Raw genomic sequence first — 197,301 nt, 5'->3', positions numbered from 1 at the left:
TGCCGAAGACGTGCGACACACCTATACCGATGACTTGAGACACCCCATTCCGATGTCCCGAGCCAGAACACCTCCTCGCGCACGCGATCTATGTCTCGTCGGCATTTTGTCGCTGCCGCGATCTTGGCATTGAAGCTGAGTTCCGGGGGACGACCCCACGGTTGCGGCCTCGTACGGCCGGTTCTTCCGGCGAAGTCGTGACAACCAGAGTTTCGTGGCCCGATCGGCTCGGATTCGGCGGCGAAATCGTGACAACGCGACTTTGCGGCTTCGCGCGGACGAGCTCGCACGGGCGGTGGCAGCCCCGGCGTGGCGGAGTTACCGAGGCGGCCAAGGTTTTGGGCATGTTTGGTCTCGTTCAAATCTTGGGCGTGGATTCGCGTGCCTAACACGCATGACACGGCGCTGTAACAGCACGATGGTGAGATGCACGTCATGACAGAGCTGCTCGAGGTGCAAAACCTGCGCACCGAGTTCGCCACGGACGACGGTGCGGTGACGTCGGTCGACAACGTGAGCTTCAGTGTGCGCCCTGGGGAGACTGTCGGCCTGGTCGGAGAGTCGGGCAGCGGCAAGTCGGTGACGGCGTTGTCGATCATGCGGCTGCTCAAGGAGAACGGCCGGGTGACCGAGGGTTCGATCATGTTCGATGGCAAGGACCTGCTGGGTCTGCCGGAATCGCAGATGCGCAAGGTCCGCGGCAACGCGATCTCGATGATCTTCCAGGAGCCGATGACCTCGCTGAACCCGGTGCTGAAGGTCGGTGAGCAGCTCGCGGAGACGATGGTGCTGCACCTCGGACTGTCCCGGTCCGAGGCCTGGTCGCGGGCCGTCGAGCTTCTTGATCACGTCGGGATCCCCCGGCCCAAGGACATTGCCGCGGACTATCCGCATCGGCTGTCCGGAGGCATGCGACAGCGCGCCATGATCGCGATGGCGCTCAGCTGTCATCCGAAGTTGATCATCGCCGACGAGCCGACCACGGCCCTGGACGTGACGATCCAGGCCCAGATCCTGAAGCTGATGCGGCAGCTGAGCACCGAATCCGACACGGCGATGATCCTGATCACTCACGACCTCGGCGTGATTGCCGAGATGGCGGACAAGGTGGTCGTGATGTATGCCGGCCAGGTGGTCGAGGAGGCGGACGTCTACACCCTCTTCGAGCAGCCGAAACACCCCTACACACAGGGATTACTGGGCTCGATCCCGCAGATCTCCGCACCAGCGTCGGGGCGGGGCTCGGATCGGCTGCACTCGATCCCCGGCTCCGTCCCGAGCCTGCTCGAGATGCCGACCGGTTGCCGGTTCGCCGCGCGTTGCCCGGAGCGGATGCCCACCTGCGACGACCCGGTGGAGCTGCTTGCGCTCGGCCCGACGTCCAGCGGCTCGGTGCCGGGTGTCCGTGGTGGTCATCAGGTCCGGTGCGTGCTCTACGAGGAGGGCCGCGGCCCGACCGATCAGCCCGCCGAAGCTGTGTCCGCCGGCGTTGCCTCCGACAGGACGAAGGGGTGATCCGATCATGACCGCTGCCAAGATCGAGAACGCGACCGCGGATGACCGGCGGCCACTGCTCGAGGTGGTCGACCTCCGCCTGCACTACCCGATCAAGCGCGGTGTGATCTCTCGGACCGTGGGACATGTCAAGGCCGTCGACGGCGTCAGTTTCAGCGTCTATCCCGGCGAGACGCTCGGCATCGTCGGCGAATCCGGCTGCGGCAAGTCCAGCGCCGGCCGTTCGATCATTCGCCTGGAGACGCCGACCTCGGGTTCGGTGATCTTCGACGGGGACGACATCTCCCGGGCCGGTGAACGCAGTCTGCGGCGGGTGCGGTCGGAGTTGCAGATGGTCTTCCAGGACCCGTACGCCTCCCTCAACCCGCAACTGCGGATCGGCGACCTGCTGGCCGAACCGCTGATCGCTCATCACAAATGCTCCCGCGCCGAGGCCAAGCAGCGGGTCCGGGAGATCCTGACCACGGTCGGCCTCAACGACCAGTACGTCAATCGCTACCCGCACGAGTTGTCTGGCGGTCAGCGGCAGCGGGTCGGCATCGCACGGGCGCTGATGCTGGAACCGAAGTTGATCGTCTGTGACGAGCCGGTCTCGGCCCTCGATGTGTCGATCCAGGCCCAGGTGCTCAACCTGCTCAAGGATCTCCAGGAGGACTTCGGACTCACCTACATCTTCATCTCCCACGGCCTGGGAGCGATCAAGTACATCAGCGACCGGATCGCTGTGATGTATCTGGGCAAGATCATGGAACTGGCGCCGACCACCGAGATCTTCAATCGTCCCAGTCACCCCTACACGGAACTGCTGCTGGACGCCTATCCCGAGCCCAATCCCCGGTTGCGGGACCGGGAACGGATGGTGATCGAGGGTGACGTCCCCAGCCCGGCCGATCCGCCCAGTGGCTGCGTCTTCCACACCCGGTGCCCGTACGCCCAGGAGAAGTGCCGGATCGAGGTGCCGCAGCTGGAGTCGATCGATGCGGCCGACAGCGGGCGCGGCGAGGTCGCCTGTCACTTCCCGCTGGACAAGCCGAGCCGGCGTTCGTTCGCAGCCCCGGAGCCGGTGCCCGCGGGCCGCCACTCGGCGAGTGCCACCGCGTCGGGGGAGGGCGCCTGATGATCCCCTACATCATCCGCAGGATCCTGATCGGCATCCCGGTGCTGTGGGGAGTCACGGTGATCAACTTCGTGATCATCAACCTCGCGCCCGGTTCGCCCGCCGATCTCTACCTGACCCCGACCTCGACTCCCAACCAGGTCGCGATGATGCGCCACCAGCTCGGACTGGACCAGCCGATCTGGGTCCGCTACGTCAAATGGCTCGGTCAGCTGGTACACGGCGATCTCGGCTACTCGCTACAGAATCGGATCCCGGTCACCCAGCTCCTGGGCGAGCGGATCCTGCCGACGCTGACACTGATGGGCGCCTCGTTGGTCGTCGCCTACGCCGTGGCGATCCCGTTCGGCATCTTCGTCGCCCGGCGCCGCAACACCGCCGCCGACTACGGCGTGGTCGGGCTGTCCTTCCTCGGCATCTCCGTGCCACACTTCTTCCTCGGCCTGGTGATGATCTACGTCTTCGCCGTCAAGCTGGGCTGGTTCCCGACCGGCAACATCATGACTCTCGGTGGGCCCGGCGGTCTGGTCGACCGGGTGGAGCACCTGGTGTTGCCGACGCTGGTGCTGGCGACGGCGATCTCGGCCAACATGGTCCGCTATGTCCGCTCGTCCATGATCGACGTCCTGGGCGCCGACTACATCCGGACCGCGCGCGCCAAGGGCCTCGGCGACATCATGATCACCAACAAGCATGCCTTGCGCAACGCCCTGACACCGATCGTGACCGTGATCGGCGTTGATCTCTCGGTGCTGCTGGGCGGCGCGATCGTGACCGAGCAGATCTTCCAATGGCAGGGCATCGGACTGCTCACCATCCAGGCGATCCAGGGCCGGGACTATTCGGTGCTGATGGGGATCAACCTGATCGCCGCGCTGGGTGTCTTCGTCGCCAATCTGCTCACCGACATCGCGTACGGGGTTGTCGACCCGCGCGTCAAGTACAGCTAGGAGTCCCATGGTCGCAGTGATAGCGAGGAGGTTGCGATGACCGCCACAGCAGCGCCCGGCGACGCCGGCATCAACGCCGCACCGGACACCGTCGACACCACCCGTCCCGCCGGTCGGGCCGAGTCGGCCCTCCGCCGGGTCGTCCGCCGCTATCTGAAGCATCGGATGGCCGTCGTCGGGCTGGTCGTCTTCGTGCTGTTGATCCTGATGGCGATCTTCGCGCCGCTGATCGCGCCCATGAGTCCGTACAAGATCTTTCCCGAGTACGACGCGGCACCGGGTGCGGGCCACATCCTCGGTACCGACTCCACCGGTCGCGATGTGCTGAGCCGGTTGATCTATGCCTCCCGGGTCTCGCTGACCGTCGGGGTCGGCGCCGTCCTGGTCTACGTGATCATCGGCGTCACGCTCGGACTGCTCGCCGGCTACTACGGCCGCTGGGTCGACCAGATCGTCATGCGGATCACCGACATGTTCATGTCCTTCCCGTACTTCATGCTGATCCTGGTCCTGGTCAGCGTGATCGGTCCGAGCCTGCTCAACATCACCGCCGTGATCGGCTTCATGGCCTGGCCCCCGGTCGCGCGGTTGGTCCGCGGGCAGGTGCTGACGATCAAGGAGAGCGACTACGTCCGGGCCGGCGTCTCGCTCGGTTACCAGGCTCCACGAATCCTGTTCCGGCACATCCTGCCCAACACGCTGTCCCCGATCGTGGTCAACGCCACCTTCGGTGTCGCCCAGGCGATCATCCTCGAATCCGGCCTGAGCTTCCTCGGGTTGGGCGTCCGGCCACCGGCGGCGAGCTGGGGCAACATGCTGACCCAGGCCCAGTCGATCACCGTCCTTGCCGACCAATGGTGGATGTGGGTGCCGCCCGGGCTGATGATCCTGATCGCGGTGTTGGCGATCAACTTCGTCGGGGACGGCCTTCGCGATGCCCTCGAGGCGCGACAGGGCTGATCCGGATCCGTACAACTGAACAACAAGTGAAGAAGGCGAAGGACGTAACCATCACCAGGCCCGGGTGCCCTGCCACCCGGGAAACCCGAAGCCAGACAGAGAGATGATGCCGATGAGTACATCAGCACAAGCCAGCCGAGCCTTCGGTCGGACCGGCGTACGCGTCCTGCGCGCCGCGGGAGTACTGCTCACGGCGGCCGCCGTGACGACAGCGACCGCGTGTGGCGGGACGAAGGGCGGTGTCGCGACCACCTCCGGCAAGACCAACATCATCCAGATGGGCACCATCAACCCGCCGTCGGGCTTCAACCCGATCAACCAGTCCGACGTCGGCGGCCAGTGGGCACTCGGCTTCGAGTTGGACACGCTGCTCGTCCAGCCCAACGCTCTGGACTTCCAGCCGAAGCTCGCGAACTCCTTCGAGACCACCGATGATCAGAATTTCACGATCAAGCTCAACCCGAAGGCGACCTGGTCCGACGGCAAGCCGGTGACCGCCCAGGATGTCGTCTTCACCCTCAACCTGATCGCCAATCCCGACTCGGCCACCGCCTACGGCGGTGATATCGCCACCTTCAAGGGGGTTGACCCGGTCACCGGCAAGCTCCCCAAAGGACAGACCAAGATCCCCGGCCTGACCGCAGTCGACGACCACACGGTGAAGTTCCAGACGGCGACCAAGGTCGACCCGAATCTTGTGAAGGAACTGGTCGGCACCAAGATCCTGATCATCCCCGAGCATGTGCTCTCCACCATCAAGCCGGCCGACTTCGCCAACAGCGACTATGCCAAGAGCCCGACGGTGACCGACGGCCCGTACAAGCTGACCAAGTACACCGCCAACGTCAGCATCGAATTCACCGCCAACGAGAAGTACTACCTCGGCGCGCCGAAGATCAAGACCTTCATCCAGAAGATCATGCCGGCCTCCGATCTCGCCGGGGAGCTGCAGACCAACACCATCCAGGCCAACTCCTCCGGCGGCATCGGCAACATCCCGATCCAGGACCTGAAGACGGTCAAGGCGATGAAGAACGTCACCACCACGGTCAGCCCGACGATCGGCTTCCAGACGATCCTGTTCAACACCAAGGTCTTCAAGTCGGTGAAGATGCGCCAGGGGCTGGCCCATGCGATCAACCGGCCGCAGATGATCTCGCAGCTGCTCAAGGGCAACGGGCAGATCATCGACGGTCCGTACACCAGCCAGAGTCCCTATCTGGACAAGAGCCTGAAGGTAACCTCCTACGATCCGGCCCTGGCCAAGAAGCTGATCAAGGAGTCCGGTTGGGACATGAATACCAAGATCAAATTCCTCATTCCGACCGGCAACCAGATCCGCGAGGAGGCCGGCGACATCATGGCGCAGAACTTCAAGGACATCGGCTTGAACGTGCAGGTGACCAAGTACGACTTCCCGACCGTGCTGTCGATGGAGCAGAAGGGCAACTACGATCTCGGGCTGCTCGGCCTGACCTTCAACGTCGATCCCGACGTGACCAGCCTGTACGCCTCGACCGGCTCCTTCAACTTCACCGGCTACGATGATCCCGAGTCGGACAAGCTGCTGAAAGAAGGCAAGACGGAGCCCGATCCCAACAAGCGCAAGGCCATCTATGCCAAGCTGCAGAAGATCTGGCAGCAGGACATGCCGCTGTTGAGCACCTACTCCGACGACAACATCTCGGCCAAGAGCAAGTCGCTCAAGGTCGGTGGTGCGACGCCGTTCTGGTACGGCACCACCGCGAATCTGCAGGATTGGGAGTTCTCCGGTGCCCAGTGATCAACTCAGCGACCTACACCCGAGTGAGCAGCCGATGATCGACTTCGGAATCGAAGCGGCCAAGATCCACCAGGACCTGATCGACCTGCGGCGGGAGCTGCATCAGATCCCCGAGCGCGGCAACGAGCTGCCCAAGACGCAGGCCCGGGTGCTGCAGGCTCTGGAGGGTCTGCCGCTGGAGATCACCACCGGCAGTGCCGTGACCTCGGTCGTCGCGGTCCTGCGGGGTCGTGGTGACCTTCCGGCGGGCAGCCCGCGCCCGACCGTGCTGCTGCGGGGCGACATGGACGCCTTGCCGGTCATCGAGGAGACCGGGCTGGACTTCGCGTCCACCAACGGCTTCATGCACGCCTGTGGTCATGACCTGCACACCTCCGGGCTGGTCGGCGCGGCACGGCTGCTGAGCGCGCATGTCGACGAGCTGCCGGGCGACGTGATCTTCATGTTCCAGCCGGGTGAGGAAGGTCCAGGCGGTGCCGCGCCGATGATCGCCGAGGGCGTCCTGGACGTCACCGGTCGCCGGGCGGACGCGGCGTACGGGATCCACGTCTTCTCCTCCGAGGAAGCCGGCGTCTTCTCGCTCCGGCCGAACACGCTGATGGCCGGCTGTGGTGATCTCGATGTCACCGTACGAGGTCGTGGCGGTCATGGCTCGCAGCCCTCCAACAGCGTCGATCCGGTGCCGGTCGCGGCCGAGATCGTGTTGGCGCTGCAGACCTACGTGACACGCCGGGTGAGTGTCTTCGATCCGGTGGTGGTCACGGTCGGCGTGTTGAATGCGGGGACTGCGCTCAACATCATCCCGGACACCGCCCATCTGCAGGCGTCGGTCCGGGTGCTGTCGAAGGCCTCCGGCGAGCAGGTCAGCAAGGATCTGCCGGCGCTGGTCGAGACCATCGCCGCCGCCCACGGCTGCACGGTCGACGTCTCCTTCGACATGTTGTATCCGGCCACCATCAACGACCCGGACGAGACGGCGTACGTCGTCAAGGAGTTGACCGGGCTGTACGGCGCCGACCGGGTGGTGATCCGGCCGGAGCCGTTGATGGGCTCGGAGGACTTCTCGTTCGTCCTGGACGAGGTGCCCGGGGCGTACATGTTCCTCGGGGCCCATCCCGGCCCGGTCGGGGAGAATCCGCCGTCCAACCACTCGGCCAGAGCGGCGTTCGACGACGCCGTGCTGGCCGACGAGGCGACGGCACTGGCGCACCTGGCCTACGCCAAGATCACCACGCTCGCGAACCAGTAACGCGGGAACGGGTCAACAGAGAGGCACAGGGCCATGCCGGCCGAGATCTTCAGCAATGCCAGGGTTTTCGACGGAGAGACCTTCATCGACAAGCCGGTCGATGTGGTTGTGGACGACCGGAGATTCGTCGAGATCGGACCGGGCCTGGCCGGTCAGGAGCGCTACGGCGCCGCGGTTGTTCACGATCTTGCCGGCAAGACCCTGTTGCCCGGCCTGTTCGACTGTCACGTGCACGTGATGATGTCGATGGCCGGCGGTGTGGAGCGCTACACCAAGCCCTACTCGATGCAGTACTACGAGTCGGTCAACAACCTGACAGCAACGCTGCAGGCCGGCATCACCACCGTCCGGGAGGCCAGCGGTGCCGACCTCGGCACCAAGACCGCTGTCGAGACCGGCGTGATTCCCGGCCCGCGGATGAAGATCGCGGTCACCATGCTCTCCCAGACCGGTGGTCACGGCGACGGCTGGCTGCCGTCGGGGATCGATGCCGGCTTCGCCAAGGAGACCGCCGGGCGGCCGAACGGGATCTGTGACGGCGTCGAGGAGGTGCGCAAGACCGTACGCAGGGTGCTGCGGGCCGGTGCCGATCAGATCAAGATCAGTTCCACCGGTGGCGTGCTCTCCCATACCGACGATCCGCGGCACACCCAATTCACCCAGGAGGAGATCGCGGTCATCGTCGGTGAGGCGGAGCACCAGGACACCTATGTGATGGCGCATGCCCAGGGCGCGCCCGGGATCAAGAACGCCCTGCGGGCCGGTGTCCGGTCCATCGAGCACGGCATCTTTCTCGACGACGAATGCATCCAGTTGATGTTGGACAAGGACGCGTTCCTGGTGCCGACCCTGGTCGCGCCGATCGCGGTGATCAGGAACGCCGAACGGGGGATCCAGGTGCCGCAGCGATTGATCGACAAGGCGCGCAGTGTCTCCGAAGCTCATCGGGAGGCATTCGCCCGGGCGGTCGACGCGGGGGTCCGGATCGCAATGGGCACCGACTCGGGCGTCGGCCGCCATGGCGAGAATCTCGAGGAACTGGTGTTGATGGCCGACGGCGGCATGTCGCTGGAGGAGGTGCTCGCCGCAACGACGTCTCAGGCCGCGGAGCTGATGTTCCTCGATGACACCCTCGGCAAGATCGCGCCCGGTCATCTGGCCGATCTGGTGGTGCTCGACGGCGAACTGACCAGCGCCAGGCAACTCGGCTCCCTGCAGAAGATGATCGACGAGGTGTGGAAGAACGGCACCCGAGTGATCTGACCGTAGGCCAGCATCTCTTGACAATCTGACAATCACGAGTTCTCATATTGGCATGTCGCAAACGCATTCCAAGTCAATTCTGGAGCTGGTCGCGTCCGGTGCGATCTCTCCGTCCGAAGCGGCGGTACTACTGGACGCGCTGCCGGCCGACACTGGCCCCGACGAATCGGGCCGAGAGGACGAATCGGGACGAGAGGACGAATCGGGACGGGAGTTCGGCGATGACGATGCCGAGCCGACGACCGTGCTCGCCGGCATCCAGCACTCCGACACCGAGCCCACGCGGGTGATCACGGGTGAGCCGGCCACGCTGCAGTCGGTCCGGATCCCGATCGAGGTCAGCGTCCACGGGGGGCCGATCGAGTTGGTCTGTGAGCCGGGCACAACGGTCCCGCACGCCGACGGCCCGGCCCACGTCGCGGTCGACGGCGATCGGCAATCGGGCTTCCGCCTGCACGGCAGTCTCGGCGACGACTCGGTCATCGGGCTGCCGGCGGCGGTCGACCTCCGCCTGGAAGCCAACGGGACCGACTTCACGCTGACCGGGATCGACGGCACCGTGCGGGCTGAGCTCAATGTCGGCGACGTCGCCATCGACGGGCGCTTCTCCGACGGCGAGTCACGGCTCGAGGCCAACGCCGGCAACATCGACCTCCGCCTCCAGCCCGGCTCTGACGTGGAGGTGATCGCCCGGACGGCGGCGATGATCAACGCCGACGGTCTCGAGCACACCGGTCGTGGACGCTGGTCCGTCGGAAGCGGAACGGGCAAGTTCGAGATCACCGGCAACCTGGGCTCGATCACGATCACCGCCCTGTGATGGCCGCCCATGATCACGCCGGCCGGGAATCGGCACCGGTGGCGTACCCACAGCCGAAGGCCTGCCCGACCTGCAACCAGGCGCTCACGGTCACGGCGCTGTCCTGCGAGCACTGCGGCACCGAGGTTCACGGACATTTCCGGCGCTGCGAATTCTGCGGGCTCGACGACGACGAACGCGGTCTGCTGCGGGTCTTTCTCGCCACCCGCGGCAACATCAAGGAGATCGAGCGCTACCTCGGCGTCAGCTATCCGACCGCCCGGGCCCGGGTCGACGGCCTGATCGCGGCTGTCGGGGCGACGGACGCGGGGCAGGCCGAGGCATCGGGAAGCGATCCGACCGAGCGCCGCGAGGTGCTCGCCCGCGTCGCGGCGGGAACCCTCGATGTCGGCGTCGCTCTCGATCTGCTGGCCAGGATGTGATCCGGCATCCCGGCGGCTGCGTCAGGGCCTGAGCTCGGCCAGCCGGTCGAACCAGCGGTCGGCGGTCTGGTCGAACGGCGGCTCCTCGCCGATCACCGCCGCCAGCAACTCCTTGGCCGCTTGCTCGGTCAGAGTGACGACGTCGGGCGGATACCCGAAGAGCTCCCGGTGCTCGGCGAATTCGTCCTCGTCGTCGATGAACGGATCACGCCCGTCCCGCGGCACGACGACGTCAAGATCCATGTCGATGGTCCGCAGCACGGTGTCCTGCCAGGTCGGCACGGTGGTCAGGTCGATGTAGATCCGCAGCCGGTGGCCGGGCGCGTTGAAGGTCACCAGCCAGGGCTTTCCGTCGGTCGGCATCAGCGTCAGCCAGGTGCTGGTGTCGACGAAACTGCGACCCGGCCGGGCCATCAGGGTCCCGGCGGGATGCCCGATCCAGTCCCCGTGCTCGTCGGAGCCGAGATAGCGGCCGTCGTAGGCCCAATGCTCCCGGCCATCCCACTTGGTGAATTCCACCCGCACCGGCTGTCCAGCCCGCAGAACCATGGTGACAGTCTTCCAGATCGACAGGTCTGAGATGGGTCGGTGTGGCGGCCCGACGATGTTCTCGAATCAGAATCCTGGCCGTTACTCTGTGGGCAATGTCTCGCATCCTGCTTCGGTCCGCCAAGGACCCGTTCCTGCCCGTGTCGCCCGAGGCGTCGTTAGCGCGGAACGTCTTCGCCAGTAACAGCGGGAACATGCTCTTCACCCAAGCGACCCACCAGCTGCTGTCGGTCCCGGGCACCGAGGTCGTCGCCGACGGCTACGTGGCGGACCGCAACGATCTCGGTCCGGAGACGATCGCCAAGATCAACGCCGAATTCGACGCGTACGTCATCCCGCTGGCGAATGCCTTCCGGCCAGCGTTCAAACGCCAGCTGAAGCGACTCACCAACGTCATCCGGCAGCTCGACATCCCCGTTGTGATCGTCGGTGTCGGCGCCCAGACCAACTCGCGCGCGACCGAACTGCCCGAGGAGATCCGGGAAACGGTCTCCGACTTCGTCGGCGCCGTGCTGGACAAGTCGGCCAAGGTCGGCGTCCGCGGCGACATCACCCGGCGATGCCTTGCCGCGCTGGGTTTCGGCGACGAGCATGTCGAGGTGATCGGCTGCCCGTCGCTCTACGCACCGGGCCGGGACCTGACCGTCGACAAGAATGATCACGGGCTCTCAGCGGACAGCCTGATCGCGGCGAATCTGACACTGTCCCAGGTCAACGCCGCCAAGATCATCAACCGGGCGGTCGACCGCTACCCGGGGATGGTCTACATCCCGCAGACGATCAACGAGCTGCGGATGCTGTTGTGGGGCATACCGCTGCCCCAGCCGCTGGACGACAGCATGCCGGCCACTCTTGATCATCCGCTCTACCGGCAGGGCCGGGTGCGGTTCTTCCTGGATCCGATCCGCTGGCACCAGTTCCTGGCCGAGCGACAGTTCGCCTTCGGCACCAGGATCCACGGCAACATCGCCGCGCTCAGCGTCGGAACTCCCGCCTACCTGCTGGCCTTCGACTCCCGGACCACCGAGCTGGCCGATTATCACGCGATCCCGTACGCCTCAGCCCACCGGATCGCCCCGGACACCGACCCGGCCGAGTTGTACGACCGGGCGGATTTCACCGAATTCAACGCCCGGCACCCGGAGAACTTCGACCGCTTCGCCGGCTTCCTGGACAAGAACGGGCTGACCCACACCTATCAGCCGGGGCAGGAGAATCCACAGTTCCGGGAGCGGCTCGCCGCCGCCGGGTTACCGGCAGGAGTCCGACCGCTCTTCGGCGGCGGCGACGAGGCGATCGAGCAACTGCTCGGGCGACTGCGGTGGCTCTATCAGGGAGAGGACATCGACCGGGCCCGCGAAGCCGGAGCGTACGAGCCGATGCCCTTCGGTAGATTGCCGGAACCCAAGCCGGCGAAGATATCCGCACCGACGCCTGCCGCGCCGACGCCGCCACTGCATCGGCGGCTGACCAAACGCGCCCGCAGGCTGGCTCGACGATTGCGTTCCTGATCATCCCCGCGCAGCGATCGGCGTCACCCGACCCGGCTCCGAGCTCTTGAGCGGCGGGTGCAGAATCGATTCGTGAGGAGTTTCCATCGCTTTGTGGCGATCGGGGATTCGGCCACGGAGGGACTTCAGGACATCGATGAGAAGGGCTCCTACCGCGGCTGGGCCGACCGCCTTGCCGAACATATCGCCGCCGCCCAGGACGAACGGCTGGAGTATGCCAACCTTGCGGTCCGCAGTCTCCGGTTGAACGAGATCAGACGTACCCAGTTCGACCGTGCGCTGGCGCTCGAGCCGGACCTGATGAGCATCGTCGGCGGTGTCAACGACGTCATCGCGCCGCGGCCGGACTTCGGGCGGATCGCCGCTGATTTCGAGTCGATGTTCACCGAGGCCACCGCACGCGGGATCACGGTTTTCACCTTCCTGATGCCGGATCCGAGCTTCCTGAATCCGCTGGGTCGCTATGTCAAGGAGAGGGCCGCGATCCTGGCCGACATCACCCGGGCGGCAGCCGAGAGCGCCGGCGTCCTGGTGCTCGACCTGTCGGAGTATCCGGTCGCCTCCGATCCGAGGCTGTGGTACGAGGACCGACTGCACGGCAATTGGCTCGGCCACCAGCGGATGGCCGAGGCCTTCGCCGACCTGCTGGGCTACCCCGGTTTCGAGCACTGGCCCGAGCCGATCGGCGGTGCGCCCCGGCGGGTGCACTCGCTGGAGAAGATCGGCGCCGACATCGACTGGGCCGTGCACTGGCTGGGTCCGTGGCTCGGCCGCGGACTGGTGCACATGCCGCACGGACGGGGGATCACCGCCAAGCGTCCGGTGCCCGAGGTCGTCGGACGCCGGGACAGGGTCGCCTGAGTCCGGGTCGCCTGAGTCCGGGTCGCTCCGGCACACCCGCTCCGTACGGCTTGTCCCGTACGGTTTGTCCCGTGATGGGGAACAACCGATGATCTTTCTCGGAGTCGACGGTGGTGGCACCAAGACCGCGTTGTGCCTGGTGACCGGCGAGGGCGAGTTGATCGCCCGGGGCCAAGCGGGTGCCAGCTATCTGGCGGGCCCGCCGGGTGTCGGCCCCGAGCACGTCCGCGGTGTGCTGGCCGAGGCGGTGCCGGCGCTGTGCCGGACGGCCGGGATCACCGCGGACAAGATCGACTTCGGCTTCTTCGGCATCCCGGCCTACGGCGAGCTGAGTGCCGACCGGCCACTGCTGGATGCCGTGCCCCGCGCGATCCTCGGACATGATCGTTACCGGGTCGACAACGATGTGGTGTGCGGCTGGGCCGGGTCGCTGGCGATGGCCGACGGCATCAACGTCGTCGCCGGGACCGGCTCGATCGCGTACGGGCGCAGGGCCGATGTCGGCGCCCGGATCGGTGGCTGGGGCGAACTCTTCGGTGACGAGGGATCCGGTTACTGGATGGCGATCCGCGGCTTACAGGTGTTCTCCCAGATGAGCGACGGCCGGCTGGAGTGGGGGCCATTCGGTGATCTTGTCCGGAACCGGCTCGAACTGCTTGCGGATTTCGACCTCCTCGACATCGTCCAGCACCGCTGGCACTACGACCGGACCAAGATCGCCGCACTGTCCCGCCTGGTGACGGAGGCGGCCGACGCCGGTGACCGGGCCGCGACCAAGATCATCGAGGAGGCCGCAGAGAATCTCGTCCAACACGTGACGGCCGTACGCGATCGGGTCGGCTTCGGGGCCGGGACCCAGGTCCCGGTCTCCTATTCCGGCGGGGTCTTCCGGGCCCCGGCGGTGCTGGCGGCCTTCAGCACGCGGCTGGCTGCGGGGCCGGAGGCGTACGAGCTCAGGAGGCCGCGGTTCGAGCCGGTGATCGGCGCCGCGCTGTTCGCCGCAGGACTGGCGGGCTCGCCGCTCGACCGGCGTGCACTGGACCGGCTCGGCCCCTGACCAGGCAGCCGGTGGCGGGCGACCCTAGGACTGCAGCGCGCGGCGCTGAACCAGCTCACCCTTGGTGAATTGCCCCAGGTGATAGGTTGCCATCCCGTCCAGGACGGCGCCGACACCGCCGCCGACCAGCGGGATCCGGCGGGTGATCATCAGCGGCAGGTGCTTGCCGCCGACCCGGGCGAGCAGATCGGCGAAGGCGATCTCGGCCACCCGGGCATCCAGGTCGGGATCGAAGACCGGTGCGGTCGCCACGGCCATCGGCGTGGTCGGCAGCTTGCCGGTGGCGATCCGCCGACCGAGCTGTTCCCCGCCGATCAGGCACATCACCAGGGCCGTACGGACCCGGCGGTCGTTGATGTCGTAGCCCCGCAGATGGGCGATCGCGGCGATCATCCGGACCTGGACGACCGCCACTCCGGCGAGATTGGCCGGGATCAGCACGGGCGCAGTCGCCAGTCCGCCGATGTTGGTCACGAACCCCTGGGCTGTGCCCAGCCGGATGTGACTGTCGATGACCGACTCGATCGCGTCGTCGACCGATCCGCCGGCGCGCTCCAGGTGTTTGGCCGCCGACACCCTGGCTCCCGGCAGTCGTCCGGTGCCGTCGATGGCCACCTCGACGATGCGCCGCAGCGCCGTACCAGCGACCTGGGGGCCGCTGGCGGTGACCGGCTGCAGGCGTCGCGCGACCGCACGGCCGACATCCCTGGCTGTCGCCATCGCTTCCAACCTCTCCGAGCCAACCCTGCGCCGCCGGCCCACCCGGCTGCGCCCAGCGTACGTGGCGGCCGGCCCGATCCGGACCCGTCGGCCGCAAGAGCGGGGATAGGCCGGGGTGGACCGGGGTGGTGGATGCGGGTGCGGCCGACGGTGGATCGGCGTGCCAGACTCGGGACCGTGGTCGATCGGTCAGGTGTCTTCCCCGGAGCGTCCGCGGTCTTCGGACCGCCGTCGCGGTGGCCGGACAGTGACCTGATCGGGATGAGCGAGGATTTCACCCCGGAATTCGCCATCGCCGGCTACCGGTCCGGCGTCTTCCCGATGCCACAGCACGGATTCCGCGGCCGGGAGCTGACGGGCTGGTATTCGCCGCTGGATCGCGGCATCCTGCCGCTGGACGGTCTGCGGGTCACCCGGTCGCTGCGCAAGATGATCAAGCGCTACACGATCACCGTCGACACCGCCTTCGACGAGGTGATCCGTCGCTGCGGCGACCCGCGCCGCCCGGGCGGCTGGATCGACGACCGGATCCTCGACGTCTACACCGCCTTGCACGAGGCGGGCATCGTGCACTCGGTCGAGGCCAGGACCGACGACGGCCGGCTCGCGGGTGGTCTCTACGGCGTGAGCATCGGCGGACTGTTCGCCGGCGAGTCGATGTTCCACGATCCGGTGATCGGCCGGGATGCGTCCAAGGCCGCACTCGTCGCGTTGGTGGGCATCCTGGGAGCCGATGGTCAGCAACGGCTGCTGGATGTGCAGTGGCAAACCCCGCACCTGGCCAGTCTCGGCGTGATCGAGATCGACCGCGAGGAGTATTTGCGTCGATTGTCGGTCGCGCTGCAGCTGCCGCCGCCGGTCTTCGGGAGCTGACCGTGCATTCTGCCGGTCCAGTCGCACGCAGCGGGCCGTTTCGGGCACGATTCGTCCGTCTGGACGACGAAAATACTCACCCACGCACCGTGTGATTGACTCGGCCGCGTGCAGACTGCAGTCGTGCCGACGCGCCGCCGGGTCATCGGGATGGTGCTGGCATTCATCGCCGGTGGGTTGGTCGCTGTCCAGTCCCGGATCAACGGCGAACTAGGCACCAGACTGGGCGACGGCATCGTCGCGGCATTGATCAGCTTCGGCAGCGGGCTGATCATCCTGATGATCGTGCTGGCCTGCAGCCGCACGACCCGGAGCCGGATCGCTCACGTGCGGTCAGGCGTCCGGGACCGCCGGCTGGTCTGGTGGCAGCTGATGGGCGGCCTCTCCGGAGCGTTCCTCGTGGTGTCGCAGGGGATCACGGTCACGGCGATCGGTGTCGCGATGTTCACCGTGGCCGCAGTGGGCGGGCAGCTGGTCAGCAGTCTGGTGGTCGACCGTGCCGGGCTCGGTCCCGCCGGCCGTTCGCCGGTGACGGCCAATCGGGCGATCGGGGCCGCGGTGGCGCTGGTCGCGGTGTTGGTGGCGAGTGCAGGAGGCCTGAGCGGCGGCCCGGGGGTGTACGCCTTGGCGCTGCTCCCGGCGATCGCAGGGTTCGGAACCGCTTGGCAGCAGGCGGTGAACGGCCGGGTCGGCATGCTCGGCGGGCCGATCATCGCCGCTTCGATCAACTTCGTCGTCGGTACGGCGGCGCTCGTCGTTGCGGCGGCGGTCAGCCTGCTGATCCGCGGCGTGCCGCATCGGTTGCCATCGGAACCCTGGCTCTACATCGGTGGTTCGCTCGGCGTGCTGTTCATCGGCTCTGCGGCGGTGATCGTCCGCTGGGTCGGGGTGCTGCTGCTCGGTATGACCTCGATCGCCGGGCAGCTGACGACTGCCGTCCTGATCGAAGTGGTGGCGCCGACCGGCGCCGGACTGGGGTTGATCAAGGTGCTGGGCTGCGCATTGACGCTGGTCGGCGTGGTGATCGCGGTCCGGCCGCGCCGGCGGAGCCGTACGGTCGCCTCAGTCGACGAGCGACTGGGTGCCGAGGACGATCGCCAGCGCTAGCCGCTCGGCGTCCTCGCTGCCCGGTTCTGCTGTGTAGACCATGATCCGAAGATCATCGCGGGCCACCACCAGGGTGTCGCAGTCCAGGGTCATCCGGCCGACCTCCGGATGATCGATGATCTTGTGCCGGGAACGATCATGGTCCGTCGCGGGGTCGGCGTTCTCCCACAGCTCGATGAAGTCCGGGCACTGGGCACGGAGATCGGTGATCAGTCGCTGCAGTCTCGGGTCGGACGGATACCGGGACGCGGTCAGTCGCAGATCGGCCACCAGCCCCGCATGGAACTCCTGCAGCTCCTCCGGCGTGTGCACCACCCTGGTGTTCAGACCCGACAGGTTGCGCCAGACCCCGTTGCGTTCCAGACTCCGCCAAGTCGAGGTCTCACCCATCACCGAGTCGTATGGCGTGTTGGCCGTCAGCAGGGTCCAGGTCGCGTCGTACACGGCCACCGGGGTGTTGGACAACCGGTCCAGTAGTCGTTGCACGCTTGGCGTGATCCGGGTCGGCACGACGCCCGGGCCCGGTGCGGCCAGTCCGGCCAGGTGGAAGAGCTGTTCGCGCTCGTCGTCGCCGAGTCGCAGCGCGCGGGCCAGTGCCTCAACCACCTGGGCCGACGGTGACGTCGCGCGGCCCTGCTCGAGGCGCGTCAGGTAATCGACCGAGATACCGGTCAGGCCGGCGAGTTCCTCGCGGCGCAGGCCCTTGGCGCGACGCCGCGACCCGAGCGAGACGCCGACTGTCTCGGGCGCGATCCGATCACGCCAGCGCCGTACGGCCAGTCCGAACTCCCAGGCATCCACGTCTCCAGTGTGCTCCCGGAGCACCTGCTTGTCGTGGCTCGTCCTGGCCCTGTCAGTCCTAGGAGAAGCCGACGACTTCTTGGGGCCGACAACAGTGCGGACGCTGGATTCCATGACAACAACACTGATCACCGGGGCCAACAAGGGTCTCGGCAAGGAAGCCGCCCGCCAGTTGATCGCCGCCGGGCACACAGTCTACATCGGCTCCCGCGACGCCGACCGCGGTCGCGCCACCGCCGAGGAGCTGGGTGGACGCTTCGTCCAGCTCGATGTCACCGATGACGCGTCCGTCGCCGCAGCCATTGCCCGGATCGAGGCGGACGGCGGTCTGGACGTCTTGATCAACAACGCCGGCATCGGGCTGCTGGCACTCAACGGCCCCGAGGCGTTGCAGGTCTTCGACACCAACGCGGTCAGCGTCGTACGGGTCACCGAGGCTGCGCTGCCGCTGTTGCAGAAGTCCGACAACCCCGTGATCGTCAACGTCTCCAGCGCGCTGGGTTCCTTCTGGGCGGTCACCAATCCGGAGCGGCCGGCCTTCTCCTACCCGGCGATCGTGTACGGCGCCAGCAAGGCTGCGGTCTCGATGCTCACCCTGCAATACGCCAAGCAGTATCCGAACATCAAGATCAACGCGGCCGAGCCCGGCTACACCAACACCGACTTCGGTGGCGGGTCCAACGAGGGTGCACAGCCGGTCGAGGTCGGCGCCAAGGTCATCGCCGAGATGGCCTTGATCGGCAAGGACGGGCCGACCGGCACCTTCCACGAGGAGGGCGGCGAGCTCGGCTGGTGATCACACCAACCGGTACGCCTTCATGATCATCCCGGCTGCCGTCGGCGGCACCAGCGGCAGCCGGGCAAGATCATCGATGCCGATCCACTCCAGCCGGTAGCTGTTCGTCGGACTGTCGCGCTCCGCCTCCGGTCCGGCGAGCCGTGTGGTGCCGGTCGGGTCCTCGATGAGGAAATAGTCATCCGGCCCGGACTCCTCGTCGGCCCGGCCGACCAGTCGGACGCCGCCAGCCTGGAGCGGCGTCTCCTCGGCGAGTTCGCGCCGGCAGGCCTGCTCGGCCGATTCGCCGGCCTCGACGCCGCCGCCGGGCAGGACGTAGTACTCCCGGCCGTCGCGCTGCCGGTGCATCAGCAGCACCCGGTCGTCGCGGATGACGATGCAGCTGGCACGGGCGCGGAGCACGACGACCTCTCGATCCGGATTGCGGGACCTGGCAGATTGCGGCCTGACCGATTCCTGGGAGACTGTCACAGGGTCGCGACATAATGGTGGCATGCCGGAGATGCCGGAGGTCGAGTCCCTGGTCCGCTTCCTGGGTGAGCGGCTGGCGGATCGCGCCTTCGCCCGAGTCGAGCTGGCGGCATTCAGCGCACTCAAAACCTACGATCCGCCGCTGTCGGCGCTGCAGGGCCTTGAGGTCGAATCGGTGCGGCGACACGGCAAATTCATCGACATCGACGCCCAGGGCATCCATTTGATCTTTCATCTGGCCCGGGCGGGCTGGTTGCGGTGGCGCGATGAGATGAGCGACAAGCCGCTGCGGCCGGGCAAGGGGCCGATGGCGCTGCGTGCGGTGTTCGACGACAATTCCGGTTTCGACCTCACCGAAGCCGGCACCCAGCGCAAACTGGCCGTCTACGTGACGACCGATCCGATGCTGGTGCCGCATATCGCCGGTCTCGGCCCGGATCCGCTGGAGGACGGCTTCACCCTCGACACTCTGACGAAGCTTCTCGACGGCGCCGGCCGGGCCCAGCTCAAGGGCGTCCTCAAGGACCAGCGGGTGATCGCCGGCATCGGCAATGCGTACTCCGACGAGATCCTGCACGCCGCGAGGCTGAGTCCGTTCAAGGCGTCCAACAGCCTCACCGAGGACGAGCGGGTGATCCTGTTCACCGCCATGAAGGACGAGCTGGTGGGTGCCATCAAGCGAGCAGAGGGACTGGCAGCCAAGGATCTGAAGGGCGAGAAGAAGTCCGGCCTGCGCGTGCACGGTCGTACCGGCCAGAAATGTCCGGTCTGCTGTGACACGATCGCCGAGGTCTCCTTCGCCGACTCGTCCTTGCAGTACTGCCCGACCTGTCAGACCGGCGGCAAGAAACTCGCCGATCGACGACTCTCACGTTTACTCAAGTAATTGCCCGTTTGTGCCAGTAATTGCCGGGTTCCCCGGCACGCGGCGGGTCCAGCAGCCACAATGGTGCATATGTCCGAACTGCCTGCCATCACCCCGTCCGGTATCGATTCCCTGCCCGGCCCCGAATGGATGCTCCTGGACGTCCGGACCGACGCGGAATGGGCAGACGGCCGGATCGAGGGCTCGATCCACATCCCGCTGGACCAGCTGATGGAGCGTGTCGACGAGGTCAGCGACAAGGTGGTCTGCATCTGTGCGCTCGGCGGCCGGTCGGCCCGCGCGACCGCCTATCTGCTCTCCACCGGGCGCGAGGCGATCAACCTCGACGGCGGGATCGAGGCCTGGGCCGCGGACAACCGCCCGCTGACCAAGGGCTGAGGTCCGAGGCCGAGCCACGTCCCGGTTCAGGCCAGGAGTAGCCGGATCGCTGTGCCGATCATGATCAGCGCGATGATCGAGTCGAGGATCCGCCAGGCCCGCGCTGTCCGCAGGACCGGTCGCAGCAGGCCCGCGCCGAAGCCGAGTGCGGCGAACCAGGCCAGGCTGGCCGCCATGCTGCCTGCCGCGAACCACCAGCGCTCGTCGCCGTGGCTGTTGGCCACCCCACCGATGATCAGCACGGTGTCCAGGTAGACGTGCGGGTTGAGCCAGGTCGGGGCGAGGCAGGTGCCGACTGCAGAGGCGAGTGAGCGCCGGACACCGGTGTCGCCGATCTCCAGGTGCTCCCCGATGATCATCCGGCGGACCGCCATCGCGGCATAACCGAGCAGCACCGCCGCGCCGACGATCCTGATCACCGTCATGGCGGTGGGCGCGTGCGTCACGACTGCGCCGAGTCCTGCAACGCCTGCACTGACCAGCGCCACGTCGGACAGCCAGCAGATCACCACCAGGGCGCGGACGTGGGATCGCAGGATCGCCTGCCGGAGCAGAAAGGCGTTCTGCGCACCGATGGCCACCACCAGCGACATCATCATCCCGAAACCCTGCACGGCGGTGCCGAAGCCCGGGCCGGTGAACTGATCGATTAACACGAGCTCGACGGTAGGTCACCGCCAAGATGCAGACCAGCTAAAGTTTCTGCAGGTACATCAGAGATTCTTAAGGACGGCCCGTGGACCTGCAGATCGACCAGCTGCGGACCCTGGTCGCGGTCGTCGATCACGGCACCCTGGATGCCGCGGCCCGCGAGTTGCAGCTGACACCGTCGGCGATCAGCCAACGGCTGAAAGCCCTCGAGTCGTCGGTAGGCCAGGTCCTGATCCGGCGTACGCGACCGGCCAGGCCGACCGAGGCCGGGCAGGTGATCCTCAGGGTCGCCCGGCAGATGCTGGTGCTCAACGACCACGTCGGCCGGGAACTGGCCGGCACCGAGAGTGCCGGCGTGACGACGATCCCGATCGTGATCAACGGCGACTCGCTCAACACCTGGGCCCTGACTGCTCTGGCTCGTGTCGACCCGGAGCTCAGGGTCGCCTTCGAGGTCCTGAGGGCCGACGAGGCCCATTCGGTCGAACTGCTCCGCAACGGGTCGGTGATGGCCGCCGTGACCTCGGTCGCCGACCCGGTCCCGGGCTGCAGCGTCCGCCGGCTGGGCACGATGGCGTACCGGCCGATGGCCCGGCCGAGTTTCGTCGACCGCTGGTTCGGTGACGGGCCGACGGTGGCGGCACTGAGCGTCGCCCCGGTGGTCGTCTTCGACCGGGACGACACCCTCCAGGACCGCTATCTGCGGCGCCGGACCCGCCGCCGGCTGACGCCGCCACGGCATTTCATCCCGGTCTCCGCCGACTTCGCGCGGGCGATCGCGCTCGGCCTGGGATGGGGGATGATCCCGCCGCAGCAGAGCGCCGAATTCGAGGCCTCCAGCGAGCTGGTCGAATTCGATCCACCGGTCCATGTCGACGTGCCGCTCTACTGGCAGCAGTGGAAGCTGCACACCCCCGTGCTGGACCGGCTCGCGGATGCCATGATCAGCACCGCGGCCCAGGAGTTGACCGTCGCGAGGCCGACACCCGCACGTCGCGGGGCCTGAGCCGATCGTCGATCACCCCGTGATTGACTGGGCGGGTGACCACCAACGGCAGTGCTGCTTCGGATCCGGAGATCATCGCGCACCGGGGATTCAGCGGGCGCTATCCCGAATCCACGCACGGTTCCTACCAAGCGGCGATCGCCTACGCCGAAGAACATGATCTTGAACTCGGCCTGGAGTGCGATGTGCACTTCAGTGCCGATGACCAGTTGATCTGCCTTCATGATCTTGATCTGGACCGGACCTCGGATGTCACCGGCCCGGCCTTTGCGCGGACCGTCGACGAGTTGCGCCAGGTCGACTTCGGTTCCTGGTTCATGCCGGACCCGAGGCCGCAGGACCGCATGATCACCACCTTGGTCGAGTTGCTGGACATGATCGCCGCAGCTCGCAATCGGGGCGTGCGGATCACCCTCAATCTGGAGACCAAGCACCCCAACCCGCGTGGTCTGGAGGTCGAGGACCGGGTCGCCGAACTGCTCACCGAACGCGGTTGGGCCGGTGCCGACTCGCCGATCCGGGTGATCACGTTCTTCCCGGACGCGCTGGTCAAGTTGCGCGAGGTGCTGCCCCAGCTGCGGCGTACCTTCCTGATCTCGGATCTGTCTCGGGCCGGCGACGGCGTCCTGCCCGACGGCGTATGGATCGTCGGCCCCGACCTGGAACGGGTCCGTGAGGATCCGGACTGGGTCGGCCGGATGATCGCCGCCGGCAACCAGGTGCACGTTTGGACGGTGAACACTCCCGCGGACGTACGCTTCTGCCTCGATCTGGGCGTGACCGGTTTCACCACCGACTTCCCCGACGTCGTCGCCGAAACCCTTTCCCGCGAGGGGTCAGATATTCCTCAATATGCGCCGCGTGTCGTCAGCGAGGATTCTCGACCGGGCACGACACACCGCAGGTATTAAGGAATTTGTGACCCCTCGGCGGGCAGGGGGTCGCGAAGGATCGGGCAGGACATACAGCGCGGGCCGCCACGACCGGTGCCGAGCTCGGCTCCCGCGATCGTGACCACCTCGATCCCTGCTGCTTCCAGCCGGGCATTGGTCTGCACATTGCGCTCGTACGCGACCGCGACCGTCGGAGCGATGCACAGGGTGTTGTTGCCGTCGTCCCACTGCTCGCGTTCGGCGGTGACCGGATCCAGGCCGGTGTCGATCAGGTGCAGCCGGTCGATACCCATCGCCTCCGCCGCAACCTGCAGGAACGGCCGACGGGGTCCGAGCGACAGCTCGCCGTCGGCGCCCAGCGTGACCGGCACAGCCGTCAGGTCGTGGGCGACATTGGGATACATCACCACGGCGTCGGTATCGACCATCGTGCAGATGGTGTCCAGATGCATGGTGGCCCGGTCCTGGGCGATCGGGACGGCGAGCACAACCCGGGCCAGACCCGCCTCCAGCACCGTACGCGCCAGGCGTTCGGCACCGGCCGGAGTCGTGCGCTCGCCCACGCCGACGGCCAGTGCGCCGTTGCCCAGCGCCATGATGTCGCCGCCCTCGATCTGCTCCGACGGTAGGTGTGGGCTCGGCTGGTGCGAGTCCGGCTGGCGCTGCCCGAACAACCGCTGGACGCCGACGAACCGCGGATGAAAGCTGTAGATCAACTCGGTCAGCTGGGTCTCGCGGCGTCGGGCCGGCATGGTCAGCGAGGTGACCAGCACCCGATCGCCGATCCAGGCGCTCGAGTCCCGCGTGAACAACAGATTGGGCAGCGGATCGATCAGGAAGTGGTCATGGGCCAGCAGTCCGGTCACCAGGCTGCGGACGCCGCGCACCTCGTCGTTGCGCAGCCCCGCCATCATCACCTCGGCCAGCCGCTGCGGGTCCGCTGCCGACAGCGCGTCGCGGAGGTAGCGCCGCAGCCGGTCGCCGAGCCGCAGCTCGGCCAGGGTCAGCTCGATCGCTGTCGCCCGGGCGTCGTCCTCGGCCAGGGTCCGGGTGAGCAGGTCGGCCAGATACAGCACCTCGACGCCGCCATCGCGCAACGCGGCGGCGAAGGCGTCATGCTCGTCCTGGGCGCGGTCCACCCAGGGGATGCCGTCGAAGAGCAGCGCGTCGTTGTTGCGTGGGGTCAGGCGCCGCAGCTCCTCGCCCGGCCGGTGCAACAACACCGTACGCAATCGACCGACCTCCGAACCGACGCCGACACGCGGTGCTGGTCCTGGCGGTTCGGGGCGCGCCGCAGCGGGGATCCGGGCCATGTCGCTGAGGGTACCCATCGCTGAGAGCACTCGCCGAGAACCGGTCGTGCGACCCGTTAACCTGTAGAGCGTGAGTACGACCGGCAGTCGGATCGCGGCAGTGATTCCGGCCAAGAACGAAGAGCAGCGGATCGCTGCAACCGTTGCGGCCGTACGCGACCTGCCGCACGTCGCCACGGTGATCGTGGTCGACGACGGCAGCACCGACCGAACGGGGGAGTACGCCGCCGCTGCCGGCGCGATCGTGGTCCGGCACGAACGCAACCGCGGCAAGGCGGCCGCGCTCGAGTCCGGGGTCAACGCGCTGGGCGTGATCGAGCAGCGCGACGGCCGGCCCGAGGCCGGCATCCTGCTGTTCCTGGACGCCGATCTCGGCGCCACCGCCGCCAACGCGGCGCCGCTGATCGGACCGGTGGTCGCCGGCGATGCGGCACTCGCGATCGGGGTGCTGCCTGCCCAGATCACCGAGGACGGCTCCCCGGCCGGCGGAATGGGACTCGTGGTCACCACGGCTCGCCGTGGTATAGCCGAGCTGTGTGGTTTCCAGACGAGGGCGCCGCTGTCGGGCCAGCGGTGTCTGACCCGCCGGGCCTTCGAACTCGCAAGTCCGCTCGCTGCCGGTTGGGGGGTCGAGGTCGGGATGACGATTGACATCGTCCGTGCGGGGCTCACAGTCCAGGAGATCGATGTCGATCTTGGTCACCGGGCGACAGCCAATGATCTCTCCGGCCAGCTGCACCGGGCCCGCCAGCTCGCCGACGTGACCCGGGCGCTGACGGCCCGTGGCATGATCGCCCGGGCCGGCAGCAAGGCTCGCGACGAGCTCACGGGTCAGTCGGCGGTCAGCGGACTGCTGCAGCGCTTCCGGCAGCGATGAGCTCCCGCCATGAGCCCTACGCGATGAGCTCCACACGATGAATGCAGTCCGGACCGCGGTCGCCCCGGCGACCGGCTATCGACCGCTCCGCTGGCATCGTGATCATCGGGTCGGCCTGGCCGGCATCGTCGGCGCCGTCGGGTTGTGTGTGATCGTCGGCGGCCTCGGGCCGTCGGTGATCACCATCACCGTCGGTCCGCGACGTGACCTGCTGCCGCCGTGGTATCTGCCGAAGGGGATCCTGGATCCCAACGAGTGGCTGGTATCGCTGATGATCTGGGCCGCCATCGCGGTCGGCGCGGTCGGGCTGCGGATCGCGATGCGGGCGCTGGACGACGGCTGGCGGCCCCGGGTCCGGCGGCTGATCTGGCTGGGCGTCGGCCTGATCACGGCCACGATCCTGGTGCCGCCGCTCACCTCTGCCGATGTGCTGATGTATGCGGCCTACGGTCGGCTGCAGGTGATCGGGCGCAATCCGTACGAGGTCACGCCTGCCGACATCTTCCGCGGCCAGTACGACCCGGTGATGCACTGGACCGAACGGCCCTGGACCGACACCCCGAGCGTGTACGGGCCGATCACGTCCTGGACCCAGGTCGCTGCCAACAAGCTCGGCGGCACGAACATGCACGACATCGTCTTCTGGCTGCAGCTGTTCTCGGCAGTGCCGTTCGTGCTGGCCTGCCTCGGCGTGCTCTTCATCGCCCGTAGCGCTGAACCCGAGCGGCAGGCGCGGGCCGCGCTGATGACGATCGCGAATCCGGTGCTGATCTGGGCAGTGGTCGCCGGTGCCCACAACGAAGCGCTCTCGGTGGTCTTCGCGGTCGCAGGCATGATCGTGATCCGCAAGAGCCCGTTCCTGGCCGGCCTCGCAGTCGGGGTCGGCGGCTGCGCCAAGATCAGTATCGGGATCTGGGGGATCGCGATGCTGTGGGCCTACCGCCACGAGCCCAAACAGCTGCTCAAGATCTGTCTCGGCGCCGCGATCCCGATGGTGGCGGCGTACGGGCTCTGGCAGCCCGCGGCCCTGCACCAGGCCATCCGCAACGGCGGCATCATCTCCACCGGCGGCTGGGTCAACCTGCTTTTCTCATTACTGGTCAGCATTTTCGGCCACTCGCCGGCCAAGATCGTCGTCGGTGTGCTCAGCTATGTGCTGCTGCCGATGATCGTTTACATGCTGTCCAAGGTGCTGCCCTGGGACCCGGCTCCGGGGATCGCACCGGGTGTCGATTCCCGCAAGGATCCGATGACCATCGCGCTGCGGACGGCGATGATCATCGGCTTCGCCTGGGTGACCACCTCGATCTACACCCTGAGCTGGTACGACCTGCAGGTCTGGATGCCGGTGGCATTACTGACCGCCGGCAAGCTGGACCGGCTGCTGGTGATCCGCGGAGCCGTACTGTCGGCATCCTTCGTGCCCGGTCGCGCCATCCCCTTCGGCCCAGCGCTGACCTGGGCTGCCGCACGGGTCCGGGCGCCGATCTCCCCGATCGTGCAGATGCTCATCCTGGCGGCGGTCTTCCTGTGGTGGAAGTGGCCACAGCGCCCGCAGCTGTGGATGGTCTGGCGGTCGCCGTCCGGAGTGGACGGCGATGATCAAGGACCGGGCGTGGGCGATCCGCAGATCACGCCAGCGGCGGATGCAGATCCCGCATCGAAAGTCGCTGCTTCCTGATCAACACCCAGGCCCCGAGAGCCAGCGCCACGACGGCGATCGAGGCCAGTACGATCACGTCCTGTACGAGGTGGGCGGTCTCGCCGCCGGAGATCGTGACCCGGAACGCGTCGATCAGATAGCTCATCGGCATGTACGGGTGGATCGCGGAGAAGAAGCGTGGCAGGACGGCCGGCGGATAGGTGCCACCCGCCGAAGCCAGTTGGAGGATCAGCCAGACCAGCAACAGCGCCGAGCCGGGCGTGCCGAGCGCGGTCCGCAGCAGGTGAGCGATCGCCGAGAAGGCGACCGCGCCCAGGGCCGTCAGTCCGTAGAGCGCCAGCGGCCGTACCGGATCGAGCCCCAGGAACAGCCAGACGGTGCTGATGGCCAGGTAGCCGCCGATGGTGGCGAGCAGCCCGGCCGGAAGCCAGCTGCCCAGGTAGCGGGCGACCGGATTGGCCCGGCCGGCGAGTGTCCGGCCGACCACCGGCCGGATGATCAGGAACGCCGAGATCCCGAACACCCACAGCGCGATCGAGAAGAACATCGGAGCCAGGCCTCGCCCGTAGTAGGTGGCGGGATTGTCCACGTGCATGTCCACCTTGGCCGGTGAGGAGAGCACCTGGGCCGCACTGTCCTGCTGGTCCGGCGTGATCGCGGGCACCTTCTTGGCCGCTGCCGCGAGTTGATCATGAAGGGTCGAGGCACCGGTCGACAGCCGACCGAGCGCCGAATCCAGGTCGTGGGTGCCGGTCTTGAGGCTGTCCGCACCGTCGGAGAGCGTGGTCGCCCCGGCGTACAGATCGGATGCGCCGTTGGCCGCGGTGGTCACCCCGGTCGCCAGCGAGTCGGCTCCGGTGGAGGCGCTGCCGATCGCCGTGTTCAGCGCGTGCGCTCCACTGGCGACATCGTGGGCGCCGTTGTTGAGATCGTTGATGTTCTTCTTGCTGTCGGCCAGGGAGTCCGACAGGTCGTCGCCGGCCTGTTGTGCGTCGGTGGTGATGGTGGAGATCAACTCGGCGTTGGACTGTGCCGCGTCGGCGATCGTGCCGGCCCGGTCAGAGGCGGAGTCGACCCGGTTGGAGAGCCGCTGGAATGCCGGGTCGTCGGCCAGTTCGGGATGCTGCTTCTGCAGCTGGGCCAGCTCGGCGTCGGCGTGGTCGAGATCATTGGAGATCGACGCGCTGCTGCCGGTTGCCGTGTCGGCGATGTCGTTGAGCGCATCGCCGGCCTCGGTGCCGTTCTTCTGCATCTGGGGCAAGGCCTTCTGCAGCGCGGTCAGTGGCGGGACCACCTTGTCATGCAGCTGCTGGGTGCCGGTCGCCACCTGGTCGGCGCCGGTGGCCAGGTCACTGGACTTGGTGGTCATCGTCTGCAGTCCGTCGGAAAGATCATCGGCACCGGTCTCGGCGGTGCCCAATCCGTCGGAGAGGCTCTTGGCGCCGGTTTGGAGATCAGTCGCACCCGAGGCCAGGTTCGCCGCGCCGGTGGCGATCTTGCCCGAGGCGGTGTGGGCCGAGGCCAGTCCGTCGTCGAGTTGTTTCGAGCCGTCGGCGGCATCGTCCAGACCGCTCTTGATCGTGCTGAGATTGTCGAAGACGACCTCGAAGTAGCTCTGCACTGCGGACTGGTCGACGGCCTCTTCGATCTTGGACTGTGCGGTGTTGGTGATGCTGCCGATCACGAAGCCGTTGGCGTCGTTGCGTCGGACCTGGATGTGGGCGCGGACGGGGTCCGGCGTCTGACCGCTGACCAGGTCGGTGGAGAAGGTGGACGGCACCGTGACGACCAGGTAGTAATCGCCGTCGGCGAGGCCTCTCTGGGCCGTCCGCTCGTCGACCTGATGCCAGTCGAATTCGTTCTGGGCAAGGAGTTTGTTGACGAAGTCGGTGCCGGCGTTGACGGTCCGGCCCTGGGCGGTGGCCGGCTTGTCCTGGTTGACCACGGCGACCGGCAGGTTGGCGAGCCGGCCGTACGGGTCCCAGTTGGCGGCCAGGTAGATGGCACCGTAGATCAACGGGACCAGAGCGACGAAGACCAGTGCGATCCTCGGCATGGTTCCGCGGAAGCGGCGGAATTCCGCTGCGGCGATGCCGATCGGGGAACCGATCCGGGTCGGGGACGAGTCGATGCGGGAAGTCATGATCACCTGCTGGGATGCGTACGGGTCTTGCCGAGTTCGGGAAGGTCGATCCGGACCGCTTCGTACGGGATCGTGGTGGGTTCGACCGTCGACACGACGATCGTGGTCGCGGTACGCCCGGCGAGGTCGACCAGTCGGCCGAGCAGTCGGTGCTGGTCGTCGATGGTGAGATCGCGGTGGGCGTCGTCGAGGACCAGGACGCTCGACGGTCTGAGCATCGCCAGGATCACGGTCAACGCGGCGCGCTGGTAGCCGTCGAGATCGTCGATCAGCTGACCGGGGTCGAGGTCGAGATCGAGCAGGTCGGCCAGCTCGTCGTAGACCCGCTCCGCCTGACGCAGCCGGATCCCCTCGATGGCCGCGCGCTCGGCCAGGGCGTCGGTGATGCTGTGCTTGGGCTCCAGGTCGACGAAGCTGCCCAGCCGGGCGACGGTGGTGATCTTGCGTAGCTGTCGGGATTGCCGATCCGCATCGAGACCGGCGACCTCGATCCGGCCGCGGACCCCGGTGAACCGGCCGACGATGGCCGCCAGCAGGGCGGACTTGCCGGTCCCGGCCGGTCCGATGATCACGGCGAGCCGGTCGGCGCCGACCTCGAAGTCCAGGCCGGCGAGGACGCGGAGCTCGCCGGTGCCGAGGTCGAGCCCTTCGGCGATGATCATGGGGGTCGGCTGCTGCCGCGTCGGCTCTGCGGCGGGCGGAGCAGCCTCGACCAGCTCGTCCGGATGCTGTGGTGTGGCCTCGGTCATTGCAGGATCCCCTTGATCGCGATCCGGATGGTGTTCTTGATCAACTCGGGTGGCATCACGTCCGGAGCGACGGCATATTCAGACGACAACGACTGGACCAGCGAGAGGATCAGCGCAGCAGCCGCCTCGTCGATCTGGGCCGTGGTGCCCGCCGTGCGGCGACGCAGATCCGCCAGCAGTGTGCGCCGCTGGTCGGTGCGCAAGCTGCTGTAGACGGCAGCCAGTTCCGGGTCACCGGCCGCCAGTGACCGGAATTCCATCAGCATCGTCAGCGTCGGTGCATTGGCGACGATGGTGTCGGCGACATCGGTGGCGACCTGATCGATCGCCGCCGGATCGCTGACTGCGGCGACCAGGCGTTCGGAGGAGGTCAGGGTGGTGTTGATCAAGGCGCTGGTGTGCTCGTTGATCACCGCTGTGAAGAGGTCGGCCTTGCCGCCGAAGTTGGAGTAGACGGCACCCTTGGAGAATCCGGCCGCCGCAGCGATGTCACCGAGATTGGTGCGCTGGTAGCCGTCGCGCAGGAACGCCTGCTGGGCCGCCGCGATGATGCGGTCGCGGACCGCCGCCCGCTTCGGCCGGGGCTGGGCCGGGGGATGCTGTCGCGCGCCGCGATCGGTGCGTACGTCTGCTGCGGACATGGCGCCTGTTCCTCGAGAGAGTCAGATTCAGTACCAAGAGTATCCGATACTCACAGTATCGAACAGTCCCGGGAGGTGACGCGTCGGAGTCGTCCGGACGGTCCGCCCGTCTCGTAAGCTTCCGGTTCGTGACAGCGCGCGCCGGTTGGTTTCCCGATCCGGCCGGGCGTCCCGACCATTTCCGCTGGTGGGACGGCTCGGCCTGGACGCGCTATCTGACGACCGACCCGACCGTGCCGGCCCCGGCCCCGACCGCGCCGACCACGACCGCGCCGACCACGACCGCGCCGGCCCCGACCGCGCCGGCCCCGACCGCGCCGGCCCCGACCGCGCCGGCCCCGGGCCAGGCAGGGACACCGGGCCAAGCAGGGAAACCGGGCCGGCATCAGGCCAGCGACCCGAGCCCATGGCAGCGTGCCGGCGAGGTCGTCACGTCCGGGTCCTCGCCGGCCGTCCCGCTCGGTCCGGGCCACGACCGTCCGCCTGGCGGGGTCGGCCCGGCGCGTGCTGCGGCACGTCCTCCCGGCTATGAGCGCCAGTCGGACCGGCGGCGGCCCAGTTCGCTGCGGCCGGCGCTGCTCGGCACCGGGGCGGTCGCACTGGTTGCCGCGATCGTGCTGGCGATCACCCTGACGGGCAAGTCGCCGCAGCCCAGCCTGCAACCTCCGCCACCCGACGACGACAGCGCGGCCCCGAGCGCATCTGCCACGCCCACTCCGGAACCGTCGGCAACCCCGACCGGGCCGCCGGTGAGCTTCGATCCGTCGACCCGGGTGATCGACTACGACGGGCTGAAGCTCACTCTGCCGGCCGCGCCGTACAAGATCACCCGGACGTTTTCGACCCCGCTCGGCGACTCCGGCCAGGGGGCCGAAGCGGATGCCGTCGTGCACAAGAGTTACGGCGGCACGTCGAGTGACTGGGATGCCACGGTGATCGTGGACGAGGTCGGGTCCGATCTGCAGAGCGCGACGCTCGACCAGACGGCGGACAAGATCATGGCGCAGTGGCAGAAATCGTCCTTCGGCGGTTCGAAGACGACGGTGACCGGCGAGAAGAAGAGCACGCTGACCAAGAATCTGCCGCGTCCGGTCCGGATCATCACTGCCGACGTCCACTACTCGGTCAAGGGGGTGGCCAGCAAGTACGACCACGTCAGCCTGCTGGTCGCCAAGGGCAAGACCGGCGGTTATGTCGCCTTCATCTCGTCGCGACCGAACGATGCCAGCGCCAAGATCAAGAAGTCGCTGCAGGATTCGATCGACACGGTCGGGCTCACCTAGCGTCGTACGGGGCGTCGTACCGGGGCGTCGTACCGGGGGTGTACGGCCCCCGGGCGGAATCCAGCGTGCCCGTCACGGACGCGATGGCTACCCTGATCGGGTGCCAGACGACCGACCGGTGACCCCAGGACCTGAACGCTACGGCTATTTCGGACCCGAGGGCACGTTCACCCACCAGGCATTGCTGAGCATCCCGGGCGCCGACCAGCGCGAGCTGACGCCGTACGCGACTGTCGCCGGCTGTCTGGACGCGGTCCGCGACGGCGAGGTGGCGGCCGGTCTGGTGCCGATCGAGAACTCCGTCGAGGGCGGGGTCTCGGCGACCCTGGACAACCTGACCTACGGGCGGCCGCTGATGATCACCCGCGAGGTCCTGCTGCCGGTGCAGTTCACGCTCTTCGCCCGGCCCGGGACCGCGCTGGGCGACGTCCGCAGGGTGATCACCCATCCGCACGCGGCAGCCCAGTGCCGGGACTGGCTGGCCGCGAACGTGCCGCAGGCGACGATCACCACCGAGGGATCGACGGCCGCGGCTGCGGCGGCAGTGGCTGATCCCGGCTCGGGGTATGACGCGGCAGTGTCCTCCGACATCGCAGGCCGGCTGTACGGGCTGCAGCCGCTGGCCACTGGGATCGCCGACAACGACGCCGCCGTGACCCGGTTCATCCTGCTGACCAAGCCAGGACCCGTCGCTCCCGCCTCGGGGGTCGACAAGACGACCATGGTGCTCTTCATGCGGGCCGACCGTTCCGGCGCGCTGCTCGAGCTGCTGGATCAGTTCGCCAGCCGCGGGGTCAACCTCTGCCGGATCGAGTCCCGCCCGACCAAGACCGTCTTCGGTAGCTACTGCTTCGCCGTCGACGCCGAGGGCCATATCGACGACGAGCGGATGGCCGAGGCGATGATGGGCCTGCACCGCGTGTCGGCGCAGGTGATCTTCCTCGGCAGCTACCCGCGGGCCGACGCGACCCAGCAGCATGTGCTGCCCGGCACCTCCAACGCCGACTACGGTGCCGCCCGCGAGTGGCTGGACTCGCTGCGCCAGCACCCGGGCGCCTGACGCTCGCATCGGTCTCGCGGCAGTTCGCCGATTCGTTCGTCGGCTCCGCGGGTGCGGCGAGCCGAGGTCTACTTCGGCACCCGGATCTGCAGTGCACCGGGAAGGATCTCGGCGGTCATGCTGTGGAGCTCGCCCGCCGCGTCGCCGTCCAGCTCGAAGTGCTCGCCCTCGGCGACCTCGATCCTGATCTTGCTCCCGGTCAGCCGCTCCAGCTCGTTCAGGCCGCGCTCGTGCCGGGTCAGGACCCGGGCGATCAGCCGTGGCCAGTCCATCGGCCCGCGCGGCGAGGCGATCAGCAAGTCGAGCAGTCCGTCATCGGGCTTGGCATCGGGGATCAGCGGGATATTGGCCTGCAGGTACCCGACGTTGCCCAGCACCAGGACGTGCGCCCGCCGGCGGAAGGACTCGTCGTCGTCCACGGTGATCTTGGCGTGCAGCGCCGGATGGTTGGCATTACGGGCCGCAGCGACGAAGTAGGCGACCGAGCCGACGGCACGCTTCAGATCAGGGTTGGTGTCCTGCATGATCATCGCGTCGATCCCGATCCCGGCCAGCACCACGAAATGGTCGACGCGGTCGTCGTCGATGGTCACCTGAACCACGTCGACCGGTCGGGTCCGGCCGGTGAAGGCGACTTCCATCGCGGCCCGCTGGTCGAGCGGAATGCCGAGATTCTTGGCCAGCAGATTGCCGGTGCCGGCCGGGATCACGCTGAACGGGATCCCGGTGTCGGCGAGCTCGGCGGCCACCAGCCGTACGGTGCCGTCCCCGCCGGCGGCGATCACCAGATCGACATTGCTCTCGATCGCCCGCAGGGTGGCGCCCCGTCCCGGATCATCGGCCGTGGTCTCCAGCCAGATCGCCGGCTCCCAGCCGCGGGTCTTCAGCTCGTACGCGATCGAGCGCCGGAAACCGGGCCAGTCCGAGACCCGCACCGGGTTGTAGATCACGGCACACCGTCGGGGCGAGTCGGACGGCTCGCGAGCCTCAGCAGCGATCCGGCGGCGGGCGGCGCGGGCCGCGACCGGCTGGGCGACGAACGGCGGCAGCACCGAGACCCCGGTGATCACCAAGCAGACCGCGGCGACCGCCGATCCGAGCAGAGCGCCCCCGATCAGGTCCGACAGGTAATGGGCGGCGAGCAGCCAGCGGTCGACGCCGACCGCGACCAAGATCAGCAGCCCGAGGAACGACCACTGCACCTGGGTAACGCGGCGTCGGCGGGTGATCACCAGCACCGTGCCGATCGCGATCACTCCGACCGTCACCGCGGTCATGTGGGCGCTCGGGTAGGCGTAGCCGAAGGTGCTGATCAGATGTGGTGCGCCGGACGGTCGCGGCCGGCCGATCAGCAGCCGCAGCAGTCCGCCGCCGCCCCAGCCGATCACGACCATCAGCGCCAGTGCGCCGGCCAGGTGCCGCATCCGGTTGCGGAAGGCCCAGATCGCCATCACCAGCAGGCTCAGATAGACCAGCACCGGCTCGGTGACCAGCGCGAAGGCGGTTGCGATCTGCCCGACGACCGACAGCGGATCGACGGCGGCCCGCAGCGCCCAGCGGTCCAGCGGCGCCACCACATCGGACCCCACGACGAGCAGCGTCCAGACGATCGTGGCCACAACCAGCACGGCTGTGACGCCGATCGATGCGGCGGACGGCAACTTGCGGACCATGGTGCAGCCCATCATGGCATGGCCCCCTCGCCGTCCCGGCGAATCTGCGCCGACGAGACCGGACCGACGAAAAGGTCTCGCCGGACGGGCCAGGTGGGCCAGTACGCTGGGAACGTGATTGACGCTCGCTTGCTCCGTACCGACCCTGACCGCATCCGCCGTTCCCAGCTCGCCCGTGGCGAGTCGGTCGAGTTGGTGGACAAGCTGATCAGTGTCGACGAGTCCCGCAGGCAGGCGATCGCGGCGTACGAGTCCGCGCGCGCCGAGCAGAAGGACCTGGGCAAACTCATTCCCAAGGCCCAGGGCGAGGAGAAGACCACGCTGCTGGCTCGGACCAAGGAGCTCTCCGAGCTGGTCAAGACCAACGAGTCCGCGGCCAAACAGCTCGAGGTCGAATTCGGCGAGCTGATGCTGGGCGTCGGCAACCTGGTCTTCGACGACGTCCCGGAGGGCGGCGAGGACGATTACGTCGTCCGGGAGACGATCGGCACGCCGCGGGACTTCGAGGCCGAGGGGATCACGGTGCGTGATCATCTCGACCTGGGCGAGGCACTCGGTGCGATCGACGTGCCGCGCGGCGCGAAGGTGTCCGGCTCGCGCTTCTACTACCTGACCGGTGTCGGCGCCGAGCTCGAGCTGGCGTTGATCAACCTGGCCATGCAGACCGCTATCGCCAACGGTTTCACCCCGATCATCCCGCCGGCGCTGGTGAAGCCGTCGGCGATGGAGGGCACCGGATTCCTGGGCCAGGCAGCCGACGACGTCTACCGCCTCGAGGCCGATGATCTCTATCTGGTCGGGACAGCCGAGGTGCCGCTGGCTGCCTACCACTCCGAGGAGATCCTGGACGCCGCCGCACTGCCGATGCGCTATGCCGGCTACAGCCCCAGCTATCGGCGTGAGGCGGGGTCGTACGGCAAGGACACCCGCGGCATCTTCCGAGTGCACTGGTTCGACAAGGTGGAGATGTTCTCCTACTGCGATCCGGAGGATTCGCAGGCCGAGCACCAACGGCTGCTGGGCTTCGAGAAGGACTTCATCTCCAAGCTCGAGCTGCCGTTCCAGGTGCTGGAGCTGGCCGCCGGTGATCTTGGTCTGAGCGCTGCTCGCAAGTACGACTGTTACGCCTGGATCCCAAGCCAGCAACGGTATCGGGAGATCACCTCCACCTCGAACTGCACCGAGTTCCAGGCCCGGCGACTCAACATCCGGGCCCGGTTCGCCAACGGTACGGCGCCGGTTGCGACCCTCAACGGGACGTTGTGTGCGATCACCCGGACGATCATCGCCCTGCTGGAGAATCATCAGCAGGCAGACGGCAGCATCCACGTTCCGGTCGCGCTGCGTCCCTTCCTGGCCGGCCGGGACCGCCTGGTGCCACGGCCGACCGCCGGGGCACAGGGACAGCAACGGTGAGCTGGCGTCCGAGGCTGGTCGCCCTGGACGTCGACGGCACCGTCGTCGACCGGGACGGCAAGCTTCCGGACTCCGTACGCGGCGTCGTCGCGGATCTGATCAAGACCGGCACGCGCGTGGTGCTGGCCACCGGCCGGTCCTGGCAGGGCACCCAGCCGATCTTCGACGGTCTGCAGTTGCCGGGCGGGCCGGCCGTCTGCTCCAACGGTGCGGTGGAAGTCAGCTATCCGCCGACCGCCGTGCTCCGGTCGGTGACCTTCGACTCGTCCGAGGTGGTGCGCAAGGTGCTGGCCCACAAGCCCAACACGTTGGTCGCGGTCGAGGAGGTTGGCCGCGGCTATCGGGTCAGCGGGAACTTCCCCGACGGCGACCTGACCGGCGAGATGATCATCAGCGATGTGGAGGAGATGATCTCCCAGCCGGTGACCCGGGTGGTGCTGCGCGATCCCAGCAGCACCGACCAGGAGTTCATCGAGATGGCCCTGGGCCTCGGTCTGGTCGGCTGCAGCTACTTCATCGGCTGGAGCGCCTGGCTGGACATCGTGCCGGAAGGGGTCAACAAGGGCACCGCGCTGGCCGACATCACTGCGAGCCTCCAGATCGACCCCGCCGACGTGCTGGCCATGGGGGACGGCCGTAATGACCTGGAGATGTTGCGGTGGGCCGGCCGGGGCGTCGCGCTCGGCGATGCTCCGACCGAGGTCAAGGACATCGCCGACCACGTCACCGGCCGATTCGACGACGGTGGCACCGTCGAGGAGCTGTCCCGCTGGTTGTGACTCTTCGACAGGCTCAGAGCACTTCGACCGGCTGAATGGACCCCCGACCGGGTCCTGAGCCAGTCGAAGGAATCAGGCGGCCCGATCCTCGGCGCGGGACCTTCCCCGCAGCGGTGCCATCACCTGGGCGGCGACAGCGAGCACCTGGGTCATCGTCGGCAGCGCACGGCGCATCTCGGTCACCCCGGCGCCGGCCGACCGCCCGGCCCGCTCCCGACGCAGGTGACGCTTGACGGTGGACAGCGAGCAGCCCAGTCGCTGGGCGATGGATTCGAGAGTCTCGTCCGGATTGGCCCGGCGCAGCCGGACGACCTCGTGATGATCGACGGGCCGATTGCGGGCCGTGGCACCGGCGAAGGTGTCGAGGTCCTCGGGCTCGACCACGATCCCGAGCCGACGGCGCATCTCCACACGCTGGCGTTGGGTGGTGCCGGCGGTGAAGCCGGCGACGTCGTGGCGTACGACGGCCTCGTACAGGCAGTCACGCACCATCGGGCATCCCGCGCAGATCTCACCTGCCTGGTCCGCCAGCTCGTTGTAACGATGCCGGACCGGTGCCGGTGCGCTGGAGGTCGGAGGCTCCTCCAGCAAAGTGTCCTGGAACAGATCAGCGAACTGTACGCAGCCGGTTGCGGCCCACGCACTGCGATCGTCGAACGTAGCCATTGGTGACATCCCCTTGGTCTCTCAGGCCGGACATGTTGTTGCCCTGAGACGTACGGTTCGCACACCTGGTTCCCGTTGATCCGATGCGGATCGAGGGAGCGCTGGTGCGAACCCGGTTGACATGGACCGACGGCGACCGTCCGGCCCAGCGGATCGGTCTTGTCGACAACCCCTATCGCACAAGACCGGCCGGTGGGACCCGACCCGGAAGATCGAACGTCAGCGGGCTCTCCCGAGCGCGCGATGTCAGTTAAGCGGATAATCACGCGTGAGGGAATCAGTCCAGAGAAGGATCTATGTCATTCTGGGGACCGAAGGCCCTTGCATAATTCATCCGGATTAATGCAAGGGCCCTGCGTAATATTGGTTGGCTATGTCCGGCCGGTGAGCGTCCAATTCCCGACCGTTCCGCACTCGGGTCCCGGCAGGCGGTTCCGGCACTCGGGTTCCGGCGCTCGGGCGGGCTACAGGTACATGCCGTCCGAGCGGCCCCGGGGATCCATCGGCTGCGGCTGTGGTTGTCCCTGGCCGGCGCCCGGCGGCAGAGCGCGGCGCATCTGCTCCAGCTGCGCCCGGGCCGCCATCTGCTGGGCGAACAACGCCGTCTGGATCCCGTGGAACAGACCCTCTAGCCAGCCCACAAGCTGGGCATGTGCGATCCGCAACTCGGCGTCGGTGGGGGATTGATCGGCCGCGAACGGCAACGCCAGTCGGTCGAGTTCTTCGACCAGCTCGGGGGCCAGGCCCTCCTTGAGCTCGGCGATGGAGGCCGAATGGATGTCGCGGAGTCGCTGCCGGGATGCTTCGTCCAGGGGCGCGGACTTCACCTCGTCGAGCAACTGCCGGATCATGTTGCCGATCCGCATCACCTTGGCGGGTTGCTCGACCATGTCGGTGACAGACGGCTCACGCTCGGATTCGCTGCCGTCCGCACGGGATTCGGACGGGGGCTCCGGGGCGCGTCCGACCGCCATTGCCTGCGGTGCGACGACGAAGACCCGACCGTCCTCGGTCTGACCGGCCACGGGTGGCGGCCCGGTCGGCTGATCCCTGTCCTGCGGCTGCTGCTGTTCGGTCATGATTCCGATCCTAGAAGCCTTGGCTGGCGATCGCTCCGGCGAGCCGCGGGGCAAACGTCCCGTACCCGAAAAACCGGATGGCAGACAACGCCGGATCCTGTCTAGGCTTGGCTGGCTATGCACGACTTCCCGCCGGCTGTTCCCGGTTTCACCACAGCGGTCCGAGAGCCAGCGGACCAGTCAGTCGTCCGAGGCCGCAGCGACCGCGGAACGGCGAACCGACCCGATACCCGAAGCCCGTTGCGATTCCTGGTCTGGATGGTCCGGCAGCAGGCCGACATCGTCGCGGCCGGGGCAGCAGTGGCGGTGCTGTGGATGATGCCCGGCACGCTCGGCCCGTTCCTGATCGGCCGAGCCGTCGACCAGGGAATCACCGGGCATTCGGCGAGTTCGCTGATCTTCTGGGCCGTCATTCTGCTGGCGGTCATCATCGTCGGCGCCGGATTCGGGATTCTGGGTCATACCTGGGTCGTACGGAGCTGGCTGCTGGCGTTGTATCGCACGACGAAGCTTGTCGCCCGCAAGACCGGTCAGCTCGGCCACGTGCTGCCGCAGCGGACGCCGACCGGTGAGGTGCTCAGCGTCTCGTCCTCGGACAGCGACCAGTTCGGGGCACTGACCGAGGTCTTCTCCCGTGCCGTCGGATCACTGGTGGCGTTTCTGATTGTCGCCGGCATCGTCATCTCGACCTCGCCGCTGCTCGGCGTGCTGGTGCTGATCGCCGCGCCGGTGCTGCTGCTGGCGGCACTGCCGCTGCTGCGGCCACTGCAACGCCGGCAGGCCATCGAGCGCAACCGCTCGTCCAAGCTGACCTCGATGGCCACCGACATCGTCGCCGGACTGCGGATCCTGCGCGGCGTCGGCGGCGAGCGGACCTTCGGTGAGAACTATGCCGAACAGTCCCAGAGCGTGCGCCGGGCCGGTGTCGCCGCCGGCGTCTGGCAGGCCGTGACGGACGCGACCAGCGTGCTGTTCTCCGGGTTGTTCCTGGTCGGACTCACCTGGCTCGGTGCGCTGGAGGTCGTCTCGGGTGAGTTGACGGTCGGCCAGCTGGTCAGCTTCTTCGGCTACGCGCTGTTCATGGTGACGCCGATCCGCACCTTCTTCGAACTGGCGCAGAAGACCGTGCGGGCGTTGGTGTCGGCAGCCAAGACGGTCGCGGTGCTGGAGCAGGAGCCGCCGTGGAGCGAGCCGGTCGAGCCGGCGTCGCTGCCGCTGGGGTCACCGATCGTCGACGAGCGCACCGGTTTTCGTGCCGAGCCCGGTGAGTTGACCATGGTCGTCTCGGCGCTGCCGGACGCATCGGCGGCGCTGGCCGACCGGCTCGGCCGTTATCTCGCAGTCGATCATGAACCGGTCAGCATGGAGGTCGACGACAAGCTCAAGGGCCGGGCCGCGCGGCGGGCGCGGGCCGAACGCGAACTGCAACGGCGCCGGCTGATCGAGACCGACCGGGAGCTGGCCGGCGGCCGCTGGGGCGTACGGATCGGTGATGTCGATCTTGCCGATGCGTCGCTGGAGGCCGTCCGACGGCTGGTGCTGGTCAGCGACACCAGCAGCATGGTCTTCGCTGGCACCCTGCAGGAGGCGGTCGACCCGCACGCTCGGTTGACGCTCGAGCAGGCCGAACGGGCGATGCGTACGGCTGCGGCCGAGGACGTCTACGAGGCGATGCCGGGCGGCTGGCAGGGCAGGCTGGACGAACGCGGTCGTGGTTTGTCCGGCGGCCAGCGGCAGCGGCTGGTGCTCGCTCGGGCGCTGGCGGTCGATCCGGAGATCCTGGTCCTGGTCGAGCCGACCTCGGCGGTCGACGCGCACACCGAGGCGATGATCGCCGAGCGGCTGACCGAGCACCGGCGAGGCCGGACGACGGTCGTGACGACCGCCTCGCCGCTGTTGCTGCACCACGCCGACCGGGTCGTGCTGCTGGCCGACGGCGAGATCGTCGCGACCGGCACCCATGATCAACTGCTCGCTGGCGAGCCGCGCTACCAGCGGGTCGTCAACCGGGCCATGGACGATGAGGAAGTCCCTGCAGGAGGGGCACGATGAATCCGATGTCTTCGACGGTCGGCACCGCCGGCGAGTCGGTGACCAGCCAGCTGACTGGGCCGATGACCGACTCGGCCGCGACCTGGGACCACGACCGCACCCGGCTGGCGGCGGCCGGCAGCCTGCCGCCGCGGATCCCGCAGGAGTTGCGTCCGCCGCAGGGCGTCGGCATCAGCCGGCGGCTGCACGCCTGGCACGGCCGGCACCTGCTCCGGGAGCGGCGTGCCCAGGAGTTCTACGCTCAGTCGCGGAATCCGGTCCGCGGCCTGCCGGTCGCGGGCTGGCCGGCCGTCGCCGACTTCATCAAGACGCTGCTGACCCGGCGGCGTACGCTCGCGGCACTGTTGTTGATCATGAATGGTCTGGCCGCGATCGCCGGACTGGTGGTGCCGAGGATCCTCGGTCAACTGGTTGACATCGCCGCTGCCGACGATTCGGTGACGGCGACGATCGACAGGCTGGCCGTGGCGGTGATCGGGATCACCGTGTTGCAGGCGATCTTCACCTTCGGTGCCAGCGTTTCGGCGGCGATCTTCGGCCAGGACCTGCTGGCCGCAGCCCGCGAATACATCGTCCGTACGGTGCTGCGGCTGCCACTGAGCCGGGTGGAGAGTGCGAGCAGCGGAGATCTGGTGACCCGGGTCACCCGGGACGTCGGCACCATGAGCGATTCGGTTCGCTGGGGCCTGCCGCAGGCGGTCGTCGCGTTGATCACCACGGTCCTGACGATCGTGGCGATGCTGCTCAACTCGCCGCTGCTGGCGCTGCCGATCCTGGCGTCGGTGATTCCGCTGTGGATCTCGGTACGACGCTACTTCAAGCGGGCACCGATGGGATACATCACGGAGGGCGGCAGCTATTCCAAGATCAACACCTCGCTGACCGAGACGGTCGAGGGTGCTCGGACGGTCGAGGCGCTGGGCCTGCAACGGCGGCGGATCGAGCTCACCGACGACGACGTCGAGGAAGCGGCCCAGGCCGAGCGCTACACGATGTCGCTGCGCAACCTGCTCTTCGGCGTGATCGACACCGCCTACAACACCCCGCTGGTCTGGACCATCCTGCTGGGTGGTCTCGGTTACGCGCATGGCTGGGTGACGCTGGGCCAGATCACTGCGGCCACGCTCTACATCCAGGCCGTGGTCGGGCCGCTGGACCAGTTGATCTCCAACGTCGACCGGTTGCAGGTCGGTGTCGCCTCGACGACCAGGTTGCTCGGCATCGCCGCAGTGCCCCAGGACCGCGAGCCGGGCGAGGATCGGCCTTCCAACTCGCACCTGCTCGGTGAGGACCTGCGCTTCGCCTATCGCGAGGGGCACGATGTGCTGCACGGCGTCGAACTGGACCTGCAGCCGGGCGAGCGGCTGGCGATCGTCGGACCGAGCGGATCGGGCAAATCGACGCTGGGCCGGCTGCTGGCCGGCATCAACGGGCCGCGGACCGGACGGGTCACCGTCGGCGGGGTCGACCTGGTGAAGCTACCGCTTGATCAACTCCGCACCGAGGTATCGCTGGTCACTCAGGAGCACCACGTCTTCGTCGGCAGCATCCGCGACAACATCGTGCTGGCCCGTGAGGACTCCTTCGACGAGGTGGTGATCAACGCTTTGCGGACCGTCGACGCCTGGGACTGGGTGAGTCGGCTGCCGAGCGGGCTGGACACCATGATCGGCTCCGGCAACGCATCGCTGACGCCGGCCCAGGCGCAGCAGATCGCCCTGGCCCGGCTGGTGGTGGCCGATCCGCACACGCTGGTGCTGGACGAGGCGACCTCCCTGATCGACCCGCGGACCGCCCGGCATCTGGAGGGCTCGATGGCGGCGCTGCTGCAGGACCGTACGGTGGTCGCGATCGCGCACCGGCTGCACACGGCCCACGACGCCGATCGGATCGCGGTGGTGATCGACGGCCGGATCGCCGAGCTCGGCAGCCATCACGAGCTGATCGAGGCCGATGGCGAGTACGCCTCGCTCTGGCGGGCCTGGACCTCCTAGCTCGGACCCCTCGGCAGGCGGGTCAGCGGGTCTGGCCGTTCTCGAAGTAGGTGATCAACTCGGCGGCCAGCGGCGGCACCCGGCGGGCCGACCCGTCGGAGCGCAGCGAATCGGTCGCGACAACTCCGGCGGCGACCGCCTGACGGGCCGCTATCGGGGACGTGTCGGTGGCGCCTCCGTTGGCGACGAACTCCAGGAATTCGTTGATCAACAACGGATCGGCACCGCCGTGGCCGCCGCCATCGGCCGAGCCGATGATCACCGTTTCGTCCGGTTCCGAGCTGCCGTCGTGCCGGCGGTCCCAGATCGCGATCGTGTCGCCGGGCCCGTCACCCAGATTCTCGATCCGTCCCTTGGTGCCGATGACGGTGTAGTTGCGCCAGTAGTCCGGAGCGAAGTGACACTGCTCGTACGACGCCAGCACCCCGTTGTCCAGCCGCATCTGCATCATCGACACGTCCTCGACGTCGACGACCTCATTGAGACCCTTCTGCTCGGTCGGTGGCCAGTTGTCGAGGCTGTACCACTCGGGCATCCGGTCCTGGCTGTGGTCGGTCCGGTCGGTGATCGTGCCGTAGACCATCAGATCGCCCAGGGCCGACACCGTCGCGCTGTAGCCGCCGGCCAGCCAGTGGATGACGTCGAGATCGTGAGCGCCCTTCTGCAGCAGCAGGCCGGTGGACTTGCTGCGGTCGGCGTGCCAATCCTTGAAGTAGTAGTCGCCCCCATTGCCGACGAAATGCCGGCACCAGATCGTCTTGACCTCGCCGATCCGGCCGCCGGTGATCAACTCGCGCATCTGGCGGACCACCGGCATGTGCCGCATGTTGTGGCCGACATAGAGCCGGGTGCCGGTCTCCATCGCGGTCTGCAGCAGGGTGTCGCAGTCCTCGATGGTGATCGCCAGGGGCTTCTCGCAGAAGACCGCGACGCCGGCGCGCAGGGCCTTCATGGCGACCGGGAAGTGTTGATCATCGGGGGTGGTCACCAGCACGGCGTCCACGCCCGAGGCGAGTAGCTGATCAAGATCGTCAGTGATCACCGCGTCCGGCAGCGCCTTGCTCGCATCCGCCCGGCCGCGTTCGCTGAGATCACAGATCATCGTGACCCGGCTGGGCAATGTCGGATGGTCCGGTCGATGGGCATAGCGCCACAGGCCGGCGCGCATGCCGAAGCCGACGACCCCGATGGAGAGTTCGCGGGTACCGATCGATGTCGCTTGCTGGCTCATCTGCAACTTTCTTTTGTGGGATTGGATTTCCTCGGCCTTGGGACTCGGGAGGCAGCGGTCAGGACGCTTGAGTCAGGTGCGGCGACCCACGGTCGATTCCCGCGGGAAGAGCGACCAGCTGAAATCGTAGGTGGTCGGTGCGCCGACCACCTCACCGGTCGCGCGCTGCCGCAGGATCTCGGCCACCTTCACGTAGAAGTCGGTCGGCCCTACGCTGGACAGCGACGGCTCAAGACGCTCGCCATCGAGGGTGTTGCCGACGCCGATGACCGCGACATCCTCAGGCACCCGGAGCCGGAGCCGCAGTGCGGCCTGGACGGCGCTGATCGCCGCGAAGTCGGAGATCGCGTAGATGGCGTCGGGGCGGTCCGGCCGGCTCAGCATTCTCATCGCCGCGGCGTAGGCGCTGCTCGGATCCAGATCGATGGTCTCCACGTAGTCATCGCGGATCTCGATGCCGGCTGCCTGCAGTTCCTCGAGGTAGACGGCATAGCGGCGATGGACGAGTCGCCGCCCGAGTTCGGTGGTCAGGCAGCCGATCCGCTGATGGGATTCGAGCAGGTGGCGCACGGCCAGCCGGCAACCTTCGGTGGCATCGGAGTGCACGACGTCGAAGCCGTCGGGCTCCAGTTGATCATCGAAGACCACCAGCCGGTAGCCGCTGCGGGCCAGTCGCCGCAGGTCCTCACGATCCTTGTCGGAGCGGACATTGTCGATGAAGGCGACATCGCAGGGCTGGCGGGTGATTGCGGTCGCCCAGTCCCCGTCGGCCAGGATCAGTGCGGTAAGACCGGACGGCGTCACCGCCTCGCTGACCGACCGGCTGAGCTCCTGCGACCACGGGTCCGACAACATGGTGAGCGACAGCAGCACCAGATTCGTCCTGCCGGTGCGGATCGCGCGGGCGGCCTGGTTGGGGTGGTAATTCAGCTCCTGGGCTGCCTGTCGGACTCGGGTCATAGTCGCCTCGGAGACCCCGGTACGACCGCCCGTCCGGCCCGATAGCACGTAGGACACGGTCGCGGTCGAGACCCCGGCGAGCTCGGCGACCATGCGCAGCGTCGTGCGGGCAGGCTTGTCAGGCTGCGCGTACGTCATGCTTGTACATCCCTTGCCTCCCCACCCGAGTGACCTGTGCCAGCTTGCGCGGACGCGTCTGATTAATGGATTAACGATCCACGAATCGACGTCCCGGATCCATGGTTCTGATGGAAAGTCTTACCCACCGGAGCCAAATTCACAGCGCCACCCCGAAACTGGCCGTCGTTCCAGGCATCGGCAGACTGGGCCCATGAGAGCTGTCACGGTAGATCAGCCGGGTGGACCGGACGTCCTGCGACTCGCTGAGATCGCCGATCCGGAGCCCGGGCCCGGCGAACTGTTGGTCAAGGTAGTGGCTGCGGGGGTCAACCGGGCCGACCTGCAGCAGCGGATCGGGGTCTACCCACCGCCGAAGGGCGCATCCGACATCATCGGGCTGGAGTGCTCGGGCACCGTGGCGGCGCTCGGGGAGGGTGTCGAGGGCTGGCAGCCGGGTGACTCCTGCGTGGCGCTGCTGGCCGGTGGCGGCTATGCCGAACTCGTCGCGGTGCCCGCGGGGCAGGTCGTCCGGCCGCCCGAAGGCGTCGATCTGGTCACCGCCGGCGGACTGATCGAGGTTGCCGCGACCGTGGTCTCCAACTGTGACCTGGCCCTGTTGGCGACCGGAGAGACCTTCCTGGTGCACGGCGGCGCCGGCGGGATCGGGTCGTTCGCGATCCGGTACGCCACCCAGCTGGGAGCCCGGGTGATCACCACCGCCGGATCCGAGGACAAGCTCGCCTACTGCCGGGCACTTGGTGCAGATCTCGCGGTCTCCTACCGCGAGGACTGGGCGGCCGCTGTCGCCGACTTCACCCAGGGTGCGGGAGTCGACGTGATCCTGGACAACATGGGTGCCAAGTACCTGGAGGCCAATCTCGGTGCGCTCGCCGTCGACGGGCGGCTGATGATCATCGGCATGCAGGGCGGGAACCGGGCCGAGATCAACCTCGGTCGGCTGCTGGTCAAGCGCGGCACGGTGTCGGCGACCTCGCTGCGGGGTCGCCCGGTAGCGCAGAAGGCGAAGATCGTCCAGCGGGTCGCCGATGCGGTCTGGCCGCTGTACGCGTCGGGTCGCCTCACCCCCACCGAGGAGACCCGCTTCGCCCTGGCGGATGCCGCGCAGGCCCATGCCCGGCTCGAGTCGGGGGAGAATATCGGCAAGATCCTGCTTCTCCCGTAGGATCGTTCATCGGCCGGATCGCATGCGGTGCGGCCACCCGGCGAGGTCGCATAGTGGACTAGTGCAGCCGCCTTGAAAGCGGCCGAGCGGCTCAAACCGTTCCGTGGGTTCGAATCCCACCCTCGCCGCCCATCGGGTGAGCGGCCCGGGCATCGGCTCCGGACCGAGGACATGGCAGGTCGGAAGGATCCACGGATGACGCAGAAGACGTATCAGTTGTCGTCGCCGATGACGACCAGGAACTGGCTGATCGTCGCCGGCATCGAGCTGATCGGATTGATCGTCCTGGCGCTCGGTCTGGTCCTGCAGCGGCCGTACCTGTTCATTCCGGGGGTCGTGATCATCGTCGGCGCCTCGGTCCTGTTGTCGTTCACGATCATGGTGCGCGCGCGGGTGGCCACCGCGGTGAAGCTCACCGACGACGACATCACGATCACCAGTGGCGGGAAGTCGGCGACCGCCCCGTGGTCCCGGATCAGTGACGCAGCGATCTCGGGCCAGACGATCTACCTCAACCGCAACGATCGGCAGCCGGCATTGAAGATCGACAGCCCGAGGGGCGAGGGAGATCCGATGCTGCAGGAGTTGTCGGTCGAGCTGGCCGGCCGCCTCGACCGCAGCCGTGGCTACCGCGATCTCTGATCAACCGGCCGGCCGCGAGGTTGCGGCCATCTGCGGATTCCAGGCGCAGGCATCGGCGGCGGTCTGACTCTCCGGCGACGGACTGGACTGTGGCTGGGTGCTCGACGATCCCGGCTCGGTGCTGGACGACGATGTGGTCTTCGGGTGCTTGGCCTTGGCCTTCTTCGGTGGGTGCACCGTGTCGTGGATGGCGCGGGCGACCTGCTTGCGGACGAGGTCGAAATTCGGGTCCGGGCTGGAGAAACCGTTCACGCCGTGCTTGAAGACCAGGCTGCGGAAGTTGCCCTTCTTGGCACGCATGCTGAGATCGACGAAGGCCGGCAGGGCTTCCTGCGGGATGTCGGTCTTGACGATGTCCTCGCCGGCCTTGGCTATCGCCTCGTAGCGGGTCAGGACGTTGGCCGGATTGGCCTGCTGGATGATCGCATTGACCACGCAGCGCTGACGATCCATCCGCTGGAAGTCGTCGGCACCGTAGCGACCGCGGGCGAACCACAGGGCCCGTGCGCCGTCGAGATGCTGGTCAGGGCCCGGGTGCAGCCAGGTCTTGGGCGGCTGGTGCAGATCGGTGTTGCCACCGATCGCCACGTAGGTGTTGATGTTGACTGTGATGCCGCCGAGGGCATCGACCAGCTTCTTGAAACCGGCCAGGTCGATCAGCACGTAGTAGTCGATCTTGAGCCCGATCGCATCGCCGACCGACAGCTTGAGCACGTCGGCACCGAGATTGTCGGTCTTGCCGAGGATGTCCTTCGGGACCGTCTGCGGCACGTTGTCGTATTCGGCGTTGAGGAAATACTCGGCGTTGTTCCCGTCACCGTTGGTGAACCCGTTCGGGTAGTACCGGGAGAGCGGGGAATCCTTGGGGAACGGCATCCGGGCGGTGTTGCGGGGCAGGCTGATCAACGTGGTGTCGCCGGTCTTGGTGTCGATGCTGGCGACCATCACGGTGTCGGTCCGGGTGCCCGTACGGTCCGGGCCGTCGTCGCCGCCCAGAAGCAGGATGTTGACACGTGGCTTGTTCTTCCACGGGTCCTTCTTGGCGGTCGGCTCCGCGGTCGGGCGGGTGGCGCTCTGGGAGTTGCCCTGCTTGTGGAACACCGTGGAGACCAGGCCGGCCTGGTCGTAGCTGTAGCGGGCGCCGACCGCGACCGGCGCGGCGATCACGAAGGACAGCACGCCGACCAGCACGCTGGCGCCGATCCGCTGGCTGCGCCGCATCGGGTCGCGAGTGAGGCTGAGGTGGCTGGCGACGATCACCAGCACCCAGACCACGCCGAGCACGATCAGCCCGACCGTGATCGCCTTCAGCAGACCGGGGTCCACAGCGGTCGCGATCAGTGAACTGCGGTCCGCCAGGCCCCAGACGAGACCGCCGATCACCAGTGCCGCGAAGACGCCCAGCACGATGCCGCCGACCCTCCGCCGGCGCGCGGCGATCAGGCCGAGCCCGGGCAGGAACGAGCCGAGGATGGTGAACAGGAGGCTGCGCCGGAAGGCATCGGTGTGCCGCTCACCCGTGTCCTTGTCCGGGGTAGCGGTCTCATTCGAGGAGTCCTCGGCCGGCGGGTCACCCGCTGCGGCCGCCTCGTCATCCGGCGCGTCGTCGGGATCTGGAGCCGCGCGTCGGGCGCGTTGTGCACGGCGCGGAAGGGAGCTGCTCGGGTCCGTCGGCGCCGACTGGGCGCGCTTGGGCAACTCCCAGTTCCAGTCGTCCTCGGCCACGTACTCTCCTCGCCGGTCGGCGTCAGGTCTGGTAATCCAGCAGGCGGCCGATGCCTGGTCCGGGCGCCTGGTCCGGGCGTGGCCGCCTCAACTGTACGTGCACGGCGGGAGAGTTCCGTACCTCGCGGACCATACCGTCAGGCTGCTGTCAGCCGCCAGTCGGGCCATTTTTGCTCAGGCGTGGTGTGAATCGGTAGTCTTGCCGGGCGTTCCATGCACATCGCTCTGAAGCTGAAGTTCAGGTTTCGGGCTTTGTCCTGGGGCGAGCTGATCGGGAGGCGTCGCCTAGTCCGGTCTATGGCGCCCGCCTGCTAAGCGGGTTTGGGTCTTAAAGCCCATCGCGGGTTCAAATCCCGCCGCCTCCGCCGATCGAAGCGCCCCGGGGCATTGCGTCCCGGGGCGCTTTTCCATCCGGTGTCAGTGGAACTGCGGAATGATCAGGTAGAGCGCGAACAGGATCAGCAGTCCGATCAGTCCGAGCAGCACCCAGGCTCCGACCGTGGCTGGTCCGCGAGCGACACCGTCTCCGGCGGTGCGAGCGGCCGCCAGCAGCCTGATCGCGCCGGCCAACAGCAGTGCGAAGAGCGCAGTGGCGCCGATCGACACCACCGCGACGACGATCAGCGAGATCCAGTCGATCATGATCCTGCTCCGGGGTGTTCCGAGTGCTGGGCCCGTACGTTCTCGGTCAGGCCTGACTCGGACGTGGTGCCGCCGGCGTGGGAGGGCTCATTGGCCTGCTGGGCGAGCAGTTTGGCGTACTTGCGCTGGGCCTTGGCGATCTTGTTCGGCTTGGCCGCGTTGAGCACCAGCACTTCCGGGCTCTCGGTGACGTTGGTGCGGTCGACGGAGTTGCGCCGGGAGACCAGGTAGATCACCAGGCAGGCAAGCCCCAGGCTGACCAACAAGATCACGGTGCCGCCGAGGCCGCGGTCGGCCAGCAGAGAGGCCAGACCGCCGACGACCGCAGCGCCGGGCAGGGTCAGCAGCCATGCGTACACCATCCGGCGGGCGACGCTCCAGCGTACGTCGGAGCCCTTGCGGCCGATGCCTGAGCCGATGATGCTGCCGGTCGAGACGTGCGTGGTCGACAGACCGAAGCCGAGGTGGGAGGAGGCCAGGATCGTCGCTGCTGTTGCGCTTCCGGCCGCGGCGCCCTGTTCGGTGTCGATCTTGACGATGCCCTTGCCGAGGGTGCGCATGATCCGCCAGCCGCCGGTGTAGGTGCCCAGCCCGATCGCCAGGCCGGCCAATCCGATCACCCACCAGTGCGGGCCGCTGTCGGCGGATTGGAGCCCGGCGGCGATCAACACCAGGGTGATGACGCCCATCGTCTTCTGGCCGTCCGAGGTGCCGTGTGCCAGTGCGACCAGGCCCGCCGTGAAGGCCTGGGCATTGCGGAAGCCGGTCTTGGTGTCCTTCTTCGGTACGTCCTTGATCACCGCGTCGGCGATCTTGATCGCCGCTGCCGCGGCCAGACCGGCGACCACCGGTGCCGCGACCGCCGGAAGGAAGACCTTGGAGATCACCACCCCGAAGTGGACCGCGCTGACGCCCGAGCCGATGATCACGGCGCCGATCAGGCCGCCGAAGAGTGCATGGGACGAGCTCGACGGGAGCCCGAACAACCAGGTGATGAGATTCCAGATGATCGCACCGGTCAGCCCGGCCAGCACGATCACGGGGGTGACCAACTTCTCGTCGAAGAAGCCGCCGGAGATGGTTTTGGCGACCTCGGTGGACAGGCAGGCGCCGACGACATTCAGGACCGCGGCCAGAACGACCGCCGTCCGGGGCGTCAGCGCTCCGGTGGCGATCGGGCCGGCCATCGCGTTCGCGCTGTCGTGGAACCCGTTGGTGAAGTCGAAGATCAATGCGACGACGATGACGCAGATCACGACGAACAGGGCAACGGTCACGATTCACCTTGCGGCTCTGGAGCAGACCAGGGGAGCGGCGCCGGTGCGTCGGTGCACCGGTACCGCTCTGCTGAACAATAGGTGAACCGGGTCGGACATGCACGATTCGCGGCCCGCCCCGGCCGCCCGGGCTATGCATTTGGGCGCATCGGCTCCCGACCGCTAAGCTGGGTCGGCGTTGCTGACTTGTCGGCACCGGCGCCCGTGGCTCAACGGATAGAGCATCTGACTACGGATCAGAAGGTTGGGGGTTCGAATCCCTCCGGGCGCGCACTTGGCAATCATCCTCTGACAAGGGGAAATGCCGGTGCTGGGCGGATCGGGCCCGGCTGGTCGGAATTCATCGTGCGGAGTTGCCGACCTGAGTCCTGGCTGCGTTCACAGCAGTTCACAGGTTCGGCATTCCGGCTGCGCCGATCGGTGCGCATACCTTCGGAAACGTGACCAGCTCTGACCGCTCGACGCGTATCCGCGCCCCGTTCCTGTTCTTGCTGGTGAGCGTGGTGGCTGGCTGCCTGGTGGCCGGCCTGGCGCTGCCGGTGGTTGCGGCGGCCGGTGTCGGCGCCCAGACCGCGAGTCAGGGTGCCTCGTCGATCGGGATGGATCTGACCACACCCGACCAGCCGCAACGGTCGACTCTGCTCGCGGCGAACGGCGACGTGATCGGCTACTTCTACACCCAGAACCGGGTGTACGTGTCGCTGGACAAGATCGCCCCGGTGATGCAACAGGCGATCATCGCCATCGAGGACGACCGGTTCTACTCCCACGGCGCGATCGATCTGAAGGGCACTCTGCGGGCGCTGGTCACCGACCTCACCAGCGGTGAGACGGCCCAGGGCGGGTCGACCCTGACCCAGCAGTACGTCAAGCAGGTTCTGGTCAACGAGGCGGCCGCGTCGGGAGACGCGTCGGCGGTCCGGGAGGCTACCGCCGACACCCTCTCCCGCAAGATCACCGAGGCTCGCTACGCGATCTCGATCGAGCACAAGCTGACCAAGAACCAGATCCTCGAGCGCTACCTCAACATCGCCTATTTCGGTGACGGGGCGTACGGGGTCCAGGCCGCGGCCGAGCACTACTTCGGCACCACGGCGGCGAAGCTGACGCTGCCGCAGGCAGCCATGCTCGCCGGTCTGGTGCAGAGCCCGGACGCGTACGATCCGGTGACCCATCAGCAGGCCGGCATCAACCGGCGCAACGAGGTCCTGGCGCGGATGGCCGAGTTGGGGGTCGTCCGCCAGGCCAAGGCCACGACGGCCGAACAGGCCGGATTCGACCAGGACCACGTCGTCAGCGTCCGCAGCGGATGTGCAGCCTCGCCGTACCCCTTCGTCTGCGACTACGCCCGACGGTCGCTGCTGCAGGACGCAAGCCTCGGCAGCAGCCAGGCTCAGCGGGAGCGGACCCTCGACCAGGGCGGGCTGACCATCCGTACGACGCTCGACGAGTCGGCGCAGAAGGCCGCGCAGAAGGCCCTCGACACGATCATGGGCCCGAGCGATCCGGTGATAGGGGTGACCGATGTCGTCGAGCCAGGCACCGGGAAGATCACGGTAATGGCCCAGAGCCGCCCGGAGATGGGCAGCGGCGACGGGCAGACCTATTACAACTACTCGGCGTCAGCCGACATGGGCGGGTCCCAGGGATTTCAGGCCGGCTCCACCTTCAAGGCGTTCACCGCAGCGGCCGCATTCGAGCAGGGCATCCCGATGTCCCACCAGATCAACGCCGCAGCCGCGGTCACCTACACCGGGCAGAAATTCCAGACCTGCAACGGTTCTTCGACGGTTGGCGACTGGACCGTGCACAACTCCACCGGAGTCAACGGCACCATGGACATGACCAAGGCAGCCGAGTATTCGGTCAACAACTATTTCGTCAAGCTCGAGCTCCAGGTCGGGATGTGCAACGTCGTCCAGATGGCGCAGCGGCTCGGTGTGCAGAGCAACACCTCCGACGCACCGATCAGCTCCTATGACGACGCGCCCTCCTTCACGCTCGGCACCCCGGAGGTCAGCCCGCTCTCGATGGCGGGCGCGTACGCAACCTTCGCCGCCGGCGGCGTGCACTGCACCCCGGTGATCGTCGACAAGATCACCGACAGTTCGGGTAGCGCTCTGAGCGCACCCGACGCCCAATGCACACAGGTGATCCAGCCCGATATCGCCAATGCCGTCAACGACCTGCTCTCCCATGTGATCGACGACGGTACCGGTTCGCCGGCCCGGACCACCGACCCGCGACCGGAAGCGGGCAAGACCGGCACCATCGACAGCAATGCCGCGGTCTGGTTCAACGGCTACACGCCGAACGCCGAGGCGGTCTCGATGATCTCGGTCGACAACACCCGCAAGCCGTTCCGGCACGGCGGCGGCCTGAAGTACTACACGGTTCCGTCCACCGGTGTGACCCTGGGGGGCACGGGCGGTGGCGACGCCGGCCACGATCTGTGGCGCCCGACCATGCAGGCGGTGTTGAAGGGCCTCCCGTCGGAGTCCTTCGACCAGCCACCGGCCAGGCTGGTCGACGGTTCGGGCAGCTGAACACAAGGTGGGCTTGCAGCCGCCCGGTTACAGAACTGTTGCAGACGAGACAAGTGCGCAATCGCACTGATCGGTCCGTTGGCCCCGGCTATCGATCGGCTCTACCTTCGGTCAATCCTGCTTCCTCCCGCGAATCGAGGAGCGATTGGACGAGAGATGGGAAGAGCGATTGCCCGAGTCCGTTCTTGATCACCACCGGACGACCTACGACCTGATCATCGTCGGCGGCGGGATCGTCGGGGCGAGCGCAGCATTGGAGGCCGTCCGCCGCGGAGCGTCGGTCGCGCTGGTGGACGCGGGACTGGACGGACGAGCCTCCCCTGCAGGGGCAGGCATCATCTCGCCCGTGGCTCTCGACCGGCATGAAGATCGACCGGAGTGGACCTCGGTGATCACTCGCTGTGTCGGTCACTACCGGCAGTTGCTGGCCGATGTCGACGAGCTGGATCCCGACAACGCAGGCTCGGCGACCTTCCGCGAGGTCGGCGAACTGGTGGTCGCCCGGGACGACCCGGCCGAGCTGGCGACCCTGGGAGCGATCAGCGCCAGGCTGAGCACCGACGTCGGACGCCGTGCTCACGGGGTCTCCGAGCCCCCGGTCGAACTCGCCGGGACCGACCTGCACGCCTACTGGCCGGAGCTTCGCGGCGATCTTCGGGCGATCTTCATCAAAGACGTCGGAAGGGTGGACGGTGGTCGTCTGACCGAGCGCCTGCTGGCCGCTGCCAGTCGTCTCGGCTGCCAGTCGTCGGGGTCGCCCGCATTCAGGATCATCCCCGGCTGGGCATCCCTCGACCCGGCGGCCGACAGACCGATCGTCCAGGTGGGATCCGAGCGACTGAGCGCACCAGCAGTGCTGCTGGCGACCGGCGCATGGGCCGGATCCGCGCTGGACGCCATGGGCCTCGACGGTCAGATCCGGCCCGTACGCGGCCAGATCGTGCACCTCCGGCTGCCGGGCGCCGCGGCCGGAGGGCGGCCGGTGGTCAATACCCTCGGCGCCGGCTATCTGCTCGGCTTCGACGACCGGATTGTCGTGGGCGCGACCCATGAGGACGCCGGCTTCGATGCCAGCGTCACCGCAGAGGGACAGCACCGGGTGCTCGCCGCAGCACTTGATCTTGCGCCCGGCCTCGGCACCGCGACCCTTCTCCAGACCAGGGTCGGGCTCCGGCCCGTCAGCCGTGACGGGCTGCCCTCGGTAGGTGCCGTCGCAGCCGGGATCCACGTTGCCACCGGCCTCGGCGCGATGATCAACAAATACCATGTGTCGCCGACCCTGCAGCAGACCACCGACACCGATCCCGAGGCGATGCTGACCTCCGGAAAGGTCGCGATGCGCTACTGCGGCTCCTGGGAACCGGAGGAGATCGCCGCGGTGCCCTACGGCAAGGCCAACATCGACATCGCCCCGCTGCCCACCGGACCGGCCGGCAACCGGGACTTCTACAGCAACGGCCTGGCCAATGTGATCGCAGCCAAGACCAAACATCCACAACAGGCCTGGGAATTCGTCCAGTTCCTCGGCTCGAAGCGGGCCGCCGAGATCCAGGCGACGACAGGAACCGTGATCCCGGCCTACAAGGGTGAGGCAACGGCGTACACCAAGGCGATGCCGGAATACGACATGAAGGTCTTCGTCGACCAACTGCAATACGCCGAGCCGTTCCCGTCGTCGCTGCAGACCGCGACCTGGCGCGACTACGCGACCCAGCAGTTCGCGAACGCCTGGACCGGGAAGTCCACTGTCGCCGACGTCGCCCACGAGGTCGCCGCCAGGATGAACAAGGACCTGGCCGCCGAGAAGCCCTGACGGCCGTCGGTCGCCGCCGGCCCGGCTTCTCACGTGTCGGACATCACGTCCGACGGGTTGCGCCGACCTGGCAGACTGGGTGATCAAGAAGAGCTCAGCGTGCTCTGGGGTCGGTGAAATTCCGAGCCGGCGGTGACAGTCCGCGACCCGATCGCATCCAGTGATCGGTTGACCAGGTGCAATTCCTGGACCGACGGTTAAAGTCCGGATGGGAAGCGCACGCAGGTTTCCGGCTCGGCGATCCGTTGATCGTCGGGGCGATGCCTCTCATCCCCGGAGTCCGCAGGACCGAGGGATGATGATCGAGGAACTGTCTGTCGGCACAGCCGTGACGCCCACCGAGGACGTCGCGATGTTGCGCGCACTGGAACTGGCCGGGTCCGCCGATTTCCGGCGCCGTGGCGGCAATCCGCGGGTGGGTTGTGTCGTGCTGGCACCTGACGGTACGACGATTGCCGAGGGATATCATCGTGGCGCGGGAACGGCCCATGCCGAAGCTGTCGCGCTGGCCGTGGCGGGAGACCGTGCCCGCGGCTCGACTGTGGTCGTGACCCTGGAACCCTGCGCCCACCGAGGCCGTACAGGACCGTGTGCCGACGCCGTGGTCGCGGCCGGGGTGCGGCGGGTGATCTTTGCCCAGCCGGATCCGAATCCGGTCGCCTCGGGCGGTGCCGAGCGGCTCCGCTCGGCCGGGGTCGACGTGATCGTCGGGCACCGGACCGACGAGGCGGTGGCTCTCAATCCGGATTGGACCTTCGCCCAGCGCACTGGCAGGCCGCGGGTCCGACTCAAGATCGCCAGCACACTGGACGGCCGGGTCGCAGCCGCCGACGGCAGCAGCCGCTGGATCACCTCGGCTGAGGCCCGCGAGGACGGGCACCGACTCCGTGCCCTGGCCGACGCGGTCTTGGTCGGCACCGGGACGGTGCTGGCCGACGATCCGCTGCTCACCGTCCGGATCCCGGGGCCCGAGGCGTACGAGCAGCCGCTGCGTGCGGTCTTCGGCACCACCCCGATCGCTGCCAGTGCAGCGATCCACTCGACCGGATCTTCGGCTGAGCCGCCGATCCTGCTCGGCACCCGATCCCCCTCGGCCGCACTCGCGCACCTGCGCCGCGAGGGCGTCAGCTCGGTGCTGATCGAAGGTGGGCCGCGGACGGCGGCCGCCTTCTTGTCCGCCGGACTGGTCGACGAGGTGGTCAGCTACCTGGCCCCGGTCCTGCTCGGCGCCGGGCCGGCTGCGGTCGGCGACCTCGGGATCACCACGATCGGCAGCGCTCTGCGCGGTGAGATCACCGACCTCCGCAGTCTGGGTAGCGGGCCCCAGCTGTGCGTACGCATCGTGACCCGCTTGATCACCAGAGAGCAGGACGATGTTCACCGGAATCATTGAGGAAACAGGCCGGGTCACCCAGGTGGAACGACTCACCGACTCGGCCCGGCTCAGCATCACGACATCCTTGCCCGTGCACGACTCGGCCTTGGGCACGTCGATCGCCGTCAGCGGCGTCTGTCTGACCGTGGTGGAGCACTTCGAGGGTGGGTTCACCGCGGATGTGATGGCTGAGACGCTGGCCAGATCGACCATCGGTGATCTTGGCCCGGGTGCCCGGGTCAACCTGGAACGGCCGTTGCGAGCCGACGGCCGGCTGGACGGGCACATCGTACAGGGCCACGTCGACGGCACCGGCACGATCACCGGCCGGATTCCCGGCGAGCGGTGGGAGGTGGTGCGGATCGCGCTGCCTGCGGAGCTGTCCCGCTACGTCGCGTCGAAGGGATCGATCGCCGTCGACGGGACCTCGCTGACGGTGGTCGAGGTGTTCGACGCCGTCACGTCCGGGACAGCTGCGGAATTCACGGTGTCGCTGATCCCGGAGACCCTGGCGCGGACCACCCTGGGCACCTCGAAGGTGGGCACGAGGGTCAATCTCGAGGTCGACGTGATCGCGAAGTACGTCGAGCGGCTGACCTCCGCACGGACGCACTCGCCGGCGGTGGTCGCATGATCACCGGATACCTGCCCGACGTCGCGGGCACTCTCGACGACGAGGACAGCGTGGTCGAGACGGCGGTCCGGCAGTTCGCGGCCGGACGGCCCGTCGTCGTCGCGGATGACGAGAGCCGGGAGAACGAGGGCGATCTGATCTTCGCCGCCGATCTTGCGACACCGGAACTGATGGCGTTCATGATCAGATACACCTCCGGTGTGGTCTGCGCGCCGATGACCGGTGAGGATCTCGACCGGCTGCGGATCGGCCCGATGGTCACCGAGAACGCAGACCCGAAACAGACCGCCTTCACGGTCACCGTCGACGCGCGGCAGGCCGTCACGACCGGGATCTCGGCGGCCGATCGGACCAGGACCGTACGGCTGCTGGCCGATCCTGCCGCGATGCCGGACGATCTGACCCGGCCGGGCCACATCTTCCCGCTGCGGGCCCGTCCCGGCGGGGTGCTGGAGCGCAGAGGGCACACCGAGGCGGCGATCGACCTGGCACGGCTCGCCGGCCGGCGCCCGGTCGGGGTGATCTCGGAGCTGACCAGCGACGACGGCACGATGCTGCGGGGACCGCAGCTGGCCGACTTCGCCCGCGACCATCGGCTGACCATGATCAGCATCGAGCAGTTGGCCCGCTACCGGTGGCGACACGAGAGCTTGCTGGAGCGGGTCGCGATCACCGGCCTGCCGACCGTGCACGGGACTTTCACGGCTTACGGCTACCGGTCGCGGATGACGGGGGTCGAGCACGTTGCCCTGGTGGCCGGTGACGCGGGCGGGGACGACGACCCGGTGCTGGTGCGGGTGCATTCGGAATGCCTGACCGGCGACGCCTTCGGGTCGTTGCGTTGTGACTGCGGGCCGCAGCTGCGCGACGCGATGGCCCGGATCGCGGAGCAGGGCCGCGGTGTGCTCGTTTACCTGCGTGGACAGGAGGGCCGCGGCGTCGGCCTGGCACCCAAGCTGCAGGCCTACCAGTTGCAGGAGGCGGGCCGGGACACGGTGGACGCCAACCTCGATCTCGGCCTGCCCGCCGATGCCCGCAGCTACGACGACGCCGCCCAGATCCTGCGTGATCTTGGTGCGTCGCAGGTGCGGTTGATCACCAACAACCCGGCCAAGATCGAGGGCCTGCGGCGGTCCGGGATCACCGTGACCGAACAGATCCGGACCGCGGCCTTCACGACGCCGTACAACATCGACTATCTCCGCACCAAGCGGGACCGCATGGGCCACGACCTGCTGGGCCAGGCAACGACGACGACGGGAGAACGATCATGAGCGGCTCCGGTGCTCCGACTACCGATCCGATCAGCGCACCCGGCCTGCGGATCGCGGTCATCGCATCGCGTTGGCACGACACGATCATGGACGGGCTCGTCGACGGGGCGTTGCGCGCCTGCAAGGACAGCGGAACCGATGCACCGGAGCTGGTCCGGGTGCCCGGGTCCTTCGAACTGCCGGTGGCTGCCGTCGCCGCCGTGGACGCCGGTTTCGATGCGATCGTGGCCCTCGGCGTCGTGATCCGCGGCGACACCCCGCATTTCGACTACGTCTGCCGGGGCGCTACTGATCAACTCGCGCGGATCGCCGTCGAGACCCGTACGCCGGTGGGCTTCGGGCTGTTGACCTGCGACACCGAGGCGCAGGCGCTGGCTCGCGCCGGGCTGCCGGGATCGACAGAGGACAAGGGATACGAAGCAGCGTCCGCGGCCATCGAGGTCGCCGTCACGCTGGCGAAGCTTCGGCAGGTCTGATTGAGCTACTCGGGGAAGTGCGAGCGGCCCGCCGAGGTCTTCGGCGGGCCGTCCTGGTCGATCAATTGATCATGACTGCTCAGTGGTCTCCGTCGACACCCGGAATGTCGGCGCCGGGCACGTCGGCCGGACGATAGATCTTGGGATCGCCCGGGTAGGGCGTCTTCCATTGGTGGGTCTGGTACCAGGTGTAGCGGTTCATCTGCTCGGGATGGGCGTAGTCGGGAATTGCACCGTTACCGGTCAGATGCTGGCTCTGGCTCCACGTCTCCCAGGCCTTCGCGGTGCTCAGTTCATCGGCTGGGATCGCAGTCTTCTTGGCTTCTTCGGCGTTGAGTTGCTGGGCGGCGGCACCGGTCTTGCCGAGAGTGTCCAGGCCACAGGCCGGTGCGGTGACGACACCCTCGGTCAGCGGGATCTGGTTGGGCTTGGCGTCGTACGGCGCATAGTTCGGCTTGCTCGTGAAGGCGCCGTACATCGGTGTCGCTGCGGCGACCTTCTGGTTCAACGGCTGGGCCCCGAGGATCTGCTCGATGGTCCGCACCATGCTGATCTGGCTGTAGTAAGTGTCGATCACCTTGCCGTGCTGGGCCCACGGGCTGATCACCTGGATCGGCGCCCGGTGCCCGTCGACGTGATCGGCGCCGGCCTGGCTGTCGTCCTCGGCGACGAAGATCACCGAATCCTTCCAGTACTTGCTGTGGCTGATCGTGTCGACGATCTGGCCGACGGCGAGATCGTTGTCGGCATTCTGCGCCTCGGGATCGGCGGTGCCACCGGTGTGATCACTGGACAGCCAGAACATGTTCAGATTGGCCGGACTGTTCTTGCCGAAGTCCTGCTGCCAGACGGCGGAGCGGTAGATGTCGGGGATCGCGGTGTCGAACGGCGGCGAGGAGTGATCGGCGATCGCATTCAGCGACGGGATCACCGATCCGTAGTCGCCGCCGAGGCCGGTGGCGGTCAGCTGTGCCGGATCGCCGCCCGCATCGACGCTCTTGGCCGCACAGTAGTACTGCTGCCAGGTCGAGCCGGCCGGTTTGCCTTCGGTGTACTCGAATTCCCCGTAGTTCCTGGCCGTGCCGCCGGCATCCTCGACCGCCGTCCAGAGGAAGCCCGAACGCTGGTGACCCAGCACGTCCTCCTCGGTGTCGTAGCTGCGCAGGTATTCCCCGGCCGAGGACTCGGTGTACTCCGGGTCGTCGCCCTGCATCATCCAGTTGTGCCCCTCGGCCGAGTTGGTGCCGGTGTCGTAGAAGTTGTCGTACAGACCGAACTGGGTCGCCAGAGCGTGCTCGTTGGGCGTGACCTTGGCGCCGAACTGTGCCAGGGCGGCGTCGCCGTTGCCCTGGGCCATGTCTCCGAAGACCTGGTCGTAGGTGCGATTCTCCTTGACGATCAGGAAGACGTGCTTGATCGTCGACGGATCGCCGATCCGGGTTGGCACCGCAACGGCCTTCGCAGAGCCGGCCTTGCCTTTGTTTCCCTTGGCCTGTTGGACATCTGTGCTCGTCCAGCCGTTCTGGGCGAACACCTCCGAGGTGTCCTTGGTGATCTGTTGATCATTGGGCAGGGTGAAACGGGTCAGTGTGGCCGTGGTGGCATGTGTTCCGTGACCGGTGGCCGGCGACGTTCCGGTGCCCTCGGTGAAGGTCTTCTCCGGCCCCAGCGCGTCCACACCACGGGTATTGGTGACCACGACCTGGTTGCCGACCGTCGCGATATCGGACGGGTAGTAGTCGGTGGGCAGCAGGCCGATGTAGTTCACCGGATCCTTCGGGTCGCTGTGGAACTGGTAGACCGCAACCGCATTCGCCCGGCCCAGGGTGACGAGCAGGTGCCCGTCGCGGGTCAGCGCGACGCCCGTCGGCTCGTAGCCGACACTGGAGGAGGCCCACGGCTTGGTCGAGATCGTCTGCACGACCTTGTCGTTGCCGGTGTCGATCACCGACACCGTGTCGTCGTTGGTGTTGGTGACGAAGACCGTCCTGCCGGACTGGAACAGCGCCGTCGGATGCAGCCCGACGGTGATCGACTTGACCGCTGCCGAGGTGTGGGTGGTGTCGATGACGCTCACCGTGCCGGTGGTCGAGGTGCCCTTGTAGGGATCGGCGGGAACGTCGGTGCCGTAGGAGGTCATCGTGGTCTCGCCGGGCTTGGCGAGCCGGCCGCCCTCGTTGCTGACGTACAGCTTGCCGCCGACCAGGATCACCGCACGCGGTGCGATGCCGACATTCCAGGTCTGCTTGATCGCACCGGTCGCGGCGTCGATCGCGACCACCGTGTTCTGACCGTTGACCGGGACGTAGATCGTTGTGCCGTCGGGGGAGAAGGCCGCCTGGGCGGGAAGTGCAGACTTGCTGCCGATCGCCGGGATCGACACCGTGGTCGGCGTTCCGAGTGAGCCGTCGGCATTCACCGGGAACCTGCTGAAGCCGTTCGTCTCCGGCAGCCACAGGGACTTGCCGTCGGGTGACCAGGTCGGCCCGGCCTGACCGACACTGCCGTCGGAGATCTTCTGGTTGACACCGGCGGCGGAGCCGACGGACCAGACCAGCTTGTAGGAGTGCAGATCGAAGATCTGCAGGACCACCCCGGCGTCGGTGCTGGTGGCCGCGAGGTAGTGGCCGTCCGGGCTGACCCGGGAGCCCATGATCTTGCCGAGCTGAGTCTCGAGTCGGTCACCGAGCGGTTTGAGCACTTGATCGCTGGAGATCTGCTCGCCGTTGGAGTAGGTGGTGCCGACGAGGTGGTTGCCGAAGGCGGCCGTGCTCGCGAATGCGAATCCACCACTGGTCACGGCCGCGGCGGCAAGGCCGGCGACCACGATCCGAGCCGGTCGCGAGCGCCAGGAGAAGCCTCTCCTGGATCGCTGACGACGTTGGCGTGTTACGTGCATCAATCATCCCTTTCTGGGCGATTTGAGCAGGTCGACTGTGCCGTCGAACTGCCACAGGGGGTTGGGGGCAGCTCCGTACGGCGCCCGGAGTTGGAAGAAGCCGTTGACCTCGACGGGGCCGTCACCGTCGGCGACGTAACGCCCGTCGGGGGTGATGTCGAGCTGGTAGATCGCCTGACCGACCGCGGTTGCTCCGGGCAGGTGCCAGGAGACGGTGCAACGCCAGTCGTTGCCGGCGCCCTCGTCGACGACGAGGTCGCCGCCCTTGTCGCAGTCGGCGGTGGCACGCAGCTGCCACTCGGTGATCTTGGGCCGGTGGAGCTCGGTGGTCTGCAGGACGTAGAGATGGGCGTACGAGGTGGCCAGCGACTGCTCGACCTTTGCCTTGTCGATTCCCGAGCCGTAGCCGCCGCCGGCGATCCCGAGCACGACCACCGAGAGCAGGCCGAGGATCGCCAGCGGCAGTACGCCGCCGATCACGATCCGGCGACCGGAGCCGTCATTGGCCAGGTCGGTGAAATCCCTGTGCATGAAGAGCGCGTACGCCCCGGCCGTCGCGACAGCGGCCCAGGCCAGCGCGACGACGGTGCCGATCAGCAGCGGGCCGAGTTGCGGCGGGTCGGTGAAGAGCCCGTGCCAGGTGACGAAGCCCTGGCTCGGCAGGGCCAACCGGACGGGGACTGGGATCGGCAGCAGCTGCATCAGCGCGAGCCCGACCGCGACGACGGCGGGCAGTGCGAGTCCCATCGGTGAGCGGCCGAGAGCGACCGAACCGAGCAGGCCGATGCCGGCGAAGGCCAGGGTGGGAGCGAGCACCAGCAGCCAGGCCAGCAGGAACCGTACGGCTGCCTGGGATGCGGTGAAGGTGGTGCCGTCCAGTCCCAGCAGCGGCCGACTGCCGGAGGAGATCAGTCCGCCGGCCGTGCCTGAGACCAGCAGGCTGGCCATCAGCATCATGATCACGGTGGTGCTGGCCAGCGACTTGGCGATGAAGATCCGGCGCGGTGAGCGGACGGCGATCAGCAGGTGTCGCCACGTGCCGAGTCGGTCCTCGGCGGCGAAGACGTCGCCGGCGACCAGCGATACCAGCAGCGGCAGCGCCCACTCGCAGGAGAAGGCCAGCACGACCAGGGCTCCGGACCAGCCGGTCGCGTGCATCCACCGGCCGAAGACGGTGTCGGAGGGCAACGAGCTCTGGCCGCCGACCACGGCGACGAACCCGCCGGGTGCGACCAGGCAGACGACCAGCAGGATCCGCACCCGCCACTGGGACAGCAGCTTGGTCAGCTCGAACCGGTAGCCGGGCAACAATCGCGCGGGCCGGGCTGCCGCCACCGGCAGGGCGATAGCGGTCACCGGAGCTTCTCCATCTCGGTCTCGTGATCGGTCTCGTGACGGCTCGTCCCGGTGCCCTCGGTCAGGGCCAGGAATGCCGCCTCCAGCGGCTGCAGGACCGGAGCGAGTTCGCGCAACGCGACACCTTCCCGGACCAGCCGGACGACCAGTTCGTCCATCGCCAGGACCGGGGCCCGGACGATCGTCTCCGGGTCAGGGTGCGGCGCCCGAGCGTCGGCAGGCTGGAGGCGTACGCCGGGGGTCGAGGCGGCGATCCGGGCAGCGACATCGGGGTGTGAGACGCGCAGCCGATATTCGAGCTCGCCGCTCTCCGCAGCCAGTTTGGAGACAGGTCCGCTGAATACGACCCGGCCGGTATTGAGGATGGTCACTTCCGCACACAGTGCGGTCAGATCGTCCATCCGATGGCTGGACAGCACCACCCCGGTCCCGTTCGCGGCGAGCTGGGTCAGGACACGGTGCACATGCCGAGTGCCGGCGGGATCCAGACCGTTCGCGGGCTCGTCCAGGATCAGCAGCCGTGGCCGGGTGATCAGCGCCGCGGCGAGGCCGAGTCGCTGCCGCATGCCGAGGGAGAAGCCGCGAACGGGATCGTCGGCGACATCGGTCAGGCCGACCTCGTCGAGCGTGGCGGGGATCCGGCTGATGATCGTGGTGTCGCCGTATCCACGCAGCGACGCGAGGGCGCGCAGATTCTGCCGGGGCGTCAGCGATGGATACAAGCCGGGTCCGTCGACGAATCCGGCCACCCCGTCGGGCGTGGACAGGGCGCGACCGAGCCTCGTACCGAGGATCTCGAGTGTTCCGCCGTCAGGGATCGCGAGGCCGAGCAACAGCCCGAGCAGGGTGGTCTTTCCGGCACCGTTCGGACCGATCAGGCCGTGGATCCGGCCGGCCGTGACATCAAGATCAACATTGTCGAGCGCCACCACGTCGCCGAACGTCTTTGTGACCGCGCGAGCCCGGACAGCCGAGGTCTGGTCCATATGGTCTTTCCTGGGAGAGGTGGACTTCGACCAAGGACATTAGGGCGCGCGGTTTGACGTTGACACCGGAGCAGGCGACCGTTCGGTGAACGGTTGGCAAGCTGCGGTTCCCGGTGATGAGCAAGTCGCTCCGGCGGCCGTACGACCGATGTGTACGACGGTTCCGGAATTCTCGACGAGCCAGGATTAGGGCCGAAAGTCCCTTTCTGGGCCGATCTGACAAAAACGCAGTTTCCGCGACCGAATCTTGGTAAGTTTCTCTCCCGGGCAATCGGTCCGCACGTCGGGGCTGGACGTAAGTCATCCCCCCAGCAAACGCTTCAGGGGCCTCGACACAACGCGCGCCCGTCACGGAGTTCCCATGGACCCCCGACCATGGAGACACCCGGGACGGGCGCGCGATCAATTTCCGGGACAGTTCAACTTCCCGGACAGTTCGATCTCCCGGACAGTTCGATCCCCCGGACAGTTCGATTCCCGGCTCATCCGGGCCGGACTTTCGCGGGGACCTGCGGTTCAGTCCGCGACGCTGTCCAGCCGGCGTTTCGCCTCGGCATAGGTATCGGTCGGCAGCGGCTTGGCCGCCGCATTGATGTTCTCCACCAGATGCTCGGGATTAAGGGTGCCGACGATATTGGTGTCCATCCCCGGATGGGCATTGGTGAAGCGGAGCAGGAACTGTGTCCGGTTCTCGCCCGGGTCGAGCAGTTCATCGAGCTTCGCGGCCTCCCATGCGCCCCAGCGATCCGCGTCACCCAGCCCGGCGCCGGGCTCACCGCGTGCGACGCCGCCGCGGATGATCACGCCCGCACCTGCGTCGGCGGCCTCCTGGATCAACCGCTCGTGCTGGCGCTCCAGGGCCGAGTAGGGGATCTGGAAGGTGTCGAAGACACCCGACTCGATGTAGGCCTGCAGATGCGGCTCGGTCGAGGAGATCCCGATCCAGCGGACCTTGCCCTGCTGCTTCATCTCCTGCAGGGCTGCCACCAGATCGCCCTGCTCGGTCTCTTCGACCGAAGGGTTGTGCAACTGAATGATGTCGACGTAGTCGGTCTTCATCCGGTCCAGGCTCTCGTGCAGACCGCGGAACAGGTTGTCCCTGGTCCACACATGCGGGGTGTCGTCGGTGGTGTCGTCGCGACGGACCACTGTGCAACCGCACTTGGTGGCCAGTACGAATTCATCCCGCCGGCCGGAGATGTAACGGCCGATGTACTCCTCGCTGCGGCCGTAATCGTTGGCCGTGTCGATGAAGGTGATGCCGTTGTCCAGCACCGCGTTCAGAATCGTCTCGGCCTGGTTGTCCTCGATCGGGCGGCCGCCCCAGATCCGCGAGCCGCGGACCTCCATGGCGCCGTACCCGAGCTTGGTGACCGACAGGCCGGTCCGCCCGAGGTCGTTGGTCGGCAGCGCAGCCGACCCTGTGGTCTCGCTCATCAGTCCTCGCTTCGTACGCAGGTTGGGCTCACAACCGGTACCCATTCTTGTCCGTACCGATCCAGTGCGCGATGGGGCCTCCTGGGCCGCGTACCGGCCCGGGCGACATCACGCTCCGGTCAGCTGGTCTTCGTCGGCGGTGATCGTCCGCAGCTTTCGCACGGCAGCGCTGGCGGTGAGCACTATCGCCCCGATGATCGCTGCGAGGGTGTAGAGGCCGAACGCGACATGCGAACCGGCAGCGACATAGACCGCGGAGCCGACGGCCTGGCCGCCTGGAATGGCGATGGTCGAGATGAATCCCGAGGCAGCGCTGACCCGGCCGACCATCGCGTCAGGCGTGACCGCGGTTTCGTAACTGGACAACAGAATGGCGACAGCCGGCACGGCAGCCAGCCCGACGAGCAGCGCTCCGATGATCACGAAGACTGATGACGCTATTGCCATGATCGCGATCGCAGCGACCAGGATCCAGGTGCAGACGATGATCACCATGCCTGCCGGCACGCGATGGGTGACGCCGGGCGCGATCAGCGCGCCGACGAGAGTGGAGACCGTGAGGATCGACGACGTGATGCCGATCATGGTCGGCGACACGTGGTGATCATGCAGGGTGAGCAGCAACACCGGCCACATGGAGACGAAGTTGATGATCCCGATGGCGATGATGGCCGGTCGCAGGAACGGGTGCCTCCAGATGAAGGCCAGACCGGACCCGATGTCACGCCGGATACTGCGCGACTTCCGACGCCCGGGTGCTGGAAGTGGAGCTCGGATGGCACCGATGGCGAGGAGTTCGACCAGGAAGCTGACCGCGTTCACTCCGAACGGCAATGATCGGGCGATGCCGTACAGCACTCCGCCGATCGGCATGCCGATCAGTTCGGCGACGGTGCTGCGGACCTGGTTCTGCGAGTAGGCGGTCGGCAGTTGGTCGGCACGGACAACAGTCCGCAGCGCCGCCGTTTCGGCGGTGGTGAAGAACGGTGATGTCAGTCCGGCGACCGCTGCGACGGCGTACAACTGGGCCAGGGTCAACAGTCCTGCCAGGCCTGCGACGACCAAGGATGCGTACGCGATCGCCCGGATCAGCGTGCTGATCAGCAGGCCGAGGCGTCGGTTGATCCGGTCGGTGACGGCGCCCGCGAACAATGCCACCCCGGAGCTGGCGATGGTCGACGTGGCCAGGACGAATCCGGCATCGCGCGCTGACCCGACGGTCAGCGCCAGCAAGGGCAGCGCGACGAACGAGATGCTGCTGCCCAGTTCGGAGACGGCGCGCCCGCTCCACAAGATCGTGAAGTCCCTGTTCCGCCACACGCCCGGTATCCGCATCGCTGTCCCTTCTGGCATTCGAGTTCGACTGAAAGACATCATTACATGCGCATAGAACAATGCACATGAAAACGTGTGCATCGAGTCGTGCAGAAGTTGTTACGCTCGCGCCATGTCAGAGCGGCCAGACGTCATACCAGTGAGCGATTCCGCGGTGCTCAAGGGCCTGGCCCACCCGCTGCGGGCACGGCTGTACTACGTGCTCTTCGCTCGCGGCACTGCACGCGCGACCGATCTGGCCCGCGAACTCGACGCGCCCGTCAATCAGATCAGCCAGCATCTGCGGTACATGGCCAAGTACGGGATCATCGAGGAGGCGACGGGACTGGCCACGGACAAGCGGGAGCGGGTCTGGCGTCCTGCCAGCAGCATGGGGCTGGCACCGGATCCGGATGCCACGGCGGCGCCCGCGTACGAGGAGATCGGCCGGCGGTCTGCCCACGCGACCCTGGACGCCTATCTGACCAACGCGCGGCCCGGCTTCCATCACGCGAACGACATCACGGTCCATCTCTCACCGGATGAGGTCGAAGAATTCGCGAACGAGGTGCAGGAACTGCTCCTCAGATGGAACCGGCTGGGCCAGGACAGGAATGCCGCTGATCCTGAGACCGAGCGAGTCACCTACCTGACCAACGTCTACATCCACCCGCTGCCCGCCGACTGAGCCGTCACCGGACTTGTCCACGGATCCCGTGCCCTTGATGGCCTCGGCGGTCCCCGCTCTGCGACGATCAAGTGGTGAGGTGCCGCCGCAGACGATGGGCTGCCGGGTTGATCCTGGTGATGCTGGCATGCCTGGCGTCAACCGGGTGTTCCGTCGGACGGCATTGCGGCCTGGTTACGGCGTGCCCGGCTCCTACCGTTCCTGTGCCCCCGATGTCGTCGACTCCGGCTCCCACGGGCGGTCGGGCGCCGGACGGACGTCCGCCTGGCCGGGCAGCTCACCAGTGAGGACGGGCTCGCCGCGTCGGTCACGACCGAGCTCTGGCTCGGCCCGGTGCGACAACAGCAGGCCGCTCAGGCGACCCGGGTCGCGACTCCCGTCAGGGGCTCGGTGATCCTGCGCAACACCAGCGGACGCTGGAATTCCGACGCGGTGGTCGATGTCGAGGTCCGCGCTGGTTACGCCGAAAGGTCTGCGGTTTGCCGGGGCATGATCAACGGAGAACGGGTTCCCGAGCGCGGCGGCCACTGCTGGATGATCATCGCCGACACCGTCCCACCTGACCCGCGTACGGCATTGTCACCTGGGGAGGTCCGAACCGTCCCGATCTCCGCGGACAGCTTCATCTCGGTCGACGTGCCGGCCGGCAAAGCCGCTCTGGTCGCGCATGCCCTCCGGCAGCCGGATCTGGTGGTCGCCTCGGCCAGGGTGAACACCCATGGCCCGCACAGTTCGCTGCCGACCTGCACGAGCTCGGCGGGAGTGCCGACAGCCCCCGGCGCACCGGCGGATAGCGCGTCGGTCGATCAGGTGATCGTCGGGACCAGTCGACCGGTCACCTGCAACCAGATCGGCGGCTGGTGACCGGCAGTGGTGCCGTCACAGGCTCTCGATGGCCGCGGCCAGCCGCTTGACGCCCTCTTCGATCTTTTCGGTGCCGTGGGTGCAGAACGAGAGCCGGAAGTTGGAGCGCACCGGATTGTCGGCATAGAACGAAGAACCTGGCAGGAAGGTCACTCCGGATTCGATCGCGGGACCCAGCAGCTGATCGGTGTCATAGCCGTCGGGCAGTCCGACCCAGATGAACATGCCGCCGTCGGGATAGGTGCGTCGGGTGCCCTCGGGAAAGAGCTTGTCGATCCAGCTGCCCATGCACTCGCAGCGTTCGCGATAGGCGGCTCGCACCGGGTCGAGCCGGTGTTGATCATGCATGTACTGGTCGGCGTAGTAGGCCGCGGCCATCTGATCGATGGCCGAAGTGTGCATGTCGGCAGCCTGTTTCGCACTGACGAACAGCGGCTTCAACGCCGCCGGTGCGCGCAACCAGCCGATCCGTACGCCGGGAGCCAGCACCTTCGACAGGGTGCTGAGCAGGATCGCCCTGCCCTCGAGTCGCGGATCGGACGCCAGCGGCGGCAGCGACTCGCCGAAGAACCGCAGTTCGGAGTACGGATCGTCCTCCACGAGCAGGATGTCGTTGCGGCTGATCACCTCGGCGATCGCGTCCCGGCGCTCGGCCGGAATCGTGATCCCGGTGGGATTCTGGAAGGTGGGGATCAGGTAGACCAGCTTCGGTTGGTACTGGTTGATCTTGGCTTGGAGATCGTCCGGCACGATGCCGTCCAGATCGGTCTCGACCGAGATCATCGTCGCACCGGACAGGCCGAAGGCGCGGACCGCCGACATATAGGTCGGGCTCTCGACCAGGATCACGTCACCCGGGTCGATCAGCACGGTCCCGATCAGACTGATGCCCTGCTGGCTGCCGGTCGTGATCATCAGATCGGCGGGCTCGGTCGCGTACCCCTCCTCGGTCAGCATCCGTGCGGCCTGCTCCCGCAGGTCCGGCTCGCCCTCGCCGTTGGCGTATTGCAGAGCGCGGCCGGGATCGGTGTCGAGGACGTGGTCGTACGCCTCCCGCAGGCCTCGGTGATCGAAGAATTCCGGATCCGGCAGCCCGCCGGCGAAGGAGATGATGTTCGGTCCGCGCAGCCAAGGCCCGTATTTGCGCAACGGCGCCGGACGGTGACTGGCCATCCGGCGGCTGATGAACTCTTCGGCCGGCCTGCTCATCGGCGACGATCCTTCTCTGGTGGGGTTGGTGAAATCCTATCGACAACTCTCGGCACAATAGGCGGCCAGTGCCAGTGATCATCAGGGGCAGGCGGGAGACGTAAACGTGACTGGAACGCCGGAGCAGGTCGACTACCAGCAGTTGGCGGCCGAGATCATGGAACGCTGCGAGGTCCTCGGCCGGATCTCCGCCGATCCTGATCATCTCGTCCGCGTCCACCTGACCGCTGAGCACAAGATCGCCGCGAACCAGGTCGAGGAATGGATGAAGCGCGCAGGGCTGCAGACCTGGACCGACGCCGCGGGCAACGTCTGCGGCCGCAACGAGTTCGGTCGCGGCAGCGCACCGGCCCTCTTGCTCGGCTCCCATATCGACACCGTTCCGGACGCCGGCAAGTACGACGGTCCGCTGGGTGTCCTGCTGGCGATCGCGGTCGCCGAGTTGATCAACAACTCCGGCTCCGGCCTGGACGTTCCGCTGGAGCTGGTCGCCTTCAGCGACGAGGAAGGCACCCGTTTCGGCAACGGGCTGAGCGGCAGCTACGCACTGGCCGGCGCCTTCGAGCCCGCCTGGTGGGACTACACCGACGCCGATGGAATCACCTTCCGGCAGGCGGCGATCGACTACGGCCTGGACCCCGACAAGGTCAACGAGGCGGCACGCCGTGCCGACGAACTGGTCGGTTACCTGGAGGCACATATCGAACAAGGACCGCTGCTTGAGGACGCTGATCTTGCTCTGGGCGTGGTGAGCTCGATCGCCACCGGTACTCGGCACACCGTGACCATCACCGGACAGGCGGGCCATGCGGGCGGGACCCCGTACGACCGCCGGCACGACGCGCTGGTCGGTGCCAGCGAGTTGGTCGTAGGGATCGAGCAGATCTGCTCCACCGGTGGAACCATCGGAACGGTCGGCCGGTTGCAGGTCTATCCGGGTGGGGTGAATGTGATCCCCGGCCGGGTCGAATTCAGCCTCGATCTGCGGGCGGAGACCAGTCCGCAGCGGGAGGCGGCGCTGGCCGAGATCGAGGCAGCCGCAGCAGAGATCGCCGGCCACCGTGGCCTGGGTTGGGAGATCGAGCAGTTCTACACGTCGCACGAGACCGCCTGTGCACCCTGGCTCCAAGGGGCGATCGCCGCCGGCATCCGGGCGACCGGGCAGTCGGAGGCGCCGATGATCTGGAGTCGTGCGGGTCACGACGGGATGGCGATCGACAAGATCACCGACATCGCCATGCTGTTCATCCGTTGCGCCGGCGGGATCAGCCACGCACCCCAGGAGTCGGTCACCGTCGAGGACGTCGCGCTGGCGCTGGAGGCGTACGAGGAAGCCGTACGTCGCAGTGCGGCGGCCGCCGTGGCACGATGACCGGATGGGAATCGGTAGCGCGAAGGGGCGCCAGATGAAGATCAGCGGATCCGGTGTGGTCGGCGGCCCGGCCGCATGATCAATCTGCAGGAGGCAGTACTGCGCGGGCGGTTGTCCACGTGCCTGGATGTGCCCCGCTGGATCGACTCGATCGTCGAACAGGCGCCATTCGGATCGCTGGACGATCTCCTCGACGCAGCCCGGGATGCGGCCAACCCGCTGACCCGCGACGAGATCGAGCGGGCGCTGGCCCATCACTCCCGGATCGGCACACGGCCCTCGGGTGCAGGAGGCGTCGGCGACGACGTGGCACGGCCGGGCGCAGAACTCGTCCGCGATCTGCCGGAGTTGCGAGGCGACGATCCGGCCGAGGTGCGGGCGATCGGTGACCGGTTACGGGAGATCGCCCTGCTGCGGATCGAGCAGAGCTTCACCGAGGACGGCTGACCGAGGGGCGGCCCGAAACGGGGGCGATACGGTTTGATCATGACAGCGTCCGGGCCCGCTTTCGACCGTACGATCTGGCGCACGCTGGGCGATCCGCTGGTCGCCGGCGATCCGGCCGGGCCGCTGCACGGTCGAACGGCCGCGGTCAAGGATCTGTACGCGATAGCCGGCCACCCGGTCGGAGCGGGGGTGGCTGCCTGGCTGGCGGAGCAGCGGCCGGCCGTTGACCATGCCGCGGCTGTGTGCGCGCTGCTGGAGGCGGGTGTTGACATCACCGGCATCACGCGGACCGACCAGTTCGCTTTCAGCATGGCCGGCCAGAACGCCGACTACGGAACGCCGCCCAACGCGGCAGCACCCGGGCGGATCCCCGGCGGGTCGTCCAGTGGCTCGGCTTCGGCGGTGGCGCTCGGTCAGGTTGATCTTGCTCTCGGGACCGACACCGGCGGCTCGGTCCGGGTGCCGGCGTCTTATCAGGGCATCTGGGGCATTCGGACCACCCATGATCTGGTCGATCGGACCGGCCTGCTCGATCTTGCGCCGAGCTTCGACACCGTCGGCTGGTTCACCCGCGAGGCGGGTCTGCTCTTCGACATCGGCCGGCTGTTGGTGCCGGAGACCGGGCGTCGGCCGCTGGCGCCGTCCCGGGTGCTGATCGCACCGGCACTCCAGCTGTCGACCGAGCCCGACATCGCCGAGACCGCTGCCCGGACAGCTGCCCGGGCAGCGGAGCTGCTCGGGCTGGCTGTGGAGGAGTGGCCGCTGCCACCGGAGCGGCTGGACGAGTGGGTGACCAGCTTCCGGACGATCCAGTCGTACGAGGCCTGGCAGATCCGCGGCAACTGGATCACCACACATCCCGGTGCCCTGGCCGCCGAGGTGGAAGCACGCTTCATCGCCGGCCGCGCGGCGACCGAGGAACAGGTCGCGCTGGCCAGGGGAGTGATCGCCACGGCCGGCGAGGAACTGAGCGAGTTGATCAAGGAGGCGGTGCTGATCCAGCCGGCTGCATCGTCGGCCCCGCCGCCGGTCGACGAACCGGCGCTGATCGAACAGGTTCGCGGCTTCACCCAGCGGCAGACCTGTATCGCCGGGATCGGCGGCCTGCCGTCGGTGTCGGTCCCCGGCCTCGGAGCGGGCCCGCTGCCGTACAACGTCTGTCTGGTCGGGGCGCCGGGCACCGACCTCGACCTGATCGAACTGGCCGGCCGACTCACCGAGTCCTGACCCTTCGACAGGATCAGGACCTTCGACAGGCCGCTAGGAGGCGGCGATGTGCTGGTCGACCGCGGTCACCACATGATCGACGTGGCCGATCAGCTCGTCGAGCACTGCGGTATCGGCGATCAATGGCGGGGACAAGATCAACATCGTGGCACCGCGGTCGTCGGGCCGGGTCAGCAGTCCGGACTCACGCATCGCGGCCGGCATCACTCGACGGACCAGCTGCTGGGCCTGTTCGGTGGACAACGGCGTACCGGACTCCCGGTCGGCGACGAATTCCAAGGCATAGAAATAGCCGGTGCCCCGGACCTCGGACAGCGTGGGGTGGCTGTCCAGCAGCGCTTCCAGGCCAGACCGCAGATGATCTTCGTTGGCGCGGGCGTTGCCGACCGCGTTCATGTCGATCATGGCGTCGATGTTGGCGATCGCGGCAGCGGTGGCGACCGGATGGCCGCCCCAGGTGCTGCCGTGGAAGAACGAGCCGCCGTCCGGTGAGTCCCAGAGCTCGTCGACCAGATGGGTCCGGATCGCCATGCCGCCCAAAGGTGCGTAACCGCTGGTCGCGGCCTTGGCGAAGGTGATCACATCCGGTACGACGCCGAAGCGACCGGTGCCGAACCACTCACCGAGCCGGCCGAATCCGCAGATCACCTCGTCGGCGACCAGCAGGATGCCGTTCTCGTCGCAGATCTTCCGCAATTCCTGCCAGTAGCCCTCCGGCGGCACCAGTGCGCCGCGGGAATTCTGTACCGGCTCGGCGAAGATCGCCGCCACCTTGTCGCCGCCGACCTCCTCGATGATCGACCGCAGTTTCACAACCGACGGCAGGTCGGCAGCGGTGCCGCCCTCGGGGATCGTCTCGCCGTAGGTGTTGGGGAAGTGCCGGACGTCAGGCATCACCGGCTGGAAAGGCTCTTTGTACCAAGGGATTCCGGTCAGCGCGAGCGCACCCATGGTGACGCCGTGATAGGCGAAGTCACGGGCGATGATCACGGTCCGGTCCGGGTGACCCTGGCTGCGGTGGTACTGCCGAGCGAATTTCAGTGCCGACTCGACAGCCTCGGAGCCGGAGTTGGCGAAGAAGATCCGATCGAGATCACCAGGGGTGAGCTCGGCGATCTTGGCCGCGGCCTCGATCACGGACGGATGCGCGGCGCCCCAGTTCGGCCAATAGGCGAGCTTCTCCATCTGCTTCATCGACGCCGCGACGATGTCGGTCCGGCCATGGCCGATGTTGACGCAGAAGAGACCCGACAGCCCGTCCAGGTAGCGGCGGCCGGAGTCGTCGTAGATGTAGCAACCCTCGCCGTGATCGATCACCGGCAGGTCCGGCGACCGCCAGGCATCGCCGCGGGTGAAGTGCGGCACCAGATTCTTACGGGCGAGTGCGCGGATCTCCTCAGGAGTCTGGTGGGACATGGCGGCCTCCGGGTCTCAGGACGTGTACGCGACCATCATCCGCCCTCGGCCCGGTGGCCGAACACCGGGTGCCGCCGCATCGGAGCCCACCGGCAACAGCCGCCCGCGGCCGGCGGCTACAGTGCGAGGACCCCAGCAGCCCGCCCGTGGAGGAAGACCGTGACCCGCGACGCCGTGATCGAGGCCGCTACCCGCTACTTCGACTCGGGCCGGTTCGCCGCCGATCTTGGGCGCCGGGTCGCCCACCGCACCGAGAGCGCCAACCCCGAGAGCCTGCCGCTCCAGCTTGCCTACCTCGACCAGGAGATCGTCCCGCAACTGCGACGGCTCGGCTGCACGACCAGGATCGTGGACAATCCGGTGCAGGCATGGAGCCCGTTCCTGATCGCCGAACGACTCGAGGGCCCGGAGCGGCCGACCGTACTGGTCTACGGCCACGGCGACGTCGTACTCGGCCATCCCGAGCTGTGGCGGGATGATCTTGATCCATTCACGATGAGCATCGAGGGCGATCGCTGGTACGGCCGAGGGACCGCCGACAACAAGGGCCAGCACACCATCAATTTCGCCGCCCTGGAAGAGGTTCTGGCCGTACGCGGCCGGCTCGGCTTCAATCTCAAGATCATTCTCGATACCGGCGAGGAGACCGGATCGCCAGGCCTGGAGGAGATCTGCGCCGAGCTCGCGGAGGAGCTGTCGGCAGACCTGCTGATCGGCTCCGACGGCTGCCGGGTTGCCGCCGATCAACCGACGCTGTTCCTCGGGTCCCGCGGGGTGATCAACTTCTCGCTCCGGCTGGAGCCGTACGCAGCCGGCTACCACTCGGGCAACTGGGGCGGTCTGATCGCCAATCCCGGCACCCGGATCGCCAACGCCGTCGCCAGCCTGGTGGATGGCAACGGGGTGCTGCTGGTCGAGGGCCTGCGGCCCACCGACATCCCCGATTCTGTCCGGGTTGCGCTGGACGGAGTCGTCGTCGATCCGGGTGACGGTCCAGCGATCGATCCGGACTGGGGCGAGCCGGGCCTGACGCCCGCCGAGCGGCTGTATGCCTGGAACACCCTGGAGGTGCTCGCCTACACCTCCGGCTCGCCCGAAGCCCCGGTCAACGCGATCCCGCCGAGCGCGACAGCACACTGTCAGCTGCGCTTCGTGGTCGGCACCCCGGAGGATGACATCGAACAGATCCTCAGGCGACACCTGGACGATCACGGCTTCGCCGATGTCGCGCTGGCTGTCGGGCACCGGGTCCGGGCGACCCGACTGGACCCGCAGCACCCGCTGGTGGACTGGGCGGCCGCCTCTCTCAAGCAGACCACCGGTATCGCGCCGGTCCGGCTGCCCAATCTCGGCGGCACCCTGCCCAATGCGGCGTTCGCCCACACCCTGGGTCTGCCGACCATCTGGGTGCCGCACAGCTATCCGGCCTGTGGCCAGCACGCCGCCGACGAGCACCTTCTCGGCGACCTCGCCCGGCAGGCCCTGCAATCGATGGCCGGATTGTTCTGGGACCTGGGCGAGCGATCGCCGCACCGGTGAGCAGGGCTTGCGTGGCGACCTGGCGTGCCGATTTGCGTGGCGGTGACCCCAGCGGGTAGACAGTGAAGACTGTGTCCGCATCCACCGACGCCACCGAGCCCACGCCAGATGTCGATGCGTTGACCCTTCAGAACGATCACCTGCCCATCGGCCCCGTCGAGGGGACCGAGCTCGGCGCCCCCGTCCCTGCACGCCACGGGGTCTTCGGCCGGCTGATCCGGGCCGGTGCCACTTCACTGGGCGCGACCGTCCTGTCCCACGGCACCTACATCGCCCTGCTCGCAGCGGCCCATTCGTCGGCGACCTTCGCCAGCGCGGTCGCCTGGGTGATCGGGGCCAGCTTCAACTACTTCATCGGTCGCCGGATCACCTGGGGTCGGACCAACCGCCCGCACCCGGTCCGCGAGATGCTGCCCTACATCGCGGTGATCGCCGCCAGCGGCATGTTGTCGATCGGGGTCGCGACCCTGACCGACCACGTGATCGCGCCGATGCACCTGACCAACACCGCCCGTACCGTGGTGCTCGAGCTGGCCAACATCGCCAGCTACGGTGTGGTCTTCTTCTTCAAGTTCACGTTGCTGGACAGGCTGGTCTTCCGCCACCGCTGAGGGTCGGTCCGTGCCAATCGACGCAGCCGCCGGTTCGGTCCGCTGACCACCCACTCGCGCAGCCAGGTCGTGATCATCACCCGGCCGTAGTTGGCGCCGTAGGTGATGCTGCCGCCCTTCTTGGAAGCGCCGTTGTTGCGCAGGCGCATGGTCAGCGGCACCTCGACGACCCGGGCGCCACGGCCCATCACCCCGAGCAGCAGCTCCGAGGCCTGGTACTGCGGCTCGGTCAACACCACGCCCCGGGCCACCTCAGCCCGCATCGCGCGGAAACCGAACGAGGTGTCGGTGATCTTGGACCGGGTCAGGATGGACGCCAGCACAGCGAAGACCCGGACGCCGAGCCAGCGGACGTTGCTGTCGTACTCACCGGTCCCGAGTCGGCGCGAACCGGTCACGAAGTCGGCCCGATCCTCCAACAGCGGAGCCATCAGAGCGCCGAGTTCTGAGATCTCGTACTGCCCGTCGGCGTCGGTGGTCACGATGTAGGTGGCACCGCGCTCGGCCGCCAGGTGATAGCCCAGCCGCAGCGCACCGCCCTGGCCCCTGTTGACCGGCGCAACACAGACGTACGCCCCGTGCTGGTCGGCGATCTCGGCGGTACCGTCGGTCGACCCGTCGACGACGACGAGGGTGGAGATGTCGAGGGCGCCGCCGTCCGGCGTGGGACAGGTCTTCGGCATCCGGTCCAGGACCGCGGCGATGCCGCGCTCCTCGTTGTAGGCGGCGATCACCACCACCAGGTCGCCGAAGACGACGTCGCCGTACTTGTCCTCGAATCCGCGGACCGCCATCTGGTCGACGTCGTCGGGATAGGCCTCCATCGGGCCCCTTTCTCTGCGGGTCAAAGCGGTGAAACCGATCGCGCCGGCCAGCGGCAGGAACACCAGTCCCGGCAGCTGGTAGCGCCAGGAGAATTCAAACCCTGCGGCGCCGCCGAGCAGCACCAGGGCCATGCCGACGGTCAGCATCGACTCGGCCCGCAGCGACCGGCCGGTGGGTCGCCGACGGAAGACGCCGGCCAGCCCGACCAGGCCGGCGACCCCGAGCAGCGTGCCGGGCGTGTAACCGTGGAAGTCCACCTGATAGGTGCGCAGGAAGGTCGACAGCGGGGTGATCACGTACGGGGTTCGGCCGTCGAAGTAGCGGGTCCAGGAATCGGCGTCGGTCGCTTCCCAGCGCGGATAGTCGACCTGGAACTGCCAGCGGGCCAGCGGGGTGTCGCCCAGATGATCAACCCGCGACCATTCGAAACCCTTGAGGAAGTCCCGCAGCACCGAAGTGACCAGATCCAGCGGCTGGTGCCGAAGGACGGTCTTGCCGAATTCGCTGCGGAGCTGGCGCAGCGTCGTCCCCGGCGGTAGTTCCTTGACCGTCATCGGATTGTGGGCGTACGCATCCACCCCGAGCCGTTCGTCCAGCGGCTCCTTCGGGCAAAGCTGTTGCAGGTAGCGGTCCAACGGGAGTTGATCACAGCGGGCGATCTCCGCGGCGCGGCCGTAGAGCACCGAGTTCCCGGCCGAGCTGAGGCCGAAATGGCCGGTCACCGCGCGGTATGCGGACGCGTACCCGCCCAGGACTATCGCGAACCCGGCCACCCCGGCCGCCAGGCGGATGATCATGGTCCGGCGCCACGCCCGATCGCGCCAGCGTGCGCCGACGAAAATCAGGTACGCGAGGAACGGGATGACGGCGACGATGCCGATGATCCGTACCGGCACGTTGGCCCCGATCAACGCTCCGGCCAGGGCGGCCTGCCACCACAGGGGCCCGATCCGGGGCGGCCCTTCGGGTCGCGGTCGCAGGGGTCGTAGCCGCCAGGCGAGCAGCAGCCAGATCGCCCCGAGCAGGATCGCGTCCGACCAGATCTCGGCCATGATGTTCTGTTCGATCTGCAACTGGTAGCCGTCCAGCAGCATCGGCACGGTGATCAGTGCAGAGAGCCAACGTGCCGCGCCAAGGCCGCGGCAGATCCGGTACATCACGATCGCGATCCCCAACCCGACCAGATGCTGGACCGCCGTGGTCAGTGCCAGACCGGCTCCGAACAGCTTTCCGACCATCATCATCGGATAGATGATGACCGTGTAGCCGATGGGATCCAGGCCGTCCACGGCCGGGTGCAGCAGCATGCTGAGGTAGCGGAAGCTGTCGATGTAGAGCATGGCCGGCTGGTAGGCCAGCCAGGTGATCACCCGCAGGCCGGTGCCCAGGCCGAGCAACACCGCGAAGATCCAGTTGCGGCGCAGTGCCGGACGCCAGCTCGCGGTCCAGCGGTCGCGCATCCGGTTGCGGAATCGGCCGAACGGACCGGCCTGCTCGGCGGGCTCGGGCTCGGTCTGCTGGGAGGGTCCGGGGACGCGTACCAGAGTGCCCCCGTCTGTCATGGCGACCACCGTATCCGGAGCGGGCACCGGATTCACATCGGCGCCCCGCGGTGTCGCGCTCGGTGGATCGCGGTCCTCGGTGCTGGACCGGCACCCCGGTGTTGCGTCAGGTAACGGTCATGCGGCAACTGAGCGACATTTGGCGGCGAATCTGCACGTCAGAGGCCCTTTATTCGGCTACGCCCACGGCTGGGGCGTCTACTATCTGCCCAGGAGGCGCGGATGACCGACGTGCTGGTACTGAATGCGAGCTACGAGCCGCTGCAACGGGTGAGTGTGCGGCATGCCATCGGCATGCTCTACCGGCAGGTCGCTGTCGTCGAGGAAGAGGTCGACGGTTCCCGGTTCGGTCCCTATCCCGTGCCCCGGGTGCTGCGGCTCGTCCGGTACGTCGTGATGAAGTGGGTGCACCGCGGTACGCCGCCGTGCACCAAGGCCGGCATCCACGCCCGGGACCGGGCCTGCGCCTACTGCGGCGGCAAGGCGACCACGGTCGATCACGTGCTGCCGAGGTCTCGTGGGGGCGGCTCGACCTGGACGAATCTGGTCTCGGCCTGCGCCAAGTGCAACGAGCGCAAGGGCAACCGGACACCGGTCGAGGCGGGGATGAAGCTGCGGGTCCAGCCGTACGCCCCGACCTACCTACAGTTGCGGGCCCTGCGTTCCCGGAACTGATCTCTACGTCGATCCCTCGGCCGGTCGGATCAGCGCCGTTCGCGCCTGCGCCGGTCGTGCCTCTCGCCCCCGTGCCGGTCGTTTCCGTCCTCGTCCCCGTGTCGGCCGGGCCCGTGCCGATGCGGGACGTCGTCCTCGCCGGCTGTCAGCTTGGCCAGCAACGCGGCCAGTTGGCGGCGCTCGGCTACGGTCAGTCGGTTGAAGAAGTCGGCCGAATTCGTACGGCCCGCCTCCCCGACATCAATCATCAGTCGGCGTCCTTCGGCTGTGATGGACACTGCCGTCGCCCGACGATCGTCGGGCACGGCCGCGCGCTCGACCAGCTCGCGCTCGGCGAGCGCATCGACGACCTCGGTGACCGAACGCGGGCTGATCCGGAGAAGCTCGGCGAGCTCGCGCAACCGCAACGGCTCGTTGGCGGCGATCACCCGCAGGGCTCGTAGCTGGTGGGGCGACACGTCCCAGGGCCTGAGCGACTCGGCGAACCGGTGCCGCATCACATGGGACGCGCGGCGCAACAACTCGCCCAGATCCGACTGATCGCCACCAGCGGGTGGTCGGGTTCCGGGCTCACTGCGCATGATCGAATCCTAATGAGTTGACTGAAGGAAGTTGCTGAGGTAGCCTCAATATCAGGTTAGCTCAGGATGCCCGGTTCCGGGATCAGCGATCGCGCCGCACGGCCGCTTGATCGCCTTGAGCACACATGACCTGAGCAGCTACGAAGGGACTTACTCTCATGACAGTGACCACAACGAATGCGCGGTCCTCTCCAACCGGTGGCCCTGATCGCGCCGGCAGTCGCCCGGGCGGTCGAGCCGGGGGCCCGGGTGGTCCGGGGATGCGCGGACCGATGCGCATCGACCCGGCCGACAAGGAACAACTCGCCGAAAGCCCGGTCCGGCTCAGCCGGGTGCTTGCGCTCTTCGCCCCGCATCGCGGTTCGCTCACGATCGTCACCTTGATGATCATCGCGACCTCGGTCGCCGGGCTGGCCAATCCGTTCCTGTTGCGCGGCATCATCGATCACGCGCTGCCCCAGCAGAACGTACGACTGCTGGTGACCCTGGTCGTCGCGATGCTGGCGATCACGGTGATCACCTCCTTGATCGGTGTCGGCCAGACCTGGATCGCGACCCGGATCGGGCAGCAGGTGATGAGCAGCCTGCGGATCAAGGTCTTCGGGCACCTGCAGACCCAGTCGATGTCATTCTTCACCAGGACCCGCGGCGGCGAGGTTCAGTCCCGGCTGACCAACGACATCGGCGGGATGGAGAACGTCGTCACCTCGACGGCGACCTCCATCGCGTCCAATGTCACCACCGTGATCGCGACCGCGATCGCCATGGTCGCGCTGAGCTGGCGGCTCAGCCTCTTCACCCTGCTGGTGCTGCCGCCGGCGATCTGGTTGACGCGCCGGGTTGCCGCGATGCGCCGGGAGATGACCCGGCAGCAGCAGCAGCGGCTCGCCGATCTTGCCTGGCAGGTGGAGGAAGGGCTGTCCGTCAGCGGCGTGCTGTTGACCAAGACCATGGGAGCCGGCGAGCAACGCGCCAACCGCTTCGCCGAGACCTCCCGCGCTCTTGTTGATCTTGCCCTCCGGTCGGAACTGGCCGGCCGCTGGCGGATGGCGACGATGTCGATCATCTTCGCCGCGATCCCGGCCCTGATCTACCTGGTCGCCGGGTTGCCGGTCGGCCGGGCCGGGATCACCATCGGCACCTTGGTCGCATTCGCGGCCCTGCAGTCGTCGATCTTCCGTCCGATGATGGGCCTGCTCAATGTCGCGGCCCAGTGGATCTCGTCGATGGCACTCTTCTCCCGGATCTTCGGCTATCTCGACACCGAGACCGACGTTCCCGAGCCGGCCGAACCGGTCGCCGTCGACCCGGCGACGATCAGCGGGCTGGTCGAGATCCGCGACGTCAGCTACCGCTATCCCGGTGCCGATCGGGACGCGCTGAGCGGGGTGTCCCTGACCATCCCGCCGGGATCGAGCCTGGCGCTGGTCGGCGCCACCGGTTCCGGGAAGTCGACCTGCGCCTCGCTGATCGCCCGGCTCCGTGACCCGTCATCGGGCACCGTGACGATCGACGGCCACGATCTGCGGACGCTGTCCTCGACGACGATTGCCTCGCTGGTCGGCGTGGTCACCCAGGAGACCTACCTGGTGCACGGCAGCATCCGCGACAACCTGTTGATCGCCCGTCCGGCTGCGACCGAGGACGAGTTGTGGCGGGCGCTCTCGGTCGCCCAGATCGACGACCTGGTCGCCGGTCTGCCCGCCGGCCTCGACACTGTCGTCGGCGCGCGGGGCCAGCTCTTCTCCGGCGGCGAGCAGCAGCGATTCGCGATCGCCCGGGTGGTCCTGCGCGATCCGAAGATCCTGGTGCTGGACGAGGCGACAAGCGCTCTGGACAACGCCACCGAACACCGGCTGAAGGAGGCGCTCGCCGCACTCTCCCGGGGTCGGACGACGATCACCATCGCCCACCGGCTGTCGACGATCCAGGAAGCCGACCAGATCGCCGTCCTCGACCACGGTCATGTGATCGAACTCGGCACCGACGCCGATCTGCGCGCCCGTGCTGGCCGCTACGCCGAGCTCGCCGGGGTTGTCACGGCCTGAGTGAGTAAATCAGCGGTCCAGACGGAGAGAAACTGCCGATTCTGGTGAGATCAGCCGATCTGGACCGGCAGAATACTCATCGAGTTTCTAGACTCCCGGCATGAGTCGTCCGACCGAGGTGCTCCTGCAGGCGCTGCGGCCCTGGCTGCGGCTGGTCGAGCAGCATCCGTGGTCGCACAACGACATCTACGCACGATGGATCACCTCCCAGGCGCGGCGGATCCGGACCCCGAGGCCGCGATCGGCCCTCGACATCGGTTGTGGCACGGGCAATCTGGTTGCCCGGCTCGCGGGAGTCGTCGACCAGGTCACCGGCCTGGAGCCTGACCCCGAAGCGAGCCGGATCGCGGCCGAGCGATCTGCCGCAGACCCACGTGTCAGGATCCTGCCGGTCGGCTTCGACGATCGTCCGGACGGCGAGTGGGATCTGATCACGATGGTCGCCGTGCTGCACCATCTGCCGCTGGCCGCGACGCTGACTGCGGTCCGTTCCATGATCAAACCCGGCGGACGGTTGGTGGTCGTCGGCCTGGCCCGCGAGACCCGCGCCGACGTGCCCTGGTCGGCCGTCTCCGTGCTGCTCAACCCGCTGCTGGGCCTGATCCTGCATCCCAAGGCCGATGGTGCGATGCCCGTCGGGATGACCGCCCCGGCCCGCGAGCCTCGAGAGACGCTCGACGAGATCCGGCGGGTCGCCGGTCGGATCCTGCCGGGCGTACGGATCCGCCGCGGGCTGTTCTTCCGCTACACGCTGGTCTGGCAGGCATAGGCGCAGCGCGCCCGGACCTCGGACAAGGCGGGTCCTAGTCCAGATCGTCACCGGCGCCGTACGGTTCCAGCCAGTCGTAGCGTCGCTCGGTGGAACCGATCCGCCAGCGTCGCGGGCTGGTGGAGTGCAGCCAATCCAGCGGCTCGATGCCATCCGGCTCGCCGCCGTCCAGCGCGATCCGTACGGCGGCCTTGAGATCGGCGTCGATCTCGACAGTGCGCTGCGCCGGGTCGACTGACAGGAACAGTGCCGTTCCCGACCTCGCGACCAGGTCCAGGAATTCGCGGTTACGCCGCCACGGCGTCGCAGCGGTGACGGGCACGCAGTCCGCATCGAGGGCGAAGAACCGGCCGTGCTGGGCCAACCGGAATGCCAGGGTGTTGACACCCATCTTCCGGGTCCGCTCCCAGGCCCGGCCCGAGGTGTCGTCCCCGGTCCGCTGGGCGTGGACCAGACCGGCGGCCAGGTGTCCGACGACATTGCAGCCGAGGATCAGGGCGCTACCGGCGTTGTCGTGGATCGTCCGATACAGGCCGAGCAGGATCTCGGCGTTGGTCCGGGACCGGTCCCCGGGCGCCCACCCGGGCTCGGTCTGGCTCCGGCCCATCTGGAAACCCCAGCGGCCGAAGTGGTCGAAGGTCGAGAAGTCGTGCTTGATCAGCTCGAAACCCCAGCCGCTCAGCCGGGCGATGTCGGCCCCGATGACGTCCAGGTTGTCCGGCCGGCTCAGGTCCAGCGGCTGTTCCTGCGCCGGTCGCGGACCCGGCCGCAGCCGGCCAGGATCGTCCACGGTGGACAGTGCGGCAGGTCGCATCCAGATGCCCGGCCGGGCGCCCTCGGCACGGATCCGTCCGGCCAGTCCGGGCATATCGTCGAAGAGACCGGGGATGCCCTCGGTCCACGGGCCTCCGGGTGCGACACCGCCGACGCTCCAGCCGGCGTCGACGACGCTGAACGGCCGGACCGGATGGCCGTCCGCGAGCTCGACGATGGTCCGGGCATCGGTCAGCACCTCCTCGGGGCCGAAGTTGACGCCGTACGCGTAGTACCAGTTGTTGGCCCCGACCAGTGGACCGTCCGGCAGCAGCGGGTCGTCACACATCGCTTCGGTGAGCGCACTCTGGGCCTCGTACGCCGACCCGGATCCCTCGGTCCGGACGATCGTGGCCGCGGCCAGCCTCCGATCACCCAACAGCACGGGCACTCCGCCACTGCTGACGTCCAGCCAGAGCGTGATTCCGTCCTCGTCCAGCGACCAGGAGCAGAAGGCGGACGGCCGGACGCGTACGCCCATCCCGGTCGAATCGCCGGTCGCCGGATCGTAGGCGAGCCAGGACCAGGGCAGCACCCCCTCGGGTTGCCGGTAGCGCCACTGCAGATCACCGTACGAGCGCTCCCAGGCGTCTCCGAGGATCAGGCGGGATTCCGGGATCGGGATGTGCCAGCGCAGCGCCACCTGGCTCAGTTCCACTCCGGGAGCCTCGATCGCGATCTCGAGGTCACCACAGGTGGGCGTCAGATCGACGCGTACGGCTCCGGCTGCGAATCCGGTCTGGGTGGGCCGGGCGGATTCCGGACCGGCGGCGTGGTCGCGTACGACGAAGGTTGCGTCCGGCAACGGGACGAGCGAGCTGCTGTGTTCTGGCACCGGACAAGTCGATCACGTCGATCGCTGCCGGGTGCGGGCGGGCTCGCTCTGCCCGCCGCAGAAACTCTCGGATCAGGTGAAAACCTGATGTGGGGAATAGCCGGGCACCTTAGGGTTGCTGAAGGTTCCGTCGGTCGGCGCTGACCGTCTTGCCTGCTCACCGGGGCGCAGGCTCACCCGCTACGGATGTCGAAATCGGGCCATCTGGATCGACCAAGAGTCAGACCGAGAGTCAGATAGCCGCGAACCCGGCCAACCGCGAGGACCGGAAGCAAGAGAGGTCTCCCGACCGTGACACACCCACAGACACTGTCCCTACCCGCCAACGGGCCGATGTCGGCCCGCGACCGGACCGTGATCGGCATCCTGCTGATCGCCGCGTTCGTGGTGATCTTCAACGAGACCGTGATGAGCGTTGCGCTGCCGCGGCTGATGACCGACCTGCACATCTCCGCCGGCACCGGGCAGTGGCTGACCACTGCCTTCATGCTGACCATGGCGGTCCTGATTCCGACCACCGGTTTCGTCCTGCAGCGGCTGACCACCCGGACGGTGTTCATCCTGGCGATGAGCCTGTTCAGCACCGGCACCCTGCTGGCCGGAGTCTCGAACGGCTTCCCGATGCTGCTGGCCGCCCGGATCGTGCAGGCATCCGGCACCTCGGTGATGATCCCGCTCCTGATGACCACCGTGCTCAACCTGGTGCCGCCGAACCGGCGCGGTTCGTTCATGGGCACCGTCAGCATCGTGATCGCCGTCGCGCCGGCGATCGGCCCGACGATCTCCGGGCTGATCCTGCAGTACCTGTCCTGGCGCTTCATGTTCTTCATCGTGCTGCCGATCGCTCTGATCGCCCTGGTGATCGGCGCGATCGGTCTGGTCAACGTGGGCGAGGAGAACCATCACCGGATCGACCTGCTGTCGGTGGCGCTCACGATCCCGGCCTTCGGCCTGTTCGTCTACGGCCTCAATCAGTTCGGCCAGGCCGGCACTGGGCACGTCCCGGTCGTCGGGATCGTCTCGCTGGCGATCGGGATTGTGTTCCTGCTGGTCTTCGCCGGCCGCCAGCAGCGTCTGCAGCACAGCGGCAATCCGCTGCTCGACCTGCGCGTCTTCGGCTACCAGGCCTTCCGCAAGAGCCTGATCATCACCCTGCTGGCGATGGTGGCGCTGTTCGGCATGATCCTGGTGCTGCCGCTCTACCTGCAGGAGGTCCGCGGCCTCAACACCCTGAGCACCGGGCTGCTGCTGCTGCCGGGCGGTGTGCTGATGGCGATCCTGTCGCCGATCACCGGCCGGTTGTACGACCGCTACGGACCGCGCGGGCTGATGCTGACCGGCACCGGGCTGCTGGCGGTGATGTTGGTGACGATGACCTTCACCACCGTGCAGTCGCCCGTCTGGTTGCTGGCGATCCAGTACGCGATCATGATCGGCGCCGGAATGGGACTGTTGATGACCCCGGCGATGACCAACGGGCTCAATCCGCTGCCGCCGCATCTCTACTCCCACGGCAGTGCGACGTTGATGACCCTGCAGCAGGTGGCGGGGGCTGCCGGGACCGCGTTGCTGATCGCGCTGCTGGCGTTGCGGGCCGGGGCGCTGGGCAGATCCGGCGTGCCGGCGCTGCAGGCCCAGTTGGGCGGCTTCCACCTGGCCTTCCTGGCCGCGGCGATCGCCGCAGCCGGCGCATTCGTGCTGTCACTCTTCGTCACCCGCGCGGTGCCGGCGCAGCCGGAGCCAGTCGCCGGTGCTGCGGAGATCGGCCGCGAACCGGTGCCCGTTCCCGAAGGCTGAGTGAGCTGAGGGTCAGTCTGCCGCACCGGCCCACCCGGTGATGCTGTCCCGGACCTGTACGTCGCGATCTCGGGACACGGGAAGAACAAGATCAACGCCGCGTACGCCGAGGGTGGTCTGCAGCTGACAGCCCGTACGGTGGAGGACCCGCTCGGCATCACGATCGCCCATGCCGCGATGGTTGACTCCCAGGGTCTGACAGAGATCGCCCGCCAGCTGGGCGGTGTGCCGCACAAGCTCGCCTTGTCCCTGCGGATGAGCGGCTCGGACATCGGCCGACTCCGGGTGCCGACCTCCGGCTTCGCGTCGGTGTCCCGTACCACGACTGATGATCACCCGGCGCAGTGCCGGGCCTAGCCGGCCGGGGCCAGCAGCGTGCCGCGGATGATGCTCCCGTGCACGGTCCGCACCGTGACCGTCGCCCAGGCGATCACCAGCGCGGCGAAGTAGATCACCGCGAGCCCGACGAGCAGCGCCGAGCCGGTGTGGGTGGCCAGGCCGCTGAGCCCGGTGACACAGGTTCCGATCGGAAAGGTGAAGGACCACCAGGTCAGGCTGAAGGGAAGGCCGCGTCGGGCCGTGCGCAGCGTGATCGCCGCGGCGATCCCGGTCCACAGGAGTGCGAAGCCCAGAGTGAGGATCCCGTAGCCGAGGCCGGCGGCGTACAGCGCCCGGGCGAGGTCGGCGGGCACCACCAGCTTGGCCTCGGAGCCGAGCAGCCCGGCGGCGGTGATCGACTGTCCCAGCGGCCCGAGGACGATCCACAGAGTTGGGACCATCGCAGCCGGCCCGAGATCATGATGCGCCAGCCGCGACCAGATCATCATGATCACCGGCAGTGAGGCGAAGAGGGTCAGCCCGAACATCGCCGCACAGCAGATGTACAGGGTGAGCCGGGCCTGACCTGCCGGCAGGTATCCCAGCAGTTGCGCTCCGGTGGTCGCAGACACCATCGGCGGCACGATCGGCATCAGCCAGCCACCGAACGCCTGCGGTGGCGCGGCGCTCCGGTCGGCGCCGGCCCGTTCGCGGGTGAATTGCAGGTACGGGATGGCGCAGGCGGTGACCAGACCGCCGATGGTGCCGAGGGTCCACAACACGGTGTCGACGGCCAGCGCCGGCTGCAGGCCGATCAGCCGACGGCCGACGACCAGCGCACCGGAGCCGACCGTCAGGAACGCCATCGGCACCGCGCCGTAGAAGTGGCTGAACACCGGGTGGGTGTGATGGCCGCGTGCCACGCCGGGGTGCAGCAGCCAGTGGGCGACAGTTGCGATGATCAATGTGAACAGCAGCACCGCGGCCCAGATCCAGATCACCAGCGCGATATCGGCCACGCCCGGAATGCTGAGAGGCAACAACACCGAGGAGTTGGCGACGATCCCCGTTCCCATCACTGCGGCGAACCAGTTCGGCGTCAGGTTGCTGAGTGCCAACCTCGGATGATCAAGCTCGGTGAAAAGTCGCCGTCCCCGCGGCGGGGCGGTCGGACGCTGGCGGTCGGTCAGTGCGAACACGCTGCCAGTGTTGCTCTAAGCGTTGTCTCAGTGCAGTGGTCTTAGTCTTGTTCCGGCACAACTAGGAGTTGTAAGCCAGTCGGGGAGATCGGGCCGCGCGGCGGTCGGAATGATCAATGAGGAGTCACCGTGCTGAGTGGTCGGGTACCGGATTTGTCAGCCATGTCGTTGCTGTGTGCGGTGGACCGCGCCGGCAGCCTGTCCGCAGCGGCGGGCGAGATGGGATATTCCCAGCAGGCCGCGTCCTCGCGGATGCGCTCGCTGGAGGCCCAGATCGGGGCCGAGCTCGTACGCCGCAGCCCGACCGGCTCCCAGCTGACCCAGACCGGCCGGCTCGTTGCGGGCTGGGCCCAGGACGTGCTGGGTGCGGCCGAGCGGATGGACTTCGGTATCGCCGCTCTGCATGAGCGGCGTGCGGCCCGGATGCGGGTCGCGGCGAGCCTGACCACCTCGGCGCACCTGGTGCCGACCTGGCTGGTCGAGCTGCATCGCCAGCAGGTGCGGGTCGGGGATCGGCCGACTGATGTGGAGCTGATCACCGGCAACAGCGAGAAGGTGATCAACGCCGTCCGCAACGACAAGGCGGTGGTCGGTTTCATCGAGACACCGGAGCTGCCGAAGGATCTCAAGCACCGGGTCGTCGGGCACGACGAGCTGGTCGTGGTCGTCGCGCCGGGTCATCCGTGGGCGCGGCGGCGTACGGGGGTGACCTTGGAGCAGTTGGCGAAGACGCCGCTGGTCACCCGGGAGCCGGGCTCCGGCACCCGGCGCTCGCTCGAGTTGATCCTGGGCGATCGGCTTCCCGGCACCGAGCAGGCCGAACCGGCGGCCGAGCTGAGCACCGAGGGCGCGATCAAGGCCGCCATCGGTGGCGGGCTGGCGCCGGGCGTGCTGAGCCGGCTTTCGGTCGCCGATGATCTTGCACTCGGCCGACTGACCGCTGTACGGGTCCGTGATCACGAACTGCTCCGGCCGCTGGCCGCAATCTGGCGGACCGGGCGTTACCCGAGTCAGGGTCCGGGACGGGACCTGGTGTCGATCGCCGCCCGCGGGGAGAATGCGGCCTGATTCCTGCGCGGATCAGGCCCACTGCTTCGCCACGATCGTGGCGAAGGCCGTACGGAAGTGCGGGATCGCCACCTCGGGTTCCTCGATCTCGGGATGCCAGGCCTTCTCCCACTCGAAGTCGACGTAGCCGTCGAAGCCACCGGTGATCAAGGTCGCGGCGAGTTCGCCCAGCGGAGCGATCCCGGTGCCGGTGAGTACCAGGTCGAAGCCGTCGGCGTCGGCGAAGCTGGAGTCCTTGGCGTGCACCTGGCGGATCCGCTCACGCAGATTGGCATAGGTGCGGTCGATCGGCTCGCCGTGTCGCCAGCTGTGCAGGAAGTCCCACAGGACGCCGAGCCGATCGCTGCTCTGATCGAGGATCAAGCTCACCTTGTCGGATGTGCTGAAATCGTCATGGGTTTCCAGCAGGGTTTGCACACCCTGGGCCCAGGTTTCCTCCGCGACGTCGCCCAGGCCCTCGGCGATCGGTGCGGCATGATCGACTGGTTCGGAGCCCTTGGGGATCGGTCCGCCGAATACCCGCAGGTAGCGGGCGCCGAGCCCGTTGGCGATCTCACAGTTGATCTTGGCGAGCTCACGTTGGGCGGCCCGCTCGGCCGAGTCGGTGGAGGTAAACCGAACGCTGGTGTCGATGCAGTTCACGGCGATACCGGCGTCGTCGAACACCTTCCTGGTCTCAGAAATCCGGGCCGGTGAGAACTCCTCGAGCCCTGCCAGGTCGACGACGCCGCGGATGAATCTGAGCTCGACCCCGTCGTAGCCGCTGTCCCGCGCCAGTTCGGCCACCTGGTGGACGCCGTAATCCGGGCAGCCGAGGGTGCTGAATCCAACCTTGAACATCGATGTTCCTCTCGTGCGGCCGTTGTGTGCCCGGCCACAGATACCTGTACGGTCCTGGCGAGACAGGTTAGCGGTGTCCGATGGGGCTGATCAGTGTCCAATGGTCGGTCGATCGGGAAGCCGATAGGCAAGGTGTCATCCGCTGCCGGTGTCAGGCGCGGATTGTTTTGTTTGGAACAGATCCAGGTACGGTGAGGTGCATGGTAGACGGGGATGAACGTCGGGTAGCCGTCATCATCGAGGATGACGCTGACATCGGCAATCTGCTGGCCGCTGTGCTGGCGGAGGCCGGTTTCGTGTCGTTTCAGGCGACCACCGGGGTCGAGGGGATCGAGGCTGTCCGGGAACACGACCCGATCCTGACGACACTGGACATCAGCCTGCCGGGGATCGACGGTTTCGAGGTTGCCCGGCGGATCCGCGAATTCAGTTCGACCTACGTGATCATGTTGTCTGCGCGAACCGACGAGATCGACACCCTGATGGGCCTGGATGCCGGCGCCGACGACTACGTGACCAAGCCGTTCCGGCCGCGGGAGCTGCGGGCCCGGGTGGAGGCGATGCTGCGCAGGATGCGTCGCTCGCCCAGCAACCCGCTCGGTGCCGAAGCTTCTTCTGCACAGGCCGACGGTGAAGTGACCGAGGAGGCCGGTGGCGAGGGTTCCGGCTGGCTGGCCCACAACGGCCTGCGGATGCATCCGCAGATGCGGCTGAGCGAGCTCGACGGCGAGCCCGTCGAGCTGACCCGCAGCGAATTCGACCTGATGTTGGCCATCCTGGAGCGTCGCCGCCGGGTGATTACCAAGAACGAGCTGGTGCTGGAGCTGCGCGGCGACAGCGGGACCGGCGGCTACATCAGCGACAACGACCGCCGTGCGGTCGAGGTGCATCTGGCCAATCTGCGGCGCAAGTTGGGCGATCCGGTCGGCAAGCCCCGGTTCGTGCAGACCGTCCGTGGCGTCGGCTACCGGCTGGCGCCCTGATCGGGCTCGCGGCCCGGCTACGGTCGGACGACTGCGCCGACCCCCTCCGACTCGGGACTGTTGAGGATGCGGGTCAGCCGGGCCTCGGCACACCGCACCTGGGCGACCAGGCTGGCGCGGCCGGCGTCGATGGCCGACAGATCGCCGGAGGAGGCGTGCAGTCGCAGGTCGTCGGCGGCTTCGACGACGCCGGTGGCGCCCAGCATCGAACTGGACGTGCCGAGACTCAGCAGTCCGACAACGACCGCGGGAATGTCGCCGCCGGCCAGGTCCCGCTCGATCCGGTCCAGGCGGAATTGCAGCAGCCGGAGGTAGTCGCCGACGAAACGTCGGACGACCGGTGCGTCGAGATGCAGCGTCGAACACAGCGTCCGCAGGTCGCCCTCTGCGGACGAGTTGCGTTCACGGCCTTCCTGCATAAGCTCTCCTTACCCTTGTCGTCAACGGTGACGCGAGGGGCCAATGTACCCATTGGTAGCGGCGCGACTTTCGCTCAACATTCGGCCAAATCCGAAGCGCAACGAGGTTGCAATATTCTCTCCTCCATCGCCATTCACAGTGCGGACAGGCACACTGCAGACAGAGAATTCCTACGAACCGTTGGGCGAGATGACACTCACTGACCTGCTGCCACCGGTCGCCGATCCCGATGCGCTGTACGAGATCTTCACCGGATGGGCGAGCCGACGTGGCACCGCGCCGTATCCGACCCAGTCTGAAGCGATGATCGAATTGCTGACCGGCTCGAATGTGATCATGGCCACGCCGACCGGCTCCGGAAAGAGCCTGGTGGCGACTGCCTGCCAGTTCGCAGCGCTGGCGCACCGGCGTGCCGGCGCCGGGCGGGTCTACTACACGGCGCCGATCAAGGCTCTGGTCAGTGAGAAATTCTTTGCTGCGACAGAGATCTTCGGCACCGACCAGGTCGGCATGATGACCGGTGATGCCGCGGTGAATCCACAGGCACCGATCATCTGTTGCACCGCAGAGATTCTGGCCAACATCGCGCTCCGGGATGGATCGGCGGCCGACATCGCCGCGGTGATCATGGACGAATTCCATTTCTACGCCGATCCGGATCGGGGGTGGGCCTGGCAGGTGCCCTTGATCGAACTTCCACAGGCACAATTCCTTCTGATGTCGGCAACGCTCGGTGATGTCACGAAGTTCCGTGACGATCTCATCCATCGGACAGGGCGTCCGACTGCGGTGATCGAATCGACGGAGCGCCCGGTCCCGTTGATCTACGAATATGTGACGACACCGCTGCACGAAACGATCACCGAACGGCTGCAGACCCACCAGGCACCGATCTACGTCGTGCATTTCAGCCGGGCTGCCGCGATCGAACAGGCGCAGGGGCTGGTCAGCCTCAAGATCGCCGATCGCGACGAGAAGGACAAGATCGCGGAGCTGATCGGAGGCTTCCGCTTCTCCGCGGGCTTCGGCCGTACGCTGTCACGACTGGTCCGCAACGGCGTCGGCGTGCACCACGCCGGGATGCTGCCGCGCTACCGGCGGTTGGTCGAGCGGCTGGCCCAGGCAGGTCTGCTGAAGATCATCTGCGGCACCGACACCCTGGGGGTGGGTATCAACGTGCCGATCCGTACGGTGCTGTTCACCGCGTTGAGCAAGTACGACGGCGTCCGGCCGCGGCTGCTGACCGCACGCGAGTTCCATCAGATCGCCGGCCGGGCCGGCCGGGCCGGTTACGACACTGTGGGCATGGTCGTGGTGCAGGCGCCTGATCATGTGGTCGCCAACGAGAAGGCCCTGGCCAAGGCGGGCGACGATCCGAAGAAGCGGCGCAAGGTCGTGAAGAAGAAGCCGCCGCCGGGTACCGTCGGCTACGGTCGGCCGACCTTCGACCGCCTGGTCGAGGCACAGCCGGAGCCGCTGGAGTCCAGCTTCGCGGTCAGCAACGCGATGGTGCTCAATGTGATCAACCGCCCGGGTGACTGCATGGCGGCCATGAAGCACCTGCTGACCACCAACGACGAACCGCCGATCCGGCAGCGCCGGCACATCCGGCGGGCACTGGCGATCTATCGCGGGCTGCGGCGGGCGGGCATCGTGGAACAGCTGGACGAGCCCGATGATCTTGGCCGCCAGGCCCGGCTGACGGTTGAGTTGCAGGACGATTTCGCGCTGAACCAACCGCTGTCGGCCTTCGCACTGGCCGCGCTCGACCTGCTGGACCCGGAGTCGCCCAGCTACGCGCTGGACCTGGTGTCGGTCGTCGAGGCGACCCTTGAGGACCCGCGCCCGATCCTGATGAGCCAGCGCGACCGGGCCCGCGGTGAGGCCGTACGGCAGATGAAGGCCGACGGCCTGGAGTATGAGGAGCGGATGGAGCAGTTGGAGGACGTGACGTATCAGCGTCCGTTGCTCGACCTGCTGGAGCCGGCGTTCGCGACCTATCTGCAGACCCATCCGTGGCTGGCCGACACCCCGGTGTCACCGAAGTCGGTGGTGCGGGAGATGGCGGAGCAGGCGATGAACTTCACCGAATTCGTGTCCTCCTACCAACTGGCCCGGTCCGAGGGCATGGTGCTGCGTTATCTCACCGACGCCTACAAGGCGTTGCGGCAGACGGTTCCCGACGAGGCGAAGACCGAAGAGGTGCTGGACCTGATCGACTGGCTCGGCGAACTCGTTCGGCAGACCGACTCGAGCCTGTTGGAGGAGTGGGAGTTGCTGGCCCATCCCGAGCAGGCACACACCGGGGCGGTCGAAGTCGATCTTGCTCCGCCGCCGGTGACCCGCAACCCGCGGGCCTTCCGGGTGCTGGTCCGCAACGCGCTGTTCCGCCGGGTCGAGCTGGCCGCCCGGGACGCGTGGGAAGCTCTGGGGGAGTTGGACGCCACTGCCGGCTGGGATGCCGACGCCTGGGCCGACGCGCTCGACCCCTATTACGACGACCACGACGAGATCCTGCTCGGACCCGATGCTCGCGGGCCCGCAATGTTGATCATGGACCAGAACCCTGAGCCTGTCGGAGGGCGGGAGTGGAGGATCCGGCAGATCTTCGATGATCCCGAGGGTGATCACGATTGGGGCTTCTCGGCCGTTGTCGATCTTGATGCCAGCGACGTCGAGGGCGTGCCGGTGGTACGCGTTACCTCGGTCGGCCGCCTCGACTGACCCGCCGAGGAGTCACTTATTCCTCAATCTGTGCGGCGTGTCGCCGAGTTTGGTGACGGCGCCGCCGCGACACGCCGCGCACGTGAAGGACTTTGTGACCCCGCGGCGGGGTTAGAGGCCGGGGAGCAGAAGGGTGTCGCCGATGCTGATCACTCCGGAGCCGGTGGCTGCGGCGCGGTAGCCGCGATGGCCGTCGTCGAGATCGATCAGCGCCTTCCGGACGGCGTCACTCACCTCCGCCGAGGCGCCTTCGCGCAGGCAGAAACGGGAGAATTCCACACACGGGTCGGCCACCCGGCCGAGGCGGAAGTCGATCACACCCGAAGCCGTACGAATCGAGAAGTCGGCGGGAAAGGCGGCTCCGGCCAGTCCGTCGCGGGCATCGACGAGTACCGACTCGCCGGCGACACCGTCGACCAGATGCGGGCCGTACTGCTCACGCAGCCTGAAGTAGTCACCGGTCCCCAGGACCGAGATGCCGCCGCGGCCCTTACGGTCCCGGGACTGCGGATGGTCCTGGTGGTGGACGTCGATCGCCGAATGGTCGCCGGAGTCGTCGCTCCATTCGCCATGGTTACCGCGCTCGGAGACCAGCAGCCGGTCGACGCGCTGCAGGCCTTCCGGCCGGTATTCGCGGTACGGCGCCCGTCCCGGCTTCAGCGGCCGGGTCTGGATCTGCAAGCCGACGATGCGGAACTCTGCCATGGGTTCATTCTGGGGCACTGTCCGGGGGCGGTGGCAGCCTCCTGTCAGCAGCTGACACGGGAAGGCAGGGATCATGACCGACGCGACGGATACGACGGATACGACGGATACGACGGATACGACGGATACGACACCGACGGGTACGGGGCGGGGGTCGCAGGACTGGGCAGTTGCAGGTCGACGCCCGGGACGCTCACATAATCGCGGATTTCTGGATCGCGGCCCTCGGCTACGAGCTGGAGGACAACACCGCCTTTGTCGAGGACCTGGTGAGGAAGGGTGTGGTGCCGGCAGAGCAGACTTTCCGGCGCCCGGACGGCGTGCTGTCTTTCACGGGCTTCGAGGCGATCCGTGGCGGAGGACCGCGGATCCTCTTCCATACGGTGCCGGAGGAAAAATCGATCAAGAACCGGCTGCACCTCGACATTAATGTCGGCAAGGACCGGATGCACGGCGAGGCCGAGCGTCTGGTCGGGCTCGGCGCCACACTGCTGCGGGAGATCGAGGACCCGAGTGGTCACTGGATCGCGATGCTCGATCCCGAGGGCAACGAATTCGACCTGCAATAGGCCTCTAGAGTCAACACGTGACCGAGAGCAATGTCGAGAACCCGTTCCGGCCGGAGTTGTGGCAGCTGGTGCCCGGCTTCAAATTCACCGACATCACCTATCACCGCGCCGTCGACGCGCCGGTGGTGCGGATCGCATTCGACCGGCCCGAGGTCCGCAATGCCTTCCGGCCGCACACGGTCGACGAGCTCTACACCGCGCTCGACCATGCCCGGACCTCCTCTGACGTCGGCGCGATCCTGCTGACGGGCAACGGGCCGTCACCCAAGGACGGCGGCTGGGCCTTCTGCAGCGGCGGCGACCAGCGGATCCGCGGCCGCGCCGGCTATCAGTACGCCGAGGGGGAGACCGCCGAGGAAGCCGACCCCGGCCCTGGGAATCGGACACAGCTCGGGCGGTTGCACATCCTCGAAGTGCAGCGGCTGATCCGATTCATGCCCAAGGTGGTGATCGCCCTGGTCGGCGGCTGGGCCGCCGGTGGCGGTCACAGCCTGCACGTCGTCTGCGACCTGACCCTGGCCAGTGCCGAACATGCCCGCTTCAAGCAGACCGACGCCGATGTCGGTTCCTTCGACGCCGGATTCGGCTCGGCGTACCTGGCCCGCCAGGTCGGGCAGAAGTTCGCCCGGGAGATCTTCTTCCTCGGCCAGACCTACGATGCCGAGGAGGGCTACCGGATGGGCATGGTCAACAAGGTCGTCCCGCACGCCGACCTGGAGGCCGTCGGCCTGGAGTGGGGCCGGATCATCTGCGGCAAGAGCCCGACCGCGCAGCGGATGCTGAAATTCGCCTTCAACGCCATCGACGACGGACTGGTCGGCCAGCAGGTGTTCGCCGGCGAGACGACCCGATTGGCGTACATGACCGACGAGGCCGTCGAGGGCCGCAACGCCTTCCTCGAGAAGCGCGATCCCGACTGGAGCGACTTCCCCTACTACTACTGAGGACCGTCATCCGGCTGGTCACGCGCCGCCGGTGACACCGAAGAAGGTCTCCAGGCAGGTCGCGTGGGTGCGGTGGAGTTCAGCGGCCAGCGGTTTGCCGACGTAGCGGATGTGCCAGGGTTCGGCGGAGTAGCCGGTGACGGCCTTGTCGGCCGCTGTGTAGCGGATCACGAAGCCGTAGCGCCAGGCGTTCGCGGCGAGCCAGCGGCCGCCTTCGGTATTCCCGAAGCAGGACTGCAACGAGCATTTCGTGCTGTAGGCGAGATCGAGATCGACGGCCAGCCCGGTCTGGTGCTCGCTGTAGCCGGGTTTGGCCGACCACTTCTCCGCTGCGGACCGACCCTGCTGGGCGGCAAGGCCGTGGAAGACCGTGCGCTGATAGTCGTAGGACCGGTAGCCGCTCACCACGTGCAGGTGTCTCTTCGCTTTCAATGAACCGGCGAGCAGTTGTCGCAATGCCGGAGCCATCCGCCGGTCCACCTGGCGGCCGTCGACGACCGTGAGCTTCGGCCGGTATTTCAGTGGCTTCAGGGGATGCTTCTTGTTCACGATCACCCACAGGCTGCCGGCGTTGGTGACCGAATAGGCGTGCTTGTCGAAGCCGGCGGTTGTTGGCCGAGCGGTCGCCGATTTGGCCGGACGGGTCCGGCCCTGGCCCTTGGTCGTGGCGTCGGCCGTGCCGGTGGGCGACGGATGGGTTGCAGGCGGTGTGGAGGCGCAGGCGGCGATGAGCACGGTCAGCACCGCCATGACGAGGCCGAAGCAGGCCAGCCCGACCCGGGCATTGGTCCGTTCGCCACCGTCGTACCGCGTCTGACCTCGCATCGCGTCCTTCCTGGCTCCCAATATCGATCGACCGATATCGATCGACCGGTATTCGATCGGCCGGACCGATGGTGGTCCGGCACCGGTCCATTCGATCAGAGAACACGACGTTTCCCGGACATCTGCGCGCGTGGGGTCCGGACTCGCGATCTCCATCAAGCGCGAGGTCGCGGGCCGTTCACGCGAACGTCACCGGGGTTCGGCGGGATTGTCAGCCAGCAAGCCGGTCGGCGGCCAGTCGAAGATCATCCACCAGTCCGTCGAATGCCGCCGCCCGATCGTCGGCCCGTAGCGCCGCCGATGGATGGATGGTGATCACGGCCCACGCCCGCCGGTCCGGGAGGTCGATGATCGCGCCGCGATGATCACCGACGGTGAAGTCCGGCCCGTAGAGGGTGTGCGCTGCCACGCTGCCGAGAACGACCGCACCCTCAGGTCGTACGACATCCAGTTCGGCCTCCAGCCACGGGCGACAGGCGGCGACCTGGGTCTGGCTCGGAGTCTTGTGGATCCGCCGCTTGCCGGTCGCGCCGCGGGTCTGGTACCGAAAATGCTTGACGGCGTTGGTCAGGAACAGCTCACCGCGATCCAGTCCGGCGACCTGCAGCGCCTTGTCCAGCAGGTGCCCGGCAGGCCCGGTGAAGGGATGCCCGGTGCGGTCCTCGACGTCGCCGGGTGTCTCGCCGATCATGATCAACCGGGACCGCTTCAACCCCTCGCCGAAGATGGCCTGGGTCGCATCCCGGTAGAGATCGCAGCCGTGGCAGTGATCGATCGCCTTGCGCAGCTCGGTCAGATTCCGCCGCCGCGGCAGGTACTGCTCGGCTCCCGGATACCGTGCCATGGCGATCCGGTACCCACTCGGCCCACATCGATTCCGGCCGGGTCAATTTCTGGCCGGCTCGCCGGCGAAGGCCTTGCGGTAGGCCAGCGGCGCCAAGCCGTAGGTGATCTTGAAGTGCTGGCGCAGCGACGCTGCCGATCCCAGCCCGGACTGCTCGGCGACCCGGTCGATCGGCAGTTCGGTCGTCTCCAGCAGTTCCGCGGCCCGGTTGACACGCTGGCGGATCAACCATTCGCCGGGCGTCTGGCCGGTCTCGTCCCGGAACCGCCGGGTGAAGGTCCGTACGCTCATGGATCCGTACGCCGCCATCTCGGCCAGGCTGACCGGGCGGTCCAGGCGCTCCAGCAACCAGGCGCGTACGCCTGCGGTGCCACCGCGGGTGACATCGGGCAGCGGCGCCTCGATGAACTGGGACTGACCGCCGTCGCGCCAGGCCGGCACCACCAAATAGCGAGCGGCCTTGTTGGCCATCGCCGTACCGTGATCGGCCCGCAGGACGTGCAGGCAGAGGTCGATCCCGGCCGCCAGACCGGCCGAAGTGAGCACGTCGCCGTCGTCGATGAAGAGTGCGTCCGGCGCAACGGTCACCTGCGGATGCAGCCGGGCCAGGTCGTCCGCCGACTCCCAATGGGTGGTGACCGTGCGGCCGTCCAGCCAGCCGGCCGCGGCCATCGCGAATGCGCCGGTGCAGATCGACATCCGCCGGGCATCGGCGGGAACCATGGCGAGAGCGGCGGCCGTGACCTCGTCCAGTCGGCCCTCGGTGCGGATCGCCGAATTGCGGGTGCCGGGGATGATCAACGTGTCCGCGGTCCGCAGCGCCTCGACCGGCGCGCTCGGGGCGATCGCATAGCCGTGGGTGCTGATCGCCGGCTCGCCGGTCGGCGTCACCACCGAGACCTGATAGAGCCGCTCGCCATTGTCGCCGCGGGCGCTGGGCAATACCTGGACCGGGATCGTCAGGTCGAAGCCGACCACCGGAGGGATCGCCAGGACCACGACATGGTGCGGGGCGCGGTGCCGAAGAGAACTGACGGACATGGCCAGATTCTTGCACATTATGGCGATCCGGCCACTTTCGGTGAAGGTGGGGATCAGGGAGATTCAACCTGTGCAGAGTTCTGACCCGACAGCCGTGCTGGCGCCCACCCGGACGGCGACCCGCTGGCCCTGGATCGTCGCCGGCGCCGCCTTCCTGACGCTGGTCGCCGCGGCCGGTTTCCGATCGGTGCCCGGCGTCCTGATGGATTCGTTGCAGCGTGAATTCGGCTGGGGCCGGGGGACCATCGGGTTCGCCGTCTCGGTGAATCTGGTGCTCTACGGCTGTTTCGCCCCGTTCGCCGCAGCACTGATGGAGCGGTTCGGGGTCCGCCGGGTGGCGGGCTTCGCCTTGGTGGCGATCGCGATCGGTTCGGGTGCCGCGGTGTTCGTCACCGCCGCCTGGCAGCTGGTGCTGTTGTGGGGTGTGGTGGTCGGCCTGGGCAGCGGCTCGATCGCGCTCAGCTTCGCCGCACTGATCACCGGCCGCTGGTTCGTGCACCGGGCCGGCCTGGTGATCGGCGTGCTCACCGCGGGCAGTTCGACCGGACAGTTGATCTTCCTGCCGGTGCTCTCCCGTCTCAACGAGCACGTCGGCTGGAGATCGGCCGCGCTCACGGCCGCCGGGGCAGCCCTGGTCGCAGGTGGGATCGCCATCGCCGGCATCCGCAACCGCCCGACCGATGTCGGCGTCCTGCCGTACGGCGCTCCGCAGGGCTACGCGGTGCCGGCCGTGACCTCATCGCAGGGATCGCTGCAGCGCGCCCTGTCGGTCCTCGGTCGCTGCGCCAAACGACCCGCCTTCTGGCTGCTCGCCGCGGCCTTCTCGATCTGCGGGGCGACCACCAACGGACTGATCCAGACCCACTTCGTGGCGGCGGCCCATGATCACGGGATGCCGCCGACGACCGCCGCCAGTCTGCTCGCGGTGGTCGGCGTCTTCGACATCGTCGGCACGATCGCGTCCGGATTCTTCTCCGATCGGATCGATGCCCGGGTGCTGCTGGTGATCTACTACACGTTGCGCGGGTTGTCGCTCTATGCGCTGCCCAGGTTGCTCGAGCCGACCGCCGAGCCGTCGACCTGGATCTTCATCGTCTTCTACGGGCTGGACTGGGTGGCGACCGTGCCACCGACGATCGCCCTGTGCAGGCAGCATTTCGGGGCCGACGCGCCCGTCGCCTTCGGCTGGGTCTTCGCCAGTCACCAGATCGGCGCCGCGGTCGCCGCGACCGGAGCCGGCGTCATCCGGGACCGCACCGGCGACTACGAGCTGGCCTGGCTGCTGGCCGGATCCCTCTGCATCGCGGCGGCGGTGATGTCGATCATGGTCGGGCGGGTGCGGCAACGCGTCCCGGCTTCCGCGTAGGAGTGGGAACATCTGCGGGCCAGATCCGCGGAACCTGCCGCTGCGGGCCTGTGAAGCCATCTGGCCCGCAATTGTGCACGGTCAGTGGTCGACCACTCCGTAGAGCCGGTCGCCGGCGTCGCCCAGGCCGGGCACGATGTAGCCCTTCTCGTTGAGCCGCTCGTCGACCCCTGCGACCACGACGGTGCAGGGCACGTGCAGATCGTCCAGCAGTTGCTCCATCCGTTGCAGGCCCTCAGGTGCGGCGAGCAGGCAGATGCAGGTGATGTGGTCGGCACCGCGGGCGACCAGGAAGCGTACGGTCGCGGCCAGCGTGCCGCCGGTCGCGAGCATCGGGTCCAGCACGTAGCACTGGCGCCCGGACAGATCGTCGGGCAGCCGCTCGGCATAGGTCGTCGGCTGCAGGGTCTCCTCGTTGCGGACCATGCCGACGAAGCCGACCTCGGCCGACGGCATCAACCGGGTCATGCCCTCGAGCATCCCCAGTCCGGCGCGCAGGATCGGCACCACCAGTGGCCGGGGCAGCGACAGGTAGACGCCTTCGGCCTCGGCGACCGGGGTTTGCACCCGGCGGGGCGCGACCCGGATCTCGCGGGTGGCCTCGTAGGCCAGCAGCGTGACCAGCTCCTCGGTCAGCCGCCTGAAGGTCGGCGAGTCGGTCTGCTGGTCGCGGAGCACGGTGAGCTTGTGGCTGACCAGCGGGTGGTCGACGGCGAGCAGTTTCACAGGTGCACCGTACCGGGCGCGCGGAAGGGTGTGAACGGGCTGATTCGCGACGGAATAGTTATCCGCGAACGCGAATCATCTGACACGATAGGGATTCGGTTCGTTCGGGCCTGAGCGGACCGGGCTGAAAACGGTAGTGGAGGAATCGTGGCGGACGCCGACGACGATGAGTACGAGTCCTTGGACCCCGATGAGGATCCGCGTGATTCGGCTTCCAGCCGTGACCTGGCCGAGGCCGATGATCCTGACGACGGTGCCGATACCGAGGGCGACGACGACCTCGATGATCTTGAGGACGCCGAGCCCGAGGATGTCGATTTCATCGTCGCCGCCTATCGGGAGGACGGCCAGAGCATGGTCAACGCCCTCTCCGAGGATCTCGCCAATGATCTTGACGAATTGATCCTGCAGTTGCGCCGGTTGCCCGGCGACGGCGGCGCCGTCGGACTGGTCAGCCTGGTCGGCGAGGTAGCCGTGATCGTACGCGTCCGGGGTCGGCACGTGCAGTTGTTGCTCAACGACAGCGCCGCAGCCAACGACTGGCCGATCGCCCGTGACGTGGCGGACCTCCTGGGTGAGGACATTCCCGACGAGGATGACGACGAGGCCGAGCCGATCGGCGATCTGGGCATCCTGAAGGATCTCGGTATCTCCGAATTCGATCTCACCGCACTTTGCGATGATCTTGACCTGGGCAGTGATCAATTGCTGACCGAGGTGGCCGACAAGATCAAGATCGGGCCGCAGTTCCGCAAGGTCGTCGACGCCGAGTTCGGCGACTGAGCCGTCCGCGGTGGGGTCGTACGGCACAGGCAAGCCGCTCGACTGGCGGCAGCCGATGGAGGCGGCGCTCGGAGCGGCCGGCCTCGCCGCTGATCATCAGGACGTGCCGATCGGTGCGGTGGTCCTCGATCCGGGCGGCACGGTGGTCGCGGTCGCCGGAAACGAACGCGAGCTGACCGGGGATCCGACGGCGCACGCAGAGGTGCTGGCGATCCGCCGGGCCGCTGAGGGCAGGGGCAGTTGGCGGCTGGACGACCACACTCTGGTGGTGACCCTCGAGCCTTGCACGATGTGTGCCGGTGCGATCGTCGCCGCCCGGATCCGCACGCTGGTGTTCGGGGCGTACGACCCGAAGGCCGGCGCCGTCGCCTCGCTCTGGGACGTCGTCCGCGATTCCCGGCTCAACCACCGGGTCGAGGTGGTCGGCGGGATCCTGGAGCAACGCTGCGGCGACCTGATCCGGGACTTCTTCGCCACCCACCGGGCACCCGGTGAGTTTCAGGCGTAACAAGTCTGAAAACTTACTCCCACTAATGTAATGCGTGAAACATCGGGTCGGGGTCAGACATCCGGACGCGATGGGCCAGGGTGACGGAGGAGCTTGGGTGAAGGTCTGGATCTCGTTGGACATGGAAGGTGTCGCCGGCGTCGTCGATTGGGAGCAATGCCGCCCCGGTAACCCGGGCTACGCACTCGGGTGCGAACTGCTCCAGGCCGAGGTGAATGCCGCGATCGAAGGGGCGATCGCCGGCGGTGCGACCGAGGTGGTGCTGAACGACTCCCACGGCCGGATGGCCAATCTCGATCCGCGCCGGATCAGCGGGGCAGCGCGGTACATCTCCGGCGGCCACAAACCGCGCTACATGATGGAGGGTCTGGATGAGACCTTCGACGTGATCTTCTTCGTCGGCTACCACGGCTCGATCTCCGGGGCGCCGTCGACGCTGTCCCACACGTACAACCCGTCGGTTTTCAGTCGCGCGGCGGTCAACGGGACCGAGGTCGGCGAGAGTGGCATCAACGCTCTGGTGGCCGAGCACTTCGGGGTGCCGATCGGACTGGTCACCGGCGACCAGGTGACCTGGCTGGAGGCTCTGCCCTTCGCAGCGGATGCGGAGTCGGTGATCACCAAGCAGTCGATCACCCGCGGCGCCGCCGACAACCTGCATCCCAGCGAGTCGGTCCGGTTGATCAGGGCGGCGGCCGAGCAGGCCGTCCGTAAGATCGCCGCAGCCGGCCTGTCGCTGCCCGGCATCGCGAAACCGGCCGTGCTGGAGGTCGACCTGCAGACTGCAGACCTGGCCGAGATTGCGACCTGGGCCAAGGGCGTCGAACGCAGCGGCCAGCGGCAGATCCGGATCACCGGCGACGATCTGCTGTCGATCTTCACCAGCTTCGTCGCCGTCACCTACATCACCCGGCAGGCCGGGGGCCGATGACGTCGGACCTGGCGAGGCCGAGAATTTCGTCCCGGACGCGCTCGATTGGTACTCTCTGCGGCGGTGGCGTGTCTGAGCGGCCTAAAGAGCGCGCCTCGAAAGCGCGTGAGGGGAAACCCTCCGCGGGTTCAAATCCCGCCGCCACCGCCAAGTGGAAACGTCGGCTCCCGGGACCGGGAGACCGGCGTTTTCGTTTCCCTGCCTTCCGATCAGCCGGGACCAGTGCGATGTCAGCGGCCACCGCACGTCAGACTGGCGCCATGAACCACGCGCCGACCATCGGAATCGACATCGGTGGTTCGAAGATTGCCGCCGGTCTGGTCGATCGCGACGGTCGGGTCCTCCGGCGCGCGCAGGCTGCGACGCCGTCCGACGCCCGGGACGCGATCCTGGCCACTGCCGTGCGACTCGGGCGAGAGGTCGGCTCCGGGACGGCCGTCGCCGGAGTGGGGATCGGTGCCGGCGGCGTGATCGTCGACGGCGTGGTCACCTCCGCGACGGCGTTGCTCACGGGTTGGGCCGGAACCGACCTCGTCGTCCATTTCGCGACTGCACTCGGCGCCGCCGCGGCCGCCGCGCTCAACGACGTCCACGCGCACGGTGTCGGTGAGGCCTGGTGTGGTGCCGGCGCCGGTCGGTCCACGGTGCTGGTGATCGCGGCCGGAACCGGTCTCGGTGCGGTAGTCGTCCTCGACGGAAAGCCGCTGCAGGGCGCGCACGGCACCGCCGGGCACCTCGGCCATGTGAACGCTCCCGCCGCCGGCGACCTGCTCTGCAGTTGCGGTGCTGTCGGGCACCTGGAAGCGATCTCGTCCGGCTACGGCATCGTCCAGGGCTACCACCGGCTGGGCGGCGACCCGCGCCTGGGCGATGCCCGCCACATCGTTGCCCGGGCCGCCACGGATCCTGACGCCGCTCAGGTCGTACGGACCTCGGCGACGGCGCTGGGCTCAGCCGTCGGCGGCCTGATCACGATCATCGATCCGGATGTCGTGATCATCTCCGGCGGCCTCTCATCGGCGGGGCGCCTGTGGTGGGACGAGGTGCGAACGGCCGCGGCGGCAGCGACGCTGCCCCTGGTGGCCCGGACGCCGATCGTGCCTGCCGGCCTCGGCGCCGACGCGGGTGTCATCGGAGCCGCCCGCTTCCTGCGCCAGACCCTGGGATCCGTGTCGGTGAAGGGAGAGTCATGATCAATCCGCTCGGCCGGCTCGAGGGCGGCCTGATCGTTTCGTGCCAGGCATATCCCGGTGAACCGCTCTTCGATCCCGACGTGATGCGGCGGATGGCCGAAGCAGCTGTCGCGGGCGGTGCGGTGGGTATCCGGGCCAAGGGACTCGATGACATCCGGCTGATCCGTGCCGCGGTCGACGTGCCGGTCATCGGGTTGGTCAAGGTCGGCTCGGAGGGTGTCTACATCACGCCTACGGTCGATCACGCCGTTGCGGTTGCCGCAGCGGGTGCCGGGATCGTCGCGATCGATGGCACCCGCCGGCCCCGTCCCGACGGTCTGGACCTGGCCGAGGTGATCGCGACGATCCATGATCGTACGGATGCGCTGGTGATGGCAGATGTCGGTGATCTTGAGGACGGCCTGGCCAGCGCTGCTGCCGGTGCCGACCTGATCAGTAGCACGCTGGCCGGCTATACCGGAGCTCGACCACGCTCCGAGGGCCCTGACGTCGACCTGGTACGGGACCTGGCGTCGGCGGTGGAGGTGCCGGTGCTCGCGGAGGGCCGGATCCGTACCGCCGAGCAGGCCGGCGCGTGCCTGCAGGCGGGTGCCCATGCGGTGGTCGTGGGCACTGCGATCACTTATCCGACATCGATCACCCGCTGGTTCGTCGATGCCTTGCACGAGGAGATCTGAGATGACCGAGACCATTGTGATCACCAGCCATCTCGCGGATTCGCTCGTCGACCGGCTCTGCGATGCCTGGCCGGGTGAGGTGGTGTACGAGGCCGACCTGGTGCCGCAGCCGAGATTCGCCGGCGATTGGGCCGGGCGGCGTCCCGAGCTGGACCCGGAAGGTCAGGAGCGCTGGCGCAAGGTCCTGTCCCGGGCTGGCATCACCCTCGGGTTCGATTGGATGGAACCGGAGCAGACGCTGCAGAACAGCCCCGCGCTGCGCTGGATCCAGGCCACCTACGTGGGTGTCGCAGGAATGGTCGGCCGGCTGGACCTCGATGACTCCGACGTGGTGATCACCACCGCCGCGGGGGTGCATGCGATCCCGCTCGCCGAATTCGCCCTGGCCGGGGCATTGCACTTCCTGCGCGACCTGCCCGCGCTCCGCGCCCGGCAGACGGCGCATCGCTGGCAGCGCTACCAGGCCCGGACCTTGGCCGGCCGGGCGGTGACGGTGATCGGCCTGGGCGAGATCGGCCGGCGTACGGCAACAGGTTTCGCCGCGCTGGGAGCCCGAGTGACCGGACTCGGCCGGCCCGGCGGCAGCCGGCCCGACCTGCCCGGGGTGGAGATCGGTGACACCGGGGTCCTGGGCAAGATCATCCCACGCACCGACGTCCTGGTGCTCGCGACGCCGATCACCTCCGAGACCGCCGGCATGATCACCGGTGAGCTGATCCGGTCACTGCCGGATGGGGCGATCGTGATCAACGTCGGCCGCGGACAGGTGCTGGACCAGTCGGCGTTGGAGGAGGTGTTGATCAACGGGCTGCCCGGCGGCGGACGGCTCGGCGGCGCCGCGCTCGACGTTACCGACCCGGAGCCGCTCCCGGACGACTCACCGCTGTGGGACCGCGACGACGTCCTCATCTCTGCACACTCGGCATCGGTGGTCGCCTCGGAGAAGTCGACTCTGATCGACCTGTTCATCGACAATCTCGGCCGCTGGCGGGACGGCATGCCGCTGCGGAACGTGTACCACCGCGACCTCGGCTACTGACGCGGCGTTACTGTCGTCCTGTGACACGCCTTGATGCCGTTCGCGGCCATCTGATCGAGCTGGACGTACGGGACAAGAACTGGAGTGCGACGCTGGCTGCCGCCCAGTGTCGTGGCCCGGAGGTTGATCTTGGTCTCGATGAACTGTCCACGCCGATATTCACCCTCGATCTGGACGACGTGGATCACAACATCACGACCATGCAGTCGTGGGTCACCGAGCACGGCGCATCGATCGCTCCGCACGGCAAGACGACGATGTGCCCGGCACTGTGGTCCTGGCAGTTGCAACAGGGCGCCTGGGCGATCACCGTCGCCAACGAGGCGCAGCTGCGGGTGGCTCGGGATGCCGGCATCGGTCGTGTCGTGGTGGCCAACGAGTTCCTGTCTCCACAGGGACTCGCCTGGCTCGCACGGGAGCAGGACTCCGACCCCGACTTCGAGGTGATCACCTGGGTCGACTCGGCCGAGGGCGTACGACTGATGACCGAGGCGCTGACTGCCGCAGGTGCCGAACGCCCGCTGTCGGTCTGCCTCGAGATCGGGCACCCCAAGGCCCGTGCCGGCGTCCGTGATCATGACGATGCGCTGGCCATCGCGCGGGCGGTGGTCGAGTCACCGCGACTGCAGCTGCGAGGAATCGCGGGCTATGAAGGATCGGTACCGGGTGAGGGTGACCAGCGGATCGCCGGTGTTCGGAGTTTCCTGACGGCGATGGGTGAGCTGGTCGCGGAGCTGTCTCCACTGGTCGAGACGGACGAGGTGGTGATCACCGCCGGCGGCAGTGCACTCTTCGATCTGGTCGTGGAGATCCTCGGTCCGATCGCGGCCGTGGCACCGAATGCGCGCCTGGTATTGAGGTCCGGGGCCTACGTCGTGCATGACGACGGGACCTACAAGCGCTCGACGCCGGCGGCCACCCGGACCGGGCCGGTTTTCGTTGCCGCCGCCCATGTCTGGGCTCGGGTGATCTCCCATCCCGAAGCTGATCTTGTCCTGCTGGACGTGGGCAAGCGGGACATCCCGTACGACGCCGGGCTCCCGGTCGTGCAGAAGGTGGTCCGGGACGGTGACCTGGTCGACGCACCGGCCGCCGAGGTCTTCAACACCAACGACCAGCACGCCTACGTCCGGCTCTCCGAACCGGGATCGCTGGCCGTCGGGGAGGTCGTCCGGCTAGGACTTTCGCATCCCTGCACCATGTTCGACAAGTGGCGCTCGGCCCTGCTGGTCGAGAACGACCGCGTGCGCGGCGCCATTCCGACCTACTTCTAGAACGCCCGAACTCTTCTTCGGGAGCGGAGCTGATCATGATCACTTTGATTGCCGGCGGGCAGATCGTCGATCCGATCGACGGCCAGCACGAGAGTGACGTGCTGATCGAGGACGAACGCATCGTCGCCATCGGTCCACAGGCGGGCTCCCGCCCGTCGGACAAGATCATCGACGCCGAAGGATTGTTGATCATGCCCGGCGGGATCGACGCGCACTCTCACGCCGACGCGCGGATCTTGGACGATGACGTGCAACTGGCGCTGCTGCGATCCGGAGTGACCACCGTGATCACCGGGCAGGACGGCGTCTCGTACGCACCCGGCGACGGCCGCTATGCGACCGACTATTTCGGCCCGCTGCTGGGCGCCCATCCCACCTATGCCGGAGGTGGAGTGGGTGCGCTGCTGGAGACCTGGGACGGCACCACCCGGCTCAACGTCGGCTACCTGCTGCCCGCCGGGACGATCCGCTATGAGGTCCTCGGACGGGAGTCCCGAAGACCGAGCCGGGACGAGCTGAAGTCCATGATCACGATGGTCGAGACCGGATTGACCGAGGGCGCGGTCGGCCTGTCCTCGGGGCTGGACTATGTGCCGGGCAGCTTCACCGACCCGGCCGAGCTCGCTGCGCTCTGCGCCCCGGTCGCGGCGGTCGGCGGCCTCTACGTGTCTCACATCCGCGGCTACGAAGAGAATTCGGCCACCGCCGTGGACGAGTTGATCACGATCTGTCGCGCTGCGGGCGTCAAGGGTCACATCTCGCATTTCCACGCTCGCCCGGATCTGATGGCCGAGCTGTTAGAGCGCGCCCGGCGGGCCGATGTCGACCTGAGCTGGGACGCCTACCCGTACTTCGCGGGATTCAGCCTGCTCAGCATGGCGTTGCTGCCGCGTGATCTCGTCGCCCGGGGCAACGCCGAAGCTGCCCAGATCCTTCGTGATCACAGCCAATGGCCGACATTGCAGGCCGAATTCGAGGCCCGGATGGGTGCCGACACCAATCTGCGGTCGGGCTGGGCGGACCGGCTGCGGCTGGCCGGTGCGGGAAACCCGGCCAACGCTGATCTGGAGGGGCTGACGCTGGCCGAGGCAGGGCTGCGACGGGGACTCGACCCGTTGCACCTGGCCTATCAGGTGCTCGCCGAGTCATATCTGGCCGCGACCACTGTGATGATCATTCCGAAGCCGCGGACAGATGATGATCTTGCTCGGCAGTTCTCGTTGTCCGGGGCCTGTTCAGGCTCGGACGGGATCTTCTTCGGTGGTGCCCCGCACCCCAGGGCCTACGGCTGCGCGGCACGGATGTACAGCCTGTTCGGCCGGGAGCGCGGTGATTTCAGCTGGCCCGAGCTGGCCGGGTTGTCCGCCCACAACGCAGCCGTACGCTACGGGCTGGCCGATCATGGCCGGGTACGGGTGGGTGGGATCGCCGACCTTGCCCTGGTCGACCCTTCGGCCGTACGCGACCGGGCCACCTTCGAGGATCCGAAGCAGCTCTCCGAAGGTATCGATCAGGTGCTGGTCCGGGGGACCGTCGTGCTTTCCGGCGGCCGGCTGACCGATCGGCTCGCCGGCCGACCGGTCAGACCGTCCCAGGCGCCGGGCGGCCGCTGATCGCTCAGCGTCGTCCGGATCCCGTACCGCCGAAGCTGCCGCCGCCACTGAAGCTGCCGCTGCCGCCGAAGCTACGGGTGCTGGTGGTCGAGGAGTTCGATGACGGGAGCGCCTCGCTCCGATCGGCGATCACCACGGTCTCGCCGACCGTCAGGCCGGACGTGATCTGGGCAGTCGTCGACCCCACAGCCCCGATCTGCACCCTCGTACGCTGTGCCTCGCCGTTCTTCAGCACGGTCACCGTCCCCGAGGTTCCGTTCTGGGTGACGGCAGACACCGGTACCTGGACCACATCGGTGACCTGGGCCATCAGGATCTTGACATTGGTCGTGGTGCCATCGGCAAGATCATCACGCGGGTCGGCAACAGTGATCGTGACCGGATAGGTCGCACTGTCGGAGCTGCTCGTCGAATCCGACGTCGGCAGCAGTCCGACGGTTGTGATCTCACCGGCGGAGTTGTTGGTGCCCACCGTCGCCTGCTGGCCCTTCTTGACTGAATCCAGCTTGGCTTCGGGCACGTCGACAGTGATCACGGTCGCACCCTTGCCGGTGATCGTGATCTCGTCACTGGTGGAGACCGAGTCACCGGTGGCGAAGCCGAGGCTGGCCACCGTGCCCGCGATCGGGGCCTTGATCGTCGCCTCGCTGAGCTGCTTCTCGGCGAGCTTCAGAGCGATCTTGTCGGTGGTCACGGTCGCCTTGGCCTCCGCGACAGTGGTCGTCCCGCCCTGGCCCGATCCGCCCTGGGTCGCGGCCGCGCTGGACGAGGCCGACGAACCGGCTGCGCCGCTGGTGCCTCCGGAGCCACCCGAGAGAGCCTTGCCGGATGTGGAAGTGCTCGTTTGGCTTGTCGCCGATGCGGTGGGCTGACCCGAGCCGGACGAGCTGCTACCGGACGGCTGCTGGGTCGTCGTTGTGCCGCCGGCCGCGACGCCGGTTGAAGACTTCCCGGTTGTGGTTCCGGTCGTCGGGTTACTGGTGGTCGAACCCGACGTGCTGGTGCTACTCGGTTTGCTCGCAGAACTCTGGCTGCTGGACGTCGTGCTGCCGGTGCTCTGGCTGCCGGAGGTGCTGCTGGACACGGCCTGCGCGGCCTTCTGGACTGCGGCTGACAGCGTCGTGAGGTCATTGCCACTCGTCGACTGCAGGGTGGTGACCTTCTGCTGTGCCGTGACAGCCGCCTTCATGGCATTGACGCAGGTGTTGATGTCGTCCTGATTGAGCTGGGTCGCGGTTGACGTCGAAGTCGGATCGTCGACGGACTCGACGTTCGCCGAGCCGATGACGTAATCGGCGTTCTGACCCGTCGTGTCCGCGTCGTCGGTCGCTGTGTCGGAGGCGGTTGCCGAAGCCGAATCGGTCGGCGTCTCGCTCGGGCTGGCCGACGTGGAATCCGTCGGCGTCGAGGACGGTGTTTCGCTGGACGCCGAGTCAGTGGGACTCGGGCTGGCCGACTCGGTGGCAGTCTCTGTCGGCGTCGTGGACTCGCTCGGTGACTCGGTGGGGGTCTCCGTCGGTGACGTGGTGTCGCTCGGCGTGCTCGACGGGCTCGGCGTTTCGACGCCGATGGCTTTGCACGCCGTCTGTTCCGCCGTGAGATCGTCGTTCAGAGTCGACTGGGCGGCCGAGAGATCCTTGGCGTCCTGCTTGACCTGCTGCTCCAATTTCTGCAGCTGGGCGCTGCCGCTGGATCCCGTGCTGCTCGTGCCGGATCCCTTGCTACCCGTGCTCGTGCCGGATCCCTGGGACGTGGAGCCCGAGCCCTGCTGGGTCGTGGTGCCGGAGCCCTGCTGGGACGTGGAGCCGGAGCCCTGCTCGGACGTCTTGCCCGAACCCTGGGACGTGCTGCCGGCGCCTTGCGAGGTGGTGCCCGAACCCTGGGTTGTCGAGCTCTTCGAACCCCCGCTCGTGGCAGCGGCACTCGTCGACGCCGATGGGGACGCCGACGCGCTCGAGGAGCTGGACGAGCTGGAGGAACTCGACGAATCGCTGTCCTCGGCCTCGGCCAGCGCCTCTTTGGCCGAGGCGAGATTCGCCTTCGCCTGCGTGACGGCCAGCTTCAGCGAGGTGTCGTCCATGGTTGCAAGCTTCTGGCCCTTCTTCACGGTGTCGTCGAGAGCGACATCAACCGAGGTCACCGTGCCCGAGGTCGGGAATCCGACCGAGGACTGGTTCGACTCGGAGACGGTCCCGCTCAGGTCGAGGTACTCGTTCACGTCGCCCTTGGTGACCGTGCTGGTGACGTAGTCGTCAGCACTGGTCTCGGCGGCGTGGGCGCGGTAGCCCATCCAGCCGGCGGCCACCACCGCCAGCACCACAACCGAGGTGATCACCGTGGTGCGGGTACGTGCCCGCCTGCGCTTCTTAGCCATTGGTTCCTCCGCGTTGGCCGCCGAAGCCGCCGAAGCCGGTCTCCGTGCAGGTTCCCTTGGTCGCCGACGACAGCACCAAGGCCGTGGCTGCTACCGCACCGGTGCTGTCGGTCTTGCCGTTCGCTCGAACGCACAGGCCCTCTTTGATCGCCGAGGACTTGGCGGTCGCCTGGGCGGTGATCTTGCTGCTCCCGGTGAGTGTCACCGTGACTGCCTGCGTCCTGGCCGTCGAAGACGACTGCGATCCCCGGGTGCGGGAGACGGCGTCGATCACGAAGCTGGAGCCGGAGACCTTGGTGATCTTGCCGCTGGCGAAGGTCCCCATGTTCGCGCGGGCGCTCGCGTTGCCGCCCGGCATGTTGGTCGGCCGGGCCGATGCGGCTTTGCCACCGCCGGGGAAGTTGCTCGGCGCGCCGCTCGGCCGCTGGCCGCCGCTGAAGCCGCCGCCGCTACCACCTGCCGCACCGCCGAAGCCGCCGCAGGTGGAGCCGCTGGGCTTGGTCAGCGAGACCGAGGTCGCGGTGATCTTGGACGGGGCGGTGCCGGCCGAGGAGCTCGACTTGGTGCTGCTCACCACGGTGGCGCACCAGCCGGCGGCGATGTCCTTGGAGGTAACGGTCTTGACCTGCTCGATCGTGGTCTTGGACGTGTACGTCACCGCGGTCTGATCGGACGAGCTCTGCACTTGCAGTGTCTTTCCATCGACCTCGGCGATCAGTCCGAACGTGCCCTGCGCCGCTGCCGCATTCTGGCCGTTACCGGCCGGAGCGCCGGTCTGGGTACCCGCGTTGGGCTGTGCTGCGGCGGATCCGCCGGAAGAGGCCTGCTGGCTGGACGATGAGGAGCAGCTGGCGAGCACGATCGCCAGTGCGGCGATCGAACCCAGTGCGGCCGTCCGTGATGCCGTCCGGCCGGCTGCCTTCGGGAATCGGAGTTCCATGATCATTCGCTCCTCAGCGCGTCAATAGGCGCGAGACGTGCTGCACGTCCCGCGGGATAGACACCGGCGACGATTCCGACGCCGATGGCGACGAAGAGAGCCCCCGCGGAGGCCCAGGCCGACAGTGTCACGGGTTGGTTGATGAGTTTGGGCAGGACGACGGCGCCGAGCCAGCCGACCCCGATGCCCAGCAGACCGCCCACCACACTGAGGGCGATCGCTTCGAGCAGGAACTGGCTCCTGATCACCCGGGGGGTCGCACCGAGCGCCTTGCGCAGGCCGATCTCACGGACCCGCTCCGACACCGACACCAACATGATGTTCATGACGCCGATCCCGCCCACCAGCAGGGAGATCGCCGCGATGCCGCCGAGCAGGATGGTCAGCGTCTTGCTGGTGCTGGTCGCCGCCGTGAGCAGCGACTGCTGACTGGTGATGCTGAAGTCGGCATCGTCGCTGGTGACGTCGTGTCGGGTCAGCAGGGCAGCGTTGGCCTCCTGGTAGGCGGCCGACAGAGCGTCGGAATCCTTCGCCTGCAGGTAGATCGTGCTGACCGAGCCGGTGGACCCGATCCCCAGTCGCTGCTGGCCGGTCGTGTACGGGACCACGACGGTGTCGTCCTCGTCACTGGTTCCGCTGGTGGATCCGGTCGAGGCGAGGACGCCGATCACCGTCAGATCGGTGCCGTTGACCGAGATCGTCTGCCCGACCGCGCTGCCGCCGCTGAAAAGCTCGGAGACCGTTTCCTCGCCGAGCACCGCGACCCGCGCGCCGGAGTTGTACTCGTCCTCGGTGAAGAACCGTCCGCTCGACACTGTCCGGGACCTGACATTAGCCCACTGCGGCGTACTGCCGACGACCGTCGAGGTCCAGGTGGTGGTGCCGGCCGTCAGCACCTCGCTGGATGAGGCGACCGGTGCGACGGCCGAGATGTCCGGCGCGACATCCTTGTCCTGCAAGGCGGTGGCGTCGTCGAAGGTCAACGTGGTCGCGGAGCCGAACCCGCCGCGGACACCGCTGGTCGAGGTGGTCGATCCCGGCGAGATGATCAAGAGATTGCTGCCCAGGGCGCTGATCTCGCTCTTGACCGAGGCCGAGGCACCCTGTCCCAGGCCGACCGTCAGCACCACGGAGGCGATGCCGATCCAGATCCCCAGCACGGTCAGCAGGGAACGCAACCGATGGGTACGGATCGCATCCAGGGCGATCCGCAGGGTTTCGGTCAACCTCATACCGATGCACCAGCTTTACTGTTCTTGGCAACGGCGAGCAGGGCGTCGTCGCGGCCGTCATGATCATCGACGATGACGCCGTCCCTGACCTGGATGACCCGTTCGGCGGCCCGGGCCACGTCGGCCTCGTGGGTGATCAACACGATCGTGCGGCCGGACTGGTGCAACTCGCTCAGCAGCGCCATCACGTCGGTGCTGGAATGCGAGTCCAGGTTGCCGGTCGGTTCGTCGGCCAGGATCATCGCCGGATCGGTCACCAGGGCGCGGGCGATGGCCACCCGCTGCTGCTGTCCACCCGACATCTCGTTCGGGCGGTGGTTGACCCGATCACCGAGCCCGACCCGGTCCAGCGCCTGCAGGGCCCGCTGCTTGCGCTCGGCCCGCCCGACGCCCGCATAACACAGCGGCAGTTCGACGTTGCGCCAGGCGCTCAGCGACGGCAGCAGGTGGAACTGCTGGAAGACGAAGCCCACGCGTTCGTTGCGGACCTGGGCCAGATCGGTCTCGTCGAGGTCCTCGACCGCGGCACCGTCCAGCAGATAGCGGCCGGAGCTGGCCACATCCAGGCAGCCGAGAATGTGCATCAGCGTCGACTTGCCGGAGCCCGACGGGCCGATGATCGCGACGTACTCGCCCTGGTCGATCCGCAGCGTGACGCCGCGCAGTGCGTGCACCTTCATCGCGCCGGTGTCGTACGTCTTCGTCACGCCGTCAAGCTCGACGATCGCCCGCCCGGCCGGAAGGTCGAGAGTTGCGGGGATCATCGGCCACCGCCGCTGCCACCAGGGAATCCGCCGCCGCTCGTGCCGCCCGGGAACCCGCCGCCACTACTACCGCCGGGGAATCCGCCACTGCTGCCGCTGCCGGTCAGGCCGCCGAGGCCGCTGGAGGAACCGGACGATCCGGATTTGGTGGAGCCACCCGGGGTCCGGGCGGCAATGGTGATCTGGACCTGGTCACCGGAAGCCAGGCCGCTCTTGACCTGGGTGTAGAAGCCGTAGGTGTCGCCGATGGTGATGTTGGTCTGGACCGTCTTGTTCCCGGACTTCTTCTCCACCACGGCCTTGCCGTTGACGGTCTTGACCGCTTGGGTCGGGACCACGAGTGCGTTGCTCAACTGCTTGACGATGATCGACGCGGTGGCCGACTCGCCGGCATGCAACCCGCTCGGAGAACCGGTGACCTTGATCGTCACCGGGAAGGTGCTGGTGCCACTACTGCTGTCCGACGACGAGGACGCCATCACGCCGACGGTCTCGACCGTCCCGTAGGCGGTCGTGGACGAACCCGAGGGCGTGATCTGGACCTGCAGGCCCTTCTTCACCGAGGACAGGTCCGCGCCGCCGACCGAGCCGGACACCGTCCACTTGTCGGTGGTGATCACGGTGATGCCGCTGGAGCTCGACGAGCTGGACGAGTCCGAGGCCGAGGTGCCGACGGTTCCGGAACCGGAGTCGGAAGACGAGGAGCTCGAAGAACCGCTGCCGGTGGAGTCTCCGACGGCGAGACCGACGTCGGCGACCACGCCGGTGAACGGAGCCGTGATGGTCGCACCCGCCAGTGCGTCCTCCGCCTGGGCCAGCTCACTGCGCTTCAGCTTGACGTCGGCCTTGGCCGAGGCCAGCGCGGCGTCGGTGGTGTCGGAATCGTCTTCGAGGGTGCTGAGGCTGCTCTTGGACGCGCTCAGCGCGGCCTTGTCGGATTCGACGGTGGCCTTCAGCGACGAGTTGTCGATGGTGGCGAGCTTCTGGCCCTTCGTGACCTTGTCGCCGACCTCGACGTCAACAGCGGTGACCGTGCCGCTGCTGGAGAAGGTCACGTCCTTGTCCTGGGCGGGCTCGATGGTTCCGCTGGCGCTGACGGTCTGCTTGAGCGTCTGGGTGCTCACCGAGACCCACTGCGTCGTCGCCGCCGCGGTCGAGTCCGGCCGCAGCTGCCAGTAGATGGCGGCGCCGGCCACGGCCAGCACCAGGACTCCGCCACCGACCACGAAGAACCAGCGTCGCTTGCGACGTGGGCGCTTCGGCGTGTCCTCGGCAGTGCGTACGAGCGTGGTCTCGTTCTCCGTCGGGCTCTCCGACTCACCGTGCTGGGCCGGCACGACAGCGTCGCTCTCTGACATCCGCGATCTCCCTCTTCCTGCTGGGAGCGGAAGCCCCCGGTCGATGAGCATCACGGATCGGGCTGGCATCGTCCTTTGGTCCGGCTATCAAAAGGCTGTGAGCGTACGACCTCGGGTTCGCGACCAGAGTGCTTCAAACTCGAACTATTTCAGTGCGTAGCAATCGGGGTCTGGTTCTGGTAGCGTTCTCAGACCGGACTCAACCGGGTCCGGGCCCAATGTGGGGATGTGAGCGGACGTGTCCAGGGCGAACGATCGGGAAGTCTGTCTGTTGGTGACCGAGCTGGCCAAGCAGATCGATGATCATCTGCGGTCACATGTGCACGGCCTCGGCCTGACCCCCAGTCAGGCGCTGGCACTGCGTGAGCTGCAATCGCCGTTGGCGATGCGAGAGCTGGCGACCCGGATGGCCTGTGAGGCGTCCAACGTCACCTTCGTCGTCGACAGGCTGGAGGCCGGCGGGCTGGTGGAGCGCGTTGCGCATCCTGATGATCGCCGGACCAAACGCGTACGGCTGACCGAGGCGGGCAGGAGTGTCCGGGCCCGTCTGATGCGGCAGCTGACCAAGGACTCGCCGTTGGGCGGTCTGGACGATCACGACCGGCAGCAGCTGGAAGGGCTGCTGGCCAAAGCCGTACGAACGTGATCTGACGAGCTGACGGCACAGGACGAGCCGACAGGGGACTGGGGAGGCCGAGTTGATTGACCTTGACGTCATCCTGTTGATCAGTGCCCTGGTGTTGATCGCGGCGATCTTCGCCGCCCGGCTGGGCAATCGCTTCGGGCTGCCCGCGCTGTTGCTCTTCCTCGGGATCGGCATCGCGCTCGGCGATGCTGTGCTCGGCATCCAGTTCAACAACGCCGACGTCGCCAACGCCCTCGGCTTCGGTGCCCTGGTGCTGATCCTTGCCGAAGGCGGCCTGACGACCAAGTGGGAGGACATCAAGTCCTCGACCGGTGTCGCGATCGTGCTCGCCACTGCCGGTGTCGCGATCAGCGTCGCCCTGATGACGTTGTTCGGGCACTTCGTCCTGCACCTCAGCTTCGCGCTGGCGATGTTGCTCGGCGCAGTCACCTCACCGACCGATGCCGCTGCGGTCTTCGCGGTGCTCCGCCGGGTCCCGCTGCCGCACAAGATCCGCGGCATGCTCGAGGGTGAATCGGGTCTCAACGACGCGCCGACGGTGTTGCTGGTCACGGTTGCCAGTTCCTGGGCGGTCGGCAATGCGCCGCACGAGTCGGTCCCGGTGCTGACCCTGCTGGTGCTCGGCCAGCTCGTCGGCGGCCTGGCAGTCGGTGGCGCCCTGGGCTGGCTCGGGGTCCAGCTGCTGCGCCGGATCAGCCTGCCGTCCTCCGGTCTGTATGCCCTGGCCGCGCTCGGCTGGACGGTGCTGGCGTACGCGATTGCCGGCGAACTGCACTTGAGCGGATTCGCCGCCGTCTACGTCTGCGGCCTGATCCTCGGCAACGCCAAGCTGCCCTACCGGGTCGCCACCCGGGCCTTCGTCGAGGGCATCGGCTGGATCGCCCAGATCGGGCTCTTCGTGATGCTGGGCCTGCTCGCGTCGCCGCAGCTGCTGGTCTGGCGCGACGTCGCCGTCGCGATCGCGGCCGGGCTGTTCCTGACAGTGATCGCCAGGCCGGTGTCGGTGCTGTTGTCGACGATCTGGTTCCGGATCGGCTGGCGGGACCAGGTCTTCCTGTCCTGGGCCGGGCTGCGCGGAGCCGTGCCGATCGTGCTGTGTACGGTTCCGCTGGCCGATCGGGTGCCGGACTCCCAGCACCTCTTCGACGTCGTGCTGATCTTCGTGATCGTCTTCACCGTGCTGCAGGCGCCGACCCTGCCGTGGCTGGCGAACAAGCTGGGGCTGGCCGATCGTGGTCAGGCCCGCGACGTCGAGGTCGAGGTGGCGCCGCTGGAGCGGATGTCGGCTGACCTGATGCAGTTGCGGATCCCGGTGGGCTCCAAGCTCAACGGCGTCGAGATCGGTGAGCTGCGGCTCGGCCGCAACGCGGCCGTGTCGCTCATCATCCGCGACAACGAGCCGATGGTTCCGGGGCTGCGGGACATCATCCGCACCGGTGACGAGTTGCTGGTGGTGACGCCGACCCATCTGCGGGCCCAGACCGAACAGCGGATCCGGGCCATCGCCCGCGGCGGCCGGCTTGCTGCCTGGCGGCAACCGCCTGCCGCCGACTAACCGAGCGTCAGTAGGGCGGACACGTCAGTTCTGCGCGGCGGCGCTTGCAGAGTCGGCCGGCAGGCAGACCGTGCTGGTCTTGACCGGATAGCTGGTCTTGGCCTTGGAATTGAAGTGCACCGAGGCATTGCCGACCAGTACATCGACCGTATGGTCGGTCCGGCCGTCGGCCTTGACCTTGGCGCCCTTGAAGTAGCTCTTGACCAGCAGCACCTCGGGATTCTTGGCTCCGTTGCCGACGATCACGGTGGTCGAGATCTTCTGGTCGGTGTTCGCCGGGTCCAAGACATTGAAGCCCTTGGCGCGCAGATCCCGGGTGACGTCGCTGGCCAGCCCCTTCTTGTCGCCGCCGTTGTAGACCCGGACGGTGACCTGGCTGGTCTTGAGCGACTTGTCGGTGACCTTGGTCGGCACACACGGCGGCGCGGGTGTCGTCTGGGGCGGGGCGACGATGTTCTTCCAGCCCCACCAGGCGCCATAACACAGGACGGCCAGCAGGACCAGCAGCGTCAGGGGAGTGCGGATGATCCGGATCACACGTCCGACCATTCGATTCTTCCTCCCGCGGTTGTCGCTGCCGGAATCCATCCGGCCGTGGTGTTGCGATTCGGGTCTTGCGATCTGGGTGGTGCACCCGGCTCGTGCGATTGTCCTACAGCTGACGCACAGCCAACCACTACCCGTCCAGTTGCAGGACCCTGGCGTGCATGGTCTGACGCTGCTGCAGCGCTGCCCGCAGCGCACGGTGCAGACCGTCCTCGAGGTAGAGGTCGCCGCGCCAGGACACTACATGGGCGAAGAGGTCACCGTAGAAGGTCGAGTCCTCCTCCAGGAGGGCCTCGAGGTCCAGCGTCCGCTTCGTGGTCACGAGTTGATCAAGGCGCACCTGGTGCGGCGCTATCGCGGCCCATTGCCGCTGCGCGTACCCGTGATCCGGATACGGCCTGACGTCGCCGACGCGCTTGAAAATCACGCCGACACTTTAGCCACAGGAGTAGCACGAACCAGAACACGACAACGTTACGATTTGGCCGCCGCGCTCAGGTCGACGGCCAAGGATCGCCGTCGCGGCCGGACTCTGGTCGTGCGAGGGCCCCAAACGACGAGGCCGGTGGAGCTCCGTTGGGATGCTCCACCGGCCTCGGCGGGTTGGGGTTGTGATCCGGTACGACCACGGTCTCGGCGATCATGCGACGCGATTGAGGACGAGTCGCAGATAGCGCCGTGCGCGGCGCCTGCGCTTGCTCCGCCGCTCGGCGCGGGCGAGCTCATCGGCCGCGCGGAGCGCCCGTTCGAGTTCGTAGCGCTCGGCGGCCCGCAGGCTGAGATCGCGATCGTTGTGGACCAGGTGGTCCGGCTGAACGAAGTACATGGTGAGTCCTCCTCTCAGGATCTTGTGTTCGGCGGTCATGCCGGCCGGCGGACGGCGAGCAGCCGGTGCAGGTCGGTACGCTTCGGGTCGCGTTGCTGGTGCTGCCGACGGATCGCGGAGTTCAGCTCGTGCTTCCGGGCGGCTTCCAGGCTGCGTTCGTAGCTGGTGGTGGTGAGGCGCGGCGGTAGTGCCTCGGTGGTGAGCAACATGAGTTTTCCTTTGATACAAGGCTTTCCGGGCGGCGGACACCGTCCGGTTGGTCGTCTCATTCGTCGACGAACCGGCGACGTCGGATCCGACAGCTGTCGGCGTGGCTACCGCAAGTGGGCAGGGGCGAGCAGCGGTCGCGTCAGGAAGGTGCCGCGAAGGCAGGGGTTTGATGCACGCGGGCAGGGCGCGCGTGCAGGTGAGCTCGACGGGTGGAGGTCGGTTCAGGGCCGTCGACCGACGGCAGGCCGGGACCTAGGCGGTCTGCGGTCCGGCGGAGACGACACCCGCAGGTGCCGCCAGGGCTCTGATGAATCTCTCGATCACGGATGTCACCTCCTTATATCGCTGCGCCGTTCGGCGCCTTGAGAACATTACGGGTCCGGATCCGTCGGGCGCAACGGTATTTACCGCCGGATCGTCAACAACCTGCGATTCATGGTGGCTCTGGGCCCGATCCTTGCATCCGGCGTCGGTCGGCCATGGTTCGTACGGGTTGGGTACGGTCTGCACCAACAGCAGGAGCAGAGGCGAACAGCGGGGACGATGAGTATTCAGGACGTTGAGCGGGACATCACCGTGGCCACGTGGAATCTGTGGCGCCGCGGCGGACCGTGGGAGCAGCGGCAGAAGTTGATCACCGCTGCGCTGGAGTACGCGGCAGCCGATGTGGTCTGCCTGCAGCAGAGCTGGTCGACCAGCGACCGCAACCAGCCCCGGGAGATCGCCGCCGCGCTGGGCCTGGAGCATATCGAGGTGGCGCCGTACGCGGGCCCGGCAGGATCGGACGGGGGACGTACGCTGCTGGCCGTGATCAGCCGCTGGCCGCTGCGGAATGTGATCACCCGCGGACTGCCGAGCGCGCTGGCGCGCAGTCAGGGCCGCGGGATGCTCGGCGTGATCGTTGATCATCCGTCCGGGCCGCTGCCGGTGGTGACGACCCATCTCAACTCATCGCCGACGGGTTCCGGGGACCGGGTCACGGAGGTGCGGGCCGTTGCGGAGTTGGTGGGGGAGCTGGCGGGCACGGCCGATGCCGAGCTCGGCCCGATCGTGACCGGCGATCTCAATGCCGAGCCGGAGTCGGACGAGGTGCGCCTGCTCGGAGGGCTGTTGACGGCGCCGGCGGTGCCGGGCCTGGGGCTGGAGGACGTCTGGCACTACGCCGACCCCGCCGGGCCGGGTCACACGTGGAGGCGGGAGAACAGCTACTTGGCCGCCGGCACCCGCAGCGCGCGGATCGATTACATCCTGGTCGGGCTGGCGACACGGGTGCTGGCGGCGCGGATGATCGGCGTGGATGCGACCGACGGACTGCATCCGTCGACCCACGCCGGCGTCTGTGCGCGGGTGGTGCTGCGACCTGAGCGGTAGGACCGCGGTCAGCGCGAATGAAAGTGGACGAAGAAAACGGGCCGGACCGCTGATGCGGTCCGGCCCGTCCTTGTCCGGTGCGGCAACTGCTGCCGCGATGATCAGCCGCGACGAGCGCCGGCCCGACGACGCGAGGTCGCCCGACGTGCCTTGCGCGCGCTCCGGAAGCTGGCGTCAGCTTCGCGGATGTTGCGCTCGATCTCGTACATCTCGAGCGCCTGCGGGGTGGTCATCTGCTTCTGGTAGGGGCGCGGAAACGTCCAGTTGTACATCTTGCTGTCGATCCTTCTGCTGGTGTCGGCCGACGGCGACAATGCCGGTCGTGGTAGAGGCATCGTCGACAGCTGGACTGTCGGCCGGACCTGCGTCCGGATGATCAACTGGGTGTCGCGTTCTTGTGAGTCCCACCAGTGTCGACGATTGCGTCGACGGTGACGAACACCAGTTTAGAACGATTCAGTGCGCCGATCCATTCCGTTCCGGTCGTGATCTGGCTCACTGCCGAAGTTGATCTTGTAGGCAGTGTCAGCGTTTGGCGCCGAAGACTCCGAGCAGCTGGGTGACCGCCTTGTGGCGCATCCGGTCGCGGCTCGGTGTGGACCCGTACTCGACCGTGATCGCCTCGCCGTGGAAGTTGTGGTTGAACCACATGGTCAATGTGCCGTGGCAGCCGCCGTCGCAGCTGAATCTCTTGTTGGGCAGCTTGAGTGCCTTGGCCAGCTTGTGCGAGAAGGACTTGCGCTTGGTCAGCAGGTCGACACCGTGCAGCGGCTGGTGGAAGCTGATCACGTAGTCGGGTTTGACCCGCTTCAGGAATTTCATCATGGCCCGGGTCTCGGGCTCCGATGCCGCCTTCTTGCCGGAGTTGTAGGCACCGGTCGTACGCCGCCAGCCGGTCGGGTAGTTGCGATTCAGATCGACACCGTGGGCGTTCTGCCGGGTGTCGTGGGCATGCCCGTCCGGGTTGTAGCTGGGCACAACCCACAGGTTGATGCCCGTGATCGCTTTGCCGTCGCGCAAGCTGTAGAGGATGCTGGCGACCCGCTGCTCGTTGCCGTGCATCTGGGCGATCAGCACGACGGTCGTCTTGGCATGGGCGTTGCCGAGGTGCCAGGCGGTGATCGACCGGCCCTGGACCGAATGTCCGATGACCCGCTTGCCGATCACGGCCGGCCGCTGGACGGCCTGGGCCGGAGCGCTGTTGATCAAGAGCGTCACGGCGACGCCGAGTGCGATGATCACCGCCAGCGCACGGCGGCGCCAACCATGGATCCCATCGGAACGGATCCCATCGGAGATGACGGCCACGTTGCCTCCTGCGACGTTCGATCGGGCTACAGGTATCCGTACCGCCCCGGCCGGCACACGTCGGGAGTCTAGCCACGTGTCCGGCTCATGGCCATGATGCGGCGGCTGAGGCGGGCCGTGGCCAGTTGCCCGGTCTTCTGTTTCGCCGTCGCGGGAGTTCCGGTGCTGGCTATCCCAGGCTCAAGGTCGTCGGGCGCAGGCGGCTTGGTGCCACCGGTGATCTGATGCCGGTCGTCTTCGTCCTGACCGCGATCCTCGGACGGTTGATCAGCAACACTGCGACGGCCCTGGTCTGACGCCGACCCCGACGCCCGGGAACATGATGATCATGGGACCGGGCGGCTACCGGTTCGTCGACCACGTGAAGCTCGGGCTGCCGACGATGGTGTGGTGACTGCTCTGCGCGATGGTGATCATCCCGCTGGTCTGACATTTCTGATCGGGGCCGATTGGACTAGGCTTTGCTTGGAGTTGTCCCGGGTCGAATCCGTGTGACCTCCGGCTTCGACCGGCCCGTCAAGGATGCACAGCAATGACCCGGAACCTCACCATTGGTCCGCCCACTCGCCTGATCATGGTTTTCGCCATCCCACTGGTGGTCGGCAACGTCTTCCAGCAGCTCTATCAATTCACCGACGCCATCGTCGTCGGACGGCTGATCTCGGTGCACGCGCTCGCGGCGGTCGGCGCCAGCGGCTCGATCCTCTTCTTCCTGACGGGGCTGTCGATCGGGTCGTCGGTCGGGGTCCCCATCCCGGTTGCGCGGGCCTTCGGCGCCGGCCGGCTGCCGGTGATGCGGCGAGCGGTGGCAGCCGGGGCGATGATCACCGTCGGGATCGCGGCCTTCATCACGATCGTCGGCGCCCTGATCGCGGGGCCCTTGTTGCGGCTGCTGGACACGCCGGCCGAACTGGTACCCGATGCGACCACCTTCCTGCGGGTGAGCTTCCTCGGCGTCGGGGCGATCGCGGCATTCAACTACCTGTCTTCGCTGATCCGCGCTCGGTGACAGCCGTACGCCGCTGTATTTCCTGGTGTTGTCCTGCGTCCTCAACGCTGGGCTGGTGGTCATGTTCGTCGGCGGCCTGCACCTGGGAGTCGCCGGCGCCGCCCTGGCGACGGTCGCCGCCCAGCTCGTCTCGGTGGTGTTGTGTCTGCGGCTGATCGCCCGGCGGATGCCGCAGCTGCAGTTGCAGCGGGCGGACTGGGCGGTCGATCGGCGGGAGCTGGCCGAGCCGTTGCGGCTCGGGCTCTCGATGGGATTCCAGTATTCGATCATCTCGATCGGCATCATGGTGCTGCAGTGGGCGATCAACAGCCTGGGTGCCGACACGGTCGCCGGCTTCACCGCGGCCGCCCGGGTGGACCAGTTGGCCGTCACCCCGCTGGCGTCCTTCGGCCTCGCGCTGGCGACCTACGTCGCCCAGAACCGGGGTGCGCAGGAGTGGCAGCGGGTGCGCCACGGTGTCGCCCGTACGACCTGGCTCGCGCTCGGCGCGGCAGTGGTGCTGGGCACCATCGTGATGACCGTCGGGACCCCGATCGTGCGGCTGTTCGTCGGAGCCGGGCAGGACCGCGTGGTCGCGCTCGCGCATCATTACCTGATCATCAACGGCTGTCTGTACGGCTTCCTGGCGATCCTCTTCCTCTACCGCAATGCTGTCCAGGGGCTGGGCAACGCCCGGTCGCCGATGATCTCCGGGATCGCCGAGGTCGTCCTGCGCACCGTCGCGGCGCTGGTGCTCGTCCGGCTGATCGGCTTCACCGGGGTCGCCTTAGCGCCGCCACTGGCCTGGGTCGCCGGATCGATTCCGGTGGTGATCTCCTGGGTGATCGCGCGGCGCAAAATGCTGGCGACGGAGGAGCAGCTGCGGGCCGAGGCGAAGTTCATCATGATCGAAGAGGCGCAGGTCCCGCTCGGCGACGGATTCGAGCCGGGCGTTCTGCGCGAGCCGGGTTCGGTCCCGCAGGTTTGAACCAGTCCACGAGCCGGTCCGCCCGCAACACACCGGCCGATGGCTGCGTTGCGGATCCCGGTGTGATCCGGCCGGCGACTTAAACGAATGTATGTTTGAATGGATGGATGAGGTGGTCCGCTCAGAAGATCAACCAGCCCGCCGACGGGCAGCCGGCGGCACTGCCGGGCCTGGACCGGCTGCAAAGCCTGGTGCGGACGGTTCGGACGCCGGAATTCGAGGGCATCACCTTCCACGAGGTGCTGGCCAGGTCCGCCCTGAATCGTGTCCCGGTGGCCGCCCGGGTTCCTTTCAGCTGGACGGTCAATCCGTATCGCGGATGTAGTCACGGCTGTGTCTACTGCTTCGCACGGCGGACGCACACCTACCTCGACCTGGATAGCGGGGCTGACTTCGACAACCAGATCGTGGTCAAGGTCAACGTCGCTGAGGTGCTGACGCGGGAGCTGAATCGGCCGTCGTGGACCCGTGAACCGGTGGCGCTGGGGACGAACACGGATCCGTACCAGCGGGCCGAGGGTCGCTACCAGCTGATGCCCGGCATCATCGGTGCCCTGGCGGGCTCGGGTACGCCGTTCTCGATCTTGACCAAGGGCACGACAGCACGCCGCGACCTGCCGCTCCTGGTCGAAGCTGCCCGGCGTGTGCCGGTCGGGCTTGCCGTGTCGATCGCGCTGGTCGATGAGGAGGTGCATGCCACCTTGGAGCCGGGGACTCCGACTCCGCGGGCCCGGCTTGGCCTGGTCAAGGCCATCACCGACGCCGGTCTTCCGTGCCACGTCCTGGTGGCACCGGTGCTGCCGATGATCACCGATTCGGACTCCGACCTGGACCGGATCCTCGGTGAGATCGCGGCCGCCGGCGCCACGGGCGCCACAGTCTTCGCCCTGCACCTGCGACCAGGCGCCCGGGAATGGTTCCTGCGCTGGCTGTCGATCAACCGACCTGACCTGACCCGGCCGTACGCCGAGCTTTATCGCGGTGGCAGCTACGTGCGGCGCTCGTACTCGGCGGACCTGGGCCGCCGTGCAGACGTGCTGCTACGGCGGCACGGGCTCAAGGGTGGTCAGCAGCTTAGGATTCCCAATCAGCCCGCTGCGGCAGCGACCGAAGCCACTCCGCCACTCTTCTGATCCGAGAGCCTGTGCCCCACTGCGACGTCGACTGCCGACTGCCGGACCATCGGCTTGGTCGAGCTAGCGCGCCACTGTGAACCGCCTCCGCGGTCGGCGCTCCACATCCGGCGGCAGGCCGTTGCGGCCCGGTGAGACTTCAGGCTTGCGGCCCAATTGAGACTAGAAGTGAGACCACTCGGGTTTCGGGGAGGTGAGCGGCGGTGGGGCCGATCAGCGTTTTCCCTTGTCAGGGTGGCGGAGGATACGAGATTCGAACTCGTGAGGGCGTGAACCCAACCCGCTTTCCAAGTCCGCGAGCACCTGTTTCTGGCCGTCTGTTGGGGCCTGTTCACGCTCAACGCGAGCGGGGGTTGGTGGTGCCGAACGGTGCCGAACGGTGGCAACTGAGACTAGAAGTGAGACTAGGCCCGCAGCGGCTATCGCAGGTCTTGCGGTGCCATCGTCCTAGCGCGTGGGCTGCTCCAGCTGAGCAGAACTGCCGGCCTCGGAGAAGTGAACATTCTGTACCGCGGTTTCTGTACGGCGTGTCAATGTGCAATTCGGTTGGTTTCTGGTGGGACCGTGCTGTTGAGCCTAACAGCCGTGTCTTTACCGGGTTGGCGTGCGTGGTCACCGTGCGCCCGGTTCGACGGTCTTGGCTGACCGCACCGGCGGCGTGTGATCGAAACGTCGTCTGCCCAGCTTCTCTCCCAAGGCTGCCTGTCTGTGGCGGTCACGACGTGCTGTCGTCGAGCGGCAGCATTTCCCCCTCCCCTGAAGCCATAGCGGTCCGGCAGCAGCATGGGTGCTCCGGCTGGCTGAGGGTTACTCCCAACTTCCGTTTGGAGGTAGGTCGAGATGTTCGATCCTGGCAAGGTTCAAACTTTGTTGTTGGCCGTGTTCGGCCTGGTGGTGATCGTGGTGGGCATCGCGCTGGCGGCGGGTGCCAAGCGTGGGCAGTATTCGGAGACCGCGCGGGTTGGTTTCAACACGCTGGTGGCGATTGTGATCGTCGCGGTCGGTATGGGTGCGATCGGGTTCGCGGCGTTCGGTCACAAGGTGCTGACCGCGCTTGGGGTGAGCGGCTGAGCTGCGTGTCGAGGGCAGGGAGCTGTCATGCCTGAGCTACGCACTGACGATGGCCCACGCAAGCTGCGGGCGGTCTGGTTGGGCCCGAAGGGTGCGACGTTGCCGTTCGAGTGGACGTATGTGCAGTGGGCAGTCACCTTGTTGATGATCCCGGTCGGGATCGTTCTGATCGCTGGTCTGATTGCTTTGGCCGGCCTGGTGGCGGTTGGTCATGCGCCGTGGTTCGCGTTCTGGTTCGGCCTGATCTATGGGGCGCCGGCCGCTGTCTATGGCGCTGTCCGGATCATGCGCGGTGTCACGTTCGATGAACCGTTGCGGTACAAGATCACGACCGCACGCGACGAGTTAGGCGGCCGATCACGAGCTGCCGCCGAGCCGCCGATGAATTGGCGGATGCCGTGGCCTCGGCTGGCTGAGCTGTCGCCGGCTGCGGAACGGTTGTTCGAGTCACCAGATGTGGTCGGCGGCTCCGGTAGTGCGGCGGAGGAGACCTGATGTTTGGAAGGCGTCAGAGCCCGGATACGGCCGGGCAGGATGAGATCCCGGATCCCGGATCGGAGGCCGTGCGGGAGGGCAGGTCCGACCAGACCTGGCTCCGCCGAAAGATCACCGCGCGCCGCGAGGTGATGTTCTCGCTGGCGACCGACGAGATCGCCGGACCGTTGCAGTTCACCCGTGGTGGGATCTTCGCCTGGTTCTTGTTGGGCGGCCAGTCGTGGGATTTCCGAACGCTGGATGATCGCCGTCGCCTGTGGGACCAGCAAACATTCCGCTACGGCCAGTTAGCTGCGTCCCGGCCCGAAGGACGGCCGATCCGTCTGCGGTTGACGACGCGCCCGTATCCGTCGTTCGAGTACGCCCGGAGTCTCGACGAGCAGACCCCGGAGCCGCTGCCCCAGGTGACGGGTGGTGAGTCGTGGGATGACTACCTCGGGCATGCGCAGCGCCGGTTGCAGTCGACCGGACTCGATCAGAAAGTGGTGGCTCTCGGGGTGTGGGTGGCACCGGTTCCGAAGCGGTCGGTCCGTGCGGAGTTGATCAACGGCACCGACAGCCCGTCGCGGGATGCGATGGCGGTGATCGATCAGATTTTGCAGATCGAGCGGATCGTCACGGGCCCTGGTTTCGATGGCCGGCGGGCGTCGGCGCGGGAGCTGGGTTTCTTGTTCCACCGGAGTTTGTCGATGGGCGTGCCTGCACCGGTGCATTCCGGTGTGGGTGGGGATCGGTGGGAGGTCGAGGACCTTGCCGAGTTCACCGAACGGCGGGCGTGGCTGAGTGAGCCGTACGGGTCGACGGTGCGGGTGGTGAGTGAGATCCGCGGCGCGAAGGTCAATCGGTCGGTGGCGGTGTTGACGATGGGGGTGATGCCGGATCGTGTCTGGCCGGAGGATGGCCGGGATCCGTGGATCGTCGCCTCGAACCGGCTCGGGTTCCCGGTGGAGTGGTCGTTGTCGGGCACCTTGTTGTCGGCGCGGACCTTGTCGAGGGCGATCGAGTTTGAGCAGAACCGGGCGACCGGGATCGCCGCTCACTATGACGAGCACCGGATGGCCCCACCACCGTCGGTCGGCCGGGCGATCCGTGCCGCAGCGGGCAACCTCGATGAAGTCACCGAGGGCGACAGCCGCACCGCAGCCCGGTTCCTGGGAACGATCCGGCTCGCGGTCTATGGCACGAGCGAGGATGAGGCACTGAAACGGGCCCGCGATGTGGTTGACCTGTACGGGGAGCGGCTGAACATGCCGCTGCATCACGCACGGGGCCAAGCACGGTCGTTGCAGGAGTTCATCCCCGCCGAACCTCGTGCCCAGCATGGTCATCAGCGGCGGATGCCGGTCCGCTATCTGGCGTCGGCACTTCCCAACGTGGACAGCGATCTGGGAACTCCGACCGGCCCGTATCTGGGGTATGGCGTCGGGTCGGCACGTCGTGCTTCGCGGTTCGACATGCACTACGGCCCCGAGGTGCTGCAGACACCCGGCCTGTTTCCGATCGTCGCCGAACCGGGCGGCGGGAAGAGTGTGCTGATCGGGACCTTGGCCTACAACGCGATCCGGGCTGGCCAACCGACGATCATCTTCGACCCGTCTGGGCCGCTCGCAAAGCTCACCGAGTTGCCGGAGTTGAAGCCGTTCTCTCGCGTGATGGATCTGACCGCCTCGCGGGCCGGGACGTTGTCGCCGTACCAGCTGGTGCCTGATCCGATTCTGGAGAGCTATCGGAACGAGGAGCCTGCGACGGGCTCGGAGAATCCGTGGGTTCGTGCCGATCAGGTGAATCGGATTGAGTATGAGCGGGCGGTGCGGCGGGCGGCGGCTGAGCGCCAGCAGTTGATGTTCGACGTGTTGCGGATGTGGCTTCCGAGCTCGACACTGCGGATGCCGGGCACTGATGTGATGCTGCGCGATGCCCTTCGTAGGGTGGCGGAACGGACGAAGAAGCGCGGCCTTCGGGACACGCGTACGAACCCTCGCTGGATCATCGAGGAACTCGAAGAGATGGGCGAGAAGTCGCTGACCGAGTCGCAACGCGAGCTGGCCCGCCAGTTGGTCGAGGAGTTGCGCGCGGCGGCGGAGTTCCCTCTCGGTGAGTTGATCATGCCCCAGCATCGTGGGCCGATCGAGGACGAGGAGATCGAGGACAAGACCCTGGTGGTGGTGACGATGCCCGGCTTGTCGCCGCCACCAGAATCAGTGGAGCGGGACTTCTGGGGATCGGAGGAGCGCTACACGCAGCCGTTGCTGCACCTGGCGGCGTTCTTCGCCTCGAAATTCATCTACGGCCGGCCGCGGGACGTGCGCAAGAACGTGTTCCTCGACGAGAACCATCTGATGGGACAGTGGGGCTCCGGGCGGGCGTTCTTTGTTCGTCTCTCGCGGGATTCGCGGAAGTGGAACACTGCGATCGGCGCTGCATCGCAGCATCCGGAAGATCATCTGTCGATCGGCCGCGTGGACGCTCTGATGGGCTCGGCGTTCGTAGGTCGGCTGACGAAGGAGGCGACAGCGGTCCAGGCGTGCAAGCTGATCCAGTGCCCGGAGGCGTACGCGCCGGTGATCCAGGCGTTGTCGCCGAAGCCGCGCGAGGGCGGTCGGACGGCGGAGACGGGTGAGTTCGTGTGGCTGGATCCGCTGGGCCGGTTGGGCAAGATCCGGATTGATCTTGACTGGCATCCCGCGTTGCGGGCGGCCTTGCAGACCACGCCAGGTCGCGCCCGACCGAGTGTGCCGACGACGCCCCAGCCGACCCCGTTCATCGACCCGGATCTTTTCGAGTACGTGCCCCACATTCCGATCAAGGACGAAGCGGAGGTGGCGGCATGACCACCCACGCATGGAGGATGCTGATTCGCTGGCCGAGCTGGCGCCGCGTGCTGAGTAGGGCCGCTGTGATGGTCGTGTTGGTGGCTGCGATCTCGGTGGCGTTCGCCCGGCCGGCATCGGCCGATGTGTGTTCGGATGCTCCGGATCCGGTAGCACCGAAGTCCGGTCTGCCGGGCATGCTGACCACGACCCCGAAACAGATCCCAGACAAGGCACCGAATCCCTTCACCGAAACAAAGGTCTCGATCGGCCAGGTGTACGGCTACAACTGGAACTGGTCGAACTACGACTTGGGCTGCGGACCCGACTTCCTCCGCGATCCGGTCGCGGTGACCAACACCCAGACCGGCAACGTGATCCTCTCGATCGTCGGCGCAGTCCTGGCCGGCCTGGCATCACTGGAACAGATGGCGAAGACGTCGTCGCTGAACTGGTTCAGCACCGTGATCGGCGGGATCGCGACCAAACTCCGGGTTCCGGTGCTCACGATCTGGTTGCCGTTGGCGATGCTCGGCGTCGGCCTGATCGTCGCCTTCCGCGCCAAACGGACCAGCTACGCGGAGACGATGCGGACGCTGTTGATCATCGCGCTGGCGGCGACGATGGCGGTATTCGCTCTTGCTTTCCCTGCCGTCGCGTCTAGAACGGTCGACCGCGGTGTCGTGTCGGTGTCGAACGCTGCCGGGGCTCAGTTCTCCTCCTCGCCCAGTGACGCGGTCACACGAGGGAGCGCGTACCGAACGTGGCTGACAGGCAACTTCGGCGATCCCGACTCCGCTGTGGCCAAGCAGCTGGGGCCGGAGCTGATGGACGCGACCCACTATTCCTGGTCCGACATCAAACGTATCCAAACCGACCCGGACACGAAGAAGCAGATCGACGACGCCAAGTCCGCCGAGTTCAAGGACGTCGCCAAGCAACTGAAACAGCAGGATCCGGCCGGCTACGAGGAGTTCGCCGGTCGAGGAGAGCGCACCGGGCCGGCACTGATGGGCGTGGTGGTGTCGCTGGCGATGAGCCTGTTCGTCGCCCTGTCGATGATCATGGTCCTGATCGCCAGAATGATGATGCAAGGCCTGGCCCTTGCCGCACCGCTGGCCGCGGTCGTCGGTGTGCTTCCGACGCAACGGTCGGTGCTGTCGCGGATGTGGGACCTGTTCGCGGCCGCGATCGTTGCGGTGGCCAAGTTCGTGATCGCCGGTGGCGTGATGACGATGGTGCTCGGCGCGATCGAAACCAACACCAACCTCGGCGCCGGTGCGCAACTCTTCTGGATCGTCGTCGCGACCGTCGTCGGCCTCGTCCTCACCCGGCCGCTGCACAGTTTCAAATCGATCGTGCCCGGCCTGGATCCGAACCGGTCCTATCTTCGTACAGCCCTGAACGGGGTCACGAACTACCTCGGCGTCCGCTTGGGCACCGAAAGCGCCCTCGACGACCTACCCCAGCTCGTGACGGCGACGAAGCCATCCGAGCCGACCGAGGGGCCAATGGCGTCGCCGAGTGCGCGGGAATCGCTGCCGGCCTTACCGAGTCCCGATTGGGACCGGTCGGAATCGACACGGATCGTCCAGATGGAGCAGCCGACACAAGCCGACAGCGCCGAGACCTCACCATCGCAGACCGAGCGCAGCTGGCCCGGTGTCGTCGCCTCCCGGCCGATGGCCCAACTACCCGCGTCACCGCGCCAGCTGGAAGCAGCCCCAGTTTCAACTGGAGTCAGCCGGCCGACGCTGACCGCTTTGCCGTCCGCGACGGCCGACCTCGACACCAGCAGGCCGAATCGGGGACCCGAGCTGCCGGGCGGATCCAGTGGCGAGGGCACGACAGAACCGGAATCGCCGAGCGGTGATCGGCCTCGATCCGACGGCGGCCCTGCCGAGAGTGGATCCGAGGTGGTCTACCCGACCGGGATTATCGTTGCTGACGACGAGATGGCCCTCTATCGGCGATCCCAACTCGATGCCGGAGACGGCGAAACCTACATCCCGATGGCCGAACCCGAGCTGGCCGAAGACGGCACCGAACACGCGCTCGTGACCTACCACAGCCACGCCGGAGCCGACGATGCGTCGACGTGACCTGCTCACCTACGACGTCGACCAGCGTCGCCGACCCCTCGCAGAGCTGAACCCGCGGCTCCTGGCGCTGCTGGCTGTCGTGCTGATCGTCGCTGCTCTGTTGGTGATCTGGACCGCGACCTCCGCTGGATCGGCCCCACGGCACACAGTGCCCGCCACGGCCGGCACTCCGACCACCCCGCCTGCTGCTTCGCGGCCAACGTCCGCGAGTCCATCGGCGGGTGTGTCGTCGGCACTGCCCACGCTGACTGGCTCCGACGCCGTCACCTCCCATGGCGCACCCGCTGGCAGCACGACCGCCGCCGCACGGTTCGTCGCGGCCTGGCTCGACGTCGCGCCCAAGACCAGGAAGGTGCAGCTGGAGCAGACCGCCACCGCCGGCCTGGCAGAGCAGCTGATGCTCACCTCGGCCGCCAACATTCCGAAAGCCAAGGCAGCCGGGTCGCCTCGCGTTGAGGATGCCTCGGAGTACAGCGTGCAGTTCCTCCAGGTGCTCACGGACGGGGTGCGGATCCGGATCTACCTCGTCGCCGATCCACAGGCCCGGTTCGGGTGGGTAGCGACGTCGGTCGAACAGGCGTGAGCCGTGGATCCCGCAACCGCGAAGATGGCGCTCCAGATCGCCGCAACCCTGGCCCGCAGCCGGACGTTCCGATATGTCGTAATCGCCTCGGTCCTTCTCACGATGCTGACCGGCGCCACCATTGTGCTGGGGCCGGGAATCCTGGTGACGGAGATCGCGGCAAGCATGCGTGGCAAGGGTGGCCAACAAGACAGCAGCTCCGCCGACGACTGCCCGGCACAGATCGGAGCAATAGCCGCACCAGCGCAGGGATTCACAGCCGAGCAGGTTGGGAACGCCAGGATCATTTGGACAGTTGCGCGGCAGATGGCTGACGGAGAACGAGGTGCGGTGGTCGGGATCGCGACCGCACTCCAGGAGTCGGCCTTGCGGAATCTTCCGTACGGGAACCTCGACTCCATCGGCCTGTTCCAACAGCGCGACTCCTGGGGCAGCACTGCCACGCGTCTCAACCCAGTCGATTCATCGAAACTGTTCTTCCGGGCGCTGAACAAGGTCAACGGCTGGCAGAAGATGGCCGTCGACGTCGCCGCGCAAAGCGTCCAACGATCCGCATTCCCGACCGCCTACGCCAACCAAGTGCAGGCATCGGTCAATCTCGTCACCTTCCTGGAGACGAAGTACGCACCCAGCTCCACCCTCGAGACGGCGACAGGATCGGGCCTCTGCGACGGGCAGACCGCAACGAGTACGAGTCTGGGCAAGATCGGCCTGCCAGTTGATCACTACGTGTTGACCGCCGGCTTTGGACAGTGCGGGTCCCATTGGGCCAACTGCCACACTGGGCTCGACTTCGCGGCCGCGACCGGAACTCCGATCCACGCGGTTATGGCTGGCAAGGTCGTCTGGACCGGCTGGGGCGGCGCGTACGGGAACCTGACCAAGATCCAACACCCCGATAACGTGCAAACCTGGTATGCACACCAGTCCGCGATCGAGGTGAAAGCGGGCGACACCGTGACAGCAGGCCAAACTATCGGACGCGTCGGCGCGACCGGAAACACCACCGGACCCCACGTCCACCTCGAAGTCCGCACCAACGGAACACCCGTCGACCCCAACAAATGGCTCACCGCCCACGGAGTGAAGCCATGACCGACGAAGGCCGGCCCAGCCGCTGGGAAGACCTGGCATTCGACGAGAACGGCCGCCTGATCGACGTCAACGGGCCCGTCGAGTTCGTCGAGTTCGGACCGCCACCGCCGATCACCTGGACGCCGATCATGGACCTGGCGAACGTCTTCGGCCGGAGGGCGGCAACGAGGAACTCTCGCGGCCCGATCTACGACCTCCGCGTCGCCTCGGAGGTCTTTGAAGACGCGGGTGGCTGGTACGTCCACTTGGTCGCGGAAGACCAATGGTGGAGTTGGGTAAACGTGCCTACCGATCTCAGACCCGAACGTCCTGGACGAGCCGTGTGCTGGCCGACTCGTCACGTATGGGTCGAGCAGCGGCAAGCTAAGTAAACGAATTTCATGCCCAGGCGACTGATGCCGTCCTCCTGGTTCCGCTGGCCTGGTAGTGCGTCCTCCCAGAACGACAGAACTCTGTGGCGGACCAGCACTATTGAAGGTATGGGATGAACTTTTTTATGAGTAGCACCAATATCGCACTCGGCACCGCCCCGACAAGTGGCGAAGCGATCCCGCCTAGGCGTTTTGATCGTTGGATATCGCTTACCGAGTCCTTCGCGCGTATGGCTTCCAATTCAAAGAACTTTGCGCTTGCCTCAAACAGTGTCCTTCTCGCAAGTCCGTCTGCCTCCATAACTATTGACATCATGTCGCTGAGCAGCTGGTCACGTGTCTGACGAAGCCACATAATGTGTCGCCATCGGGGATCGGTCTCTGGAGTTCTTTGCCAAGCCGTGATGACTCTTTGCACCGTGTCGTCAAAACCTTCAAACTTCATGTGATCTAATCGCTTGCAAAGTCGACCTAGTAGGAAGGCGGCTGGACACCGAATCCACCGCGTCAATGTAGAACTCGTGATATAGCTACGCATCCAGGATATATCGCGTGCCAATAGCCGCGCCGCGACGGGCACCTGCGAGATAGATACGGCAGTTGTGCGAACAACGGCCGACCAACCTGAACGTGTTTGCCACGTGTCAATCGAGGGAAGTGTGCGAAAGAGGCGCTCCGCGCAAACTAGAAGAAGTCGAATGATGTACGGTAACCGAATCAGGACATTGGGTGCCGGGCGATGTAGCGAACGTTCTTGTGCGACTTTCATGCTGAGTATGAAAGGAGCGTAAAGTGATGCGCGGCGGAGGAGTTGGACCTGTGTCGAGCAGTTGTCGATAAACTCTGCGGTTTGAGCAAGTCCGGGCATATTGGCCAGAGGAACAATCGACACCCATTGGTTCTGCAACTGAGTATCTAGTGTGCAAGCCAAATCATAAGCAGGAATGCTTACCGAGGAGCCTTGAGCGAGTTGCAATCCTCGGATCTCAAGGGATGCCCGCTCGCAATATCTTCTCTGCCACTCGAGCATGTGCTGCTCTGTTGCAATGCGACGTTGATCACCGCGTACCGCAGGACCGACATTCAAGCCCGCCATAATGAGTAATGCAAGCGGGATCAGGCAATTCACCGCTAACGAAGTCGTCCCGACTGTGATGTGGATGGCGAGCGGCCAGTCTTGGTTCCCCATAAAAAGAAGAGTAAGTACCACTGTTACGGGCATGCAGACTGTAGCCATCAATCTGAGACGGGCAGCCTGCGGTAGCAGAGGGTTTAGCATGAACGGAACGGAATATATACTGCCAAGCATGTAAAAGCAGGTGGCGACCAGCCCCGCAACCGAAAGGGCGGTCTCGTAGGTCGCGACGGGTCGCCAGAGAGTGATAGTAACGAGTAGTAAGGTCGCAACCAGCAGGTGCGCTATGGCCGCGACTGCGATCCGAGCCACCTGCTGCGCCGTCGACTTGATATAGAACTCACGTAGTATATTCGCCCCTACGATCGCCCATGACTCAGCCGCAGGATGCTCCTTTTTTATAATCGCGGAAAAGAACAGCCCAGCGATGACTGGTACGAGCCAGATTGCCAACAGTCCGTCGGCCCGGTAGTGTCCGGTCCAAACCCATGCAAGCGCGTAGAGGAATGTGCCAAGAACTATGCTGCTAAGAGTTTGATTTCCTAAAATGTCTGGCCATCGCGCATATCTCCGGAGCCTCCGTCGCAAGAGTCCGATACATATCAGCGCTGCGTAGATTACGCAGAAGTACGTGAATCGCAACCACATGTCTTGCGGCCCCCGTCCATCGTTACGATGGCTGACAGCCTAGGACGGCGGGCGCTCCCTTGGGCCGGAATCTGACGAGAATCCGAACGGATGGTTGCGCCGCGGAACACTAGGTGGACTCAGGCTTACGGGCCTTTGACGCAGATCCGGGTCTGTGGAGGTGCGCCGAGATCCATCCCGACAAACTTGTGGGGCGCCGCAGAGAGTGAACGTTAACTTGCAGTAGGCCGCCGTAACCCTGGTCTCGTGCCGACCCTGCTAGCCAACATGGTCGGTACTCTCTCTCACTTGGGTTTTGGGGGCTAGCGTGTCGGGCTGGCTGAGGACTTGGGCTGCCGCGTCGGGGGTCGGGATCCATGCCGCGAGCGATTGGGCGAATCAGCTGACCACAAAGAGGATGAGGCAGTAGCATGCTAGTTGCGTAATGATACGCGCAGCAAGCATTAGGAGGCGCTGTGCATTGGTTTTTCGACGGTCTAGGTACGCTGATCGTAGGCATAATCGTTGGCGGAGCTGGTGGCGGAGCCGCAGGCTATCGAATCGCAGCTCGACGCTATCACCAGCGCCAATCTGCCGGGGACAATGCTAATCAGATGCAGGTCGGTCGTGACTACGTTGGCCGCGATCGGTTGCGCGGCGCAAACAAGGCGGAACCTGATGATCCCACCCCGAAATAAGCAAAGTCAAAGTGCCGGAGATAATTCCACGCAGATTGTCGTCCAGGGTGATTATTATGCGGGCATAACAGAAGAACGTGCACGCGAGATAGCGCGCGGACTTATTCGCGACGCGCTGGAGAGCTTTACCGTCGAGGCGCGGGCCGAAGCCGAAAGGCGAATCGCGGCGTTCGACGAAAGGCTTATAAACTTGTTGGCTGAACAGGAATCTCTTCACGCCTTTAGAGAGCCAAGCGTGCAGCTTCTTGTAGCTAAGGCTCAAAAGAGCGCGGCTGGCACCGAAAGGGGGGACGACTACGAGCTTCTTGCGCGACTTCTCGAGGACCGGATTGAGCGCGGAAGCAGTCGGACGGTTCGCGCTGGCATTGATCGAGCGGTAGAGATTGTCGACAAACTCGATGACGATGCACTGCTGGGGTTGACCGCGTTCCATACCTTCTTGATGCTCTATCCGGTCAGCGGCAGTGTGAATGTTGGCATCGGCGTGATGGAGAAGATTGCCTCAATTTTCGACTGGGACCGTATGCCTAGCGATGCGGGATGGTTGGATCATCTCGACATTTTAGACTGTGTGCGTACCAACCAGGTTGGATCGCTAAAGAAGTTTATTCCGTTCTTTTCTGAGCGTGTCCCCGGCTACTTTTCACACGGGACGATGGCGAACTCAGAAGTCTTCCGCGACGTTGCGAGGATTTGTGGCGAGCATAAAGTTGGGATTCCTATCACCGAGCATGAGTTGAAAGAAGGGTTCGTCCGCTTCCCCGCAACAGGGCTTGGCGCCTGGAGTGCGAGCATCGAACAAGCAGATGTCCCGGTGGTCGTGCGCGGCGCGTTGGTGGAAGCGGCGAAGCTTCTAGGTGTCGACGAGGTCGACGAAAGTACCTTTGGTCGGTTTAGCGAACTGGTGGATGAAACTGCGCCGATGTTCCGCCGGGCGATCACCTGGTGGGACTCGATTGCTGGCGCCGTTTCAGTGACATCCGCGGGTTCTGTGGTTGCGCGAGCGAATGCGAAGAGACTGGACTCATCTGGGGTGACGAGTCCTCTGTGGAATTGACGTTGAGCCGCGAGGACCGGAGCGGAGCGAAGCGAGCACCGGACCGCAGCCGCCGGCGCGGAGCGCCGGCCTTGATCCAATAGAGCTAGCTTCAGCAATTTGGGTGTCTTGCTGGCGGGTCACGGTCATGCAGCGGGGCTTTGGCGAGTGACCTGAAAGAGCTTCTGTCGGTTGGCGCAACGAGCGGGTGATCGACATCCCGGTCTGGGCCGTCCCATCAGGTGTTCGGGATCAGGTGCGGTTGCGGGGGAAGAAACCCGCCTGCTGGTACGACCTTGGTCGTGTCTCAGGCGGCGGGTGGAGACACGTGCAACGTGGACGAACGGGACTGGCGCGACGAGGCGAGGCTCCGCCAACTTTAGAGGTCACGATTTTCGCTTTCGGCATGCGCGGGGGTCTGGCCGTTTCTTGGGGCGGGTGTAGTTCGGCCTACGTCCCGAACGAGCAGGCGTGCCTCGTTCGCCAGCGACGCATCTTGTTTCCGAAGCCGAACGGTCTGGAAGTAGCACCACACCGCAAGGGGAATCAGGGATATGGCCCAGATGACCCCGATGGCGAATAGGATCAGGTACCAAGGTGAGAGCTCATTGGCCGCCGGTGCAGTTGCGTTCCCGATCATGGTCAAGAGTGCCAAGCCTGCGAGCCAAATGCCGACCATCATCCACGGGGGCCAGTAGCCTTTGATCTCAATCCCCATATCTCGGTAGCGCATGCGTCTTTTCCTCCGCTCATAGTCCGCATTGATGACCCCAGCACAGAAGAGCAGTGGTCCAACTAAGAAGAGCAAAATCACTGCCGTCAGCATCGCCCATTCCGGTAACCTGGCCGTTGGGGTGTCGTGCGGATGAATGATAATTGCAATCGAGCCGACAAAAAGCAAGATCAAGACTGGGCTCAGAAACGAAGACACCGCAAGTGTGGTTAGTCGCGAACTGAGGGGTGCTTGGAGTATCCGCGTGTTGAGGGGACGTTGGTACGAGGCCCGTTGCTCAAGTTCTATCTTGTGACTTAGAAACTCTCGCGGAGCGGTATTTCGTCGGATTGCGCCGAGGGCGGACCTAGCAAGTTCGCGTAGAAACGCAAGCATTAGGAGCGCCACGAGGATGCCAGCAACTCGAAGACCGATGTAACCGTCGTGTACGTTTGTTAGTTGTTCCTGTGGGCGTGGACTGGTTGGCAAGAAGTACCATTCGGCAAATCCCAAGATAGCGACAACCAGAAGCGTTACAATGAGAGCCCGTTGCTGGCCCGGATGTAAGAGGCCACCGAATCCCGAGTGTACGTTTTCTTTACGGATAGCATCTACAAGTACAATGGTCGGGCTCAGGGTTATCGCGACGACTGCCGCGACGAACATGATCGTCGTCACGAATGTTCCAGTAACCTCGATCTGATCGCGAAAGATGACCTTAGCGCCCGTGATAAGCAGAATGCCCGTAAGAGTTACCAGCATACTCATAACACTGTGTCTCTGAGAGCCGGCAATGACCTCTTTGATGTTCTCTCTGAGTCCTGCCCACAGAATGTGCTTATGTCGCCATGCCGCGGAACGCATTGCTGTCTTGTAGGCCCTGACTATCGGAAGCGTCGCCGTATCGTTGAGAGTACTGTCGAAGGTGAAACATTCTTGGGAGACAATTTCCGCGGCACGCGCATCCAGCGAAGCCATCGTCTCCGTAATGTCATGGCTAGAGACAGATTTCCGCCTCAGATGTGCCACAAAGCGTGTTTGATTGGCGGATGCCTCGGTATCCTGGCTGATTACGCGAGTGAGAGATTGTACAGATTCATTTAGGCGTTGTCTCTGAAAGTCGCTCAAGATCCTGAACTCTTCGGACGGACGGTACAGCAACATATCGCGGATAGCTCGGCTGGTGTATATTTTGAAGCTTCCTTCGTCGTACGTCATTGCTACGCAGGTAACGTACACGGCGCAAAGGATCGTCGCGTAGGTGCAGGATAGAGTGACTAGAAAGTCCCAAAAGCCATTCATGTTTGGCTTTAATCTCCGATCTCTTGGTGGATCGATGGTAGGCAGGCTAATGCTGGGTCATGCCGTGCCTGTTCCACCAGGGCAAGTCAACGTAACTACCAAGGGTCGGTTGGCCGGCCGACGAGTCGGGAGCAGCATCCGTTTGTGAGTTTTCCACGTTCTCCGGTGTTCACACAGGCGATCCGCTGAAATAGGCGTATCGGCTCCGTCGTATGTAGGTACCGGATTCGGCCCGGAGTTCAGCTGGGCCGGGTACGTGCCGCTGCGCCGCGGGCGGGTGGCGAGCCACTGTGATTCCTGCGGTGATGAACCTAGTTGGCGCTCCGAGGGTGCCCAAGTTCCACGGCGGATCTGCGCTTACGATCCAGTCTTGACTTGTGCCGTTTCTGTCCTTGGGTAGGAAAGTGTATCGAATCGTTCGAACTGGGCGCGCCTTGGCTGACGGACGGGTACCGGACGGGTCGCGGCTACTGTTGCCAGGTGAGCTTCGATGGCTAGGCCGGTTTGGTCCGTGGGCGGGCAAGGTTAGCGTCGATGGATCGGACCAGGTCGATGACGGCGCCGATCCATGGCCAACGCGCCGATGCTTTAGGCGGAACTGCACGCAAGCAGGTTCTAACGATGTTTGGCCACGGATTCGCCTCCCGGCTCCTTGTAGGGGCGGTGGTGGGTAGTCCACGATCCGACTGCGACGGGCGCATCTGCGGGTCGTAGGGCCCCGGGACCCCTCGTCTATGGGAACCCTGTCTGAGGGAGCAGTGTGGATTGTGTTTGAGGGTCGTCCGACCTTCGTGCTCGTCGCTGGGCCGCGGCGGGTCGATAGGCTGGTGCCAAACGAGAGGAGGGATGGATGACAGCTACTGCGATCGAGTGGACGGACACGACTTGGAACCCAGTGACGGGGTGTGACCGGGTTGCTGCGGGCTGCGACAATTGCTATGCGCTGGCGCTGGCGCGGCGGTTGAAGGCCATGGGCGTGGAAAAATACCAGAATGATGGAAATCCGATCACGTCCGGTCCTGGCTTCGGTGTTACTATTCACCCGCCGGCGCTCACGTTGCCGATGAAATGGCGAAAGCCACGGATGGTTTTTGTCAACTCGATGTCGGATCTCTTTCACCCGAAGGTCCCCGTCTCCTTCGTGAGAGATGTCTTCGACGTCATCCGCGAAACGCCCCAGCACACGTACCAGATTCTGACGAAGAGGGCGCGGCGGATGGCGAGGCTGTCGGGGCGACTGGACTGGCCCGACAATATTTGGATGGGAACTTCGGTTGAGAATGTAGCCAGCACGTCGCGAATCGACGACCTGCGAACTGTTCCGACGAGGGTCCGATTCCTGTCGTGTGAACCACTGCTAGAGGCGCTCCCCGATCTCGACTTGGATGGCATTGGTTGGGTCATCGTGGGCGGCGAGTCCGGCCCACGAGCACGACGAATTGATAGCAATTGGGTTCTCGATATTCGTGACCAGTCTGTGGTGGCGGGTGTGCCGTTCTTCTTCAAGCAATGGGGAGGCCTTACGCCCAAGCAGCACGGACGCCTTCTCGAGGGTCGGACTTGGGATGAGTACCCTGGCTCGCACCGAGGGCATCCTGAGGCTGCGCAGTGCCGGTGAAGGGTGAAGTGCCGTGGGACAAGGCCCCGCACACCGATGCTAAGCACCGCATCTATCGCGCGTACCTCGACAAGTGGTATCCGATCTTGCTCTCGGACAACGGCTATCCCTCAGTGACGTATGCCGAGGGGTTCGCCGGTCCCGGCGTCTACAAAGACGGTAGTGCAGGATCTCCCATCATCGCGATCCAAGCTCTTCTAGAGACCCCCCAATTGGCCGGCACGGAGAAGACAACCCGGTTCGTATTCGTGGACGACGACCCCAGGTGCGTGAAGCTCCTGGGAGACGAGTTGCGTCGTCGGTTTCCAGATCGTCCAAGGCCTCACGGTCTGATGCCGGTCTCGGTCGCGGAGGGGCCCTGCAGCGACGCCTTCGAGCCAGCGCTAGAGGCCGTCGGTGCTTGGTACCAGCCGATCCTTGCTGTTTTCGATTCCTGGGGGAACGCGCCAGTTCCATACAGATTGATCAGGCGGTTGGCCCAAAACCCAAGCTCGGAAGTGGTGGTGACGTTTATGCCCCAGCACTTCATTCGCTTCGTGAGTCAGCTGAGCGAGGATACCGATGGTGTCTTCGGACACGACTCGAGTTGGCGCGCCGTATCAGATATTCCTGATGGGAGTAAGAAGAAGGCCTTCTTACTCGGTCGATACCGATCGATGCTCGCTGAAGCCGGGTTTCGGTTTCTTCTAGACTTCGAGCTGGTCACCGTTAAGGGCGAGAGCCTTTACCTGGTCTTTGGGACGAATCATCGCCGTGGCCTGGAAAAAATGAAGCAGTCTGTGTGGGAGGTGGACAAAGTACAAGGCATCGGGTTTCGCGACCCTAAGGATGAGTATGAAGAGGCCCTGTTCGACCTTACTGACCCGCAGCTTGAGCCGTTGGAGCGGATGCTGGTGACCAGGCTGGCTGGAGCGGGGCAGATCAGAGTTGAGAATCTGCGCGAGTGGGCACTGTTCTCCACCGTCTATCGGGAGCAGCACGTGATCCCGGCGCTGACCAAGCTCCGTAACAGAGGACAAGTTGAGTGCGATCGCACCCGCATTGAGCGCGCAGCGCTCGTTCGCCTGGTTTGACTCTACAGTCGGTGTACGCCCATGTTGCAAAAGATGGTGTCGCCAGCTGCACCGATCAGAAGTGCGCTCAGCCAGTCCTCTCGGGACCAGTTGGCGCTGATCGACTGCGCATTCGATTGCAGGAATCGTTGGACGCCTGATCCACCGCTGGCGGCATGGACTCTCAGCATCTCGTCCCGCCGGTCTTGCATCTCAACCTGTGCCCGTCGTTCGTAACGTCCGGCAAGGTCGAGGCTTACGAAGTGGGCTTCAATTGCGTCCCACCACCACGGATCGATCCCTGAGGGAGCCCGCAGGAAAAACTTGAAGGCGACACTCGACGCTCTCAGCACTGGCCGTGACACCAGGAATTCTTCCATAGGGTAGCCGGAAAAGTAGAGATGCAGTCGTTCGTGACCAGCGACGAGCCCCTTGTTGGTTTGCTTTAGCGTGTTGCACCGAGAACAAACCGGGGCCAGGTTAAGTCGGAGAATTGAGAATTCCGGATAGTCTTCCTTCTCCAAGATGTGATCGAGTGTGGTCGCTTCTTCCAGGCGACAGTAAGGACAGCGGCCCCACTTGGTACTTTCCAGAATCTCGTTGCGTATCCTGTCACAGGACGCGTTCTTGTCGAGCTTGCGGTAGTTTTCGCGAAGAATGACCCGGTCGGTCGCCTTGAAGTTCGCAGCGCTCAGCGTCCTCCCGTTGCCGGCATGGCTCACATACCTTCCGTAGGCCTTCGCCACATCCGTCTTGAGGACTCCTAGACGCGCCTTTGCGGCTGCCTCTCGGTGGTCGGCTACGTAGTCATAGTCATCGAGTGGATCCGCACTGGGAGCGTTGGCGTTGTACATCAGATGTCTGACGAGTCTTCGTCCATCCGTGCCTCGGTCTCCATCACAATGGCGAGGGCTTGAGCGGATAGACCCTTTGGAAATATATGTCGGAGTCCATCAGATCCATGCGTGACGGCTAGCTGACGTAGTACACCCTCATAGTCGGATTCCGCGTTGTCTAGATTGAACACGGTCCGAGTGAGAATGCCGACGTTCTCACCGAAAGTCTCGAGCGGCGGACGTTCGACCGTCGTTCGATCGCCATACCGTCGCAAGACCTGTACGTACTGAGCAGCTACCTCTTGCAAAACCACCGGCGAGTGCGTGGCAACGACAGCAAACGAGTTCGTCTCGATTAGCGCCTCCGACACCCCCTTCATTAATGCCGCAAGTAGCGGAGGGTGCAAATGGCTCTCAGGCTCATCGATCAGAACGAGTGACTTGTTTTCTAGCTGAGAGACCAACTGAACGACGATGTTGAGGCTGATCTTGTGGCCTGTGCTGAGCGAATCAAACACGGGTCGCCAGTGCTCACGTCCGGCGCGGAAGTCAAGGGCTAGCGCTGAGGTTTGGAATGAAGGCTCGCGCAGCATGGGCGCGAGGGCGCTATTGAGAGACGCCCAACGATCGTTGGTTCTGAGTCGATCTAGGGCGCGCTCCAACTCTTCGGCAATTTCGGCCGGCGACCGGAGTTGGCTATTCTGACTATTGTCTGTGACATCCCGGAGCCCTCGGTAGACGTACTGGTCCGTATTTCTCGGTATCTCGAAGGTGTCGAAGGCCGAGTACGAGATGGCGACCACGCGACCAAAGGGAATGTCGGAGGGCGAGAAGCGGCCATATTGCTTCGCAATTTCTTGGCGCCGCGTCCGATCCCGCCAGGCTACGTGCGAGAGGTTCGCCATGAGGCGGGTTTTTCCGACGCCGTTGTAACCGATAACAGCGTTGATGCGTGACGGGATGTCATCAGTGTTGCCAAACCTGAACTCAGCTGTAAAGGTGGTTCCTCCGACGTCTGTTTCGAAGTCGAAGCTGAGCTCGCGTGACACCTGTAGTCCAAGCAGAAGGTCATGGGCGTCACTGATCGCGCGGCGCGCCCCTCCTTCGCGAAGCAGCGATGTCCCATATGCCTCCTCGCTCGAGAACCGATCCCGACGCTCGTCGTCTAGGACGACATCACGCATGCGCGCCAAGTAGTCGAAGACCTCCGCCTCCGGTAGAGAGGCAACGAGCGTCTCGTAGTAGGACGTAGTTTGACCGAGGGAGCAGTAGTCATCTGCGAGCTGTAGCTCCCCGTCCGGGAAGAAGGTCGACTTGTCGGCCCCACCCATCCCGAGCCGCATAACCTTCACGCCACCGATCTCGACGACCTGGTCGGCGCTCAGGTGGAGTTCGGCTTGAAACATCGTCTTGAAGCCAAAATCGTCCCACCGGTCGCTGCGAAGCAAGACGCTGGGGTATGTCAAGTACCCAGGCGTTGCCCACCGTTCGCTCGTGACGAAAGTCCTCATCGATGGCTAGGTTACGACGAGGCGCTGTTGTTCGGAGGAATATCTGGGCGCTTGTGGTCATAAGCTGATCGGAGCAGGCTTTGTCGGCTGTTCCTCTGGGGTGCTTCAGAGGCCACGTTGACCTCCTCCACGAGTCTTCAGGGATGTCGCACCTTCTGGCTGGAATGGGGTGACGCTTGATGACGGAATTTAGCCGATATACCGGGTAGGTCGTACCCACATCGACGCTTTCGGGTAAGGATCCGTCTCTTGGACGATCTGGCCGATACAGTCGCGACCGGTGCTTGGGCGCGGTGGCATGGCGGATCGGACGGTCTCGCGTCGGTCGATCCGAGGGTGTCGCTGACGACTACTGGCGGGTGCGTGGCTACGCGTACAGCTACGTTCCGGAGCCGCGCTGCGACATTCCGGCTGTGCTGGGAGCTGGCTGGTCTTGATCGGGCCACGGAGTGGGATTCAGCTGTGGAATCCTTGAGATTCGAGGTAGTCCTCGACTGCTGGTGCAAAGCCGTACGGGACGTACTCTTTGGCCTCGGGCGGGGTCACCCACGCGACGGCGGCAAGTTCCTCGGTGTCGGTGACGTGGGCGTCGCCCGAAACGATGTCGCAGGCGACGTACGCCATGCGACGTCCCGTGTTCGGGTGGATGCGTACGCCGAGGAGTTTCACGGCGTGAACGGTGAGCCCGACCTCTTCGCTGGTCTCTCGGACGGCGGCCTGCTCTGCCGATTCCCCGGCCTCGACCTCACCTGCCGGGAACTGCCAGGAGAGATTTCCTTCGCGCACCTTTCGCTGCGCCAGGAGCAGCTTTCCGTCTTGCAAGATGATCGCGGCGGAGATGGCCGGACGTTCTTCGGCTGGCGTGGTCATGAGGCCTCCTTGATGGCGTCGAGCACGGGCGGATAGATGCGATCAGTTGGGATGAACTTGGTTAGCTGGGTAGTCGGCACCCAGCGGACGTTGATGTTCTCGAATGGATCGCGGTTCTCCGGTTCGCCGGCTAGGTATTCGCAGAGTAGATAGACACAGTAGACGCCGGTGATGGGGTGGATGCGGCTGCCGAGCTGGCCGCGCACTTCGCAGTCGATGCCGGTCTCGGCGAGGGTTTCGCGAACTGCCACGGCCTCTGGGGATGACTGGGGCTTCACTACCCCAGCAGGGAACTGCCAGGAGGCCGATTCGGGAGTCCTCGGTCGGACAAGGAGGATGTCGGAGCCCTTGAGGACGACGGCGAGAGCCGCGCTAAGTGCGACAGCTGATGTCGTTTGCTCGTCGTCCGCGTAGAACCGCTCCCGCTGTTCTGGGGTTGCCGTTTCGAGGGCGTGATCGAGTAGCTGCTGGATCATCGGGCGGGGAACTAGGTCGGGATCGTGGTGCCACCGGGCGACGGTGCGCGGTGCGACGTTGAGATGTTGGGCGAAGTCCTCGATCGAGTGTCGTAGGGCATCTTGCAGGCGGGTGGCGGTGCGGCCATTCCATCGCTGCGTGCCGGTCATATCGCTGTCCTAGTGATGTGTCACTGACGGCTGAGTGTCGGGGACATGTCACGGCTGGTGCAGCGCAGAGTCATAGCTACGCCGAGCTGTCGGGACTTGCCTTGGATGCATGAGATTCGAGATCGGAAGTTCGGCTCTCCAAATTGTCCAGTCGTTCGCGGATCGCGCGCAACTGTTCGGTGAGGGGTTCTTCCTCGCGGGTCGGAACGGCCAGGACGCGGGTGCGAGCGCCGCGGTTCGTGGCGACGACGCCTTGCTCGCGGAGCGTTCGGAGAGCCTGCTTCACCGTCATGTGCGAGACCTGGAACTCGTCGGCCAGGCTGGCGATCGTTGGCAGCTCGTCCCCGACTTGGATCTTTCCGTCGCGAATCTGCGAACTCAGCATCGCCACCACATGGCCATATCGGGTCGAGTTCGCAGGAGGCACAGCACAAATCTTAGCGAGAAGGCTAGACAAGTTCATCCGTATGTGATAAGCCAAAGTAAGCTAGCTTAATCGAGAGGAGTAGGTCATGTCAGTTCAGGGTCCGTTCAAGGTGGAGTGCGGTGAGGTGTTCCCGCACGGCGTGGGTGTGGTTGGCGCTGTGGCGCCGTTGATTGACTTCGACCGGTCGACGCCTGAGAACCGTGTACAAGCGCGCGACAAGGACACCGGCCTGCCGGTGTGGACCGTCGATGTGATGGATTTCGACCCGGAAGCGCGCGAGCGCACATTCAAGGTCAAGATCGCGGCGGAGGTGCAGCCGGTTCCTCCTGACGCCATCGATGGGGTCCCTGTGCGGCCTGTTCAGCTGGATGGGCTGACGGTGACTCCGTATCAGAAGGAGGTCGGTAACGGTCGGCAGCGGATCGCGTATTCGCTCCGCGCGGCTGGCATGTCGACTCCTCGGTACGGCTCGAAGTCCGTATCTGCGGTCAGCACTTCAAGCCAGGGTGCATCGAAGGCGGCGTGATGATGGCCGAGGAACTGGCGGCATCTGTCGCCGGGCTGCGCGCCTGGGCGAGAGGCTCCTATGCCGAGGAGGCAGCGGTGGAGCTTCTCGCGAGGGCATTCGGCGGCAGGTTCGCGTCGTCTAGCTGGCCATGGGTCAGACCGTGTGATCGATCCGGCTGGTTCTGGCTGGACCCCGGCGGGATCTGGGCTGGCGCGGGGATGCTTTCGGGCGGAGAGCGCCGTCTGCTCAACGTGGTCGGAGCGCTCGTCGGGGGTCAGCCTCTTAGTGATCTTGGCGGCACTCTTGCCGGTCTGGATCGGCGGAATCTGGAGTTGATCTTGGCGGCATTCGCCCATCCGGGTGGATCCCATAAGGAAGTCCTGCTGATCATCACCGATGGTGAGCCGAGTTTCCAGCGCGTCGGTCCTGTGGTGGATTGGCCGCCTGCGGTCGACCGGATGGCATCGTGATCATGGTTGCGAAAGGACGGATCGCCCTATCCGTGAGCGCTTCCCATATTTCCGGAGAGGCCCGGAATCGCACGCTGCCCGCGCGGCGAGGCGTGTCATGGGCGGCCTGAAGGTTCTGTTCCTGCTATGCGTCGCCGCTGTGCTCGTCACCGGCTGGACACTGGGATCTTCATGGTGGTGGCATCCCTGTGGAGAGCTCCTCGCACTCGCAGCGTCGTTGGCGATCTGGCGGTGGCAGTCGCCCGCGACGTTTGATCGGATGATCCGATTCCCGCTGCGCGCGAGGTGGCGTAATCACCGGATCTACGATCCGCGCTGGGACGTGGCGATGGAGTCAGCCGGCTTGACGTCCGGAGCGTCGGGCGAGCGAGCAGTCCCGCGGCGTGGCCGAGTCCGAAGCTCGTCAATGGTCGATCAGATCCACGTCGAGCTGCTGCCGGGGCAGACCCTGGAGGACTTTGCGGCAGTCGGAGATCGGCTTGCCCAGACCTTCGGCGCCTTGGACTGCCGAATTCACAGCGTGCTTAGGCGTCCACACCACATCGAGATGTGGCTACTGATCAAGGAGCCACTCGAGAAGGTCGTCGCTCCGTTCCCGACTACCGTCGCCGATCTGGCCATAGGTCTGCCGGTCGGAAGGGTCGAGGACGGCCGGGTGCATCGCATGCCGATCATCGGTACGCACGTCTTGATCGTTGGTGCGACTGGCGCGGGCAAGGGATCGGTGCTCTGGTCGGTGCTCCTAGCGCTTCAGCCGGCCATCAGCGGCCGGCTTGTGCGAGTGTGGGCGATTGATCCCAAGGGTGGCATGGAGCTGGCGCTCGGCGCCGGACTCTTCGATCGATTCTGCTACGGCGATTCGACCGAGGCGACCTATGAGGAGACGTTCGCCCGACTGCTGGAAGACGCTGTCGTGATCATGCGCGACCGACAGGATCGGCTGCGAGGCATCGCTCGACTTCACGAGCCTACGACTGACGAGCCACTGATCATGGTGGTGATCGACGAACTGGCCGCACTGACGGCATGGGTGACCGACCGGAACTTGAAGCGACGGATCGAAGGATCGCTTGGTCTGCTGCTGTCGCAGGGCCGTGCGGTCGGCGTCGTGATCATGGGTGCGATCCAAGATCCGCGGAAAGAGGTACTGCCAATGCGCGATCTCTTCCCGACTCGGATCACGCTCCGCGTGAACGAGGCCGAGCACGTGACCTTGGCTCTGGGCCCGGGGGTGCGAGCACGAGGCGCTCTGGCCGACCGCATTCCTGAACAGCTTCCTGGCGTCGGCTACGTGATCGTTGATGGTCTGGCTGTTCCGCGACGAGTGCGCTTCTCGTACGTCTCAGATTCGGACATTGAGGCTGCATGCCGCAGGCATTCGGCGACTTTAGCCACCACGGAGGCCGTATCGTGATCACAGCGCTCCGGCCGACGTCGCAGATGGCCTATGAACTGGCAGTGGATCAGAAGGTTTGCGTGCGGCCTTTACTGCGTCAGGTCGTTGACCGGTCAACCGGCGAAACGGCCGTAGTGGCGCTGCCATGTGGCGCGACGCGCGAGTCGGTTTGCCCTTCGTGTGCGGACAAGGCGCGTCGGCTACGGATCCAACAGTGCGCTGAGGGGTGGCATCGCGAGGACGAGCCGGAGGTGGAATCGACGGAGCTGGGCGATGGGGGAGCTGACGCCGACACTCACGACGGCTCAGAAGATGATCAAGCGAGTGTTCGGCGGGTGCGATCAACGAGGCGTCGGCAGGACGCTGCCGATCTGCCGCGAGTGCAGATGGAGGACCGGACGGTCGGTCGAGTCTTCCAGGCACCGGACGGGCGTCGTTACCGGCCGAGCATGTTCGTGACGCTGACACTGCCGTCGTACGGCAAGATCAAGAGCAATGGTGCACCCGTCGACCCCGGCACCTACAACTACCGACGTGCCGCACTTGATGCGCTGCATTTTGCCAAGCTCGTTGATCGGTTCTGGCAGAACCTTCGGCGATGCTCTGGTTACAAAGTTCAGTATTTCGCTGCCGTTGAGCCGCAGAAGCGCCTGGCGCCTCATTTGCATGCGGCGGTTCGGGGTGCGATCCCGCGAGAGATCATCCGTCAGGTGGCAAGGGCTACTTACGTCCAGGTGTGGTGGCCGCAGTTTGATCAGGCCATCTATGTGGACCGGCTGCCGGTCTGGGACGGATCTGATTATGTCGATCCAGACACCGGCGAGTTGTTGCCGACTTGGGACGGGGCTCTCTCCGCACTGACCGACGAGGACCGGGCAGCTCACGTGATGCGTCTCGGCAACCGGCTCGACATCGCTGGCATCATCGCTCCGAGTGCAGACGCGGACCGGGCGGTGCGCTATCTGACCAAATACCTGGCGAAGTCGATCGCGTCGACCTACTCGGCCTCGGACGGTTTCGATCCCGATTACGAGGCGCACATCGATCGTTTGCACGAGGAGCTGCGATTCCTTCCGTGTAGTGAACACTGTGCCAATTGGTTGCGCTATGGAATTCAGCCGAAGGATGCCGTGCCGGCGCTCCGGCCCGGTGCGTGCGGATCGAAGGCTCACGACCGGGAGAACCTCGGCGTCGGTGGTCGGCGGGTGCTGGTGTCTCGGCAGTGGTCGGGCAAGACGCTTGGCGAGCATCGTGCCGATCGGGCCACGGTTGTGCGGGAGGCTCTGCTCAACGCCGGGATCGTCGCCCCGGAGATCGAGCGCCTCGCCGCATCGGTCACGTTGACAGATGGAGAGCCTCGCTTTGTCTGGCAGGACACGAAGGCAGACGAGGCCACCTATGCGCGGGTGATCTTGGAGTCGGTGGAGGAGCGGGCGCGGTGGCGTCAGCAGTATGAGGCTGCGAAGTCCCGTTCGGCAATTCTGGTGGGCGCTGGGGGTGGCCCGAGTGGGTGAGCTGTGTTGTGGGCGTCCATTCTGCTGCGGCCTCCTCGATGGCCAGCTGATCTTGATTCTCAGGTCGGGGGTCAAGGGTGAGCGCCGCGAATCCGGAGGACACGAAGTGCCCTTGACGCCTGGCCTGAGAACCAAACCCTTGTTTCTTCGGGGAGGCCGCGACCTCCTGGACTGTGCGGAAGGCAGATGATCATGGTTGTTGATGGGGATGTTTCGTCGCAGCGTCTTCTGCTGCGCGTGGAGGAGGCGGCGGATCGATTGGGGATTGGCCGGTCTCTGATGTATCGGCTGGTGCTGTCGGGTGAGGTTGAGTCGATCCATGTCGGTCGGCTGCGGCGTGTTCCGGCGGAGTGCCTGGAGGATGCTGTCGAGCGATTACGGAGGGAGCAGCGAACTCATGACGAGGTCGCGTAACCCGAACCGGACGTCGAGCGTGTACCAGGGGACGGACGGCTGGTGGCATGGTCGGGTGACGGTCGGCTACCGCGCGGATGGGAGGCTTGATCGGCGGCATGTTCAGGGGCCGACGAAGGGTTCGGTGGTGGGCAAGGTCCGTGATCTTGAACGGAATCGTGATGCGGGACAGGTCCGTAAGGCCGGCCAGCGGTGGACGCTCGCCGCCTGGCTCGAACACTGGCTGGAGCACATCGCGGAGCCCAGTCTGCGTCCGACGAGTTTTGCCGCGTACAGGACCGCTGTGTACAAGCATCTGATTCCACGGTTGGGCGGGCACCGGCTGGACAGGCTGGAGCCGGAGCATCTGGAGCGTCTCTATCGAGAGATGATCAAGGGTGGTGCCAAGCCCGGCACGGCGCATCAGGTTCATCGGACGGTTCGCACGGCATTGGGCGAGGCGCAGCGTCGAGGGCATGTGGCTCGTAACGTCGCGGCTCTGGCGAAGCCTCCGCGGGTCCAGGTTGAGACGGTGCAGCCGTACACAGTGGATGAGGTGCGAGCGATCCTCGCCGCGGCCGGCAAGCATCCGAACCGGGCCCGCTGGGCGATCGCCCTCGCTCTTGGCTTGCGGCAGGGTGAGGCGCTGGGTCTGAAGTGGGCAGACGTTGACCTTGATCATGGACTGCTGCATGTCCGGTCGACCCGGGTTCGGCCGATCTATGCGCACGGCTGCGACGGCACGTGCGGCAAGAAGCCGGGCTGGTGCCCGCAACGGATCCTGGTGAACGGGACGTCCGGTCTGACGAAGTCCGATGCCGGCCGGCGTGCCGTTGGTCTGCCGGACCAGTTAGTGCAGTTGCTTCGCGACCAGCAGAAGGAGCAGTCAGAGATGCGTCAGCGGGCCCGGCAGCTGTGGGAGGACGGGGACTGGGTGTTCACGTCGCCGACCGGTGCGCCGTTGAATCCGAATTCGGACTATCACCGGTGGAAGGCGTTGCTGAAGGAGGCTGGGGTGCGGGATGCTCGGTTGCATGACGCGCGCCATACGGCGGCGACGGTGTTGCTGGTCTTGGGGGTGCCGGAGCGGACGGTGATGGGGATTATGGGCTGGTCGAGCACTGCGATGGCGGCCCGGTATCAGCACGTGACGGACCCGATTAGGAAGGTCGTAGCGGGTCAGGTTGGCGGTCTGTTGTGGGCTGCTGAGGCGCCTTCCGAGGACCCAATTGAGACTAGAAGTGAGACTACGAAGGTTTCGGGGCGGTGAGCCGGGATGACCCGTTCGAGCGTTTCCCCTAGTCAGATGGGCGGAGGATACGAGATTCGAACTCGTGAGGGCGTGAACCCAACCCGCTTTCCAAGCGAGCGCCATAGGCCTCTAGGCGAATCCTCCTCGACCGTCCTCGAGAGCACGGCCGAGGAGCAAGATTACAGGCCGGAGCAGGCTCTGTGCGAATCGGCGCCCGGCTGCCGTAGGCGGGGATCAAGGGCCCGAGCCAGCTGGCGAGAGGTCACCAGTGCCGGTGCTCGAACCTTTGGTCGAGTCGGTTCATCCGGACCTCGAAACGCTGCGTCCGACCGTCCCAGCGCTGCTGCCGGGCGGCGAGCCGCCGCTGCCGGCGGTCATGGCCCGCCCCGCCGCAGCCGCCCATCAGCAGCGGCACGAAGAGCACCCACCACAGGTTCCAGCTGGAGGCGAAGCAGACGATGATCGCCGCCGCCCAAGCGAGTGCGGACGCCGTCCGCCATCCGGCGGAGGACCGGATCGACTCGGTTGGCTTGGGCGCGGGCGGCGCGACAACGGTGCGTTGCGGGGCCGGCTCGGAGCGTACGGTCGGCAGATCCGGTCGGGGAGCGGGCAGGTCGACGAAGAGCGGCTGGAGGTCCTCGGCATACCGGGCGGTCAGTGCGGTCTCGATGCGATGGTCGAATTCGACCGGGTCCAGCCGGCCTGCCGCCATGTGTTCACGCAGGCACTCGGTGGCCTGGTCACGTTCACGGTCACCGATCCGTACGGTGCCCGGCGTCTGGAATGAGGAACTCACCCATCCAGTGTCGGTCCCGCACGGTTCGTACGGCTATGGCTTTTGTCACCGGTCAGGGAGCTTTCAGGGTCAACCCACAGGTGGCTGGGCGGGCCCGGAGTCACCCTGGTCCAGCTGCCGCTTGCGCTCGGCCTCCAGCCGCTCCCGCTCGGCATTCTCCTGTGCCCGCCGGCGTCCCCAGATCGAGCTCACGATGATCGGGATGAAGATCAAATACCACGGGTGCCAGCGCAGCGCGAAGAGCGCGATCAGCGTGATCGGCCAGATCGCACCGGCCACGACGTCCATCGCTCCCCAGACCCGCTTGCTGACCGGCACGGCCGGAGTGGCCGGTTGTGGCTTGGCCGGCTCCACGGCCTGTCCCGGCGATCGGGGTGTGGGGGAGGGCAGGTCGGTGAAGAGCCGGTCGAGGTCGGCCTGCGTCTTGGCCTGCAGCGCCGCCGTCAGCCGCTCGTCGAATTCGGCCGGGTCCAGCCGGCCCTGGGCGTGATGGTCCTGCAGGAACTGCGCAGCCTGGTCCCGCTCGGCGTCGCCGATGCGTTGCGGTACGGGGTAACCACCACTCACCTGACCCATTATCCGCGCCGGTAGGTCGATGCGGGTCGGCCGGGCTGGGTATCCGGGCGCCCGATCGCGTACACTCGGTCCTCGGTCCCCCGCGTGGCGATAACTTGCCCAACTCCCCCAGGGTCGGAAGGCAGCAAGGGTAAGCGAGCTCTTTCGGGTACGCGGGGGGCTCCTTCTATCTCCCGGCGAGCCCGCTATCTCCCGACGAGCCCGTACGCCGCCAGGATCCGGTCCAGCTCGCCGACGCCGGCGTCGTGTTCGAAGACCTCCGCATGCAGCCCCGCGGCGCCGGCCCCGTCGACGTTGGCCCGGACGTCGTCGATGAACAGCACCTCCGCGGTGGGCACCCCGAGCTGCTGCACGATCTGGGCGAAGAAGGCCGGATCCGGTTTGGCCAGCCCGACCTCGGACGAATAGAACTGCGCGTCGAAGACGCCGTCGTATTCGGGCATCGAGCGCATGTGCGCGACCCGTACGTCCTGCTGGTTGGTCGCCAGCGCGCACTTCAGCCCGCCCGCCCGGAGTTGCCCGATCCGGGCCGTCATCTCCTCGTCGACGATCAGATCCCGCCAGACGTCCAGGACAACCTCCGGGTCGGTCTGTACGCCCTGACACGCGAGTTCGTCGGTCACCAGCTGCCGGAAGTTGCCGCCGGTCATGGTCTGCTCCCGCTCGGCGGCGAACAACTCCTCCAGCGTCGAAGCGTCCCCGAGCAACTCGAGCAACCGATCCTGCCAGCCGTCGGCCGAGCGTTGGAGGACGCCGTCGGCATCGAAGAGGATCCAGCGGATGGTTGTCTGCACTCGCCGCATCATTCCAGACCCTCGGCTGGATACCATCGGACACTTCGGGAGCTCAGCGACGAGGAGATGATGAGACAGCCTGCCCGGTTGGTGATCATGATCCTGGTGCTGCTGTTGTGCACCGGTGCGATGGTTTCGGCCGCCGCCTACAGTTTCCGGACCGACCAACCACGCGACCTGACCTACGCGCCGAGCGACGGCGCCTTCTCGCAGGTGCTGCTGAACGGCCGCTCCGGTCAGCTGGAACAAGCCGTCCAGACCGGTGCCGGCTTCCTCTCCTCGGGCCTGCCCGGTGTGGTCGCGCTGCAACACCAGCCCGACGATTTCATGATCACTCACGGCCTCTGGGTGGCCGACGCCCGGTCCGGTGATGATCAACTCCGGGTGGTCTTCCAGGTCAGCAGGAGCGAGGTCTCGCTACTCGGTGTGATCACCGGCACCGACGGTCTGATCTTCTCCCCGAGTCTTCCGGTCTCCCACGGCCATGAACGCCGGGCCCGGGCCGGCCGCGTCGCGGGCACCATGATCGTCGGAGCCGGACAGGCGCCGTTCTCCGCCTCGACCCGGGTATCGGGCAGCGGCGACTGCGTCGACTGGGCCGCGACCGTCACCAGCCGTACGCCGACCGCGGATTCCGTGCTCAGCTTCAGATCCTGTGCCGGGACCGGTCTGCAGCGGCTGTCCTACCAACGAGTCGGCAGGCCGGCCGTACGGCTCTCCACGGTTTCGGCGAACCAGGCGCACGGCCGCTTCTCCGGATCCCTGGCCACTGCGCCGATCACGGCTCGTGATCTTGGTCAGTGGACTCCCGGTACGGTCGACTTCGCGCTGCGCGACGGCACCGGCGTGACGCCGGTCGATGTCGAGGCAGACATCCCGCCCGCGGTGCTGCCCGGCAACCGGTTCGCGATCGCGGGCATCGATCACAGTGTGACCGTCTTCACCCGGCACGGGAAGACCGCCCAGGTCGCCTGGACCGCTCATCCCGGTGGCCGGGTGTCCCGGCTGGTCAGCGTCGGCCAACTGCTGGTCGCGATCACCGATCAGCGCCAGGTGATCGCCTACGACCCGGACGGCGGCCGGGTCTGGCAGCACCGTACGGATGATCTTGTCGCCGATGCCGCGGCGTCCGGATCCCGGCTGATCATCGCGGTCTACGGCACCGGCATCCAGGCGCTGGACCTGCGTACCGGGCGACTGCTCTGGCAGGTGTCGACCGATGCCGCGACAGGGTTACTGACCGCGGACGCGACGCAGGTCGCCTACGGCGACAGCGACGAGACGAGCCATCGGCTGGACGCGCGGACGGGCCGCCAGCTCGGCTGGTCCGACGGCGACTCGCTGGGCGGTGTCGGGCTGTTCGACGGCTCCCTGCTCACCCTCCGCAACCACTTCCTCTACGGACGCGACCTGCAGGGAAAGCAATATGTGCTCAATGTCCGGGCCGGAGCGGTCGACGAGTTCCATGTCACCGGGCAGTTGGGTGTGGTCACCGGATCAGCGGGCGTCGCTCTGATCGATCTCGGCACCGGCCGGCAGCTCGGCACTACACCTGCGGCGATCGGTGCTGTCGACGGTCCGGGCGGCGTCCTGGTGGTCGGAGGCAGCGCGACGACCGTCTACATCGGTGACGGGCCGAGCCGGGCCAGCTGGCCGATCAAGCTTCCCGACGACGTGTACGCCCAGAACCTCGGCCTGGGCAGTTGGGGCGCGGTGATCGTGCACGGCGACTCCGCGGAGGTGATCGCGTGACCGCCCGCTGGAAGGCTCCCTTCCGGGTCGCGGGCAATGTGCTCTCCAAGGTCTACGTCGAGCCGATCCGGACCGACCGGATCCGCACCGCGGGCTGGCCGGCCGGCCTGTTGATCATCGCGGTGCTGGCGACGGTCGGTTACGCCGCTGCCGTGGCGCTGGCCATCGGCGCACCCTGGCTGCGGCACTGGCTGCCGATGGCCGGCACCAGTGACACCGCCGGGATGCCCGTCCTGGTGCCGACCGTGACCGCGGCCCTGCTCTGTCTGGCGGCGGCGCTCGGCCAGACCGGCGCACTGCACGCTCCGGTGCCGCTGCGGATCCTGGTGCTGTTGGCGAGCCTGGCGATCATGATCGAACTCGGGGCGACCCTGGACGGAGTAGTGCAACTGCTGCTGACCGTCGGTCCGTGGTTGGTGCTGGTGATCATGCAGGTCATCCGCTGGCGGGCCGGGTACCGCTGGTGGGAATACGTCGTCGTGGTGATCATGTACGCGATTGCGTTACTCGGATCCGCGCAGGGCACCAGCCGTGGCGCGGCCTACGGCGGCGGATCCAGTGTCGACGCGATCGACCTGACGATGGAGGAGATCACGATCATGGCCGCCCCGTTGGCCATGCTCGCTGGCTACGCGATCGCACAGTGGGCGTTCGGGCTGGTGTTGTGGACAGCCGAATACGGATTCCAGGCGGCCCGCCGGACGATTCCGACGCCTGTCCTGCTGATCATCCTTGTCGGGCTGATCATCTGGCGCCTGATCGCCGAGTGGCACACCTTCCTCGCACTGGCCTTCACGCTGCGGTTGATAATCTTTCCCGGGATCATGATCATCGGCAGTATCGGCTGCTGGCTGGTGGTGGACCGGATCGCCGACCGGAGACACCCGGGCGATACCGGCGTCGAGCATCTCGGCGATGACGTCCGGATGGTCGCGCTGCCGGCCGCAGTCGGCCTGTTGGCCAGCTCGATCTTCGACTCGCTGGTGGTCGTGCCGCTGCGGAATTTCGCCTCCGTGGCGCCGGCGCTGCACCCGGCGGCCACCACAGCCGCTGCGGTGTCGGACTGGCTCGGCGGGGACGCGTACGGGATCGGGTTCTCGATCGCCTTGATCCTGTGGGGCGGCTGGCTGGCCTGGCGTGGCTCCCGCGGCCGGGCCGAGATCACCGCGACCATCGGGCTGGCCTTCCTGCTGACCAGGATCGGCCAGCTGGCGATCGGCGGCGGCGGCTTCAACCCGTTGCTGGTCACGTCCGCCGCAGCGTTGCTGATCGTGTTGCTGGTCACGCGCCGACTGGATCGCGCCCGGATCGAGGGCATGATCATCGTCATCGGCTTCGCGCTCGCGATCAGTGGCCGGCAGTTCTTCGCCGACCCGGTGAGCTCGATCATCGGCGGATCGATCACGCTGTTCCTGGGCCTGGTCTGGCAGTTCCTGACCAGCGGCGGGATCGCCAACGACGACACCCGGGGCTGGCCCCGACCGTCCCGGGTGCTGATGGTCCTGGGATTCAACCTGTTGGCGATGCTGGTGGTCGGATACGCCCGGGTCACCGACGAGACCGGTCTGACCCTGGACCGACTGCAGGACTACGGGAACAACCTGCTGGGTGGCCCGCTCATCCTCGGCGCCGCGATCGCCATCGCTCTGGGCCTGTTCCGCTCGACCCGACCCGTGGCCGCGGCTCCAGACGACTCCCGGACGCCGGTGTCGGTGTCGGCTGGTAGGACGGACGGCGGCACATAGAACAGACGCCGGAGAGGTCATAGGGTGGCAGCCGTGCAGGACGAGAGCGACGAGGGAGCAGCCGCGATGGACGCAGTCGGCGCCGATGCGCTGTTCGGTGCGGCTCCGGCACCCGCGGTCGCGCCGCCGCTGGCGCTCTACCGCCGCTACCGGCCGGACACCTTCGGCGCCGTCATCGGCCAGGAGCACGTCACCGAGCCGCTGCAACGGGCCCTGGTCAACAACCGGGTCAACCACGCCTACCTGTTCTCCGGCCCGCGTGGCTGCGGCAAGACCACCTCGGCCCGGATCCTGGCGCGGGCGCTGAATTGCGAGAAGGCCCCGGTCGCCGAGCCGTGCGGGGAGTGCCAGTCCTGCCGTGACCTGGCCACCGGCGGTCCCGGCAGTATCGATGTGATCGAGATCGATGCCGCCAGCCACGGTGGCGTCGACGATGCCCGGGATCTGCGCGAGCGGGCCTTCTTCGCCCCGGTCAGCAGCCGCTACAAGATCTACATCGTCGACGAGGCGCATATGGTCACCACGGCCGGCTTCAACGCGCTGCTGAAGCTGGTCGAGGAGCCGCCGCCGCACGTCAAATTCATCTTCGCCACCACCGAACCGGACAAGGTGATCGGCACCATCCGGTCCCGGACGCACCACTATCCCTTCCGGCTGGTGCCACCGCGGGTGCTCACCGACTATCTGGCAACGCTCTGCCAAGCGGAGGGCATCGAGGTCGAGAACGGCGTCCTGCCCCTGGTCGTACGAGCCGGTGCCGGTTCGGTCCGCGACTCGCTCTCGGTGCTTGACCAGCTCCTCGGCGGCGCCTCCGAGCAGGGTGTTTCGTACGGTCAGGCCGCGGCCCTGCTCGGCTACACCCCGGACTCGCTGCTGGACGAGATGCTGGACGCCTTCGCCGCCGGCGACTCGGGTGGCGTCTTCCGCTGCGTCGACAAGGTGATCGAGGTCGGCCAGGACCCGCGCCGGTTCGCCGAGGACCTGTTGCGCCGGATCCGCGATCTGGTGATCGTGGCTGCGGTTCCGGATGCGCTCACCTCCGGTCTGGTCGACGTGGCCGACGACCAGGCCGAACGGCTGAGCAGTCAGGCGGCCTCGCTCGGTGCGGGCGAGCTGACCCGGGCCGGCGAGGTGATCGCCGCCGGTCTCACCGAGATGCGCGGCACGACCGCGCCGCGGCTGCACCTGGAGCTGATGTGTGCCCGGGTGCTGTTGCCCGGTACCGATCTGGACGACCGTGGCGTGCACGCCCGGTTGGACCGACTGGAGCGACGGATCGGCATGACCGGCACGGCGTCCGCCCAACCGGCCGGAGCCCGTACCTCACCAGCGGACAGTCGTACGCAGCCGGCCGGGTCGGCGTCGAGCGCTGAGCCCACTCCGGCACCGCAGCCACCGGCCGGAGCTGCCTCCGACTCGGAGAACGTCGGTCCGGTCGTCGAGACGGACCCTTCGGCTGGGCCTACGAGAAGCGCCGGGCCCGCCGCCGGACCCGGACCGGCACGGTCCGCAGCGCCGCAGCCAGAAAAGGCAGCCGGCCCGTCGGCCGACTCCGCGCAGTCGCCCAGCCCGGGGCTCGCGGAGACGGACTGGCCGACCCCGGCCACCCCCGGCCGGCCGGCACCGGAACCTGCGCCGGCCGAGGCGCTGGCGCAACCTGCCGAGGTCGCCCAGCCGGACGCGCCACCGGCTGCTCCGCCTCAGGGGCAGGGGTCTCAGGGGCAGGGGTCTCAGGGGCAGGGCTTCACCATCACCGACCTGCGTCGGCTGTGGCCGGACGTCCTCGAAGAGGTCAAGAACCGTCGGCGCTTCACCTGGATCCTGTTGAGCCAGAACGCCCAGGTCGCCGATCTGACCAACGGCACGCTGGTGCTGGCGATGCCCAACGTCGGCGCTCGCGACAGCTTCGGCCGCGGCGGCAGCGAAGACATCCTCCGCGACGCCCTGATCTCGGTCATCGGCGCCGATCTCAAGATCGAGACCATGGTCGATCCCAGCGCCGGGGGAGCCGTTGCCAACCGTTCGGCACCGCGGTCACCCGGTTCCGGGCCGACCGGCGGAGCAACTGCGGCCGCAGCGAATCCAGGGAGCGGCTGGGCGCAGAACGTTCCCGCGGGAACGTCGGCCGCAACGCCGACACCGCCGGCCCAAGCAGCTGCACCGGCTGGTGCACCGGGCCGTACGGCCGGATCCTCGAGCCCCGCGACGCCGCCCGGCCCCGCGGCACCGCCCTGGGAGGTCGATCCGGGCCCGAGCGGTCCGCCGCCCTGGGCGACGAACGACCCAGGGCCGGAAGCATCCGGATCCCCGGTCACCCCATCCAGCCCGGGAAGCGCCGGGCCGTCGTGGTCGGCCGGCTCACCGGCCGACGAATGGGAGGACCGGGATGCGGCCGCCCATCGCGACGACGATGTGGTCGACGAGGCCGGTGTCTCGCACACAGAGCTGCTGCAGCAGCGACTCGGCGCCGAGATCATCGCCGAGGAAGAGTCGGGCGCATAGGCTTGGCACCTCAGCGACCCGTCCCGTCCGGCCATTCAGCGGCCGGGAATCCACAGTCCGGGCAGTCGCACCAGCAAGGGGAGATCCATATGTCCGACCCGACTTCGCCCGAAGATCCGATCGAGGCCGCCGGCATCCCGGGGCTTCCCGATCTCGGCGCGCTGACCGGCGGCGGCCTCGGCAGCATGGATCTGGGCGGCATGCTGGCCCAGGCCCAGGCGATGCAACAGCAGTTGATGCAGGCTCAGGAGGAGCTGGCCTCGGAGGTCTTCGAGGGCAGCGCCGGCGGTGACCTGGTGACCGCCAAAGTGTCCGGCACCGGCGAGTTGGTGGATCTGACGATCAAGCCCGAGGCGGCCGACCCCGAGGACACCGAGACGCTGGCGGATCTGGTGCTCGCCGCGGTCCGCGCCGCCACCGCCCAACAGCAGGAAGCTGCTGCCAGCAAGCTCGGCCCGATGGCCGGCGGCCTGGGACTGTAGGGAGTTCGTTCGGTGTACGAGGGCCCGGTCCAAGATCTGATCGACGAGCTCGGCCGGCTGCCGGGTATCGGGCCGAAGTCTGCCCAGCGGATCGCCTTCCACATCCTGGCCGCCGATCCGGACGAGATCCGCAAGCTCGCCGGCATCCTGATCGAGGTCAAGGACAAGGTGAAGTTCTGCGAGATCTGCTTCAACGTGTCCGAGGACGACCAGTGCCGGATCTGCCGTGACCCGCGCCGTGACCCTGCACTGATCTGCGTGGTCGAGGAGTCCAAGGACGTCGTCGCGATCGAACGCACCCGGGAATTCCGTGGCCGCTACCACGTGCTCGGCGGGGCGATCAGCCCGATTGACGGCATCGGCCCGAGCGATCTCAAGATCAGGGAGCTGTGCCAACGGCTCGCCGACGGCACCGTCACCGAGGTGATCCTCGCCACCGACCCCAATCTCGAGGGCGAGGCGACCGCCACCTATCTGAGCCGGCTGCTGCTGCCGATGGGCGTCAAGGTCAGCCGGCTCGCCTCCGGCCTGCCGGTCGGCGGCGACCTGGAGTACGCCGACGAGGTCACCCTCGGGCGTGCCTTCGAGGGCCGCCGCTACGTGACCGCCTGACCCCGACGCCCGACCCCCGCAACCGCGCAACCGCGCCCTCCGATCCGCACCGCAGCTGGTGCGGCTGTGCCCCGGCGCGCACCCCGCGGAGTCGGCGGTATCCGTACCCTTGTGGTTACGTAACTGGTTGGGTACGCTCGTGGTGTGGATGCGGTCCTGCAAGCGTTGGCGGATCCGAGCCGCCGCACCGTGCTCGGGATCCTTCGTGATCACCCGGCGACCGCCGGTGAACTCGCGGCCGAGCTGCCGATCGCCCGCCCTGGAGTCTCCCGGCACCTGCGCGTGCTCCGCGAGGCCGGCCTGGTCGACGTACGGCAGGAGGCGCAGCGGCGGATCTACAGCCTGCGGCCGGAGCCGCTGAGCGAGCTGGACGAGTGGCTCGGCGATTACCGGGCGCTGTGGCAGCACCGGCTCGATGCCCTGCACACCGAGATCGCTCGGGGAAAGAAGGCCCAACCGTGAGCAACCTGAAGCTCATCGGCTCGATGCGCCGACTCGACGACAGCCACGGCGCGGTGCGCGTCGAGGACGTCTACGACACCGACATCGACGACCTGTGGCGGGCGTGCACGACTCCGGAGCGGCTGGCCCGCTGGATCGGCGAGGTCTCCGGTGACCTGCGCGCCGGCTGCTCGATCAACGCCTCTGGACCAGCAGCTGGACCGGGCCGGGCCGGATCGAGACCTGTGAGCCACCTCGGCATCTGCTGCTCACCATGGAGCCCGGCACCGACGAACAGACTGAGATCGAGGCCTGGCTCACCGAGGAGGGCAGGAAGACCCGGCTGGTGGTCGAGGAGCGCGGCCTACCGCTCGCCCCTCTGCATCACTACGGCGCCGGTTGGCAGGCACACCTGGAGGATCTCGGACGTTCCCTGCGGGGATACGGATCGATCTGGCACGACCGTTGGACCGAGCTCGCACCCGGCTACGAGCAGCTCGGAGTGCAGTGATGTCGGACACGATCAGGCTTTCCGGCACGACGGTCAATGCACCCGATGCCATCGCGCTGGCCCGGTTCTACGCGACGATCACCGGCGGCGTCGCCAGAGGCAACGCGTTCTGGGCCGTCGTCACCGGGCCGAACTGCGACCTCGGATTCCAACAGGTGAAGGATTTCCGCCCGCCGGACTGGCCGACGGGCGAGGTGCCGATGCACCTGCATCTCGACTTCTACGTCGATGATCTTGCGGCCACCGAGGCGCGGGTGCTGGCCGCCGGTGCGACGCGGTACGACTTCCAGCCCAATTCCGATCACTGCTTCGTGTACGCGGATCCGGTCGGGCATCCGTTCTGCCTGTCGACCTGGGACGTCCCCGAGCTCGGCGCCGACGCCGACTGATTCCGCTTCCGGTTCAGACCTCGACGGTCTCGTCCTCGCGGTGGTGGACGCCCAGCTGCTCGCAACCGGCGTTCAAGATCTTCTGTACGGCGACGGTGTCGTCCAGCGGCATGATCGGACTCTCGGTCGCTCCGGACCGCAGCAGTTCGTTGACGGCGATGAACTGATGCGGATAGCCGTGCCCGAGCGGGGTCTGATCGAGCGTCTGCGGCTCCCGGCCGCACCGGCTCAGGGTGATCGCGCTCGGGTGGTGGAACCGGGCCGGCAGATCGATCCAGCCTTCGCTGCCGACGATCCGCGCCGTGCCGGGGGAGGCGTTGCGGATCGATCCGAGCAGGGTCGCGGCCCGGCCGTCGTCGTAGCCGAGCAGCAGCCCGAATTCCTGGTCGACGCCGGTCGGTGCCAGCGAGCCGGTGGCGGTGATCGTGTCCGGTACGCCGAGGATGTGCTGGGCCAGGGACACCAGATACACGCCGAGATCCAGCATCGCGCCGCCGCCTTGCAACCGGTCGTAGGCGCGATCGGTCGGATCGAACGGCCGATCGACACCCAGATCGGCCTGCACCTGGCGGGCCTCGCCGATCGCGCCGTCCTTGATCAACTTCCGGATGCTGACGTAGGCCGGCAGGAAGCGGGTCCACATCGCCTCCATCGCGAACACGCCCTCGCTGCGGGCAAGATCACGAAGCTCCTCGGCGCCGGCAACCGTCGCGGTGAACGTCTTCTCGACCAGCACGGCCTTGCCGCGCCTGATCGCCGCCCGGGCGATCGCCAGATGCTGCGGGTGCGGCGTGGCGATGTAGATCGCGTCCAGGTCGGGGTCGTCGACGAGGTCCCGGTAACTGCCGTACGCCCTGGGGATCGCGTGCCGGGTGGCGAAGGCCTGCGCCCGCTCGGCCGACCGCGATCCGACCGCCAGCAATTCGGCATCCGGTACCAGCGGGAAGTCGCTCGCCTCGGACTCGGCGATCCGGCCCGGTCCCGCGATGCCCCAGCGAATCACGCGTTCTCCCACAAGAGCTCCCACGAGAGCGACAGTACGGCGCCGTACGGCCGGTGGAACGAATCGGCCCGAGCGCTGGTCCGCGTCTACAGTTGTTCCCGGTCCCGGACCGGATACGGGCAACACTGCCGATCCACGGTAAGATTTCCCGTATTGCGCCTCACGGGGCGTTCCATACAGAAGGAGTTCCAGGCGTGGCGCGCGTCGTGCAGAAATTTGGTGGTTCGTCAGTCGCTGATGCGGACAGCATCAAGCGGGTGGCGAAGCGCATCGTCGCGACCAAACAGGCCGGGCATGAGGTCGTCGTGGTGATCTCGGCGATGGGGGACACGACCGACGAGTTGATGGACCTCGCGTTCCGCGTGTCACCGCAGCCGGCCCCGCGCGAGTTGGACATGCTGTTGACCGCCGGCGAGCGGATGAGCGCCGCGCTGCTGGCGATGGCGATCGGGGACCAGGGACTCAGTGCCCGCTCCTTCACCGGATCGCAGGCCGGCGTGATCACCACCGGCACCCACGGCAACGCCCGGATCATCGACATCACCCCCGGCCGCATCGTGTCCGCGCTGCAGACCGGCGACGTCGTGATCGTGGCGGGTTTCCAAGGCGTCAGCCAGGACACCAAGGACATCACGACCATCGGCCGTGGCGGGTCCGACACCACCGCGGTTGCACTGGCGGCGTCCCTCGGCGCCGACTACTGCGAGATCTACACCGACGTCGACGGCGTCTTCACCGCCGATCCGCGGATCGCGCCGAATGCCCGTCGGATCCCCCGGATCAGCTACGAAGAGATGCTGGAGATGGCGGCCTGCGGGGCCAAGATCCTGCATCTGCGCTGCGTCGAATACGCCCGCCGCGAGCACGTCCCCGTCCACGTACGATCCTCCTTCACCACCAAGGAGGGCACCTGGGTCACCGATCTCGAGGAGGGATCCGTCATGGAACAGGCCATCATCTCCGGTGTCGCCCACGATCGCGGCGAAGCCAAGATCACGATCACCGGGGTGCCGGACCGGATCGGTGAGGCGGCCCGGGTCTTCGAGGCGATCGCCTCGATCGAGGTCAACATCGACATGATCGTGCAGAACGTGTCCGCAGTCTCGACCGGCCGGACCGACATCTCCTTCACCCTGCCCAAGACCGACGGCAAGGTCGCTGTCGCCGCGCTGAATGCGATCAAGGAGGAGGTCGGCTTCGACGACATCCTCTATGACGATCAGATCGGCAAGGTCTCCGTGGTCGGTGTCGGCATGCGGTCCCATCCCGGCGTCACCGCGAAATTCTTCGCCGCCCTGGCCGAGGCCGAGGTCAACATCGAGATGATCTCCACCTCCGAGATCCGGATCTCGGTCGTCGTCGACCAGGACGATGTCGATCGAGCTGTCCGCGCCGCCCACACCGCCTTCGGTCTGGACAGCGAGGAACAGGCCGTCGTCTACGCGGGCACCGGTCGTTGATCAAGGCCTTTTGATCAACTCTGCTTGATCGACTCCGGGGGATCGGCTCCGGGTGATCGACTCCGGTTGATCAGGACGTTCGGGCCCGGCGGGCCCAGCCGAAGCAGTACACGCCGAAACAGGCGATCCCGGCGGCGAGCACGGTCAACAGGACCGGGCCGTACGGCTGGTTCTTGATCGCGTGCACCGCGGCGTCCAGTCCGCCGGCCTGGCCCGGGTGGTGCCGGATCGTCGCAAGGGCGAGCAGGCAGCCGACGATCAGGAAGGCAATGCCTTTGGCGATGTAGCCGATCTGGCCCAGCCTGACGAGCGCTCGACCGCCGCCTTCGAGCTCGGTGGTGAAGGACGCGCGGATGCCTTTGACGATCAGGCCGATACCCACTGCCACCACACCGGCGGCCACCACCACCAGCAGGATCCGGCCGGCGGTGTTGTCCATCAGCTGACCGGTGATCGTCTTGCTGCGACTGCTGCTCGAGCCGGTGCCGATGGCGAATTTCAGCGAGGTCACGCCTAGGTAGCCGTACACCACGGCCTGCCCGAGGGACCCGATCCGCTTCCGGGTGCGTCGCCGTCGTGGCAACCAGGAGAAGCCCCGGGCGGCCAGCATCAGCCGCCAGAGCAGCAGGGCGAAGAAGCCGACGGCCAGCACCCACAACAGCAGCGGTCCGACCGGCGTGCTCGCCAGTTCGGCGATGGCGCCCTGCTGACTCGCCGAATTCGACGCGCTGCCCCAGGCGACCTGCAGAGCGACCCAGGCGATGGTCAGGTGAACGATCCCGTACGCGATCAGGCCGACCGCCACCAACACGGCGACGGCCTGGCTGTGTCCGGCTTCGGCGGTGGCGCGATCGACCTTACGAGCGGCCTGGTGCGCACTGGCATCCATGCCCTGATATTTCCCTGCCGCACCGGCCGTCAATCAAGTGCGATCGGTCCGGCTCGACCCGCGATGTCATGGTCCTGACTCCCACTACTCTGTCGCGGACGGAAAGGGAGTGTGATCCTATGGTGCTGGCGGTGTTGAGTGGAGTCCTGTTCGGCGTCCTGGGGCCGGTCATCGGCTTCATCATCGTGGCCGTGAAGGCGCAGGGACGTGCCCGGTCATTGGGGATGCTCGGATTCGGGCTCGCCGGTCTCATCGGCGTGATCACCCAGATGGCCAGCCGACTGCTGCCGGTGATGATGGCTGAGATGAACATGCCTGCCAGTGTGGTCACCATCGTCTGGGGGCTCGGCGCGATGATCCTCGGGCTGATCCCGCTGATCGTGCTGGCGGTCGCCATCGGCGCCAACCGCTCGTCGACCCCGATTGCCGGCTATCCGGCCGGAGGTGGCTATGGCCAGTACCAGGCGCCCCGGCCCGGGGGAGAACGTTCGGGGGGTTAGCCACACCCCGGACTGTCCGGGTCGCCGGATCGCAACCCTGCACGGCTTCGGCGATCGTGGTCCGTATGACCAGACCTCTGGCGATCGTGGGCGGAAGTTGTGCCATCACGCTGGCGATTGTCGCCGGCATCGTCGAATCGGCACTGGCGGTCGCGCAGTGGGACGACACCGTCGGACTGTCGGTGGCCGACGGCGTGCAGATCGCTGCCCGGGCCGTCGTCTACGCCGCCGGCCCGCTGGTCGCCGACCAGCTCTACGCCGGCCGTCGCTGGGCCCGGTGGGCGTTGTTGATCATGTTCGGGATGCTGTGGCTCGGCACCCTGACGATCCCGCTGACCCCGCAACTGGTGGCAGCGACGGATCTGCGCTCCGCCTTCGGTGGTGACGCGCGTCCGGTGTTTTCGCTGCTGCGGACCATCCAGCTGGTCCTGGTCCCGGGCGGACTGATCGCGATGTTCCGGCCCGCGGCCTCGGCCTACCTGATGACGGCTCGCAGCCGGGTGTGGCTGATGCCCCGGTGATCAGCTCCCGGTGAGGTCACGGTTGACGATCGCGACCTTCAACCTCCCGACCTGCGGCCGGGCATACAGCGTGTACGCCGTCTGGGCCTCGGCGGCCGCGACCACGTGCGACACGTAGTCGGCGAAATCCTCGCGGTGCTTCAGGAGGTAGTCGCGTCCCTTCTCCAGGACGGTCGGCCAGTCGTCGATCGTGTGACCGGAGGACAGCGTGAGGTTGCGCTCGTAGATGTCGCGATAGTCGAGCACGTAATCGTCGTCGTCCGGCGTGCCGAAGCCGTAGACGAAGCCGCCCTGGGCGACTGCCGCGATCGCGTTGCCGATCGTCACGTGCTGGTGGCCGACGGCCTCGATGGTCACCTGCGGCCGCTCGTCGGCAGACAACGTCTGCAGCCAGTGGCGGCTGTTCATCCGGACGAATTCGTCGGCTCCGTAGCGGATCGCGACGTCCTGGCGGTCGATCGGGTCGATCGCGGTGACGTGACCGGCACCGTACTGCTTCAGGACATGACAGAAGCTCAGGCCGATCGGTCCGGCACCGATCACCGCGGTCCGGCAGCCACTGAGGTCCGGCAACTCGTCGGCAGCCCGCAGCACGGTGCCGAGCGACTGGATCGTCACCGCCTCGACATCGTCCAACTCGTCGGGAACGCCGATCAGCAAGGAATCCGAGGTGGTGAGGAATTCGCACAGCCCGGTGTGCCCGGTGGTCCCGACGACTCGCTGGCCGACCTGCAGTCGATCACTGGTGCTCTCCAGGACCTCGGCGACCACCTCGTGCATCGGCGCCCCGTCGGAGAGCGGACCGGGGATCCGGCCGACCACGGTGCCGTTGAAGCGCGGCATGTCGCTGCCACACAGGCCGGCGACCAGCAGCCGCAGCCGCACCTTGTGGGGGCCGAGCGGCGTGGTGTCGTCGGGCACCTCGTACCGCTCCACGAATCCCGGTCCTTGCATCCGATAGGCCCACACCTGCGCCATCCTCTTTCGTTCAGTTGATCATGGAATTCAGTTGACCAGTGGTGGTTCGGTCTTCTCGCGAAGCTCGTCCTCGCCGACCCGCGGCGCCAGCTCGATGATCTTCAAGCCTTGTGGCGTGACGTCGATGACACCGAGGTCGGTGATGATCCGGTCCACCACACCGCGGCCGGTGTAGGGCAGTGAGCACTCGTTGACGATCTTGTACGAGCCGTCCTTGGCGACGTGTTCCATCAACACGATCACCCGCTTGGCGCCGTGCACGAGATCCATCGCACCGCCCATGCCCTTGATCATCTTGCCCGGGATCATCCAGTTCGCGATGTCACCGGCGGCCGAGACCTGCATGGCACCCAGGATCGCGGCATCGATCTTGCCGCCGCGGATCATCCCGAACGAGGTCGCCGAGTCGAAGATCGACGCCCCGCGCCGCAGCGTCACGGTCTCCTTGCCGGCGTTGATCAGATCAGGATCCTCGTCGCCGGCGTAGGGGTAGGCGCCGACCCCGAGCAGCCCGTTCTCCGACTGCAACACCAACTCGACCTCGTCCGGGACGAAATTCGGCACCAGCGTCGGCAACCCGATCCCCAGATTCACATAACTGCCGTCCGGCAACTCCGCAGCCGCCCGGGCAGCCATCTGATCACGCGTCCAGCTCACGCCGTACCTCCTCCCCTTCGACAGGCTCAGGGACCTCTGGCCGGGGGCGTACGGTCAGCCGTTCGATCCGCTTCTGGTTCTGCTCCGGACTCAGCTGCAGCACCCGGTGCACGTAGACGCCCGGAGTGTGGATCTCCGCCGGATCCAGCTCGCCCGGCTCCACCAGTTCCTCGACCTCGGCGATCGTGACCCGGGCGGCCATCGCCACCAGCGGATTGAAATTCTGCGCTGACGACCGGTAGACCAGATTGCCGTGCCGGTCGCCCTTCCAGGCATGCACCAATCCGAAGTCGCAGACCAGCGCGCGCTCGAGGACGTACGGCTTCTCACCCTCGGGAGTGTCGAAGGTGCGGGTCTCCTTGGCCGGCGACTCGACCGCCACCCCGCCGGCGCAGTCGTAACGCCACGGCAGCCCACCGTCGGCGATCTGGGTGCCGACCCCGGTCGCGGTGAAGAAGGCGGGAATGCCCGATCCCGCGGCCCGCAGGCGCTCGGCCAGCGTGCCCTGCGGCGTCAGCTCGACCTCCAGCTCACCTTCCAGATACTGCCGGGCGAATTCCTTGTTCTCCCCGACATAGGAGGCGACGATCCGCCGGATCCGCTTGTTGGCCAGCAGAATCCCCAGACCCCAGTCGTCGACGCCACAGTTGTTCGACACCACCTCGAGATCGGTCGTGCCGGCGTCGAGCAGGGCAGTGATCAACGTGTTCGGAATCCCGCAGATACCGAAGCCGCCGCACCCGACCGTCGAACCCGAGCTGATCCCGGCGACCGCCTCGGCCGGAGTGCGGACGACCTTGTCCATGCGCGCCTCCCTGGCGTGAACGATTGGTGATCAGCGAGCGCCGGTGGCGTTCACCCGCAGCGTGTAGAGCGAGGTGGTCGCGGTGATGAAGACCTGGTTGAGCTTGGCACCGCCGAAGCTGAGGTTGGACGCGATCTCGGGCAGATGCAGTTTGCCGATCGGCTCCAGTTCCGGGGTGTAGATCCGCAGGCCCTCGTGGGTCGCGGTCCACAGCCTGCCCTGATTGTCGAAGCGGATCCCGTCCGCGCCGCCGGAGTTCTCGATCACCACGTCGCCGCCGGAGAGCTTGCCGTCGGCGTAGTCGAAGCTGCGGATGTGCCCGCGTTCGGAGTCGACCACCAGCAGTTGCGACTCGTCCGGGGTGAACGCCAGTCCGTTGGGCCGATCGAAGTCGTCGGCCGCGATGCTCAGCTCACCGTCCGGGGAGATCCGGAAGAGGTGGCAGGCGCCGATCTCCGACTCCGCCGCAAACCCCTCGTAGTCGGTGTCGATGCCGTAGGCGGGGTCGGAGAAGTAGATCGACCCGTCGCGCGCGACGACCACATCGTTGGGACTGTTGAGCCGCTTGCCGCCCAGGTTGTCGGCCAGCGTGATCACCGAGCCGTCGAATTCGGTCCGCGACACCCGGCGGCCGCCGTGCTCGCAGCTGACCAGACGGCCCTGGTTGTCGATGGTGTGGCCGTTGGTGTAGCCGGACGCATTGCGGAAGACGCCGACCTGATTGGTGGTCTCGTCCCAGCGCAGGATCCGGTTGTTGGGGATGTCGCTGAAGACCAGATAGCGACCGGCGGCGAACCACTGCGGTCCCTCCAGCCAGGCGCCGCCGGTGAACAGGCGTTGCACGGTGCGGTCACCGCCGATGGTGAAGCGCTCATCGAGCCGCTCCCACTCGGTCTTGATCGTGTCGGTCGGTTCGAGATCAGACGTCGTTGGCACGAGATCATTATGTCCGGGTCGGTCCGGACGCGGGACTGAGGTCGCCCTCCGCGCACGGCCTCGCGATCCTGCGTCTACGACAAGCGGTAGTGGACAGATTCTCCGGCCGGGGACGTACGGGGTGAGAATGGACCCGATGGACACCAAGAGCGAGCAGGTGGAGGCTGTGGCCGCGGCCGAGACCGCCGGGCCGGCGCCGGCCTCCCGGTTCGGCACGCCCGCCCGGATCGTGCTCGGGATCGCGGTCGTGCTGTCGGTTGCCGTCGTGATCGTGGCCCAGGCCTGGCAGATCGGACAGCCGAAGCTGCCCGGGCGGGAGAACACGGCCGCGATCACCGGCTTCATCGCCGGTCCGCTGGAGTGGATCGCGGCTCTGGCCGCCCTGGGCACCGTCGGTTCGCTGCTGTCGGTGGCGTGGGGCTATCGCCATCCGCAGCGCGGCGCGGGCTGGAAGCTCAGCCACCGCGATTACCGGCTGCTCGCCACCGCGCGGCGGTTCGCGAGCGTGTGGGCGATTGCGGCCATCGTCCTGATCCCGATCAGCGCCGCCGACACTGCCGGTGACCCGATCCCGTGCGTCCTGGGCGCCCTGGGCGATTATCTGTCCGCCAACCAGAACACTCAGGCCTGGCTGCTGATCGCCGTCACGGCCGGCGCGCTGGCGATCGGCTGCTGGCTCAGTACGACCTGGCGCTGGGTGATCGGCATGACCATCCTGTCCGTGCTGGCATCGCTGCCGACGGTCGTCACGGCCCAGGTCTCGGTCGGCACCGGGCACGATCTGGCCACCGACGCGGCGATCATCTTCACCCTGGCGACCACCCTGTGGTTCGCAGCCATCTGGGCGACCCGGGCGACGGCCGACGGCATCGGCGCCCACCGGGCCTTCCTGCGTACAGCCCGGGTCGGGGCGGTCGCCGTCGTGGTCGCGCTCATCAGCCGGGCCGGCATCGGCATCTTCGAGCAGGCCGGGCAGTCGCCGCTGACATCCCCGTACGGCGTCGGCATCCTGACGATCCTGGCCATCCTGATGGTGCTGGGCATCAGGACCCTCCTGCGGTGGCGGGCCGTTCGTGCACTGGACGACGAACCGACGCGGCGCGTGATCACCGCCAACGGCATCGATCTCGCCCTCGTCATCCTGCTGCTCGGCGTCCAGGCCGCGCTGCTGCGATTGATCCCGGCCCGCTACCCGGCACCGCAGACCCCCACCCAGAACTATCTCGGCTACAACGTCCCGCACCCGCCGCAGGTGTCGCTGGCGTTCCTGCCGGGGCGGCCGAATCTACTGCTGCTCACCGTCTCCGTGGTGATGATCGGCCTGTACGCGTGGGGTTACGTCCGGGTCAGGCGGGCCGGCAACGCCTGGCCGGTCAACCGGCTGCTCTGCTGGACCGCCGGCTGGCTGATGGTCGTGGTCCTGATCGGGTCGCGGATGTGGACCTACTCCTCGGCCACCTTCAGCTGGCACATGGTCGTGCACATGACCCTCAACATGGGTGCGCCGGTGCTGATGGTGCTCGGCGGCCCGATCACCTTGATGCTGCGGACCAGCAAGGCCCATGGCGCCGGCCAGCCGGTCGGACTGCACGACGTTGTCAGTCAGGTGCTCAGCTGGCGGTTGGTCGCTGTGCTGCTCAACCCGATCCTGGTCTGGCTGATCTTCGTCGGGTCGCTCTACATCCTCTATTTCTCGCCACTGTTCGGGCTGGCCATGCGCTACCACTGGGCGCATCAGCTGATGGCGGTGCACTTCCTGGTCATCGGCTACCTGTTCTATTGGCTGGTGATCGGCGTCGATCGCCCGCCGCGGTCGCTGCCGCACATCGCCAAGCTGGGCTACATCTTCGCCGCGATGCCGTTCCACGCGTTCTTCGCGGTCGCCGTGCTCTCCGGCGGGGCGATCATCGGCCAGGACTTCTACACATTGCTCGACCTGCCGTGGCTGCATGATCTTGCCGCCCAGCAACGGGCCGGCGGCCAGGTCACCTGGGCCACCGGCGAGATCCCGCTGTTCATCGTGATCATCGCTCTGGTCGGCCAGTGGTTCGCCCACGACACCCGCGAGGCCAAGCGCAAGGACAGGGCCGCCGATGCCGGGCACGACGACTCGCTGGCGGCCTACAACGAGATGCTCGCCGCGCTGGCCGCGCGGGACCGGAGCCAGCAACAACGAGCCGCTGTGCGTGATGATCATCAGGACGATCGCCAGGACGATCACCAGGACGGGGGCGTACGGTCATGACGATCCGACAGGACCTGCCGGCCGCGGTCGAGGAGGGCCAGCCGACCCGGATCGAGTTGGACATCGACGGCATGACCTGTGCCGCGTGCGCCACGCGGATCGAGAAGAAGCTCAACAAGGTCGACAACGCCCGGGCGATCGTCAACTTCGCCACCGACCGCGCCGTGATCACCGGCCTGCCGCAGTCGGCGACCGACGAACTCGTGCTGGCGGTCAAGAAGGCCGGATACTCGGCGACCCCGGTCGCCCGCGACGCCGATCCCAACGAGACCAGTCGTCCGGACCGCGCCCGGGGGCTGCTCAGGCGGTTGCTGGTCTCGGCGTTGATCACCCTGCCGCTGGGCAACCTGGGCATCGTGCTGGCGCTGGTGCCGGATCTTCGCTTTCCTGGTTGGGAATGGCTCTGTGTGCTGCTGGCGATTCCGGTCGTCTTCTGGTGCGCCTGGCCCTTTCACCGGGCAACGCTGCGCAACGTCCGGCACGGGTCCTTCAGTATGGACACCCTGGTCTCGATCGGCGTGCTGGCGGCGTTCTTCTTCGCGGTGGTCACGATCGCCTTCGGTCTGGACTCGCAACCGGGCTACTGGATCGGCTGGGGACGTACACCGGCCGGTGCGGACTCGATGTATCTGGAGGTCTCGTCGGTCGTCACGACCTTCCTGCTGGCCGGCCGGTACTTCGAGGCACGCGCCCGGCGATCTGCCGCGGACGTGCTCGGCGCGCTCAATGATCTGGCCGCCAAAACCGTACGAGTCCTGGTGGACGGCCGTGAATTCGAGATCCCGATCGGCAAACTCCAAGCCGGGCAGGAATTCTCGGTCCGCCCGGGCGAGACGATCGCCGCCGACGGTGAAGTCGTCGACGGGATGTCGGCGGTGGACACCTCGATGATGACCGGCGAACCGGTGCCGGCTGAGATCGGCCGGGGCGCCCGGGTGCTGGGCGGCACGATCGCACTGAACGGCCGGCTCCTGGTGCGGGCTGTCGCCGTCGGCGGCCACACCCAGCTGGCGCAGATGGCCCAGCTCGCCGAACAGGCGCAGGCCCGCAAGGCGCGGGTGCAGCGGCTGGTCGACAAGGTGGTGTCGATCTTCGTCCCGGTGGTGCTGGCGATTGCCCTGGTGACCTTCTTCGGCTGGCTGTTGATCAACGGATCGGTGAGCGCGGGCTTCAGCGCTGCGATCTCGGTGTTGATCATCGCCTGCCCCTGCGCGATGGGACTGGCGACGCCGACGGCACTGATGGTGGGCGTCGGACGGGCCGGCCAGCTCGGCATCGTCATCAAGGGCCCGGAGGCGCTCGAGGCCAGCGGCACCATCGACACCGTGGTGCTGGACAAGACCGGAACCCTGACCGATGGCGAGATGACACTGGAATCGGTCACCGCCGTCGGCGCGGTACCGGAGGATCTCGTACGCCGCTGGGCCGCTGGGTTGGAATCGCACTCCGAGCATCCGATCGGACGGGCGATCGCAGCATCGGCCGGGATCGGCCTCAGGGTCGAGGACTTCCAGGCACTGCCGGGACTCGGTGCCTCCGGCCGGATCGATGATCATGAGTTGTTGATCGGCAACCGGACGCTGCTCGACGACCGGTCGGTCACCCTGCCGCCCGCGGCCGGAGCGATCATCGACCAGGCCGAGACGGCGGGCAAGACGGCCGTCCTGTTGGCTGCCGACGCTGCTGTCGCCGGTGTGCTGGTGCTCTCCGACCGGATCAAGACCTCGGCGTCCGAGGCGGTCGCGGCGATCAAGGAGCTCGGGTTGACGACGGTGTTGCTGACCGGTGACAACGAACGCGCGGCAACGGCAGTGGGGAAGCGGCTCGGTATCGACAGGGTGGTCGCAGGGGTGTTGCCGACCGACAAGGCCCAGCGGATCGCAGCCCTGCAGGCCGAGGGCCACAAGGTCGCCATGGTCGGTGACGGGATCAACGACGCCACCGCGCTGGCTACCGCGGACCTCGGCCTGGCGGTGCTCAGCGGCACCGACATCGCGCTCAAGTCGGCGGACATGATCCTGGTCCGCAAGCACCTCGGCGTGATCGCCGATGCGATCCACCTCGCCCGCCGGACGTTGCGGACGATTCGAGGCAACCTGATCTGGGCCTTCGCCTACAACGTCGCGGCTATCCCGCTCGCCGCCTTCGGCCTGCTCAATCCGCTGATCGCGGGTGCGGCGATGTCGCTCTCCTCGGTGTTCGTGGTCAGCAACAGCTTGCGGCTGCGATCCCAGCAGGCACGCCGCAGCGCTTGATCGTCAGCCGCGCTCGGTTCGCGGCATTGGTTGTCAAACCTCGGAGTGGGTCTTGTTAGCGCTAACTGTTAGCGCTAACATCATGGAAAACCCGTCGCGGTCCGGCCAAGGTCGGCCCACCTGGAAGGTCAACGATGACCGGTCACACTCACACGAATCAGTTACGCGAGCGGATGCTGGATCGGCGTTCGCTGCTCAGGGCGGCTGCGGGGCTCGGCGGCTTGGCGGCCACCTCGTCGGCACTGATGGCCTGCACGCCGGGATCGTCCACCTCGCAGCAACCGCTGAAACCCCAACCGAGTCCCACGGCCAGCGGGTCGATCACCCTCTGGATGCGCAACGACGATCTGCTCAAGGTCTTCAAGACGGTGATACCTGCCTTCAACAAGGTCTACCCGAAGATCACGGTCGACATGGTCGGGCTGGATATCGACACCAAGCTCCCGCCGACCTTGATCAGCGGCACCGCCGTCCCCGACGGATCCTTCTACGAGGACGTCAACATCGTCGGCCAGGCCGACCATCTCTACGACTTGTCGACGCTGATGAAGCCGCACTTGTCCGACACGGTCCAGTTCAAGCTCGACGTCAACACGATCGACGGGAAGCTGGTCGGCATCCCCTGGGATACCGATCCCGGTCTGCTCTACTATCGCGAGGACATCCTGTCCCGGGCCGGCGTCGATCCGGACTCGCTGACCAGCTACGACCTGCTGCTCGACGCCGCGGACAAGATCAAATCCAAGAATCCGAAGGCCAAGCCGATCCCGCTCGAGCAGGACTCCAATCTCGGGCTGCAGTGGCTGATGATGTTGGTCAACCAGCAGCAGGGCAGCGGCCTGGTCGACGGTGAAGGCAAGCTGACGATTGACACTCCAGCCACCAGGAATGCCCTGACCTGGATCAAGCAGGTCGCCGACCATGGCCTTGGTGCTCGGACCAAATTCGCCAGTACCGGCCAGATCGCGATGCTCGACAACGACACCATCTCCCTTGTCCCGTGGGCAATCTGGTTCGACTTCCTGCCCCAGTCGGGCCTGAAGAAGTCGGTCGGCAAGTGGCGGGTCACCCAGCTGCCGGCCTGGAAGGAAGGCGGCGCCCGGTCCGGTGTGATGGGCGGCAGCTCCTTCGTCATTCCGTTGAAGGCGAAGAATCCTGAGCTCGCCTGGCTGTTCTACGAATTCGCGCTCTACAACAAGATCGGCTACTCGACCGTCTACGGGCCCAACAAGACCTACGCGAACGGGCTGAACACCTCGCTGCCGTCAGTCAAGGCGGCGCTCAACGGCCCTGCCTTGTTCAAGCCGGTCTCCCAACTGGGAAACCAGGATCTGTGGCCGGTCGACACCAAGGCCGCGCTGGCCATCCCGCCGGGCTATCGGATCCCGCCGTGGTTCAACCAGGCGGCCAACTATCTCGGCGTCAACATGCAGAAGATGATCGACGGCTCGATGAGCGTCGATGACGTGATCTCCAAGTCGACCGAGCAGATCCAGAAGAATCTGGTCGACAGGCAGCGATGACCGCGCTCGCCGGCTCACGAACCGGGCTGCGCCGGGCGACGACGACCCGGCGCAGGTTGCCGCGCCAATGGTGGGCGGGATATCTGCTGATCCTGCCGTTCTTCGTACTGTTCGCTGCTTTCGGCGCTTATCCGCTGATCTTCGCCATCCAGCTGAGCTTCACCGATTGGCACGGGTCCGGGACGCTGCACTGGATCGGCTTGTCCAACTACACGTACCTGCTGACCAACTCGGACTTCTGGGGATCGCTGCTGAATTCCGGTGCGGTGTGGCTGCTGATCGTGCCCGTCCAGACGGTGCTCGCGATCGCCGTCGCCGCAGCGTTGTCGCGCAGTGGCCGCTGGTACGCGAAGGTGTTGCGGACCGTGACGATACTTCCCTACGTCACCCCGGTCGCGGCGATGGCGCAGGCGTTCATCCTGTTGTTCGACACCAACTTCGGTGTGACGAACTACATCCTGGCCGCGGTCGGCCTGCCCAAGATCGGATGGCTGACGACAACCTTCTGGTCCAAGCCGACGATCGCGCTCTTCATCCTGTGGAAGAGCAGCGGATTCGCGCTGATCATCATGCTCGCCGCCGTCCAGCAGATCTCGCGTGAGGTGTACGAAGCCGCCGCGATCGATGGTGCCGGGCCGCTGCGCACGTTCTTCTCGATCACGGTGCCGTTGGTTCGCAGGGCCACGGCGTTCTTCGTCGTCGTGTCCACGTTGGGGATATCGCAGATGTTCGTCGAGCCGTACATCCTGACCAAGGGCGGCCCGTACACGAGCTCGCAAACGTCGGGTCTGTACCTGTACAACCACATCGGCGCTTCGGACCTCGGCACCGGTGCGGCGAACTCGTTCCTGCTGGTGATCTTGGTGCTGATCCTCTCGCTGGTATCGGTCCGGTTGCTGAGATCGGAGGAGTGATGGTGTCCGACACGATGTCCGGTGACCTCCGCACCGATGTGCGCACAGTCGGCGACCGAAAGGAACGGGCCGCGATCCCGCGGCGTGTGGTCGCCGGGATCGTCATCGTCTTGGTCTGCCTGGCCTTCTGCTTCCCGCTGTGGTGGATGATCGTCAACTCGCTGCGGCCGGGATCGCTGATCCTCAACGATCCGCTCGGCTTCGATCCCCGAGACTTCAGCCTGCGGAACTGGCAGGCGATGTTCGCCAACGTGCCGATCATCCGGGCGCTGGGCAATACCGCCGTCGTGGTCGGCATCAAGGGCGGCATCACCATGGTGTTCTGCCCGCTGGCCGGCTACGGATTCGCCAAATTCGATTTCCCGTTCAATCGTCAGCTCTTCGGCTTCGTGATGATGACGCTGATGCTGCCGACGCTGGTCCTGATCATCCCGCTCCTGGTCCAGATGGGCGAACTGGGCTGGGTGAACACCTTCCAGGCACTGATCCTCCCGGGAGCCATCGACGCGTTCAGCGTCTTCTGGATGCGCCAGGTGATCAGCGACGTGCCGGACGAGTTGATCGATGCCGCGAAGATCGACGGAGCCGGAATCCTGCGGGTCTTCTACTCGGTGATCGTGCCGGTCATCCGGCCGGGACTGGCGGCGCTGGCGGTGCTGAGCCTTTTCAACATCTACAACGATCTCGTCTGGCCGATCGTCGCGATCAACTCCCAGGACATGCAGACCCTGGCCGTGTTGCTCGCCGGGCTGGCGACCAATGTCAGCGGATCCCAGATGTCGACCAGCAGCGCCGATCTCTGGGGCCAGCTGATGGCGGCCAGTGCCTTCGCCACCATCCCGACCGTGATCATCTTCGTCGCACTCCAGCGGCACTTCATCGCCGGCCTACTGGCCGGCAGCACCCGCTGACCCGACACACCGAGGAGACAACCGCATGACCCACGACGGGCCGGCCCGGGTGACCTTGTGCACCGAATTCGACCGCGGGCCGATCGAACCACGGCTGTTCGGATCGTTCGTGGAACACATGGGCCGCTGTGTCTATGAGGGCATCTACCAACCTGATCATCCGACGGCCGGCGAGCATGGCTTCCGCCACGACGTCGAGGAGTTGATCAGCGCGCTCGGCGTCCGGCTGGTCCGCTATCCCGGCGGCAACTTCGTCTCGGGCTACCGCTGGGAGGACGGCGTCGGCCCCCGGTCGGAGCGACCGTCCACCTTCGAGCTGGCCTGGCGGTCGATCGAATCGAACCAGGTCGGCACCGATGAATTCCTCGGCTGGGCGGAGCGGAACCAGCTGGAGCCGATGATGGCCGTGAACCTCGGCACCCGAGGCGCCGAAGCGGCCGCCGCCCTGGTCGAATACTGCAACACCGCAACCCCGACCCGCTACAGCGACTGGCGCCGGCGCAACGGACGCAGCGACCCCTATGACGTCCGGCTGTGGTGTCTGGGCAACGAGATGGACGGCGAGTGGCAACTCGGCCATGTCGACGCCAAGGCGTACGCCCGACGCGCCCTGGCCGCCGGTCACGCGATGAAGCAGGTCGATCCGTCCATCGAGCTGGTCGTGAGCGGCAGCTCCAATCGCGAGATGGCCAGCTACGGATCCTGGGACCAGACGGTCCTGGACACGACCTGGGACATCGCCGACCAGCTGTCGATCCACGCCTACTACGACGGACGCCAGCCGGAGCCGGACTTCCTCGGCTCCGGATACGCGATGGGCCGATATCTGGATGAGGTGATCGCGCTCGCCGACGGCGTTGCGGCGCGCCATCGGTCCGACAAGCGGATCAAGGTCGCCTTCGACGAATGGAATGTCTGGTCCTCCCGGCCCACCGAAACCACCACCCGGGACGAGGTCCGGGCCCGGCCGGCGATCGCGGAGGACCGATACCAGTCGCTGGACGCGGTGGTGCTGGGCGATCTGCTGGTGAGCTTGATCAACCACTCGGATCGGATCGGCGTCGCCTGTCTCTCGCTACTGGTCAACGTCAGCGCACCGATCGTCACCCGGCCGGACGGATCGGTCTTCCGGCAGACGACCTTCCATCCGATGGCCGCAACTGCGCGGCTGGCCCGAGGACGATCGTTACAGACCAGGATCGACGGCCCGACGGTGACCAGCCGGCGGTACGGCGATCTGCCCGGGCTGGGCTGTGCGGCCACGACCGACGGATCGGCGACGTCGGTCTTCCTGGTCAATCGCACTACTAGCGCACTACCGGTGGAGATCAAGATCATCGACCGGCCGGACACGGCCGTTGGATCGGCGATGACCCTGGTCGCCGATCACATCGTCCTCGAACCGAGCACGCCCGAGACAGGTGGGCCCCAACTGCTGTCGGGAGTTGAAGCCCGTGACGGCGTCGTCCACGGCCGGCTGCCACCCAGGAGCTGGTCGGTGATCAGCCTCAGCAACGAGAAGGAAGATCAATGACAGATCACCCGATCGCGGTCGACCCGATGCACGACTACCCGCGACCTGATGCCGTACGCGATGGGGCGTGGGGGCTGCTGAACGGGCCCTGGGAGTTTGCTCCCGGCGGTCCCGGCAGCCAACCGGACTCCTGGCCGTACACGATCACGGTGCCGTTCGGCTGGGAGACCGATGCGTCCGGTGTCGGTCTGAACTGGCTCGAGTCCGGTTGGTATCGGCGGCAATGGGACGTACCGCTGCCTCCGGCCGGGCATCGTCTCGTCCTGATGTTCGGCGCCGTCCAGCACGAGTGCCGGGTCTACCTGTCTGGCCGCCGGGTCGCCCATCACCGCGGAGGGCAGACTCCCTTCGAGGTCGACATCACCGACGAGCTGGCACAGCAGTCGGGATCCAGGGTGGAGCTGTGCGTGGCGGTCACCAATCCGGTGTCCAAGGCAGCGATCCCGCACGGTAAACAGCGGTCGATGCCGGTGGATCCCTACGACAGTTGCTCCTTTGCGCCGACCAGCGGCATCTGGCAGAGCGTCTGGTGGCAGCATCGGCCGTCCGGCTACCTCGCCGCTGTCGAGCTGCTCAGCCGCGACGGTCTGGACGGTTTCGACGCCGTGGTGCGGACCGGGGGAGCGATCGAGCCCGGCGACACGATCACCCTCAGCGTGCTGGACGGACCCAGTGTCGAGATCGGGCCTGGCGAGATCGGGGCTGGCGAGATCGGGGCTGGCGGCCGGGCTGAGTTGATCATGCAATCTCCGCGGCTCTGGTCGCCCGAGGACCCGCATCTCTACCAGGTGGTGGCGGAGCTGCGCCGGGACGGCGGGATCCTGGACCGCCTGACCGTGGTGTCGGGGATCCGCAAGATCGAGGTGCGCGGACCACACCTGTATCTCAACGACAACAGGATCTTCCTGCGCGGCGTGCTGGATCAGGGGTTCTGGCCCGGTCACGGCTGGACGGCTCCGTCCTACCAGGCCTTGACTGCCGACTTGGACCTGGCGCGACAACTCGGCTTCACCATGATTCGCAAGCACATCAAGCTCGAGGATCCGCGGTGGTTGCACTACGCGGACCGGATCGGCATGTTGGTCTGGGAGGAGCCGGCCAGCGTCAGCCGCTACTCGAAGGCTGCCGCCGAAGCCTTCGCCGAGCAGATCGAGCCCATGATCAACCGGGACCGGAACCACCCGAGCATCATCATCTGGGGTCTCTACAACGAGGAATGGGGTCTGGACTGGGGTGTTCGCGACGACCTGGTCAAGCAGCACGTCCTTGCTGAGGCGTACGAGAAGGCGAAGGCGCTGGACGACAGCCGGCCGGTGATCGACGACTCCGGCTGGGAGCATGTCCGCACTGATCTTGTCGACTGGCACATCTACTCACTCGATCAGGCCGCGTGGATCTCCGAGCTGGAGTGGATCGCGTCCGGCATCGACACCGGATTCCTGATCGACCTGGACGGTGTGCAGCGCAAGCATCTCTTCGTCGATCCACCGCCCGGCCCGTGGGCTCTCCTGAACAGCGAATACGGCACCGGCCAGACCAGCGTGCAAAGAGCCTGGGTGATGCGCTGGCAGACGCAGGAGCTCAGACGGCAGACCGATCACAACGGCTACGTCTACACCGAGCTCTACGACATCGAACACGAGATGGCGGGCCTGTTGCACGACGACCGGTCCCGAAAAGATGATCTTGGTCTGACATCTGCCGACAGTCATGCCGATACGATGATCATCGTCGACCTGGCGCCGCTGCGACCCGGCTGCGATCTTCGAACCGAGACCGGCGAGGTCGGTTTCGACGTCCGGATCTCTCATCACGGTCCCGGCGTCCTGACCGGCGAACTGGTCTGCGACTGGGGGCCGGCGGGGTCACGCAGCGGCGATGGCGGTGTGGACGAGATCGGATCGGTGACCGTGAAGCCGTTCGAGCTGAGTGAACCGATCTCTGTGCGCGCCATGCTCCCGGCACAGTCGCTGACCGGACGGCTGCACCTGCGCTACCACGGACCCGACGGCACCATCGCCCACACCAGCGTCGACGTAGGCCGAGCGGTCGGCAGCTGACGGAACCTCGATTGGACACCGCGGAGTGGAACGGATCTCCCGATAGGCTGAGCCCTGCCCGGAGTGGTCGTGTGGCAGCTGATCCCGCCGGACCCGGGACCGGCGAGTTGGGAGGCGACCACGTGACCGAACGAACCCGCAGGCAGCGACCCAGGTCGTCGCAGACGGTGAGCCTTGACGACGTGGCACGCCTTGCCGGGGTTTCGACGATGACGGTCTCGCGAGTCCTGAACAACCGAGGATCGGTCAGCGGACAGACCCGTGACCGGGTGGTCGATGCGGCCGAACAGCTCAACTATCGCCCCAACCTCGCGGCCCAGGCGCTCAGCAGCGGTCGGTCCCGGACGATCGGTGTGGTGACGATGGAGGGAGCCGTCGACGGCCCTACCTCGGCACTGGCGGGCATCGAACAGGGTGCCCGGGCCCTCGGCTACTCGGTCACCATGTCGATCCTGCCGGAGCTGACGCCGGCCTCGATCGCCGATGCAGTTGACTATCTGCAGATGCGGTCGGTGGCGGGGATCGTCGTCAACGCCCCGCACGTCGGGCTCGATGACTCGCTGGTGACGGCGCTGTCGACGCCGATGGTCGCCATGGAGGGCATCGAAGGACACACGCCGGTGGTCGCCGTCGACCAGCACCGGGGCGCCGAGCTGGCCACGACCCACCTGATCGAGCTCGGACACCGACGGATCTGTCACATCGCCGGGCCGCAGGATCGGTTGGAGGCGGTGGAGCGCAACCTCGGCTGGCGGGACACCCTGGCCGCCACCGACCTGGAACCGGCCGCGATGCTGGTCGGGGACTGGTCGCCCGCATCCGGATACGAGCTGGCTCGGGAGGCGATCCGGGACCAGGACGTGACGGCGATCTTCGTGGCCAACGATCTGATGGCGATCGGCGCGCTGCGGGCCCTGCACGAGGCGGGCGCCGCTGTGCCGGCGCGGGTCAGCGTGGTGGGCTTCGACGACATCGCCGAAGCCGGATTCCTGACCCCGGCGTTGACCACGGTGCACTACGACTTCTACGAGCTCGGCCGGCGGACCTTCCAACAGCTGCTGACCGAGGTGGCCTCAACGGAGTCCGGCGATGGAGGCGGCGGTTCGCAGGGGCGCCGGGAGAAGATCATGATGGAGCCGGCGCTGGTGATCAGGGAGAGCACAGCCCGGGTCCCGCGTGCGGGGCGTCGGCGCTGAGGCCGGCGGTCAGCGGGTCGCGCCGACGAAGATGATCTTGTCCGGCGTCGGCGCCAGGGCTGCTTCGGCAACCCTGGCAGCGAAATCGTCGATCGTCGGGAGATATCCCGCTTCGGCCCGGCGGCTGGTGATCAACCCGGGGCGTACGCGATCCAGCAGCTTGGCGGTGATCGTGCCGTCGATCAGGTCGCCGCTGACCACGACCAGATCGATGCCGTGCTCGGCGTAGTCCGCCCGGCGGGCCACCAGGGCGCGTTCACCGGCGTTCTTGCTGGCGGCGATCGGTTCGTACTCCGGCAGTGTGGGCTGATCGCCGAAGAAGTGCGCTTCGTGACTGGTGACGAAGACGATCCGACCGCCATTGATCATTGTCTGGCTGGCGAGATCGGCGAGCCGGACCTGGGCGTCGCGGTTCAGTCGCAGCGCGTAGTCGGCTGCCACGTCCCGCTCCAGGCCACCGCTGGCATTGAGCACGAGGATGTCCAGGCCACCGAACTCGTCCTGGATCTGCTCGACCATGGCAGCGACCGCTGCGGCGTCGGTCAGGTCGGCGCGGACTGTCAGTGCCCGGCGGCCGAGCTCGCGGACCTGATCGGCGACCTTCTCGGCCCTGGCCGCCTTGTCGCGATAGTTGATCACCACGTCGACGCCGGACCGGGCCAACTCCAGCGCGGTCGCTGCCCCGATACCTCGGGAACCTCCGGTGATCAATGCGATAGCCACGCCGACAGTGTGCCCTGTCGCAGTCGCACCGCAGAATTCCGGTTGCCTCGCCACCCCGGCGCGTCCTACCGTTCTGCCAACGCGATGACGGAGACAAGTAGCCCGGGTCACCGTACGACCAGAGAGCCGCCGGCAGCTGGAAAGGCGGCCGTACGCCCCGGGTGAAGACAACTCCCGAGCTGACGTTGGACAAAGAGGCCTGCCGGCCCGGTGTCGTACCGGCAGGCGAAGTGCGGTGGCACAGCGATCTCCCTTATCGCCCGCACTCCCGAGGGATCACTCGATGTCCTTCAGGAGGACATGATGGTCCACCACCAAGAGCGCCGCGTGCTTGCGGCCGAGCTGCCCCGGCACGCCGGGGAAACCGTCGAGATCTCCGGATGGGTGCACCGCATCCGGGAGCTCAAGTCGGTGATCTTCGTGATTATCCGGGACCGGTCCGGTCTGGCCCAGGTCGTGATCACACCACCCTACGCAGCCCCGCCCGAGGAGTCCGTCGTACGGATCAGCGGCCGGGTGATCAGCAACCCGCAGGCACCAGGCGGTGTCGAGTTGGGCGAGCCCGAGATCGCGGTGCTGTCGCCTGCCACCCAACCGCCGCCGTTCGACCTCTACCGGCCCAAACTCACGGCCACCCTGCCGACGATCCTTGATCATGCACCGGTCTCGCTCCGGCATCCCCGGCTGCGGGCGACCCATGCGATCGCCGCCGCGGCTGTCGGAGGTTTCCGGGGAGTCCTGGACAGCCAGGGATTCACCGAGATCCACACGCCCAAGATCGTCGGGTCGGCGACCGAGTCGGGCGCCAACGTCTTCCGGCTGGATTGGTTCGGCCGCCCGGCCTACCTGGCCCAGTCACCGCAGTTCTTCAAGCAGATGATGGTCGGTGTCTTCGAGCGGGTGTACGAGACCGGTCCGGTCTTCCGTGCCGAACCGCACGACACCGCGCGGCACCTGGCCCAATACACCAGCCTGGACGCCGAGTTCGGATTCATCGATGATCATCAGGACGTGATGATCATGGTCCGACAGGTGATCGCCGGTATGGTCGCCGCGGTCGCCCGATGCCGCTCGGAGGTGGAGCTGCTCGACATCGCACTGCCCGATGTGCCGGCTGAGATCCCGCAGCTGCACTTCGCGGATGCCATGGCCTGGTTGGGAAAGGACCATGACGGACAAACAGTCGATCTTGCTCCTGCCGACGAGCGGGCGTTGGGCGAGTGGGCGGTGCGGCAGCACGGCAGCGACTTCCTCTTCGTCACCGGCTATCCGATGGCCAAGCGCCCCTTCTACACCCACCCGGAGCCGGTCCGGCCGGAGTATTCCAACAGCTTCGACCTGCTCTTCCGCGGATTGGAGCTGATCACCGGCGGGCAGCGGTTGCATCGGCACCAGGACTACCTGGAGGCACTGGCCGCCCGGGGTGAGCCGACGGAGCCGTACGAGGGCTATCTGGCGACCTTCGCCGCCGGGATGCCGCCGCACGGCGGCTTCGCCCTCGGGCTCGAACGGTTCGTGGCCAGGATGATCGGTGCCGACAATGTGCGGCTCGCGACGCTGTTCCCGAGAGATCTGCATCGGCTGGCCCCCTGAGATGCCGTGGGGAAGATCGCGCCGTGTAGTCGCGGCGTGATCTTCCCCACCAGAGGATCAGCCGACGGGCGACCAGGCGATGTCGCGACCCAGCAGGGCCAGATAGCCGGCCAGGGTCGGTTCGTCGCCACCCGGTAGCGCGTGCGCGAAGGCCGAGCCCGGGCGGTCGCGTTCCGGCCCGTCGGAGATCTGCCGGGCGACCTGGTACGCCGCCGCCAGCGTCGCCGGGCTGAATCGCACCGGACCGCCGATGGTGGCGGCCACGTCCCACCCGTGCGCCACGGTGTCGACCAGATGGGCCCGGACGACGACAGCGCTCGGCAGCGGCGTCGGCGCAACTTCCGGCAGCCAGGCGGAAGGCGGCAGCTCAGTCAGCAGCCGGTCGCGTACGGCCTGGATCGAGGCGAATAGGTCCACCCGACCGGGACCGACGGGGAGTGGCCGCCAGGCGTCGAGATCCTCGGCAGCACCGGACAGCGAGGCTGCGATCCCGCGGTGCTGGCCGGTCATGTGGTCCAGCAGGGTCGACAGATTCCAGCCGGTGCAGGGGGTCGGCAGGCCGAGCTGATCGTCGGTCACCTGCTCGCAGACTTCGTTCAGGGTCCACAGGGCATCCAGGGCCAGTGCTTGCCCAATATCGTAGGTCACAGTCGATAGTCTACATAGGTAGATGAATAGCTCAATCCACCAGTTCATCGATCTCCGGGAGCCTGCCGAGGCCGTCGGCCACCGGGATCGCCTTCAACAGCCGCTTCGTGTAGGGCTGCTGCGGATCGTTCCAGATCCGCTCGGTCGGGCCCTCCTCGATGATCCGCCCGGAGCGCATCACCAGCACCCGGGTGGCGATCAGTCGGACGATCGCCAGGTCGTGGCTGATGAACAACAGCGAGGCGCCGGCGCGGACGGCGACGTCGCGGAGCAGCGTGGCGACCCGGGCCTGCAGGGAGGCGTCCAGGGAGGCGATCGGCTCGTCGCCGATCAGCAGGTCCGGGCCGGAGGCGACCGCGCGGGCGATCGCGATCCGCTGTCGCTGGCCGCCGGAGAACTCGTGCGGGAAGCGGTTGACCGCCGACGGCTCGATCTCGACCTGGGCGAGCAGCTCGGCCACACGCGGGGCGTCCCCCGGGTTGATCTTGCGGGCGTCCTCGATCTGCTGACCGATCCGTCGCCGCGGGTTGAGGGAGGCGTACGGATTCTGGAAGATCATCTGGATCCGCAGCAGGCTCTGCTCCCGCTTACGCAGTCCCAGCCGGCCGACCGGGGCGCCGTCGAAGCTCACCGAGCCTGCGGACAGCCGTTCCAGCCCGCAGACGGCCCGGGCCAGCGTCGACTTGCCGCAGCCGGACTCGCCGACCAGCCCGACGACTTCACCGGAGCCGATCTGCAGCGAGACGCCGTCGACCGCGGTCAACGAGTGCCCGAGGCTCTGCCGGTAGGTCACACTCGCCCGGTCCAACACCAGTCCATCGGTCACGACCGGGCCTCCTTGTGATCAGACGGCCCTTGATGATCGGGGAGGGCCTCGATCAGCGCCTTCGTGTACGGGTGCTGCGGGTTGCGGATGACGTCGTAGCGGCGGCCGTTCTCCACCACCTTGCCGTTGCGCATCACCGCCACGGTGTCGGCCACGGCCGACATCACCCCCAGGTCGTGGGTGACCAGGATGATCGCCAGCCCCAGATCGTCGCAGAGGTCGCGCAGCAGCCGCAGCACGCCGGCCTGGACGGTGACATCCAGGGCAGTGGTCGGCTCGTCGGCGATCAGCACCTTCGGTCCGCAGGCCAGTGCGGCGGCGATCGAGATCCGCTGCAGCTGCCCGCCGGAGAATTGGTGCGGGTAGCGCTTCAGGGCGCCGGCCGGGTCGGGGACCCTGACCTGCTCCAGCAACTCGATCGCCCGTTCCCGGGCCTGGCTGCGGGAGACCCCGCGGTGGTAGCGCAGATGATCGGTGAGCTGGCCCTGGATGGAGATCATCGGGTGCAGCCCGGCCGACGGATCCTGGAAGATCATCGCGATCTCCGCACCCCGTAGCCGGTTGATCTCCCGCTCCGCCATCCCGACCAGTTCACGGCCGGCGAAGCGGATGCTGCCGCCGACAGCGGAGTTGTGCGGCTGCAAGCCGCAGATCGCCATCCCGGTCATCGTCTTGCCGGATCCGGACTCGCCCGCCAGCCCGGTGACCTGTCCCGGCGGCACCTCGAGATCGACGCCGTCCAGGATCATCGTGCCGCCGATCGAGAGAGTCAGCCCCGAGACCAGCACGCCGTCCGGGCTGAAGGTCCCGCCGGCCGGTTCTGGGGCTGATCTCTGGCTCATCAGATCGACCTCCCGCCCACGGTCCGCTGCGAGCGCGGGTCGAGCACATCACGCAGCGAGTCGCCCAGGAAGTTGAAGGCGACCACGATGCTGAAGATCGCCATCCCGGAGAAGGTCGCGATCCACCACGACGAGAACTGTTTCACGCCGTCGGAGACCATCGATCCCCATTCAGGGGTCGGCGGCACCGTACCCAGGCCGAGGAAGGACAGGCCGGAGAAGAGCAGGATGGCGTTGCCGAAATCCAGCGTCGCCAGGACCAGGATCGGGGCGATCACGTTCGGCAGCACGTCGCGGATCAGCGAGGTCGCCACCCCGGCGCCGAGCAGCCGGCCGGCCACCACGTACTCGTTGTTGCGGGCGCCGATCACCATGGATCGCATCACCCGGGCGTACTGCGGCCAGCTGACCAGCAGCAGCGCCAGCACCGCATTCTGCAGGCCGGGGCCGAGGGCAGCGGCGACCACCATCGCCAGGATGATCGTCGGGAAGGCGAAGACCAGATCGGTGATCCGCATGATCACCTCGTCGACCACCCGGCCGAGGTAGCCGGCCAGTGCGCCGAGGATGCTGCCCAGCACCATCGACAAGATCACCAACACGATCGCCAGGGGCAGGCTGACCCGTGAGCCGGCGATGATCCGCGACAGCACGTCCCGGCCGAGGGTGTCGGTGCCGAACCAGTGCGCCGCTGACGGTGCCGTAAGCCGCGCCGATCCCTGGGCGAGCGGGTTCTGCGGTTCCAGCAGCGGCGCGAAGATCGCCACCAGCAGCCAGAGCGCGATCACCACCGACCCGATGATCATCAGCGGTTGCCGCCAGATCCGCGGCCAGCGGAATCGTCGTCTGGCTAGCAGGGCGTCGAAATCCGAGGCGCCGGTCTCGGGCGGCTGGGTCAGAGTGCTCATCGCGTCCTCACCCGCGGATCGATCACACCGTAGAGCAGATCGACGATGAAGTTGATCGTGATGTAGGTGACGCCGACCAGGACGCCGACGCCCATGATCGCCTGCAGGTCCAGGGTCGTCGAGGCCTTGAAGGCGTACTGTCCGATGCCGTTCCAGGCGAAGATCGTCTCGGTGAGTACGGCTCCTGACAACAACGAGCCGAAGGTCAGACCGACGACGGTCAGGATCGGCAACAGCGCACCGCGTAACACGTACCGCAGCACGACCGTGCGACCCGGTAGTCCCTTGGCGCGGGCGGCCACCACGTATTCGTTGCCGAGCACGTCGAGCACCGAGGTGCGGGAGAACCGCGCCAGCAGTCCGACGGTGTAGAGCACCAGCACCGAGCTCGGCAGCACCAGGTGCGAGACGGCGTTGGCGAAGACCTGCCACTGGCCGGCCAGCAGGGCGTCGATCGTGTAGAAGCCGGTGCGGTCCGGTGGCGGCGAGAAGTCGGTGCTCAGTCGGCCGGACCCGGGGAACCAGCCGAGCTTGTAGAAGAACACGAAGTAGATCACCAACGCCAGCCAGAAGGTCGGGGTGGAGATGCCGATCAGGCTGATCACCCGGATCACCTGATCGGCGATCCGGCGATGCCGCAGGGCGGCGACCAGACCCAGCAGGACGCCGAGGACGGTCGAGACGATCAGGGCGCCCAGCGCCAGTTCCGCGGTCGCCGGGAAGGCGGTCCTGAGGTCGGTCATCACCGGGTTGTGGGTCTGGGTCGAGGTGCCGAGATCAAGGTGCAGCAGGCGTACGAGATAACGGCCGTACTGCACCGGCAGCGGCTTGTCGAAGCCGTACTTCCGGTTGAATTCGGCGACCACCTGCGGATCGGCCGCCGCCCGCTCACCCAACGCGGCGGCAGCGGGGTTGGCCGGCACGAGATTGCTCAGGATGAACGTGACCAGGGTGACACCCCAGATCAGCAGGATGCTGAGCCCGAGCCTGATCAGGATGTAACGCAGCAACGGATGCCCGTAACGACGGCGAACCGCCGGGTCGATGATCGACCCGCCGGCCGCCGGGGCCACGGAGGACTCAGTGGATGTCACCGAAGCTGATGCCGAGCACCGGGTTGGGGACGACGTCCTTCAGCGAGGTGGCCGCGACCGTGATGCTGGCCGGCTGAAAGAGCGGGATGAACGGGCCGTCGATGTTCATCTGCTTCTGCATCGCGATGTAGGCCGCCGACCGGGCCGCGTCACCGTTGGCGGCACTCGCCGCAGCGGCCAGCTTGGCGTCCTTCTTGCCCCGCGCGGTGGTCCACTGGGCCCGCATCGCCAGACTCTGGTCGGGCGTGAAGACCAGATAGTCGGCCGGGTCGGGATAGTCGGCGCCCCAGTAGGCGATCCCGGCCTGCATCTTGCCGCTGCGGAAGGAGTCCAGCGACGTCGACGACGGCTGCGGGTTGAGCTTGAGATTGACCCCGACCGCCTTCAGCTGCGCCTGGACGGACTGCACGATGTCACCCATCTGCGCGCTCCCGGCCGAGACGTCCTCGGAGTACAGCACCGAGATCGTCTGGCCGCTGTAGCCGGACTGGCTGATCAACTGCTTGGCCTTGGCGAGGTCGTAGCTGTTGGCCGGATCGGACTTGAGGCCGCCCAGAAAGCTGACCGGAACCATCCCGCCGGGCTGGATCGCGCCGGTGCCGGCGAGGTCCAGCAGCTTGGAGTAGTCGATCGCATGCCGGATGCCCTGGATGAAGGTCGGATTCGAGACTTCCTTGCCGTACTGGGGATCCATGTTGAACCACATGAAGATCGTTTCGGTGCTCTCGTCGGTGAGCACGCTGGCCTTGCTCTTGTCCAGATCCTTGACCTGGTCCGGGCCGAGCGAATAGGCCAGCTGGGCGGTGCCCGCCTGGACATTGACCTTCTGGGTCGAGGCATCGACATTCTGCAGGACGACCCGGTTGTAGGTCGGCTTCGGGCCGTCGTAGTGCGGGTTGGCCTTGAAGACCACCTGGCTCTGGGCGTTGTACGACTCCAGCTCGTACGGCCCCGAGCCCTCCGAGTGCCCGTCGAGCCACTGCTCCGCCTTGTCGTCGGTGCCCTCCGTGCCGCCGTGGGCCTTGACCTGCTTGGAGTTGACGATGCCGAGCGATGTGTTCGGGAGGATGTAAGGAAGCTGCGGGTTGGGGGTCTTGCTGACCAGCTTGACGGTCTTGTCGTCAACCTTCTCGACGTCGACGCCGTCGAGCATGAAGGACGGGTTGCCCTTGATGCCCTGGAGCCGCTTGAACGAGAACACGATGTCGTCCACGGTGACCGGTGAGCCGTCGGAGAAGTGGTGGGTGCCGTCGAGCGTCAGGGTGACCGTCTTGTTGTCCTTGGAGATCGTGTAGCTGCACAACTGGGGAATCAGGTCCTTGACGGAGTTGCCCTTGAAGCCCAGCACGGTCTGGTACAGCTGATGCACCACGGTCCCGCCGGTGAATTCGAAGCTCCTGGCCGGGTCGGCCGTCTTCAGGTCGAAGGTGTCGTTGGCCGTCAGTGTCTTCGTGGCCTGGCCGTTGGCGCTGGTCCCGCCGCCGTTGTTGCCGTCACCGCAGGCCGTCACGGCCCAGCTCACGGCAGCTGCTGCGGCCACAGCCGTGATGATCTTGATGGATCTGTTCATGCCCCGCTCTTTCAGTGACACCCGGGCGACCGGGGCGGCCACGGAGTCGGCCAGCTAGGACACTAGGGGCATATCCCCATGATCGACAGCAGAGCGACGGCATTCTTAACAACGACGAAACACGCTGCTCACTCCTCGTCGTCCTCGGGAAGCCAGCCGAGTCCGTCCAGCCAGGTGGCGCAGAGGTCCTGCCACTGGGCGACCCCCGGCTCCTCGTCGTCGGCGAGCCCGAGGCCGTGCCGGCCGTGGTGGAAGACGTGGGCCTCGAAGGCGATGCCTGCGACCGCCAGCGCGGTCATCATCTCCAGGGAGTGCAGCGCCGGTACGCCTTCGTCGTCGCTGGTGGTCCACAAGAAGCACGGCGGAATGTCCTCGTCGACCCGCGCCGCCGGAGACAGGTCCGCCAGCAGCTCGGCGGAGGCGTCGCCGAGCAGGGATCGCGCGGAGCTGCGGTGCAGGTTGGGGATCCGGCCGTCCAGGGTGTCCCGGAGGTCGGTCACCGGATAGCAGAGCACGGCGGCATCGGGTCGGCCCGCGAAACTGGCCGGCGCCGCTCCGGTGACGTCGGCGGAGTCGGTGGCGAGCATGCCGGCCAGATGCCCGCCGGCCGAGAAGCCCAGCACACCGAGGTGATCGTCGGCCACTCGCAGGCCGGCCCGTCCGGTTCGCAACGCTCGCAGGGCATCGCGGCCGTCCAGCAGTGCCGCCGGGTACGCGCCCTCGCCGACGGTGTAGCGCAGCACGGCCGCGTGCAGTCCCAGACTGTTGAGCCACCGGGCGACGGGCTCACCCTCGTGCTCGGCGAGCATCTGGTAGCCGCCACCGGGGAGCACCAGGATGGTGGGCCGGGCGGTGTCGTCGACGGCGTACGGAGTCAGGTCCAGCGGCATGGCCGAATCCTGTCACGCGCTCGGCCGGCCACGGCCCGGGGACCGCGGGCTCGGGCCGGTACGGGGCGTCCGGGTCAGCCGAAGGCGTCCCGGAGCTTCTGCAGCAGCGGCTCCGCCGCCTGGTCCAGGAATTCTTGCTGGCCCTGATCGCCGGCCTGGATCAGCGCCAGATCGGTGAAGGCGGCCTCCTGGTACGGCCGCACCGCCTCCACGACGGCATCCAGGTCCGGGCCGCACGGGATGCTCTCGGCGACATCGTCGGGTCGTACGAACTGGCTCGCCGCGGCGAATCCGGCAGGTGTCGGTAGATCGGCGTTCACGCCCCAGCCGCCGCCGAACCAGCGGAACTGATCATGGGCCCGGGCGATGGCCGCATTGCGATCGGGATCCCAGCAGATCGGCAACTGGCCGATCTTGCGCGAGGCGCCGTCGTGGACCCGGTCCCAGCTGCTGACCACCTCGGCATCCGGTTGCACGGCGATCAGGTGATCAGCCAGTGGGGCGAACTGCTGCACCGACGATTCTCCGGAGACGGCGATGCCGATCGGGACGCCGTCCTCGGGGGCATCCCAGATCCGGGCCGAGTCGACCCGGAAGTAGTCCCCCTCCCAGGTGATCAGCTCGCCGCTGATCAACTTCTTGATGATCATGGTCGCCTCGACCAGCATGTCCTGCCGCTGGGCGATCGGCGGCCAGCCCTCACCGGTGACGTGCTCGTTGAGATTCTCGCCCGAGCCCAGTCCCAGGATGAACCGCCCGCCCGACAGCACCTGCAGGGTGCTGGCTTTCTGGGCCACGACCGCAGGGTGGTAGCGCTGCGTCGGGCAGGTCACGTAGGTGGCGAGTTCCACCCGTTCGGTGGCCTGGGCGACCGCGCCCAGGACGGTCCAGGCGTACGGTGCATGGCCCTGGCTCGTCAACCAGGGCGAGAAGTGATCACTGGAGACCTCGAAGTCGAAGCCGGCCCGCTCGGCCGAGACGGCATAGCCGACGAGTTCCCGCGGTCCGCTCTGTTCGGTCATCAGGGTGTATCCGAATCGCATGCCCGTGGGTTACCCGAAACTTGGCCGGGTCCACGCGGCTGAGCACCGGATCTCGCCGCAAACGGGGTCGGCGCGAACCGCTTGCTGAGGAGTCCGAGTTGCTGGGCAACCATTCCTGCGGAGGTCGTTCTCGCTGCTGAAACTCCAACGTGTCCGCCCACAAGCTGACAGCGGACCGGATGACTGTGATCGAGGAGCACCAGGAATCCAGGGGCAACAGGCGCAGATCCATAGCATCCACAAGAATCGCTTGGGTATCGAATCCGGGTAAGGCCCTTGACACCATCGTCGCTGCCACTTAACTTCAGGGCTTATTCTTTCGCGTCGAATAACGACGCGGGGTTCAAGGCAGAACGATGGAGACAACGATGTCTGACAATCGGCCATTGGCCTCGTCGCCTTTCAGCAGGCGACTCTTCCTGGGCGGCGCGGCGGCAGCCTCTGCGGCAGCACTCGGCGCCTGCGGCTCCAATCACGGTTCCGGTTCGAGCCAGGGCGCGGGCGGCAAGACCGCCATCCAGCAGTGGTATCACCAGTACGGCGAGTCCGGCACCCAGCAGGCCGCCAAGCGGTATGCCGCCGAATACAAGGACGCTGCGGTCACCGTGCAGTGGATCCCCGGCGACTACGACACCAAGCTCACCAGCGGCCTGGCCGGCAGCTCTGGCCCGGACGCTTTCGAGTATCACCTCAGCCGTGCGCTCGTGACCTCCAACGAGGTCGTCGAGTTGACCGATCTGATCGCCGACGTCAAGGACGACTACTCCGACGCCGACCTCGGATCCTGCACCGTGGACGGCAAGATCTACGCGATCCCTATGATCGACGACCCGCAGTTGATCTTCTACAAGAAGAGCCTGCTCGAGGCCAAGGGGATCTCGTCGATCGAGACCCTCGATGATCTCGTGTCGGCCGCGAAGGAGTTGACCACCAAGGACGTCAAGGGACTGTTCTCCGGTAACACCGCCAACAACGACGGCGGCGCCCTGGTCGGCCCGGTGATCTACTCCACCGGCGGGAGGTATCTGACCCAGGACATGAAGATCGGCTTTGACACGGGGCTGGTCGCCGATGCGCTGCTCAAGCTCCGGCAACTCGGCACCGACAAGTCGCTTTTGTTGGGTGCGCCGACAGACTGGACCGATCCCGGCTCCATCCAGAACGGCCTATGTGCCATGCAGTGGATCGGCATGTGGGCGGTGCCGACGATGTCCAAGGCGATCGAGGATCTGGGCGTGATGCCGTTCCCGAAGGCTGCCCCCAACGGCCAGCCGTCGGTCGCCTCCGGCGGCTGGTCGGCGATGGTCAGCGCCAAGTCCAAGCACATCGACGAGGCCAAGGCCTTCACCAAGTGGCTCTGGGTGGACAACACCAAGGACCAGGAGGATTGGAGCCTGAGCTACGGCTTCCACATCCCGCCGCGTAAGAGTCTGGCCGCCAAGGCGACGAAGCTGCAGAGCGGCGTCGCGGCGACTTGCGTGCAGCTCAATGCCGATCATGGCGTGCAGAATGACCCCAACTGGACGCCGGCGATGGGCACAGCCCTGACCGACGCAGTGACCAGGATCGTGGGCAAGGGTGCGGACCCGGAGAAGGAACTGGCCGCCGCGGTGAAGAAGATCAACACCGAGCTCCAGAAGTTCTGATCATGGTCGGCGCAGCGATGCCGTCCAGGGTGGTCACGGACAGGCCGTCGACCAGCCGCACCGGTACAGCCGTGCCGGTGCGGCGGATCCGCGGCCAGCGCTGGGCGTTCTGGGCATTCATCACCCCCTTCCTGGTAGGGCTGATCGGTTTCGTCTACGTGCCGATCATCTGGAGCGCGGTGCTGAGCTTCTTCGACGCCCAGGGCACGGTGGTCCCGACCCGCTTCATCGGGCTGGCCAACTACAAGCGGATGCTGACCGACGGTGCATTCACGTCAGCGCTGCTGACCTTCACGCTGTTCGCCGTCTTCATCGTGCCGACCACCTTCATCGTCTCCCTCGGGTTGGCCATGATGGTCAACCGGATCCAGGCGGCGCGCGCATTCTTCCGGTCGGTGTTCTTCCTGCCGACCGCCTGCTCCTACGTGGTGGCATCGCTGGTCTGGAAACTGTCGATCTTCAACGGCGTCCGATTCGGACTGGCCAACCAGGTGGCAAGTCTCTTCGGCTCGGATCCGATCGCCTGGCTGTCGACGATCAACCCACCGCTCTACTGGATCCCGATCGTCTCGGTCCGGCTGTGGCTGCAGTCCGGCTTCTACATGATCTTGTTCCTGGCGGCCCTGCAGAATATCAATCCTGAGCTCTACGAGGCAGCCTTCGTCGACGGCGCCAAGGGCGGCTGGCAGCTCTTCCGGCACATCACCCTGCCACTGCTGCGCCCGACGGCCGTCTCGGTGCTGCTGCTGTGTCTGATCGCCGCCTACCAGGCCTTCGACGAGTTCTACAACCTACTCGGCAATGCCGAGTACGCCCGACCGCCGCTGGTCTACTTGTACTATCTCGCCCTCGGCACCCAGCAGAACTTCGGCCTGGGCAGCGCGGGTGCCCTGATCCTGGCCGCGCTGATCGCGATCGTGACGATCCTGCAGAGCAGGCTGCTGGGCTTCGGCAGCAAAGGGGAGAGTTGATCATGAGCGCTGCACCGCTGAGCAATGTCGTCGGCCTGCACCGCGGCGGCCGGGCCAGGGCGCTGGATGTCGTCTCCTGGGTCGTCCTGGTGATCGTCACGATCCTGTTCCTGTTGCCGTTCTACCTGATGATCCGCAACGGGCTGTCCACCACCCAGTCGCTGACTTCGCCGGACTGGTCCTTCTTCCCGACCCATCCGCAGTGGCGCAACTTCACCGATCTCTTCCACAGCCCGGACATCCCGATGCTGTCGTCGTTGAAGAACTCGGCGATCATCGCGGTCTTCAGCACCTTGGGCACGTTGTTGATCTGCTCGCTGGCCGGCTATGCGCTGGCAAGGATCCCCAACCGGGCGGCGACGCCGATCTTCTACGGCGTGATCGCGACGCTGATGATCCCGGGTGCGGTCACCTTCGTGCCGAGCTTCATCATCGTGTCCTCGCTCGGCTGGGTCTCCGACTACCGCGGCCTGATCATTCCCGGTCTCTTCAGCGGCTTCACCGTTTTCCTGTTCCGGCAGTACTTCCTGGCCTTCCCCAGGGAGCTCGAGGAGGCGGCACGGGTGGACGGGCTGGGCCACTGGCGTACCTTCTGGCGGATCGTGATCCCCAACAGCGGCGCCTTCATAGCCGCCATCGCGGTGATCACCTTCATCGGCAGCTGGAACGCCTTCCTGTGGCCACTGGTGGTGGCACAGGACCAGAGCGCTTGGACGGTGCAGGTGACGTTGTCGACGTTCATCACCGCCCAGACGGTCAACCTGCCGCAGCTGTTCTGTGCGGCGATCATCTCGATCCTGCCGCTGATCCTGGTGTTCGTCTTCCTGCAGCGCTATCTGGTCCAAGGTGTCGCGCAGACCGGGATCAAGTGACAGGATCGAATGACTGGGCTCCGGCAGTCGGAATGAGGTGGACGTGGTCGCCGGCCGGACGGTTCGTGATCTCCGCCACGACAGTCGGTTCACGCTGCTCCGGTCGATCTACGCGGCCGAGACGGTGACGCGTCAAGATCTGGTACAGCAGACCGGACTGAGTTTTGCCACGGTTTCGAATCTGATCAAGGAACTCTTGTCGGCCGGGATCATCGTCGAGGCGAGCCGCGAGGACTCCAACGGCGGCCGCCCGCGGGCACGGCTGCGGCTGGCGCCCGAGCGCGGCCTGTTGGTCGGTGTCGACGCCAGCGAGACGTACGTGCATGTCGACGTCTTCGATCTGGCCATGCACCGGGTCGGCCGGCACGAGCACCCGATCACCGAGGACACCACCGATCCGGAACGGGTGATGGCCGAGATCGCCACCGGGGTGCGGACGGCTCTGCGCCGACACCGAGGGACCGACGTGCTGGGAGTGGGGGTGAGCCTGCCGGGTCAGGTGGAGCCGGAGGTCGGGGTGTCGCTCTTTGCGCCGAACTGGGGCTGGAAGGACGTTCCTGCCCAGCGGATCCTGCAGCGCAGGCTCAGGCGATCCGTCCACGTGGACAATCCGCTGAAGGCGGCCACAGTCGCCGAGCTCTGGTTCGGTCACGGCCGGCAGGTCTCGGAACTGGTGACCGTCAACCTGGGCACCGGTATTGGAGCAGGGATCGCGTCCGAGGGCCGGTTGATCCGCGGCGTCTCCAACAACGCCGGCGAGTGGGGACACACCACCTTCGTCTACGACGGCCGGCCGTGCCGCTGCGGCCGGCGTGGATGTTTGGAGGCCTATATCGGCTTCCCGGCGCTGATGGCGCAGTTCGCCGAGCGGTATCCCGGGCACCGGTATCTGCGCGCGAGCGGGCAGACCGGATTCCTGGCAGCTTTCCGGGCCGGGCTGATGGCTGACGAGCCGGAGGCGTTGTGGCTGGTCGACCTGCTGGCTGATCAACTCGGTGCCGGGCTGGCCGACCTGGTCAACATGCTCAATCCACGGCTGATCGTCCTCACCTCATGGGCGGCGCTGGCGCTGGCGCCGTGGCTGGTGCCGAGAGCGAGGGCGCGGATGCTCAGCGAGGCGATCACCGGCTCGGCGATCATGGTCGACCTGGTGATCACTGCGGTCCCGCACAACCCGGTCTCCACCGGGATGGCCGCGTTGGCGCTCGAGGAATTCCTGGACAGCATCGGGCTGCCGAGCAGGAGCGGCCGCGTGCTGCGTGACCGGGTGGTGCCGACCGCCTGATCACCGCCTGATCACCGCCTGATCGCGCCATGATCAAGCCATGATCGCGCCGTAATCAAGCCATGATCAGCACCGCCGTCGGTCAGTGGTGATTCCCGCCAGGGAAACCACGGTCGGGAGGCTCCTCGTCCGGATAGCTGTGGTAACGCGACCCGGGATGACCGGGTTGGTTGTCCGGGCGGTCGGGCAGATAGCGGATCGCGGCGCGGCCGATCCCGGACAACATCACCGCCACGACGCCGCCGGCGATCAGATAGACCGCCGAGGTGAGGAGGCCCGGCAGCCAGCCGCTGTGCACCAGCATCTCCTCGACGATCATGCCGACCACGAAGAGGCCGACGATCCAGGCGAAGTAGCGACGTGCCTGGGTGGTGCTGACCAGCAGCAGGTGCAGCAGCGCGGTCGCCACCAGGGCGAAGAGGGCCGTCGCGGCCGCCAGGGCGTTCGCGTGGATGTCCACCTCGCCGCCGCCGAGCCGGTTGACCGAGGGAACAGCGAAGATCGTACGGGCGGCAACCACGCCGGCCCAGGAGATCGCTGCGGCGACGATCGCGGTGGCGACTCCGCCGACCCAGATCCGGACCGGATCAACCCGCAGCCGCATGCCGATCGGCGGGCCGGTCCTTCCGCTCATGGTGTGCTCCCGTCATGCCTGAACCGCTGCTGGCCAAGATGGAACTACCGCCTACCCGCTGATCGTAGACGGGCGACCGCTCACGGCTGGGATTCCAGGACCCGGGAACCAGAACCGCCTCCGACCGGTCGGTCAGAGGCGGTTTTCGGTGGGTCGGGGTGACAGTGTTCTGGCTCGGGACATCGGAATGGGGTGTCTCAAGTCATCGGTATAGGTGTGTCGCACGTCTTCGGCA

Annotated in this window: 181 protein-coding genes, 5 tRNA genes, 1 other RNA gene, 1 pseudogene and 1 riboswitch; of the genes and pseudogenes, 114 read left to right on the top strand and 74 right to left on the bottom strand. The window is 66.7% G+C overall.

The window, feature by feature from the left end; genetic code table 11:
- Positions 1-426 precede the first annotated feature (426 nt).
- The 9 genes from IEY07_RS18420 (at position 427) to IEY07_RS18380 (ending at position 10,079) form a co-directional block, all read left to right on the top strand.
- Positions 427-1,515: an ABC transporter ATP-binding protein gene (locus IEY07_RS18420; protein ID WP_229670297.1), complete on the top strand. Its 1,089-nt coding sequence runs from the start codon at positions 427-429 to the stop codon at positions 1,513-1,515.
- A gap of 7 nt (positions 1,516-1,522) precedes the next feature.
- Positions 1,523-2,632: an ABC transporter ATP-binding protein gene (locus tag IEY07_RS18415; RefSeq protein ID WP_188896856.1), complete on the top strand. Its 1,110-nt coding sequence runs from the start codon at positions 1,523-1,525 to the stop codon at positions 2,630-2,632.
- Positions 2,632-3,582 carry an ABC transporter permease gene (locus tag IEY07_RS18410; protein WP_188896855.1) on the top strand — a complete coding sequence of 317 codons (951 nt, stop codon included), beginning with the start codon at positions 2,632-2,634 and terminating at the stop codon, positions 3,580-3,582. Before IEY07_RS18415 ends, IEY07_RS18410 begins: the two co-directional genes overlap by 1 nt.
- A gap of 36 nt (positions 3,583-3,618) precedes the next feature.
- On the top strand, positions 3,619-4,542 hold the full coding sequence (gene opp4C / locus IEY07_RS18405) for an oligopeptide ABC transporter permease (protein ID WP_188896854.1): 924 nt from the start codon (positions 3,619-3,621) through the stop codon (positions 4,540-4,542).
- Positions 4,543-4,654: 112 nt separating this feature from the next.
- Positions 4,655-6,325, top strand: coding sequence for an ABC transporter substrate-binding protein (locus IEY07_RS18400; RefSeq protein ID WP_188896853.1), 1,671 nt, complete (start codon positions 4,655-4,657; stop codon positions 6,323-6,325).
- A gap of 34 nt (positions 6,326-6,359) precedes the next feature.
- Positions 6,360-7,574, top strand: coding sequence for a M20 metallopeptidase family protein (locus IEY07_RS18395; protein ID WP_188896852.1), 1,215 nt, complete (start codon positions 6,360-6,362; stop codon positions 7,572-7,574).
- A gap of 33 nt (positions 7,575-7,607) precedes the next feature.
- Positions 7,608-8,837, top strand: coding sequence for a metal-dependent hydrolase family protein (locus IEY07_RS18390; RefSeq protein ID WP_188896851.1), 1,230 nt, complete (start codon positions 7,608-7,610; stop codon positions 8,835-8,837).
- 52 nt (positions 8,838-8,889) lie between these two features.
- Entirely contained in the window at positions 8,890-9,657 is a 768-nt protein-coding gene (locus IEY07_RS18385; RefSeq protein WP_188896850.1) for a DUF4097 family beta strand repeat-containing protein, read from the top strand.
- Complete coding sequence (locus IEY07_RS18380; RefSeq protein ID WP_188896849.1) at positions 9,657-10,079, top strand: DUF2089 domain-containing protein; 423 nt, start codon at positions 9,657-9,659, stop codon at positions 10,077-10,079. Before IEY07_RS18385 ends, IEY07_RS18380 begins: the two co-directional genes overlap by 1 nt.
- 21 nt (positions 10,080-10,100) lie before the next feature.
- On the opposite strand, the gene IEY07_RS18375 is transcribed toward IEY07_RS18380, so the two are convergent.
- On the bottom strand, positions 10,101-10,628 hold the full coding sequence (locus IEY07_RS18375) for a DUF402 domain-containing protein (protein WP_188896848.1): 528 nt from the start codon (positions 10,626-10,628) through the stop codon (positions 10,101-10,103).
- Between the two features lie 95 nt (positions 10,629-10,723).
- Here IEY07_RS18375 and IEY07_RS18370 point away from each other — a divergent pair, with 95 nt between their 5' ends.
- From IEY07_RS18370 to IEY07_RS18360, 3 genes are all read left to right on the top strand, one after another.
- Positions 10,724-12,139, top strand: a complete 1,416-nt coding sequence (locus IEY07_RS18370) for a polysaccharide pyruvyl transferase family protein (protein WP_188896847.1) — start codon at positions 10,724-10,726, stop codon at positions 12,137-12,139.
- A gap of 72 nt (positions 12,140-12,211) precedes the next feature.
- On the top strand, positions 12,212-13,000 hold the full coding sequence (locus IEY07_RS18365; RefSeq protein WP_188896846.1) for an SGNH/GDSL hydrolase family protein: 789 nt from the start codon (positions 12,212-12,214) through the stop codon (positions 12,998-13,000).
- 88 nt (positions 13,001-13,088) lie between these two features.
- Complete coding sequence (locus IEY07_RS18360) at positions 13,089-14,057, top strand: BadF/BadG/BcrA/BcrD ATPase family protein (RefSeq protein ID WP_229670295.1); 969 nt, start codon at positions 13,089-13,091, stop codon at positions 14,055-14,057.
- A gap of 24 nt (positions 14,058-14,081) precedes the next feature.
- Here the strand turns inward: IEY07_RS18360 and IEY07_RS18355 are convergent, their stop codons facing one another.
- Entirely contained in the window at positions 14,082-14,777 is a 696-nt protein-coding gene (locus IEY07_RS18355) for a hypothetical protein (RefSeq protein WP_188896845.1), read from the bottom strand.
- Positions 14,778-14,954: 177 nt separating this feature from the next.
- On the opposite strand from IEY07_RS18355, the gene aat reads away from it, so the two are divergent.
- Together aat and IEY07_RS18345 are read left to right on the top strand one after the other, a co-directional pair.
- The gene (aat, locus tag IEY07_RS18350; RefSeq protein ID WP_229670294.1) at positions 14,955-15,650 is read left to right on the top strand and encodes a leucyl/phenylalanyl-tRNA--protein transferase; all 696 of its coding nucleotides are present in this window, start codon (positions 14,955-14,957) and stop codon (positions 15,648-15,650) included.
- A gap of 108 nt (positions 15,651-15,758) precedes the next feature.
- On the top strand, positions 15,759-16,757 hold the full coding sequence (locus IEY07_RS18345) for a DMT family transporter (protein WP_229670292.1): 999 nt from the start codon (positions 15,759-15,761) through the stop codon (positions 16,755-16,757).
- Here the strand turns inward: IEY07_RS18345 and IEY07_RS18340 are convergent.
- Entirely contained in the window at positions 16,713-17,558 is an 846-nt protein-coding gene (locus tag IEY07_RS18340) for a helix-turn-helix transcriptional regulator (RefSeq protein ID WP_188896843.1), read from the bottom strand. The two genes, IEY07_RS18345 and IEY07_RS18340, sit on opposite strands and share 45 nt — an antisense overlap.
- A gap of 112 nt (positions 17,559-17,670) precedes the next feature.
- Between IEY07_RS18340 and IEY07_RS18335 the strand changes: the two genes are divergently transcribed.
- Entirely contained in the window at positions 17,671-18,354 is a 684-nt protein-coding gene (locus IEY07_RS18335; protein WP_188896842.1) for an SDR family NAD(P)-dependent oxidoreductase, read from the top strand.
- Here the strand turns inward: IEY07_RS18335 and IEY07_RS18330 are convergent, their stop codons facing one another.
- Positions 18,355-18,825 carry an NUDIX domain-containing protein gene (locus IEY07_RS18330; protein ID WP_188896841.1) on the bottom strand — a complete coding sequence of 157 codons (471 nt, stop codon included), beginning with the start codon at positions 18,823-18,825 and terminating at the stop codon, positions 18,355-18,357.
- A gap of 22 nt (positions 18,826-18,847) precedes the next feature.
- Here IEY07_RS18330 and IEY07_RS18325 point away from each other — a divergent pair, with 22 nt between their 5' ends.
- Positions 18,848-19,711 (top strand): Fpg/Nei family DNA glycosylase, encoded by an 864-nt coding sequence (locus tag IEY07_RS18325; RefSeq protein ID WP_188896840.1) that lies wholly within the window; start codon positions 18,848-18,850, stop codon positions 19,709-19,711.
- Between the two features lie 69 nt (positions 19,712-19,780).
- Complete coding sequence (locus IEY07_RS18320; RefSeq protein WP_229670290.1) at positions 19,781-20,089, top strand: rhodanese-like domain-containing protein; 309 nt, start codon at positions 19,781-19,783, stop codon at positions 20,087-20,089.
- A gap of 26 nt (positions 20,090-20,115) precedes the next feature.
- Here IEY07_RS18320 and IEY07_RS18315 read toward each other — a convergent pair whose 3' ends face one another.
- Positions 20,116-20,745, bottom strand: coding sequence for a LysE/ArgO family amino acid transporter (locus IEY07_RS18315; protein ID WP_229670288.1), 630 nt, complete (start codon positions 20,743-20,745; stop codon positions 20,116-20,118).
- Positions 20,746-20,825: 80 nt separating this feature from the next.
- Between IEY07_RS18315 and IEY07_RS18310 the strand changes: the two genes are divergently transcribed.
- Positions 20,826-21,746 carry a LysR family transcriptional regulator ArgP gene (locus IEY07_RS18310; protein WP_188896838.1) on the top strand — a complete coding sequence of 307 codons (921 nt, stop codon included), beginning with the start codon at positions 20,826-20,828 and terminating at the stop codon, positions 21,744-21,746.
- Positions 21,747-21,781: 35 nt separating this feature from the next.
- Entirely contained in the window at positions 21,782-22,657 is an 876-nt protein-coding gene (locus IEY07_RS18305; RefSeq protein ID WP_188896837.1) for a glycerophosphodiester phosphodiesterase, read from the top strand.
- Here the strand turns inward: IEY07_RS18305 and IEY07_RS18300 are convergent.
- A complete protein-coding gene (locus IEY07_RS18300; protein WP_188896836.1) occupies positions 22,654-23,952 on the bottom strand; it encodes an arginine deiminase in 1,299 nt (432 codons plus the stop codon). The genes IEY07_RS18305 and IEY07_RS18300 overlap by 4 nt on opposite strands.
- 70 nt (positions 23,953-24,022) lie before the next feature.
- On the opposite strand from IEY07_RS18300, the gene IEY07_RS18295 reads away from it, so the two are divergent.
- Together IEY07_RS18295 and IEY07_RS18290 are read left to right on the top strand one after the other, a co-directional pair.
- Positions 24,023-24,829 (top strand): glycosyltransferase, encoded by an 807-nt coding sequence (locus tag IEY07_RS18295; protein ID WP_229670286.1) that lies wholly within the window; start codon positions 24,023-24,025, stop codon positions 24,827-24,829.
- Between the two features lie 37 nt (positions 24,830-24,866).
- Positions 24,867-26,510: an MptA/MptB family glycosyltransferase gene (locus tag IEY07_RS18290; protein WP_188896835.1), complete on the top strand. Its 1,644-nt coding sequence runs from the start codon at positions 24,867-24,869 to the stop codon at positions 26,508-26,510.
- Here the strand turns inward: IEY07_RS18290 and IEY07_RS18285 are convergent.
- Genes IEY07_RS18285 through IEY07_RS18275 form a run of 3 tightly spaced genes read right to left on the bottom strand, consistent with a single transcriptional unit; the run spans position 26,461 to position 30,025 of the window.
- Positions 26,461-28,635, bottom strand: coding sequence for a YhgE/Pip domain-containing protein (locus IEY07_RS18285; protein WP_188896834.1), 2,175 nt, complete (start codon positions 28,633-28,635; stop codon positions 26,461-26,463). The two genes, IEY07_RS18290 and IEY07_RS18285, sit on opposite strands and share 50 nt — an antisense overlap.
- Before the next feature lie 2 nt (positions 28,636-28,637).
- Positions 28,638-29,384: an ATP-binding cassette domain-containing protein gene (locus tag IEY07_RS18280; protein WP_188896833.1), complete on the bottom strand. Its 747-nt coding sequence runs from the start codon at positions 29,382-29,384 to the stop codon at positions 28,638-28,640.
- A complete protein-coding gene (locus tag IEY07_RS18275; protein ID WP_188896832.1) occupies positions 29,381-30,025 on the bottom strand; it encodes a TetR/AcrR family transcriptional regulator in 645 nt (214 codons plus the stop codon). The genes IEY07_RS18280 and IEY07_RS18275 overlap by 4 nt, the downstream gene beginning before the upstream one ends.
- Before the next feature lie 128 nt (positions 30,026-30,153).
- Between IEY07_RS18275 and IEY07_RS18270 the strand changes: the two genes are divergently transcribed.
- Entirely contained in the window at positions 30,154-31,308 is a 1,155-nt protein-coding gene (locus tag IEY07_RS18270; protein ID WP_188896831.1) for a DUF2510 domain-containing protein, read from the top strand.
- Between the two features lie 100 nt (positions 31,309-31,408).
- Positions 31,409-32,368 carry a prephenate dehydratase gene (gene pheA / locus IEY07_RS18265; protein ID WP_229670285.1) on the top strand — a complete coding sequence of 320 codons (960 nt, stop codon included), beginning with the start codon at positions 31,409-31,411 and terminating at the stop codon, positions 32,366-32,368.
- A 68-nt stretch (positions 32,369-32,436) separates the two neighbouring features.
- On the opposite strand, the gene IEY07_RS18260 is transcribed toward pheA, so the two are convergent.
- Positions 32,437-34,056, bottom strand: a complete 1,620-nt coding sequence (locus tag IEY07_RS18260; protein WP_188896829.1) for a bifunctional phosphatase PAP2/diacylglycerol kinase family protein — start codon at positions 34,054-34,056, stop codon at positions 32,437-32,439.
- 99 nt (positions 34,057-34,155) lie between these two features.
- Here IEY07_RS18260 and serS point away from each other — a divergent pair, with 99 nt between their 5' ends.
- Entirely contained in the window at positions 34,156-35,457 is a 1,302-nt protein-coding gene (gene serS, locus IEY07_RS18255; RefSeq protein ID WP_188896828.1) for a serine--tRNA ligase, read from the top strand.
- Positions 35,454-36,236, top strand: a complete 783-nt coding sequence (locus IEY07_RS18250) for an HAD family hydrolase (RefSeq protein ID WP_188896827.1) — start codon at positions 35,454-35,456, stop codon at positions 36,234-36,236. Before serS ends, IEY07_RS18250 begins: the two co-directional genes overlap by 4 nt.
- A 72-nt stretch (positions 36,237-36,308) precedes the next feature.
- Here the strand turns inward: IEY07_RS18250 and IEY07_RS18245 are convergent, their stop codons facing one another.
- On the bottom strand, positions 36,309-36,902 hold the full coding sequence (locus tag IEY07_RS18245) for a WhiB family transcriptional regulator (RefSeq protein WP_188896826.1): 594 nt from the start codon (positions 36,900-36,902) through the stop codon (positions 36,309-36,311).
- Between the two features lie 464 nt (positions 36,903-37,366).
- Entirely contained in the window at positions 37,367-37,981 is a 615-nt protein-coding gene (locus IEY07_RS18240; RefSeq protein ID WP_229670284.1) for a bacterial proteasome activator family protein, read from the bottom strand.
- Positions 37,982-38,221: 240 nt separating this feature from the next.
- Here IEY07_RS18240 and IEY07_RS18235 point away from each other — a divergent pair, with 240 nt between their 5' ends.
- Together IEY07_RS18235 and IEY07_RS18230 are read left to right on the top strand one after the other, a co-directional pair.
- Positions 38,222-40,033: an ABC transporter transmembrane domain-containing protein gene (locus tag IEY07_RS18235; protein ID WP_229670283.1), complete on the top strand. Its 1,812-nt coding sequence runs from the start codon at positions 38,222-38,224 to the stop codon at positions 40,031-40,033.
- Between the two features lie 5 nt (positions 40,034-40,038).
- Positions 40,039-42,027, top strand: a complete 1,989-nt coding sequence (locus IEY07_RS18230) for an ABC transporter ATP-binding protein (protein WP_229670282.1) — start codon at positions 40,039-40,041, stop codon at positions 42,025-42,027.
- A gap of 22 nt (positions 42,028-42,049) precedes the next feature.
- Here the strand turns inward: IEY07_RS18230 and IEY07_RS18225 are convergent, their stop codons facing one another.
- The gene (locus IEY07_RS18225; protein ID WP_188896823.1) at positions 42,050-43,258 is read right to left on the bottom strand and encodes a Gfo/Idh/MocA family protein; all 1,209 of its coding nucleotides are present in this window, start codon (positions 43,256-43,258) and stop codon (positions 42,050-42,052) included.
- A gap of 72 nt (positions 43,259-43,330) precedes the next feature.
- On the bottom strand, positions 43,331-44,356 hold the full coding sequence (locus IEY07_RS18220) for a LacI family DNA-binding transcriptional regulator (RefSeq protein WP_188896822.1): 1,026 nt from the start codon (positions 44,354-44,356) through the stop codon (positions 43,331-43,333).
- Between the two features lie 193 nt (positions 44,357-44,549).
- Here IEY07_RS18220 and IEY07_RS18215 point away from each other — a divergent pair, with 193 nt between their 5' ends.
- The 3 genes from IEY07_RS18215 to IEY07_RS18205 all read left to right on the top strand — a co-directional run bounded on the left by IEY07_RS18215 (position 44,550) and on the right by IEY07_RS18205 (position 46,163).
- Positions 44,550-45,521, top strand: a complete 972-nt coding sequence (locus IEY07_RS18215) for an NAD(P)H-quinone oxidoreductase (RefSeq protein ID WP_188896821.1) — start codon at positions 44,550-44,552, stop codon at positions 45,519-45,521.
- A 39-nt stretch (positions 45,522-45,560) separates the two neighbouring features.
- Positions 45,561-45,649, top strand: a tRNA-Ser gene (locus IEY07_RS18210).
- A 67-nt stretch (positions 45,650-45,716) separates the two neighbouring features.
- Positions 45,717-46,163 carry a hypothetical protein gene (locus IEY07_RS18205; protein ID WP_188896820.1) on the top strand — a complete coding sequence of 149 codons (447 nt, stop codon included), beginning with the start codon at positions 45,717-45,719 and terminating at the stop codon, positions 46,161-46,163.
- On the opposite strand, the gene IEY07_RS18200 is transcribed toward IEY07_RS18205, so the two are convergent.
- The gene (locus IEY07_RS18200; protein WP_188896819.1) at positions 46,164-47,888 is read right to left on the bottom strand and encodes an LCP family glycopolymer transferase; all 1,725 of its coding nucleotides are present in this window, start codon (positions 47,886-47,888) and stop codon (positions 46,164-46,166) included. It abuts the gene before it with no gap.
- A gap of 274 nt (positions 47,889-48,162) precedes the next feature.
- Between IEY07_RS18200 and IEY07_RS18195 the strand changes: the two genes are divergently transcribed.
- Positions 48,163-48,253 (top strand) — tRNA-Ser (locus IEY07_RS18195).
- Between the two features lie 52 nt (positions 48,254-48,305).
- On the opposite strand, the gene IEY07_RS18190 is transcribed toward IEY07_RS18195, so the two are convergent.
- Positions 48,306-48,530: a hypothetical protein gene (locus IEY07_RS18190; protein WP_188896818.1), complete on the bottom strand. Its 225-nt coding sequence runs from the start codon at positions 48,528-48,530 to the stop codon at positions 48,306-48,308.
- The gene (locus IEY07_RS18185) at positions 48,527-49,807 is read right to left on the bottom strand and encodes an inorganic phosphate transporter (RefSeq protein ID WP_188896817.1); all 1,281 of its coding nucleotides are present in this window, start codon (positions 49,805-49,807) and stop codon (positions 48,527-48,529) included. Before IEY07_RS18185 ends, IEY07_RS18190 begins: the two co-directional genes overlap by 4 nt.
- A 198-nt stretch (positions 49,808-50,005) precedes the next feature.
- Here IEY07_RS18185 and IEY07_RS18180 point away from each other — a divergent pair.
- From IEY07_RS18180 to ribH, 7 genes are all read left to right on the top strand, one after another.
- Positions 50,006-50,078: transfer RNA gene (locus tag IEY07_RS18180), tRNA-Arg, on the top strand.
- A gap of 169 nt (positions 50,079-50,247) precedes the next feature.
- Positions 50,248-52,353 (top strand): transglycosylase domain-containing protein, encoded by a 2,106-nt coding sequence (locus IEY07_RS18175; RefSeq protein WP_188896816.1) that lies wholly within the window; start codon positions 50,248-50,250, stop codon positions 52,351-52,353.
- Positions 52,354-52,522: 169 nt separating this feature from the next.
- On the top strand, positions 52,523-54,166 hold the full coding sequence (locus tag IEY07_RS18170) for an FAD-dependent oxidoreductase (RefSeq protein WP_188896815.1): 1,644 nt from the start codon (positions 52,523-52,525) through the stop codon (positions 54,164-54,166).
- Positions 54,167-54,261: 95 nt separating this feature from the next.
- Positions 54,262-54,391, top strand: a riboswitch (FMN riboswitch).
- A gap of 70 nt (positions 54,392-54,461) precedes the next feature.
- Positions 54,462-55,559, top strand: a complete 1,098-nt coding sequence (ribD, locus tag IEY07_RS18165; RefSeq protein WP_229670281.1) for a bifunctional diaminohydroxyphosphoribosylaminopyrimidine deaminase/5-amino-6-(5-phosphoribosylamino)uracil reductase RibD — start codon at positions 54,462-54,464, stop codon at positions 55,557-55,559.
- A complete protein-coding gene (locus IEY07_RS18160) occupies positions 55,540-56,175 on the top strand; it encodes a riboflavin synthase (RefSeq protein ID WP_188896814.1) in 636 nt (211 codons plus the stop codon). Before ribD ends, IEY07_RS18160 begins: the two co-directional genes overlap by 20 nt.
- The gene (locus tag IEY07_RS18155) at positions 56,172-57,449 is read left to right on the top strand and encodes a bifunctional 3,4-dihydroxy-2-butanone-4-phosphate synthase/GTP cyclohydrolase II (RefSeq protein WP_188896813.1); all 1,278 of its coding nucleotides are present in this window, start codon (positions 56,172-56,174) and stop codon (positions 57,447-57,449) included. The genes IEY07_RS18160 and IEY07_RS18155 overlap by 4 nt, the downstream gene beginning before the upstream one ends.
- Entirely contained in the window at positions 57,446-57,925 is a 480-nt protein-coding gene (ribH, locus tag IEY07_RS18150; protein WP_188896812.1) for a 6,7-dimethyl-8-ribityllumazine synthase, read from the top strand. Before IEY07_RS18155 ends, ribH begins: the two co-directional genes overlap by 4 nt.
- A 79-nt stretch (positions 57,926-58,004) precedes the next feature.
- Here ribH and IEY07_RS18145 read toward each other — a convergent pair whose 3' ends face one another.
- The 5 genes from IEY07_RS18145 to IEY07_RS18125 form a co-directional block, all read right to left on the bottom strand.
- On the bottom strand, positions 58,005-60,752 hold the full coding sequence (locus IEY07_RS18145) for a bifunctional YncE/alkaline phosphatase family protein (RefSeq protein WP_229670280.1): 2,748 nt from the start codon (positions 60,750-60,752) through the stop codon (positions 58,005-58,007).
- 75 nt (positions 60,753-60,827) lie between these two features.
- Positions 60,828-62,180, bottom strand: coding sequence for an ABC transporter permease (locus IEY07_RS18140; protein WP_188896810.1), 1,353 nt, complete (start codon positions 62,178-62,180; stop codon positions 60,828-60,830).
- On the bottom strand, positions 62,177-63,166 hold the full coding sequence (locus tag IEY07_RS18135) for an ABC transporter ATP-binding protein (RefSeq protein WP_188896809.1): 990 nt from the start codon (positions 63,164-63,166) through the stop codon (positions 62,177-62,179). Before IEY07_RS18135 ends, IEY07_RS18140 begins: the two co-directional genes overlap by 4 nt.
- A 516-nt stretch (positions 63,167-63,682) precedes the next feature.
- Positions 63,683-64,603, bottom strand: a complete 921-nt coding sequence (locus IEY07_RS18130) for an aldo/keto reductase (RefSeq protein ID WP_188896808.1) — start codon at positions 64,601-64,603, stop codon at positions 63,683-63,685.
- Positions 64,604-64,711: 108 nt separating this feature from the next.
- Positions 64,712-65,923, bottom strand: coding sequence for an MFS transporter (locus tag IEY07_RS18125; protein WP_188896807.1), 1,212 nt, complete (start codon positions 65,921-65,923; stop codon positions 64,712-64,714).
- A gap of 127 nt (positions 65,924-66,050) precedes the next feature.
- Here IEY07_RS18125 and IEY07_RS18120 point away from each other — a divergent pair, with 127 nt between their 5' ends.
- Together IEY07_RS18120 and IEY07_RS18115 are read left to right on the top strand one after the other, a co-directional pair.
- Entirely contained in the window at positions 66,051-66,605 is a 555-nt protein-coding gene (locus IEY07_RS18120) for a winged helix-turn-helix domain-containing protein (RefSeq protein WP_188896806.1), read from the top strand.
- Between the two features lie 333 nt (positions 66,606-66,938).
- Entirely contained in the window at positions 66,939-67,469 is a 531-nt protein-coding gene (locus tag IEY07_RS18115) for a hypothetical protein (RefSeq protein WP_188896805.1), read from the top strand.
- Between the two features lie 15 nt (positions 67,470-67,484).
- Here IEY07_RS18115 and IEY07_RS18110 read toward each other — a convergent pair whose 3' ends face one another.
- Entirely contained in the window at positions 67,485-68,678 is a 1,194-nt protein-coding gene (locus IEY07_RS18110) for an aminotransferase-like domain-containing protein (protein WP_188896804.1), read from the bottom strand.
- 106 nt (positions 68,679-68,784) lie between these two features.
- Here IEY07_RS18110 and IEY07_RS18105 point away from each other — a divergent pair, with 106 nt between their 5' ends.
- The 3 genes from IEY07_RS18105 (at position 68,785) to IEY07_RS18095 (ending at position 71,724) form a co-directional block, all read left to right on the top strand.
- Positions 68,785-70,050: an allantoate amidohydrolase gene (locus IEY07_RS18105; RefSeq protein ID WP_229670278.1), complete on the top strand. Its 1,266-nt coding sequence runs from the start codon at positions 68,785-68,787 to the stop codon at positions 70,048-70,050.
- A 75-nt stretch (positions 70,051-70,125) separates the two neighbouring features.
- A complete protein-coding gene (locus IEY07_RS18100; protein WP_188896803.1) occupies positions 70,126-70,497 on the top strand; it encodes a 2-oxo-4-hydroxy-4-carboxy-5-ureidoimidazoline decarboxylase in 372 nt (123 codons plus the stop codon).
- Positions 70,498-70,536: 39 nt separating this feature from the next.
- Positions 70,537-71,724 carry an amidase family protein gene (locus IEY07_RS18095; RefSeq protein ID WP_188896802.1) on the top strand — a complete coding sequence of 396 codons (1,188 nt, stop codon included), beginning with the start codon at positions 70,537-70,539 and terminating at the stop codon, positions 71,722-71,724.
- Positions 71,725-71,757: 33 nt separating this feature from the next.
- Here IEY07_RS18095 and IEY07_RS18090 read toward each other — a convergent pair whose 3' ends face one another.
- Positions 71,758-73,140 (bottom strand): aspartate aminotransferase family protein, encoded by a 1,383-nt coding sequence (locus tag IEY07_RS18090; RefSeq protein ID WP_188896801.1) that lies wholly within the window; start codon positions 73,138-73,140, stop codon positions 71,758-71,760.
- Between the two features lie 159 nt (positions 73,141-73,299).
- Here IEY07_RS18090 and IEY07_RS18085 point away from each other — a divergent pair, with 159 nt between their 5' ends.
- Together IEY07_RS18085 and IEY07_RS18080 are read left to right on the top strand one after the other, a co-directional pair.
- Positions 73,300-74,679, top strand: a complete 1,380-nt coding sequence (locus IEY07_RS18085; protein WP_188896800.1) for a M20 family metallopeptidase — start codon at positions 73,300-73,302, stop codon at positions 74,677-74,679.
- A gap of 71 nt (positions 74,680-74,750) precedes the next feature.
- Complete coding sequence (locus tag IEY07_RS18080; protein ID WP_188896799.1) at positions 74,751-75,290, top strand: GtrA family protein; 540 nt, start codon at positions 74,751-74,753, stop codon at positions 75,288-75,290.
- Here the strand turns inward: IEY07_RS18080 and IEY07_RS18075 are convergent.
- On the bottom strand, positions 75,227-77,677 hold the full coding sequence (locus IEY07_RS18075) for a glycosyltransferase family 2 protein (RefSeq protein WP_229670276.1): 2,451 nt from the start codon (positions 77,675-77,677) through the stop codon (positions 75,227-75,229). The genes IEY07_RS18080 and IEY07_RS18075 overlap by 64 nt on opposite strands.
- A 222-nt stretch (positions 77,678-77,899) precedes the next feature.
- On the opposite strand from IEY07_RS18075, the gene IEY07_RS18070 reads away from it, so the two are divergent.
- Positions 77,900-78,352 carry an HNH endonuclease gene (locus tag IEY07_RS18070; protein WP_188896798.1) on the top strand — a complete coding sequence of 151 codons (453 nt, stop codon included), beginning with the start codon at positions 77,900-77,902 and terminating at the stop codon, positions 78,350-78,352.
- Positions 78,353-78,381: 29 nt separating this feature from the next.
- Here IEY07_RS18070 and IEY07_RS18065 read toward each other — a convergent pair whose 3' ends face one another.
- Entirely contained in the window at positions 78,382-78,933 is a 552-nt protein-coding gene (locus tag IEY07_RS18065; protein WP_188896797.1) for a MarR family winged helix-turn-helix transcriptional regulator, read from the bottom strand.
- A gap of 272 nt (positions 78,934-79,205) precedes the next feature.
- On the opposite strand from IEY07_RS18065, the gene IEY07_RS18060 reads away from it, so the two are divergent.
- Positions 79,206-80,981 (top strand): ABC transporter ATP-binding protein, encoded by a 1,776-nt coding sequence (locus IEY07_RS18060; protein ID WP_229670274.1) that lies wholly within the window; start codon positions 79,206-79,208, stop codon positions 80,979-80,981.
- Positions 80,982-81,081: 100 nt separating this feature from the next.
- Positions 81,082-81,750 carry a class I SAM-dependent methyltransferase gene (locus IEY07_RS18055; protein ID WP_188896795.1) on the top strand — a complete coding sequence of 223 codons (669 nt, stop codon included), beginning with the start codon at positions 81,082-81,084 and terminating at the stop codon, positions 81,748-81,750.
- A gap of 34 nt (positions 81,751-81,784) precedes the next feature.
- Here IEY07_RS18055 and IEY07_RS18050 read toward each other — a convergent pair whose 3' ends face one another.
- Complete coding sequence (locus IEY07_RS18050; RefSeq protein WP_229670273.1) at positions 81,785-83,398, bottom strand: alpha-amylase family protein; 1,614 nt, start codon at positions 83,396-83,398, stop codon at positions 81,785-81,787.
- 291 nt (positions 83,399-83,689) lie between these two features.
- Between IEY07_RS18050 and IEY07_RS18045 the strand changes: the two genes are divergently transcribed.
- The 3 genes and pseudogenes from IEY07_RS18045 to IEY07_RS24825 all read left to right on the top strand — a co-directional run bounded on the left by IEY07_RS18045 (position 83,690) and on the right by IEY07_RS24825 (position 85,552).
- Positions 83,690-85,195 (top strand): DHA2 family efflux MFS transporter permease subunit, encoded by a 1,506-nt coding sequence (locus IEY07_RS18045; protein WP_229670272.1) that lies wholly within the window; start codon positions 83,690-83,692, stop codon positions 85,193-85,195.
- A 54-nt stretch (positions 85,196-85,249) separates the two neighbouring features.
- Positions 85,250-85,366, top strand: a pseudogene (locus tag IEY07_RS24830) (LCP family glycopolymer transferase); the annotation flags it as partial.
- 6 nt (positions 85,367-85,372) lie between these two features.
- A complete protein-coding gene (locus tag IEY07_RS24825; RefSeq protein WP_373288883.1) occupies positions 85,373-85,552 on the top strand; it encodes a hypothetical protein in 180 nt (59 codons plus the stop codon).
- Here the strand turns inward: IEY07_RS24825 and IEY07_RS18035 are convergent.
- A complete protein-coding gene (locus IEY07_RS18035; protein WP_229670270.1) occupies positions 85,549-86,712 on the bottom strand; it encodes a TDT family transporter in 1,164 nt (387 codons plus the stop codon). The two genes, IEY07_RS24825 and IEY07_RS18035, sit on opposite strands and share 4 nt — an antisense overlap.
- Before the next feature lie 162 nt (positions 86,713-86,874).
- Between IEY07_RS18035 and IEY07_RS18030 the strand changes: the two genes are divergently transcribed.
- Positions 86,875-87,780, top strand: coding sequence for a LysR family transcriptional regulator (locus IEY07_RS18030; protein WP_188896794.1), 906 nt, complete (start codon positions 86,875-86,877; stop codon positions 87,778-87,780).
- Positions 87,781-87,792: 12 nt separating this feature from the next.
- On the opposite strand, the gene IEY07_RS18025 is transcribed toward IEY07_RS18030, so the two are convergent.
- On the bottom strand, positions 87,793-88,620 hold the full coding sequence (locus IEY07_RS18025) for a sugar phosphate isomerase/epimerase family protein (protein ID WP_188896793.1): 828 nt from the start codon (positions 88,618-88,620) through the stop codon (positions 87,793-87,795).
- 200 nt (positions 88,621-88,820) lie between these two features.
- Here IEY07_RS18025 and IEY07_RS18020 point away from each other — a divergent pair, with 200 nt between their 5' ends.
- A complete protein-coding gene (locus IEY07_RS18020) occupies positions 88,821-89,603 on the top strand; it encodes a response regulator transcription factor (protein WP_188896792.1) in 783 nt (260 codons plus the stop codon).
- A 17-nt stretch (positions 89,604-89,620) separates the two neighbouring features.
- On the opposite strand, the gene IEY07_RS18015 is transcribed toward IEY07_RS18020, so the two are convergent.
- Positions 89,621-90,022, bottom strand: a complete 402-nt coding sequence (locus IEY07_RS18015) for a hypothetical protein (RefSeq protein ID WP_188896791.1) — start codon at positions 90,020-90,022, stop codon at positions 89,621-89,623.
- Positions 90,023-90,212: 190 nt separating this feature from the next.
- Between IEY07_RS18015 and IEY07_RS18010 the strand changes: the two genes are divergently transcribed.
- Positions 90,213-92,747, top strand: coding sequence for a DEAD/DEAH box helicase (locus tag IEY07_RS18010; RefSeq protein ID WP_188896790.1), 2,535 nt, complete (start codon positions 90,213-90,215; stop codon positions 92,745-92,747).
- A gap of 111 nt (positions 92,748-92,858) precedes the next feature.
- Here the strand turns inward: IEY07_RS18010 and IEY07_RS18005 are convergent, their stop codons facing one another.
- A complete protein-coding gene (locus IEY07_RS18005; RefSeq protein ID WP_188896789.1) occupies positions 92,859-93,452 on the bottom strand; it encodes a hypothetical protein in 594 nt (197 codons plus the stop codon).
- Positions 93,453-93,622: 170 nt separating this feature from the next.
- Between IEY07_RS18005 and IEY07_RS18000 the strand changes: the two genes are divergently transcribed.
- Positions 93,623-94,021 (top strand): VOC family protein, encoded by a 399-nt coding sequence (locus IEY07_RS18000; RefSeq protein WP_229670268.1) that lies wholly within the window; start codon positions 93,623-93,625, stop codon positions 94,019-94,021.
- A gap of 17 nt (positions 94,022-94,038) precedes the next feature.
- Positions 94,039-94,965 carry a 1,4-dihydroxy-2-naphthoyl-CoA synthase gene (locus IEY07_RS17995; protein ID WP_188896788.1) on the top strand — a complete coding sequence of 309 codons (927 nt, stop codon included), beginning with the start codon at positions 94,039-94,041 and terminating at the stop codon, positions 94,963-94,965.
- 18 nt (positions 94,966-94,983) lie between these two features.
- Here IEY07_RS17995 and IEY07_RS17990 read toward each other — a convergent pair whose 3' ends face one another.
- The 3 genes from IEY07_RS17990 to IEY07_RS17980 all read right to left on the bottom strand — a co-directional run bounded on the left by IEY07_RS17990 (position 94,984) and on the right by IEY07_RS17980 (position 97,675).
- Positions 94,984-95,790, bottom strand: coding sequence for a M15 family metallopeptidase (locus IEY07_RS17990; RefSeq protein WP_188896787.1), 807 nt, complete (start codon positions 95,788-95,790; stop codon positions 94,984-94,986).
- 211 nt (positions 95,791-96,001) lie between these two features.
- A complete protein-coding gene (locus IEY07_RS17985; RefSeq protein ID WP_188896786.1) occupies positions 96,002-96,634 on the bottom strand; it encodes a UdgX family uracil-DNA binding protein in 633 nt (210 codons plus the stop codon).
- A 42-nt stretch (positions 96,635-96,676) separates the two neighbouring features.
- Complete coding sequence (locus IEY07_RS17980) at positions 96,677-97,675, bottom strand: GlxA family transcriptional regulator (protein WP_188896785.1); 999 nt, start codon at positions 97,673-97,675, stop codon at positions 96,677-96,679.
- Positions 97,676-97,745: 70 nt separating this feature from the next.
- On the opposite strand from IEY07_RS17980, the gene IEY07_RS17975 reads away from it, so the two are divergent.
- Positions 97,746-99,041, top strand: coding sequence for an MFS transporter (locus IEY07_RS17975; RefSeq protein WP_229670266.1), 1,296 nt, complete (start codon positions 97,746-97,748; stop codon positions 99,039-99,041).
- A gap of 81 nt (positions 99,042-99,122) precedes the next feature.
- On the opposite strand, the gene upp is transcribed toward IEY07_RS17975, so the two are convergent.
- Positions 99,123-99,767: a uracil phosphoribosyltransferase gene (gene upp / locus IEY07_RS17970; RefSeq protein WP_188896783.1), complete on the bottom strand. Its 645-nt coding sequence runs from the start codon at positions 99,765-99,767 to the stop codon at positions 99,123-99,125.
- A gap of 147 nt (positions 99,768-99,914) precedes the next feature.
- Here upp and IEY07_RS17965 point away from each other — a divergent pair, with 147 nt between their 5' ends.
- The 9 genes from IEY07_RS17965 (at position 99,915) to IEY07_RS17925 (ending at position 107,785) form a co-directional block, all read left to right on the top strand.
- A complete protein-coding gene (locus IEY07_RS17965; RefSeq protein ID WP_188896782.1) occupies positions 99,915-100,550 on the top strand; it encodes a tRNA adenosine deaminase-associated protein in 636 nt (211 codons plus the stop codon).
- Positions 100,551-100,560: 10 nt separating this feature from the next.
- Entirely contained in the window at positions 100,561-101,058 is a 498-nt protein-coding gene (locus tag IEY07_RS17960) for a nucleoside deaminase (protein ID WP_268239244.1), read from the top strand.
- Positions 101,059-101,155: 97 nt separating this feature from the next.
- Positions 101,156-101,989, top strand: coding sequence for a M55 family metallopeptidase (locus tag IEY07_RS17955; RefSeq protein ID WP_188896781.1), 834 nt, complete (start codon positions 101,156-101,158; stop codon positions 101,987-101,989).
- Positions 101,990-102,051: 62 nt separating this feature from the next.
- Positions 102,052-102,139, top strand: a tRNA-Ser gene (locus IEY07_RS17950).
- A 110-nt stretch (positions 102,140-102,249) separates the two neighbouring features.
- Positions 102,250-103,182 (top strand): ROK family protein, encoded by a 933-nt coding sequence (locus IEY07_RS17945; protein WP_188896780.1) that lies wholly within the window; start codon positions 102,250-102,252, stop codon positions 103,180-103,182.
- Positions 103,179-103,859 (top strand): N-acetylmannosamine-6-phosphate 2-epimerase, encoded by a 681-nt coding sequence (locus IEY07_RS17940; protein WP_188896779.1) that lies wholly within the window; start codon positions 103,179-103,181, stop codon positions 103,857-103,859. The genes IEY07_RS17945 and IEY07_RS17940 overlap by 4 nt, the downstream gene beginning before the upstream one ends.
- Before the next feature lies 1 nt (position 103,860).
- The gene (locus tag IEY07_RS17935; protein ID WP_188896778.1) at positions 103,861-104,898 is read left to right on the top strand and encodes an NAD(P)-dependent oxidoreductase; all 1,038 of its coding nucleotides are present in this window, start codon (positions 103,861-103,863) and stop codon (positions 104,896-104,898) included.
- A gap of 20 nt (positions 104,899-104,918) precedes the next feature.
- Positions 104,919-106,172: an alanine racemase gene (locus IEY07_RS17930; RefSeq protein WP_188896777.1), complete on the top strand. Its 1,254-nt coding sequence runs from the start codon at positions 104,919-104,921 to the stop codon at positions 106,170-106,172.
- A 35-nt stretch (positions 106,173-106,207) separates the two neighbouring features.
- Positions 106,208-107,785, top strand: coding sequence for an N-acyl-D-amino-acid deacylase family protein (locus IEY07_RS17925; RefSeq protein ID WP_188896776.1), 1,578 nt, complete (start codon positions 106,208-106,210; stop codon positions 107,783-107,785).
- Between the two features lie 4 nt (positions 107,786-107,789).
- Here IEY07_RS17925 and IEY07_RS17920 read toward each other — a convergent pair whose 3' ends face one another.
- From IEY07_RS17920 to IEY07_RS17900, 5 genes are read right to left on the bottom strand one after another with little or no spacing between them, the layout of a single operon-like run.
- The gene (locus IEY07_RS17920) at positions 107,790-110,159 is read right to left on the bottom strand and encodes an efflux RND transporter periplasmic adaptor subunit (RefSeq protein WP_188896775.1); all 2,370 of its coding nucleotides are present in this window, start codon (positions 110,157-110,159) and stop codon (positions 107,790-107,792) included.
- A complete protein-coding gene (locus tag IEY07_RS17915; protein ID WP_188896774.1) occupies positions 110,152-111,099 on the bottom strand; it encodes a DUF5666 domain-containing protein in 948 nt (315 codons plus the stop codon). Before IEY07_RS17915 ends, IEY07_RS17920 begins: the two co-directional genes overlap by 8 nt.
- Before the next feature lie 2 nt (positions 111,100-111,101).
- On the bottom strand, positions 111,102-112,331 hold the full coding sequence (locus IEY07_RS17910; RefSeq protein WP_188896773.1) for an ABC transporter permease: 1,230 nt from the start codon (positions 112,329-112,331) through the stop codon (positions 111,102-111,104).
- Positions 112,328-113,095: an ABC transporter ATP-binding protein gene (locus IEY07_RS17905; RefSeq protein WP_188896772.1), complete on the bottom strand. Its 768-nt coding sequence runs from the start codon at positions 113,093-113,095 to the stop codon at positions 112,328-112,330. The genes IEY07_RS17910 and IEY07_RS17905 overlap by 4 nt, the downstream gene beginning before the upstream one ends.
- Positions 113,092-114,453, bottom strand: coding sequence for an efflux RND transporter periplasmic adaptor subunit (locus tag IEY07_RS17900; protein WP_188896771.1), 1,362 nt, complete (start codon positions 114,451-114,453; stop codon positions 113,092-113,094). The genes IEY07_RS17905 and IEY07_RS17900 overlap by 4 nt, the downstream gene beginning before the upstream one ends.
- Positions 114,454-114,691: 238 nt before the next feature.
- Between IEY07_RS17900 and IEY07_RS17895 the strand changes: the two genes are divergently transcribed.
- Positions 114,692-115,099 (top strand): MarR family winged helix-turn-helix transcriptional regulator, encoded by a 408-nt coding sequence (locus IEY07_RS17895; RefSeq protein WP_188896770.1) that lies wholly within the window; start codon positions 114,692-114,694, stop codon positions 115,097-115,099.
- 52 nt (positions 115,100-115,151) lie between these two features.
- Positions 115,152-116,654 (top strand): potassium/proton antiporter, encoded by a 1,503-nt coding sequence (locus IEY07_RS17890; protein ID WP_188896769.1) that lies wholly within the window; start codon positions 115,152-115,154, stop codon positions 116,652-116,654.
- A gap of 24 nt (positions 116,655-116,678) precedes the next feature.
- Here IEY07_RS17890 and IEY07_RS17885 read toward each other — a convergent pair whose 3' ends face one another.
- The 4 genes from IEY07_RS17885 to IEY07_RS17870 form a co-directional block, all read right to left on the bottom strand.
- Complete coding sequence (locus IEY07_RS17885) at positions 116,679-117,203, bottom strand: LytR C-terminal domain-containing protein (protein ID WP_188896768.1); 525 nt, start codon at positions 117,201-117,203, stop codon at positions 116,679-116,681.
- 127 nt (positions 117,204-117,330) lie between these two features.
- Positions 117,331-117,627 (bottom strand): type II toxin-antitoxin system VapB family antitoxin, encoded by a 297-nt coding sequence (locus IEY07_RS17880; protein ID WP_188896767.1) that lies wholly within the window; start codon positions 117,625-117,627, stop codon positions 117,331-117,333.
- A gap of 213 nt (positions 117,628-117,840) precedes the next feature.
- A complete protein-coding gene (locus IEY07_RS17875; protein WP_188896766.1) occupies positions 117,841-118,026 on the bottom strand; it encodes a hypothetical protein in 186 nt (61 codons plus the stop codon).
- A gap of 35 nt (positions 118,027-118,061) precedes the next feature.
- Entirely contained in the window at positions 118,062-118,235 is a 174-nt protein-coding gene (locus IEY07_RS17870; protein WP_188896765.1) for a hypothetical protein, read from the bottom strand.
- Positions 118,236-118,779: 544 nt separating this feature from the next.
- Here IEY07_RS17870 and IEY07_RS17865 point away from each other — a divergent pair.
- Positions 118,780-119,607, top strand: coding sequence for an endonuclease/exonuclease/phosphatase family protein (locus tag IEY07_RS17865; RefSeq protein ID WP_188896764.1), 828 nt, complete (start codon positions 118,780-118,782; stop codon positions 119,605-119,607).
- A 101-nt stretch (positions 119,608-119,708) separates the two neighbouring features.
- Here IEY07_RS17865 and IEY07_RS17860 read toward each other — a convergent pair whose 3' ends face one another.
- Genes IEY07_RS17860 through IEY07_RS17855 form a run of 3 tightly spaced genes read right to left on the bottom strand, consistent with a single transcriptional unit; the run spans position 119,709 to position 120,915 of the window.
- On the bottom strand, positions 119,709-119,942 hold the full coding sequence (locus IEY07_RS17860; protein WP_188896763.1) for a hypothetical protein: 234 nt from the start codon (positions 119,940-119,942) through the stop codon (positions 119,709-119,711).
- A gap of 41 nt (positions 119,943-119,983) precedes the next feature.
- Positions 119,984-120,106 carry a hypothetical protein gene (locus IEY07_RS24500; RefSeq protein WP_268239243.1) on the bottom strand — a complete coding sequence of 41 codons (123 nt, stop codon included), beginning with the start codon at positions 120,104-120,106 and terminating at the stop codon, positions 119,984-119,986.
- A 26-nt stretch (positions 120,107-120,132) separates the two neighbouring features.
- The gene (locus IEY07_RS17855; RefSeq protein ID WP_188896762.1) at positions 120,133-120,915 is read right to left on the bottom strand and encodes a DUF2817 domain-containing protein; all 783 of its coding nucleotides are present in this window, start codon (positions 120,913-120,915) and stop codon (positions 120,133-120,135) included.
- A gap of 125 nt (positions 120,916-121,040) precedes the next feature.
- On the opposite strand from IEY07_RS17855, the gene IEY07_RS17850 reads away from it, so the two are divergent.
- From IEY07_RS17850 to IEY07_RS17800, 11 genes are all read left to right on the top strand, one after another.
- Complete coding sequence (locus IEY07_RS17850; protein ID WP_188896761.1) at positions 121,041-121,211, top strand: hypothetical protein; 171 nt, start codon at positions 121,041-121,043, stop codon at positions 121,209-121,211.
- 236 nt (positions 121,212-121,447) lie between these two features.
- The gene (locus IEY07_RS17845) at positions 121,448-121,924 is read left to right on the top strand and encodes an MATE family efflux transporter (RefSeq protein ID WP_188896760.1); all 477 of its coding nucleotides are present in this window, start codon (positions 121,448-121,450) and stop codon (positions 121,922-121,924) included.
- Between the two features lie 61 nt (positions 121,925-121,985).
- Positions 121,986-122,891, top strand: coding sequence for an MATE family efflux transporter (locus tag IEY07_RS17840; protein WP_444543327.1), 906 nt, complete (start codon positions 121,986-121,988; stop codon positions 122,889-122,891).
- Between the two features lie 107 nt (positions 122,892-122,998).
- Positions 122,999-124,024, top strand: coding sequence for an Rv2578c family radical SAM protein (locus IEY07_RS17835; protein WP_188896758.1), 1,026 nt, complete (start codon positions 122,999-123,001; stop codon positions 124,022-124,024).
- An 840-nt stretch (positions 124,025-124,864) separates the two neighbouring features.
- A complete protein-coding gene (locus IEY07_RS17830) occupies positions 124,865-125,095 on the top strand; it encodes a hypothetical protein (protein WP_188896757.1) in 231 nt (76 codons plus the stop codon).
- 27 nt (positions 125,096-125,122) lie between these two features.
- Complete coding sequence (locus tag IEY07_RS17825) at positions 125,123-125,590, top strand: hypothetical protein (RefSeq protein WP_188896756.1); 468 nt, start codon at positions 125,123-125,125, stop codon at positions 125,588-125,590.
- Positions 125,590-128,421, top strand: coding sequence for an ATP-binding protein (locus IEY07_RS17820; protein WP_188896755.1), 2,832 nt, complete (start codon positions 125,590-125,592; stop codon positions 128,419-128,421). The genes IEY07_RS17825 and IEY07_RS17820 overlap by 1 nt, the downstream gene beginning before the upstream one ends.
- On the top strand, positions 128,418-130,502 hold the full coding sequence (locus tag IEY07_RS17815; protein ID WP_188896754.1) for a hypothetical protein: 2,085 nt from the start codon (positions 128,418-128,420) through the stop codon (positions 130,500-130,502). The genes IEY07_RS17820 and IEY07_RS17815 overlap by 4 nt, the downstream gene beginning before the upstream one ends.
- Positions 130,489-131,085, top strand: coding sequence for a hypothetical protein (locus tag IEY07_RS17810; RefSeq protein WP_188896753.1), 597 nt, complete (start codon positions 130,489-130,491; stop codon positions 131,083-131,085). Before IEY07_RS17815 ends, IEY07_RS17810 begins: the two co-directional genes overlap by 14 nt.
- Positions 131,086-131,088: 3 nt before the next feature.
- On the top strand, positions 131,089-132,180 hold the full coding sequence (locus IEY07_RS17805; RefSeq protein ID WP_188896752.1) for a M23 family metallopeptidase: 1,092 nt from the start codon (positions 131,089-131,091) through the stop codon (positions 132,178-132,180).
- Positions 132,177-132,551, top strand: coding sequence for a hypothetical protein (locus tag IEY07_RS17800; RefSeq protein ID WP_188896751.1), 375 nt, complete (start codon positions 132,177-132,179; stop codon positions 132,549-132,551). The genes IEY07_RS17805 and IEY07_RS17800 overlap by 4 nt, the downstream gene beginning before the upstream one ends.
- Positions 132,552-132,648: 97 nt before the next feature.
- On the opposite strand, the gene IEY07_RS17795 is transcribed toward IEY07_RS17800, so the two are convergent.
- Complete coding sequence (locus tag IEY07_RS17795; protein ID WP_188896750.1) at positions 132,649-134,139, bottom strand: hypothetical protein; 1,491 nt, start codon at positions 134,137-134,139, stop codon at positions 132,649-132,651.
- Between the two features lie 711 nt (positions 134,140-134,850).
- Here IEY07_RS17795 and IEY07_RS17790 point away from each other — a divergent pair.
- Positions 134,851-136,068, top strand: coding sequence for an LPO_1073/Vpar_1526 family protein (locus IEY07_RS17790; RefSeq protein WP_188896749.1), 1,218 nt, complete (start codon positions 134,851-134,853; stop codon positions 136,066-136,068).
- Between the two features lie 358 nt (positions 136,069-136,426).
- On the opposite strand, the gene IEY07_RS17785 is transcribed toward IEY07_RS17790, so the two are convergent.
- On the bottom strand, positions 136,427-137,977 hold the full coding sequence (locus tag IEY07_RS17785; protein WP_188896748.1) for a hypothetical protein: 1,551 nt from the start codon (positions 137,975-137,977) through the stop codon (positions 136,427-136,429).
- Between the two features lie 934 nt (positions 137,978-138,911).
- Here IEY07_RS17785 and IEY07_RS17780 point away from each other — a divergent pair.
- Positions 138,912-139,679 carry a DUF5131 family protein gene (locus IEY07_RS17780; protein WP_188896747.1) on the top strand — a complete coding sequence of 256 codons (768 nt, stop codon included), beginning with the start codon at positions 138,912-138,914 and terminating at the stop codon, positions 139,677-139,679.
- Positions 139,670-140,752, top strand: coding sequence for a three-Cys-motif partner protein TcmP (gene tcmP, locus IEY07_RS17775; RefSeq protein ID WP_188896746.1), 1,083 nt, complete (start codon positions 139,670-139,672; stop codon positions 140,750-140,752). The genes IEY07_RS17780 and tcmP overlap by 10 nt, the downstream gene beginning before the upstream one ends.
- Before the next feature lie 2 nt (positions 140,753-140,754).
- Here tcmP and IEY07_RS17770 read toward each other — a convergent pair whose 3' ends face one another.
- The 5 genes from IEY07_RS17770 to IEY07_RS17750 all read right to left on the bottom strand — a co-directional run bounded on the left by IEY07_RS17770 (position 140,755) and on the right by IEY07_RS17750 (position 144,965).
- Positions 140,755-141,585, bottom strand: coding sequence for an HNH endonuclease (locus IEY07_RS17770; RefSeq protein WP_188896745.1), 831 nt, complete (start codon positions 141,583-141,585; stop codon positions 140,755-140,757).
- Entirely contained in the window at positions 141,585-143,078 is a 1,494-nt protein-coding gene (locus IEY07_RS17765; RefSeq protein ID WP_188896744.1) for an ATP-dependent nuclease, read from the bottom strand. The genes IEY07_RS17770 and IEY07_RS17765 overlap by 1 nt, the downstream gene beginning before the upstream one ends.
- A gap of 456 nt (positions 143,079-143,534) precedes the next feature.
- Positions 143,535-143,948, bottom strand: a complete 414-nt coding sequence (locus IEY07_RS17760; protein ID WP_188896743.1) for an NUDIX hydrolase — start codon at positions 143,946-143,948, stop codon at positions 143,535-143,537.
- On the bottom strand, positions 143,945-144,574 hold the full coding sequence (locus tag IEY07_RS17755) for an NUDIX hydrolase (protein ID WP_188896742.1): 630 nt from the start codon (positions 144,572-144,574) through the stop codon (positions 143,945-143,947). The genes IEY07_RS17760 and IEY07_RS17755 overlap by 4 nt, the downstream gene beginning before the upstream one ends.
- Before the next feature lie 76 nt (positions 144,575-144,650).
- On the bottom strand, positions 144,651-144,965 hold the full coding sequence (locus tag IEY07_RS17750) for a winged helix-turn-helix domain-containing protein (protein ID WP_188896741.1): 315 nt from the start codon (positions 144,963-144,965) through the stop codon (positions 144,651-144,653).
- Positions 144,966-145,086: 121 nt separating this feature from the next.
- Between IEY07_RS17750 and IEY07_RS17745 the strand changes: the two genes are divergently transcribed.
- The 6 genes from IEY07_RS17745 to IEY07_RS17720 all read left to right on the top strand — a co-directional run bounded on the left by IEY07_RS17745 (position 145,087) and on the right by IEY07_RS17720 (position 150,552).
- Positions 145,087-145,527: a hypothetical protein gene (locus tag IEY07_RS17745; protein ID WP_188896740.1), complete on the top strand. Its 441-nt coding sequence runs from the start codon at positions 145,087-145,089 to the stop codon at positions 145,525-145,527.
- A gap of 2 nt (positions 145,528-145,529) precedes the next feature.
- Positions 145,530-145,979 carry a hypothetical protein gene (locus tag IEY07_RS17740; protein WP_229670263.1) on the top strand — a complete coding sequence of 150 codons (450 nt, stop codon included), beginning with the start codon at positions 145,530-145,532 and terminating at the stop codon, positions 145,977-145,979.
- A 406-nt stretch (positions 145,980-146,385) separates the two neighbouring features.
- Positions 146,386-147,393 (top strand): type IV secretory system conjugative DNA transfer family protein, encoded by a 1,008-nt coding sequence (locus tag IEY07_RS17735; RefSeq protein WP_229670261.1) that lies wholly within the window; start codon positions 146,386-146,388, stop codon positions 147,391-147,393.
- Entirely contained in the window at positions 147,345-148,889 is a 1,545-nt protein-coding gene (locus IEY07_RS17730) for a replication initiator (protein ID WP_308422956.1), read from the top strand. Before IEY07_RS17735 ends, IEY07_RS17730 begins: the two co-directional genes overlap by 49 nt.
- 186 nt (positions 148,890-149,075) lie before the next feature.
- The gene (locus tag IEY07_RS17725; RefSeq protein ID WP_188896737.1) at positions 149,076-149,303 is read left to right on the top strand and encodes an excisionase family DNA-binding protein; all 228 of its coding nucleotides are present in this window, start codon (positions 149,076-149,078) and stop codon (positions 149,301-149,303) included.
- The gene (locus IEY07_RS17720; protein WP_188896736.1) at positions 149,287-150,552 is read left to right on the top strand and encodes a tyrosine-type recombinase/integrase; all 1,266 of its coding nucleotides are present in this window, start codon (positions 149,287-149,289) and stop codon (positions 150,550-150,552) included. The genes IEY07_RS17725 and IEY07_RS17720 overlap by 17 nt, the downstream gene beginning before the upstream one ends.
- A 41-nt stretch (positions 150,553-150,593) precedes the next feature.
- On the opposite strand, the gene IEY07_RS17715 is transcribed toward IEY07_RS17720, so the two are convergent.
- From IEY07_RS17715 to IEY07_RS17705, 3 genes are all read right to left on the bottom strand, one after another.
- Positions 150,594-150,678 (bottom strand) — tRNA-Ser (locus tag IEY07_RS17715).
- 118 nt (positions 150,679-150,796) lie between these two features.
- A complete protein-coding gene (locus IEY07_RS17710) occupies positions 150,797-151,330 on the bottom strand; it encodes a DUF1707 SHOCT-like domain-containing protein (RefSeq protein ID WP_188896735.1) in 534 nt (177 codons plus the stop codon).
- Positions 151,331-151,399: 69 nt separating this feature from the next.
- Positions 151,400-151,897: a DUF1707 SHOCT-like domain-containing protein gene (locus tag IEY07_RS17705; protein WP_188896734.1), complete on the bottom strand. Its 498-nt coding sequence runs from the start codon at positions 151,895-151,897 to the stop codon at positions 151,400-151,402.
- 80 nt (positions 151,898-151,977) lie between these two features.
- Between IEY07_RS17705 and ffs the strand changes: the two genes are divergently transcribed.
- An RNA gene (ffs, locus tag IEY07_RS17700) (signal recognition particle sRNA small type) lies at positions 151,978-152,074 on the top strand.
- 17 nt (positions 152,075-152,091) lie between these two features.
- On the opposite strand, the gene IEY07_RS17695 is transcribed toward ffs, so the two are convergent.
- Positions 152,092-152,700 carry an HAD family hydrolase gene (locus IEY07_RS17695; RefSeq protein ID WP_188896733.1) on the bottom strand — a complete coding sequence of 203 codons (609 nt, stop codon included), beginning with the start codon at positions 152,698-152,700 and terminating at the stop codon, positions 152,092-152,094.
- A 69-nt stretch (positions 152,701-152,769) separates the two neighbouring features.
- On the opposite strand from IEY07_RS17695, the gene IEY07_RS17690 reads away from it, so the two are divergent.
- The 8 genes from IEY07_RS17690 to IEY07_RS17655 all read left to right on the top strand — a co-directional run bounded on the left by IEY07_RS17690 (position 152,770) and on the right by IEY07_RS17655 (position 161,134).
- On the top strand, positions 152,770-154,452 hold the full coding sequence (locus IEY07_RS17690) for an outer membrane protein assembly factor BamB family protein (RefSeq protein ID WP_188896732.1): 1,683 nt from the start codon (positions 152,770-152,772) through the stop codon (positions 154,450-154,452).
- Positions 154,449-156,197: a hypothetical protein gene (locus IEY07_RS17685; RefSeq protein WP_188896731.1), complete on the top strand. Its 1,749-nt coding sequence runs from the start codon at positions 154,449-154,451 to the stop codon at positions 156,195-156,197. Before IEY07_RS17690 ends, IEY07_RS17685 begins: the two co-directional genes overlap by 4 nt.
- A 66-nt stretch (positions 156,198-156,263) precedes the next feature.
- On the top strand, positions 156,264-158,699 hold the full coding sequence (locus IEY07_RS17680) for a DNA polymerase III subunit gamma and tau (RefSeq protein ID WP_188896864.1): 2,436 nt from the start codon (positions 156,264-156,266) through the stop codon (positions 158,697-158,699).
- Positions 158,700-158,884: 185 nt separating this feature from the next.
- Positions 158,885-159,181, top strand: coding sequence for a YbaB/EbfC family nucleoid-associated protein (locus tag IEY07_RS17675; RefSeq protein ID WP_188896863.1), 297 nt, complete (start codon positions 158,885-158,887; stop codon positions 159,179-159,181).
- A gap of 12 nt (positions 159,182-159,193) precedes the next feature.
- On the top strand, positions 159,194-159,793 hold the full coding sequence (gene recR / locus IEY07_RS17670) for a recombination mediator RecR (protein WP_188896730.1): 600 nt from the start codon (positions 159,194-159,196) through the stop codon (positions 159,791-159,793).
- 144 nt (positions 159,794-159,937) lie between these two features.
- Positions 159,938-160,255, top strand: a complete 318-nt coding sequence (locus IEY07_RS17665; RefSeq protein WP_188896729.1) for an ArsR/SmtB family transcription factor — start codon at positions 159,938-159,940, stop codon at positions 160,253-160,255.
- 166 nt (positions 160,256-160,421) lie between these two features.
- A complete protein-coding gene (locus tag IEY07_RS24285; protein ID WP_308422957.1) occupies positions 160,422-160,745 on the top strand; it encodes an SRPBCC domain-containing protein in 324 nt (107 codons plus the stop codon).
- On the top strand, positions 160,745-161,134 hold the full coding sequence (locus tag IEY07_RS17655) for a VOC family protein (RefSeq protein WP_188896728.1): 390 nt from the start codon (positions 160,745-160,747) through the stop codon (positions 161,132-161,134). Before IEY07_RS24285 ends, IEY07_RS17655 begins: the two co-directional genes overlap by 1 nt.
- A 13-nt stretch (positions 161,135-161,147) precedes the next feature.
- Here the strand turns inward: IEY07_RS17655 and IEY07_RS17650 are convergent, their stop codons facing one another.
- Positions 161,148-162,161, bottom strand: coding sequence for a Gfo/Idh/MocA family protein (locus tag IEY07_RS17650; protein WP_188896727.1), 1,014 nt, complete (start codon positions 162,159-162,161; stop codon positions 161,148-161,150).
- A gap of 170 nt (positions 162,162-162,331) precedes the next feature.
- Between IEY07_RS17650 and IEY07_RS17645 the strand changes: the two genes are divergently transcribed.
- The gene (locus tag IEY07_RS17645) at positions 162,332-163,597 is read left to right on the top strand and encodes an aspartate kinase (RefSeq protein ID WP_188896726.1); all 1,266 of its coding nucleotides are present in this window, start codon (positions 162,332-162,334) and stop codon (positions 163,595-163,597) included.
- A gap of 70 nt (positions 163,598-163,667) precedes the next feature.
- Here the strand turns inward: IEY07_RS17645 and IEY07_RS17640 are convergent, their stop codons facing one another.
- Positions 163,668-164,486, bottom strand: a complete 819-nt coding sequence (locus tag IEY07_RS17640) for a DUF1206 domain-containing protein (protein WP_188896725.1) — start codon at positions 164,484-164,486, stop codon at positions 163,668-163,670.
- 131 nt (positions 164,487-164,617) lie between these two features.
- On the opposite strand from IEY07_RS17640, the gene IEY07_RS17635 reads away from it, so the two are divergent.
- Entirely contained in the window at positions 164,618-164,986 is a 369-nt protein-coding gene (locus tag IEY07_RS17635; protein WP_188896724.1) for a hypothetical protein, read from the top strand.
- 65 nt (positions 164,987-165,051) lie between these two features.
- Positions 165,052-165,507 (top strand): hypothetical protein, encoded by a 456-nt coding sequence (locus IEY07_RS17630; protein WP_188896723.1) that lies wholly within the window; start codon positions 165,052-165,054, stop codon positions 165,505-165,507.
- On the opposite strand, the gene IEY07_RS17625 is transcribed toward IEY07_RS17630, so the two are convergent.
- The 4 genes from IEY07_RS17625 to IEY07_RS17610 are packed head-to-tail and all read right to left on the bottom strand — an operon-like array spanning position 165,508 to position 168,883.
- Positions 165,508-166,485, bottom strand: coding sequence for a zinc-dependent alcohol dehydrogenase (locus tag IEY07_RS17625; RefSeq protein ID WP_188896722.1), 978 nt, complete (start codon positions 166,483-166,485; stop codon positions 165,508-165,510).
- A gap of 27 nt (positions 166,486-166,512) precedes the next feature.
- Positions 166,513-167,142 carry a CoA transferase subunit B gene (locus tag IEY07_RS17620; RefSeq protein WP_188896721.1) on the bottom strand — a complete coding sequence of 210 codons (630 nt, stop codon included), beginning with the start codon at positions 167,140-167,142 and terminating at the stop codon, positions 166,513-166,515.
- Positions 167,126-167,947 carry a CoA transferase subunit A gene (locus tag IEY07_RS17615; RefSeq protein ID WP_188896720.1) on the bottom strand — a complete coding sequence of 274 codons (822 nt, stop codon included), beginning with the start codon at positions 167,945-167,947 and terminating at the stop codon, positions 167,126-167,128. Before IEY07_RS17615 ends, IEY07_RS17620 begins: the two co-directional genes overlap by 17 nt.
- A gap of 30 nt (positions 167,948-167,977) precedes the next feature.
- Entirely contained in the window at positions 167,978-168,883 is a 906-nt protein-coding gene (locus tag IEY07_RS17610) for an SMP-30/gluconolactonase/LRE family protein (protein ID WP_229670256.1), read from the bottom strand.
- A 136-nt stretch (positions 168,884-169,019) separates the two neighbouring features.
- Here IEY07_RS17610 and IEY07_RS17605 point away from each other — a divergent pair, with 136 nt between their 5' ends.
- The 8 genes from IEY07_RS17605 to IEY07_RS17570 all read left to right on the top strand — a co-directional run bounded on the left by IEY07_RS17605 (position 169,020) and on the right by IEY07_RS17570 (position 181,521).
- Positions 169,020-171,128, top strand: coding sequence for a cytochrome c oxidase assembly protein (locus tag IEY07_RS17605; RefSeq protein WP_229670255.1), 2,109 nt, complete (start codon positions 169,020-169,022; stop codon positions 171,126-171,128).
- The gene (locus tag IEY07_RS17600) at positions 171,125-173,383 is read left to right on the top strand and encodes a heavy metal translocating P-type ATPase (RefSeq protein WP_188896717.1); all 2,259 of its coding nucleotides are present in this window, start codon (positions 171,125-171,127) and stop codon (positions 173,381-173,383) included. The genes IEY07_RS17605 and IEY07_RS17600 overlap by 4 nt, the downstream gene beginning before the upstream one ends.
- 173 nt (positions 173,384-173,556) lie before the next feature.
- Positions 173,557-174,906 carry an ABC transporter substrate-binding protein gene (locus tag IEY07_RS17595; protein ID WP_188896716.1) on the top strand — a complete coding sequence of 450 codons (1,350 nt, stop codon included), beginning with the start codon at positions 173,557-173,559 and terminating at the stop codon, positions 174,904-174,906.
- Positions 174,903-175,820, top strand: a complete 918-nt coding sequence (locus IEY07_RS17590; RefSeq protein ID WP_188896715.1) for a carbohydrate ABC transporter permease — start codon at positions 174,903-174,905, stop codon at positions 175,818-175,820. Before IEY07_RS17595 ends, IEY07_RS17590 begins: the two co-directional genes overlap by 4 nt.
- A 2-nt stretch (positions 175,821-175,822) precedes the next feature.
- The gene (locus IEY07_RS17585; RefSeq protein ID WP_229670253.1) at positions 175,823-176,731 is read left to right on the top strand and encodes a carbohydrate ABC transporter permease; all 909 of its coding nucleotides are present in this window, start codon (positions 175,823-175,825) and stop codon (positions 176,729-176,731) included.
- 25 nt (positions 176,732-176,756) lie between these two features.
- Positions 176,757-178,265 (top strand): alpha-N-arabinofuranosidase, encoded by a 1,509-nt coding sequence (locus IEY07_RS17580; protein WP_188896714.1) that lies wholly within the window; start codon positions 176,757-176,759, stop codon positions 178,263-178,265.
- On the top strand, positions 178,262-180,325 hold the full coding sequence (locus tag IEY07_RS17575) for a glycoside hydrolase family 2 protein (RefSeq protein WP_229670251.1): 2,064 nt from the start codon (positions 178,262-178,264) through the stop codon (positions 180,323-180,325). Before IEY07_RS17580 ends, IEY07_RS17575 begins: the two co-directional genes overlap by 4 nt.
- A gap of 71 nt (positions 180,326-180,396) precedes the next feature.
- On the top strand, positions 180,397-181,521 hold the full coding sequence (locus IEY07_RS17570; protein ID WP_308422954.1) for a LacI family DNA-binding transcriptional regulator: 1,125 nt from the start codon (positions 180,397-180,399) through the stop codon (positions 181,519-181,521).
- 9 nt (positions 181,522-181,530) lie between these two features.
- Here IEY07_RS17570 and IEY07_RS17565 read toward each other — a convergent pair whose 3' ends face one another.
- Positions 181,531-182,244, bottom strand: coding sequence for an SDR family oxidoreductase (locus tag IEY07_RS17565; RefSeq protein ID WP_229670250.1), 714 nt, complete (start codon positions 182,242-182,244; stop codon positions 181,531-181,533).
- Positions 182,245-182,547: 303 nt separating this feature from the next.
- Between IEY07_RS17565 and aspS the strand changes: the two genes are divergently transcribed.
- Complete coding sequence (gene aspS / locus IEY07_RS17560) at positions 182,548-183,837, top strand: aspartate--tRNA(Asn) ligase (protein WP_188896712.1); 1,290 nt, start codon at positions 182,548-182,550, stop codon at positions 183,835-183,837.
- 57 nt (positions 183,838-183,894) lie between these two features.
- Here aspS and IEY07_RS17555 read toward each other — a convergent pair whose 3' ends face one another.
- The 8 genes from IEY07_RS17555 to IEY07_RS17520 form a co-directional block, all read right to left on the bottom strand.
- Complete coding sequence (locus tag IEY07_RS17555; protein WP_188896711.1) at positions 183,895-184,485, bottom strand: TIGR03086 family metal-binding protein; 591 nt, start codon at positions 184,483-184,485, stop codon at positions 183,895-183,897.
- 31 nt (positions 184,486-184,516) lie between these two features.
- Entirely contained in the window at positions 184,517-185,311 is a 795-nt protein-coding gene (locus IEY07_RS17550) for an ABC transporter ATP-binding protein (RefSeq protein ID WP_229670247.1), read from the bottom strand.
- Positions 185,308-186,153, bottom strand: a complete 846-nt coding sequence (locus IEY07_RS17545; RefSeq protein WP_188896710.1) for an ABC transporter ATP-binding protein — start codon at positions 186,151-186,153, stop codon at positions 185,308-185,310. The genes IEY07_RS17550 and IEY07_RS17545 overlap by 4 nt, the downstream gene beginning before the upstream one ends.
- Entirely contained in the window at positions 186,153-187,061 is a 909-nt protein-coding gene (locus IEY07_RS17540; RefSeq protein ID WP_188896709.1) for an ABC transporter permease, read from the bottom strand. The genes IEY07_RS17545 and IEY07_RS17540 overlap by 1 nt, the downstream gene beginning before the upstream one ends.
- Positions 187,058-188,134, bottom strand: a complete 1,077-nt coding sequence (locus IEY07_RS17535) for an ABC transporter permease (RefSeq protein ID WP_229670245.1) — start codon at positions 188,132-188,134, stop codon at positions 187,058-187,060. Before IEY07_RS17535 ends, IEY07_RS17540 begins: the two co-directional genes overlap by 4 nt.
- Before the next feature lie 7 nt (positions 188,135-188,141).
- Positions 188,142-189,725: an ABC transporter substrate-binding protein gene (locus IEY07_RS17530; RefSeq protein WP_188896708.1), complete on the bottom strand. Its 1,584-nt coding sequence runs from the start codon at positions 189,723-189,725 to the stop codon at positions 188,142-188,144.
- A 128-nt stretch (positions 189,726-189,853) separates the two neighbouring features.
- Positions 189,854-190,615, bottom strand: a complete 762-nt coding sequence (locus IEY07_RS17525; RefSeq protein ID WP_188896707.1) for an alpha/beta hydrolase — start codon at positions 190,613-190,615, stop codon at positions 189,854-189,856.
- A gap of 74 nt (positions 190,616-190,689) precedes the next feature.
- Positions 190,690-191,658, bottom strand: a complete 969-nt coding sequence (locus IEY07_RS17520) for a TIGR03557 family F420-dependent LLM class oxidoreductase (protein ID WP_188896706.1) — start codon at positions 191,656-191,658, stop codon at positions 190,690-190,692.
- Between the two features lie 368 nt (positions 191,659-192,026).
- Here IEY07_RS17520 and IEY07_RS17515 point away from each other — a divergent pair, with 368 nt between their 5' ends.
- Genes IEY07_RS17515 through IEY07_RS17500 form a run of 4 tightly spaced genes read left to right on the top strand, consistent with a single transcriptional unit; the run spans position 192,027 to position 196,432 of the window.
- Positions 192,027-193,304 (top strand): ABC transporter substrate-binding protein, encoded by a 1,278-nt coding sequence (locus tag IEY07_RS17515; RefSeq protein WP_188896705.1) that lies wholly within the window; start codon positions 192,027-192,029, stop codon positions 193,302-193,304.
- Between the two features lie 2 nt (positions 193,305-193,306).
- Positions 193,307-194,275, top strand: coding sequence for a carbohydrate ABC transporter permease (locus IEY07_RS17510; protein WP_229670241.1), 969 nt, complete (start codon positions 193,307-193,309; stop codon positions 194,273-194,275).
- 2 nt (positions 194,276-194,277) lie between these two features.
- Positions 194,278-195,147, top strand: coding sequence for a carbohydrate ABC transporter permease (locus IEY07_RS17505; protein ID WP_188896704.1), 870 nt, complete (start codon positions 194,278-194,280; stop codon positions 195,145-195,147).
- A 43-nt stretch (positions 195,148-195,190) separates the two neighbouring features.
- On the top strand, positions 195,191-196,432 hold the full coding sequence (locus IEY07_RS17500; protein ID WP_188896703.1) for an ROK family transcriptional regulator: 1,242 nt from the start codon (positions 195,191-195,193) through the stop codon (positions 196,430-196,432).
- An 82-nt stretch (positions 196,433-196,514) separates the two neighbouring features.
- Here IEY07_RS17500 and IEY07_RS17495 read toward each other — a convergent pair whose 3' ends face one another.
- Positions 196,515-197,066, bottom strand: coding sequence for a DUF6069 family protein (locus tag IEY07_RS17495; protein ID WP_188896702.1), 552 nt, complete (start codon positions 197,064-197,066; stop codon positions 196,515-196,517).
- Positions 197,067-197,301 lie beyond the last annotated feature (235 nt).

This window comes from Microlunatus endophyticus (assembly GCF_014646195.1).
Taxonomy (GTDB): Bacteria; Actinomycetota; Actinomycetes; order Propionibacteriales; family Propionibacteriaceae; genus Microlunatus; species Microlunatus endophyticus.
The sequence above is the reverse complement of the archived record's forward strand: the minus strand, read 5'-3'. Positions and strand labels throughout refer to the sequence as shown.

What these genes read in the sequence shown, in the direction of transcription:
- IEY07_RS18420 (WP_229670297.1), top strand. Translation starts at nt 427, where the DNA reads ATGCACGTCATGACAGAGCTGCTCGAGGTGCAAAACCTGCGCACCGAG.
- IEY07_RS18415 (WP_188896856.1), top strand. Translation starts at nt 1,523, where the DNA reads ATGACCGCTGCCAAGATCGAGAACGCGACCGCGGATGACCGGCGGCCA.
- IEY07_RS18410 (WP_188896855.1), top strand. Translation starts at nt 2,632, where the DNA reads ATGATCCCCTACATCATCCGCAGGATCCTGATCGGCATCCCGGTGCTG.
- opp4C (WP_188896854.1), top strand. Translation starts at nt 3,619, where the DNA reads ATGACCGCCACAGCAGCGCCCGGCGACGCCGGCATCAACGCCGCACCG.
- IEY07_RS18400 (WP_188896853.1), top strand. Translation starts at nt 4,655, where the DNA reads ATGAGTACATCAGCACAAGCCAGCCGAGCCTTCGGTCGGACCGGCGTA.
- IEY07_RS18395 (WP_188896852.1), top strand. Translation starts at nt 6,360, where the DNA reads ATGATCGACTTCGGAATCGAAGCGGCCAAGATCCACCAGGACCTGATC.
- IEY07_RS18390 (WP_188896851.1), top strand. Translation starts at nt 7,608, where the DNA reads ATGCCGGCCGAGATCTTCAGCAATGCCAGGGTTTTCGACGGAGAGACC.
- IEY07_RS18385 (WP_188896850.1), top strand. Translation starts at nt 8,890, where the DNA reads ATGTCGCAAACGCATTCCAAGTCAATTCTGGAGCTGGTCGCGTCCGGT.
- IEY07_RS18380 (WP_188896849.1), top strand. Translation starts at nt 9,657, where the DNA reads ATGGCCGCCCATGATCACGCCGGCCGGGAATCGGCACCGGTGGCGTAC.
- IEY07_RS18375 (WP_188896848.1), bottom strand. Translation starts at nt 10,628, where the DNA reads ATGGTTCTGCGGGCTGGACAGCCGGTGCGGGTGGAATTCACCAAGTGG.
- IEY07_RS18370 (WP_188896847.1), top strand. Translation starts at nt 10,724, where the DNA reads ATGTCTCGCATCCTGCTTCGGTCCGCCAAGGACCCGTTCCTGCCCGTG.
- IEY07_RS18360 (WP_229670295.1), top strand. Translation starts at nt 13,089, where the DNA reads ATGATCTTTCTCGGAGTCGACGGTGGTGGCACCAAGACCGCGTTGTGC.
- IEY07_RS18355 (WP_188896845.1), bottom strand. Translation starts at nt 14,777, where the DNA reads ATGGCGACAGCCAGGGATGTCGGCCGTGCGGTCGCGCGACGCCTGCAG.
- IEY07_RS18335 (WP_188896842.1), top strand. Translation starts at nt 17,671, where the DNA reads ATGACAACAACACTGATCACCGGGGCCAACAAGGGTCTCGGCAAGGAA.
- IEY07_RS18325 (WP_188896840.1), top strand. Translation starts at nt 18,848, where the DNA reads ATGCCGGAGATGCCGGAGGTCGAGTCCCTGGTCCGCTTCCTGGGTGAG.
- IEY07_RS18320 (WP_229670290.1), top strand. Translation starts at nt 19,781, where the DNA reads ATGTCCGAACTGCCTGCCATCACCCCGTCCGGTATCGATTCCCTGCCC.
- IEY07_RS18300 (WP_188896836.1), bottom strand. Translation starts at nt 23,952, where the DNA reads ATGGCCCGGATCCCCGCTGCGGCGCGCCCCGAACCGCCAGGACCAGCA.
- IEY07_RS18290 (WP_188896835.1), top strand. Translation starts at nt 24,867, where the DNA reads ATGAATGCAGTCCGGACCGCGGTCGCCCCGGCGACCGGCTATCGACCG.
- IEY07_RS18285 (WP_188896834.1), bottom strand. Translation starts at nt 28,635, where the DNA reads ATGACTTCCCGCATCGACTCGTCCCCGACCCGGATCGGTTCCCCGATC.
- IEY07_RS18280 (WP_188896833.1), bottom strand. Translation starts at nt 29,384, where the DNA reads ATGACCGAGGCCACACCACAGCATCCGGACGAGCTGGTCGAGGCTGCT.
- IEY07_RS18275 (WP_188896832.1), bottom strand. Translation starts at nt 30,025, where the DNA reads ATGTCCGCAGCAGACGTACGCACCGATCGCGGCGCGCGACAGCATCCC.
- IEY07_RS18260 (WP_188896829.1), bottom strand. Translation starts at nt 34,056, where the DNA reads ATGATGGGCTGCACCATGGTCCGCAAGTTGCCGTCCGCCGCATCGATC.
- IEY07_RS18245 (WP_188896826.1), bottom strand. Translation starts at nt 36,902, where the DNA reads ATGGCTACGTTCGACGATCGCAGTGCGTGGGCCGCAACCGGCTGCGTA.
- IEY07_RS18240 (WP_229670284.1), bottom strand. Translation starts at nt 37,981, where the DNA reads ATGACCGAACAGCAGCAGCCGCAGGACAGGGATCAGCCGACCGGGCCG.
- IEY07_RS18230 (WP_229670282.1), top strand. Translation starts at nt 40,039, where the DNA reads ATGTCTTCGACGGTCGGCACCGCCGGCGAGTCGGTGACCAGCCAGCTG.
- IEY07_RS18225 (WP_188896823.1), bottom strand. Translation starts at nt 43,258, where the DNA reads ATGAGCCAGCAAGCGACATCGATCGGTACCCGCGAACTCTCCATCGGG.
- IEY07_RS18220 (WP_188896822.1), bottom strand. Translation starts at nt 44,356, where the DNA reads ATGACGTACGCGCAGCCTGACAAGCCTGCCCGCACGACGCTGCGCATG.
- IEY07_RS18215 (WP_188896821.1), top strand. Translation starts at nt 44,550, where the DNA reads ATGAGAGCTGTCACGGTAGATCAGCCGGGTGGACCGGACGTCCTGCGA.
- IEY07_RS18205 (WP_188896820.1), top strand. Translation starts at nt 45,717, where the DNA reads ATGACGCAGAAGACGTATCAGTTGTCGTCGCCGATGACGACCAGGAAC.
- IEY07_RS18190 (WP_188896818.1), bottom strand. Translation starts at nt 48,530, where the DNA reads ATGATCGACTGGATCTCGCTGATCGTCGTCGCGGTGGTGTCGATCGGC.
- ribD (WP_229670281.1), top strand. Translation starts at nt 54,462, where the DNA reads ATGATGATCGAGGAACTGTCTGTCGGCACAGCCGTGACGCCCACCGAG.
- IEY07_RS18160 (WP_188896814.1), top strand. Translation starts at nt 55,540, where the DNA reads ATGTTCACCGGAATCATTGAGGAAACAGGCCGGGTCACCCAGGTGGAA.
- IEY07_RS18155 (WP_188896813.1), top strand. Translation starts at nt 56,172, where the DNA reads ATGATCACCGGATACCTGCCCGACGTCGCGGGCACTCTCGACGACGAG.
- ribH (WP_188896812.1), top strand. Translation starts at nt 57,446, where the DNA reads ATGAGCGGCTCCGGTGCTCCGACTACCGATCCGATCAGCGCACCCGGC.
- IEY07_RS18135 (WP_188896809.1), bottom strand. Translation starts at nt 63,166, where the DNA reads ATGGACCAGACCTCGGCTGTCCGGGCTCGCGCGGTCACAAAGACGTTC.
- IEY07_RS18130 (WP_188896808.1), bottom strand. Translation starts at nt 64,603, where the DNA reads ATGAGCGAGACCACAGGGTCGGCTGCGCTGCCGACCAACGACCTCGGG.
- IEY07_RS18120 (WP_188896806.1), top strand. Translation starts at nt 66,051, where the DNA reads ATGTCAGAGCGGCCAGACGTCATACCAGTGAGCGATTCCGCGGTGCTC.
- IEY07_RS18110 (WP_188896804.1), bottom strand. Translation starts at nt 68,678, where the DNA reads ATGAGCAGGCCGGCCGAAGAGTTCATCAGCCGCCGGATGGCCAGTCAC.
- IEY07_RS18100 (WP_188896803.1), top strand. Translation starts at nt 70,126, where the DNA reads ATGATCAATCTGCAGGAGGCAGTACTGCGCGGGCGGTTGTCCACGTGC.
- IEY07_RS18095 (WP_188896802.1), top strand. Translation starts at nt 70,537, where the DNA reads ATGACAGCGTCCGGGCCCGCTTTCGACCGTACGATCTGGCGCACGCTG.
- IEY07_RS18090 (WP_188896801.1), bottom strand. Translation starts at nt 73,140, where the DNA reads ATGTCCCACCAGACTCCTGAGGAGATCCGCGCACTCGCCCGTAAGAAT.
- IEY07_RS18075 (WP_229670276.1), bottom strand. Translation starts at nt 77,677, where the DNA reads ATGACAGACGGGGGCACTCTGGTACGCGTCCCCGGACCCTCCCAGCAG.
- IEY07_RS18070 (WP_188896798.1), top strand. Translation starts at nt 77,900, where the DNA reads ATGACCGACGTGCTGGTACTGAATGCGAGCTACGAGCCGCTGCAACGG.
- IEY07_RS18065 (WP_188896797.1), bottom strand. Translation starts at nt 78,933, where the DNA reads ATGCGCAGTGAGCCCGGAACCCGACCACCCGCTGGTGGCGATCAGTCG.
- IEY07_RS18060 (WP_229670274.1), top strand. Translation starts at nt 79,206, where the DNA reads ATGCGCATCGACCCGGCCGACAAGGAACAACTCGCCGAAAGCCCGGTC.
- IEY07_RS18055 (WP_188896795.1), top strand. Translation starts at nt 81,082, where the DNA reads ATGAGTCGTCCGACCGAGGTGCTCCTGCAGGCGCTGCGGCCCTGGCTG.
- IEY07_RS24825 (WP_373288883.1), top strand. Translation starts at nt 85,373, where the DNA reads ATGGTTGACTCCCAGGGTCTGACAGAGATCGCCCGCCAGCTGGGCGGT.
- IEY07_RS18030 (WP_188896794.1), top strand. Translation starts at nt 86,875, where the DNA reads ATGTCGTTGCTGTGTGCGGTGGACCGCGCCGGCAGCCTGTCCGCAGCG.
- IEY07_RS18025 (WP_188896793.1), bottom strand. Translation starts at nt 88,620, where the DNA reads ATGTTCAAGGTTGGATTCAGCACCCTCGGCTGCCCGGATTACGGCGTC.
- IEY07_RS18020 (WP_188896792.1), top strand. Translation starts at nt 88,821, where the DNA reads ATGGTAGACGGGGATGAACGTCGGGTAGCCGTCATCATCGAGGATGAC.
- IEY07_RS18015 (WP_188896791.1), bottom strand. Translation starts at nt 90,022, where the DNA reads ATGCAGGAAGGCCGTGAACGCAACTCGTCCGCAGAGGGCGACCTGCGG.
- IEY07_RS18010 (WP_188896790.1), top strand. Translation starts at nt 90,213, where the DNA reads ATGACACTCACTGACCTGCTGCCACCGGTCGCCGATCCCGATGCGCTG.
- IEY07_RS18005 (WP_188896789.1), bottom strand. Translation starts at nt 93,452, where the DNA reads ATGGCAGAGTTCCGCATCGTCGGCTTGCAGATCCAGACCCGGCCGCTG.
- IEY07_RS17990 (WP_188896787.1), bottom strand. Translation starts at nt 95,790, where the DNA reads ATGCGAGGTCAGACGCGGTACGACGGTGGCGAACGGACCAATGCCCGG.
- IEY07_RS17985 (WP_188896786.1), bottom strand. Translation starts at nt 96,634, where the DNA reads ATGGCACGGTATCCGGGAGCCGAGCAGTACCTGCCGCGGCGGCGGAAT.
- IEY07_RS17980 (WP_188896785.1), bottom strand. Translation starts at nt 97,675, where the DNA reads ATGTCCGTCAGTTCTCTTCGGCACCGCGCCCCGCACCATGTCGTGGTC.
- IEY07_RS17945 (WP_188896780.1), top strand. Translation starts at nt 102,250, where the DNA reads ATGAACCACGCGCCGACCATCGGAATCGACATCGGTGGTTCGAAGATT.
- IEY07_RS17940 (WP_188896779.1), top strand. Translation starts at nt 103,179, where the DNA reads ATGATCAATCCGCTCGGCCGGCTCGAGGGCGGCCTGATCGTTTCGTGC.
- IEY07_RS17935 (WP_188896778.1), top strand. Translation starts at nt 103,861, where the DNA reads ATGACCGAGACCATTGTGATCACCAGCCATCTCGCGGATTCGCTCGTC.
- IEY07_RS17925 (WP_188896776.1), top strand. Translation starts at nt 106,208, where the DNA reads ATGATCACTTTGATTGCCGGCGGGCAGATCGTCGATCCGATCGACGGC.
- IEY07_RS17920 (WP_188896775.1), bottom strand. Translation starts at nt 110,159, where the DNA reads ATGGCTAAGAAGCGCAGGCGGGCACGTACCCGCACCACGGTGATCACC.
- IEY07_RS17915 (WP_188896774.1), bottom strand. Translation starts at nt 111,099, where the DNA reads ATGGAACTCCGATTCCCGAAGGCAGCCGGCCGGACGGCATCACGGACG.
- IEY07_RS17910 (WP_188896773.1), bottom strand. Translation starts at nt 112,331, where the DNA reads ATGAGGTTGACCGAAACCCTGCGGATCGCCCTGGATGCGATCCGTACC.
- IEY07_RS17905 (WP_188896772.1), bottom strand. Translation starts at nt 113,095, where the DNA reads ATGATCCCCGCAACTCTCGACCTTCCGGCCGGGCGGGCGATCGTCGAG.
- IEY07_RS17900 (WP_188896771.1), bottom strand. Translation starts at nt 114,453, where the DNA reads ATGTCAGAGAGCGACGCTGTCGTGCCGGCCCAGCACGGTGAGTCGGAG.
- IEY07_RS17885 (WP_188896768.1), bottom strand. Translation starts at nt 117,203, where the DNA reads ATGGTCGGACGTGTGATCCGGATCATCCGCACTCCCCTGACGCTGCTG.
- IEY07_RS17875 (WP_188896766.1), bottom strand. Translation starts at nt 118,026, where the DNA reads ATGTACTTCGTTCAGCCGGACCACCTGGTCCACAACGATCGCGATCTC.
- IEY07_RS17870 (WP_188896765.1), bottom strand. Translation starts at nt 118,235, where the DNA reads ATGTTGCTCACCACCGAGGCACTACCGCCGCGCCTCACCACCACCAGC.
- IEY07_RS17865 (WP_188896764.1), top strand. Translation starts at nt 118,780, where the DNA reads ATGAGTATTCAGGACGTTGAGCGGGACATCACCGTGGCCACGTGGAAT.
- IEY07_RS17860 (WP_188896763.1), bottom strand. Translation starts at nt 119,942, where the DNA reads ATGCCTCTACCACGACCGGCATTGTCGCCGTCGGCCGACACCAGCAGA.
- IEY07_RS17845 (WP_188896760.1), top strand. Translation starts at nt 121,448, where the DNA reads ATGACCCGGAACCTCACCATTGGTCCGCCCACTCGCCTGATCATGGTT.
- IEY07_RS17840 (WP_444543327.1), top strand. Translation starts at nt 121,986, where the DNA reads ATGTTCGTCGGCGGCCTGCACCTGGGAGTCGCCGGCGCCGCCCTGGCG.
- IEY07_RS17835 (WP_188896758.1), top strand. Translation starts at nt 122,999, where the DNA reads ATGAGGTGGTCCGCTCAGAAGATCAACCAGCCCGCCGACGGGCAGCCG.
- IEY07_RS17830 (WP_188896757.1), top strand. Translation starts at nt 124,865, where the DNA reads ATGTTCGATCCTGGCAAGGTTCAAACTTTGTTGTTGGCCGTGTTCGGC.
- IEY07_RS17825 (WP_188896756.1), top strand. Translation starts at nt 125,123, where the DNA reads ATGCCTGAGCTACGCACTGACGATGGCCCACGCAAGCTGCGGGCGGTC.
- IEY07_RS17820 (WP_188896755.1), top strand. Translation starts at nt 125,590, where the DNA reads ATGTTTGGAAGGCGTCAGAGCCCGGATACGGCCGGGCAGGATGAGATC.
- IEY07_RS17815 (WP_188896754.1), top strand. Translation starts at nt 128,418, where the DNA reads ATGACCACCCACGCATGGAGGATGCTGATTCGCTGGCCGAGCTGGCGC.
- IEY07_RS17810 (WP_188896753.1), top strand. Translation starts at nt 130,489, where the DNA reads ATGCGTCGACGTGACCTGCTCACCTACGACGTCGACCAGCGTCGCCGA.
- IEY07_RS17800 (WP_188896751.1), top strand. Translation starts at nt 132,177, where the DNA reads ATGACCGACGAAGGCCGGCCCAGCCGCTGGGAAGACCTGGCATTCGAC.
- IEY07_RS17785 (WP_188896748.1), bottom strand. Translation starts at nt 137,977, where the DNA reads ATGACGTACGACGAAGGAAGCTTCAAAATATACACCAGCCGAGCTATC.
- IEY07_RS17780 (WP_188896747.1), top strand. Translation starts at nt 138,912, where the DNA reads ATGACAGCTACTGCGATCGAGTGGACGGACACGACTTGGAACCCAGTG.
- IEY07_RS17770 (WP_188896745.1), bottom strand. Translation starts at nt 141,585, where the DNA reads ATGTACAACGCCAACGCTCCCAGTGCGGATCCACTCGATGACTATGAC.
- IEY07_RS17765 (WP_188896744.1), bottom strand. Translation starts at nt 143,078, where the DNA reads ATGAGGACTTTCGTCACGAGCGAACGGTGGGCAACGCCTGGGTACTTG.
- IEY07_RS17760 (WP_188896743.1), bottom strand. Translation starts at nt 143,948, where the DNA reads ATGACCACGCCAGCCGAAGAACGTCCGGCCATCTCCGCCGCGATCATC.
- IEY07_RS17755 (WP_188896742.1), bottom strand. Translation starts at nt 144,574, where the DNA reads ATGACCGGCACGCAGCGATGGAATGGCCGCACCGCCACCCGCCTGCAA.
- IEY07_RS17745 (WP_188896740.1), top strand. Translation starts at nt 145,087, where the DNA reads ATGTCAGTTCAGGGTCCGTTCAAGGTGGAGTGCGGTGAGGTGTTCCCG.
- IEY07_RS17740 (WP_229670263.1), top strand. Translation starts at nt 145,530, where the DNA reads ATGGCCGAGGAACTGGCGGCATCTGTCGCCGGGCTGCGCGCCTGGGCG.
- IEY07_RS17735 (WP_229670261.1), top strand. Translation starts at nt 146,386, where the DNA reads ATGGTCGATCAGATCCACGTCGAGCTGCTGCCGGGGCAGACCCTGGAG.
- IEY07_RS17730 (WP_308422956.1), top strand. Translation starts at nt 147,345, where the DNA reads ATGCCGCAGGCATTCGGCGACTTTAGCCACCACGGAGGCCGTATCGTG.
- IEY07_RS17725 (WP_188896737.1), top strand. Translation starts at nt 149,076, where the DNA reads ATGATCATGGTTGTTGATGGGGATGTTTCGTCGCAGCGTCTTCTGCTG.
- IEY07_RS17720 (WP_188896736.1), top strand. Translation starts at nt 149,287, where the DNA reads ATGACGAGGTCGCGTAACCCGAACCGGACGTCGAGCGTGTACCAGGGG.
- IEY07_RS17690 (WP_188896732.1), top strand. Translation starts at nt 152,770, where the DNA reads ATGAGACAGCCTGCCCGGTTGGTGATCATGATCCTGGTGCTGCTGTTG.
- IEY07_RS17680 (WP_188896864.1), top strand. Translation starts at nt 156,264, where the DNA reads ATGGACGCAGTCGGCGCCGATGCGCTGTTCGGTGCGGCTCCGGCACCC.
- IEY07_RS17675 (WP_188896863.1), top strand. Translation starts at nt 158,885, where the DNA reads ATGGATCTGGGCGGCATGCTGGCCCAGGCCCAGGCGATGCAACAGCAG.
- IEY07_RS17655 (WP_188896728.1), top strand. Translation starts at nt 160,745, where the DNA reads ATGTCGGACACGATCAGGCTTTCCGGCACGACGGTCAATGCACCCGAT.
- IEY07_RS17640 (WP_188896725.1), bottom strand. Translation starts at nt 164,486, where the DNA reads ATGGATGCCAGTGCGCACCAGGCCGCTCGTAAGGTCGATCGCGCCACC.
- IEY07_RS17630 (WP_188896723.1), top strand. Translation starts at nt 165,052, where the DNA reads ATGACCAGACCTCTGGCGATCGTGGGCGGAAGTTGTGCCATCACGCTG.
- IEY07_RS17625 (WP_188896722.1), bottom strand. Translation starts at nt 166,485, where the DNA reads ATGGCGCAGGTGTGGGCCTATCGGATGCAAGGACCGGGATTCGTGGAG.
- IEY07_RS17615 (WP_188896720.1), bottom strand. Translation starts at nt 167,947, where the DNA reads ATGGACAAGGTCGTCCGCACTCCGGCCGAGGCGGTCGCCGGGATCAGC.
- IEY07_RS17605 (WP_229670255.1), top strand. Translation starts at nt 169,020, where the DNA reads ATGGACACCAAGAGCGAGCAGGTGGAGGCTGTGGCCGCGGCCGAGACC.
- IEY07_RS17600 (WP_188896717.1), top strand. Translation starts at nt 171,125, where the DNA reads ATGACGATCCGACAGGACCTGCCGGCCGCGGTCGAGGAGGGCCAGCCG.
- IEY07_RS17595 (WP_188896716.1), top strand. Translation starts at nt 173,557, where the DNA reads ATGCTGGATCGGCGTTCGCTGCTCAGGGCGGCTGCGGGGCTCGGCGGC.
- IEY07_RS17590 (WP_188896715.1), top strand. Translation starts at nt 174,903, where the DNA reads ATGACCGCGCTCGCCGGCTCACGAACCGGGCTGCGCCGGGCGACGACG.
- IEY07_RS17580 (WP_188896714.1), top strand. Translation starts at nt 176,757, where the DNA reads ATGACCCACGACGGGCCGGCCCGGGTGACCTTGTGCACCGAATTCGAC.
- IEY07_RS17575 (WP_229670251.1), top strand. Translation starts at nt 178,262, where the DNA reads ATGACAGATCACCCGATCGCGGTCGACCCGATGCACGACTACCCGCGA.
- aspS (WP_188896712.1), top strand. Translation starts at nt 182,548, where the DNA reads ATGGTCCACCACCAAGAGCGCCGCGTGCTTGCGGCCGAGCTGCCCCGG.
- IEY07_RS17545 (WP_188896710.1), bottom strand. Translation starts at nt 186,153, where the DNA reads ATGAGCCAGAGATCAGCCCCAGAACCGGCCGGCGGGACCTTCAGCCCG.
- IEY07_RS17540 (WP_188896709.1), bottom strand. Translation starts at nt 187,061, where the DNA reads ATGAGCACTCTGACCCAGCCGCCCGAGACCGGCGCCTCGGATTTCGAC.
- IEY07_RS17530 (WP_188896708.1), bottom strand. Translation starts at nt 189,725, where the DNA reads ATGAACAGATCCATCAAGATCATCACGGCTGTGGCCGCAGCAGCTGCC.
- IEY07_RS17525 (WP_188896707.1), bottom strand. Translation starts at nt 190,615, where the DNA reads ATGCCGCTGGACCTGACTCCGTACGCCGTCGACGACACCGCCCGGCCC.
- IEY07_RS17520 (WP_188896706.1), bottom strand. Translation starts at nt 191,658, where the DNA reads ATGCGATTCGGATACACCCTGATGACCGAACAGAGCGGACCGCGGGAA.
- IEY07_RS17515 (WP_188896705.1), top strand. Translation starts at nt 192,027, where the DNA reads ATGTCTGACAATCGGCCATTGGCCTCGTCGCCTTTCAGCAGGCGACTC.
- IEY07_RS17510 (WP_229670241.1), top strand. Translation starts at nt 193,307, where the DNA reads ATGGTCGGCGCAGCGATGCCGTCCAGGGTGGTCACGGACAGGCCGTCG.
- IEY07_RS17505 (WP_188896704.1), top strand. Translation starts at nt 194,278, where the DNA reads ATGAGCGCTGCACCGCTGAGCAATGTCGTCGGCCTGCACCGCGGCGGC.
- IEY07_RS17495 (WP_188896702.1), bottom strand. Translation starts at nt 197,066, where the DNA reads ATGAGCGGAAGGACCGGCCCGCCGATCGGCATGCGGCTGCGGGTTGAT.